Here is a 230,686-nt window from a genome sequence, read left to right on the forward strand (position 1 = left end):
AACGCCCAGGATAAAGGCGAGCGAGGTCATGATGATCGGCCGCAAACGCAGGCGGCACGCTTGGATCGTGGCGTCGAATTTACTCAATCCCGCCATCTGCTGCTCCTTGGCAAATTCAACGATCAAGATCGCGTTTTTACTAGCCAGACCGACCAGGACGATAAAACCAATCTGAACAAAGATGTTGATGTCGCGGCCGGTCAGCGCGATCCCGATCACTGCACACAGCAAACACATCGGGACGACCAACACAACGGCCAGCGGCAGCTTCAGGCTCTCGTATTGAGCCGCGAGGACCAGGAAGACGAGGACGACGGCGAGGGCGAAGACGATTAGCGCCGTGTTGCCCGCTTGGATCTGCAGGAAGGTGAGTTCGGTCCACTGGGTGTCAAAGCCAAACGGCAGGGTCTCGGCGACCACTTTCTCGACGATCTTGATCGTATCGCCGGAGCTGACGCCGGGCATCGCGACGCCATTGATCGCGGTGGCGGTGAATCCGTTGTAACGCATCACGGCGGCGGGGCCGGTCGTGTCTTCGACGCGAACCAGCGTTCCCAGCGGCACCATTTGTCCCGACTGGCTGCGAACGTACAGTTGCGTGATTTGATCGGGAGTCAATCGGTACAGCGGATCGGCTTGCAGATTGACCTGCCAGGTGCGGCCGAAGGCGTTGAAGTCGTTGACGTAATATCCGCCCAGATAGGTTTGCAGCGTCGTGAAGACTTCGCTGAGCGAGACGTTCATCGATTTGCACTTTTCGCGATCGACGTCGATAAACATCTGCGGCGTGTTGGCCCGGAAGCCGCTTCGCATGCCGAGGATCGTCGGCTCGCTGGAGCCTTTTATCGACAGCTGGGTCGTCGCTTTCTCCAGTTCGGTCAGCCCCAGTTGGCCGATATCGCGGACGATGATTTTGAAACCGCCGCCGCTGCCCAAGCCGTCGACTGGCGGCGGTCCAAAGACTGAAACGCGGGCGTCGAGAATTTCGGTGGCGGCGAGCTTGCGGATCCGAGTCGCGATCTGTTCGGAATAGAGCGACGCTCCCTCGCGATCGTGGAACGGATCCAGCAGGACGAAGATCGACGCGAAGTTCGATCCCACGGCATTCTGGACGATCGATTGGCCGACAATTTCCAGGGTATGGTTGATCCCGGCCAGGCCTTCGGTCTCCTCGCCTGGAACTTCGCCTTCCGCATGCGACTCTTTCCCCGTCTTGTCAGCCTGCACGCGTTGGCTCAGTAGTTCGCTGTTGCCGCTGCGTTCACCGAGCATGATGCGGCTGAGTTGCTTCACGACTTCTTCGCTGCGTTCCAGCGAAGCGGAATCGGGCAGTTGCACGTCGACAAGCAGATAGCCTTTGTCCTGAGCCGGAACAAAGCCGGTGGGAACCGTGGTCATCCCTTTATAGGTTCCCCACAGCAGGCCGGCGTAGACGACCAGCACCACGACCGAAAGTCGCAGCAACCAACCGGCGGACCGAGCGTAAGCGTCGGACATGGTGCCGAAGAAACGGTTGAACAGGTCGAAGAACCATCCGAACAGAAAATTGAGCACGCGGGTCAGCGGATCGCGCTGTTCCGATTTAGGACGCAGCAGCAATGCGCTCAACGCGGGGCTGAGGGTTAGCGAGTTGATGGCGCTGAAGAAGGTGGACACAGCGATCGTCGCGGCGAACTGCTGAAAGAACTGGCCGGTGATTCCCGTGATGAACAGGCAAGGGATGAAGACGCACATCAGAACCAACGAGATCGCGATGATCGGCGTCGTCACCTCGTGCATCGCTTGTTGCGCCGCTTCGACAGGCGTCGCGCCATGCTCCAGCTTGTGTTCGATCGCTTCGACGACCACGATCGCGTCGTCGACCACGATTCCGATCGCGAGGACCAGTCCGAACAGCGAGAGGTTGTTGAGGCTGAATCCGATGCCGGCCATGACGGCAAAGGTACCGATGATCGCGACTGGAACGGCGATCAGCGGAATGATCGCCGCTCGCCACGATTGCAGGAACAGCATCACAACGACGGCGACCAACAGGATCGCATCGCGCAGCGACTTGAAGACTTCGAAGATCGATTCGGAGATAAAGGGCGTGGTGTCGTAGCTGATCGAATATTCGATGCCCGCCGGGAACCGCTGCCGCAATTCATTCATCTTGGCGCGGACGGCATCGGCGGTGTCCAACGCGTTGGATCCCGGCAGTTGATAGATCATCAGTCCCGATGCCGGTACGCCATCGAGATTACACATCGTGTCTTCGAAGCCGGCGCCAAAGTCGATTCCGCCGAACTGCTTGCCGCTGTCGTCGGTTCGTCTTTCGGTGACGACATCGCTAAGTCGGACGATCTGGCCGTCCTCGCCCGTCTTGATCACGATCGCTGAAAACTGTTCCGGCGACGTGAGCCGCCCCAGCGTCTTTAATGTGTATTGAAAGTCCAGGCCTTGGGGAACCGGCGGCCGTCCCAGGGATCCGGCGGCAACTTGGACGTTCTGTTCTTGCAGCGCTGATATCACGTCTCTGGCCGTCAAACCTAAGACCGTCATGCGGCTGGGATCTAGCCAGACTCGCATGCTGTAATCGCGTTGGCCGATGATCGTGATGTTGCCGACGCCGTTGATCCGGGCCAGTTCATCTTTGATCCGGATCGTGGCATAGTTGCTCAAATACAACTGGTCTCGCGACTGGTCGGGCGAAAACAGGTTCACCGCAAGCAGCGCGTTGGAGGAGGCTTTTACCACCGAAACGCCGTTGCTTTTGACCTCGGCTGGCAGGACGGGCGTGGCCAGGTTGACGCGGTTCTGCACCAACACCTGAGCCATGTCGAGATCGGTGCCGACGGCAAACGTGACGGTCAACGAGTAGCCGCCATCGTTGGTCGATTGGCTGGACATATACAGCATGTTTTCGACGCCGGTCACCTGCTGCTCGATCGGCGCGGCGACGGTATCGGCCACAACTTCGCTGCTCGCTCCCGGGTATTTCGTCGTCACCAAAACCGATGGCGGCGTGATCTCGGGGTATTGAGCAATCGGCAGCGTCCAGACGAAGATGCTGCCCGCCAAGACGATCAGGACCGAGATGACACAGGCGAAGATGGGGCGCGTGATGAAAAATTGCGACATCGAGTTCTAGCCGTACAGAGTTTGGGTGGGATCGGATCGTAACAACCGGGACGCTATTTCGCCTGCGGTGTTGGATCGACGGTCATGCCGGGTTGGATCAATTGCAGTCCCGCGACCACGACCGATTCGTTGGGCTTGATTCCCGATAGCACGACGCGCTGGTTTCCCTTGCGGTCCCCCAGCGTCACCGTCCGGTGTTCGACTTTGTTTTCCGAATTCACGACGTAGACAAAGTTGGTCGCTTGGTCGGTTCCAACCGCGGTGTCGTGAATCAGGATCGCATCATGGGGATCCGAAACTGGAATCTTCACGCGGACAAACATCCCCGGTTTCAGCAAACCGTCTTTGTTGGGGAACAGTCCCCGCAGCTGCGACGTGCCTGTCTGTTGGTCGATCTTGATCTCGGCGTAGTCCAGCACACCCTCGTGCGGGAAGTCGTTTTCGTCTTGCAGTTGCAGGTAGCACGGAATCTTCAAGTCCGCCAATGTGTTGGCCTCCTTGAAGCCGTCGCCACCCATTTCGCGTTGGCGACGCATGACGCGCAAGCGAACGTTTTCATCGATGTTGACGACGGCTTTGATCGGTTGATCGCTGACGACTGTCGTCAAATGCGTCCCGCCAACGAAGCCGCCGGTGACGTAGTTGCCATCGTCCAGCAAAGCGCGGTCGACGCGGCCGGTGATCGGCGACGTGATTTTTGTGTAGCCGACATCTAGCTTAACGCGGGCGGCATCCGCATTGGCCGCCTTCAGCTGGGCTTGGGCTTCGGCAACCGTGGCTTGATCCTGATCGTATTCCTCGCGCGATACCGCGTTGTTGGCCAGCAGTTCTTTCGATCGCCCGAACGTCTTCTCAGCAACGTCCAGTTTGGCTTGGGCGACGTCGATTTGAGCCAACGCTTGGTTGTAGATCGCGTCGTATTCGTCCGGTTCGATCGTGAACAGCAAGTCCCCTTCTTTGACTCGCTGGCCGTCCTCGAAATGAGTCGACCGCAGGAACCCCGAAACCCGCGACTGGATGTTGACGCTTTTATCAGCAGCCAACCGCCCGACCAATTCGACATAATCGGTGACGGAAGTTTCTTCGGCCGCCATGACGGTCACTTTCTGCACCGGGCGTTCCGAGGCGGATGGTTGGCTGCCCGAGTCGCCACATCCGACGGCGAGACAACAAACCAGAGCAACCCCAAGGGCTGGGTACGAGTAGCTATGGAGCATGATTGGACGTTTCCCCAGAGATCAGCGAAGCGGGTGTCGGACGCAAGGGTGAATGGAATTCTTAACAGGCACGGCGGCGAGACGAAAGACGTACCGCGCCGTTGGCGGTGCTAACCAAATGGTTTGAACCAGACCGGATTTGCGCGATTCTCCGGCTTACGTAAAGTCGTGGCGCGTTGAGGGCGGCGGAGATACCACTCGCCGCCATTGGAATCGTGCAGCTCCACCGTCCCCACAATCACACCTCTCGGCAGATCATCGCAGGCGACATCGGTGATTCCGTAATCGTCCATCCATTCCGCTTCGTCGTTAGCGTCGTACCGCCCCAGGCCCGCATAGATATAGATTCGCTCGCGGATCTTGGTCGCGGAGCTGCGGTATTCGATCTGCTTGATGCCACGCATGATCGCTTCGGCGTGCGGCTGGCGAATGCTGAGTGCTCGTGTCGGTTGGCTCATGCCGATTTGTCTCCTCGAACTGTACGAGTGTGGCTGGGTTGGTTCCTGTGGGGGTAAGTGTAGTGGCTGAATGTGCGGCGTGCTGCTTCGTTGTGAATTACTCGGGCTCTGTTGCGGTTGGCGGCGCGGTGGGAGCGAGCGGCAGCACGATCGACAGCGTCGGAACGCGGTCGTGGATGTCGTCAAACGTGGAAAGAGTTAACGCGATTGGTAGACCGGTTTTCCATCGATCCACGTTGAGATGACTTGAGTCTCGCGAATCTGATCGTCGCTGCAGGTCAGCAGGTCGGTATCGACGATGACGAAATCGGCTCGCTTGCCCGGTTCAAGCGAGCCCGTCTCGTGTTCGTTCCGCATCATCCAAGCATTGTTGATCGTGTAGAAGCGAATCATCTGCTGTCGCGAAATCGCCTGTTCTGCGTGGATTGGCTTGTCGTGCCAACGAGCGGTTCGCGTGACGGCGATCCACATGCCAAGAAACGGGTTGTAGGGATTCACGCTCCGCAGCGATCCGATCTTCTGCATGTGGTCGCTGCCGCCACCAGCCTTCACGCCCGCATCGAACAGGCTGCGCAGCGGGATGAAGTATTTCAGTCGCGGTTCACCGAACTGAGCGACCAAAGTGCGGGCGTCTAAGTACAGCCAGGCGGGTTGCAAGTCGACGCCGATCCCAATCTTCGCCGCGGTGTCGATCGAGCGTTTGCTCATGAAGCTCGAATGCGTCAGCGTCGATCGCGTGGGACCGACGGGAATTTCGGCGTTCACCTTCTCAAACGCATCGACCAACGCATCGACAGCGGCGTCTCCCTGGCAGTGGGCGGTGAAGGCGAGGTTGCGTTGAACGCAACTGCGGACAAGCGATTCGAGTCGCTGGTGATCGATGTATTGCATGCCCCGGTAGTGCGGGTCGTCGATGCCGTAGATCGTGCTGATGCCCCACGGTTGATTGAAGTACGCGCTGCCGGTCAGCATGCCGCCATCTTCAAAAACTTTCACGCCGATCACGCCAAGTCTCGGATCGGGGCCAGCGAAATAAGGATCGGCAGCGATCGTGTCCAATTTCTTTTCAATCGCCGCGAGGTCGCCGTTTGGATTCAGGCTGCGCGACATCCGCACGCGGATCTGCAAACGATCCGATTTCAGCAGGCGGGCATACTGGGCTCGCGCCGAATCGTTGCAATTGCGATCGATAATGCCTGTGATGCCCCAGCGGTTGTAATCGTCCAGCAGCATTTTCAGACGGTCGTCGCGTTCGGCTTCGGTCAGCTTTTTCGCGGATCGATTCGGACGCGATTTGAAGACCGCGGACGCTTTGCGCAACACGCCGGTCGGTTCGCCCGTGGCCGGATCGACCATCACGTTCTCGGGATGTTTGCGAGCGAATTCCTTGTCGATTCCGTTTTCCTTCAGCCCCAGCGAATTGGTGCTTCCGTCGGGGCCGGTCCGGAAAGAGACGGGATGTTCGGGGGCGGCCGAATCGAGTTCGTCGCGAGTCGGATAGCGTTGCTCTCGCAGGCGTGTGATGAAGACTTGCGAGAGGTGGATCCATTCTCCCTTGGGAACGACTTTGGCCCGACCGCGGACGTAATTTAAGACATCTTCGATCGAATCCATCTGCGGGATTTCGTGATCCGATTCGAAGGTGCTCGCATTGCTAGGGTGGACGTGGGAATCGATCAGGCCGGGCAAAACCATCCGCCCCTGCAATTCGACGATTTGGGTGTCGGGCCCAATCTCTGCTTCGATTTCCGCTGCATCGCCGGTCGCCACGATCCGCCCATCGCGAATCGCCATCGCATCGACGACGCGAAAGGTCTCATCGACAGTAACGATCTTGCCACCGCGGAGCACGAGGTTTGCGGGTTGAGCTAACGCACTGGCGGAGGCGAACAGGCAGCAGGCTATTATGGCGATCGGTCTCATGGCGGGGCTCTGGGGTTAGGTGGGATCGGACGGTGGATCGGTTGGCGGCGCGGCCGAAGCTAGCGGCAGGCCCATCTTTTCGAGACTGGGCAAGTGTTGGCTCCAGTCGATTTGATAAGGTGCATCGATTGGGCGTTCGCCGTCGTGCAGGCCGACCGACAGCATCCGGACGCGGTCGTGGCGGACTTGGTGGTCGACCAGCGGCATGTCTTTGTCGCGCGACGACTTCGCTTCTTCGGCGGCTAGTTTTTGTTCTTCCTGCCAGACGCAGGCGATCCTGTGCAGGGCGACGACACGGAACCAGTGCCACGGCTTTTCGACTAACAGATGATCGCGGCACCAGTTCCAGTCGGCGAACCGCTGCAGGTCGGCGGGGCGGATCAGAAAACAGCGGACACATTTTTTGCGGACGAACTGGCGGTCCTCGCAGGTCATGGCAAACAGCCACGTCTGCCGCTCAAACGGTGTCGTCGCCAACAAGCCCGCGATATGCCCCAACGCATCGTTGAGCATTTCAAAACCAAGCGTCCCTTCGGTCTGCAGGATCGGATTGCTGAGTGTCGTTTGATCTGCCAGGTTGTTGATCTCGTCGCGGACGGCGATGTTGTCGTAGAGATCGTTGAGCGTCGTCTTGGGAGCGACGTTGCGAAACAGCAGCACCTGCTTGTCTGAGCTGCCAGTCGCCGGCGATGCATCGTCCACGGGAGTGAGTTGATGCATCTGAAAAATAAAATCGTCCGAATCGCCCGCCTGCATCCGCTGCAGTGCATTGAGTCGTTTGCGAAACAGCAGGAACCAACTGGCGGCAAACCCCGACAGGAACCCTAACGCCTTGCCGAGCAATTCGGGAAACAGACGCTCCCACTGCAACGTCGACAACCAATCAAAAAACATCTGCATCTTGGAAACTCTGCTCGGAAAACCATTGCGGCGGACAAGCGACTCGCGGTATGCGAAAAGAGTTTAGCAGAAGCAGCCCACGGTCGCTGTGTCAGCGAAGCTGTGGGGCTCGGAGAAGCTGTGTTTCGATTGGAGGTATCAGGCGGCACACGCTAGCGCGTACTCGCTGATCTCCTTAGACGCGGACAGAAAACCACCGGTTGGCTCCGCACTGCATCCTGAAAAACTCAGTATTCTGTCCGGCTCTTAGAACTGGATGCTTAGTCGCTGTCTCCGCACCACAGGCCGGAGGCCGACAAATCTAGTGCCGGCGGAGTAAGCCGCCGGTTGCTTGTGTGCGAACAAACCAACAGGCCGGAGGCCGACACACATTCATCGCTCACATGTGCCGGCCTGCGGCCTTGGGGCTTTGGGGCCTTTCGGGACCGGAGGCTTACACCTCCGGCAGTTTTTGTGTCGGCCTCCGGCCTTCGAAGCGGAAAGAAAAACTCTAGTTGGATCGGCACCAAATTTTAAAACGCGGTCGTCTGTGCGACTCCAAGAATAAACCTTTAACAACCCGATCGTTGTTACGGATTAAGGTTTTGCGTCGCTGTTCTGCGCTAGTTGCGATTTGAGGAAGGCGGCGACTTGTTGGCCGAGGAATCGGTTGCCGGGGCCGGTGAAGTGAACGTCGTTGGGGTTCTGCAATTCGGCCAGGCGTGGCGTGATCGCGGTGAAGAGGTCGTCGATCGCAACCGAATGCTCTTTCATGACTTCGGCAGCGGCCGCGTTCCGATCGACCATCGAAGCGGCCGTGAATTTGCCGGGGACGTCGGGAATCGGTGTGCTGCTGGCCCAGACGACAGTGGCGCCGGTCTGCTGCATCCGCTGCACCAGTTGTTCCAGACGCGATTTGTAATCCGCGATTGGTGTCGATCGGTCGTGAATCCCAAAGTTGAAATGGATCAGATCCCACTTGCCATCGCCCAGCCAGATGTCGAGTTTTTTCAGACCTGTCGATGTGGGGCCGCAGTTGGCTGGAGCGCGATGGACGTTGGCGATCCCGGCAAGTTCCTTGCGGACCGTTTCGGTGTAGGCTCGCGAAACCGAGTCGCCGATCAACAGCACCCGCGGCAGCGTGGGATCGTCTTCGACGAAGTCCCACGCGTTGGCTTGACCGGCGATCTTCTGGCGTTGATGGATCGGCAGATAGAAGCCGCCCAGTTCCGACTGCAGCGTCCGTTCCCACGCCTGGCGTGCCGGCGAGAGGGTGGCGACCCAGGCTTGATACTTCGCTTCCAGTTCCGCTTGCTCTTTCGCTTTCTGCGCCGCCGCTTCCTCGGCAGTGGTCGGTTCGGTCTTGTGCGTTGCCGCGGGTTGCGCAAAGACGCACGGAGTGGCGAGACCGAGTAGGACGAGCGAGAGCAAGCTGCGGTACATGATTGGGAACCTGGCAAGGAGTTCGATTTGCAAACCGTAGTACGGTGAGTGGGACGCACTGCTTTAGGGGGTGAGTGTAGCCGAGCGCGGAGCATTCGGCGATCGGCGGCAAGAGCCTCGACGCCCGGGGCGGGGACCGCCGCTTGAAAGCCCGTTGGGAAATGCGACAATAGCGGCATGACACAAAACGCAATGCAACACGCTGTGCGACAGACAAAGATCGAACGGGCCAGGCGAATGACCTTGGACGAGCGGTTGGCTGCTGGTGCTCAGCTGTACGCTCAACAATGTGAACTCGTGGCGGATTTGATTGCCGGGCTCCACCCTGATTGGACCACCGACCAGGTTCGCGATGAAATGAAGCGTCGTTGGAAAGTTGCCCGCGAACGAGATGCTAAGAGGTTGTATCGTTCTGGCGGTGTCGAGATGCAGGACGAACGGTCGTGACTCAGGACGATGGGAATCGGGCCGTTGCGTTGGTCGTAGCTCTGCTGAATCGGATTGCATTGCCCTACATGCTGGTCGGTTCGTATTCCAGCAACGTCTACGGTATACCGCGTGCGACTGCTGATGCCGATTTTGTGTTGGAGTTTGGGGGCAATGCTATGGACTCCCTGCAACAGGAACTCGGTAGCGACTTTCGACTGGATTCGCAAACTGAATTTGAATTGATTACTGGGACGACCCGTCGCGTCCTGTACTATTTGCCGCGTGATTTCACGATTGAGCTTTTTCAACTCAGTCAAGATCCTTTCGATCAATCACGGTTTCAAAGACGTGTTGCGGTTCAGTCATCACTTCTGGCTGGAGTAGTTTGGTTGCCGACGGCGGAAGATGTCGTTGTGCAGAAGCTACGTTGGGGGCGCCGGCAAGATTTGTCGGATGTGAGCGACGTGTTGGCGATTCAAGGTGAGACGCTTGATTGGCGTTACATCTCGCGTTGGACTGACGATCACGGCACGAGCGATATGTTGGAAAGAATCCGCAGCGAGTTGTAATCGGTGTGCCACATGCCGCTTAGGCGGCAAAAGCCTCAACGCCCGGGGCGGGGTTAGCCGCGGCCGGGGGTGAAGGGAGCGAGGTCGACTTGCGTGGGACGGCCTAGCATCAGGTTCGCGAGTTCCGTCGCGGTGGCGCATGAAAGGTGCAGGCCCGAGCGGTAGTGGCCGGCGGCGACAAAGGCGTTGGAAAGGTTGGGCAGTTTGCCGATGTAGGGGAAACCATCGAACGAACCCGGCCGCAATCCGCTCCACGATCGCACGATCGGTTGCTGGGCCAACAGCGGCAGCATCCCTTCGGCCCAGTCGCGCAGCGAGTCGAGCACTTCGGGGGTCGTGCTCTGGTCAAAACCAACCTCCTCTTCATTCGATCCGACCAGGATGTGCCCGTCCAAGCGAGGCACAAGGTAGCGATTCCCCTCGTTCACGATCCGGTTGAGGATCTGATGCGGTAACTTATATAAGAGGACTTGGCCGCGGACCGGCAGCAGCCCGCTGGGGACCGACAATTGTTCCAGCAGCATCTGGCTCCAGGCTCCCGTCGTCAGGCAGTATTGGCCGGCGGTCAATTCACCCGCCGTGGTCTGCAAGGCTTCGATGCGGTCGGCTTGGGTTTGGAAGCCGGTCAGTTCGCACGATTCGGTGATCGTCACGTTTTGTTGCAGGCAGGCGGCGCGGAGTGCTGCCAGATGATCGGGGCTGCGGATCGCCGCTTCGCCGGGCAGGGACCAAGCGGATTGAAGGCGATCGGATTGGGAGAGGTCTGCCAGGGCGGGTTCGAGTTCGACGAGCGCCGCGGGAGTCAGCGGGATCGCATCGATATCGTATTCGCTCCAGTAGTCGGCTTGTCCGAGCAACGCCGCTTGTTCGCCTCGCGACATCGCCAGATAGATTCCGCCACACAAGCGGTAGCCGCTGTCGATGCCTGTCTGTTCGAGCAGTTCGGCAGCCCATTGCGGATGCAGTTGGTGGCTGAGTGCGCGCAGACGTTCGATCGGGTCCAGTGCGGTTTGAGGATTGGCCGGCGGCAAGATGCCGACACCGGCCCACGACGTGCCGCGGCCTGTCTGTTGGCGGTCGATGACTTGGATCCGTTGGCCTGCTTTGGCCAAGACCCAGGCCAGGCTCAGCCCGATCACGCCTCCGCCGACAACGATACAATCTGGCTTTTGCAACGATTCAACTTTCTGTGGTTGGGGTGTTTAATACACGCTCGATCGCCGCTCGCAAGTTGTCGCTGGCTGGATCGCTGGGCAGGCGGCGAAGCAGGTCGTCGAGATCGGACTTGGTGTCGACATCGCGATCGGTTGGCAGCAGGTGCGGCTCGATTTCAAGAGCGTTCAGCGCCGATCGGGTTCGCGCCATCACCTCTTCGGTTCCCCAGGGCATGTCGTCGAACAACGCTCGCAGGGAATTGTGCCACGGTCCGCGGATGCCTAGCAAGTAGTAGCCGCCATCGCCGGAGGGACCGATCGCGACGCGAGAATCTTCCAAGGCGTCAAAGGCTTGTTCGATGCGGTCGGGCGCGACGGTCGGGCAATCGCCGCCGATCACGATCAATCGATCGCGATCGGTTTCTGCGGTGGCGAAGTACCGCATCATGCGTTCGCCGAGGTCGCCGCCCCCCTGCGGCGTGGTCGACCAATTTTCGAACCGGGCAAAGCAGGGGTCGCTTGCCCGGTCGTCGGGACTGACGATCAACAGCCGTTTGTCGCCGCAATGCGCCAGTTTACCGCCGAGATGTTCGACACAAATTCGATAGATCGCCGCGGCTCGGTCGTCGCCTAAATCGCGTGCCAATCGGGTCTTAACGCGGCCGGGTTGCCAATATTTCGTAAACATTCCCAGAGTTCGCATCAGATTTTGGCTCGCGGGTTAGAAGCTGGGGGAGCGAGCGGCTTTGGAGAGCCGTCCAGGAGGCACGGGATCCGCTTATCGGGTTTCCGCCAGTTAGGGGGCGTTTTCTGTAATCGCAGCGAGTTGGCCGGGAAACGTGTGATATTGGGCGGAGCGTGGTATAACATGGTCTTTTGAAGGCCAGCGTTTCTGGTAGTCTAGAAACACTTTATGTCAAGGACGAGTCGTTGACACCGTGCCATTACAGAATTTAGCGATCGGGTTCACAACGGAACCGTGACCTGATTGCTCCAGCTCGGACGCAAGCAAAACGCATGACTGACAGCGGCAAGGGTTCGAAAACGATAACCGCCCAAGCGTTCATCGAGGTCGTTCGCAAGAGCCAGCTCGTCGAGGAAGGTGCGTTTAAACAGACGCTGCGGCACGTGCAAAAAGCTGCTGGCGGCAAGATCCCCAACGACGCGATGGTGATCGCCGAAAGGTTTCTTGTCGAGGGGCGGCTGACCGCTTGGCAGATCGAAAAACTGCTGACCGGCAAATACAAGGGTTTCTTTCTCGGCAAGTTCAAGCTGTTGGGGCACATCGGCAGCGGCGGGATGAGCAGCGTCTATCTGGCCGAGCATACGCGGATGAACGATCTGCGGGCGATCAAGGTGCTGCCGAAGAAGCGGGTCGACGATGCTTCTTATCTGGCTCGCTTTCAATTGGAAGCCAAAGCGATCGCGTCGCTGAATCACGATAATGTCGTTCGCGCTTACGACATCGATAACGATGGCGATCTGCACTACATCGTGATGGAGTACGTTTCGGGAGACGATCTGCAGCAGATGGTCAAACGGAAAGGGCCGCTTTCGTTTGTCAAAGCCGCCAACTACATCGCTCAAGCTGCCCGCGGTCTGCAGCACGCTCATGAACGCGGTTTGATCCACCGCGACGTCAAACCGGCGAACCTGTTGGTCAATAAAGAGGGGACCGTCAAGCTGCTGGATATGGGCTTGGCGTTGCTGGAATCCGAAGACGATCATTCGCTGACGGTCGCCAACAACGAAAACGTTTTGGGAACCGCCGACTATCTGGCTCCCGAGCAGGCCTTGGACAGTCACAAAGTCGACCACCGGGTCGATATCTATGGACTTGGTTGTACGTTCTATTTTCTGTTGACCGGACGCCCTCCATTTAATGACGGCACGCTGGCCCAGCGGATCATCAAGCATCAAACCGAGATGCCCGAGGAGATCCGCAAGACGCGGCCCGATTGTCCCGGCGAGCTCGATGGCATCTGCACCAAGATGATCCAGAAGGAAGCCAAGTATCGCTACAAAGATGCCGCGGCGGTCGCCGAGGTTTTGGAAGCTTGGTTGGCGAGGACCAAACAGTTGTCGGCGGCACGCGCCGGCGGGGGCGGTTTTGATTCGGGGATCGGTTCGGGATCGGACATCGATCTGGCGGGCTCCGATTTTGCTCGCGGTTCGGATATCGGGATCGGTTCATCGTCCGACGAAACACTCAGCAACAAACAGGGAGACACGCACGGTGGCGGATCGGGCGCTGGTTTCAGCGGTCTGTCGCCATCGGACAGCGGTCGGTTGATCAAACCGAGCAATACGCGCAGCTCGATCGAAAAGCGACGCTCCAGCAGTCGGTCGCCGGGGAGTTCGATCGCCGGCAGTTCGATCGACCTGCAGCGGGAATCGGGATACGCGTCTCGGCTGCGTCCGGGGGCTTCGCCATCGGCGGCGGCAGCTGCGGAAGCTGCCAGCCAGCCCAATAAACGCAAAGCCGTTCCGGTGCCGGGAACCGCTGCGGCCGGTTCGCCGTCGAAATCGTCGACGATCGCGATGGCTCACTCGATCGGTGAATCGCATCCCGGGCTGCATAGCAGTCGTCAGAAGAAGGATCGGATTCGCAAGATCCTGGGCGTCCTGTTGCTTGTCGGCGGGATCGTCTTGGGCTTTCTGGCCGCGCGATTGTTTGCCCCCGCGGCTAGCGGGAACGGCTCCTCTGTGGTCGCGGAGCAATTGTATTCATAACTCTTGCCAAGTAGCGTGTTGATTTGCTGCTGCCTCAAATTCGCAGCCTGCCACGCGTCGCCGTCTCTCGCTCGATCCGACCGCACTCTGTTTTGTGTTTGTGAAACGGCAGGCGAGAAAAGCGAAGCTTCGCTGTGGGAAGGGCTCTCCCCCTGTGCATCGATTCAATTATCTTTTAGGACGCCTGGGTCCTACCTGCCACGTCGCGACCGTGCGTCGGATGGTCGCCAATCTTTGACTTCGAGAATTCTGTCCATGGTTTCCGTGATCGTTGAAAAGCCCTACCGTTTTGTTCCTCCGCATCGCGGCGATTGGTGGCCGTCGATGATTCAGAAGTTCAAGCTGTACGAACGGCATCTGCGCGATACCGATGGCGTCGTCGACTACGAACTTCGCAACGTCGACCGCTTGCAGGAATCGCTGCGTCGCGGCGACGGGATCATGATGGCGCCAAACCACTCCCGCTACGCCGATCCGCTGGTCTTGGGATGGTTGGCTAAGCAAGCCAGGACGCATGTGTTTGCGATGGCCAGTTGGCATCTGTTCAACATGGGCAAGTTCAACGCGTTTTCGATTCAGAAGATGGGAGCGTTCAGCGTCTTTCGCGAGGGACTCGACAAGCAGTCGATCGAGACGGCTATCGATATTCTGGTCGAAGCCCGCCGGCCGTTGGTGTTGTTTGCCGAAGGGGCGACGTTCCGGGCAAACGATCGCTTGCAACCGTTGTTGGATGGCGCGTCGTTGATCGCTCGCACCGCAGCTCGCCGCCGCGAAAAGAATTCCCACGGGCGAGTTGTCGTGCATCCGATCGCTATTAAATATGTCTTCCAGGGAGACATCTACGAATGGGCTGACAAGTCGTTGACGGCGATCGAGCAGCGATTGACTTGGGAACCCAATCGTCATCTGCCTTTACGGAAGCGGATTACTCACGTGGCCGATGGGCTGCTGGCACTCAAAGAGGTGCAGTATCTGGGCAGCCCGCAGTCGGGGAACGTGATCCAGCGACAGGAGTATTTGACGAAGGCGTTGTTGCAGCAGGTCGAAAGCAAGTGGAAGGCGAACGCGGGAGATGCCGCCGATGTCGGATCGGTGCTCAATCGGGTCAAGGCGATGCGGTTGCAGATGTTCCCCGAGTTGATCAACGATTCGACAAGCCCGGAGCGGAGGGAGGCGATTCGCAACGATCTCCGCTCGCTCGAATTGGCGCAGCAGTTGGCATCGTTTCCGGTGGGGTATCTGAACGAGCCGCCGGTGACTGTGACTCGGGTGCTGGAGACGCTTGAAAACGTCGAAGAGGCGGTGTTCGGCAAAACTTCGTGGCCGGGACCGCTCAAAGCGATTGTCGATGTGGGAGAGGCGATCGAGGTGCCTGCCGAACGCGCACCGCGCAAACAGGAAGACCCTTTGATGGTCGAAATCGCCCAGCAATTGCAGGGGATGTTGAATCAATTGGCAACCGAGCCGCGGTTGTTGGCAGCTGACGATTGACGTTGGTTTTGCCGCTGATTTACAGCGCCGCGTCGATCGCGGCGGCCGATTGGTCGAAGCTGTCGCGGGTTTTGTCTGAAAGTACCTGGATCGATAGGATGCAGACCCCCAGGATCATCGCGAGCATGATCGCGTATTCGACGGACGTCGGGCCGTCCTCCTCCCGGTGGAACGCAACGATTTCCGATATCAGTTTGACTCTATTCATGGTTTATTCTGTGAGCTGAAGGCGTCGGGCAGAAGGGTGATTGCGGACATCTCTCCAGAAGAAGTCTAGGACCGATTTGAGCTCTGGCCCAGAATAACTATGATAGGGCGGTGCAAACGTCGCGAACTTTGTTGCGACCCCGCCGGATATGAGTGAACCAAGGACTGTGACGTTCGTAGGGAATTTGATAACTTGCGGTTTACAGATCCCTCAATCAGCGGGCTCGCTGGCTCGTTACCCTATTTCGGTACATGCCGACAATGTTTGGTCCGGTCTTCAATCGGGAAGCCATCTTGGCTCCCAAACGAACAAAAACCTATCTGGCTCGCAGCCTCTACGCCCTCGGTTTCTTTCTGCTGCTGTCGACTGGATACCTCGTTTTAGCGGGGAACCGGCCCCTGCAGACCGCTGGCGATTCGGCTCGTTTCGGCGGCTGGATGTTCGCCCTGCTGGTTCCGTTGCAGTTGATTATCGTTACGTTTCAGGCGGCGATCGGATCGGCCAGTAACATCGCTCAGGAAAAAGATCGACGGACGCTGATCCTGCTGCTGTTGTCGCGTTTGACAGGATTTGAGCTGGTGGTCGGGAAATTGGCGGCCAGTTTGATCCCCGTCGTTCAGTCGCTGGCCGCGGGGGTGCCGTTGTTTTTGGCGATCGTTTGCCTCGGCGGGGTTTCGCTGTCGCAGTTCGCGGGAGCCTATGGTGTGACGTGCGCCACCGCTCTGTTGGCGGCTTCGATCGGCGTCGTGATCGCGCTCTGGCGGGAAAAGACTTTCCAAACCATCGCCGTCACGCTGCTTGCGATCGCGTTGTGGGTGGCGGCTTGGGAGGTCGCTGCTTCGGGCAGCATCCCGATGGTCCCCGAATGGTTGCCCGCGTATGCAAGTCCGGTGCAAGCGCTGCAGTCGGCGATCGCGCCGATCAGTTTGCGGCCGACAGCGATTCCGGTGACGCTGGGGTTCGGCGTCTTTACCTTGGCGATCAGCGCCGCGATTACTGCGCTGGGCGTTTGGAAGATTCGCGTTTGGAATCCGTCGCGAGAAGTTCGCGTGCAAGCCAGCGATGCGACCGAAGAGGCTGCGGAAGAAAAAGAAGCTTCGCTGGCGAGTACTTGGAAGGTTCGCGAAGCGAGAGCGGTCTGGAACAATCCGATCTTGTGGCGTGAAGTCTGCACATGGGCCTACGGCCGCAAGGTGCTTGTCATCCGGTTCGCTTATCTGTTGTTGGTCGCTTTAGCCGCCGCGGCGCTGGCGCAAGTCTTGGCGGGAGGTTTGTCGATCAGCGAACTGCCGCCGGGGACGCTTCCGTTGGCTGCGATCGGCGTCATCAGTCTGGCGATCGTCAACGCGCTGGCTGTTAACTCGGTCACAAGCGAACGCGATGGGTTGGCGTTGGATTTGTTGCTGGCGACCGATATCGAGCCCAAAGAGTTTCTGTTCGGCAAGATCCTGGGCGTCTTGTTTGTCGCCAAAGAGATGGTGGTTCTGCCGCTGGTGTTGGCTGGATACGTTTGGTATTCGGGCGGGCTGTCGGGGCAGAACCTCGTCTTCACGATGATCGCCACCGCGGTGCTGTACCTGTTTGTGATCGTGTTAGGGATTCATTGCGGATTGAATTATGCGAACAGCCGAACGGCGCTGCTGACCAGTTTGGGAACGTTCTTCTTTTTGTGCCTAGGAATCGCGATCTGCATGGTGATCATGGTCAGTTTTCGCGGGGCGTTTCAGTTGCAACTGGCTCCCTTCTTGGCGATCATTCTCGGCGGCGGTGCGGGGTTGTTGGCCTCGTTGGGACGTCGCAATCCATCGCCGGCGATCTCGCTGGCTTCGTTTGGGTTGCCGTTTGCCACCTTCTACGCGATCACGACGTTTCTTTTGCAGCGCGGGCAACTGTGGGTGTTGGTCGCTGTCGGCGTTGGGTACGGATTCGCCACGCTGGCGATGTTGATTCCCGCGCTCAGCGATTTCGACGTCGCCATGGGAAGGTCGCACTCGACGACGGAGGAGTCTGAGTGACCGCGGCGGAAGAGATCCTGCCTTGGCTTCCGGCGATGCTGTTGCTGATTCTTTCGTCCGCTTTTTTCAGCGGAAGCGAAGCCGCTCTCTTTTCGTTGCAGCCGCAGGATCGGCGTCGGCTGAAGGCTCGGAAGGTCGACGGGCCGCGGATCGAGCGGTTGTTGCTGGATCCCGAGCGTCTGCTTTCGGCGGTGCTGTTCTGGAATCTGATCATCAACATGGCCTATTTCGGGATCGTTTCGATCGCCGGAAAGCGTCTCGAATCGATCGGCGAAGCGAGCTTTGCCGTTGGTTTTACGCTGTTCAGCTTGCTGATGATCATCTTCTTCAGCGAGATGCTTCCCAAGAGTCTGGCGGTCAAAAATCCGACCACCTTCGCAGTTTGGGTCGCCCGTCCTCTGGCGATTTCGATCCGCATCGTCAGCCCGGGCCTTCCGCTGCTGAAGTTTGCCAACCGAGTAGCCCAGCGAATCATCTGGCCCGCTTTTCAGCCGGAGCGGGAGTTGGAGATCGAGGACATCGACCGCGCGATCCGCTTGAGCGCTCCCGATGCTGCGTTTGCCGATCGCGAGCGGTTGTTGCTGCGGCGGTTGGTATCGTTGGCGGATGTCCGCGTCGATGAATGGATGCGGCCTCGCAGCGAATATCAGATCCATCAGTTTCCGCTCTCCAGCGAAGCCTTGCAGACGGCTATCGACGAGGGTGGTTATCTGTTTATCGGGGATGGCAGCGAGGATGAGATCAGCGGCGCGATTGCGGTCCGCTGGCTGCGACCGAGCCAGATGGATGATCTGGCGGGGGCGATGGAGGCGCCGTTGATCGTGCCTTGGTCGACCAACGTCGCCAACGTCTTCGACGAACTGTGTCGTGAAAACCGCGACATCGCCGCGGTTGTGAACGAATATGGTGAAATCATCGGGGTGATTTCGATCGATGACGTTTTGGAATCGATGGTGACGCAGCCCGATCTTGCCGCCGGTTCCGACGACAGTTCGCCCGACAGTCCCCCCGAGGTTGCGTTCCCACTGCGGATCGATGGATCGGTGAGCGCGCGGGAGTTGGCGATCTTGTTGAACGTCGAGCCTCCGACGGGCCGGAACGTGACGGTGGCTGGATTGATTCAAACGCTCACCCGGCGGATTCCGCGTCTGGGCGACCTCTGCGATTGGAACGATCATCGGTTGGAGGTGGTCGAGGAGTCGGAGAAGGGGAAGGTTGAGATCGAAGTGACACAAAATAAAGCGGGGGAATCGGGCGCGTGATTTTCTTCCTGTTGTTGTTCGCTTTCGGGATCAGTCTAAGTGCCTTTTTCAGTGGCAGCGAAACCGGTCTATACCGAGTTCCTCGGGTGCGGTTGGTGTTGGATGCGATTTCTGGCCGGCTTGTCTCCAAGGTGCTGCTGTGGTTGGCTAACCATCCGACCGTGTTTGTCGCTACGGTTTTGGTCGGCAACAACATCGCTAACTATTTGACCAGTTTCGCCGTCGTGATGGCGGTCTCGCTGGTGATCAGCAACAACCAATCGGCTGCTGAGTTGTTTGGGACGGTGATGGTGACACCGATTGTGTTTGTGTTTGGCGAATTGTTGCCGAAGTATCTGTTTTTTAATGCACCCTATCGGATGTTAGGCTTCAGCGGTCCGCTGCTGGTCTTGACGACGATCCTGTTCCTGCCGATCACCGGCCTGCTGGTGCTGTTGAATAATTTGTTGAGTGCTTTCAGCGGTCCGGCGCCGTTCCAGTCGCGGCAGAGCATGGCGCGTGGCGAGTTGCAGCAGATGCTTCGGCATGGGCATACGATCGGTTTGCTTAAGCCTAGCCAGCAGCGGACAGCTCAAAATATGTGGCAGGTCGGTGAGCGGCCAGCTAAGGCATTTGCTGTCCCGCCCGATCGATTGGCCCGGATTCCAAGCACCGCCACGCCCGATGAAGCGATCACCGCTGCGCGTCGACAGGGGCATCCATTGATCCTCGTCGAGGATCCCAAGACGCGCCGAACGACCGGATATGTGCGGTATGCCGATCTGGCGTCAGCCGAACTGCCGTTGGTCAACCGGATCCGTCCGGTGGTCCGCGTGAAGCAAGAGGCGAACAACCTGCAAGTCTTGTTCGAGCTGTACGACAAACATTCCGACATCGCCGAACTGATCGATGCCGCCGGCCAAGTCACCGCCCTGGTAACGCTCCGCCAGTTGCAAGAACCCCTGCTCCGTCATTGAGGCCTCGTGGGGATTTTTTCGCCAGAGTGTTTGCTGGTGTTCACTGCACGACTCGTTTCGGTAGCGATCTTTTGGGCCACTTCGTGCGTGGCAGGATCTCGGCGTTGGAGACCTGCAGGGTCGATGTGTGACAAAACGAAAACACCGCCTGCGGGGCAGGCGGTGTCGACGGATTCGTTGGGGATCGAAGCCGTCTAAGGGGTCAGGATAACCTGGAAGCCAACTTCGGTATCAAAGGTCGCCGAAAGGCCGTCGGAGGTTTGTTCGCGACTCAAGGGAACGCCCGCGAAGACGTTGGTTGTTAGATGGTTGCACAGTCCAAACGACAGACCAGCGGTCAGGTTCAACAGATCGATGTGATTGCCAAATGCCGAGCCCATTGCTGGATCTACATCAGTGATCGTCTTGGTGTAGTGAAGCTCGAACAGCGAAGCGACCGAACGCAAATTTCCGCTGTCGTTTGTGTACAAGAACGCACCAAGTTGCCAGTCTAGGTACAGTAGGTTTTGGTCCTGAACCGTATCGGCGTAAGCACCGGCATCGTAGACTTCAGTACCATTGAGATCAAAGTCGAGGGCAGCGTATCCGAGGGTGAAGATATCCTCAGTCAAGAATTTACGGATTCCCAAGTACGGAAGCAAATGTACCGCCGTATTGTAAGCAGTGTCATCGCCTTGGATGTAGTCGCTGCCAGTCGGCAACACGATGGCAAGCCCAGCGGTCAGCGCATCGCCACCGTTTTGTGCAAGCAGGAACTTCGATGTCAACGTGATGTTGCCAAATTCTGTCCCTGTTTGGTTGCCTGTCGGATTGTTGGAGTCGAGACCGTGGGCAAACGGAATGCGCAACTCCAGCGAAGCTTGTTTATCCAAAAAGGTTTTTTCCAGGCCAAACAGGAAACGGTCGACCGAAATATCTTTGTTGCCCGCTGTCGCCAAGGCGTTCTCGAAGTGTCGGTAGTTAAAGAAGACACGATCGGTTGGGACAGGTGAGATACCGTCGCTTACCTTAAAACGCGCGTCGCCACCAGCAACCCGCTGTGATGGATTCGCGATGAGAGAACCGCCGGAGCTGTGCGTTGACAAAAAGAGGTCGCCAAGCATGTTGGGGGTGTCAAGCCCGCCTCCGCCCGCGCTCGCTGCGGATGCCGCAGGAGCGGCGCTGAAGCCGGTCGAAGCGATTCGGGAACTGGGCATCGCCACGTCGTTGGCAAACGATTGTGGAGCAGAATCGACGTCGGGTTGTGGGGATACCACCGAAGAGCCTTCTTCGTCATTCGCTGACGGGAACGGTGTCGTCGGTAGGGTTGTTACACCGTCTGAGATGATCGTATTGGGGTGGCAGTTGGTTGGCGGACAAGGGCAGTTGTCTTGTGCCAAGCCTGTCGCGCTGGTTGCGACTCCGATCGCAAAGGTTGCGATCAGGTTAGCCAGATTTTTTCGTTTTGTATTCATATTGGAGGAATCCTTCTCCAGGCCAGTGGGTATCCAGGTCGGTTGAGATCAGCACATCAATCTCGCGTCGTTCAAGTGGGTAATTCGGTAGTCAGTGTTGTCTGGAAGAGGGGGTGTTCCGCGTTTTGAGGGAAAACGAAGAAATGCTGTTGGGGCGAGGAGGCGCAACAGTGCTAACCGGTAAGGACGACACGCTAAATGGGGCGTTTGTATATGTGTAGTTTTGCTGTGTTTGTGTGTTGTGCAAAAGCTGTGTTCTACGCAAAAACAACTACAAACGACTTGAACACCTGATTGGTCGCGGTATCATCACATTAGGGTGGGGTGGCGACTTGGAGGCGTCGTGGAGTGTTGCTTAGCGTTTTCGCTTCATTCCTAACGAAATCGCTTTTCTTTAATCATTGGATGTCCTTCGTGGTACCGGCTTCGGCATCAACCAAGAAACCCAATCCATTGAAGCTTCTGATGGGACTCCTTATGAATAAAGTGAACTTGCTTATATGTTTAGAGATGCTCTGTGTGGTGTTGGCGTCGCAGAGTGTTTCTAGTGGTGATGCTGGTGATCAAGCGTACAAACTACTTAAAGAAAACTGTCATCGTTGCCATGGTGTTGAGTTTAAGCATGACCGCCTGAATGTATTGGATCGCGATGTCCTGGTCGCGAAACCTGTGACCGATCCCGACGAGGATCCTTACGTCACGCCTGGGGCTCCCGACGCATCGCGGTTATGGCGAGCGATCGTCGATGATCATATGCCGCCCGAAGAACCGCTCTCGGACGAAGACAAGGCGACGATCAAACAATGGATTGAAACGGGAGCCGAATGGACGCTATCGACTGAGCGTTCGTTTGTTAGTGAATACGAGGTGTTGCAAGCCATCTCGAGCGATTTGTTTCAGGTCCGCCGTCAAGAACGTAAGTTTCAGCGGTATTTTTCGCTGACCCATATTCACAATAACCGGAAGGTTCCCGACGAAGATTTGCAGATTTACAAAGCTGCTTTATCCAAGGCATTAAATAGTATGAGTCGGCAATCCGCGATCGCGTTGCCACGCTCGATCAATGATTCGGATACCGTGTTTTGTATTGATCTGCGGGATTACGGTTGGCAAGAGTTTGGGGTGTGGGATGAGCTGCTGGAGCTGTATCCCTATGGTCTAAAGCCGGGTACCGTCGATGGATTGGAGCAATACGAAAAAATCGAAGAGCTATTCGGTGCCGATGGATTTGATGGGGTAACCCATTTTCGCGCCGATTGGTTTGTGACGCATGCTACACGGCCACCGCTGTATCACAAGTTGGCAGATATTCCGGCTACCGAACAGGAGTTGTTGAAACGTGTTAACGTGGACGTTCAGCAAAGTTTTAAGCTAGGCATATCGCGACGCGCTGGGTTGTTCCAGAGTGGAGTGTCCGCCCAGAACCGATTGATTGAATACCATTCGTCTCAAAATGGAACCTTTTGGCTCAGCTACGACTTTCAACGCAATAGCCCCCGCAGCAATCTCGCTCGCTTTCCTCTTGGCCCTAAATTTGAAGGGAACCCGTTTGATTCGGTGGCTTTTGAACACGCCGGGGGCGAAATCATTTGGAATCTCCCCAACGGGCTGCATGCCTACATGCTTGTCGATGCCAAAGGGGAACGGATCGACCGTGGCCCGATCGACATCGTTTGGGACTCGAAAAACGTGGCGGGGACGCCCGAGATCGTCAATGGGATTTCTTGTATCAGTTGCCATCGGCACGGCATGATTCCGATCGACGACTTTGTCCGCAGTGGGAATGCTTTGGAGAGCGCGGAAGCAAGACGCAAGGTTCAGGAACTCTATGCAACCCCCGCGGACCTACTGGCTGCACTCAACGATTCCAAGGTCGCATATTTGAGCAAGCTGAAGGCGGCGGTCGGAACCTATCTGCAGGTAGGTAAGAACAAGGACCGCCCGATCGAGGATTTTGAAGAACCGATCAGCCGTGTGGCGCGACTTTATGATCGCAATTTGGATCTGGAAGCAGCGGCACGAGAATTGGGGTATGAATCGATCACCGATCTGAAAAATCAAGTCTTCAGCGGCGGCCTGTTCTCGCTCGGGTTAGGCCCCTTGGCGATCGAAGGGGGGACAGTTAAACGTGCCGAATGGGAATCGAGGGAGGCTACCGTTTCCGTCTTTCAGCAGGCAGCATCGGAGTTGCGAATCGGCAGCCCATTTAACAATTAAGTGAACTGAAACTCGACACCAGATTTCAATAATTTGCTGTCCGGTTGCGACCGCTAATACGCATTTATCCATCAGCGAGCGAATGACGCCGCAATTAACAGGAACTCAAGGACCAAAATCATGCATACTCTCAAATTGCTTGCTGCCGGTTTGCTTCTATGCACCGCATTGCCAGTCGGTACGGTTCGGGCTCAATCGCTTGATGATGCTATCAAGAACATGTCCGATGATATCGCAGTGTTTTTGGAATCGCGGGAAAAGACGAGTGTGGCGATCGGTGAATTTGATGGTCCTGATGGAAGCACCGCAGGGCGAGCGATCCAGCAGAAGTTGAAAGAGAATCTGCTGGCCAATAACCTGGAGATCAAGAAGTTGGGTGCCAGGATGAAAATCCGCGGCAGCTTTTCGCTCGATTCGCAATCGAGCTTTTCGATCGCGACGATTCGCTCGACTCTGGTCGATGAAAACGGTCGCGAAATGTCAGGTTATCGCGAACGGGTCAAGTTGGCCGAAGTGACATCCTTGGAAGATCTCAGCCGAATCTTCGGACTAACAGCGGATCTGGTGGCCGAACAAAATGGCGAATCGGATGACGCGGACGCGACAAGCGGATCTGCCAAAGACCAAGACTCCGATGCAGCGACTTTATTGACCAGCGTTTCAAAAGCCGTGACCAAAAAGGTTTCCAACGCGATCAAAACGCCAGGTTTCAGTTATCACGGCAACGACAAATCGAAGGTCAAAGCCAGCGACAGTAGCGATTTTGTTGTTCAACTGCGTCGTTGCCCTAGAGATTCGACGGTCTTTACGCCTGTTGATGTGCTCGATGAGGGGGGCTTTGCGTTTGCCCCTCTGGAAGATGGCGACAGGTATCAGGTCGTGGTCACGAACAATTCCGATCACGATATCGCTGCGAAAGTATCGATCGACGGAGTCAATAGTTTTTATTTCTCCGGGAACCCAGGATTTAAAGCGAACGGTTCGTGGGTGATTGCCGCAGGGCAATCGGGGGTGATCAAAGGCTGGTATCTCAACGCACACGAATTGGCTGAGTTCTTGATTACGAGTGATGAAAAGGATGCCAAGCTGCCCGATCCGCTTGATCTCGGAACCGTGACCGTTCAGTTCTTTCACGCTTGGGCTCACAATACGCCGGTACCGAAGGTCGAACTGTTGGCCAAAAACGACCGCGGCCAATTGCAAACGACTCAAGGTGCAGTCATTGGTCAACAGAGTGGTGAGGTGCGGCGTCACTTCGGGAAAACGTTACTTGCTTCGGTTAGTATTCGATACTCGAATCCAGATGATCTTCCAGAAGGGCCCGGTCTGTAACCGTTGCCCATAACGTGCTGCGCGATTTGCTCCATGCATCGAAATGATGCGTGGAGCTTCGCGGCGTGGGCGGAGGCGTTCTTTGCTCAATTGATAATTTCTGAAATAGCAAGACTTTGACTTGGAGAATCTCTTATGTTGTCTCACCTGAAAAATGTCGCTCTCACCGTTGTGGCGATTGGAATGCTTTCGCAATTCGCAATTCATGACGCGGAAGCACGTTATGGTGGTCGGCAGTACTACAGCAGTTGGTCGTATCAGCCGGCGCGTTCGTATCACTACACCCGCTATTACTACAAGCCTGTCACCACGGCGACTTCTTACAGTTACCACTACTGCATCTCCTATCCTTCGCAACCTCGTTACGTTTATTACTACAACCCTGTTTCTCGGCAGTATTGGGGACGCTACGACTTGGAAGGTACTGAAGGGGCACAGTATTCGTTGCTAGCGGAAAAGGATCGCAAGAAAAATCTTGAAGACATTCCTGAAAGCGCGTTTCCCGCTCCCGCAGCGATGCCGCAGATTCCTGGTTCCAAGGATGGGGTCGCGATTGAACCCATCAAGGAAAAGCCAGGCGACGAACCTAAAGATCTGCCCGTCGCAAAGTAGTGAGTTGGTTCTTCGGTTACTCACGTTTTAAGTTGTTAAAAGCGGGATGTGTTCACATCCCGTTTTTTTGTGAATTGCCAGAGCGTGATGCGGGTCGCGTCACACGAGTTGCCCAACCTTGCTCGTTGATTATGTTTTTACGATCGCTCCCTTTTGCTGTCGCTATCGCGGTCTTCACGCTCCAGTTGTGTCCTGTCCGGTCTGCGGAGGGGCAAGACCGACCTCGTTTTTTTGTCGATCGGCAAGGTCCTCGCCAAAACGTCGAACAGCTGATTTTTTCAAACGATTCCCAACGTTTGCTTGCGTGCGGTTTTGATAAGTCGGTGCACGTCTGGGATGTGGGGGCCAATGCGAAGTCGTCGCCGGAAGCGACCGATAAAATTGCCTTCGTCAAATCTTTGCGTTGGGAGATCGCTCGAGGAATTCGTGGCGTGATTCGTTGTCTGGCGGTTGCTCCCAAGGGGGATGAGCTTGCGATCGCAGGCTATAGCGCTCGCGCGCAACCTGGCGACATTATTTTGATGCGTGAAGGAGACGGTAGCGTGATCGCATCGCTCCCCACACCTGCGGCTCGCGCACAGAATATCGCCTTGGCAGGACACACTCGACCGGTCCTTTCACTCGATTTTTCGCCTTCAGGCAACCGTTTAATCTCCTCCGACTTGGCTGGCGAAGTTATTGTTTGGACGTCCGCTGGTAATCGAGAAAACTGGACGCGAAGCCAATTGTTCGCCGAAGAGGGAGGCGATGATGCGCGTCAACAGATCGTTCGGTTTCTAAGCGAAGACGAAGTCTTGGTCGTTCGGCCCCGTGGCGATCAACGTATTGTGCAACGAGTCGATGTGCAGACCAAGGCGCAGAACACTGTTTCCGATTCGCAATCAACCCAAGTCGGAGCGTTAGCGGTAAGCAACGACCGCACGCGTTGGATGCACGCGGATTGGAACGGGAACGTACGGATTCGTCGAGCGGTTGACGACCGGGTCGAGTTCCAGTTTAGGACGCGGTTGCCGATCGTGCTGGATGCGGCATGGGGACCGCACGATTTGCTTGCCATCGTTTCCAGTGAAAATTCACAGGGAAAAGGTGCCGGCATGTTGGAACTTTGGGATGCCGGGCGTCAGCAGGCCTTGGACCAAGTGACGATCTCGAATGTTTCGCGTGTTCGTGCCGTTGCCATCAGTCCCGATGGGCAACGATTAGCGACTCACAGCGAGGACAGCGGTGAGACGCTTGTCTATCGCTTGCGAGACGACGATGGGAACCTGCTCGCGAAACCGCTCAGTGACGGTACGCCAGCACGTGTTTCAGGAAGACATCGAGAGCTCGAAAAACTCTCCATTGCGGCCGATGGTTCGGGGGTTACTTTTAATCGTGTGAATGATCCCCAGCGATTTTTATTGGAATATGAAACGGGGACTGTTCAGGCATTGGCAAAACCGATGCCATCGATTGAGGTTGAAAGTCATGGTTGGCAACCAACCATCGACGCTGCCGATGGCTGCCATGTCCTATTGAAATTGAATAATGTTGTGGCCGGAACTATCCGGTTGCATCCGACCGATCAGGGGCCTGCGCAATCTGCCTGCCTTGTTCCCGATGCACAAGGGAATCCAATCGCCGTTGCGCTTGGCACCAGTAATTCCAATGGCGTTTTTGTCTATTCGCTGCCAAGGGATGGAGAATCGCCGCGGTTGCTGAGATATCTCCGCGACCACGCTGATTCAGTAGTGGACCTGGTGGCCACGACTAGCGGCGACTTATTGGTATCAGCCTCCGACGATCAGACGCTGAAATTGTGGAGTCTTCGTCGGTTGGATTGGAGCCCCGTGGAGTTTCCCAATGCGTCGCACTGGGGAGCGGTGTTTGCGATTCAGGCTGGTAAAGTCAGGGTTGCCGAATTGCATCCTGACGGCGTCGCTGCGGCGCGTGGTTTAGAGGTGGGCGACGTGATCGACCGGATTCAGGGTTACGATGCCAACGATTCGCAGCGGATTATCGATGCGGTGTTTTCACGTGTCGGAGCGGAACAGACACTTGCGACTCTAAACGCCGTGTCGGTTCTCAAACAGAACCTAATCCAAGCGACCAGCGTCCGTGGTGTCAAAAAGGCGTTTGTGATCGTGCCTGCTTGGGAGCCGTTGGTGAGTGTGGTTGTCGACTATCGCGATGAATGGGCGATTTGGGCACCCCGTGGATATTTCAATGCCTCCGCCGCCGACGGAGGCGATCTGTTTGGTTGGCAGATCAACCAAGGGCAAGACAAGACGCCGCGAATCCTGAAAGGCAGTTCGTTTCAAAAGGAGTTTGAGCGTCCCACTGTGATACAGAGGATTCTGCAGAATGCGACGATTCAAGGAGCACTGGCTGGAATCGACACTCAGGCGTCCATCGGATTGACAGCTAGTCAGATTCCGAAAGTCCGAATTGTTGCTCCCGCGGTTGGAAGCGAACTGAAAGCTGGGAGCAAAACACAGATTGTTGCTGAAATTGTCTTTCCGCAGGGGGCTTCTGACGGTTTCGACGTGCGCGGCGAAATCAGTGGCCAATCGATGGGGGCACCCGTTCGCATTTTCAGGGCTGGTGCAACGCACACCTACACTTGGTCGGTGTCGCCACGTGAGGATTTGAATCGGATTCGCGTCTTTGCCAGCGAACGCAATGGTGCATTGCGGAGCTTGTTTGCCGAAGATATTCGCCAGTATCGAGGGGAGCCGGCGAAGTCCGATCCCTACCGTTTGCATGTTCTTGCTTTGGCGTCAGAGGACTATGCGCTAAGCAGTACCGATGGCAATCGATCGGGATTTGCCAAGCTGGAGTTTCCGATCGACGACGTGTCGGATTTCGTGAAGTCCCTTCAGGAGAAGCAGCGGCAGAAGCTTGGGCGTTTTACCTTGGGGGACGTGATTCAATTGGAGGACGACGAGATCACGCGGCAATCGGTTCGTGACGCGATCGATCGCTTGATACAAAATCGAACTCAAGACGATGTTATCCTTGTCTATCTTGCTGGGCACGGAACCACGGAGGATGGACGCTTTTATTACGTCACGACTCAGGTGAAAACGGGTGATTCGCAGGACATCCGCAGCAGAGGGCTGCCGTGGGATGAATTGGAGCGAATCTCGCGGTTTCAGGGACGGGTGATCTGGCTGATCGACACCTGTCACAGTGGATCGGTGGTCGATGCCAAGAGCAGTGTGCGGAGCGCGAAGAGCACGGGGAATCTTGTCTTTGCTGCGGCTACGGGAGGGGCGGCAGCGTTCGAGTATCCGGCCTTGAAGCACGGTGTCTTTTCTTATTGCGTGCTGCAAGGGCTCGATGGGAAAGCCGATGGTGCACTTGACGCAAGCCGTTCTGACGGCGAGGTTTTTGTCGATGAATTGATCGGATATGTGAAGCAAACCGTTATGGAGATCACGGGAGCTCAGCAGCGCCCTGTTGCGACTCCCGCCGAATTGCAAGATCTAATTCTGCCGTTGGTCCGAGTGGAATAAATTGGCGTCCGGGGCTTAAGACGTGCCATATCGCTGAACGGATGTGAGTTCGTGCGTTACCACGCGCTGAACAAAAGTTGCCAAGTGGCTGTCCACTATTGATCCAAGATTCGTATTCTCTGTTTGTAGTGAATGCAAACTGAGGATTTATCCGATGGGTCACGCCGTTAAAATGCTGGTTGTCATCTTTGTTGTTGCGATGTTTCCCAAGCTGGGCTGCGCTCAAACGCTCGGCGGCGAGATTTCAAAGATGACACAACAACTTGTGTCGTTTCTGAATGATGAGGGATACGATGCCGTCTTTCTGGGAAGTTTCGATCGACAGTTCGAAACCGAAATGGGCCGCGATATTCACCGTCAATTCGAAGAACAACTCATTGCCAACTCGATTGTTGTTCTCGAAGAACCTAGGAGTTTGCAACTACTAGGGGACTTTACGGTTTGCGAGCAGACGATGCATTCCATCGTAACCCTCAAGGTTGAGGTACGTAATTCCCAAGGCCGCGTGTTGAACCAATACCGCAAACGCGTGAAGGTTCTTCATGCGTCATCAGATGCCACGGTTGTTGCAGTTGGCCGGAATGGATCGGTGTACCCGTGATGAAGCCCAGTGTTGTTTATGCACTTTTGGCGATATTCGCGAATCAATAGGCATCGACCCCGAAATCGGGGGCGATGCCTTGGCGTTGCCGTTTGCTTTAGACCGAGAATTCGGTCAGCAGTTGATTGAACTCGCCACCAACCCGTTGGATTTCTCCTCCGGCTTGTTTGGTCGCGTTCACTTCACGGCTGGTTTCGGTCGCAATCGTGCTGACCTCGGCGATCTTTTCGGCCACTTCTTGGGCGGCGGAAACGCTTTGTTCAACACCCGCGGAAACCGCTTCGGTGTTGTTGGCGATTTCGCTCAATTGTCCCACGACCGTTTGAATCGCCTGCTCCTGTTCGGCGGCCGACATCGAAATCTCGTCCGCTTTGTTGGTGACCAGTTGCGAGACCTCTTCGATCGATTTGATCGAAGCGACGACGCGTTCTGCAATTCGTTGAATCGATTCGATCTCGTCGCGAATGCCAGTCGTCGCATCGGAAGTGCGGCGAGCCAGTTGTTGGACCTCGGTCGCGACGACTGCAAATCCTCGCCCCGCTTCTCCCGCTCGACTCGATTCAATCGTCGCATTGAGAGCCAGCAGGTTTGTCTGGCCTGCGATGTCTTCGATCAAGTCGACGATCTTGCCAACACCAGCCGTTGCGATTCCAAGTTCGCGAATTCGCTCGCTGCCATCGGCTGCTAGCGAAGAGGCCTGTTTAGTGATCGTGACCGCTTCGGTCGAATTCTTGGCGACACTTTCGGCGTTGGCGCTGATTCGCGATGTCGCCGTGGTGACGCTTTGCACGCTGGTTCCGACCTGTCGCAGCGATTGTCCCATGCTTTGCATCGCGACGTTCATCTGTTCGGCAGCGGCGGCCACCGTGTTGCTGCGCAGGCTGGTGTTCGAAGCGGCTCCTTCCACGCGGACCGCGGTTTCGCTGAGTCCGCCGGAGACTTCGTTCAGCTCTTGCGACGTGTGCTGCATCTTGAGAATCATGCCTCGCATCCGTTCGGTCAACGCGTTGACTCCCGCTTGCAAACGGCCGACTTCGTCTTCGCTGGTCACATCCAGCTTGGTTCGCAAGTCTCCCGATACCAGTCGCGCGAACGCATCGGTGCATTTCAGCAACGGTTTGATCAGCGAGTAGTTCAGCAGCCAGGCGAGGATCGCACAGCAGACGCCAAGTGCACATGCGATGACCATCGCTCCATTAAAGACCGCTGCCTTGGCGGCGGCGTTGGAGGCGTCCAGCGACTGAGTCACCTCATAGGCACCGTGGAGATCGCCGACGGCAAGATTCTCCATGTGGTAACCGGTGGGGTCGAGCCCTTCGTCGTTGTTCCACAGTTCCTTGCTGGTCTTTGGATCGCCGTGACAGAGCATGCATTCGCTGGTCAAGCGAATTGGGCGGAAGTAGCGAACCGCATTTTTCTCTTTGTCGATGACCGAATAGAAGGTTCGTTTGGGGTCCGCGGCAAACAGGTTAAGTGCTTCGCTCTCGATGGCATCGGGTTCGTTCGAGGGATTTCGCGGATTGAACTTCGGTGTCTTGAATTCGTAACCACCCTCTTTGGCGCGACGCATGACGGCGGTCCAAGCGGTGACGATCGGGACGGTGTCGAGGACCTTGTCGGTCTCTCCTTTTTCAGCAAATTCGGCGAGCATTTCCTGAGAGAAGACGCCCGATTTCCATTTGTCTTCCATCCCTTGTCGAACCGATTCCGCGGTGTCGACGATGCGACTCGCTTGAGTCAGCATCTCGTTGTGCGCAGTTGTCTTGACTCGGGAGTTGAAGATCCACAAAAAGACCGCTCCCAGACCCAGCAACATTACCGCAACGATGCCCAGCAATTTTGATCGTATTCCAATGCGTTGAAACCACTTCATCGTCCTGCCCCTTTTTTCCTAGACTCTTAGTTCTGGTTTGTGATTGTTTCGTGCCGACACCAAAAAATTGCGCGGCCATCGTTAAACTAGGTGAATCATAGGACGCCGATGAAAACTTGGTGTCTGGCGGGCTGCTCTGGATCTCTTGCAGGGCAATTTTCTCTGGGGTCGGCTCTTGCAATCGTTACAGTGGGTTCAAGCGGAACGTTTGTAACCAGACGGCGATCCGCAGGATGAGCGGCGTGGGGCGGTGCGCTAGCGACGGCGAAATGCGTCGTGTGAAGAAGGGGGCGAAAGCGACCGATTCACGGTTCGACTAGACGCTGCGTTGGTTTGATGGCAGCCAACCCATCGCGGACGCTATCGTTTTAGCGACCGCCGGCGTCTTGGACACATGCCCAAGACGCTCTGTTTTCAGCGTCTGCTGACGAGGCCAGCCCCACGCGATTGCGGGGGCAAAAAAATGCCGGATAGTTTTAGTAAGGGCGTGGCGAGACGCGGCCTTGCACTCGGCTTGGCAGACCGTGGATTCGCAGGAAGCCTTCGGCGTCGTCTTGGTTGTACGATCCGCCACCTTCCATCGTCGCGATCTCTTCGTCGTACAAGCTGTTCGGGCTCTGGCGACTGCTGACGATGATGTTCCCCTTGTACAGCTGCAGCGTGACGCTGCCGGTGACCGGCTTGCGGGCTTCGTTGATGAAGGCCAACAGGGCATCGAACTTCGGTGTGTACCAGAATCCGTAGTAGACCATTTCGGAGACGTCGACGGCCAGCTTGTCGCGCAAGCGAACCAGGTCGCGATCGAGGGTCAGTTGTTCGATGTTTAGCAACGCGTCGTACAGGACCGTCATGCCGGGAGCTTCATAGACGCCGCGGCTCTTCATCCCGACAAATCGGTTTTCGATCATGTCGATCCGGCCGACGCCGTTGCGTCCGCCGATCTCGTTCAACGATTCAACCATCTCCAGGGCGCTGACGGTCTTGCCGTTCAGAGCGACCGGGACGCCGGCTTCAAAGTCGATCGTGACCTCTTCGGGCTTGTCGGGTGCCGCTTGCGGGCTGACGGTCATGCCGAAGTCGACAAGTTCGACGCCGTTGACAGTCAGGTCTTCCAGTTGGCCGGCTTCGTAGCTGATGTGCAGCACGTTTTCGTCGCTGCTGTACGGCTTCGCCGACGACGCTTTAACCGGGATCCCCTTCTCTTCGCAGTAGGCGATCAATTCGGTGCGGCCGGGGAACAGGTCGCGGAACTCTTTGATTCGCCATGGGGCGATCATCTCGATCGAAGGGTCCAAAGCTTCGGCAGCCAATTGGAAGCGGCATTGGTCGTTCCCCTTGCCGGTGGCGCCGTGAGCGTAAGCGGTCGCACCGACTTCGCGAGCGACTTCCAGCATGACTTTGCTGATCAGCGGCCGTGCGATCGAGGTGCCCAGCAGATAGATGCTCTCGTATTTAGCTTGCCACGAGAGGACGGGGAAGGCGAAGTCGCGGCACAATTCTTCGCGAACGTCGACGATCCGAGCCGATTTGGCTCCCGCATCTTGAGCCTTCTTCAGCGTCGCAGCGCGATCTTCGCAAGGTTGTCCGAGGTCGACGTAGACCGCGTGAACTTCGTATCCCTGATCTTGCAGCCAGCCTAAGATGACCGATGTATCGAGACCGCCGGAGTATGCCAATACACAGCTTTTCATGATTCGTTATGCTTTCTAAGAGGCGTCAGATGTTGGCGGACCAAATAAACGAGAGCCGGGTCCGCAGCGATCGATCGCGATTTTAATTGTTCTTCGGGCCAGCGTCGGGACCACCTTGGTTTCGGTTTGCCCGGCCACTGCCTCGATTGATCGCGATTTACGGCGTTTATCCAGCACATTGTGCTTCCCATTGCCCTGCCCTGACAAGCGGACCTTATTCAAAACATGAAGCCAATTTCCGAATTACTGCGATCCCTGGCCGCCGGAGAGATCTCCGTCGAGCAGGCCGAGCAATCGTTGGCGTCGCGAGAGATCGAAGCGATCGATGGAGCGACGGTCGATCGCGGTCGCAAGGCCCGCTGCGGGTTCGGCGAAGTCATCTATGGCGAGGGGAAGTCGGCCGATTTGATCGTCCGCGTCGCCGAAAAGCTGCTCGAACTGAGCCCCTCGGTGCTGGTCACCCGCTTGGCCGCCGAAGTTTTTGCCGAGATCCAGGTTCCCCACTGGCAGATGCATTACTCCCCCCAGGCCCGGACGCTGCGGATCGCTCGGACGGCCGAGGCGTTGGCGGTTGTCGAGGAATCGTCGTCGTCGCTTCGCCCGATTGCTGTCGTCACCGCCGGGAGCACCGATGCGGCGGTTGCCGAAGAGGTGGCTGAGACGTTGACCTGGATGCGCGTTCCTTTTCGCGTGCTGACCGACATCGGCGTCGCCGGGCCGCAGCGGTTGCTGGCCAGCCTGCCGGCGCTGGAAGGTTGCGCCGCGGCGGTTGTGGTCGCGGGGATGGAAGGGGCGTTGCCGAGCGTTGTCGCCGGGCACGTTCCGTATCCCGTGATCGCGGTCCCGACCAGCGTTGGATATGGTGCGTCGCTGGGCGGTATCACCGCGTTGTTGTCTATGTTAACAAGTTGTGCGTCGAACGTTTCGGTGGTGAACATCGATGCCGGCTTCAAAGGTGGCTACGTCGCCGGGCTGATCGCCTGCGGTCAACAAGCCCCTCCGCAATCCGATGGTGAATGAAATGACAACTCGCTCCCCTGCCCTGCCCCAACTGGCACCTCGCGACGCCGACAGCCATAAAGGCGACTACGGCAGGGTCTTGTTGATCGGCGGTTCGCCCGGAATGGCCGGTTCGATTTCGCTGTCGGCGAGCGCGTCGATTCGATCGGGAGCCGGGTTGGTGACGGTGGCGGTTCCGCGCCGCTGTCTGGAAACCGTTGCTGGATATGACCGCTGTTATATGACGGTCGCTCTTCCCGATGACCTCAAGGGTTTTTATGAGCTAGCCGCGTCGCGAGTCGCCCAGCTTTCCGAATCGGCGACAGTCTTCGGCTGCGGTCCGGGGATGCGAACGGGCGTTGGAGCCGAGGGGATCGTGAAGACGTTGTGTTCGCAAGAGAGCGACAAGCCGCTGGTCTTCGATGCCGATGCCCTGAATTGTTTGTCGCAGTGCGACGACTGGAAATCGATGCTCGCACCGCGGATGATCCTGACGCCTCATCCCGGCGAATGGGAGCGGTTGAGTGGCGTGGCGGCCAGCGATCGGAAGGCTCAGGAGGCCGCGGCGGTCGAGACGGGCAAGGCGACCGGTGCGACGATCGTCTTGAAGGGCTCGAAGACGTTTGTCACCGATGGCAAGAAATCGGTTCACAATTCGACAGGCAATCCGGGGATGGCCAGCGGCGGTAGCGGCGACGTGCTGACGGGCGTCTTGTGCGGCCTGTTGGCTCAAGGCCTAGCGGTTTTCGAAGCCGCTCATTTGGGAGTCTTCGTCCACGGCCGGGCGGGCGATTTGGCGGCTGAATCGGTGGGGCAGATCAGTCTGACGGCCAGCGATCTGTTGCAGCATTTGCCGGCGGCGTTCATGTCGCTGTCGGATCAATAGGGCTGCAATTTCCGCGACCAAACGGTGGGCGGTGGGCATCAGCGGCTTCGCAGTGCATAATCGACCGACGTTTTTACCGCCCTCCCCTACCCTGTTCTGGCCTCCGACGGACGTTGATAAATCTGTGAAATTGATTCGTGATCTCGATCAGGCATCGCAAGTTGCTCGAGGAGGTGCCATCAGCATCGGCAATTTCGATGGCGTTCACCGTGGGCATGCGGTTCTGCTGAAACAATTGCGTCAGCTGGCCGATGAAGTGGGCGGGCCGGCGGTGGTGCTGACCTTCGATCCGCATCCCTCTTCGCTGCTGCGACCCGACCAGGCGCCGGTCCCGCTGACCTGGATCGAGCGACGTGCGGATCTGCTGTATCGGCTGGGAGTCGATCGCGTGATCGCATGCCGTCCGACCGCGGAACTGCTTGGGCTTTCGGCTACCGACTTTTTTCAGCAGGTGATCCGCGAACGGTTGGATTGCCAGGCGATGGCCGAAGGACCGAATTTCTACTTCGGCAAAGATCGCCAAGGGGACGTCGAGATGCTGGGCCAATTGTGCCAGCGTGCCGCGATCCCGCTGCGGATCGTCGAACCCTTGGATAATCAAGGGCAGATGGTTTCCAGCACGATGGTTCGGGCAGCGATCGCCGACGGGCAGATCGAAGCGGCCAACGCGATGCTGACCGCACCATATCGAATCTCGGGCCTGGTCGCTGTGGGTTCACAGCGTGGCGCGGGACTCGGCTTTCCGACGGCGAATCTCTCCGATTTGCAGGTCCTTGCGCCAGCCGCAGGGGTTTATGCGGGGCAGACTTGGGTGGGCGGAACCGCATATCGTGCGGCGATTCACATCGGCCCAAACTTGACATTTGACGAGGGCCAATGCAAAGTCGAGGTTCATCTGTTAGATTTCACGGGTGATTTGTACGGCGAAAGACTGGAAGTCCAATTCAACCGGCGAGTCCGTGGCATCGTCAAGTTCGCCTCTGTCGATGACCTTCGCAATCAACTCGGGCGCGATATCGCGACGGTTCGGAACGAACCGCTCTCGTGATTCCCTCGCTGCCCTGTTATCCATTTCCACCTCAATCTAAGTACACGATCGGACCCTCGTATGCCCGTCAATTGGAAAAAGTTCAAAGACACCATCGCCCACTACGAGAACTTTGTTTTAACCAGCCACATCCGCCCCGATTGCGATGCGTTGGGGAGCGAGTTGGGAATGGCGGAGGTGCTGCGAGCGGTCGGCAAGAAGGTGCGGATCATCAACGCCCACGATACGCCTCCCGGTCTGCAGTTCTTGGATCCGGCGGGCAACATCGAAGTCCTGCGTCGACATGTCGAAGCCGAAGACATTGAAACCGACTGCATCATGGTCTTGGACACCAGCGCCTGGGCTCAATTGGGGGCGATGGCTCAAGTTGTCGAAGAGACCCGCGCCGACAAATTGATCGTCGATCATCACTTGGGTGAAGACGATATGGGAGCGTTGTTGTTCAAGGACACCAGCGCCGAAGCGACCGGTCATTTGGTCGTTCAAGCTGCCGATGCCTTGGGCGTGCCGTTGACCAAGAAGATGGCGATGCCGTTGTACGCAGCGATCGCAACCGATACCGGTTGGTTCCGCTTCAGTTCGACCAGCGCCGACACCTACCGCTGCATCGCTCGCTTGGTCGACGCGGGCGCGTCGCCGACGGAGATCTACGGCGATCTGTACGAACGCGACACGCTTGGCCGAGTGAAATTGCGCGGCCGAATTTTGTCGCGGACCACCGCGGAGCTCGGCGGCCGATTGGTCTACACCTGGGTTCTGGCGGAAGACTTTGAGAAGACCGGCGCGTTGCCTAGCGACACCGAGGATGCGATCAACCTAACGCTTGCGATTGCCGGCACCGATGCCGCTGTGATCATGATCGAACAGCTGAAGGGAGGCTTTAAGTTGAGCTTCCGCAGTCGCTGCGAAATGAACTGCAACGACGTCGCCCGCGTCTTCGGCGGCGGCGGCCACAAAGCCGCAGCCGGCGCATTCATCGAAGGCAACATCGAAACGGTGAAAGAAAAAGTCCTGCCCGTCGTGATGGAAATGATGAAGTAATTCATCGCGGCGAACATTCCGCTTTGCTCGCGGCGTGGTGGCTTGGCAGAATAAAAGGATTCGATGGCGATATCGAATTCTTGATTCTGCCAGAGGTGAAGTGCCATGCCGATCTATGTGGATGCGGAGATCCAGGTATTCTCGGAGCCTGAGTTTCATTCGCTGGCCGAACGGGTTGTTGGTATCGCGTTTGACGTCCATCAATCTTTTGGACGTTTGCTGGACGAAGAGATCTACAAGAATGTGATCTCTGGCCGTTGTCACGCTGCGGGAATTGTTCCGGCACGGCGTGAAGTGGAAATCGTCGTCCAGCACGACGATTTTCGAAAATCGTATTTCATGGACAGCTTGCTCGCTAACGGCCTGATGGTCGAGGCGAAGGTGGTCGAGGAGCTTGCGGATGTTCATCGGGCCCAGGCGATCCACTATCTATTGCTGACCGGCATGCATCATGGACTGCTGCTTAATTTTCGGCCGGGGAAAGTGGAGAAGTGGTTCGTTTCGACGTCGCTTGATTTGAACGAGCGGCGGCGGTTTGAGATCGACGATTCCGATTGGCAGCCACGCACCGTTGCAAGTCGAAAGCTTCGGCGACTTGTCGAAGATCTGCTGCTCGACTGGGGAGCCTTTCTGCAGACTTCACTCTATCGACAAGCGATCACTCACTTTTTTGGTGGCCCTGAGATCGCGTTGCGTCGCGTTCCTGTTTACGACGCCGGGCGGCAGGTGGGCACTCACGAAGTCTGCATGCTGGAAGAAGGTACTGCAGTGGCTGTTACCGGTTTAAGTTCCGGTCAACCTGCAATGGCCGATCATCTTCGTCGGTTTCTCTGGCACACCGATCTAACAACCGTGGACTGGGTTAACCTCGACAAACACCAGATCACCTTCCGGACAATAACAGTTTAACGCGGTCTCTTGAAAAGAAGAAGCAGGATGATGTTGGCAGAATGATGGGGCGGTAGGATTTTAGGTGAATGAATTGGCAGACTGCGCCAATACTCTGTCGCCCAAATTGCAATAGAAGCAACCTTTGTAGCTGTCTACTTAGAGAATTGCTTTCTTATTATTCTGCCCCCATCATTCTGCCACTTGTTATTGCCTGATTCGCTCGGCAGGAATGCAGTGTAGGTTGGCAGGATGATTGGGGCAGAATGATCCGGCGGTAGACTTTTTTAGGATGAATGGGCAGAACGTATCAAAGCTCATCCGTCTGCATCGCAACTAAGCCATTCTTCGTTAGACATCTGCTTGAAACCGTTTCTTATCATTCTGCCCCCATTATTCTGCCACTTGTTATTGCCTGATTCGCTCGGCATGAGTGCTTTGTGGGTTGGCAGAATGATTGGGGCAGAATGATCCGGCGGTAGGATTCTTTAGGATGAATGGGCTGGCCGTATCAAAGCTCATCCGTCTGCATTGCAACTAAGCCGTTCATCGTAGGCATCTGCTTGAAACCGTTTTTTATCATTCTGCCCTCATTATTCTGCCACTTGTTATTGCCTGATTCGCTCGGCAGGAATGCTGTGTAGGTTGGCAGGATGATTGGGGCAGAATGATCCGGCGGTAGATTTTTTAGGATGAATGAATGGGCAGGACGTATCAAAGCTCATCCGTCTGCATCGCGACAAAGCCATTCTTCGTAGACATCTACTTGGAATCGTTTCTTATTATTCTGCCCCCCATTATTCTGCCACTTGTTATTGCCTGATTCGTTCGGCAGGAATGCTGTGTAGGTTGACAGGATGATGGGGGCAGAATGATCCGGCGGTCGGCTTTTTTAGGATGAATGGGCAGACCGTATCAAAGCTCATCCGTCTGCATTGCAACTAAGCCGTTCTTCGTAGACATCTACTTGGAACTGGTTCTTATTATTCTGCCCCCATTATTCTGCTACTTGCTATTCCCCGATTCCTCATTTGCCTCAGCATCGGTCGGTTTAGCCGCCGAAGCCGCTGTAGCGTCGGACGCCGCGGGCGTACATGACTCGGCAGACGATGATTAGGAAGACGACCCAGCCGGCTTCGATCAGTAATTCCTGCCCGAGTTCATCGGGTGGGATCTTGCCTAAGAAGACCGCGGCGGGAAAGTAGGCTAGGTATTTCAGCGGCAGTAGCTGGACGAACCATTCGATTTCGTCGGGCAGTAGCGTGATCGGGAACATGTGGCCCGACAGGAAGAAGCTGAACAGCATGTAGATGAACAGCAGCGAGCTGACTTCGAGGAACCAGAACCCGATCAGTCCGATCGCCGCTTCTAAGAAGAACCCGATCAAGAAGCCCATCACGAGCGTGGCGGCAAAGGCGGCGATGATCGTCGGATCGGGCCAGCCGTCGACAAAATAGCTGCGGCATAAAAAGAAGACGAGTACAAAGGGCAGCGTGGCGACTGAATAGTAGGCGACTTTGTGGGCGACGCGGCCCAGCAGCAAGAAGCCCAACAGATCGATCGGTTGGATCATGAACTTCTTGATCTCGCCGTCGCGGATCTGCCTCGCGATCCCGCTCGATAAGCCCGGCATGCTGCTGAACGCCCGAGCGACCATGGTGATCAAATAATAAGCGACCATGTCGTGGAAGCGGAAACCGCCAAACGTCGTCTCTTCTCCCGGTTGCGCCATCGATGCAAACACCGCCGACCATAAGAAGATCTGCGTGATGATCGGCAGGAATCGCATCAGCGTTCCGAGCGCAAAATCGCCTCGATAGACCAGGCGTTCCTCTAGCGAGATCCGCACGATCATCCACCAGGTCTTCAGGCGTTGGGTGAGCGGTGAGGAGGATTGTGTTGCGGTGGACATGTTTGTCGTTCTTGGGCGTAGCGGCGAAGGGTGCGAACGGATGCAGAGGGATTGCAGCGGTGGGATGTGTCGCTATTGGGAATCGGCGGCGGTCGCTGCCATCGCTTGCTTCTCTTCGTCTCGGACACGATTGAACATGTCGGCGATCGCATCCTCCAGCGGCGGATCTTCGACGACGACATCGTCGATCGGATGCTCGTTGAGCGCCGCTGCCAGTCGCTTGGGAATATCGGTTCGCGCGATCTTGATCTTCGCTTTGGGCAGGTCGATCGACAGGACTTCGCCGATGTTCGTCAGGTCGCCCGGTTGATGCCCTTCGGCAAACTGCAGCGTGACCACCTTGGAACCACTGAACGCATCGACGATCCCGGTCAGCGAGCCGTCGTATTTGATCTGCCCCGAAGCGATGATCACCACGCGTTGGCAGAGCGCGATGATGTCCTTCATGTAATGACTGGTCAGCAGCACCGTCGTCCGCTTTTCCTGCTGATAGTGCCGCAGGAATTGTTGGATGTTGTGTTGAGCGACAACGTCCAGCCCGATCGTCGGTTCGTCCAGGAACAGCACGTCGGGGTTGTGCAGTAGCGCCGCGATCAATTCCATCTTCATCCGCTCGCCCAGCGAAAGTTCACGGACCGGTTGGCCCAGCAAGCGGCGGACGTCCAGCAGATCGGTCAATTCATCCAACGTCCGCTGGAACGCGTTTTGATCGATGCGATAGATCTGTTGATGCAGTCGGTAGGATTCTTGCGCGGGGAGGTCCCACCACAGTTGGTTCTTCTGCCCCATGACCAGAGCGAAGCGGCGGCGGTAGCCATTTTCTCGTTGCCAGGGCGTGTAGCCCATCACTCGAGCGGTCCCCGAGGTTGGGTTGATCACGCCCGAGAGCAGCTTCAGCGTCGTCGTTTTGCCGGCACCGTTGGGGCCCAGGAACGCGACAAATTCCCCCTCGTCAACGGTCAGGTCGATCGATCGAACCGCCTCCACCTCGCGGTACTCGCGATGAAACAGGCCGCGCACGCTGGCCATCAGCCCTTCCTGTTTCTTGTAAACACGGTAAGACTTGGTAAGCTGCTCGATCTCGATGATAGGCATTGGGTGTCGTCGATTGTCGGATGATGTGATTCGTGTGACAGCTGGGTTGCGGTATTCTAAACCGAAGTCCGATCCGCCGCGATTGGCGGTCGGCGGAGCGATCGCCGCTCGGTGTGCTGTCCGATCGAATCGCCGGTTGTTGTTCCTTGTCATTTTGCCAGTAAGTCATGAATCAAGCTTCCCCCCCTGCCCTGCGGATCGGTCTGGGATACGACACCCACCGGATTGGCCCCGCGCGGCCGTTTCTGCTGGGAGGCGTTGAGATTCCCTGGGACCGCGGTCTGATCGGGCACAGCGACGCCGACGTGCTGCTGCATGCGATCACCGACGCGCTGTTGGGAGCGGCGTCGCTGGGGGATATCGGCCGGATGTATCCCGATACCGATCCGGAGAACAAGGATCGCGACAGCGGGGAAATGCTAGCGGAGGCGATGCGTCGCGTTCGCGTCGCCGGTTGGGAGATCGTGAATCTCGACTGTGTCGTCCGAGCTCAGCAGCCCAAGATCTCGCCACACGCCGCGGCGATCTGCGCTCGGATCGCGGAAATCCTTGCAATTTCGGTCGACAGCGTCGGCATTAAGGGGAAGACGGGCGAACACGTCGGCCCGGTTGGACGCCAGGAAGCGATCGAAGCCCGCTGCGTGGCGCTGCTGTATCGGCGATTGGGGTAAGATTGAGATAGGTCCGTGGTGAAGAGTCGACGCAAGCGTATGTGTACCGATCGCACCTGAAAAACATCGCCTGTGTTCTATGCGAAACCTACTGCTTGTCGTCTGCCTGCTGATCGCTGTCGCAGGCGTTGGGTACGCCGTTGTCGTGCTGACGTCTCCCGTCGTTCCGCTCGAACCGCCAGCGAGCGTCGGCATGGGCAGGCAAGCGTTTGAAGCGGGCGACTTTGCAGCCGCGCTTCAGACGGCTAGCGAAGTCCTGGCGACTGAGTCGGCTGGCGATCCGTCAGCTGGAAAGAACAGTGCTGCATTGATGCTCGCCGGCGAAAGCGCCACGCAATTGGGGAAGTACGATCTGGCGATCGACTTCTATTCCCAGGTCCCCGATTCCGCCGCTGAAGCCGCGGTTGCGAACTGGGCGATGGGCGAAGTTCATTTTCATCTGGGGCAAACCAATCCCGCGTTTACAGCGATTGAGAAGAGTCTCGCGTTGGATCCCAAGCTGATGGTTGGGCATCAGCGGATGATCGAGCTGTGTAATGTTCTCGGCCGCAGAAGGGAGTCGCTGCCGAGTCTGATGTACATGTTTCAGGCTCGCCAGTTGAGTCCTGAGTACCTCTTTTATATCGGCAATTTGGCCAAAGAAACCGTGGTCGAGTCGCGGTTGTTGGACTACCTCGCCAAGTCGCCCGGCGACCTGTTGCCGAATCTTGGGCTTGCGCAATTGGCGTTCCTCGACGGTGATCTGGAGCGATCCGATGCGTTGTTGGAGCCATTGCTGAAGCAGCAGCCGGACCTGGTGGAAGCACATGTTTGGGCTGGGATGATTTGGTTGCAGACGCAGCCCGATCGGCTGGAGGAATGGAATGCTGCTTTGCCCGAGGCTGCGGAGACGCATCCGGACATCTGGTTCATTCGCGGGCAATGGTTACGGGCGGACCACGGTCAGGAGGCGGTGCGGTGTATGGCTGAAGCGATTCGCCGCGATCCGAATCACGTGAAGGCGCATCAGGCGATGGCGCAGTTGCTGAATGCCCAGGGAGAGTCTGAGCGGGCGAAGCTGTTTGCCGACAAGGCCGATCGGTTGCAGGAGGTTAATACCACGCTCGAGCGACTGTACGGTTCGCGCGATTCGACAGCGTTGATGCACAAGGCCGCTCAACTCACCTTCGACCTGGGGCGGCTTTGGGAATGTGTCGGTTGGAGCAGCTTGGCAAAATCGGTGGAGCCTGGGATCCGATGGCCTCAAGAGCTGGTCGCGAAGGTCGAGGCGACGGCGCCGGATCCGGAGATGCCGCAAACGCTTGCTTCGGCAAGTTTGGTCGCTGCGAGCGATTGGGTGGAAGAGTATCCGTTGCCCGTGTTTGCAGATCGCGTGATTCGCCGAAGCGATGAAGAAGCGTCGCGGCAGGATTTCGTTGGCAGTTTTGGATTCCGCGATATCGCCGATGAGGTTGGTTTGGATTTCGAGTTCGACAACCACAACAGCGCTGTGCATCAGGGGCATCGCATGTATCAGACCTCGGGCGGCGGGATCGGTGTGATCGACTACGACCTCGACGGGCGGCCCGATCTGTTCTTCAGCCAGGGCGGCGACTTTCCTGCCGACCCGGCCAGTTCGACTCATCAGGACGTGTTGTATCGGAATCGGATCTCTGTCGGCGGTAGGTTGGAGCTTGCGAACGTCACGGCTGCGGCTGGTTTGATGGATTATGATTTCGGTCAGGGAGTTGCGGTTGGCGATGTCAACGGCGACGGATTCGATGATCTTTATGTCGGCAATATCGGGGCAAATCAACTTTGGCTGAATCGTGGCGATGGGACGTTTGAAGATGCTTCCGCGCTGATTCCCGCCGATAACAGTTGGACGTCCAGCGTGATGATCGCCGACTTGAACTTGGATGGTCGGGCTGAAATCTATGAAGCGAACTATCTGGCTGGCGACGATGTCTATGCGAAGATGTGCCAGATCGGCGGCCAGCCTCGCAGTTGTTCGCCGCTCGAGTTTTTGCCAGCGGCCGATCGGTTGTTGTCGGTCGGGCCACAGGGAAGTCTGGATGTTGTCGATTTAAACGGAGCGATGGTCGCTAACAGCTTTGGCGTCGTGGCGATGAAGTTGGCCGGCCGTCGCTTGCCAAGTCTGTTTGTGGCGGCGGATCAGCAAGCGAACCTGTTGGCGGCCGTGGTTCCCGATCCGGAAGTCGATTCGGGGTTTGGGCTTGTCGATGAAGCGATCCTGCTCGGGCTGGCTTATGACGGATCCGGGCGAGCGCAGGCCTGTATGGGGATCGCCGCGGGGGACGTCAGTGGCGATGGCGAGATCGATCTGTTCGTCACTAATTTTTATCTGGAATACAACACGCTGTACCTGCAAAATTCTGGGCTCTTCAGCGACCGGACGGCTGTCAGCGGAACGGTTGCGGCGAGCAAGCCGATGCTCGGATTTGGCACTCAGTTTTTCGACGCTCAATTGGATGGCAATCAGGATCTGTTTGTGCTCAATGGGCATATCGACGATCAGACGCACGTCGGTGTCCCCGAGAAAATGCCGCCTCAGTTTTTTGCCGGGCTGGGCGGTGGCAAGTTTCAGTTGGTGTCGCCGGACGACGCGACTTCCGATCCGCAGAACAGCTGCCTCGCTCAGCTCGGTTTGGGGCGGGCGTTGGCGAAGGTCGACATCGACGACGATGGAATGGTCGACCTCGCCTGCGGTCAGTTAGAGGATGCTGGCACGTCTCTTATTCGGAATGAAAGCAAGCCGGAGGGGAGGTTCGTCTCGGTAAATTTGATTGGAATAAAATCGGATCGGAATGCTTTTTTCGCGAAGGGGACACTTAGGTCAGACGGCTTCCAGCAGCAGCTTCAGTTGGTGGCGGGAAGCGGTTATCAGGCGAGCAATCAACGCGTGCTGCATTTTTCAATTCCCGAGCGCGCTCTTGGAGGAAGGGAGCCTGGCGAAACTGAGCTTGAGCTTGAGATCGAGTGGCCATCGGGAGGGGGGGATTTCCACCGTGGAGTCAAGCCTGACAAGCGTTATCTCGCAGTGGAGTCGCAGGGTTTGCGTGAAGTGATCGGTACCGCTCAGTCCTCCGGCGATGCGCCTTAGGTTGCAGTTCGACTGGCTCAAGGGGGTTGGGCTGGAAACGAAAACAGGCCGCGCCATCAACGATGACACGGCCTGTCTTTAAGTTTTAAAGCTAGTCCTCGTCCGATCTTAGAAGTCAGCAGTCGGTTCCCCGCCGTCTTTGGAGCCCAGGGCACCCCAGACGCCAAACGGGCTTATGCCCGAGTCTCCGCCGGTCCCTTTCCAAGCGGCGACCGATGCGAGGTTGCCGGTATCGATCGTGTTGGAGATGAAGTGGACCGATCCGTCGCAGAAGACAGACATCACGCCACCTGGGTGGTTGCTACTGGGGGCGATCACCGAGTGAGCCGAATCCGCGTTGACGTTCGCCCCTTCGAAGCAGGAAGGACCGTTGGGCGGCGTGACTGTCGTAAAGCCGACGCGTTCGGTTTGCCCGTCGGTCCAGCGAGTTCCGAATCGCGACTTCGCACTCGCGATATCGGTGTAGATGCCGTTGGCGTGGCTGTCCAAACACGCACCGGGGTTGGTGCGTGGGTCGAGGTTGCCCACCATCGAAACTCCAATCTTCGGTTGGCTGTTGCTGCCGAGGCTGAAGTTTCCTCGCAGATGCTCACTCATTGCGATCGTGTTGCTGGTGCCGTCGACGATTTGTGCGAATTTGATACCTCGACGGTAGGCAAAGACGCCGCGAAGGTCGGAGCGATCGCGGTTGTTGTCGATTTGATCGCCAACGCTAAACATGTAGTTGTTGGTGGAATCGGGCGTTCCGCTGTAATTGCCCGATGGGCAGCGAAGTCCTTCGGGAGCTTGATTCCAGACAGCCCAACCGGCCCAGCCTTCAGGGCCGCCCGCTGGGACCGACGCGTCGCCAGCCATGATCTGATCGTACATCGGTTGCTGTTCCATGAAGGGGAGCAGTCCGATGAAACCGCTGACGCGATTGCAGTTGTCTCGTGGCGAACCACAAGTGCCGGTGCCCTGCTTGCGGGGAACAAACGATTTGTAGGTGTCGTGGTAATTGTGCAGCGAGATCCCAAGCTGTTTCAGGTTGTTGCTGCACTGCATGCGGCGAGCTGCTTCGCGAGCGGCCTGGACCGCTGGCAGTAGTAGCCCGACTAAGATGCCGATGATAGCAATCACCACCAGCAGTTCGACGAGCGTGAAGCCCATTCTTCGACGATTCATTTTCACGATAGATTTCCTCGACAATGAAATAGATAAGGGAACTCCGACCAAACGCAACAACAGCATTTCTAGGTCTCAGGGTAAGGCCGACGGCCTTTGCGGCGTTCCAAGGCGCGTACCTTCTGTTGTAACGGTGCTTTTTTAGGGCCTTCAGGGTTGCGATCAAACACCGGAATGCTATTTTTGCGGAACTTGTTGCGACTTGGGGTGCTCCGGTGGGGGGGGGGCGTGTGGGGCCGAAGGTTCAAGCACTCCAAGCGGATGATTGTGACCGGCGAGGGGCGGTGATGTTTTCCTTGACGATTTGGGAGGGGGGGCTGATTGCGGAGCAGACAGCGCTGGAAGTGTCTCTCGCCGCTAATAGAGACTGGGACGCAATGAATGCTTGAGGCGAGGCGGCTCGCTCGGCGACCCGCATTGGGATCGCTTGCGCTCCGGGTAGCAAAGCAGTAACTGGCCGCGCGAAGTGAGGTCGAACGCGGGGGTGCGACGCGCCGTGATCGGTCTGTTTTCGGGAAGTTGCTTTCCTGGTTTGTCATGCCTTTGCATGGCCTGCCCAAGCGGGGGCGATTCTTTATAATCGCCGCATCATTGATGTTTTCACTCGATCGCCGTTTCCGTTTGATCGACTGTTTGGCCTTCCCGCTCCCACTCGGGCTCCGACACTACCATGGCTGAGATTCGCGTTTACAACACTCTGTCGAAAACCAAAGAACCCTTTGCGCCGGTTCACCCTCCCAAGGTCGGGATGTATTTGTGCGGACCGACTGTCTACAAGGAAGCTCACATCGGCCACATGGTCGGCCCGGTGATCTTCGATACGATCAAACGCTATCTCGCCTACAGCGGTTTTGACGTCACATGGGTCGTGAACATCACCGATGTCGACGATAAATTGATCGCCGAATCGCGCCGACGCGAGGTGCCGATGAGCCAGATCGCTGTCGAGATGACTGCCGATTACATGGCGAACTTGAAAGAGTTGGGCGTGAATCAGATCGATTACCTGCCCCGCGCGACCGACCACATGGACGACATCATCGGCTTCATCCAGTCGCTGGAGTCAAAGGGCTTCGCGTATGCCAGCGATGGCGACGTCTTCTTCGACGTGGCTCGCGACAGCGGTTACGGCCAGTTGTCGAATCGATCGCCCGACGACCAGCAGGGAGCCGGTGGCGAAGCGGCGGCCAAGAAGCGTTCCGCGGCGGACTTTGCACTCTGGAAGTCGGCTCGCGAAGGCGAACCCGCTTGGGACAGTCCTTGGGGAAAAGGCCGTCCGGGTTGGCACATCGAATGCTCGGCGATGAGTCATTATTATCTGGGCGAAACGTTCGACATCCACGGCGGCGGACTGGACCTGATGTTCCCGCATCACGAAAACGAACGGGCTCAAAGCAGCTGTTGCCACGGTTCGCCGATGGTTAAATATTGGATGCACAATGGGCTGATGCGAGCTGGCGGCGACGCGGGCAAGCTGGGCGGACGCAGCGAACGCGAGAAGGAAGCGGCGGGCGAAACGGCGGAATCGATCGAAGAGCAAGCTGCCGGGAAGATCTCGCGCAGCAAAGGTGCGGGCGGTTTGGCCGATCAGATCCGACGCCACACCGGCGAACGGATCCGGTTCTTCCTGTTGCGATCGCACTACCGGTCGACGATCATCTTCGGCGAAGAGGGGTTGCAGGAAGCGGCGACGGCCTTGGAGGGCTTCTATCGCTTCTTCGATCGCTTCGAGAAGGGAACCGGAATCGCGTTCTACGATCTTCCGACCGCGCGATCGCGAACCCAAGGCGATCTGATTTCGGGGGACGACGCCGATCTGAAAGCTGTCCTGGCCTGCCGCGACAAATACCGCGAAGCGATGGACGACGACTTCAACACCGGAGCGGCGTCGAGCCAGTTGTTCGATATCGTGCGGGCATTGAACAAGCAAGCCACGGCGATCAAGTTGCCCGAGCAAGCGGCGGCGCAGCAGGTTCCCGAGGATGCGACTGTCGAAGAGTTTTTGGCGTGGCTCGATTCGGCCAAGATCGCCAACCTCGACTTCATCAAGAGCGTCTTGGTGCTGCGTGAGTTGACCGGGTTGTTGGGGTTGTTTGGAAAGCGGCCACCGAAGGCGGCTGGCGGCGACGACGACAACGGCTTGGCTGACCAATTGGTTGGCGTGTTGATCGAACTCCGCAAGGAAGCGCGCAGCAACAAAGACTTCGCCACCTCCGATGCGATCCGCGACCGTTTGGCTGCGATTGGCGTGGCGTTGCTGGATGGCAAGGAAGGGACATCGTGGGAAATGCAAAAGTAAAGGGAAAGGTAGCTGCCGGCGGGTCGACTGGCGGCGCGATCCTGGGAGTCGATCCCGGACTGAACATCACCGGCTACGGCGTGATCCGCTCGACCGCCGCTGGGATCGAACTGCTGGAAGCGGGGATCATCCGCACCAAAGCCAAGGCGTCGTTGGAGCGGCGGCTGTTGGATCTGCACGAAGGTTTGGGCGAGGTCATGGCGGCTCACAAGCCGAGTGTGCTCGCGTTGGAACAGCTCTACTCGCACTACAAGCGTCCGCAGACGGCGATCTTGATGGGGCATGCTCGCGGCGTGATCTGTCTGCTGGCGGCGCAAGCGGGGATCGCGATCGAGAGCTTTGAAGCGACTAGGGTCAAGCGGATGATGACCGGCAACGGTCACGCTCCCAAAGATCAGATGCAGATGGCGGTGAAGTTGCAGTTGAATCTGGCGACCGTCCCCGAGCCGCCCGACGTCGCCGACGCGCTTGCGATCGCGCTGTGCCAGCAGCAGATGAGCAGCATGCAGGTGCAGCTTTAGTTCTCGCAAAGCAGCAAGCAGGGAATTTTCTAGTTTAACCGCGTGGGCATCGCCCCCGCGTTTTTCAGGGCCGCGCGGCCCGATGGGCACGCGGTTAAACGAAAAAATACAATACGACCTGCTTGCCAGATGGACTTGCGCTAGGCTCGGTTCCAGCGGCGGACGATTCGCCAGAAGGCGATCGATGCGATCAGCCCGATCGCGGCGGCGACTGCAAGGGATGCGAAGAAGTATTGGTGGCCAAGTTCTCCCGGCCAGCGATCCAACAGGATGCCCATCCAAGGTCCCATGAAGACGTCGGGTGTGAAGCCGATGACCGAGACGATGCCGACCGCGCAACCCGTGTCGGCAAACGGCACGCGGCCTTCTTCCATCATGGCGAAGTAGAGTCCTCGCAGTGCGAAGACGCAGGCGCTGGTGCTGATCATCGTGGCGAAGAAGAACATCGACATGCCCGGCGGGAACGCTCCGACCGCCAACATGCCGCTGCCAATTCCGAATCCCAGCAGGCTCAAGATCGTCAGTCGGGCGACGCCAAATCGATCGGCTAGCAGTCCTGCGGCGACCGCTGCCACAGGACGCATCCACATCGAAAGCGTGCCGACCTGAGCCGCTTGCACTTCATCGAACTCCAGCACCTCGTGCGCGTAGAGCGAGATATTGTCGAGTCCCTTGTAGCCGATGTAGGCACTGACGACGACGATCGATTGCAGCCACACCGTCGGCATCTTTAGCACGCGGCGAACCGCACCCAGCGGGCGTTTGAGTTCGATAGGATCCGACGGTTCTCCCTGTCGCGGCAAGGCGAACCAGACCAGGACTGCGGCGGCCAGCGTGATCCCGGAGAAGAGGTAGACAACTTGTTGAAATGCGTGGGTTCGCTGCGCCGCCGATGCCGTTTGGACTTCTTCGGGCATCAATAGTGCGAACAGCGCCACTGCTCCGCTGCCAATCGCGGCGGCGACGAGGCCACGCCCTCCGTCGAGCAGTCCGAAGGCGCGGCCGGGGAGCATCTCGCCGCCCCAGGCTCGCGTCGCGCGAATCAACGGTGCCCAAAACAGCAGGATCGTGGTGGCGCCCCAGAAACCGTAGAGCAGTTTGAGGCCGCCGAGCGAAGGGATCGATGCTAGCAGCAAGCCGCCCGCTGCGGTCGCTAGCAGGGCCACGGCCATCAGCTTCCGCGCCGAGAACAGATCGGCCAGCGGGCCGCCGGGGAAATAGGCGATCATCGCCACCACGCCGTAAAGCGAAAACGCGATCCCCAGTTCGAGGTTTGTTAACTGAAAGACTTCCAGCAGAGTCGGCCTAAAGACCCGAGGCAGAACAAACGGCAAAAAGAAGATAGCTTCCCCAGCCACGACAAGCGTGAACATCGCAAACGCACGAGCGATCGGGGACGGTGGTTGTTCGAGCTTGGTCACACGCGGTTCCGGTTCAGATAAAAATGGAAGGACTGAAAAACTGTCCTGCGGGGGTGAGCCCCTATCGCGAGACAAGCATCCGCGTGCTGGATGGCTGAAGAACGTCACCGCCGACTGGCGGGACTCTCGCAAACAGATCGCATGATAGCACGTTTGTGGTTCCGATTGAACGCGCGGCCGTTGGCGTTGGGCGATCGATCGGACCGAGATTTGCTAGCCTTGTCTTTGGATTGGCATTGCCGAAAGATAACGATGCGATTTACAAGCGATGTTCGCTCGCACAGGAATGCCGATTGGAGGATGATGATGATTGCTCGAAACCCACTGACACTACTCGCAACCACGCTGCTGCTGCTGCAAGGCGTTGCGGTCGGGCAATATGCTCAAGACGCATGGGGTTCGCGCAACGTGGCTCCCGCCGCGCAAGCCAAAGCGTCTAGCGCGATTCGTCCAATCGATGCGCCGAGCATCGTCGATCGGTATCGCCCGCGCGGTTTTCAGTCCAATCCGCAGCCTGCCGCGCCGGTGAATGTCGCCAGTGCTCAAGTGGGCCAATACCCGGCGCAGCAGTATCCTGTGCAGCCGAGCCCGATCCAGCAGACCGCTTATCAAGTGCCTGGCGATCAACAGCAGCTCGCGCAACCAGCACTCCCCGGTGGTCAGACTCAAGGCCCTGCGAACCCGTTTCAGAATCAGCAGAACCTGTCGGTTCAGGGGCAACCGCCGCAGAACTTTCAGAATCCGCAGCAGCCGATCGCTCCCAGCATCGCTCCGCCACCAATCTTAGCGCAGCCGCAGTACGGTCAGACGCAGCCGACTTATCCGCAGACGTTGTATCCGCAGCCTCAGCAGCAATACCCGCTGCCTCAGCAACAGGTCTCGGGGCAGCCGTTTGCTTCGATGGGAACCAGCCCAGCCATTTCGCCAGCATCGACTTGGACCGCCGGCGGGGCCTGGGATTGCGGGAACGTCGCACAGACAAGTGCCGTCTCGCCACAGGTTTACGTGCCGCCGAACACCTACACGCCACCGGTCATCACGCCCGACCTGGCTCCCAACGCCTACGCACCCAACAACGCGGGCTACCGTCCGTTGGTCGCCTTGGGATCGCCCTATCCCAACGTCCAAGTCGGTCGCGGAATCATCGGCCAGCCGACCGTTTACGTTCCGAACCAACCGATTCGGAATTTCTTCCGCTACCTGTCGCCCTGATCGCGACTGACGCAGCCTGCACCCGCCTAGCGGAGCTGGGAGGGTCGAAAAACAAGCGTTTAGCGAGTTTTTCGGGGAGGGCTTACTTTCATGACCAAGCGTCGTGGCTTTACCTCTCGGACTCCCCTCCCCGAACTTTGCTTCGCTCGTTCGACCCTCCCCTACAAACTGCGTTTGGGGAGGGTGAAGTCAGTTGTTAGAATCCCCTCATCTACACCCGCCTAGCGGAGCTGGGAGGGTCGAAAAACAAGCGTTTAGCGAGTTTTTCGGGGAGAGGCTTACCGGCACCGATCGACCGGCCGGGATTTGACTCGAGAACTCCCCTCCCCGAACATCGCTCCGCTCGTTCGACCCTCCCCTACAAACTGCGTTTGGGGGGGGTGAAGTCAGTTGTTAGGATCCCCTCATCTGCACCCGCCTGGCGAAGCTGGGAGGGTCGAAAAACAAGCGTTTAGCGAGTTTTTCGGGGAGGGCTTACTTTCATGACCAAGCGTCGTGGCTTTACCTCTCGGACTCCCCTCCCCGAACTTTGCTCCGCTCGTTCGACCCTCCCCTACAAACTGCGTTTGGGGGAGGGTGAAGTGTCGCCGCTTATTTAACCGGAGTGAAGTCGGACTGGAAGTAGGCCGACAGATCGATTATCTGTTGGTGCGTTAAGTCGTCCAGTAGTCCTTCGGGCATCAGCGAAACTCCGGTCGCCGTGATCTCTTCGATGTCGTCTTTGGCGAGCGTGATCTTTTCTTTTGGCGTCTGCAGAACCACGCGTTGGTCATCCTGCGATTCGATCACGCCGGCCAATACACGTCCGTCGATCGTTTCGATCGTGCTCATCTTGTAAGCCATCGGGACCAGCGTATTCGGCGAGATCACGTTTTCCAGGAAGTATTCGACGCTCTTGCGTTGACCGCCGGTCAGGTCGGGACCGATCGTGCCTCCTTCGTTTAACAGCTTATGACAGGTCGCACACTTCTGCACAAAGACCTGCTTGCCCGCGTGCAGGTCCGCCCCCGCGATCGCGTCTTCGGTCAGCATCCGCTTCATCTGGTCGATCTGGCGGTTCCGTGTCGCGTCGGTTGCGGTGACCGTGCCGTAGATCTTGCGGAGCTGATCTTGGACGGCTTCGTCTTTCAGGCGACTCAATTGTCCAACGGCGAACGTCGTCAGGACCGTTTCGGGAACCTGCTTGTTTTCGATCGCACTCAACAGTCGTTTGGCGTAGCTGTTCCGCGTGACCATCGCATCGATCAATGCGGTCTGTTGGTCGGCGGGCAGGTTGCCAAAGTCGGCGATCAGCTCCGCGGCGGTGTCAGGAAGTTCGACGTTGCCCAGGGCGCGAAGGGCTTGCGTGCGCAGCGACTGCAGTTCCAGTCCCTGCTGGACGACGGCGGCGGTGTCAGCGTCGGAATACTGGACCAACAAGTCGAAGGCGTTTTGAGCGTCTTCTGCTTCGCCAGTCAGCGCGTCGGCCAGTTGTTTGCGGGCCGAAGCGTCGCCAAAAATGAGCGCCAGTTCATAGCCAAGTCGATTGCTTCGAATCGATCCATCCAGCAAGCTGTCACGCGCTTCGGACCAAGCTTGCGGGGCGTCGATCGAACGTCCTCGCAGCGCTTCCAGCAGTCCCGAGATCAGCGATTCTCTGGAAGCCGGTGGGCACTGGGCCGATGCGGCGACGGTCAGAACGAGATCGTGCGCGTCGATCGCTGCCAGTTTTTGCGAGATGCAGTGGGCCAAAATCGGTGGCTCAAAGGCTGCGTATTGTTGGCTCAGAGCCTGGATCGCCGCGGGATCCTGCTGCAACGTTTCGGCGTTGAATCGCGGTTCGATCGCATACCACATCAACTGCAGCAACCGCTTGCGGAGCTTTTCGTCGGCGATGTTCGCAACCAGTTCGGGCGTGATGTTTTCGATCGAGACATCGTCGCGACGGATCGCGGCGGCAACTTGTTCTTGCAGCAGCAAGCCTGCGGATTGGTTGGCGGTTTGGATCGTCCCGGCGGCGATCGAAGCATCTTCGCTCGCCAGTCGCGTCGCCCAGGCTTGTAAGTTGATGTCGCCGCGAGCCGCCTCTTGCAGGATCGATGGATCGGCGAGACCACAGGCGGCGGTCAGCCACAGCATCCGCAGCTTGAGCCGCGAATTTTCGAGGGGCACATCGCGATAGGCTTGGACGATTTTCGATGCCAGTTGTTTGTTGTCGGGCTGTGTGGCAACGCGATGTTGCAGCACGCGCCGGGCGGTCTGCATGAACCAGGCGTTTTCATGGTTCTGCAGTTCCAGCAGTTGATCGTCCGGCAGAGCGTTCAGGTCGCCCGACCATTGCCGTGGCGTGCCGTAAGCGATCTTGAAGATCCGCCCGGTCTCGACGTGGATGTCGACGAAGTCGTGACACTCGCCGGTGTCGTTCCAGTCGAGGACGTAAACGGTTCCGTCGGGGCCGTATTTCATTTCGACGCCGCGGAAGAAGGGATCGACCGATTGCATGAAGTCGGCGTCGTGGCTGGCGACGTATCCGTCGGGCGATGCGACCAACCGATCGCAATTCATTCGCCGCCCGTGGATGTTGATCGTGTACAGTTTGTCGCGATACTTCTCCGGCCAGTTGTCCCCTTGGTAGATCATCGCGCCGCAGTGGGCGTGTCCGCCGCCGGCGTCGTCATGTTTGCCGCCGATCGAAACGTTCCAATAGCCGCCGGCCCAGTGGATGTGGTCGGCGCAAGAATCCATCAGAGTGAAGGTGTAGGGATTCAGGTCGTTGCCAAACATGCGTTTGAAGCGAGCCCCGGGAATCGCATGGAAGACGTGTTCGATCACACAGTTGGTGAAGAAGGCTTGGCCGACTGAATTCCAGTCGATGCCCCACGGGTTGGTGCTCCCCGCGCTGTAGGGTTCGAAGACTTTTTGAGTCGGGTGGAATCGCCAAACGCCGCAGGTCATCGGTACCGGTGGTTGATCCGGTTTGGCAGGGTTGGTGACTTGGCTGACATCGAGGATGCCATGCATGCCGTACAGCCAGCCATCGGGTCCCCAATGCAAGCCGTTGAAAACGTTGTGCTTCATCTTCAGCGAGAAGCCCGACAGCAGAGTTTCCGCGGGGCCATCGGGAACGTCGTCGCCGTCGGCATCGGGGATGAAGATCAGGTCGGGCGAGCTGCAAAGATAGACGCCGCCAAATCCGACTTCGATGCCCGAAAGATTGCGACCGTTGTCCAGGAAGACGGTTCGCCGATCGTGGCGTCCGTCGCCGTCGGTGTCTTCAAAAATCAGGACACGATCTTTGCCCTCGTCGACGCCGATGTCCTGCCAATCGGGATAAGAGGTGCACTCGACGACCCACAGCCGTCCACGCGTGTCGATCGTCATTGCGATCGGTTGCACGACGTCCGGTTCCGCTGCGAAAACCGTGGCACCAAAGCCGTCGGGCAGCTTCATTTCGGCAGCGGCTTGTTGAGCGGGCATCGCGGCGGGGGCTGTCTCTTGCCCCGCAGCGATCGCATGGAAACTGAGGATGAATACGAGGGGTAGGAGCCGAGTCAACGTGGTGTTCCTTCGAATGTGCCGCAGCGGGCGGGGGCCGATGTTGGGGAGGTCGGCCATTGTAACTGCGGCATATGCGAAAGTCAGTAACTTGCAATCTTTTGCCCGTTACGATCCAACAGCACATAAGTACGGCGAGCGGGTCCCGTCGAAGCCTTAGCCGCCTGTGGCTGCGGCTGCGGTTCGGACCAGCTTTCGTAGGCGTTCTGCGGTTCGCCGGCCATTGCTTCGCGTTGCACCATCGCCAGTTCGGCGCGGGCGGCAAAATAAGCGAAGATCGCAATAAAGATCAGCATCCCGTCGGTGAACAATCCGACCACGCCCATCCCGATCGCAAGCACTTGCCCGACGGACGCCGCGATCTGCGTCGCGCGAACGTAGGGGAAGAACGCGCCCAGGAAGGCTCGGAAGACGCGCCCACCATCCATCGGGAAGACCGGCAGCATGTTGAAGACGATCAGGGCGATGTTGATGTAGATCATGCTCATCAGGAACGTACTGGCGATCGATCCGCTGGCCAACAACAGCAGCGGCACCAGCAGCGCGGCGATGACAAGATTCACGGCAGGTCCAGCCAGCGCGATCGCACCTTCGGCCAACGGGCTACGGGGCATGCGGTCCAGTCGAGCGACACCGCCGATCGGATAGAGCGTGATGTCGCGAGTGCCCACGCCAAACAGACGCGCCATCATCGCGTGCCCCAGTTCGTGCAACAGGACACATCCAAAGACCGAGAAGAGGATTGCCAGGCGCATCGCCAGCGATCCGTCGGGCATCGCGGTTAAAAGAACAAATAAAGGGAGCAACCAAAACGTCCCATGGACGTTGATCGGGATGCCAGCAACAGTGCCAAGTTTCCAGTTGAACATATCGGTAACGAGCCTCCTGCGACTCGGGGATTTTCTAATCCGCAGCGTTAATCCGCCGCGACATAATGCTAATTCGCTGGCTGAATGTCGATCTTGGCGTTGCCTGGGCAACCCCTTTGTCAGTTTAGGTCGGTCGCGACAAAACTGGCACATTCAACCACGAATGCACAGCAGATGCATAAATCGCGCCAAACGCGACAGAACCGAGCTCAATCTTTGCTGCGAGTGAACCAGAGCAGGATCCGGTCCCCCAGAGTGGGCAGCAGATGGCCGATCGCGATGATCGGCCGCAGGTAGCCGGGCAGCAGCACATCGGTCGATCGTTTGCGGCAGGCTTTGAGGATCCGGTCGGCCACATAAATAGGATCGAGTCCTTTGACTCGCGCTCCGCCGGCGGGGCGATTCGCACTCTCGGGCAGATCGTCGCCGACGCGGTCCTTGTAGCGATGCCCCGCGTCGTCGCGGCGGATCGGACCGGGGGAGATGAGGATCACGTTCACCCCCAGGATTCGCGACTCCAATCGCAACTGCTGCGTGATCGCAGCCAATGCGTGTTTCGCCGCAGCGTAGCCACCGAGATATCGCGGCGCGACTTTGGCGGCTAACGATCCGATGTTGACGATCTGTCCGCCCGATTGAGCCAGCAGGAGCAAGGCGGCTTGCGAGCAGTTCAGCGCGGAGAATACGTTGGCGTTAAACAAGTCGTTCAGCCGGGCTGCGCCCAGGGCCTGGATCAGTCCCCGATCGCTGAGCCCGACGTTGTTGACTAACACATCCAATCGCCCGAACTGCTGCTGGACATCGTCGATCAGCCGATCGACTTGCTGGCGATCAATCACATCGCAGACCATCGCCACGATCCGCGTATCGCCAGCGATTTGGGAGGCGGCCGTTTCGGTTCGCTCGCGATCTCGTCCGACGATCACCACATCATAACCGGCGGTAGCAAAGCGTTGGGCGATAGCAAAGCCAAGGCCTGTGGAAGCACCGGTGACGAGGGCGACTTGGCGATTCGAAGGAGCTGAATTCATGTTGAGCTTGGTCGAAGGAACGGTGGATGTTGCCGGCGGGCTGGAGTGGCGTTAACAACTGGTAGAAGCGGGGAGCGGTGTTAGATGTCAGGCAGGCGGGAAATAAGTTCTGCTGTGTCGGCTCCTCGACTCGAAATATGACGCACACTAGAGGTAGGGCTCGAAAGCTTCGGAGCGTTAGTTTTCGAAGAAACCGAGGCAATTCGCTCGTTTTTTCGTCTCGCGTGCCAGCATTTTTAGGGCTCTCGGCCATCCCAAACCGTCTGAGCAGTGTAATCCACATAACCGCAAGCCGCCATTTGCGTCACTCATCTAAGCAGAACTCATGTCAACAGATCAAGCACTTGCCGCGGAAATCGGATACCTTAGCCAAGTAACTTCAAGCACCACTGGCAGGCCGATGAAACCGCAAGCTTACGTCAACGAAATCGGATTCTTTGGTAATCAAAATCCTGATCACGGATCGAAAGGCAAGCAGATGTCGCGACCGACCCCGGATGAACCTTGTACCAAAATTGTGGCGACGATTGGGCCAGCGTGCTCGAGCGTCGACCAGCTGGCGAATCTGATCCAGCACGGCGTCGCTGTGTTCCGGATCAATTCGGCCCACGGGTCGCGTGCGTCGCATCAGGAGACGCTGGACAACGTGCGGAAGGCTTCGCTGCAGGTCGGCTTTCCCGTCGGCGTGCTGTACGATCTCGCCGGGCCTAAGATTCGCTTGGGCACCTTGGCGTGCGATCCCTATCAATGCGAGACCGGTTCGCAGGTGACGCTGATTCGCGGCGAACAGTCGACTGTCGATAGCGAACTGACCAGCAACTACGACAAATTACTCGACGAACTGCAGGCGGGCGACAGCGTGATGCTGGCCGACGGCAATGTCTCGCTGCAAGTCGCGTCGGTCACCGCCGATCGCGTCGTCTGCGATGTCTTGGCGGGCGGAACGATCCGCAGTCGCCAGGGAATCAATCTGCCGGGAGTGAAGTTGAGCATTTCGGCGATGCGTCGCCAGGATGTCGACAACGCGATCTGGGCCGCTCAAGAAGGCGTCGACTTCATCAGCCTCAGCTTCGTCCGCACCGCTGGCGACGTCGAATCGCTGAAGAACTTGATCAGCACCTACGAATCGAAGGCGATGGTGATCGCCAAGATCGAAAAACGCGAGGCGATGGAAGATCTCGAAGCGATCGTCGAAGCTTCCGACGGCGTGATGGTCGCTCGTGGCGATCTGGGCGTGGAGATCGACGTCGCCGAGACGCCTGTCGCACAGAAACGGATTATTCGCGTCTGCCGCGACAAGCTGAAGCCGGTGATCGTCGCGACGCAGATGCTCGAGTCGATGCACCATTCGCCTCGCCCCACCCGAGCCGAAGCGAGCGACGTCGCCAATGCGATTCTCGACGGTGCCGACGCTTGCATGCTGAGCGGTGAGACGGCGATCGGCGAATATCCGGTCGAAGCTGTCGACATGATGTTCCGGATTCAGCAGCATACCGAACGCGAGTTGGTTGGAGCTTCGAAAACCCTGATCAAAACGATCGATCGGGCTCATCCGATCACGTCGGCTGTCGCCTACGGTGCGACTCAGATCGCGGAATCGATCGAAGCCAAGATGCTGGTCGTGGTCACGCGCACCGGCGGTACCGCTTGGGTGAAAAGCAAGTTGCGGAGTCTGATTCCGACGCTGGGAGTCAGCGACAACGAAGATACGCTGCGACGGATGAGCCTGTTTTGGGGGATCAAGCCGCTGCGAGTAAGCCAGTTGGACGATACCGAACAACTGTTTTCGGAAGTCAGCCGCTGGGGCTGCCGGGAAGGCCATCTTGTCGCTGGGGACCGGTTGGTCTTCGTGACCGGAACCGGGGTAATGGACAATGCCCACAACCTGGTTGTCGTCCACAAAGTCACCTCCTGCGATAACAAAGCCGCTCAATAGCCATCGGCTGGCTGGCCAATACGCCATCGCCGCCGCGGCATTTCTGGCATCTCAAACTGCCCGACCGGAAGGCTCATTTTTCGGTCGGGCTTCTTCGTGTGGGGTGTTCTGAGTACCTCTTCGGATGCGGTTTTGGGTCGGATGGGATTCGCTTGGCTAGCAATTCTTTTCACTCGGCGATCGCCTCGCCGGCTCATTTGGGGCGATTCTGCGCGAAATAGCGTGCGAATGTCGTCGTATTGACAACACGTCGAGCCTTTACGATCCTAAAGCGGTTCTTATAGAATACGTGGCTTCGTACACCTGACTGGGGATCGTTCTGCATGTTTGAATCGCTGTCCGACGGACTGCAATCCGCCTTCAAGAGCTTGCGTGGTAAAGGCAAGCTCACCGAGGCGAACATGCGCGATGGGCTGAAGCTGGTCGAGCAGTCGATGCTCGAAGCGGATGTCAGCTATTCGGTTGTCCAGTCGTTCATGCAGCATGTGACCGAAAAGGCAACCGGTCGTCGCGTGCTGATGAGCCTGCGACCGGGCGAAGAACTGGTCAAGATCGTCTATGACGAGCTGGTCGATATTCTGGGGCCTGTCGATTCCTCGCTGCATCTCAAGGGCGACGGCATCACGGTCATCATGATGTGCGGCCTGCAGGGTAGCGGTAAAACGACGACTTGCGGAAAGTTGTCTCAGCTGCTGAAAGAAGAGAACATCAAGCCGTTGTTGGTCGCGGCCGACCTGCAACGCCCCGCTGCGATCGAGCAATTGCGGGTGATCGGGCGTCAGTTGGACGTGCCGGTTTATGCCGAAGATGGTGCCAGCGATCCGGTTAAGGTCTGCCAAGCGGGCGTTAAGCAAGCTCAACAGCAGGGCGCGCGAGTCGTCATCTTGGATACGGCCGGTCGGTTGGCGATCGACAAAGAGTTAATGGATCAATTGGCGCGGATCGACAAACGCGTCAAGCCGGACCAGGTTTATCTGGTCGTCGACGGCATGACCGGACAGGATGCTGTCAACAGTGCAGGTGCTTTTAATGAAGCTCTGGAGCTGGATGGCGTCGTGATGACGAAGCTCGATGGCGACGCCCGCGGCGGCGCGTTGTTGAGTGTAAAGCATGTCACGGGCGTGCCGATCAAGTTCATTGGTACGGGTGAGCATTTTGACGCGTTGGAGCCGTTTCGTCCCGAGGGGATGACCGGACGGATCCTGCAGATGGGCGACATGGTCGCCGCGGCGCGGGAGGCTCATCGGATCGTTGACGAAAGTCAGCGCGAAGAACTTGAAGAGAAGATGAAGTCGGGCGAGATGACGCTCGATGATTTTAAAGGCTTGATGGAGAAGGTCGCCAAGCCGGGGCTGATGGGCAAGATGATGGGTTTGATGCCTGGCATGGGCCAGCTGAAAGACCTGATGAACAGCGAAGAAGCCGCTGGCGGGATCAAACAGACGATCGGTGCGATCAACAGTATGACGCTGGAAGAGCGTCGCAATCCAAAAATTATTGATATCTCGCGTCGGACCCGGATCGCCAAAGGTGCTGGGGTTCAGGCGTCTGCGATCACGCAATTGGTTAAGCAGTTCGAGCAGATGAAGCCGATCATGCAAGCAATGGCGGGTGGCGGCGTAGGGGATCGGATGCAATTGATGCGTCAGCTGCAATCAAGCGGTGCATTGGATGGGTCCAATCCAGGGGCGTTGAAGATGAAAAAGTCGACTGGGAAGCGGTTGTCGGCCGCCGAACGGGCGAAACAGAAGAAGCAGCGTGAAAAAGAGCTGCGGAAATTGAGACGATCGAAGTGATTGCAATGATTAAGCTGTCACTCGGGATCGATTACGCGTAAAAATGCGTTTGAAAATTCAGAGTGATCCTCGCTGACCAATCAGCCGTTTGATACATAGATACGATTAAAAGACCACTACCTGGAGAAAACCACGTGGCAGTTCGAATCCGAATGAAGAAGATGGGCCGTGCCCACCGACCGTTTTACCGCTTGTGCGCCGTCGACCAACGTAACCCTCGCGATGGCAAGGTTATCGAAGAACTGGGCTACTACGACACCAGCATCCCTGAAACCGATGCCCGTGCGATCCTCAAGGGCGAACGCATCAACTACTGGTTGGGTGTTGGCGCTCAAGCTAGCGACAAGTGCCAAATCTTGATCAAGAAGTACGGCGCCGAAGGGACTCACCTGGAAAAGCAACGCGAAGCTTTGCAACGTTTGCAAGCCGGTCGTCCGGTTCCAGCGCCAAAGCCAGCCAAGCCAAAGGCGGAAGCTGAAGCTCCGGCCGCTGAAGCCGCACCTGCGGAAGCAGCTAGCGAATAATAGAATGCGCTTTGATGTCGTGACCTTGTTCCCGGCGATCTTCGATGGCTATTTAACACAGAGCTTGTTAAATAAGGCGATCGAAAATCAGCTGGTCCAGATTCATTGCCACAACTTGCGCGATTGGTCGACCGACGAGAAGCACCATAAAATTGATGATCGTCCCTTTGGCGGCGGCCCTGGAATGTTGATCCAGGCACCTCCGGTGGTCGATTGTGTAGAAGAGATCGAAAGCAAAGAAGATCGCCCCGCCCGGCGAATTCTGCTTTCACCTCAAGGCCGTCGCTTTGATCAGCAGTTGGCCGAAGAGTTGGCGACCGAACCGCGGCTGATGTTGCTGTGCGGCCGCTACGAAGGGTTCGATCAACGAGTGATCGATATCCTGGAACCCGAGGAACTGAGCGTTGGTGACTTTGTGCTCAATGGTGGCGAAGTCGCTGCGATGGTTGTCATCGACGCGGTGGTCCGATTGTTGCCAGGTGTGTTAGGAGATGAGTTTAGTAGCTTTGACGATTCGTTCTCACGCGGGAATCGAATGTTGGAGTTCCCGCAGTACACTCGACCGAGAGAATTTCGGGGCCACGAAGTGCCCGAGGTTTTGTTGGGTGGAAATCATCAACAGATCGCCGCTTGGCGTGCAGATCAGATTCAAAAGAGAACAGCCGAACGTCGCAGCGACCTGCTCTGACGACAAACCAAAATTGTTGCTAACCAGCAGCCAAACAAAAATATCACCATCAGCCAAGCGGAGTCATTCCTATGAGCCAACAAGTAATGGATCTCGTCGAAAAGACGTGCCTTAAATCCGACGTTCCTCAGTTCGACATCGGCGATACCGTCGACGTGCACACCAAGATTTTGGAAGGCGCCAAAGAACGCATCCAGGTCTTCACCGGCGTTGTGATCGCTCGCAGCGGTTCGGGAACTCGCGAGATGTTCACCGTCCGTCGTATGGTCGCTGGCGAAGGTGTGGAACGTAAGTTCCCACTGCACTCGCCACGCGTTGAACGAGTCGAAGTCAAGCGCAGCAGCGTTGTTCGTCGTGCCAAGCTGTACTTCCTTCGCGATCGCGTCGGCAAGGCGGTTCGTCTGAAAGAACGTCGCCGCAGCTAATTCGCTTGTTGGCGATCGATGGGGCGACGCGATCGACGCGTTGCCCGCTTTCTGGATGCGGCATTGGGCTGAGGGTCTCTCGGTTCGATGCCTTGTTTCTCGGGCGGATGCTTCCCTGCCCTGTACTCCCCTTGTTGGTCGCCCACGCGGCAGACAGGTCGTTGCATCGACTTGCGCTTCGACGGGTGCTCACGCTCAGCTCCGTTGATTGACTTCTTATGACCAGTTCGCAACCAATCAAGCTTGCAGTTCACGGTGCCGCCGGTCGGATGGGGCGCCGCGTTGTTGCGTTGGCGACCGCTGACGAAGCATTTCAAGTGATCGCAGCGATCGATCATCAACAGCACCCGCTGCTTGGGCAGGATTCCGGCGGGCTGGCCGGTTGCGATCTGAACGAAGTTCCGCTGTCGGCCGATTGGCCAGCGGAATGCGACGCGGCGATCGATTTCTCGTTGCCCGATGCCGTGGGCAGCGCCGTTGCGAACTGTCTGGAATCGAAAACACCCCTGGTGATCGCGACGACCGGGTTGTCCGACGAAACGCAAGCGGCGATCGCCGAAGCGGTCAAGCAGATTCCGATCGTCTGGGCACCCAGCATGAGTCTCGCGGTGAACCTGTCGATGAAGCTGGCTGAACAAGCCGCGGCGGCTTTGAAGAACGTTCCCGGCGGCGTCGATATCGAGATCATCGAGCGACACCATCGCTACAAGGTCGACGCTCCCAGCGGCACGGCGCTGAAGTTTGGTGAACTGATCGCTGGCCAGTTGGATGGCGAGACGAAGCACGTCCACGGCCGCGAGGGCGAGACGGGGCAGCGTTCGCTCAATGAGATCGGTTACCACGCGGTCCGCGTCGGCGACAACACCGGTGAACACACGATTGTCTACGGCATGTTAGGCGAGACGATGGAGCTGCGCGTCGCATCGAGCAACCGCGACTGCTACGCATCGGGCGCCCTAGCCGCAGCCCGCTGGATCCAAGGCCGCCCCCCAGCCCTCTACTCGATGTTCGACGTCCTCGGCCTCTCGTAGCGAAACGCGGCAAGAGTTTCGTAGGCGGTACTTGCCGCAGATCGAAAGTCTTCACGACTTCCGCGACGCCAAGATACGAGCACGACGCGCAAGCGAGTGTTTTGCGAATCGAGTGTTTTGCGAGCCGGTTGTTCCGGGCGTACACCGTTTTGTCACGACCGATAGGGCCATTGCCTTGTGACAATGGCTTGCGTTGTAACGTGTCGGGTTACTGTGGCCGGTTTCGTGATTCAACACGGCGGTTGAGTAACAATGGGTGATTGAGACGCGTTGATGCATAACGCCCTACGCGGGGTTGGTGGTTCCAAGTTATGCTAGGTCGCGGAGGAAATCGGGAGGGCTCGCTAGGTAGGTTTGGCAGTGGGCGCATGCGGCGGACGCCTCGGAGACTGGAGTCCGGCAGATTGGGCAGGGACGCGACGCGGTGGCTGATTTTGGGGCCGGAGGTGCTAGTTCGCTCGCTTCCAGAATTCGCATCGCTCCGGTATCGGACAAACTTGTCCGCGGCATTCCTGATTCGAGCATTCCGTCGCACTGAGGGCATTGCACCGGTGCGTCAGAGTGGTTGATAGAGACCGGAACCTGGTGGCCGGAAGGACAGGCAACGAAAAAAGTTTCCATCGTAAATGACCTTCTTGTTAGGGTGGGCTTAGGGCTTGCAGACGGCTTTGAACCCCGGGCTCGAGAGCATGTTTCGGTCGGTTTTGCTAACGCTTACAAAACGGGGAGGCAACGATTGCCAGCATTGCCACCGAATCGAATGGGCGGCCGTGCCCCGATCGACTGGTAAGACATTCGTCGCTCCACTGCAGATATTGCCTAAAAACTGTTGATTTATCGATCGAGCCGATCTGGTATGCTGCATGCGGTGTTGAACCTTAATATGACGTCAGCTTCCGCCAAACTGGGCCCGACTATGCACAATCCATCGACGCGTTTTCCGTTATCCCGTCGCTCGCTGCTCGCCGTCGGCGGGGCGGCCTTTTTTGCAACGCCCGGTTTGTTTGCTGAGCAATTGCAGTCGACGCCGCCGTTGACCGAAGGGCCGTTCTATCCCGATAAACTGCCGCTGGATCAAGACAATGATCTGATCTTGATCAATGACAGCACGACGCCGGCAGTGGGGCAGATCACTCATTTAACAGGACGCGTTTTGACGCCGGCGGGTTCGCCCGTCCGCAATGCGACGATCGAAATCTGGCAATGCGATGCCAACGCCGTCTATCTGCACTCGCGCGACAGCAACGGCAAGAAGAAGCAACAGGATCCAAACTTCCAAGGCTTCGGGCGGTTTGAAACCGGAGCGATGGGCGAGTACCGTTTTCGCACGATCAAGCCGGTCGAGTATCCCGGTCGCCCTGCCCCGCACATTCACATCATCGTCAAACAGAACGACCGCAAAGTGTTGACGACTCAGTTGATGATTCGTGGCTACGCCGGGAACACTCGCGATGGCGTTTTTCGACGGATTACCGATCCAGCGAAACGCGAACTGCTGGTCGCCGATTTTAACCCCGTCCCCGAATCGAAGATCGGCGAATTTGCTTGTCACTTCGACGTCGTGCTCGGTCGGACGCCCGACGACGCCGAAAAACAACGCGGTTAACCGACACGGTCGCGGCTCATTTCGACGTTTATCTGTGGCATCGCCAGTTCATGTTGGCGATGCTCGTTTTCTAGTTCCTCCATCTCAATCGGTTTTGTTTTTCGAATGGCTCGCTGCGACGAAGGGTATTTGTGTGAAGTTTGCGGCGAGGATGTGGGGAACATCAGCGACAGCGACCTCTATCTGCGGTTTGTGATCGGCGAACTGGATCCCGAGCGTTTGCACACGACGCCCGAACGCCACATCCGCTGCAACCCAGCGGTTGGCCAATTCATCGTGCATCCCGATTTCGAGCCGCTGGTTTGCGAAGGGGCTTTCGGCAAACAAGAGCTCGATCCGGAGTACGTTCAGCAGCGCGAGACCTTGGTCAGTCGCGGGTTCGAGCGATTGCGTGAGATCGAAGCTCAAGGTCCCGAGGGAGACATCACCTCCTATCCGCTGCCCGAAGCGATCGCGAAGTATCGGCGCTGAGCGAGCCGGATGTTAAGGGCCTGTCACTTATACGCAAGTCGCAGGCAACGGCGAAAGGGACAGGAACATTCCTCACAGGCCTGGCGCGGGCCGAAGGTCCAGCAATTTGCATAGCCCAGCCTGCAGGGCTGGGTATTAGCCGACGTCGCCCGGTTTCATTTCACAACGGGCGAAGGGGCAACGCCCCGGGGTAGGTGGTGACAATCGACCGGGCCTACAGCCCAACCATGTCAATCATCGCCACTAGAACCCAGGCCGATGGCCTGGGCTAGGCAAATGTTCGAGCCTGCGGCCCGGACTCGGATGAATGCGATGTGGAACGGCCTGCGACGAACGAAAGACTTCTCACGAGACTGGCAAGCGTTCGGTCGCGACAACTCACAATGACTTACGTATAACTGCCAGTGTTAAAGGCTGCGGGTTAAAACGATTCCAGCGGTTGTGATGTGCGAACTTGCCGAGTCGGTCAGCTTTAACAAATTTTGCGGCGACCGAACATCGCGAGCGATCGTCGCTGGGAGACCGATCGCCGAGCAAAATCTAGGGAAAAGCAGCGGTCTGTGAACGGCATCTCGAAGCCCCAGGCAAGCTTCGTGCTAGGGTTCATCACACCGGCGTCCAGCGGGATTTCGCGGTGTGTTTTTCGCCTCGCAAGATCTCTGCTATGCAAACCGCCCAGCGTTCTCTGCCCGATCCTACCGCCAAGCGTCTCGCATTGTTGCTGTTAGCGGCGGCGGGATGTTTGTTTGCCGCTTGGATTGCGCAGCTGAACTTTGTGATGCACGATATGTATCACGAATTGGCGCTCGTCCGCGAAGCGATGTTCCGAGGCGAGTTGCCATTGGACAACCCGTTTGCCTTCACGCCAACGGTCTACCCGTCGGTGCATCATGAATGGGCGATGGGCTTACTGTTGTATGGCTTCTGCATTTCCACAGGCTGGGGCCTGATGGGACTGACGATCCTGCGATGGATGTTGATCCTGGGGATCGTTTCAGCGACCTACATGACCGCTCGACGACGCGGCGCCAGTCCGATCGTCTTCGCGTTGGCGGCGCTCTTGATCCTGCCGATCGCTTGGGTCGGTTTCGGGACGCTGCGGGCTCAACTGGTCACGCTGCTGTTCACCGCTGTGCAACTACGCTTGGTCGATGAAGACCGCCGCGGACGACGCGGTTGGGTTTTGATGTTGCTGCCGTTGTGGTTCGTGTGGGTCAATATTCACGCTGGCTTTTTGGTCGGCGCGGGGCTGTTGGCAATCGACACGTTCGAACGCGTTGCTGCCGATCTCGTGAACCAATGGCGACAGGGACGGCTTGGAGAGCGACGCTGGCTGATGCGGCGCTTGGTCCATCGCTATTGGCACCGCGTTGGGCTGTTGATCGCTGCGGCGGCCACGTTGGGGCTGACGCCTTATGGCGCCCAGTACGCTCCGTACGTGTTGCATGCGGTTCGCTTGCCTCGCCCCGAGATCGCCGAATGGGGACCGCTGTGGACAACGTATCAGCCAGGGCTGACGCTGCTCAGCTATCTGATGACGATTGTGCTGACGACCGTCGCTGTGGTTCAACTTGGTTGGCGTCGCGCGATCGGAACACTCTCGTTAATCGTGACCGCTTATCTCGCCCTGCGTCACATTCGCCACGGTTCTATATACGGCGTGGTTTGGATGTGTTACGCGCCGCCGTTGTTGTCGCGTTGCAAAATGGGGCCGGCGATCCAGGCTTGGATCTGCCAACGCCAGCGTGCTGTCCAGCGGGGCGCTGTCGCAGCGATCGTCGGTAGTTTGGCGTACTTCTTCTACGTCGGCGGATGGTACACCGTGTTGCCGGTCCAGTCGGCGGAGATGGGGAATCAGCCTGTTGGAGTCGTCGAGTACTTAAAAGAGAATCACTTCCGCGGCCGATTGCAGTTGCCCTTTGGTGCCGGTGCTTACGTGATGTGGCACATGTACCCCGACGTCTTGATCAGCATCGATGGACGATACGAAGTCGGCTATCCGCCCGAACTGCTCGACGAGCACCGCGCGTTTTATCGCGGCGAACCGGGGTGGGAACAGATGCTGGATCGCTATCCCAGCGACGCGGTCGTGGTCCCGGTGGGATCGCCGATCGTCGACGCGATGCAGTCGCAGTTGCATTGGCGTTTGAGCTACCAAGACGACGCGTATCTGTTGATGACACCGCCCGATAGTCCGATCGTATGGACCGATCGCGATCGCCGTGGCGAGACGCTGCCGCAGAACTTTCTATAGCGGCGGCGCGGCGATGGGAGAGATTTTTCGGCGTGCAGCCCCTTTGGGGGTAGCTAGCTGGAAAGATGTGGAGAAAAAGATCTGCTAGCTCTAACCCTCGGCTGGGGCCGATCGGCGGAGCGTGAGGGCGTAGAGGATTGTCAACGTTCCCGCACCCATCATCGACCAAGGAAACCATTCCGAGGGGGTGAAGTTGCGCGTTGAGGGGCCCGTTGGAGCAGCCGCGAGGAACGAACCGCTAGGTTTTTCGCTGGCGGCATGCAGGGCTGCACTGTCGATCACCAGGCACTCTGCACCGACGACGGTGAGCATGATGCCCAGCGCTAAAAATAGCGAACGCCACACGGTTAAGGCTCCAGGGGGTGAGAGAATTGAGCGACTGCTTCTGATATCGGCTGATGGATAGGAGCCTCGTGAGTCTTGGGATGGCTGCCGGTAAGATCGCTAGCACTGATCTATTTGATGATCGCTCCAATCCCAGCTATCCTATAGCCGGAATAATTTCCCCATTTCGCGCCGTGTGTGGCTGAGACGGCCACCGTAGAATGGGGAACGCCAAAATTTGGGCAATTCCACGACGGCGCAAAGATTAGACCGATAACGTGTCAATTCCGTTTTGACCGGCCATCCTGTGCGATTCCCACCTTGAACTGGAGACTGTATATGAAAAAAAACAATTCACGTCGAACCTTCTTGAAAGCCACCACCGTCGCCAGTGCTGGTTATTGGGTTGCTGGTGGTATCGCACCCAAGGAGAGCTTGGCCGCAAATGAAGAGATCCGGTTTGCTTGTATCGGTGTCGGCGGCAAGGGCTCGAGCGATTCGGCTGACGCGGGCAAAGCGGGCAAAGTCGTTGCGATCTGCGATATCGACGACGAGCGATTGAACAAGGCGGGCGAACGTTTCACCGACGCATCGAAGTATTATGACTTCCGCAAGATGCTCGACGAAAAGGACAAGAGCATCGACGCGGTGACCGTCAGTACGCCAGACCACTGCCACGGTGTTGCAACTGCCGCGGCGCTTGCGTTGGGCAAGCACTGCTACACGCAAAAGCCACTGACTCGCACGATCTGGGAATCGCGTCGTCTGGGCGAACTGGCTGCGGAGAACAAGTGCCAGACTCAGATGGGCAACCAGGGAACCGCCAACAGCGGCGTTCGCGAAGCTGCGGCGATGATCAAAGCGGGTGCCGTCGGCGATGTGAAAGAGGTGCATGTTTGGACCAACCGTCCGGTATGGCCACAAGGCATCGGCCAACCCGCAGCCGAAGAAGTGCCAAGCTACATCCACTGGGATGAATGGATTGGCCCAGCTGAAAAGCGTCCGTACAGCAGCGCTTATCATCCATTTAAGTGGCGTGGTTTCTGGGACTTCGGTACCGGTGCGTTGGGCGACATGGCTTGCCACACGTTGAACATGCCATACATGGGTTGCGATTTGCAAAACCCAACCAGCGTGCAAGCGACGACCAGTGGTCACAACAAGATCACTTACCCGTCCTGGTCGCAGATCGTATTCGAGTTCCCCGCCAACGATTGGCGTGGCGCGACTCAGTTGTACTGGTACGACGGTGGCAAGTTGCCAGCTCAGTCGCTGTTCGCGGGATCGGAATCGTTCGCTAAGAAGGGCTTGTCCAGCAGCGGCTGCTTGGTCGTTGGATCCAAGGGCAGCCTGTATTCGCCAAACGATTACGGTGCCACCTTCGAAATGCTCGGCGGAGCAGAGACGAAGGAGGTCGATTACGACCGTTCGCCAGGTCACTTCCGCGAATTGGCGATGGCGATCAAGACGGGCAAAGAAGCGAAGAGCAACTTCCCGAACTACGCCGGTCCTTTGACCGAAACCATCCTGCTTGGAAACCTGGCTGTCTTCGCGGCTGACGAAAACGAGAAGCAAGGCGAAAAGATCAGCTGGAACGCTAAGGAAATGAAGGTTCTGGGGACCGACAAGTACGATTGGATGGTCAAGCCCGACTTGAAGAACGGCTACACCATGTAGTTTCTTTGGGGACCGCTGAGCGGTTCTCGAGGCAACGCAACGCGATACGATATGGCACGCTGCGTCCTAGCGGGACGCAGGCGTGCCATTTTTTTGTATCGAGGCGTCTGTTTGCACCCTGATCCGCGGTGCCGACGCGGAACTCAATCGACACGTCGTTCTCACGGACACCCGCGCTGTGCAGGCTACTCTCCGCACCCTCTCGCTGATGGTTCTGGCAACCGCGATCGCTCTCTTGATCGGTTGGGCATACGCTTATCTTTGCGAACGTTTGGTCCGCCGCGGTCGTTGGCTGTGGCGTCTGATTCCGATCGCTGCGATCTCGCTGCCGTTGTTCATTCACGCAGCGGCGTGGGAAGCGACGCTAGGGAAATTCGGCTGGCTGCCATTGTCGGGCGTCACCGCGCGAGGCAGTTTCTTCGCCGGACTGGTCGCATCGTCTTGGATCCACGGGATCGCCGGGGCCGCCTGGGTTGCCTTGATCGTCGGTGCGTTTTTGCGCCGCGGACCGCTTCCGGGTGAAGAGGCGGCGCGGTTGGATGCCGGCCCGCTGCGAGCGGCGCTGCGTGTGACACTGCCGGGAACTTATCTGCTGACGTTGGCCAGTGGGTTGTGGGTGGCTTTGATCGCGGCGACCGAAATCTCCGTCGTCGATCTGTACGGATTTCGAACGCTCGCCGACGAAGTCTACTTTCAGTATGCGCTGTCGCCACAGCCGATTCCGATCTTGCTGGCAATGCTGTTGCCGATCGTGTTGTGTATCGGGATCGTGTTGTTGTGGTTTTTGGGGCGTCATCAGGTTTTAAGGCCACTCGGCGGCGCGACTGGGCGGACGCAGCCGTCGGTCGTCGACAACGGCCTGGCGACGGAGGTCTTTGGGCTGGCCGGTCTGGGGTGGTTGGCGACGTTGTTGATTCTATTGCCGCTAGTCAGTTTGGGGATCAAGGCCGGCTGGACTGTGCAGGCGGTCGATGGAGAACTGCAGTCGGGATGGTCGGTTGCCCAAGCGTCCGCCACGCTGACTCAGGCGGCGACGATGTTTCGCACCGAATATTATTGGACCGCGATGCTAGCGGCGACGTCGATCGCGATGACGCTGCCGGTATCCCTCGTGTTGTCGTGGCTGGGGCGATATCGGTTGGGTTTCGTTGCGGTTGGCTGCTTGGTGTTGCTGTTCATTCCCGGGCCCGTGATCAGCATGGGAATCATGCGGCTGTTTTCTCAGAGCGGCATCGCTTGGCTGGGGGAACTGTACGATCGCAGCTTGATTCCAGCGGGTCTGGCCGTAATGCATCGATCGGTTCCGTTGTGCTCGCTGATCCTGATCGGCAGCTTTTACGCTACCGATCGCCGCGTCGACGAAGCGGCTCGCATCGATGGAGCCGGCTGGTGGCAGCGGCTGCGATATATCGAAATGCCACGCATCGTGTGGCCCTTGGCGATCTGTGGTTTTGTTACAGCAGTGGTTGCATTGGGGGAGGTCTCGGCAACCGAATTGGTGATGCCGCCGGGAGTCTCCACCGTCGCTCGGCGGGTTTTTGGTTTGCTGCACAGCGGCGTTCGCTATCAAGAATCGGGGCTCTGCCTGATCGCTAGCAGCTTGGTTATCGCAGCGGTTCTATTTTTTCATGTCTGTCGTTCTACGATGGGCCGTCGTTAAGCGTATGATAGATGCGTACGTTGGCCGGTCGCAAACCCTCTGATGGAACCTCATGCTTCGCAATCGAAATTTGAATGTGTGGACGCTGCTTGGCGTGACATGGATGCTGATCTTCACGACGCTGACCGCGGGCAAGGTTGATGCAGCGGACCACGTGACGTTTGTGCAAGGGGGACAAACGTTTAAGGTTTGTGGCGAAGCGTTGTTGGAAGCTCAGGATGGCGGGTTGTTGTTTCAGGCCAACGATGGCCAGATTTGGACGATTCAGCCCGAGGAGATTAAAGATCGCAAGCAGGATTCGATGCCTGTCGAGATCCCCAGCCCCGAGGTGGCCGTTGCCGAATTGGTCGCGACCCTTGGCAGCGAATTTCGCGTCATGCAAACCGCTCACTACGTCGTCGTCTCCAACGCCGACGCTCCGTTTGTCGAATACTGTGCCGGGTTGTTCGAGAAGCTGTACAAAGGCTTTTATGCGTTCTGGAAGAACAACGGTTGGGATCTACCCGAGCCGCGGTTTCCGTTGGTCGCGTTGGTCTTCGAGGACAAAGCTAGTTTTCAACGCTACGCTCGTCCCGAAGCGGGGGACGCCGCGGAATCGATCATCGGTTACTACAACTTGCAAACCAACCGGATGACGACCTACGACATCGGCGAGGGAGCCGGGGTGCGAGCTGGCGGCTTCTTGGTCGACCGAAACATCGCCACGTTGGTTCACGAAGCGACGCATCAGTTGGCTTACAATTGCGGGCTGCAAAAACGTTACGCCGACAATCCTTATTGGGTCAGCGAAGGGATGGCGGTCTTCTTTGAGTCGCCCGACCTGAAGCGCGGCGATGGGTGGCGCGAGATCGGCCGGATCAACGAAGTCAATCGTTTGCGGTTCGCCCAATATCTGCCTCAGCGACCAGCCGATTCGTTGGTCACGCTGCTGCAAGATGACAGCCGGTTGACCAATTCGGCAACCGCTTCGTTTGCCTATGCCGAAGCCTGGGCGTTGACCTACTTTTTGCTGAAGACGAAACCGAAGCAGTACGTCGCCTATCTGAAGCAGCTGAGCGAAGGGGAGTACTTGGAATCGCTGGGGCCGCGCGAACGGTTGCAGATGTTCCGAGATGCGTTTGGCGACCTGCAAAAGCTCGACCGGCAATTCATCGCCTACACCCGGCGGTTTGTGCTGCGACGATAGCCACCGCGAGGCTGGCTGGAGCGAAGGTGCAAGCTTTTGTTCTCGTTATCAAGCACTAGCAAAATTGACGTTAGCCACATCCTCAGAAGGGAGCCGGCAGGTCGATACGACGGTTCTTAGCAGAAGCGAGAGTTGAGCCATGATCGAATACAAAGGCTATGTTGGCAAAGTGGAGTTCGATGACGAAGCAGCGATTTTTCATGGGGAGATCCTCGGGACGCGTGACGTTATCACATTTCAGGGAGAGAGTGTTTCCGAGCTGACCCAGGCGTTCCGCGACTCCATCGATGACTATCTAGCGTTTTGCAAGGAGCGCGGCGAGTCTCCAGATAAGCCGTTTTCAGGCCAGTTCGTAACCCGGATCCCACACGAACTGCATCGCCAAGTGAGTATGGCTGCGAACGTTGCGGGCAAAAGCCTCAATGCCTTCGTCAAGGAGCAACTGGAAGCGGCTGTGGAGAAGGTCGCTGCCAAGCCGAAGCGTGGCGGAACGACGAAAGTAAATACAAAAGCGAAGCCCAGAGGCAAACAGTCGGCATGACGTTGCTTCTCTGGGCTGTACTTTGTTTGCGCGGCCTTCGATTGGTCATGGCACGCGACTTTGGGCGAATCTTATGTAGCGAGAACTAGAGTCCCTGCTTCGCTTTCTTTTCCGCGACGTTACGGTAATCGACGACCTTCCAGATCAGACCAACTTTTTGCATCGCTCGGATCGCCATGTAGGTCAGATCGATTTCCCACCACTTGTGCCCGTGCTTAGCCATGCGGGGATAAGCGTGGTGGTTGTTGTGCCAGCCTTCGCCGTAGGTGACCAATGCGACCCACCAGTTGTTGCGGCTCTTGTCGGTTGTTTCGTAGTTGCGGTAGCCCCACATGTGACTCGCTGAATTCACGAGCCAAGTCGAATGCAGGACGAAGACGAGTCGCAGGAACATTCCCCAAACGACCATCGAGATCGCCATCTCGCTGCCGCCGTAAAGGTAGCCGCCAACAGCCAAAGCGACGCCCAAGGCGAAGTTCAGTGGCAGGAACATCTTTTCGATAAATCGCATCCCGCGATCGGCCGCCAAATCGGGAATCCAACGCTTGAAGTAGGCTTCGCGGTCGCCGTCGTGAGTGCTGTAGGCCAGCCAGAACATGTGACTCCACCACGCCCCGTCGTTGGGCGAGTGGGGATCGCCCGGCTGATCGCTCTCGGCGTGATGCTTGCGATGGTCGGCGACCCAGTCCAGGGGCGAGCCTTCGCCAGCCAAGCTGCCAATCACGGCAAACATATATTTGACCCAGCGGTGCGATTGGAAACCTGTATGGGTCAGGTAGCGATGGTAGCCGAGGCAAATTCCCAGGCCGCCGGTGATCCAGTGGAGGGTAACCATGGCGATCAACGCAGGCCAGGTGAAGGTCCAGATCGCGAAGATCGCACCGACGTGGGCCGCAACAAGCCAGATAATCGAATACGTATTGACGATCGTTCGCTCTTCTCGCGAAAGGTTCGCTGCCTTTTGCTTTTTGCTTTTTGCGACTTCACCAGCATCGATGCCGGTCTGTTCTGCTAGGTCAAAGGCGTCGTCGACTACGGTTGCCATGGGATTTGCTTCCTAAATGAAATTGAACTCGTTTCCGATGCCCAAATCTTAAGGATCTGTCCGCAGGCGACTGTTTTCGCAAAGAGACATCGCTGTAACGGTTCTGTAACATCTCCCCAAGAAATTCGCGCTCGCGTCGTTTGAACGCGTTGTCTCGCCCAGTCGTCCCCCAAGCGAGGGCGGTGTTAGACTGGGGGGATCATCCGTTTTCGATCTGCCTGGGCAGGTCGGGTAAGTTCCGCCGCCGCGGTTCGGGGCTTGCCGGTTCGCTCGGTCCCTGCGGCTTTTTCTGTCTCTGCATATGTCCAGTCGAGTCTCCGCTCTGTCCACGATTCTGGGTTCGCCGATGCGAATCTTGGCGATCGTGTTGGTCCTCGTTTTTATCACCGAAGTGGCGGTGATGTTCGCCCTCCCCTACATCGTGCCGGGCAGTTTGAACGAGGCGGGGCGGGCGATCGTCGACGCGGTTCTGCTGACGATGGTCTGTGCTCCGGCAATGTGGTTGGTGATCATTGGGCCGTTGAGACGGATCGCGGTCCAGGAGCATCAGCGCAGCGAAACGATCGTCGCCAATGCCAGCGAGAGCATCTTGACGTTCGATCGAGAGGGTTCGATCCTGTCGTGCAATCGGGCGGCGACGGAGTTGATCGCGATCGATGCCGAAGCGTTGATCGGCCAGTTCATGCAGCAGGTGATTCCCGGTCTGCCCGATCGGTTCTTGGGGTTGCCCAACGAGTTTCGTTTGGATGCGGTTCGCGCCGATGGGCACCGGTTTCCCGTTCAGGTCTCGGTCAGCGAATATCCTTCGGAATCGCAGGCGATGCGGATCGCGATCATCCGCGATCTGACCGAATCGCAAAAAGCGGAGCAGCAGCGGCTGACGATGGCTCGCGAAACCGAAGCCCTTCGCGCCCAACAGATGGCCACACTGGCGCAACTGGCGACCGGCGTCGCTCATGAAATCCGCAACCCGCTGACCTCGATCAAGATGCTGATCCAAGTCAATCGCGCGAAGTGTGCCGACGAGGGTTTGCCAACCGACGACATGGAGCTTGTCGAGCGGGAGATCCGACGGATGGAGCGATCGGTCAACAGCCTGCTCGATTACGCTCGTCCGGAACGAGGCGAATCGACCGAGTTTGCGATCCAGGATGCGGTCCGCCGAACGGTGATGCTGATCGACGGACGCTGCAAAACGCAAAACGTCCGCCTCCAAGTTACCGCTCCCGATCCGCCGCTTTTGGTGCTCGGCGATGCCGCTCAGATTCAACAACTGTTGCTCAATTTGATGCTCAATGCGATCGACGCGATGCCCGAGGGAGGGACGTTGGAACTTGCGGTGGTGCGCGAAGATAAGGATGTGATTCTGACGGTCTCCGACAGCGGCAGCGGGATCAGCGAAAGTGTGCTCGACCGGCTGTTCAGTCCCTTCGTTAGCACCAAGCCCAACGGTGTCGGGCTTGGGCTGGGGATCTGCCGGCGGATCGCCGAATCGCATCGCGGCAGCTTGGTCGGATCCAACCGGGCCTCCGGCGGCGCTCAGTTTCGGTTAAGCTTACCCCTGGTCCAATCCTCAACTTAACTGTCGCCCATGAACCGTCCTTCACGCCGTACCTCGCAAACACTGCTTGTCATCGACGACGAAGCGCCGATCCTGACAGCTTTCGAACGCGCGTTTGCCAGCGAATCGACGACGGTCTTGGTCGCTGAAAACGCGACCGACGGTGAAGCGGTTTTTATGGAGACCAGGCCCGACGTGGTCGTGATCGATCTCAGCCTGCCCGATATGTCGGGGCTGGAATGTTTCCGGCGGCTGCACAAAGTCGATCCCCGCGTGCCGGTGATCTTTATCACCGGGCATGGGACCGTGGAGACAGCGATCGAAGCGACTCAGTTGGGCGCCTACGACTTCCTCTTCAAGCCGCTGGAACTCGACGAGATGCGGCAGCTGCTGGAGAAAGCGTTTAATCTCAGCCGGATGGTCCGCGTGCAGCCGGTCCTCGCCGACGAAGAGGATACGGTTGCCGATGCGATCGTCGGCCGCTGCCGCGCGATGAAAGAGGTTTATAAAGCGATCGGCCGCGTCGCCTCGCAAAATCTGACGGTGCTGTTGCTGGGCGAAAGCGGAACCGGCAAGGAGGTTGTCGCTCAAGCGATCTATCATCACAGCGCTCGATCCGACGGTCCGTTCCAGGCGATCAATTGTGCGGCGATCCCCGACGCGCTGTTGGAAAGCGAGATCTTCGGCCACGAAAAAGGAGCCTTCACCGACGCCCACCGGCAGCGAATCGGCAAGCTGGAGCAAGCGGATAAAGGGACGTTGTTCCTGGATGAAGTGGGCGATATGTCGCCGATGACTCAGGCCAAGATCTTACGCGTGCTGCAGGATCAGACGTTCGAACGCGTCGGTGGCAACACGCCGATCAAAGTCGATGCGCGGATCATCGCGGCGACCAATCACGATCTGAAAAAATTGGTCTCCGAGGGGCTGTTCCGCGCCGACCTCTACTTCCGATTGAGCGTCGTGTCGATTCATCTGCCGCCGCTGCGGCAGCGCGAAGACGATCTGCGCGTGCTGGCGGAATACTTTTTACGCAAGTACAGCAACGAGTTTGGCAAGGACATCCGCACGCTCGCTCCCGAGACGTTGGAACTGTTGGAGCAATATCATTGGCCGGGGAACGTTCGCGAACTCGAGAGCGCGATGAAGCAGTCGTTGCTGATCGCGCGAGGGAATGTCTTGTTGCCCGAGTTTGTGCCGCGGTTGTCCGACGGCAGTACGCCGTTGATCAGCGGCAAGAGCGAAGACGAATATCTTTCGAAAAGCTTTGTCGCCGAACGGCTGGATGCGGGCAGCAAGAACCTCTACGCCGAAGCGATCCGGACCGCTGAAAGCCAGCTGTTTCGCCAGGTCTTGCAGCACACCGCGGGCAACCAATTGAAGGCCTCCTCGATTCTTGGCATCTCCCGCGTCACGCTCCGCAGTAAACTGAAGGCGTTGGGAATCGAGGCGGCTGATTTTGCCGGCGGCGGCTGACGCTGCTCGCGCCGCGGACGTTCTATCGCCCGCAACCTGGCGCTATCCGGTAGGGCGACGTTAGTGTGCTGCAGCATCTAGGCGAGCGTTTTCGTCTTCGGAGCCATCTACCGAATCGTCGGTGAACCAAGGATAGATGCAGGGGATCACCAGCGATGTCAGCAGAGTCGATGTGATCAGTCCGCCGATCACGACGGTTGCCAACGGACGCTGCATCTCGGCGCCATCGCTTGTCGATAACGCCATCGGCAGGAAACCGAGGCTGGCGACCAACGCGGTCATCAGGATCGGTCGCAAGCGAACGAGCGCTGTTTCGTGACTGACCTCATCCAACGGCATCCCCGATTTGCGGAGATTCTCGGCGGCGCTCACCCAGACCAGTCCGTTGAGAACCGCGACGCCAAACAGAGCGATAAAGCCGACGCCCGCGGAGATGCTGAACGGCATCCCACGCAGATACAGTGCGATCACGCCGCCGGATGCCGCCATCGGAACGGCTAGGAAGATCAGTCCCGCCAACCGCAGCGATCCAAGGCTGGTGTGCAGCAACAGCATGATCACGACCAGCACGATCGGAGTGATGAACGCCAGGCGGCGGCTGGCCGATTGCAAGTTTTCAAAGTCGCCGCCCCAGCGAATTTCGTAGCCTGGCGGAATCGAAACCCGCTCGGGGATCAGCCGTTGCGCTTCGGTGACGAACGACGCGACATCGCGCCCGCGGACGTTTGCCGAGACAAACGTGCGGCGGCGATTTCCTTCGTGTTCGATCGCTGGCGGTGTTTCTTCCAGCCGAATCTCGGCCAGTTCTTTTAGCGGGACCGAGTTGCCGTTGGCGTCGCCGATCGGGACCTGTTCCAGCAGCGACAGGTTTTCACGCCACTGCGGCGGCACGCGAACGATGATCGGATACCTCGCCCTCCCCTCGAAGATCTGCCCGACTTGATGCCCGCCCAACGAAGAGACGACGTCCAGCACGGTTTGTGCGTCGATTCCGTATTGAGCCAACGCTTCGGCTTTGGTGCGGATGCTCAGCGTCGATAGATTCGATTGATAGTCGGCCTTCACATCGACAGCTCCGGGGATCGTCCGCAATACCGCTTCGATCTCTTTGCCTTTCGTGCCCAGGACTTCCAAGTCGTCACCGTACAACAGCACCGCGACGTCCGCTTTGACGCCCGCCACCAATTCGTCGACTCGCATCTCGATCGGCTGGGTGAATCCAAAAGCGACGCCGGGGACGTTGGCGTTTAATTCGGTCGACATCTCCTCGATCAACTCGTCGCGAGTTTTGGGCGTCGGCCAATCGTGGATCGGTTTTAACAGGACCCAGACATCGGTTTGGTGAACGCCCATCACATCGTTTGCGATTTCGGGACGCCCGGTCTTGGAGAAGACTGTTTTGACTTCGGGGTACTCTTTCAGCAGGTTTTCGATCTGCGTCGACATCTCGATCGAACCTTCCAGCGTCGCGCTGGGCAAACGGAACGCCTCGACTAACAAGTCTCCCTCTTCCAAGCGCGGCATAAACTCCGCGCCTAGATTCGCTCCGACGGGCAAGCTGATGACAAACAGCAACAATGCCGTAGCGATCGTAACCACCGGATGCTTGATCGCTCGCGTCACGATCGGTTCGTAGAACCATTTGACGATCCGGACCAGAAAGACATCTTCTTCTTTCATCTTCTTGGGCAGGAAGATCGAAGCCATCGCAGGCATAAATGTCAGCGACAGGATCATCGAACCGCCCAAGGCAAACAGGACAGTCATCGCCATCGGGCGGAACAACTTGCCTTCGGTTCCTTCGAGCAGAAGGATCGGCAGGAAGACGACGGCGATAATCAATTCACCAAACATCGTCGGCTTACGAACTTCGACCGCCGCGTCGCGGATGATCTGTTCGTGTTTAGTATCGCCGTTGTCGTGCGAGAGTTTGCGGATACAGTTTTCGACCATGATCACGCTGCTGTCGACGATCAGTCCGAAGTCGATCGCCCCCAGGCTCATCAGGCTAGCTGTCACGCCGGTGAACAGCATCACGTTGGTAGCGAACAGCATCGACAGCGGAATCGCCAGCGCGACGATGATCCCCGCTCGCAGATTTCCCAGCATGAACAACAGGACGATGATCACCAACATGCCCCCTTCGGTCAGGTTGGTCAGGACCGTTTTCAGCGTTCGGCCGATCAGTGCCGCGCGGTCGTAGGTGACTTCTAAGCGAACGCCTTCGGGAAGCGTCGCCTCGATTTCTTGCAGTCGTTGTTTGGCGGCCATCACGACTTCGCGGGAGTTTTCGCCGACCAGCATCATCACCAAACCGGTCACGATCTCGCCGCGGCCGTCGCGTGTCACCGCCCCTTGCCGCGTCATCGGTTCGATGCTGACCTTCGCAATGTCGCGGATCAGGATCGGATTCCCATCGGCTTCGCGGCGGACGACAACCGCTTCGATATCGGCAGCCGATTCCAGCAGCGAGACGCCGCGGATGAATCGCTGTTCGCCATGGTGAACGACGTAACCACCGCCGGAGGTGCTGTTGTTGTTCTGCAGTCGTTGGAACAACAGATCCATCGGGATGCCATAGCTGGTCATCCGGTCCGGATCGGGTTGGACTTCGTAGGTCTTGTAGTAGCCGCCGTGCGTGTTGATCTCGGTCACGCCGGACACTTCGCGCAGCCGGGGCGAGATGTCCCATTCCAGAATCGTCCGCAATTCCATCGGCGTATGACGCTCGCTGCGGACCTCGAATTGCAGGATCTCTCCCAACGCGGTCGTCAGCGGGCCGACGCCTGGCGTTCCGTAACCTGGAGGAATGCGAGCGGTTGCGTCGGGCAAACGCTCGGCGACCAATTGCCGCGCCCGGTAGATGTCGGTTCCCTCTTCGAAGACGATCGTGACGACCGAGATCCCAAATTTTGAAACGCTCCGTAGCTCTTCGACATCGGGCAGACCACCCATCGTGTTTTCAACCGGGTAGGTGACGTAGCGTTCCACCTCCACCGGCGACAGCGATCCCGCATTGGTCACGACTTGGACCTGCACGTTGGTCATGTCGGGGACCGCGTCGATCGGCAATTTGTAGGCGGAATAGAGGCCGCCGACAGCCATCAACAGCGTCATGATGATGACCAGACCGCGGTTGGCGACCGAGAATTCGATTAAACGAGTGAGCATGATGGAGAGTCAAAGGGGCTGTGCGAAGAGCTCGCTGGCGGCGAAACGGCTTGGGCGGTGGGGAGCCTTGCCGTTGGTGGGTGTTGTCGGATTTGTTGTGGCGTGGCGGAGCGGCGTCAGTCGGCTTCGCCTTGCAGCAACAATTCCGACTTCAGCAGGAAGGCACCGTGAGTCACGATCAGCTGGCCATCGGAGAGGCCCTCGGTAACTTCGACCCAGTCCTCGGCGGCTCGCCCGGTCGATACGTTGACGCGTTGGAACGTGCCTCCGTTCATGTCGACAAACACAAACTCTTGGTTCTCGTGTTGAACGACCGATTCGGGTTTCACCGACAGCGTTTGGCGAGCTTCGCCGATCGGCACGGTGACGCGAACGAACATGCCCGGCCGCAGCAGGCCCTCGCGGTTGTCGATCGTGGCGATCAGAGGGACTGAGTTGGTGTCGGTTTGGACTTGGCGGCCGACATAGTGAATGCGAGCTTCGAAGCGGCGGTCGTCGAGTGCGGGGACGGTTACCGAAACGATGGTTCCCGGTTGGATGCCAACCGCCGACCAATCGCTCTCGCGGATGTTCGCTGAAACGTACAGCGTATCGGTGTTCGCTAGGACGACCAGCGAGTCGCCTCGCGAGACGCGTTCGTTGTTCGCAAAGCTGCGGGATTCGATCGTTCCGGCAAACGGAGCTCGGACTTCCAATCGCGATAGCGACGATTCGTTATCCAACGCCACCGATTGTGGATCCTGTTTGTATCCCAACAGCGTCTCGACAGCTTGGTAGGCCAAGCTAAGTTGGCGGTCGGCTTCGGCCAAGTCGGCTTCGGCGTTCAGCCGCGCCTGTTCCGCGGCAAAGGTCGCTTGATCGCGAGCGGTGCGAAAGGCGGCTTCGGCCAGCTGACGCTCGGCGCGTCGCTCGCGAATCGCACGCCCGGTGACCGCTCCCGAATTGGCCAATGGTGAGATGTTGTCGAGCAGTTCCGCCGACAATTGAAGATTTGCGTAGGCGGTCATGATCTCCTGGCGATAGCTGCCCAACGCGAGATCGGCCAGCGAATCATCGATCGCGTCGACCGATCGATCTTGATCGAGCATCGACGACAGACGCAGCAGATTTTTCGCGACCGTCGTCTCGCGCTCCAGCACTTGCTGAGCAATCTGGTGTTGTGCCCGCCGCTTCAGAATCTCCGCTCGCGCTTGCCCGATCTCGGGGCTCCGCAAGATCGCCAGCAACTGGCCGCCCTGCACCGCCTGGCCTGGCGTGACCCGCAGTTCGGTGACGATGGCATCCAGCGGCGCTTTGACTTCGATATGTTTGGTTTCGTCGTATCCGATCCGGCCAGGGATCGTGTGATAGTTCTGCAGCGAACGCGATTGAGCGGGGACCGTTTCGAACCCGGCAGCTTTCAACTTCCCCTCGGGCAGCGTCAGCGTATCGGCAGCCACAACGTCGTCGGTCGCCGCTTCTTGCTGATCGGATTCGGATCCGCCAGCGTTGATCTGATGAACTGCAAACCAACCCAAGCCCATCAAAGCGATCACAAATACGATCGGCCCCCCTTTGGCGAGGGGCTGGAAACGGCTGGGCTCGGTTGGCGGTTGCGTTGCAGGGTCGGACATGGCGGGCAGGCGTTCGAAGAGGGTGTGGGGAGAGTCTTTCCCCTACACAAAGCACGAACCGTGCCAATGTCCGAAATTGCCTGGTTTACCAGCGAATCGCCGTTCCTGTTGCCGCGGCTCGCGAAATCGTCGACTCGGAATGCAAAGAAACTCTCCACCCCCGTGGACAGATTCTTTCCTCGCCGCCGCGAGCGATAGCAATTTGTGACTTTCGGCCTATTCGGCGGATTCCGCCACGGCCGAAGTTGATTCGACGTCGGTCGACTTGCTGCCGATCAGGATTCCGGTGCCTCGCAGTCGCCACAGGAAGAAGGCGCCGCCGGCGGCCATCATCGCTGCGCAGACGGCAAAGATCCGCTGCGGTTGGTCGCCGAACAGCGGCCGGATCGCCCAGTACATCAACGACGCGACGGTCAGGAAAGTGAACGAGACGGCGTTGGCGGTTCCCAGGAATCGACCACGCTCATTGTCGGGGGAGAGTTTCTGCAACAAGGACTGCAGCGGGATGATGTAGAAACCAGCAAAGAAGCCGGCTCCAAAAACAAAGCCAGCGGTGTTGCTGAGCGCGACGCGGACCATCGGCCCCATGTCGGGAAGCGTTGGCGTCACGAAGGCCAATAGGAGGAAGAAGAAGACCAGACCGGCGGCGCCGATCGGGACCAGTTTTGGATTGATCTGGTGGCCGGAGATCAGTCCGGCAACGGCGCATCCGACGCCGATCGCAACTCCCATCACGCCCAGCAGGACGCTCGCTTCGGTCCGATCGATCCCCAGCACAACCGTATATTCGGGCAGGATCAACAGCGCCAGTCCGGCCAGCAGATAGAAGTAGCCCCAGGCCAACATCACCATCAGGAAACGCGACTGAGCCATCTCTTGGATCGAACTGACGTACGTGGTGAAGGGGTTCCAGTCGAACTTCATCGATCGATCGCCCGGTTCCAACCGCGGCATGAAGACCGCGGAGATCAGTCCCAAGATCGCGATCACCAGCAGAGCAGCACCGGGCAGCCACTGGATCGGCGTCAGTGATGCATCTTGTGGGCTGTAGCGATCGGCCACAACGCCGCCCAGCAGCGTGCCGACGATCACAGCGACATTGGTCATCATGTTGATCGTGCCGTTGGCGCGGCTGAGGTCGGTGTCGTCGACAAGTTCGGGGATCATGCCATATTTGGCTGGCCCAAAAAATGAGCTCTGGCAGGTCAGCGCGACCAACGCCAGCAGAGTGATCCAAAGGTTGCCCAGATAGAAGCCGACCATCGCGATCAGCGCGATCGGGACCTCGGCGATCTTGACCCACAGCGTGACTTCACGCTTCGAATAGCGATCGGCGATTTGGCCGCCATATCCCGACAGAAGAATGAAGGGAATCGTAAAGCAGATACCGACGATTCCCTGGCCGCCGTCTCCCAGCATTCCCGCCCAGGCGCCGTCGATGACCATAAACGTCAACAACATCTTCAAGACGTTGTCGTTCATGGCACCTAAAAATTGGGCCGCCAGCAGGCTCAAGAAGCCGCGTTTTACCAGATTGCTCTTCAACGGAATCGCCTTGCGGTTTGAGAGGCAAAAGGAGTGCTGGGATGTTGCCGCGATATCCCATTCCTTCTCAAAGGAACCTCTTTAACCCAAAGCGATGCGCGAAATCAACGCCTTACCCCGATTAAATTAGCATCTGCGGCAAGGTTTCCGTGCTTGGCAGGGAAGCCGATGGCATTCCCCGCCAGGTCAGCGGCGTTATTCCGGAAGCGTTATTTGGTTGGCAGTTCGACCAACTGCTTTCCTTTGGCCATCTCGCGGATCTCTTCGGTGATCTTCATCGAGCAGTACTTTGGTCCGCACATGCTGCAGAAGTGAGCGCTCTTGAACGTATCCTGCGGCAGCGTTTCGTCGTGGTAACGCTGCGCGGTTTCGGGGTCCAACGACAAACGGAACTGTTCCTTCCAATCAAACGCGAACCGGGCTCGGCTCAACGCATCGTCGCGATCTTGCACGCCCTTGCGGCCGCGAGCCAAGTCGGCGCTGTGAGCGGCGATCTTGTACGCCACGCAGCCTTGCTTAACGTCTTCTTTGTTTGGCAGGCCAAGGTGCTCCTTGGGAGTCACGTAGCACAGCATCGCAGCGCCGTGCCAGCCAGCCAGCGCCGCGCCGATCGCGCTGGTGATGTGGTCGTATCCCGGCGCGATGTCGGTGACCAATGGGCCAAGCACGTAGAACGGAGCGCCGTTGCACAGTTCGGCTTGCTTCTTCATGTTCATCTCGATCTCGTGCATCGGGATGTGGCCGGGGCCTTCGACCATGACTTGGGTGCCGCGATCTTGGCCTCGCTTGGTCAATTCGCCCAAGACTTCCAGTTCGGCGAATTGAGCCGCGTCCGACGCGTCGGCGATCGATCCGGGACGCAGGCCGTCGCCCAACGACCACGTCACATCGTATTGACGCATGATGTCGCACAGATCGTCAAACGCTTCGTACAGCGGATTTTGTTTGTTGTGAACCATCATCCACTTGGCAATCAGCGAACCGCCGCGGCTGACGATGCCTGTCACGCGATTGACTGTCAGGTGCAGATGCTCCAACAACACGCCACAGTGGATCGTCATGTAATCGACGCCCTGCTTGGCTTGATGTTCGACCATGTCCAAGAAGTGCTGGGCACGCATGTCTTCGATGTTGCCACCGAGTTCTTCCAGCATCTGGTAGATCGGCACGGTACCGATCGGAACTGGCGAGGCGTCGATGATCGATTTGCGGATTTGATCGATGTTCTTGCCAGTCGACAGATCCATCACCGTGTCGGCGCCATGATGCACCGCGTAGTGCAGCTTCTCCAGCTCTTCGCCTTCGTTGCTGGTGACCGCGCTGTTGCCGATGTTGGCGTTGATCTTGCACTTCGATGCGATCCCGATCGCCATCGGTTCCAGCCGTCCGGCGACGTGCACCTTGTTGGCCGGGATCACCATCCGTCCGGCAGCCACTTCGTCGCGTACCAGATCGACAGCCAAATCTTCACGCTTCGCAACGAACTCCATCTCGGGAGTGGTCTCGCCCGCGCGCGCCGCCAAAATTTGCGTTTCTTTCATCCGTCTATATCTCCAGTACAGGACCTTGGTTCGAAGTGCGAGCAAGGGTGTCAAGGTTGGAAGTGAGCGTTTTCAGTTTTGGGGTCAACGCCATACAAGCAAGCTCAGAATGCTCGACGTTATGTTGTATCCCAGCGGGCGATTTTCGTCGAGAGACCACCATCGGGAGGGCCGCTGTTCCGTCAACCGCATCGCCGAGCAAAGCTTGCTGTGCGGCAGCCATCAAACTCGACTGAATGGTCGCCTTACGAGCGGTCCACGGCCGCAGAGTGCCAGGCTCCCGCTATTGTTCGTATCTATCGCACTCAACCGACGCCTCCGGCTGCTCGGCAAAGCTGGCGATTTGACGTTGCCGTGAACCGACATTATTTGCTGGTCCGGCGCCGTTTCTCTTTGACATCGGCGGAATCTGGATGATATGGTGCCTCTTGTTGGGGCGGTCGTCGCCCCGCATTAGTCTCGGGAGGGTGCAATGGTCTCCGTTCGGCGTTTGGGTTGCAGTGGTTTTCTACTCGGGCTGATATCTCTCGTGGGAGTCGCCTGCGGGAACGATCCCATCCGAGTCGATGCCGACTTGCTTCCGGGCATCGGCGGCTATTCGACGGCCGAAGCCGATCTGGGCTGGTTGCCCGCGGGAAAGAAGGTCGATGTCGAGGTCCGCGTCGTCAATCGATTGTCCGACGTGGTTCAGTTTGACCGGTTGAAGCTGGACGGCAGTTTGAATAAGGCGGAGGCGACGGGGGATTCGATTCCTGTAGGGGGCGAACTCACGATTCGCGCTGGCTTGACGATTTCCAACTACAGCCATGAAGTCGATCAAAGCATCGCAATCTACTTGGCTCGTGATGGCAAGCGATCGGCTCGCGATACGGTGCGATTGCGTTTCCAGGTTAGCGAACTGCTGCGGTTCCATGCGAAGACCGCTCAGTTCTCGCGCGACAGTTCCGACAAACAATTCGTGGAACGGATCCCTGTCACGATTACCAAACCGATCGATGCGGCAAAGGTCCAAGTTACGGGGACCGGTGATTTTCGTAACGCCCGCGGGGCGATAGTCCATTGGCAGGATCGCGATTGGTTGCAATTCGAAGTCGATCGCGAAGATCCCAATCAGGCGGAACTGGCGGGCACTCTAACGATCGAGGATCCGGTCTCGAAACGCAAAGATATGATCACCTGTCTGGTCAGGTATCGCGTCCCGGTGACGGTCCGCCCCGGATTGCTGTTCGCCAGGCTGGCTTCGGACGAAAAGTCGTATGCCGTGACGGCTTTCGTTCGCTTGTACCCGACCGAAGAATCGGCCGCTCGGTTTGCCGAAACGAAAACAGCCACCCAGGCTCCCGCGGTCGTCGCTGCGCATCTCGGCGAACATCCAATGGACGTGACGACACATCCACTGGGGGCTGGCGTTTACCGTGTGGAAGCCTTTGTGCCAGAGCGATTTGTCGGGGAAGCCGACTCCGTCCAGTGGCAGATCAAAACCGACGGGAAGGTCCATTACGTAAAAACTCGCGTCGGTTTTCCTCGCTGATAATGCGCCGGCGATTTGCATCCGTCCTTTTCGTTTGAGAGCCGTGCCGATGTCGATGTTCAGAAGTGGGAAGCGAACTGCAGGAGGACTGATGGTTTTTGTGCCACGGATCTTGTGTTGGCTGGTATTGCCAGCGACGATCGGCTGGGGACAGGCCGACCTGCAACAAATAGCTGATGCGCGAAGTTATATCGAAAGCATCAACGATCGAGCGGAAGCCATCACGAGATATGACGCCGCAGCGCGGCGCGAGACAATGATGCTGTTTCCCGATGGTCGCTTGTTAGAAGAGAGGTCTGTCGAGCGAGTGATGTTTGATGCGGAGGGGAATCGTTATTTGTGGATTGCGAGAAAAAGTCAGAACTTAAAGCGGGCCTATGAGGCGAAGGACCCGGCAGCCGACGTGCCGCTGACGACGCAATACCTGGCGATCTTGTATGTGAATGGGCAGCGGTACGAGTTGGACGGTGGCAAAGTGAGCAGGAGGATGCGGAAATCGGATCAATCGTCCTCGTTCCCCGGAGAAGGCAATGTTGACTTTCGCAAGTTGGGGATCGGCGGATCGGTCTCGGAGAATGAAATCTTGCTAAAGTTGCTCGCCTCGGCGAATTCGGCAGACGTGATCGCCAAGGGGGATCAGGTTGAGGTGCAATTGGCAACGCCCGAAGTTACTCCCTATTCGGACAAACCATTCACTGAATTGCAGTGGCGTTTTGATGCCGAAACGACAACGGTTCGTTCGTTCCAGCGGATTTACCATGCCTTCTGGCGTGACAAGTTGTATCCATCGATTCAGGCGCGGGCTCGGTTTCAGTGGCAACGGATCGACGAACACGACGTTCCCAGAACGGTCCTTGTCGAAAATCGCATTTATCCAACGCCTGGCCCAGGTAATTTGACCGGTGAGGTGGAGCCAAGCTATGCGCCGACCACGATCGATTGCCACTGGTTTTCGCTGAACCAGCCGCTTCCCGACCAACCTTTTTCGGTCGACTTCCTCTCCGACGAGAAAAAACTCCAATCGTTTGTCGATCCTGAGCTCAACGGTGCGATCCGTTTGGTGGATCGATAGCGATACGGTCACTATAGTTGCTTGGCGTCTGCAACACGTTACACCGCGGTGCACAATGAAAACGCAACACGCGAGGCCAAGCAATTTGCTGGGCCTCGCGTGGACGCATTATTGGCGTTGGCGTTGGCGATGCTGCCGCAGTGCTGCGGCAGCGGCGCTCTTTGGTTCGACTCTACAGCCGAATGTTCATCCTTGCACCGAGGATCGATGTCGGGTCCTCGAAGGTCGGAGTGTCGGAGGCCGAGCCGATCAGTTGGTAGTCGAACGTCAGGTCCATGAACGAACAGATGTTGAAGTTGTAGTACAGTTCGAGTCCTTGGCCGTCGCGGAGCGCCCCGGTTTCGTCCTTGATATCTTTTAGAAGTGCTTCGTCTTTGGTCGCGTCCAAGTAGTAATAGCCAGCGCCAAAGGAATCGTTGCGGCGGCTGCGCGAGAGCATGTTGTGACCGCCGATACCAGCGCTCAAGAACAGACGCAGTGGGTTCACCGATTGGTCTCCAACACCGACGCGTCCGAACAGACCAAATCCGCGTCCTTGGCGGTCGCTGTAAAGGTACTGGTCGAAGTTATATAGGAAGGCGTACGTGCCCTCTTGCTTGTTGGTCAGATCGATCGTGACATCCTCCCCCGATCCAGAGAGGCTTGCACGTGGGTCGGGGACCAGTTCGCTGAAGTACTGAGTCGAATAGAGCGCGGTGAACGATTGGTGGCCAAGTTTTCCAAAGAAGTTGGTTGGCACGCGAAGACCCGCGGTCAGCAGTACGCCATTGTTAAACAGTTCATCAAAACCGCTGGTTCGCGTCGTGTCGGTTGGATTCATGATCGTGAACACGAACAGTGGCTCGTAATCGTGCAAGATCGCAAACCCGGCTCCCAGACTGGAGTAAGGTGAGGCGACGATCGCGGCTGGGTTGGTGACCAACGCGAGGTTCGAAAATTGAGAGATGCCGCGGCCATGGGCGAAGTCGTTGCGATCGCCATCGAGCGTATCGAACTTACCCATAAAGAGAGCAAAGTTCTCCGACAGCGCCTGGGTCACGACGAGATTCGTGATGTAGAGGTTCTCGGTCTCCGCGGGCAGATGACTGGCGATCGTCGGCGGCATGACCGACCCGGTGTTAGCCGGATTGAGTTGTTCGCCAAAGCGATGCTCGGCGCGCAACCGAAAAAACAGCCCATCTTGCAGACCAAACTTGCTGGCGTCGACGTTCAACAGATAGTCGCCGTGACCGCTGTAGCGAAGCGAGTCGGGCAGGCTGTCGTTGCCGCCGCCGACCACGCCGAAACCAAATTGAGTCACATTGCCGGTGAAGCTGTAGCCGTTCTCCTGCATCGCCTCATAGGTTTCTGCCAATTCGCCAGCTTGGGCCGTCGATGTCACAAGAAGACATGCCAGACATGCCTTCCAAGTGATCCTAAGCGTTAAACAATGATTCATCAGATTCCCTTCCGCCACTCGTGTGCTGGAACCACATTGCCTCGCTGTTGGAGGCAGCCCCTTGGGTTCCCATTAGAAATCCTATCGGTGCCGGTATGCTATCTCTCCATAGAGTTCCGGCGGGGCAACCCTTAGTCGCGGGGGCAGCACCGATACAATCGACACAGGCGGCGCAGCCTGAACGGTGTTGTGATGTTCTGGTCTTAGGGGGGGCGTGGCGGCGACCGTGGAATCGAAAACTCCCGACTACAGCGTCTTAAGATATTCCAACACCGCCGTCCGCTCGGTTTCGGAAAGCTTGCTGGGGTAGTCGTGGCCTGCGGCACTTTTACCCACCTGCTGCGTATCAAAATAGGTCCGGCGGATCGCCCAGTCGGTCTGCGTCAGCGGGACTCGATCGACCTGTTCGATCTGCAAACCGACGCGCTGTGCGTCGATCTCTGTTGCCGTTCGCCGCCAGATCTTGGGCCGTTGCTCGGGATGCAGCAGATGCCACAGCGTCGGAACGCTTCCGTTGTGCAGGTAGGGAGCACTCGCCCAGATGCCGTCAAGCGGCGGCGCGACGTAGCCGTTGGATTCCGCGTGCGAACCATCGCTGCCGTAATCGCTGAACCAGCTCTCGACGTACTTTTCTTTGGCTATCGTTGGCAAGGCGAGCAGCCGAATCGGATCGGTGCCAATGTCCTTCAGGGCAATCCGGCGGTTCGGGTATTCGCCCCCGTCGCCGTACGTTCCGTGGCAGTCGGCGCAGGTTTGATTAAAGACCACTCTCCCCTGCTCTGCCAACGCTGCGTCGATCGGGCCTTGGTACTTCGGCGGACGCATGCTTTGCAGGTAGGTGAGTACATCCTTGAAATCCGATTCCCATTCCCTGAACCGCTCCGGCCCATTCCCTCGGCTCAGCATGAACTGCATCAGCCCACGATGACTCAGCCGCGCAAAGCCATCGATATAGATGAACTCCTTCTTGTGAAGATTCCACCACGGCGGAGCGTCGAGATCGTGGTGCAACATCGGCGGCGGTTGGCGATCCATCACGAGGTTCAAATCTTTATCGCGGTAGTTCATCAGGGCGACGCCAAAGATGACGGCGTTGCTGGTCCCGTGCGTGGTCCCCAGCGGCAGCACCGCCGATCCCAGCTCCATCCGCGTCAGTCGTTTGCCGCTGCGAAACTTCACCTTCCGCATCTCTTCGCTGAGCGTCTGTAAGCCAAACGCGTTATTGGGGGCTCCTGGGTGAACCTGGCCATAAACCGTTCCGCCGTGACACGAGAAGCAATTCATCGTCCAGTTGCCCGCATCGTCGACGACGTATTGCAGCGGTCGACCGCTATCGTCGTTGGGACGCTTGGTCAGCCCATAGCGTTCAAACGCCATCTGCCGCCGTTGCTCGACAGTCGCGTCGGCAGCTTGGGCTCGCAGCTCTTTAGGCCAGACCTCCCAAATCGCATCGAAATCGGACTGATGGAAATCGGGAGACAGGTAAACTTTTTCCGTCAGGAATCGGTACCCACGCTCCGCCGCGGCGATTTCCAAAGTTGCATCGTTCGGCGCAGCTGCGGCGGCGCGAGTCGTTGGATCGTCGGCACGCGCAGCTGTCATCGAGACGGCGACAATCAAGATGAAAAACAGTTTGACTTGCATTGCTGACCTTGGAGGAAGTTCAAGCGGTGAAGCTGACGGCACGCGATGATGAGCGTCGTGTGCCTGTCGATTATACGCGATCGGCGGAGGCGTGAAATCAAATAGCCATCGCGATTCGTCGGCACGCGAGATAGCAAACCATCCGCCACAGGTTGCTTCCCGCCGGTCTCGGCTGATTTCATGAGCAAAGCGATACTATTGGCTTTGCCGTCCCTGCATTGATTGCCTCCGCCTTGTTCGCAATTGTTTTGCTGGGCCCGACTGACTGTGAGCGGTATCTGCCCGCGACGCCCGCGTTGTAATCGGCGGGCTGACTTGGCGGAATCGTGTCATTGCTAACGGGAGCACTGGGGAAACCACGTCTATAACGCCACGCGTCTCGAAGCATTTCGATCCTCTTGCAGGCTGCGAGACGCATGTTCTCGTAGACAACTGATACAATGAGTACGTTGTTGGACGTGACATGGCGCACCCGAACAAGCACATCCGCGAAGCACTCGAATACGGGAAATTACATGGGTGGCGATTTGAGAAAGCTGGCGGTCGGGCGCACATTTTTGGAACGATTTATTGTCGCCATGGGCACAGCGATTGACTGATCTTTATCCATAGCACTCCCCGCAATCCCGAAGACCACGCTCGTCGAATTCGACGCAAGGTTGATCGATGCCCGAACCCTATTGGAGCTTGAGTTGATGCAGGTATATGCATTCACCGTTCAAACGAATCGTAATTCAGATCCATCGATCGTCGATTCGATCTATTCCGTGTGCGACGATGCAACTGCGTTGGTGGAAGATGGCAAGTTAGCGATCGCGTTCGATCGTCGGGCTGATTCGCTCGAACAGGCGATTCGCGAAGCTGTCGATGCGCTCCGAAGTTTGTCAGTCGATGTGACGTCGGTCACGCTGGATGTTGAATCTTTGGCGGTTCTCAATTGATGTCGCATAGCCCGAGGAACGCCGCGAAGTTGCGTCGCAACCAGCCGTTTCTATGGATGCAGCTTTGATCGTCCAACGTCCGTAGAAACTTCTCGCGTGGGCAATTTGTTAATTCTGTTACCGCTCGGACATCCTGTTTTGCAGTTTCGTTATTCTCGCATTGCTTCGCGGAGAGCTTTGAGTCCGCGGTGTAGGAGGCCGGCGACGGCGCCGGTGGAACGATCCAAGAGGCCGGCGACTTCTGAAAGTTTCTTTCCTTCCAAGTAGTGCATGCGAACCGCTTCACGCTGTGTTTCGGGGAGCGTTTCCAGAGCGGCGGCCAGTTGCACCACGCGTTCGTTGGTGGCGATGTTTTGACTTGGTGTGGGATCGCTGCCCGCTAGCAGCTTTTCCAGGCAGAGCGACGATTGGCCGAGCCGATCTTCCAGCGAACGCTCGCGGTCGATGTTCCGCTTGTCGCGATGCAGATCGCGATCGACGTGGATTAGGTTGCGGGCAAGGATCTGCCGCAACCAGGCTCGCAGTTCGACATCGGTAGTGCCGCGAAAGTCGTCGATCGCTTGGTAGGCTTGGATCATCGATTGCTGCACGATGTCCGAAACGCCAACCTTGGCCCGGTAACGGGGACTCAGCTGAGCTCGCGCCAACGCTGTCAGATAGGGCGCGTACTGCTGCAATCGATCGACGTCTTCGGATTCGTTCATCTATTCGCCTGGGAATTCTTGGCTGATTCCATATCGCACCGCTTCGACAAGCGTTTCAATCTCATCGGCTTGAATGCTCAGCGGCGGCATCAATACGATAACATCTCCCAGCGGCCGAATCCAAACTCCGCGATCCAACGCGTGCCGACAGACCCGGGCGCCGCGCGTCTGCCCAGCTGGAAACGGCTGCTTCGAAGCTTTTTCTTCGACCAGTTCGATTCCGACCATCAATCCGCGTTGGCGAATGTTGCCGACGTGGCGATGGGACGCCAGCGGTTGCAGGCAACGCTGCAAATGATCGATCTTGGCGGGCAGGTTTTCCAGTACCTGCTCCTCTTCAAAGACGTCCAGCGACGCCAACCCTGCCGCAGCCGCCATCGGATTCCCGGAATACGTGTGTCCATGGAAGAACTGTTTGTTCTGATCCAGGTCGCCTAGGAATGCGTTCCAGACAGCGTCGCTGGCCAGCGTGGCAGCCATCGGCAGGTAGCCGCCGGTGAGTCCTTTGGCGATACACATCAGATCGGGCGAGACCTGTTCGTGCTGGCAGGCGAACATTTTTCCGGTGCGGCCAAACCCGGTCGCTACTTCGTCGCAGATCAGCAGGATGTCGAGTTCGCGAGTCAGGTCGCGGACGCGGCGGAGGAACCCCTCGGGATGCATGATCATTCCGGCGGCGCCTTGGACCAGCGGTTCCATCACGACGGCGGCGATCTGTTGATGCTGCCCGGTCACGAGCTCGCGAAAGGTTTCAAAATAGTGATCGCAAGCCGTTTCGGGCGTCACGTTTTCGGGCAACCGATAGGTGTCCGGACAGGGGCCGCGCAAGACGTCGAACAACAGCGGACCGAACAGCGAATGAAAGTGTTCGACGCCGCCGAGGCTGACGCCGCCGGTCGTATCGCCGTGGTAAGCTGCCCCCATGGCGACGTATTTCGTTTTTTGTGGCTGCGGATTTTCTCGCTGCTGCCAATATTGAAACGCCATCTTCAGGGCGGCTTCGACCGACGACGAACCGTCGGAACTATAGAAGACGTGGTTCAGCCCTTCGGGAGTGACGTCGACCAATCGGCCGGTGAGTTCGACGGCGGTGCGGCCGATCATGCCCAGGGAAGTGACGTGGGCGATCTTGCCCAATTGGTCGCGGATCGCCGCGTTGATCGTGGGGTGATTGTGGCCGTGCAAGTTGCACCACAGACTGCTGGCGCCGTCCAGCAAGCGGCGACCTTCGATATCGAACAGCCAGTTTCCCTCACCTCGCTCGATCACCAGCGGCTCATAGTGAGCCATTTGGGTAAAGCCGTGCCAGACGGCGGTGCGATCGATGTGGGCGATATCCGCATTGGAATAGGTGGTTTTTGTAGTCATGCCGGCTAGTTTGCCAGAATCGGCGGCGATACAGAAGCGTAGGCCCGATGTTTGCAGGCAACGGGTCGCACGCAGCCCGCAAATCGGATAAAAAGAGGCGGCTTGGCCGGGTGGCGGAATGGCAGACGCTGGGGACTTAAAATCCCTTGCCCGTTAAGGGCGTGCGGGTTCGAGTCCCGCTCCGGCTATTAAAATTGCGATCGACAACACACAAACCCCGGTTCCTACCGGGGTTTTTTCGTTTCCGCACGTTCCGGTGTCGTGAGACCCGGGAATGCTTGGGGGGGTGCCCTGGTGGTGCGTTTTGCGGTAGCCAGAAGGGCTTGGTTGTGGGGGCGCGGCGGCTGGGAGGGGGTGGATTGCGGTAGTATTTACCGCAAAAGCCATTCCGGAATCGCGGTTTGACTGGCAGACTTCCCATCGACTGGGTAGGGTTGAGCTGACGAGTTTCGCCAATGCTTTGGCGCAGTTCGCACTGCTAGCTCGCTCGCCTTGGCCGCTTTATCAGTTAACCACTTGGCCAGGGCGGGCGGACTAGCCGCGACGCTCTTTTCTCGTCTGTGGCTCATCTGCCAACCGGTTCGTTGGCTCTCTCTCGATGTCGCCGCATCGCTGCGGCGACGTTCGCTGAGCGGACGCTCTTAACGCTGTTGCGTCGAGCCTGTCGACTCGGCAACTTGCGTCGCTGGCAGGACGCCCAGATAGCTCAACAGATCGCTGATCTCTGACAGCGACAACGTATCCAACAGACCAGCAGGCATCGTGCTGGTGGTGCTTGGTTGGATCTGATCGATGTCTTGTTTCGGGATCACGACGACTTGGTTTTTGATGTCGCGAATCGTCACATGATCGCCATCGCTGGCCGACATCAAGCCGCTGTAAACCTTACCGTCGAGCGTCATCACACGCTTCGATTGGTATTGGTCGCTGATCACATGCGAGGGATACAGGATCGATTCGACCACTTCTTGTTTGGTGAAGCGGCGGGAGACTTGCGTTAGGTCGGGACCGACGCTCTCTCCCTGATTGCCAAATCGATGGCAACTGATGCACTGTGCCGCGGTGAACAATTGGCGTCCCTTGCTTGGATCGCCAACGCGTCCCTCATCGGTTCGCAGGTAATCGAGCAATTGCTCCATGTCCCATTTCGATTCGTCTTCACCCGGCAATTCGGCTGCCGATTTGTTGGGGTAGCTGCGAGCGTACCAGTCCTGCCAAGGACGCATCGGTTCTTTGGCATTAGGCGTTGGTTGGAAGCCAGTCCAATGTTCCAACAGCGTCAGCGATTGTTTTGGCGATGCGCCGTTTTCGATCGCACGCAATCCTAACAGGATGACTTGCCGTAACGCTTCGGGGTCGTCGGTGGCAATTTCGACAGAGCTCAATTGCGACAGTACGTCGACCGCAGCAGCCGGTTCGAGGATGTTCAGCGAACGGACTAGGTAGTCCCAGTTTTCGCCATCGGGATAGAGAGCGAGCCCCATCGCGACGGGAGTCCGGCGTTCGGGTTCTTCCCGCCAGATCTTCCGCAGGTGTGCTTGAGAATCCTCGTCGCCAGCCATCGCCAGCATCGCAACGATACCGGTCCGCAAGCGGCGATAGACATCGCTGGTATGTTGATCGTTGCTGATCGAAAGGTCCAGGTCGCGAAGCATCGCAGCGGTATCGGTATCGATCGGACGCGGCAATTTGTAGATCGCTGCCAACGCGGCGTTGGGCCATTTGGACCCTTCTTCCAAGATCACGCGAGCTTCTTGTTCGGTCAGATGTTTTCCAAAGTCGCGCGTGACATTCATCATGTACAGCGGGTAACTGCTGCCCGATTGGGCCAACGCGGCTTCTTCGTAGAACCGGATCAATTCGAATCGTTGTTCGGGCGTCCAGTCGTATTCGATGAATTGCAGATGCATCGCGACGTGCGTGCGATCCTCTTCGGAGACATCGCTGCGAAGATATTCCATCGCACGTTCGACGATCGAGGTCGCTTGCAGGTAGGCACACAAGCGAACGATCTCGCGATTCATACGCGGTTCGCCCGTCGGGAACTCCTCGGCGATTCGCTCTCGCAATTCGGGAACGTCGGCGGGCCGAACCTTGCCGCGATGCAGCGCGACTTCGGTCACTCGCAGCAGGTCGATGAAGTCGCCATCGCTGAGGAAGTCCTCCATCAAATTTGACATCTTCGCCAACACGGCTCGAGCAACCGCTTTATCGGTGGTCCGCGTGACCAGCGCCAATCCGCCGACGATGGCGACGCGCGGTTCATCGGATTGCAGCACCATCTCTTGCCATTGATCCATTGGGATCTGTTCCAGCAACCGCCGGGCGGCGAACGCCAGTTGACGATCGTGATCGGCTAGCAGTGGTATAAGTTGTTCCGCAGGCGGGTTTTCCCCCGATCGCAACAGCGCTTCGCAGGCGGCGCGACAGACGCTGGGGTCGGTGTCGGCAAGCATTTCGGTCAGCCGCCGCGTGGTTTGTTCGCCGGGGTTGAGTCCCATCATTTCAGCAGCTTTGATCCGGACCGCTTCGCTTTTCGCTTTGCTCAATTCGAGGATCAGTTCCTCGCTCGGCAGCGGGCCAAACAATTGCATCAAGTTCATCGCACGGGTGCGGTAGTGCGGCGGGTTGTCGTCGCTGAAGGCGACACCGGCGACCAATTCACCCCACTCGTCGCCGAGCTCTTTTTGAACGCCAGCGATCTTTTGCCGGGCGTAAGCGGAATCGAGTTGCGGTTGGCGGATCGCCGCGGCGACGCCGTTGCCCAGGTTCTTAACCCGTTCGGGAATCTCGCCGTCCCACAGAACGCGATAGATTCCGCCGGCGGTACCTCGCCCACCAGTGGCGAAGTAGAGTGCGCCCTGCGGGCCGACGGCGAGGTCGGTCACGTTCAAGGGCTGGCCTTGCAGGAAGACCTCGCTATCGGCGGTGTATCCTGCGCCTTGTTTCTTGAGATCGACAGCCAGAATGCGTCCCTCGGACCAATCGGCCAGGAACAGCGAGTTCTGGTATTTTGCTGGGAAGGCAAAGTGTTCGTAGATCGTTGCACCGGTGGGTGAACCGCGACCGGTCTCGAGCACGCTAGGAACGCGATCGAGGTAATATTCAGGCCACTTCGACCATCCGCTACGCCAGCCGAACTCGGCTCCTTCGGCAGCTTCGAACAGCAGTGTCGGGCGGTACCACGTTGCACCGACGTCCGATTCCATATCGCTGTCGTGAACAAACAGGCCGCCGTCGGGATGGAAGGCCAAGTCGTAGGCGTTGCGTAAACCACCAGCGACTCGCTGCACGCTGCGGCCTTCGATATCGGTCCGGAAGACGATTCCGCCGGGAGCTTTCACACCCATCGCATGTCCGCCGGGATCTTCGTATTTGGGAACTAGGTCGCCTTCGTAACTGCTCTTCAGCGTCGTCCCCGGTCCCTCGTCGGCATCGATGTGGACATGGTTTCCGACGACGCAATAGATCATTCCGTCGGGGCCCAAGGTCAAGCCATGGCCGCCGTGTTCGCCGGGATTGCCTTTGAACTTAACGATCAGACGTACCTGTTCTAACGTGCCGTTGCGATCGCGGTCGCTCAAACGGTACATGCCGGCACCGTCGGGACCATAACCTGTCACAAAAACTTCGCCGTTGAGAGCCAGGATGCCCTGACAGCTCTGCACCTTATCGCAGTAGGTGCGGACCTCTTCGGGAATCGAATCGCCATCGCGATCGAAGATCAGCAACAGCGGTCCGTTTTCCTGCGACGCGATGATGTGACCAAACTCATTAAATGCCATCGCGATCACCGATCCAACCTCTTCGTCGTCGAAGACGCGTTGGACGGTGAAGCCCGGTTGGATCATGAAGCGTTCGCTGTTTTGATGCGATTGTTCAGCCACCACGTCGGCTTGGCGATCCCAGGGGATCGTGCTGCCCAGTTGGCCAAACGATTGTGCTTTGAGCCAGCGGCGGTCGTTGTAGAGTGCCGTTTGCCACATCGGTTGAGCCGCGTTGGCAACGACCCACGATTCGTCGCTGGAGAACGAGAACCATTGGCCGCCGGTGACCGCTTGGATCTGAACGCGAGCAGCCAAGGCGGCTGTCGATCCGCGTTGGTTGACGACTTTGACCGCGACGACGTTGCGGCCGATCGCCAAGAAGCGAGTGATGTTGAATTCGTCCAGCTTGCGGGCACTGCTGCCGGCACCGACGCGACGTCCGTTGACGAACAGTTCGTACTGGTCGTCGGCCGCGATCGTGACTCGGCCAGTGACCTGGGCTCGAACGTTAAAGCTCTTGCGGAAATAGCATTCGCGACCCTCGGGAATACTATCCTTTTGGAATCCCGGGGCCCAGATCCATTGAGCTTCCTGCGCGGAAAGACCGCCTCCGGAAAGCAGGATCAACGAGCTAAAAAGAACGCAAAGGCGGTTGCGGATGCTTCGATTGCCGTGCATGGCTGGCTCTTCTTTCTCAGGTCCTTCGAGATTCTTGAGTGTTTAATCGCTCGACGTTACCGAAATTCAGGGGGGCAAGGCAAGAGCGAATTGTGCGACGAGCGTTGGGGTGGTTCAGCGAATTTAGGCGACGTCGCTGAGCCAGCTGCGGAGTACGTTTGCAGCCGCGTCAGGGTTGCTCTCGACGATCGAATTGAGTTCGTCGCGGAGATTCGATCCGGTGACTTCCAGGGTCGGCGCGGCACCGACGCTGTTTGCTTGTTCCTCCTGCAGCGCCAATTCATCGACTGGCAGCTGAGGGATTTCCAAGCCGAAGCCGTCTGCAAAGTCGGCGACTGGAGCGGTCGGCGGTGCTTTGAGTGCGCTGCGAGCGACCAGCAATGCGACCAACGCCAGGACGACCAGGGCGATCGATTGCCAGGAGGAGGCGAGCCATGCTGTCGCGCGGCTGGTTGTTTCGGGAGTCAGATTATCGGGGCTGGGGAGATCGGGGTAATCGATCACGGTGACCAGAGGCGATCGATCGTCGCCGGCTCGCAAGCGAGGAATGATCGTCGTCACAGCGCTGGTGATCTCCTCTTTGGTCGACGACCGCAGACGCTCGCGATCGGCGGGTGAGAGCGGTGGAACATCCTCCGGACCTTTGTCGGGGTTTTCGGTCAGCCAGCTGCTCTTCCATAGCTCGTCGTAATAGCTGCCTCGCAGACTGATCACGACCGATGCGCGAATCGGTCGCAAGCCGGCTAGCTTGGTTTGCGTGTGAGTCGTGCCGACAACTTTTTCGGTCTGTTCGCTGGATTCGGTTTCTTTGCTGCGATTGGCCAGTTCTTCGACGCGAGCTGCTTGGTTGCCATAGGCATTCGAAGCGACGCCGGGAGTGCCGCCGGTTTGTGGACGAGTCGATTCGACCAATCGCGAACTGCTTTGCTCTCTAAGCGTCGCCGGATTCGAATCGTATTTCAGTTCGGTCGATTCGGAATCCATCGTCGGATCGAGTTCGACGTCGACCACGACGCGAGGCGATCCGTAACCGGCCAGAGCATGGCGGATCTTGGTTTCCCAGGCCCGTTCGTAATGTCGTTTGGTGCGGTAGTGGGGATTGTTTTCATCGATCCAAGGATCCTCTGTCGCCGCCCGAGCATTGGTGTCGGTGACGGTAACGTCGGATGCTTCCATCCCGGCAAACGCGGCTCGGACCAGATCGGCGATCTCTTTTTTGGTGTACGGCGACAGCGGTTCGTTGCCGTGGGGAACGATCACGATCGACGCGGATTGTTTGGGTTTAGTCGCAAAACCTTGACGCTGGGAATCGTAGAAGACCGACGCTTTACGGACTTCGGGGAACTGCATGATCCGGCCGGAAAGGTCGATCTCCTTCCCCTTCATGATCCGCTTTTCCAGCAGGTTGTTCGACGCAAAGGGGCTCGAGTTGTAGAGCGCGTCTTGCGTCGCGGCGGCTTCTTCCAAAGGGATCGCGTTGCCATCGCTGAGGGCGCGCAGGTAGACGTCGCGGGTCTCGCTGGGAACGCGAATCCGGCTGCCGACAAATTCGTAATCTCGGAGCTCGGCGTTGCCAAACGCGATCTCCGCTTTGCGAATATCTTCGTCGTTTAGCAACCGGCCACCAAACAGATACTGCGTCGATTCGGAACCACCGGATTGCAACAACAACCCCACGCCGATCACGATCACGGCGATCAACATCCCTGCGATCATCCGCGATTGGATGGGCATGGCGGAGAAGTTTTCGCGGATCTGATTCCAGAAGGTGCCGAAGGTGTTCATGGTGCGGTGGAGATGGGTGAATTCGTTGTGTGGCAGCGTTGCGAGCGACGGCTACGGCGATGTTAGATTTGCATTTGATTGATTTCTCGATACGCTTCGACCAGTTTGTTGCGGATCTGTTGCATCAACCGGAACGACATGTCCGCTTTTTGCACCGAGGTGAGGACTTCGATGCGGTCGACATCTTTGCCCGTCAGCATGTCGTGGACGGAGGCATTGGCTGAATTCTGAGCTGCGTTTACCTCTTGGAAACCGTCGACCAACAGGTCTGTGAACTGCTTGTAGCCCGGTTCCACTGGCTGCGTGCCGGGAACCGGCGGCGCGAGCGGCATCTGGGCTGGCGGAATTCGCAGAGAGACAGGGTTCATTGGTTCGGTCGAGTTTCAAAAAACTGCCGCTATCGGAATGCTGGCTCACACAGCGCGGCACCGGTTGCGTTAGATGTTATGCGATGATCGAGAGGCTCTCGCGTCCCAGGTTCTTGGTGATTTCCATCACCCCGATATTTGCTTCGTACGATCGCGTCGCTTCCAACGCGTCGACCATCTGCGTGGTCATGTCGATGTTGGGATAAGCGACGTAACCTTGGTATTTGCCTTCTTTGATCGCCAGTGGATGTTGCGGTTGATAGCGGTAGATCGGTTCGGCGTCGCTGATCTCGATCGAATCGACTTTAACGCCCGAGACGCCGGGATTGGTCGAAACCGATTCGTCGGTCTGGAACACGACGCTGCGACCTTTGTAGGGCGTGGCGTTGCCGTTTTCGTCTTTGAGCGACGACATGTTGGCGATGTTGCCCGAGATCGTGTTCAGTCGCACGCGTTGTGCAACCAGGGCGCTGGTGCTGATGTCTAAAGCGGAGATCATTTATCTGCCTCTCTTTCGGTTCTAAACGCGTTCGCTGATCGCAACACGCAAGGTTTCGAACTGGTTCTTCATCAACGCGATCGCCGTGTTGTGGAGGTTTTGGTTTTTGGCAATTTCGGTGACCTGGCGTTCCAGGTTAATTTCGCTGCCATCGTGGTACAGCAGGTTCTCCATCGCGCGTCGCGGGCCGTCCATCGGATCGATATCCGCGGCGTCGCCGGAATTGTATCCGGGAGACGGATTGCGGGTCGCTTCGATCGCTTCGGATAGCGCCGTTTGGAACTCATCGGTCGACAGGTCGCGAGCTTGGTAGCCGGGCGTGTCGATGTTAGCCATGTTGCCCGCCAGCACGTTGTGCCGCCGTTGTGCGAAGATCGCACTCTGTTCCAACGCGGGCAGCGCCGTTTGATTAAAGATGTTCAGCATCGGAACCCCTTCAGCATCGCAGGACGCTAAGCCGCTTGGCGACTGATCTGCTGTTTGGCAAATCGCACCGTAACCGCAGCGCCGCCCTGCGGGCAGTTCTGCCAGCTGAGTTCGGCACCGGTCATCTGCATCGCCGCTGGCAGATCGCAGGGGCGTTCGAGCAGGCCACGTCCGGAGTCGGCGATTTCCAGTTCGCATGCATCGGGCGATTCCCAACCGATGAAGGCTACTTCGCCGCCAGCTTCCATCGACGCGGTCGCTTGTTCAGCCAACGCGGAAACGATTTCCGCAAGTGGTCGGACCGGGGCCGGCAGCGGGATGTTGTTGGGAATGTCAACCTCGACGCGAAAGCGTTCTTCCAGGTCGAGATCACTGATCACTTGGTGGACGACATCGGCCAAGCACGCTGGCACTTTTCGAAACTTGGGCATCGCTTCTGCTCCTTGCATTGGGAATCCAAGAAGCTTGATTACGAAGATTCGTCGAACTCAGCAAGGCGAGTCTCGTCGTCAAGTGAGTAGGAATCGGAAGATCTTGAGTTAAAGTTCGAAAAATCGTGGATTTGTTTTGCCATCGCGTCGCGCTGCGTCGTCGCATGCCGCTCGCACGTCGCTTCGAGTTCCAGCACCAATTGGCCCAAGGCGTTGCACTGCCCCGCGACGCTCTGGCAGCGAGCGCGGGCCTCGGGCGAAGCCCACGCGAGGTCGCCGCGCGATTGCAGTGCCGCGATCTCGTCTTGCAATCGCTGCAGTTCCTCGATCAGCGTCTGCTTCTCCGCTAGCAATTGCAGCAATGCCGTAGCGTCTCCCGCGGTGATCTGTTGCTGCTGCTGTTTCCCCTTCTCGATCAGCACGCCCAGCAGCCGGAATTTATCGTCGACCAGTTGGCTCAAACGCAGGGCGGCTTCGGCGGGAGAGTGCGAGGTCATCGATGGCGTCGTTATTTAGGAGGGAGAGGAAAGTCGGGCGTCGCGATCAACTGTTCAGCAGCCACTGTAGAAATTGCGACCAACCGGCGCGATCGTAACGCGTCGTCTGTGCAAATCGGTCGTCGTATTCCGGCGGAATTCGATCGAGGATCTGTTGGGCTTGTTTCAGGATCCGTTGCACGTCGGCCTGGCGATCCAACGCCTCGAAGCATCGCGATTGCTGTACCAACGCTTCCAACGCGATCGGTTCGTTGATGAATCGATTGATCGTGGCGCTGTAGGCGGTGATGGCATCTTCGTACCTTCGCAGTCCCAGCAGCGCATCGGCTTCGCCTAGGTAGCAGTTCCGCAGCATCCCCTGCTCTAAATCGCTGAGCGCTCCGTCGTCGTTGACGCTGTTGAGATCCGACCGCAGGCGACGATAGGTCTCCGCAGCGGCAGCCAAATGGTTTGAGTGGATCAGGTTTTGTTCGCGTCGACTCGAATCGAGCGTGTCGGCCATCTCCGCCCGCAGTTTAGGCCAATCGGCAGCGTAGCGATGAGCCTGCGCGGCCAGATAAACAGCGCGTCGCGCTTCGCGTAGTCCGGGGTACCGCGTGTTCACCTCTTCGAGTCGACGGATCGCGGTGTCGAACACCTGCTGGTTCTCGCGATACTGTGAAGCCAGTTCTTCGATCGGTGGTGTTGCCTGGTTCGGCTTCGGCGTCGTTAGAACGAAGTGTGTTGCGATCGCATCGGCGTACAGCAGTTCGCTTAATGCAATCAGCGAATCTCGCCAGGCGATACTGTCGGGAGCCAGCAGGCCGTCTTGCAGGTTGGCTTCCAGGTAAGCTTGTGCGGCGCTGGAATCTCCCAGTTCGCGAGCGGCTGCTGCGGCCAGCAGTCGGGCTTCATAAGAGAGGCTGTCGCGTGGAAACTCAACGATACAGGCGTCGCAGGTCTGCATCGCCGCGGCGTAATCCTTCAACGCCAACAACGCTTTGGCTTGCAGGATCAGGCCGCGAGGCAGTTGGTCGCGCTGCTGATATTTGAGGTAGGATTCCAGCAGATCCAGGCAGGGCTGGTAGAGGTGGGCGAGGTCGTATTGCTCGATCGCGTCCCACAAAAGATCGGGGTACTGCGGCGACGTAAACCACAGCTCTGCCGCTTTGGCGTACGCCTTGCCCGCCATCGCATGAAGCTGTTTGGAGCGTTCGAGCGTTGCTCGATCAGCGGTCGCATCGGGGCGAAGGTTCTCCGCCAGCACGTTTTCGCCCCAGGCGGCATAACTGGCCGCTTCCATCCGCAACGTATCGGCGGGTTCGAAGATCGGTCGCAGTTCTTGCGTCACATCGATCGCGGTTTCAAATCGTTGCTGCTGTCGCAAGTTGTCGACCACCAGACTCAACCGGCGTCGGAACTCTTCCAGCGAAATCAGCCGCGGGTCGAAGCCGGTCGGATCGCCGAGGTCGCGGGCTAGATAGGTCGACGTGCCGATGCACTCTTGCGCCGTGCCGTGGTCGGCGAGGATCTCGAGTTCCTCGATCGCTCCAGCCAGCGAAACCGCAGGATCGACGTGGTTCTGACGGACCGCACCAAGCAATCCCAAGGCCTTGTCGTATTCGCCCAGCAGACGTTGCGCTTGGCCGGCGACCAGCATCGCGTCGAGTCCCAAGCGTTCATCGGCGGTCCGGGCGATTTCGATCAATTCCTCCAACGCGTCGTCGATGATCTGCCTCGCCTCGGGAGAGATCGTGGCTTTGGGGGAGATCCGGCGGCGGTCGCGGATCATATCGGCGGCCAGGCCGAGTTGGATCTTTGTCGATTCGAGTCGAGCTTTCGCATCGACGCTCGGTTCGGTTGCCGCCTGGCGCGTGGCGGCGAGCGCTGCGTCCCATTCGCTTTGTTCGCGAAGGATTCGGGCGCGAAGCAGGTTGCCTTCGGCGCGTTCGATACCGTCGATCGTCTGCAGCGTCAGATACTTGTCGATCGTGGCGAGCGCAGCGGCGGGGGCGTATTCGGGAGACCGCAGTTGCGCATCGGCTAGCGGCTGCAGAAATCGGCGTTGCGCGTCGACGCGGTTTTGGATCCCCTGTTCGAATGCAATCGCGGCTCCCGTGAAATCACCGGTGCGATATTTCGCGTGCCCCAGCAACAAGGTCCCGTCGCGGGCGTAGATCTCGGGAAACCCAATCAGTTCAGCGTGTTTGAGTTTGTCGATCACGAGGCTCAGCTGAACGCGGAGCGCATCGAGTTCGGGTTCTTCAAAGGCTTGTTGAACGGCGCTGGCCGCATCGAGAAATGCGTGCATTTGTCGCTGTTCCTCGGTCCAGTCGGGACTGGCGATCAGCGATTGGGTAAGCGAGTTGACGACCTTCCAGCGGCCTTCGTTGTATTCTTCTTGAGCCAGTTTGAGCGTGGCGTCGACGTTCACCGACGTCCGCTGCGCATAGGTGGCAAAGAGCGTCGCGAAGGTACCCAGAGCGACGACAGCTAGCACGGCGATGCTGGCTAGCTTCCAAGGGGTCGCCCGCGGGGCATTTGCTTTGTCGTCGGCCGTTGTTTCGTCCAATGAAAGGCCTGGCTAAAGAGCTGTTTAGTTCGCGGAAAACTCAACAGGTTCGGTGTCGCACATCGTTGCTGTGTGCAACGTATCGACGCCGGTGACCTGCCCCATAATCCATTCGTTGACATCGCTCAAAATCTGCGGATGCAGTTCGTTGGCGACATCGTATTGCCGCAGATCCAACCCGATCCGGGCGGCGTGCAGGTGTCGCAAATCGCGGCACAGGTCGTTGGTCGGGTAACCCGATTCGTCGGTTCCAAGCGCGATCATCATCGGCAGATTGCGAGCCGCCTCGAGGTTTGCCAACGGCCGCGATCCGGTCGGAAAGCGTCCGCCCAAAGAGATCGCGCCGGCAAACGCAGTCGGGTGACGCAGCGCGGTCCGCAGAGCCATCGTGCCACCTTCGCGATAACCGACTAAGCAGACGCGGTCGCGATTGATGCTGTATCGCGAACTAGCAAGTTCGATCGCATCGAACAGCGTTTGTTCGGTGATCGCAATTCCGGCTTCGCTTTGCAGCCAGGAGAAGCCGTGTCCCATCGAATCGGTAGCACGCGGCGCTCGAACGCCGACACCGATGTAGTTTTGCATGCTGATCGAAGGGACCACGCTGGACATCTGCGTTTGGTCGCTCCCTTCGTTGTGGAGCCAAATCACCAGCGGGTACTGGTAGTTGGATTCGTATTGTACGGGGAGGAAAAAGGAAGACCTGCCACAGCTTTCAAGCGTCGCCGAGGAATGCGACTGAGGATTGTTGGCCCATGAGAAGCTGCCACTCGCCGAAGCGTTTTCTGACCAAAGACGGTTCATAATCGAAGATGTCCTGGGGACCGAGAAAAGGAAAGGCCTGGGGGAGAGCCATTCTGCTCGCGAGAATCGAAACGTTTTAGATTTCCTTCGTGTATCTGTCAACACTAAGATTAGATATCAAATCACCACTCTTGGTTGTCCCCGAGTCGTCGGGGACAACACAAGAATGGGCGTTTAACATCGTGATCTACCTGGCCACACGAGGGCCGATTGGCATAGGGTCTCGCTAGTCAAAAGACAGCTTGTTAGACAGCTTACGCCGACAGGAGACCGTCCATCGTTGCGACCAAGCTCTTCACTGCTTCGACGCTCTTTTGGAAGTTCGATTTTTCTTCGTCGGTAAGTTTCAGTTCGACGATTTTTTCTACGCCGTCGGTACCCAGCACGCATGGCACGCCAACGTAGAACCCGCCAACACCGTATTCTGTGTCACAATAGGCAGCGCAGGGGATCAGGCGTTTCTTGTCTTTGACGATCGCTTCGACCATCTGGGTGCAAGCTGCTGCGGGAGCGTAGTAGGCGCTGCCGGTCTTCAGCAGCGAAACGATTTCGGCACCGCCCTTGCGAGTCCGGTCGACGATTTCGTCGAGTCGTTGTTGCGATAGCAATTGAGTCACGGGGATGCCGCCGACGCTGGTGCAGCTGGGGATTGGGACCATCGTGTCGCCGTGGCCGCCCATCAGCATCGCGCTGATGTCTTCGACGCTGACACCCAATTCCATCGCCAGGAACGCGCGATAACGTGCGGTGTCCAATACGCCAGCTTGGCCAACGACCTTGTTGGGGGCGAAACCGGTGACCTTCAACATCTGTTGAACCATCGCGTCCAACGGATTGCTGACGACGATCACAACCGCGTTGGGGCTGGTCGCTTTGATCTGTTCGCCAACGCTCGAAACGATCTTGGCGTTGGTCGCCAACAGATCGTCGCGGCTCATTCCCGGCTTCCGTGGAATGCCTGCGGTGACGACGATCACGTCGCTGTCGCGCGAATCTTCGTAGCTGGTGGTGCCGACGAGATTGCTATCGAATCCCATGATGGGCGAAGCTTGCATCAGGTCCAAGGCCTTCCCCTTGGGCATGTCTTCGGCGGCGGGAATATCGAGCAAAACGATATCGCCCAGTTCGGCCGCAGCACACCAATGGGCACAGGTGGCGCCGACGTTTCCGGCTCCGATGATCGTAATTTTAGCTCTTTTCATGACTAACTTTCTGAAGGGGTAAGAGGATTCAATATCAGTAGCCCCAAGGGGCCGTTTGTCCGTTGGCCGCCGATTATACCGCGCGTTGCGAATGTGTGGCACGGCACAGCAGAAAGCCATTTGCCACCGCAGTTTTCAGCCTGCGACCGCAAGGATCCTTGGCTTTCGACGCGGGGGGGCGCAGCGCGATCGGGCTCTCGCCGCCAATATTTTGCGAGGCCTGCAATTGCTAGCAATCGCGCGGTGCCTGCAGCAGAGCAATCGCACCGCGCGAACGGTTCAGTCCATGCCCGATCAAGACTGCCGGTCGTCGTCGAGGTTGGGGATGACATCGGGGAGCATGCGATCCCGCTTGGCTCGCATCTGGCGATCGGTTCGAGCCGCTTTGGTGAGATAGGCGATTGTGGCAAGCAGTCCCGCCAGGAAGACGATCGCGATCATCCAACCGATTCGGGCGAGGCTGGCCTTGGCCGTTCCGGCTGGCTTGATGCTGATCGTGGTCGCGGCGATCAACGGTCCGATCTGCCGGTCGCCTCCTTTGCTGCTGACGAAGTCGGTTTCGTAGGTCCACAATCGATAGAAGAATCCGTCGACGTCGATCATCGCTTTATGCATCAGCATCGCCTTGGTGACGCGGCCGTTTTCGCTGACCAGGTCGTTCAGGAATGGTGGCAGGTCGAGCATCGCCAGGGTGACCGGATAGCGGTTGCCGAACGCGATCGGTTCGCCGCCATCCTTCGGTTGGATCCTGACTTCGGCGTTGTCCAGATCGCCAAACGCATCGATCTCCCAGTAATGATCCTGGCCGATCTGTTGCTGCAGCGAAGGGGCGACGATCTGTTGGATCCGCGCCGTTTCCAATCGCACGCGAATGAACTGGCCGATCAACTTTTTCGACTCGGTAGGGTTCAGCAAGACCTGCGGGCGAATCGGTTTTGCCGCGGTGTCGTCGTCGGCCGCTCGCGAGGCGGCTTTGAGGAATTCGTAAAAGGCATTCGATTCGGCCGACGAGAGCGCCGATCGGTTGTGGCGTTGGATCAAGCCGATCTGGCCGACGTCGAAACCGGCTCGGCTGAGCATCAACCAGCCGGCGGGAAGGGGCATGTTCGGGTCGGACTGGGTGGGGAACCACTGCACGCTGCGGCAAGCGATCAGCCCCGGCGCGGTCTGGCTGGGGCTGGCGATCTGAAACCCGCGGGCCCGCAGCGGCTGACTCAACGTCGCGGCGGTCTTCCACTGGTCGGGGATCTGGCGGCAGAGGATGCCGATCTGCTCTTCATCGACGACGGCTTTGACAAGCCACATCGCATCGAAGTCCAGCGATTCGGCGAGCCGCTCGGGAATCGGAATCCGCTGTGCCGCAACGGCTTCCCCCTGCAGGTCGATCGCGTGCGGGAGATTGGGAGGCAGCGCGGCGGTTTGCGCCAACCGTTCGTCGAGCTGTCGATCGCTCATCCGCGCGATCCGCCACAGCACGCGAGCCGCTTCGGCGGGGACTTCGCTGGTCGTCTCCTGCGCTTTCCACCACTGGCGGACCGCTTGCAGATCGGTTTCCGAAACGCCGGGGATCCCTTGGTCTGCAGGTTCGTCAGCCGCTTGCCCAGCGGCGGAATGACCGAGCCCGATGACCAGGGCGAACGAAATCGGCAGCAGGGCGATAGAGGTTCTCATCGTCGGATCAATCCAGTTCATCGAAGAGCTTGAGGTCGGGTTGAGTTCGCTTTTGACGCAGCAGGTGATCGCGGCGCTGGCTGCGGCGAAAGCTCCAGTACCACAGGCCGGTCGCGGCGGCGGCGATCATCGCTGCGGCGGCGAAGGCGATCGCAATTCCCGATCGCGGCGGCGGTTCGCTGCTTGCGGCGGCGGCTTGGGATGCCGGTTCGATTCGGGCGACCAATAGCGGCGCCTGTTCGTAACCGCCGACCGAACGATACAAGTAGCGTTTCAAGAAGATCCCGTCGATGTCGACCATCGGTCCCGATTCGTCGACGCCCGTACCTTTTAAAGCGGCGATCTGCGGCGGGACGCTGGGGCTGTAGACGACGATCGGTCGTTCCGATCCATCGATCGGTCGCAGCCAGACCATCCAATAGTCTTCGATTTGAAACGGATTGGGTTTGGCATCGATTCGCGATGCTTGGACCGCCTGGCCATACATCCGCACATGCCGCCCGCGATAACTGACCGATTGTTCGATCAGCGGAACGACACCGACATAAACCGGATCATCGGATAATCGATCCTCGTCGGCGATTCGTTCCAGCGAGCGATAGAAGGCTTTGAAATCCCCTTGGTTCCAGACGGTGCCATCTTCGATCGTGTCGAAGTAGGTGGCATCCAACGCGCTCTGCAGACCGAGTCGCAATTGTTCGAGTTCGGGTTCGGTGGCATCGGCGTCGAGCAGCGCGGCGTCAAAACGAGTCGGATCGGCAAAACCCGACTCGCGAGCGGCGCTGGCGACCGTCGCCGCCAGAGCGGTTTGCTGTTCGTCAGGCTCCGCCATCGCCGCCGGATCGCGATGCCGAATCGCTGCCAGGCGGCGAGTCAAACGATCGCGGTCCTCGTCGTTCAGCTGAGCTATCAGTTTCGTGAAGTCAGCTGCCGCAGCGGTTTTTGCTGCTGCGACCGGAAGGAAATCCGGCTGGCTGGGAATTTCAATTCCTGCCGGAGTAGTGATCGGAACTCCCAGCCGCGCAAAAATCTTGCGGTAGACTTCGGGATCGCCAGCTTGCTGCATCAGCAGCAGCACCAGGACGAGAGCCAGTGTCAGCGTGGTCAGCCTGCGACCGTTGGATCGAGCTGTCGACTTGTCGGTTCGCTGGCGATACAGCGTCCGCTCAGTCAATGAACTACGGATTTTCATTGGGATGTTCGGTATATGAGATACAATACATTATACGTTTCCCGGTATACCGGCGGTTGGCTGTTGTAAGCCCGGGGAGGCTCTTTATATTGAACTGACGCGGGAGCCTTACCGTGTGGTAGTGTTACGGGAGTGGAGTCCGCCCTAGTTTTTAGGTTAAGGGGCGCGCCGCGGATTCCAGTCATCATGCTACCAAAATAGCTCCAACGTACCTTTTCCAACACCGGCATCTCCCATGCCAACCGCCCCTCCAAGCTGATTGAATTCAGGGTTCGAATGATCTACCAAACCAAGATGGTCCCGACGGGGCTGCTCGCGATTGGACTTGCTCTGTTCGCACTTCCGCTGCACCTCTCCGGCGGCGAACCGGCGGAGATGTATCTGAAACAACTGCGAGCGAACCGCTATTACGATATGGCGTTGATCTATTTGGATCGGATCGAAAAAGGGGCCCCTGCTTCGGATGAGATCCGTTCGTCGCTGCAGTTGGAACGCGCCCAGACCTATCTCGAGATCGCCGGTTCGACGCGCGTTCCCGCGGTCCGCGACGACAACTTCCTCAAAGCCGAAGCGGCGTTGCGTTCGTTTATCGATCAACAGAAGGATCATCCTCGCGTCGCCGAAGCCCGGATGCAGTTGGGCAAACTGTTGCTGACGCGTGCAGTGGTGCTGTTGGAACGGAAGGATATCGACGATGCCCAACGCGATGCGGCTCGCGGTTCGTTGGACGCCGCAGCGCAGGTGTTCGACCAGATCGTCGAAGACCTGCGGGGCAAGCTGAAGGATATGCAAGGCAATAAGATCGACCCCAGCGATTCCGCGGCGTTGGCGCTGCGAGAGCGTTATCGCGGTGAGTTCTTGGGAGCGAATCTGTTGGGTGGCGATGTCCGCGAACGCGCTGGCGACACCTTTCCAAAAGATTCCCCCGAACGCGTCAAACGCTACGACGCAGCTCTGGCCAAATACAAAGAGCTAGCCGAAAAGTACAGTTCGCTGTTGCCCGGCGCGCAGGCCGCCTTCTTCATCGGCCGGGTGCAAGAGAAGAAAGGGGATTCCGCCGCGGCGTTGATCGCTTATGAAAATACGCTCCGTCAGCCCGACGTCGAAGCGCTCCGTCCAGCCAAGACCGAAGCGGCAGCTCGCGCGGTCGACATCTTGATGTCCAACGACCCGCCGAAAGTTAAAGAGGCGATTGCATTGGGGGCTCCCTGGTTGGGCGGCTTGCGTCCCAATGAACGCTCGTTGCCCGAGTGGCAGGTTTTGCGAACCGCTTTGGCCAAAGCTTACGTAGCATCGGCGGCGGATCAGAAACCGGCCGACGCGCGGAAAACGAAAAGCACCGCCCGCTCGCTGTTGGTTGCTGCGACCAAGGTGCCGGGCCCACATCTCGACGAAGCTCGACAGTTGTTGGGCGACATCGGAGTCGAGGTTGCCGAGGAATCGGCCGCGCCGGTGGAGGCTCCCAAGTCGTACGCCGAAGCATTGGCCAGCTGCCGCGAATTGGTCGAAGCCGCCAAGCTGTCGGCGCTCCCGATCGAAGTCTTAAAACAAGAGATCGCTCGCGGTGGCGATAACGTCGACGAACTGAAAAAACAGTTGGCCGATGCGCAAGCCGACGTCGAGAATCGCTATCAGGTCGCGTCGAGCATCATCCAACAGGGGCTGTCGCTGACGACTGGCGAAGACACGCAGGAAACGATCAATCAGGGGCGGTTCTTTCTCGCCTGGCTCGAATCGCAACGCGAGCGATACTGGGAAGCTGCGGTTGTTGGCGAATTTGTCGCCCGCCGTTTCCCGACCGATGCGTTGGCGTTGCAGTGCGGTTTGGTCGCCTTAAATGCTTATCAATCGATGCTGCAGGCGGCGGATGAATCGCGACAAGCTGCTTTGATGCGTAAGATCGAACCGCTGGCAGTTTTCCTGTCGGAGAAATGGCCCGAGGATCCTAATTCGGCATCGGCGGCGAATCTGTTGGTGCAGATCTCGATGCTGGACAAGCGTTGGGATGATGCGGAGAAGTACCTTGTCAAACTGCCCAGCGATTCTCCGGCACGGGCCAAGTTTCAGAATCTGTTAGGTCAGTTTCTGTGGAACGAATACCAGCAGCAAGTCAAAGAGCAGCAGACCGAAAAAGCGGCGGCTACGTTAGAACGCAGCATGCAGCAACTGGAGGCTGGGTTGCAGTTGGTGCAACGCGAGGGCGTCGATAACACGACGCTGTTGTCGGCGCTGCTGCTGTCCAAAGCCAAGCTGCAGAACGACGATGCCAAAGCCTCGCTCAGCATTCTCGAAAACGAAACCTATGGACCTTTAAATCGTCTCAAAGGCGAGGGGGCTCTGAGTCCGCCGGGCCAAGGATTTGTTCCCGATACCTATCGGACCGCGCTGCAAGCGTTGGTCAGTCAGTTGAAAGATGGCGGCGACGGCGACAAGTTGTTGCCGAAGGCGAAGGGGATGATGAGCGATCTGCGGACGGCTCTGGAGTCGGAACCCGACTCGGGCAAGAAGCTGATCGGTATCTATTATTCGCTGGCGAAAGATATTCGCCAACAGATCGAAAACGCGAAACCAAACGAGAAGGCCAAGCTGATCGATGCGGTCAAGTTGTTTTTGGTAAACGTTGGCCAGCAATCGACCGATCCGGCGACGACGCACTGGGTCGCTCAGACCTTTATGGAGATGGGCGAATCGGCGATGGGGAACACTCCGCCGCCGGCGACTGGGCAAGCGAAGGCGCTGTTGGAAGCGGCGGCGAACGAATTGCAAACGCTGCTCGATAAACCGGGCGACGACGCCGATGCGGTTCGCCAGATCCGGTTTGAACTAGCGACAACCTCGCGGATGCTGGGTGACTACAAGCAGGCGATCAACCAGTTCGAACAGATCTTGAAAGAGAAGAACAGCATGATCGACGCTCAGGTTCAAGCCGCCCTCAGCTACCAACAGTGGGCGCTTTCGCCTGGCTTCAATCCCAAATATGTCAAGAACGCGTTGAACAGCGCGATGTCGGGCGCTCGCCCCGACGCGGCTCGAAAGAACACGATCTGGGGCTGGGGAAAACTGGCCAAACTGGCTCAGGGGAAACCTGCGTTTGAAGCGACCTTCTTCGACGCTCGCTATCGGATCGCCGAGTGCATGTACCTGACAGGCCAGCGATCGCCCGAGGCCAGCGATAAAGCGAAGTACGCCGAACGAGCGGAGAAGGTGATCTTGGGAACGCTGCAACTGTATCCCGAGCTAGGCGGTCCAGAGGACGTCCAACGCAACGACCAACTGATCCGCCAAGCTCAAAAGGCTCAAGCCAAACCGGTGACTGGGCTGCCGAAATAGACCACCAGAACCCGACCCGAATCTGTCAGCGGCGATCGCCGTTGGCAGGCTACTACTTTTCGTAACTATCCGAATCCGGAATCGATAACCTCATGAACAGAATCCTGCACCAAGCGATCGCGGTTGGCGTTTTCGCGATTTCGATCCACGTTTCTCCCGCCGCGTTTGCTCAACTCGATCGCGTCTACCCAACCCAAGGGCCCGTGGTCAGCGGCTCGATCATTCAAACGCAGCCCGACGGCGTGGTGATCCAGGTCGGCGGCGCAGAGCGAAAGTTTACGCTCGACAAGATCGACCGCGTCGTCTTCGATCGCGAGCCGGGGCCGTTGACCGAAGGCCGCAGTTTGGTGCGGCAAGAGCAATATGAAGCGGCGCTGACACAGCTTGGTCAAATCAACATGGCTCAGATCAGCCGCGCGGAAATCAAAGCCGATGCGATGTTCTATCGCGCCTTCAGTCAGGCTCAAGTCGCGTTGGCCGGGCAGGGAAACAAAAACGCTGCGGTCAAAGAGATGTACGGTTTTGTGACCTCGGTCGGCAAAAACAGCTTCCATTTTTATGACGCTGCGAAAACCTTGGGCGATCTGGCGCTGGCCGTTGGCAGCTACGATAACGCGGTCAAATATTACGGTGCCCTGGCTCGATCCAGCGACGCGAATCTGCAGCTGCAGTCGCGGTATCTTGTCGGTTGGTCGTACCTGCAACAGAAGAAGCTCGACGAGGCCGACAAGGCTTTCGCCGCGGTAACCTCCGCTTCGGTCAGTTCGCCCGATCAGCTCCGCTATCAGAAACTGGCGCTCGCCGGACAAGCGGCGATCGCGGCTGGAAAGGGAGATCCCGACAAGGGCTTGGAGAGTCTGAACAAGTTGATCGAAGAGAGCGACGCGGCGGACGCAGAGCTATTCGGTCGGCTGTACAATGCCCAAGGCGCTTGCTTGGCTGCCAAGAGCGATCCCGAGGGAGCTGTATTGGCTTATCTGAAAACCCACCTTTTGTTCCCTTCGGACCCCGATTCGCACGCCGAAGCGCTTGCGGAATTGGTACAGTTATGGCCACAGGTCGGGCATCCCGAACGAGCCAACGAGGCGCGTACGATTTTGCAGACCCGATACCCTGGGCGAAACTGATTCGCGGCGCGTCGTCGGCAGGCTGCTGATGCTGCTTGCCGTTAAGATCCGCAAAACCTCAATGCGGTTTCGGCTCGCCCGGCGGAGGGTAAAAAACTTAGCTGATAATTTACCTCCGCTGTCTACAATAACACTTCCAAACTAACCCACCCCACATGCAATCACACTGTGCTGGAGATACTTTGATGACCCGATTGTCGAATCTGAACGATGCAAAGCGGCCTGCGTTGGGCCTTTTCGGGTGGTGTTTCATCGCCCTGGCCTTCTCGATGTTCGCGCTGATCACGCCCGCGGTAGCACAGGACGACGCAGCCGATGAATTCGCCGACGCGCCAGCCGAACCGGCCGCCGCAGCTCCCGCCGAACCAGCTGCCGAAGCCGCCGCTCCAGCCGGAGGCGCCGCGCCTGTGGACGCTGCCCCCGACGCAAGCGATCAGAGTCTGTTGGGTTGGGTTTATCAGTCGCTGGGGCTGACTTACCTGTTGGTCTTCTTGGCGCTCTCGTTCACTTTTGTCTCGCTGTTGGTGATGAACCTGTTGACCGCGCGTCGCGATACGCTGTGCCCGCAGGAACTTGTCGACAGTTTCGAAGAGAAGCTCGACAGCAAAGACTTTCAGCAAGCCTACGACTTGGCGCGTTCGGACGAATCGGTCCTGGGGCATGTCCTGTCGGCTGGGTTGGCGAAATTGTCCAAGGGTTACAACAAAGCGCTCGAAGGGATGCAGGAAGTTGGTGAAGAGGAGAGCATGAAGCTGGAGCACCGTTTGAGCTACATGGCGTTGATCGGAAACATCAGCCCGATGATCGGACTGTTTGGAACGGTCGACGGTATGATTCGTTCGTTCCAGGTGATCGCGACAAGCGGTTCGACACCGAAGCCAAGCGAATTGGCGGGTGGTATTTCGACGGCGTTGTTCACGACGCTTGTCGGGTTGGCGATCGCGATCCCCGCGATCGCTGCCTACAACATCCTGCGGAATCGCGTGACGCGATTGTTGTTGGAAGTTGGTGTGACCAGCGAAGACTTGATGAGTCGCTTTGAAGATATCAAGCCAGGCGCCAAGTAGTCGTTTGGTACACCGGCCTGAATTGGTGAAGGCCGGGATCGCATTTTCCTTTTCATGTTCGCTGACGCATCGCGGTGCGTCAGCCATCCACCCCAGAGCACGAACATGCGCGTGAAGTCGAAGAAACCCGAGATCGAAGAAGGCGATTTGACGCCGATGATCGATATGACATTTCAATTGATCGCGTTTTTTATGGTGTTGATCAATTTCTCGCAGACCGAGGCGAACGAACGCGTTCAATTGCCTAGCAGCGAATTGGCGCGGCCGCCGGAGGGCGAGATCGAATCGCCGATCATCATCCACGTCGCCGCCGATGGGACCGCGATCATCGGTGCCGAAGAGATCTCCGTCGATACGATGCGACCGATCCTCAATCGAGAGATCAGCGTTTTGAAAGCCGACGGCAAGGCCGCCGAAGATGCCAACATCATCATCCGCGCCCACAAGGATGCGGCGACCGGCAAGGCTCAGGAGATCATCTCGGTTTGCCAGGAGGTCGGCTTTGAGAACTTCTTATTGCGGGCCAAGGAGGAGGTGCTATGAAAATTCGCAATAAGAGCGAAGGGATCAAAAACGAGTTGCAGATGACGTCGATGATCGACATCGTGTTTCTGCTGCTGGTCTTCTTTATCATGACGTTTAAAATCGTCGAGCAAGAAGGCGACTTTAATATCAAGATGCCGCTGGCTTCGCAGGACCAGCAATCGCAGAGCGATGATCTGAACATCCCGTTGAAAGTACGCATGGAAGCCGATGCCAACGGAGAACTGCAGCGGATCCGCTTGAACGAGATCGATCTTGGGACCGATTTCGCCAAGCTCCGTGAGACGGTTGTCGGGTTGGTCGGCGCCGGCGGCGGACCATCCGAAGGCGAGGATGGCCAGGAGGTCGAGATCGATGCCGATTACAACCTCCGCTACGAATATACGATCGAAGCGATCACGATGGTGACCGGTGAGAAGCGTGGCAAAGAGACTGTTAAGTTGATCGATAAGATCAAGTTTGCCCCGACACGGCGTCCTCAATAGGTTCTCGCCGACCCCAATTTGATTCGACTTTGCCGCCAGCGGACTTTGTGCCGATGGCGGTTTTTTTGTGGACATGCGCGATTGTCCAGCCGTCACAGTCGTTGAATTCGAAGCGTTGCAACGCAGGGTGAAAGGTTTCCTGTTACCTAGATCGGGTATGGTGGAACATTCTGCGGTGGAGTGCCGAACCCGTTGTTATGCCTACTTGATCTTGTCTTCTCAAGTTCGGTTCTTCGGTCACCTTGCGAATCGGAAATCCACATGTCTCTGGATGTTGAGAAGCTTGTCGTCGGCACGGTGTTGAAGGAGTCGTTGTATAGCGATTCCGGTCAGCTGCTGCTTCGCCGTGGTTCTTATGTCAGTGAAGAAGTCTACAAGCGGTTGCGTCGCCGCAGCGCGTCGCGGATTGTTGCTCCGCCACCGGTCAGCTTGGATTCGTATGCGGCGGGGCTGCCCGGTTCCGACGCCTCGCGGCACGGGTGCAAGCCGTACGACGATCGACAGGTTCAGCGTTTGCAGCAGCGTTTTGAATCCGCCGCCGAGACGGTGACCGATCTGGCTGATGCGTTTAATCAGCGGAAGTTGAAGTCGGCGCAGGGTCTTCGCGATCTCGCCGGCGACTGTATCGACGACATGTCCAACGACATGGATCAAGTGCTTTCGGCGATGTGTGAGGTCCCCGAGGATCATCGGCTGGCGGCGCGATGTATGCGGATGGGGATGATCTGCGTCGCGATCGGAATGGAGATGGATCTGCCGAAAGATGAGCTGATCCAAGTCGGAACGGCGGGCGTCGTGCACGACTGGGGGCTGTTCAGTTTGCCGCCGGAGTTGCGTTACATCCACCCGGAGATGACCTTTCAGCAGCGGATTCAATACACGCGACATCCGTTTTATGCCCACGACCTGTTGCGGGCGATTTCCAACGTTGATGGTTCGGTGTTGCTGGCGGTGCTGCAGGCCCACGAACGGATCGACGGCAGCGGATTTCCCAGCGGTTTGCGCGGCGATCCGATCTGCCTCTTCGCGCGGATCCTGGCCGTCGCCGATACGTACCTGGCGTTGACGGCGCCGGTCGGCGATCTGCCCGCGGTTGTGCCGTGCGATGCCGTCGCGTACCTGGTCGGCCAGTTGGGCAAGTCGCGGTTCGATCCGCGCGTGGTGCGTGGGTTCCTGCAATCGATGGCTCAGTTTCCGATCGGCAGCCTGTTGCAGTTGAACGACCATCGTCAGGTCAAGGTGCTTCGCAGTAACGGCAAGCAGTATGGGCGGCCGATCGTTCAGGATCTGATGAGCAGTGAGATCTTGGATCTCGCCCAGCACGATCTGGACATCGTCAAGCCGATCTTGCGGCACGACCCGTCGGAGTATCGTTTGAAGCCGGAGTTTCGTCGGTTGATGGATAACCGCGACCTGCCGGAGTATCTTCATAAAGATTGTTTCGTGAGGCCGGAAATGGTCGATGTCTAGTTCGCGTCGGATGAACCGGAACGTCCGCCCTCCCCTTTCTTTTGCTCTTGGAGATCTCTGCGATGGCGTTACCTGGAATCAAGCTCTTCGATCTGACCGGCAAGTCGGCAATCGTGACGGGCGGTTCAAAAGGGCTTGGGCAAGCGATGGCGGCCGGTTTGGCTTCGGCCGGTGCCGACGTGATGTTGGTCAGCCGCTCGCAACAGGAAGCTGCCGACGCAGCCAAACAGATCGCCGACGAATTTGGGCATCAAGCTTTTGGGATCGCTGCGGACGTCAGCTGTCCCGATCAAGTCGAATCGATGGTGGCTCAGGCGATCGATCGGTTTGGCAAGATCGATATCTTGATCAACAGTGCGGGGATCAATATCCGCGGCAGTATTGAATCGCTCACGCTCGACGAATTTCGGCAGGTTCAATCGATCAACACCGATGCGATGTGGTCGTGTTGCAAGGCGGTGGTTCCTCACATGAAGCGATCTGGCGCGGGCAAGATCATCAACATGGCAAGCACCTTGGGCTTGGTCGGGCTTGCGAATCGCACGCCCTACGCGACCAGCAAGGGAGCTGTCGTGCAGCTGACTCGCGCTTTGGGGTTGGAGTTGGCCGGCGATGGGATTCAGGTCAACGCGATCTGCCCAGGGCCGTTCTTAACGCCGATGAACGCTCCGATCGCGGAGACCGAAGAGGGGAAGCAGTTTATCGTCGGCGCGACAGCGGTTAAACGCTGGGGCCAGTTGGAAGAGATCCAAGGAGCGGCGATCTATCTGGCGAGCCAGGCATCGAATTACATGGTCGGCAGCATGGTCGTGGTCGATGGCGGCTGGACGGCGCGATAAGCGGCGGCGTCGCGAGCGATTGGCGTTTTGCGTGCGTCAATCGGCTTGGAAATAGAGCAGCACGCCGATGATCAGGGTCACAAACGCGACGATCGCCAGCATCATCGAGAGCGATGCCTCGGGGCGTTCCATTCCCTGGCCGCTGCGTCGGATCCGATCGCGCAGCCGATTTTGGCCGATCCCGATCGCTGTCTCCGCCCCAACGTCGGCTCGCTGTCCGAGATCGGCTTTGGCGCCTGCGAGGATCGATTCCTCGACGTTGTGTTCGGCCGCGATCTGCAGCATCACACCCTGGACGTGGCGGGCGTTGAAGGGCCGCTTCTCGGGATCTTTTTCCAGCAGTTGCGCGATGATCTCATCAAACGCCGATGGGCATCCGGGGATGCGATCGCGAACGCGCGGCGGAGTGCCGTGAAGATGAGCTTCGAACAGCTGCATGAAGTTATCGCCGCTGAACGCTTTTTCGCCCGTCAGCATCTCGTACAGGCAGCAGCCCAACGCGTACAGATCGACCTTTCCGGTGATGGTTGTTTCACCTGTGATCTGCTCGGGAGCCATGTAGGCGTGCGTGCCGACGGTCATCCCCGCACCGGTCAGGTCGCTGTTGTGGAGATCGCGAGCGATTCCAAAGTCGCCTAGTTTGACGGTGCCGTCGGATGTCAGAAAGATGTTTGCAGGTTTGATGTCGCGATGGATCACGCCGTGGTTGTGGGCGTATTGCAGCGCTGAACAGATCTGGATCGTCAGCGAGACAACCTCTTGCCAGGTCAGGCATTGGCCGCCGTGAAACAGCTCTTTGACCGAGCCGCCGTCGACAAGCTCCATCACGTAAAACAGCTGGCCGTCGTGTTCGCCGCCACCGTAATATTCGATGATGTTGCGGTGCGACAACCGCTGCAAGATAGCCATCTCGCGCTCGAAACGAGCGCGGATCAGCGGGTCCCGCGAGACGGCGGGATGAAGGATTTTAACGGCATAACGGGAGCCATCACGAGGGTCGGTCGCGTCGCATATCGTACCGACTGTGCCGACACCGATCGTCGTTCTAAGCTGGAGGTCTTCCAGCCGAATCTCTTTCATCGGTGGCTCGTTTCACGCTAGGCAACGGACCATCGGAATCAAGCCCGATGATCGGGAGGGACGCGGTACCGCACACCGCAGTCGCGATGTTTCGCCTTTGCGGAAACGCCGTTTAGACTTCGATCGATTCGATTCGTACGCGAGTGTACAGTTGGCGATGGCCGGTGCGGCGCTTCGAGTTCTGGCGACGACGAAACTTCTCGACGTAAACCTTTTCGCCCTGCTTAGGGCCCAAAACGGAAACCTTCACGCTGGCACCGCTGACAGTTGGCGAACCCAGCTTGAAGCCGTCGTCCGAACCGATCGCGAGAACCTTAGGGAAATCGAGGCTTTCGCCCTGACCGACATCGCGGTAATCGATATCGATTTCTTGTCCGGGCTCAGCACGGTATTGCTTGCCACCATCCACGAAAATTGCATACATCGTAGATTGATTCCTGTGTCTTATCGTAAGTGTCTGATATATAAACTTGCGTTATCGTGCCGAAGATTGGGCACGTTTTAGCTGCGTGAGATTGGATGACTATAGACGCTGGGACAATTTTGTTGAAGGGCTAAAATAAGCCGCACCGTCGGTGATACCAGATTTTCCTGCCTCCGCAGCGACCGCAACCGCTTTGTCGGCTCTATTCCGGCGTCTCAAAGTTATTAATTTCCCAGTGCTGTTCGCCGTCGTAGTCTCTTTGGAACGACAGGGTGACCAGGACCGGATCGGGGATCGTCCCCGAAGTATCCCGGAAGCGGAGCGTCCAGCGACGCGATCCTGCCATCTTTACGCTGTCGGTTGCTCCCTCGAACTCCCACTCAGGCTTTTTGTCGGCATTTATCAGCGTCTTAACGAGCGGTTGTGTAATAAAATCGCTGAAGACTGGCCCGCTGGGAGGCATGTCCGCATTTTCATCGGGCTCCGTCTTTTCGGCATAGTACCGCGAAAGGTTAACGCTTTTGTACAGTCGGTCGCGCTCTGCCAGCGACATTTCAAAGCAGAACTCGACTTCGCCAGTCTTAAAAGAATCCAGCCAATTCTGAGCGAATCGCTTGGCGGTATGGAGTTGGATTTGATCGGCGGCGTTCTGAGCGGCGACCGCCCAGCTGCCGAAGAAGATCGCCAGCCCAAGGCCAACTAATGCGAAGCTTCTTCCCGCATAGGGTAGTTTTGACGGTCTAAGGGCGATTAGAGCGGCTGCGATCGCCAGGATTGGCACGATCCACATGTAGGGACCAGCCAGTGCAACGACGCTGATCAGTCCCAGCAGCATCGAAATGATCCCCGAAACTCGCAGCGGGTGGCTTTGCAGTTGGTCCGGATCGTTTTCGACCGATGTAAATATTACTTTGGGTGAACCCGAATCCATCAGTTGCGACTCTTGTTATTCGAATGGCGGTCAAACGCCCCGCCGGTTCGCGGAGCTATCGAGCATTGAGGAACTACGCAGCTTAGCTGTCGGAGGTTCGATCCGGTGCCGCGCGAACTCTCGATAACCACCACGCGGCGACGGGTTTGAGCGGATTTTGGAAAATATCCCCTGCAACCTTGGCTGGCGAGCGGTTTGCCAACCTTCCGCAGAAGCACTCAGCGGCGTAAAATTCCCGCCTAGCTTGGTGTGCGACCAGGCACTTCAAGAAAATTAGAAAAGGAAGATCACGATGACTGCCCAGGCTGTCCAGGAGCGAATCTATAATTTCTCCCCAGGTCCAGCAACCATGCCGCTATCGGTATTGCGCGAGGTGCAAGACGAATTGCTGTGCTTGCCTGGAGCGGGCTGTTCGATCATGGAAATGTCGCATCGTGACAAGATTTTCCTCGACATCCTGCACGCTGCCGAAAATGGCGTCCGGTCGCTGTTGAACGTTTCCGATGACTACGCCGTCCTCTTCCTGCAAGGCGGGGCGCGACTGCAGTTTTCGATGATCGCGGCGAATCTGTTGCGAGGCCACAGCGGCAAGGCTCAATACCTCGTCACCGGCAGCTGGGGAAAGAAGGCGGTCGAGGAAGCTGTCAAAGAGGGCCCGACCGAGGTCATCTGGGACGGCAAACCGAACAACTACAACAACCTCCCCGGCGAAGGCGATTACACCGTCGACCCTTCGGCTGCGTATCTTTATTACTGCAGCAACGAAACGATCCAAGGCGTTCAGTTTCAATCCGAACCCACGGCTCCCTCGGGCGTTCCGTTGATCTGCGACGCGTCGAGCGATTTCTTGTGCCGGCCGTTGGATATCGAAAAGTACGGCATGCTCTACGCATGTGCTCAGAAAAATGCAGGCCCCGCGGGCGTCACCGTGACGGTGATTCGCAAGGATCTGTTGGAGCGATCGCAAGCCGAGCTGCCCGGTTATCTGAACTACAAGAACCACGCCGATAACGATTCGGAATGGAACACGCCGCCAAGCTTCGCGATCTACGTGCTGGGCAAAGTCTTGAATTGGTTGCGCGATGACATCGGCGGCCTGCAAGCGATGCACGATCTGAACCGCGAGAAGGCAGCGTTGCTGTACGATTTGATCGATCAGCACCCCGAGTTTTACATCGGCCACTCGGTCCCCGATTGCCGATCGTTGATGAACGTCACCTTCAAATTGCCTAGCGACGAACTGCAGGCGGCATTTTTGAGCCAAGCCGCAACGCACAATCTGGGCAGCCTGAAGGGACATCGCAGCGTCGGCGGAATTCGCGCCAGCATCTACAACGCGATGCCGCGCGAAGGCGTTGCCGCCTTGGCTGATTTCATGAAAGACTTTGTTGCTAAAAACGGTTAGTTCCCTCGCCCATGCAGTAAGAGGGCTGCCGCCGGAGGATCACACGTTGGCTGACACCAGCCGACTCGCATCCCCGCGGAACCGTTTGCGTTAGGGACTTCTTCAACCGATGTCCCTGACGATTGCTTATTTCACCCATCGCAGACTTTTATCAGAACCGACGGAAACCATGCACCGAATCATCGTTCTCGACAGTATTGCCCAAGAAGGCCTTGATATTTTGGATGCCGAACCGGGTGTCGAATACGACGTCCGCACCGGACTCAAAGGCGAAGAACTCCGGCAGGCGCTGACGGAATACGATGGCGCGATTCTCCGCAGCGGCGTGAAGATCACGCCCGAATCGGTCGCTGGCAACACGCGGCTGAAGGCGCTCGTACGAGCTGGCGTGGGAACCGACAACATCGACAAACCGGCGGCCACCCGGCAGGGCATCGTTGTGATGAACACGCCGACCGGAAATACGGTCAGCACCGCCGAACATGCGTTTGCCCTGATGATGTCGCTGTCGCGGAATATCGCCGCAGCGAACCAAAGCCTTGTCGAAGGCCGCTGGGATCGCAAGCTGTATATGGGTAACCAGTTGGCTGGCAAAACCTTGGGCATCGTCGGGATGGGACGGATCGGTCGCGAAGTCGCTTCGCGAGCCAAGGCGTTCGAAATGCGAGTCGTCGGTTACGATCCGTTTTTGACCGAAGAGCAGGCTGCGAAACTTGGGATCGATTACGCAGCGACTGTCGACGATCTGTTGCCGCAGATCGATTACCTGACCGTCCACACGCCGCTGACTCCCGAAACAACCAACTTGGTCAGCAAGGCGAACCTCGAAAAACTGAAGCCAGGCGTCCGCTTGATCAACGCAGCTCGCGGCGGGATCTACGACGAAGAAGCGCTGATCGAAGGTTTGGACAGCGGCAAGATCGGCGGCGTTGCGTTGGACGTTTACCCCAACGAACCCTGCACCGACAGCCCGCTGTTTGGCCGCCCCAACGTCGTCTGCACACCGCACTTGGGAGCGAGCACCGAAGAGGCTCAAACACAGGTCGCGGTCGAAGGTATTCACCTGTTGATCAACTTCTTGAAGACCGGCGAGATCCGCCACGCGGTGAACGTCGCGGCATTGGATCCCAAGACGCTGGCCGACATGAAGGGCTTCCTGAACGTGGCTCATCGCCTGGGCGTCCTGTTGGCTCAGTGGCATGGTGGCGGAATCGCGTCGGTGCAACTGCACTATCGCGGCGAGATCGCTTCGAAGAGCACCCAACTGCTGACCAGCGCGTTCTGCGCCGGTCTGTTGGAAAACGCTTTGGAGGAAGAGGTCAACGTGATCAACGCCGAGGTTTTGTTGCGTGATCGCGGAATCGACTTGGTCGCTCACCAGCACCACGAAATGGGGTCGTTTACGTCGTCGATGACCGTTGAGGTTTCGGGCGGCGATCGCAGCGTAAAGGCTTCCGGAGCGCTGTTGGGACACAACATGCCACGCTTGGTAATGTTGGACGATCATCGTCTGGAAAGCTACCTCGACGGCAAGCTGTTGATCTTCACGCATGCCGACGTCCCCGGAATTATCGGTCGCGTCGGAACCGTGTTTGGCCAGCACAACGTCAACATCGGCCAGATGGCAGTCGGCCGCGCCGGCGGCAGCCAAGGCAGCCGCGCTGTGGGCGTCTTGAATCTCGACGGCGTGCCATCGCAAGCCGCTTTGGACGAAGTGCAAGCGATCGAAGCGATCGACCACGTCTGCGTGATCGAATTGCCGCCAGCGGATCAATTGCCAGCTTGGCTGCAAGCGTAATCGCCCTGTCGCGATCCCTCGATTGATGCGGCGATCAACGGTCGTCGCGTTGTGGGCAGACTGCCGATCGAATCCCGGTCGGCACTCAGTTCCCGTGAATTCAGCGTTTCACGGGCAGACATTGGCGGTATATTGATTGTGTTCGACGTCAGCTTTGGCGTTTTGTGAACCGGTTGTTTTTTCCGTTTGCGATTCTGCTCGCTTGGCGAGTAGAGCGACGCCCGCGGGGCGACTGCCAATCGATGGGAAGCACTTGCCCGCTCCAGGAGCCTGATGATGGACGAACACGATTCGATCGATCTATTTGCTCGTGTCCGCGAAGGGGAAAAAGAGGCCGAGTTCGAACTGTTCGACCACTACGTCGTGCGGTTATTGGGGCTGGTGCGGAAACGAATCTCGCCGCAATTCGCCCGGCGTATCGAAGCCGAGGATGTCGTCCAATCGGCCTATCGCAGCTTCTTTTCGGGCGTCCAAGACGATCGCTTTGTGTTGCAAAACAGCGGCGATCTGTGGCGGTTGTTGGCTGCGATCACGATGCACAAATTGCATCGCCAATTGGAACGCAATAAAGCTGCCAAGCGTTCGGTCAAACGGGAGCACAGCATTCAATTGCAGTTGGGAGATTCCAGCTGTACGTTTTCGGTCGATGCCGTCGCCAGCGAACCGACTCCCGAAGATGAGGTCGCTCTTAGCGAAGAGATCGGGCTGCTGATGAGTTCCTTCGATACGGGACAGCAGACGATGTTCGAGATGCGTTTGGCCGGAGCGACGATCGACGAGATCGCCGCGCAGATGGAGTGTTCCGAGCGGACCGTCCGCCGCTTCTTCGACCGGAAGGTCAAACCGATGCTCGAAGCGAGGTTTGGTTTGCCCCAACCGTCGTGATTCGTTTGGGCTTTGGCTCTTCTCGCTATTCCTGCGAACGCATTGTAACGCGCGGCACCAGTGGCGACTGGAGATACGGCGGTTGAGGCGGTGGCGAAGGCAGCAGATCCAAGACCGGGTTGTTCGGTTCGCCAGCAAACAGCGGCTGCGAATACTCGGGAGCGACCAGTTGTTTGGGAGCGCTGATCGCCAGCGGTTGCGGAGTGCTTAGCACCGCGATCGGGCGATTGGCTTGCACCGCCAGGATCCCCGCTGGGAGATTGCGGTTGTCGGCGTCGCACGCTCCGATGAATTGCCAGCCCGCTTCGTCCATCGCAAACCGGAACTGCATCAGGTCGAACGGATGAGCCGGGCGATTGTTGGCGACGAGCGATTGGACGCCTAACAAGTGGTTGGACGATTGCAGCAGCGAATCGCCAAGCTGGCCGTTGCGGATCGTCACGCCGCCGGCGATGTTTGTCAGCAGTCCCTGCTCGATTCGGCACTGCCCCAACCAAACGTCGGCGGTTCCGGTCAGCTTGTGGGCCAAGTTGTCGAACACGCGGCTGACTTCGATGCCCGTGATCGACGATCCGCCGAGATCGATGTTCCATCCATCGCGGCTCAAACGGCAGCTGACCGGGCCGTTGAATTCACAACTGTGGCCAAGCTTGGGCAGCTGTGGGAAGTAGTCCGACAGCAGCGAATAGGGCAGCGACGTGCCGCCGGTATGCAGTTTCCACGCGGTCTCGGGATAGCGGCGGCTGCGGTCGCGGGTGATCGAGATCGTCGCTGGCGATGGCATCTCGCGACCGGCGATCTTGAACTGCATGATCGTTTCGTTGGCGTAATCGTGCGGTTGCACATACGCTTGCAGATCGGTCAGCGTGACGCCGCCGCTGGTGCTCAAAATGCTCAGATCGTCCGCGGCGATCCGGACCGGATTGGTCGTCAGTTCGGGATGGCACAGGAAGCGATCGTGCAGCAGATGCCAAGCGTGTGGCAATTGCGGGGCTCGGACCTCTGGTTGTGCCAGTCGCAGCGCGAGCCTGCCGTCGCGGGTTGTGAACTGCACCACGCGGATGCTGCCGATGTCGGCTCCCGTTTCCGGATCGGTCACGTTCACCCGTTCCAGCTGCATCGCGCCGGGAGCCAAGACTTTCAGTTCGCCGATTTCAAAACGCAGCCCGAATCGATCGCACAGCTCGTTTTCCAGCCGCTCTCGCCGCCAGTTGTCGAACCAAGGCGTGCTGCGAACCAAGACTGTCGATACCGTCAGCAGTGTGGGTAGCGCACAGGCGACCACAAACACTAATTGACAGATCAGTCGTTGAGTTCTTTCGTGCATCCTTGCACCGATCGGTTGATTGGCCTTCGCCCATGGAGCCGTCCAAAATCGGGGCTCCACGTTCGCAACGCAGCGAGCGCAATCGTAGTGATTGATCGGCGTTGATGGTAGAGCGAACGGGCCGCAGGAATTGCGAAACCCCCGGTTTCAGTTCGGTTTGCCCGCACCGCAACCGAGCTCGATTCGGCGGATTGGTCCGCTAGCATCGCTCGCCCGATAAAGCCCGCTGTGGCTGTAACGGCTTGTCGGCCTGCCGCTTGTCCGGCGGGAGCCTGCGATTGCTTCCGCTACCAATAAAAAATGCCAGCAAACCCGGATTGGATTTGCTAGCAATAAGATTTGATTCCTCGCAACGCTTCGTCAGCGATTGACCAGCGCGGCGAAGCGGTGCCGACACGGCTGCCGGATCAATTCGCGAAGGTCATCGATTTGGCGGTCGAATTGCTTTCGGTCGGTTCGGTCCACTGGATATCACAGCGGCTCATTAGGCGTCCGGCGATCGTAAGGTCGGCACCGAGGGTGCCGACGAGATTTCCCAGGATCGAGGCGACGGGAATTTCCGAGGCTTCGTGCAGGATCATCGTCTTGGCATTGGGAGCGACGAGGGTGGTGATCTCGCAGCCGACGGCGGCTTCGATCGCTGGTTTCAGCGACGCGAGTTGACGTTTGTCGTCGCCGACCAGCAGCACGCGTTGACGGCCACCGAATCGCAACAGTTTGGGACGGGCTCGTTTGAGCGCGGTGTCGATCAGCGATTTCAATTCTTCGCTCGATACGACGCCCGCTCCGCTAGTATCGTTCAGCATTTCGTTTGCCGTCTCCGCTGCGGAGGCCATCATCTGGTCCAGCATGTCGCCAATTTTTGGCGGCGTTACGGGAGCCGACGGGCTGAGGCATCGGAACAATAGTTTGTCGGCGAATTGATCGTGCAGCGCGGCGGCGACAACCGGTTGGATCTTCCGCTCGGTTAGGTTCGATGACAGGCCGCTTGGCAGTTGCAGACCCAGCAGCAGCTGATGCAGGTCGGCGAGTTCGTTGGCGTGCGACAACAACTCTTGTTCCAAGCACTTGACCTGGTCGCCGATCTCTTCGAACACGATGCCGTTTGGTTTCTGCAGATCGGCTCGCATCAGATCCAGCATCGCCCCCGAGATTCTCGACAGATCGATTTGTTTGACCCGCGTCGATGTCAGGTCGCTCATGGCGAGATGCAGCGCATCGTTGGCTCGTTCGCGAAGGCTTGTGATCTCGTGCTCGTTCTCTTGAGCGTAAGCAAAACACTGCTTCGTGATCGCTCGCAGCAGACCTACCGATTGGAACAGGTCCAACTTTTGGTCGCGGAGTTTTTTACGCAGCAGTTGCATCAGCGATCCGATCGATCCCTTCCCCAGCTGTGGCAGTTCTTGCGTCGGTTCATCGGATTCCGCAGCCATTGCGAGCAGCGGTTGAACTTTGGCACGAGCGCAGATCACTGCGTCTTTGGCGATCGGCGCCGATGGGTCGCGCCGCGACTTCATCTCTCTAGCGATCGTTTGTTCCAGTTCGGTGCACCACGTTTCAGGCTTTTGCTGCAGGACTTCTTCGATCTGTTGAGCCGCCCACAGCGTCGGCGAAACACCGATCTGGTTGAGCGTCGAGATCACATCGTGCCGCAGGTTGGCGTGTTGGGTTTTGGGATCTCCCATCCAGCCGCGGATGACTTGGTCGATCGAGCGTTTCTGCAGCCCTTCGAGATCGATCTGCGGGCGGACTTCCAAAGGTGCGGAACCAAAGCTGCGGAGCGTCGCATCGGTGCGATTCTCGTTTTCGACTTCCGGGCGTTTCCTCGCTTGATCCATCAAAGCGGGAGCGATGAAGGCATCGTTCCAAAGGTAGTCCGAGAGCAATTGAATGCCGTCTTGGTCCTTCGATGGTGCCGCGACATAAGCGGCTGGCAACGGGGTTCGCGCGGCCGGAACGGATGCCAATGTGTTGGCCCGATCCTCGGGATAACCTTTGTTTGGTTGCAGGAAGTAGTGCATCTCGCTGAGCGCCGCGTGAGTCGATGCGATCGACAGCGGGTCGGCGTTGGCAACGTCTTCTGGTACCGAAGCCAACATCAATGGACGGACTTCGATTTCGGCAAGGTTGTGTTCGTCCAACAGGTTGCGAAGCATGAACGTAACGTCCAGGAACATGCCGCTGGCGGTACCGCCATACAGTGATCCGACGACGTAGATCCGCGGCTTGCGGTTGCCGTCGGGATCGTTTTGTAGTTCGGAGATCGATTGCGAGAGCATCCGTTTCAGATGGCTGGCATGGTCGATCAACGCCAAGCGTCCCAGCGGGCGGAGCCCTTCGGTGCGTCGTGTTTTGGGGACGTTGTAGATCCACCGGCGGCTGATCGATGTGAACCGATCGCCGTGCGATTCACGATAATCGTGAGGGCTCTTCAGCGGGAAACAGGCGCGTTGAACGTTGCAGATCAAATTGTTGGCGATTTCGAATTCGCGAAACCTATACAGTTCGGCATCGTCGGTGTCGATCAACAACCCCTGCAGATTGCAAAACGTCGATTCGGAGTTTGTTTGTTTCAGGCACAGTTGTTCCATCACGCTGCGACCGACGCCACCGAGACCGATCACCAGAGCTTCGCTGGTCTCTAAGCTGGAAAGTTCTTTCGAGTCGAGTCGCGGGAGATTGGCGACGGCTGGGCGGTTGCTGACCGACAAGCTTTCGCTCAGTTCGTCGAATCGCTGTGTATTCCCATCGACGGGGTTGGCTTGCGTCGGGATCGCGATCGGCCGTTCGCTCGATTGCTTCAGACGATTCACGAGGTCGCGGCAACTGGGGAAGCGGCGGTTGGGATCTTTTTCCAAAGCGCGTGCGATCACAGGCCGGTCGGCCGGCGGAAGCGATTCCAAGTTGGGCGCGCTGTGAACGTGTTGGGTTGCCAGTTGAGCAATCGTTCGCCCGGCGAACGGTCGGTGTCCGGTCAACATCTCTTGATACATAACGGCCAGTGAATATTGGTCGCTGTTGTGATGCGGTCGGCCATCGAAGACTTCCGGCGCAGCGTAGATTGGCGTCAGTCCGCCGACCATCGAACACTCGATATCGCCGAGGTCTTTCAGCAGACCGAAGTCGCCAACTTTGACGTGACCGCCAACGATCAACAGGTTCCCAGGTTTGACGTCCAGGTGCTGCAGTTGAAATTCGTCGTGTAGATAATCGAGTCCATCGGCGGCGTCGTGCAGGTAGCCCAGCAGGTCCGGCTTAGGAATTCCACACGATCCCCGCTCGCGATGCTTGTTGTAGATATCCTCCAAACTGCCAGCGGCCAGTTCGGTGACGATGATCAATTGACCATTGATGATCTCGAATCGTTCCAACGACAACAGGAACGGATGGTTAACTCCTTTGATCCGGTTCAAGGAACGCAATTCGCGCGAACCCCGTTCGCTGTCGTGCGAACCGAAGACAAATTTGATCGCCTTCTCCATCCCGCCGGGCGCTTCGGCGCTCCAGACTTCGCCGTAGCCACCAGCACCCAGTTTGCGCAAGACCTTGTAGCCAGCGATGGTTTCCGTGCCCGATTCGATTTTTAAAGCTGAAATAGTCATTGTGCCTACTATCTATAGTTCGCTGAAGTAGCTCTTACATGCTTGGTCCAAGAAGTCGGGTCTCAGTTGAGGTGGGATCTTCTTGTACTTACAAAAGTTGTTCACTTGGGTGAGGATGTCGCGCGGCTGACAGCGTCGCAGCGACCGACCGCTCTGTTCGTAGAACCTCAACAGATGCTCGGCGGCTCCCTTGGCCGGAGCGAACCCCATCTTTTCAACGTTGTGGTTGAATATCCGCGTAAACTCTTTCGGATCGGGGTCGTCGACCATGATCTTGTAGGGGACGCGACGCAGGAACGCTTCGTCGACCAATTGGTCGGGGTTCAGGTTTGTCGAGAAGATGATCAGCTGTTCAAACGGCAGTTCGATCTTTTTGCCCGATGGTAGAGTCAGGAAGTCGATCCGATTTTCGAGCGGGATGATCCACCGGTTTAATAGTTCCTCGGGCTGGATGCGTTGTCGGCCAAAGTCGTCGATCAACAGACAGCCGCAGTTGCTTTTCAGTTGCAGCGGTGCTTCGCAAGTGTTGGACCGTGGGTCGTGGCGGACCTCCAAATTATCCATCACCAATTCGCCACCAACGATTACCGTCGGGCGTTGGATCCGAATCCAGCGTCGATCCCATTGCTGCGCCTTGATGATTCCGTCGCCCGTTTCGGGGATCGGCATCGGTCGATGGAAGGCATCGTCTTGGACCTTGATCAGATTGCCATCATCGAAGATCGCGTGAGGAATCCAGACCTCTTGCCCCAGGCATTGGGTCAAGCATCGTGCGATCGTGGTCTTGCCGTTGCCGGGAGGTCCAAACAAAAACAGGCCGCTGTTGCTGTTGATCGCCGGACCTAGTTGATCCAGTAGTTCGTTGTTGTGCGAGATGCCCGACAGTGCGCCACGCAGGTCGTCGTATCCGATCGGGTCGAGTCCGGCCGCTTGCGCCTCGACGCTCAGGACGTAGTCGCTCAGTGGAACCGGAGCTGGCCCGGTGTAAGCGCAGTGACTCATGTGTGTCTGCGCTCGCTTTTGGCCGTTTTCGGATAATGAATAGTAGTAGTCGTTGAAAGCTGCGGGGCGAACGTGGGTGATCAACTGACGCGTTCGCTGAGCTTCCAGTAGTGGTTCGACAACGCCAAATGGAATCCCGGTCCGCTCTGCCATCGCGCGACCGCTGAGTGTTCCCGTATTGAGGAAGATCTTTAATATCAACGCATCGATATACGATTCGGAGAGTCCCGTCTCGTCGAGATTGCGCGGTTCGGTTGGCCAGAAGGTGTCACCACCTAATAAGCCAGACAGAAGCGCGGAATCGATGCTGTGCGTTTGATTCAATACAGTCACTAAGATCACCAACCGAGAGTCGAACGATATTGGTTTGCAGACATTCCGCTAAAACGTAGCTCGCTAGTTCAACCAGGGAAGTGAGAACGGACAAACTCACGAAAAAGATGTATTGCTTTGTGCACTGTGTGATTTGCGTCCTAGACTTCGAAAGATCTCTGGACATAACAGGTACCAAAATGGACAAGCCGTCCTCTTGCGGGTTGCACTGAATATGACAATCGTTCCGAATATGATCGCAACCAATAAACCTCCTGCCGATGTTGGCAGCGATGTGTGGTTCCTCAGCGGCCCAACGCGGCCGGGTGATGTTTCTCGCTACATTCCTGTAGAAGAAGAACCATTTGTGGTTGGGCGTAAGCCGAACGTGAACCTGACATTGGGATACAACACCGTCAGCAGTGCGCACGCCAGTCTATGGACAGAAGAAGGGCAACTGTGGTTGCAGGATCTGGGCAGCACCAACGGAACCTTTGTCAACGGGCAACGGATCTCACAACCGGTTCGATTGGGTGAAGAGGATCTCGTTCACTTCGCCGAAGCGTTGTTCCGAATTCGCCGCCAAAGCATCGGTGCCTCGACATCTGGAACTATTCCGCAGAACGTTTGCGATCAAGCGTTGGCTCTTGTTCAGTTCGATCGATTGATGAGCGAACGATTGGTCGTTCCGCATTTCCAACCGATCGTGCGGATGAGCGACAACGAGATGTTGGGGTTTGAGATCTTGGGACGTGGACGCGTCTTCGGCCTGGAATCGGTCGGCGCGATGTTCGAAGCCGCGTCGCAATTGAATCTCGAAGTCGATCTCAGCCAGATGCTGCGCTGGGAAGGAGTTCGCGTCGGCCGCAGCCTGCCGCAATGTCCTGTCTTATTTGTAAATACACATCCCGCCGAACTCGCCAATGATGGGCTCGAGACCTCTTTGGAACTGCTCCGCGATATGGCGGGCAGCACGCGGCTGGTACTCGAAATTCACGAATCGGCGGTCACCAATCCCGAATTACTATGCCAGTTGCAGGCCAAACTTCAGGCCCTCGGGATCGGGCTGGCCTACGACGATTTCGGTTCCGGCCAAGCGCGACTGAGCGAATTGGTCCAAGCGCGGCCCGAATTTGTCAAATTTGATATGTCGTTGATCCGCGACATCGATACTGCCAGTCCCGAGCGCCAACGAATGCTCGAAGCTCTGGTCAAGATGGTCCGCGATCTCGACATCCAAGCGTTGGCCGAGGGGATCGAAAGCAAGGCGGAAGCAGAGTTCTGCATGCAGGTCGGATTCGATTTGGCCCAGGGGTTCTATTATGGCCGCCCCGTTCCGATCGAAGCGGCGACCGATCGCAGCGAATAGCCGTCGCTGGCATTTTCGCTAGCTTTTTTCCTATCGCGACACGATCCGCGGCCGGTTGCCCCGATCGATTCCGCCAACCGTAGCCTCTCCCGCGTTTACGGTGAATTCATCGATGAAACCTCCGTCGGGGCTCGTCTTGCCAACTGCTGGCAATTCGCTTCTTGCACCCCGGATCACGGATGCCGCTTGCGAGGCTGCGAACTCTTTCCAAGCAACGGTTGGGAGCGTGGGAGCACATCAGATGCCCGGCCCAACACGCGGTCCCAGCCTCGGCGAGTTGCGGAACATCCGCAAAATAGCTCTACGTGACGCTTGTGCACGCCCATCTGGCGGGTGTAGATTTTAAAGCGAGCTGGATTTTTTGCTTGCGTACCCCAGTGTTTCTAGTATAAACCATGTCTTACATCCTAGTAGTGTTGGTGGGGCTACCCGCTGGCAGGGCTGTTAAGTGTTTGTGCTTGGACGAATTAGCCGGCGCGACGTGGTCCAAGAGAAACGGATGCTCGGGCGTGTCGGCTGATACCTCAAATTGAAACAGTGATTTGCCCGCCTGCCCCCCCGAGCGAATCTTGGCTGGTGAGGGCCGGAGGTGTTAGGCTGGAAGGCAATGGTGTTCGATCGGGGCGGTGTTGCTAGTGAGCAAGCCAGATTGGTTTTAGGATTCTCCGCCGTCGTGGACGAGGCAGCGAATCCAGGCTGAATCGACCGGGGTTAGCTCGGCCTTGTCGACACGTCCACTGACCCGAATTCTATCTGCAACAAAGCGTTAGAATGCAAAGCAGTTGTTTCGAATAAGGAATCGATAGTGCAATTGACTCCCGTGCCGCGGCGTTCTTCGGTAGATGAAGTGGTCGAGCGGATCCGACATGAAATCGAGTCGAAAGGACTCAGCGCCGGCGATCGTCTGCCCGGTGAGATGGAGCTGATTAAGCAGTTGGAGGTCAGCCGGCCGGTGTTGCGCGAAGCGTTGGCGCGATTGCGTGGTCTGGGGCTGGTCGAGATCCAACGCGGCAACGGCACCTTCGTCGCCGAGACCGATTCGTTGACCAGTTGTGTACGGATGTTGAGGTCGGCCGTTACGATCTCGCCCCGCGAACTGCTCTCTTACACCGAACTCCGGACCGCCATCGAAATCCAAGCTGTGCGGCAGGTCGCGCAGCGTGGGACCGCGGCCGATGTGGCGGAACTGCGGGCGATCCTCGAGCGGTTGGTCAGTATCGATCAGCCCTACGAAAAGTCGCTCGAACTCGACTTCCGCTTCCACCGTCGCATCCTCCAAGCGGCCGACAATCTGTTGATGCAGAACATCATGGAAGTGATCTATGAGTTTGTGTTGACGCAGATGGCGCAAACGACGCCCTCCCCTGCCGACAATGAATTGGGGCACAAGTTGCACATCGCGATCGTCGATGCGATCGAAAATCGCGATCCCCAAGCGGCTGAACTTGCGATGCGACAACATATGGAAGTTGTCCTTCAACGTTTGACAGCGATGGTCGACGCAATCGAGACAGAACCAAAAGAGGATTGATCGCTTTGGGCGATAGGCTCCGGAGAGCAAATGCTACGGAGCACTCTCGCCTCTCGGATTCTTCCACTGCGGTGCGTCCTTTAAGACAGATGAAGAGGCTGAGGCATGATTCCTGGGAAAGAGTCGTTTTGCAGCATTCGTTCCCAGCGAACGATGTTCACATCGCTGAACACTCTGCTGATCGTCGTGGTGTCGCTGATCTCCGCCGCGTCGCATCTGCAGGCTGTCGATTTTGAGAACCAGATTCTTCCGGTTCTTCAAGAACACTGCATCGATTGCCACGGTCCCGATGCTGCCGAATCGGATCTCCGGCTCGATAGTTTGCTGACTGCATTGCGAGGTGGTGATTCGGGGGAAGCCGCGATCGTGCCGGGAGACAGCAAACGCAGCGATCTGATCCACCGTCTGACCAGCGACGACGCGGCCCACCAAATGCCTCCCGACGGCGACCGCTTGCCGCCTGCACAAGTTGAGCTGTTCAAGGCATGGATCGATGATGCCGAGTTATGGCAATCGGCGCAGGCGGAACTGGCCAAGCAGACGATCGATCACTGGTCGTTTCAGCCGTTGCAACGGCCAAGGGTTCCCAACGGCTCCGATTCGCAAGCTCATGCGGTCGATGCCTTTCTCGATGCAAAGCTCTCGGCGGCGGGGCTGTCGCAGTCTCCCACCGCGCCCCGTCGACGACTGGTTCGCCGCGCTTATCAAGTGCTGCACGGGCTGCCTCCAACGCCACAGCAGGTCGACGCGTTTGTCGGCGATACTCGCGACAACGCCTGGGAATTGCTGGTGGACGATCTACTGGCCAGTCCGCGATATGGTGAGGCGATGGCGACGCAGTGGCTGGATCTGGTCCGGTTTGGCGAGACGCATGGCTTTGAAACCAACCGCGAACGCCCGAACGCTTGGTATTACCGCGACTGGGTGATCGACGCGTTTAATGCCGACCAGCCCTACGACGATTTCGTTCGTCAGCAGATCGCGGGCGACGCCCTTGGCGCCGATGTGGCGACGGGGTTTCTGGTCGGCGGTCCATACGATCTGGTCAAAGGAGCCGACCCGTTGTTGCGATTGACGCAGCGGCAGGACGAATTGGCCGACATCGTCAACACGACGGGAACCGCTTTCCTCGGTCTGTCGCTAGGTTGTGCGCGATGCCACAACCACAAGTTCGATCCGGTTTCTCAGACCGATTATTACGCGATGCAGGCGGTCTTTTCGGGAGTCAACCACGCCGAACGGGCATTGCCTTTACGTGACGACGCGCGGAAGCAACTGGAAGAAATCGATCGCCAGATCGCCGACGCTCGCCAGCATTTGTCACCCTTCGTCGCCAAGGATGTATCGCGGCCAGCGGTCGACGCCAAAGGGAACGTGGAGAATTTGGAGCCGATCGACGCGCGGTTCGTTCGCTTTACGATTTTGGCAACGAACCAGTCGCAGCCTTGTATCGATGAGTTGGAAATCTTTAGCGGCGATCAAAACGTAGCCCTTGCCAGCGGCGGCGCGATCGCGACGTCCAATGGTGACTTTGTCCATCCGCTTCATAAGTTGGAACACATCAACGACGGACGGTTTGGCAACGCCCGCAGCTGGATCGCCGCCAAAGCGGCCGGCGGTTGGGTTCAGATCGAACTTCCCAAAACCCACGCAATCGACCGGATCCAATGGGCTCGCGATTCGGACGGAAGGTATCGCGACCGCTTGGCGACCGAATATCGAATCGAGATCTCGATCGATGGCGATGCCTGGACGGAAGTTGCCAACGGAGCGGATCGGTTGCCGCATGGCGATTCCAGCGCGACGCCGTACCGCTACGACTTCGCCCACGCAACCGAGGCCGAAGCCGAGATGGGCCGCCAGCAATTACAGCGGTTGGAAGAACTCAATTCGCTGCGTGAATCGCTCTTAAAGACGCCGACCGTTTACGCCGGAACGTTCAGCCAGCCCGCACCGACACACCGGCTCAACCGCGGCGAAATCGGATCGCCTCGCGAACAGGTCGCTCCCGCAGCGATCCGCTCGCTGACCGATTTATCGCTCGCCAGCGACACGCCCGAACAACAGCGACGTGTGGCGATCGCAAACTGGATCGCATCGGCCGACAATCCGTTGACCGCCCGCGTCTTTGTGAATCGGATTTGGCAGTTCCACTTCGGCACCGGGATCGTCGACACGCCCAGCGACTTCGGCGGCAACGGCACTCCGCCAACCCATCCCGAACTGCTCGATTGGCTCGCCGCCGAATTGATCGACAGCGGGTGGTCGACCAAACACATCCACCGCCTGATCCTGACCTCCAAGGCTTGGCAACAGGATAGCCTTCCTCGCGACCAAGGCCTGGCGATCGATGCGAGCAGCCGATTGCTGTGGCGATTCCCGCCGCGACGCCTGTCGGCCGAAGCGATCCGCGACAGCATCCTGTCGGTCACCGGCAAGTTGGATCTGAAGCAAGGTGGCCCCGGATTTAGCGCGTTCGAAATCGAACCCGAAAACGTGCGACACTACTTCCCCAAAAAGGACTTTGGTCCAGCCGATTGGCGGCGGATGGTTTATATGACGCGCGTTCGTCAGGAACGCGATGCCGTCTTTGGCGTCTTCGATTGCCCCGACTTCAATCAAGTCGTGCCACAACGCAATCGATCGACGACACCGCTGCAGGCTCTGAATCTTTTGAACAGCCGGTTCGTTTTGCAGCAGGCCGACTTCCTGGTCCAGCGACTCGAGAGCGAGGCGAGCGATCCGGCGGCGAAAGTCGCCCTGGGCTATCAGCTCTGTTTCTCGCGGCTCCCCGATGCGGAAGAGTCGGCTGCGGCGCTCGCCTTTATCGAACAAAGCGACTGGCAACAGTTTGCTCGAGCGATCTTGAACGCCAACGAATTTGTCTTCGTCCCTTAAGCCTCAACGGATCGAACGCGCTCACCCTTCGCGTCCGTCGCTTCGGCGGCGGTCAACGCCTCCACGCATCAAAGCTTCCCCTGAGATTGATTTGTCATGCAAACTTCATCACGTCGACAGTTGTTGTTGAATGCCGCCGGAGGGCTCGGCGGGATCGCTGTGGCCAGCATGTTGCATCAGCAGGGTTTGCTTGCTGCGAACAATGCACCACTGCGACCGCAGATCGATCCATCGCAACCGTTTGCCAGTCGCGACAGTCACTTTGCACCGCGAGCGAAAAACGTCTTGATGATCTTCTGCAGCGGCGCGTGCAGCCAGATCGATACGTTCGACTACAAGCCGGAACTGATCAAACGGCATGGCCAACCGTTGCCGGGAGCTGAGAATCTGCTGACCTTTCAAGGCGCCCAGGGCAACCTCACCAAGAGCCCTTGGAAGTTCCGGCCGCGAGGCGAATCGGGCAAGATGGTCTCGGATCTGGTTCCGATGTTGGGAGAGCTTGCCGATGAGATGTGCTTCTTCCATTCGCTGACCGGAAAGACGAACACGCACGGTCCGGGCGAAAACTTCATGTCGACAGGCTTTACGCTCGACGGTTTCCCCAGCATGGGAGCGTGGCTGACGTGGGCGTTGGGAACCGAAAACACCGACCTGCCCGCCTACGTTGCGATTCCCGATCCGCGTGGCACGCCGCAGTCTAGCGTCAACAATTGGGGTCCCGGTTTCCTGCCCGCTGCGTTTCAAGGGACCGACTTCAACGCGGCCAAACCGCTGCGGAATCTACAGCGTCCGGCGGGGATCGATGCGGAGACCGATCGGCGGACGCGGGCGTTTCTGCAGTCGATGAATCGTCGCCACTTGGAAGACTATCCCGGCGATTCGGAACTGGCTGCGCGGATCGCCAGCTATGAACTGGCGGCGCGGATGCAGTTGAGCGTGCCCGAGGTGAGCGATCTGTCGACCGAATCGGCGGCGACGCTGAAAATGTACGGCGCCGACGATACACAGAATTCGTTGAAGGCGGCCTATGCTCGCAACTGCATCTTGGCGCGACGATTGGTCGAACAGGGCGTGCGGTTTGTGCAGGTCTTCAACGGGGCATATCAAACCGGCGGCGAAGGTGTCAGCAACTGGGACGGGCACAAGGCGTTGGAACAACAGTACAGCAAACATGGTCCGGTGTTGGATAAGCCGACTGCGGCGCTGGTCCGCGATATGAAACAACGAGGTCTGTTGAAGGATACGCTGATCGTGTGGTGTACCGAATTCGGTCGGATGCCGACGTTTCAAGCCGGTGCCAGCGGCCGCGATCACAATCCCGATGGCTTCACCGCGTGGATGGCCGGTACGGGCGTGAAGGCGCCGTACACTTACGGGGCGACCGATGAGTTTGGGCACAAGGCAGTCGAAAAAGTTGCCACCGTCTACGACTTTCACGCCACGATCCTGCATATACTAGGGCTCGATCACGAGCGGCTGACCTTCTACCACAATGGAATCGAACGCCGTTTGACCGATGTTCACGGACACGTCATCAAGGAAGTGCTCTCCTGAGCCAGCTCGATCGCCGCGTCTGTATTCCCTTCCAAACGCGGTGTTCGAACTGAGATGACCAAAACGAAAACCCTCTCGCTGTTGCTGATCGCCAGCCTCATCATCACCTGTTCCCCACGTCCGGCCAACGCGGCTGATCGACGTACCGAAAACGTGGTCCTGATTTCGATCGATGGGCTGCGTTGGCAGGATCTCTTTTCCGGAGCCGACGCGCGATTGATGAACCGCGACGATGGCGGCGTCCGCGAACTCGATCCGCTTCGCCAGCGGTTTGACGCCAGTACGCCCGAAGCGCGTCGCGCCCGCTTGATGCCCTTTTTCTGGAGCGTGATCGCCAAACAGGGACAGGTCTACGGCGACGTCAACGCGGGAAGCGTCGTCCGCGTCACCAACGGTCGCTACTTTTCATATCCCGGATACAGCGAACTGTTGTGTGGTTTTGGCGACGAGACGATCGATTCGAATGCCAAGCGGCCGAACAAAAACGTCAGCGTTCTCGAGTGGCTCAACGGCAAGCCCGCGTATCACGATCGCATCGCCGCGTTTGGTTCTTGGGATGTGTTTCCCTTCATCTTGAACCAGCAGCGCAGCGGGATCTATGTCAATGCCGGCTGGCAGGACTTGGATGTCTTTGGCAACGAAAGGGAACTGGCTCAGTGGAACCTGTTGTCGAACAGTCTGCCTCGCTATTGGAGCGCCGTGCGATACGATGCCTTCACCGCGCGGGGCGCGTTGGAATACTTGAAAGTCAAACAGCCGCGAGTGCTTTATGTCGCCTTGGGCGAAACCGACGACTGGGCTCACGATGGTCGGTACGATCAATATCTCGACGCCGCCTTGCGATCGGATCGGGCGATCGAACAACTGTGGAACACGTGCCAGAAGATCGACCAATACCGCGACAAGACGACCTTCATCATCACCACCGATCATGGCCGCGGCGACGATCGCGTCGGTTGGAAGAGCCACGGGGCGTCGATCCCCGGATCGGAATTCATCTGGATCGCCGTGTTGGGCCCCGATACGCCGCCGTTGTCGAAACCATCGACCGCGGAGTTGACGCAGGCGCAAGTTGCGGCGACCGTTGCCGCGGCATTGGGCGAAGATTTTACCACCAGCGACAATCGAATCGCCAAACCATTGGCCGAGGCGTTCGACGTCTCTCAGTAGCCGAGAAACATGCTTCGCGACGGTGCGAGCCCAAATCAGCCGCCACGCGTTAGCGTACGGTTCCCTTGGACAACCGGACGCTAACGCATGGCGGCTGATACCTCAAATTAAAACGCCGGTTCGCCGTGCGCGTCGGTGACGAAATTTCTAACGCCGCCGCTGAATTGGGTTACGATGGGAGGGGGGAACATCGTGTTGGTAAAGGGGACGATTGATGCGCAGCCGAAAACGGTTTATGTCGCTCGTCGCAGGGGGCACCCTCGCGTTGGCGGTGCCGTTGTGCGGAGCGATGCTTGCGCAGCGTATGTTTCCCGAGTCGCGGTTCCAACATCTGCCGCTCCATTCGCTGTTGGAAGCGACGGGCGGTTTGATCGCGATCGCGATCGCCAGCATCTTGATCGTCGAACGGGCGCGACGCGAGAACAACCGGCACTACCCGGTGATGGCTGCCGCTCTGATTTCGATGGGCGTGTTGGATCTGTTCCAAGCTGGCGTCGCAGTCGGCGATAACTTTATCTGGCTGCACAGCGTAGGGACGTGTCTGGGCGGTGTCGTCTTCGCCTTGGTTTGGTACCGCACCTGGTTGCAGAAGCACGGTGCGCGGTGGATGCCCAGTATCGCACTGGCCGCCAGCGTGAGCCTGGGGACACTGAGCTGTCTGTTCGCGTCGTCGTTGCCGACAATGATCTGGGCCGATCAGTTTACGTTGGCGCCACGATTGCTGAACGGGATCGGCGGGCTGGGCTTTCTGGTCGCCTGCGGCTTCTTTGTCCGCCGCTTTTATCTGGCCGCGCGCTACGAAGATTGGCTGTTCCTCTCCTGCACGCTGATGCTTGGAACCGCGGCGATCTTATTCGGACTCTCGACGCTTTGGGATGCCACGTGGTGGTGGTGGCATCTGCTGCGGATCTTTGCGTATGCCGCCGCCCTGGCCTACGCGATGCAGGTCTTTTTTCGGACCGAAACCGAATTGATCCAGTTGAACCGTCAGTTAGTTGTTTCGAATAAGACGCTCGATGAAAGCGTTCGATCGACGACAGCCGATCTACATGTGGCGCATCGCGAGTTGGCCAAGCACCAGCATCTGTTGAGCACGTTGGTCGAAAACATCCCCGATCCCGTCTTCTTCAAGGATCTCGAGGGTCGCTTTTTTCGAGCCAACCAGGCGATGGCTTCCAGTTGCGGATTGGCGAGTCCCGAAGCGATGTTGGGCAAGACCGATGCCGATATCTGGACAACGGAATTCGCACAGCAGACCGATGTCGACGAACAAGCGATCATCCGCAGCGGCAAGCCGTTGATCAACAAAGAGGAGTTGTTGGTCCGCCCCGATGGCCGACAGCGATGGGTGCTGGTGACCAAGATGCCGCTGAAGGATGAGGCGGGCAACGTGGTCGGAACCTGTGGGATCGCACGCGACATCACCGAACGCAAGCACCAGGAGGAACGCATCTCGCGGATCAATCATCAGCTGGAACACCTCAACGAAGAACTGCTGACTAGCGAGAAACGCTATCGCGGGCTGGTCGATCATTCTCCCGAAGCGATCTTGATGCTCGATCTCGATTCGCAATTGTTCGTCGATGGCAACGACAGCGCGCTGAAGATCTTTGGGATCACGCGAGAGCAATTGCTGCGATCTCGGCCCAACGATCTCAGCCCGCCCCTGCAACCCGATGGGAAAACGTCGGACGAGAAAGCACACGAATACATCCGCCAAGCTTATGCAGAGGGAGTTGCCGTCTTCGATTGGGTTCACCAACGCATCGACGGCGGGCTGGTCGAATGCGAGGTCCGGCTGGTCAGCCATCCCGACCGCAACCGGCGAATGATCCGAGCTAGCGTGATCGACAACTCGTGGCGGAAATCGTTGGAACGCGAACTCCGCAGCGCTCGCGATCAAGCGGAGCGATCGAGTCGCGCGAAAAGCGAATTCCTGGCCAACATGAGTCACGAGATTCGCACGCCGCTGAACGCCGTGATCGGATTGACCGAAGCGGTCTTGCGGACCAATCTGTCCGAATCGCAGCGCGATCATTTGAGCACGGTCGTCGATTCCGCTGAATCGCTGCTGTCGGTGATCAACGATATCCTGGACTTCTCCAAGATCGAAGCTGGCCATTTGCAGATGGAGCACGCCGATTTTAATCTTCGCGATCTGTTGGACGATACGCTCAAATCGCTCGCGCTTCGCGCCGAGCACCGTGGCAACGTGATGTTGTGTGATTGCGATGCCGACGTCCCTGCGACGCTTGTCGGCGATCCGTTGCGGTTGCGGCAAGTGATGACGAACCTATTGAACAACGCGATCAAGTTTACCGAGCGGGGCGAGATCCTTGTGCGCGTTGGCGTGGCCAAAGGGATCGGTGACGATCGCGTGCGGCTGCATGTCGTCGTCAAAGACAGCGGAATCGGGATCCAGCCCGACCAGATGGATCGACTGTTCGAAGCCTTTGAACAAGCCGATTCGTCGACGACGCGGCAATACGGCGGCACCGGTTTAGGGCTCAGCATCTGTGCCCAGTTGGTCAAATTGATGCAGGGAAAGATCTGGGCGGAAAGCGATTCGCAGCACGGCAGCGAGTTCCATTTTGAAGCCGAGTTTGGTGTCGCCAGCGGCGAGCCGCAAGTGCTTCCCGACGGCGACCTGTTGGTTGGCGTTGGCGTTTTGGTTGTCGAGCCCAATCCAACCAATCGGGCGATCTTGGAACAGATGCTGGTTGCCAAACAGATGTCGCCGATCGCTGTCGCAGCGATTCCTGAGGCGTTGGAAGTGATCGACCGCAGCGCCGCGACGCCTCATCCGATTCGGGTCGCGTTGTTGGACGACCATGTCGGCGATCCGCAGTCGTTGCTGCAAGTCGCCGGCGATGGAAAGACTCGGTTGCCGATTCGAGTTGTTGTGATGGGCGTCGTCGAAGGGCAACGAGATGCCACCGCGGGAGCTGCGGCGTGGCTGACTAAGCCGGTCAAGCAATCGGAGCTGTTTCAAGTGCTGTGCAAAGTACTGCAAAGCGACCGCCCGAGAGTAACGGCGGTTCCCGTCGCCGCCACGCCAGAGATCGTGCTGCCGCCGCTGGATATCCTGCTGGTCGAGGACAGCGTGGTGAACCGAACCGTTGCGATCGCGATCTTAAAAGGGCATCGGGTCGAGATCGCGGAAAATGGCCGGCAGGCCTTGGAGCAACTGGAACGGCGAGCGTTTGATGTCGTCTTAATGGATGTGCAGATGCCCGAGATGGATGGCTACGAAGCGACCGCCGCGATCCGCCGCCGCGAACAGGGAACCGATCGGCATCAATACATCATCGCCATGACGGCGCATGCGATCCAAGGGGATCGCGAGCTGTGTCTGGCGGCGGGAATGGACGACTACGTCTCCAAACCGGTCCGCCGCGAAACCTTGATTGCCGCGATTGCCAAAGCGAATCCTTGATCCTGCTTTACCTTTTGCCAGCCGTCGTACAAAATGGCGGCTTAACGGAATCAAGGATCACGCGTCGATCGCGTTGTTCAACACAGCGGAGCGACAGTGAACAAGCCCGGGCAACGGCGACAAGCCGCTATCTCTTTCATCCTGATCACCCTGTTCATCGATATCTTGGGGATCGGGATCATCATTCCCGTGCTGCCCGAATTGGTGAAGAGCTTCGTCGAGGGGAGCACCGCCAACGCTAGCTGGTATGTCGGCGTGATCGGTTCGGTCTACGCGTTGATGCAGTTCATCTTCGCCCCAATCGTCGGAGCACTGTCGGATCGCTTCGGTCGCCGACCGGTGATCCTTTGTTCGCTGTTTGGCCTCGGCGTCGACTTCATCGTCCAGGGCTTGGCGACCAATATCGGTTGGTTGTTTGCCGGGCGGATCTTTGCCGGCGTGATGGGAGCCAGCATCTCGACCGCCAACGCTTATATCGCCGATGTTTCGACAGCCGATACGCGGGCGCGTAACTTCGGCTTGGTCGGAGTCGCTTTTGGAATGGGCTTTATCATCGGACCAGCGCTTGGCGGATTGCTGGGTGCTTTCGATCTGCGGTTGCCATTTTTTGTTGCCGCAGGGCTGGCGCTGGTGAACTGGTTGTACGGCTACTTCATTTTGCCCGAATCGCTGCCGCCAGAGCGTCGCAGCAGTTTCACACTCGCCAAAGCCAATCCGCTTGGATCGCTGCAACGCCTGCGTCAGTATCCGATCGTCGCGGGGTTAGCTGTCGCGATCGTCTGCACCTCGCTGGCCCAACGCGGCTTGGAAAACGTCTGGGTTCTGTACACCGGATATCGATTCGATTGGAATCAACAGACCAATGGACTCGCCTTGGGGCTGGTCGGATTGATGGCGATGTTGGTGCAGGGAGGACTGGTGCGGCCGACGATCAAGCGGTTTGGTGAACGCCGCACCGTTCTGATCGGCGTGACGATCTCCTTCATCGCATTTCTCGGATACGGATCGGCGACGCAGGGCTGGATGATTCCCTGCATCATCATCTTCGGCGGCTTTGGAGGAGTCAGCGGGCCGGCGATGCAGAGTCTTGTCGCCGGGGCGATCGATCCGTCGGAGCAAGGGAAGGTGCAGGGAGCGCTGACGTCGTTGATCAGTCTGACCAACGTGATCGCACCGACGTTTTTCACCGCCGGATTGTTCAGCTACTTCATCTCCGACGACGCCCCGATCCACTTGCCGGGGATTCCCTTCTACGTCGGTGCGGCGCTGATTTTTACAGCGCTGTTGATCATCCGCCGCGTCTTTCGACGGATTCCAGAGACCGAACAAGTCGAAGCGGGCAGCTTGGCGACTTGATCTTCGCGGTTTCAGTCGTTTCTCGTCGGGCAATTTCTGCCCGACGCGATTACATCGATACGAACAACATCCGCAACTGGTGCAGCGTCTGCGTTAAGTTGTCGTGTTCCTGACCGGTCAGGTTCCGCTTGGTCTTTTCTTGCAACATCGCCAGCGTGTCGATGTAGTGCTTGGCGATCGCTTTATTCGGTTCGCTTTCACCCGTCATCGGGTTGGGAACCTTGCCCAGCGAGATCAAGGCTTGAGAGCCGAGCATCGCCACCAGCATCTCAAACGATGCGGGAGGTGGTTCGATATCGCCAGCGGGCTGCGAGTCGTCTGCCGCTTGAGACTCTTCAGTCGCAGCAGGCGTTGCGTCGTCCGGAGCGCTCTCGGCAGCTGCTTGCTTCTCCGCCAGAGCTTCCTTTTCCTTTTGAACCTGCGTTTTCCAATCGTCGTCGATGATCAGCTTGGGTTCTTTTTCTTCGTTTTCTTCGCTCATGATTTTTGCAAAGTTGTAAGGGATAAAAAACTAGCTGGAGGCCGAATCGGGAGCCGGTTGTGAAGCGGCCCGATCGTGTTCGGTCTTGTTGATTCGGCGTTGGATCGCGGCTTCGATGAAGCCCGAGAACAACGGATGCGCCGACAGCGGCTTGCTCTTGAATTCCGGATGGAACTGAACCGCGACGAACCAAGGATGCTCGGCGATCTCGATGATCTCGACCAGTTCGTGGTCGGGGCTCGTCCCGGCGATCCGCATCCCGTTGGCTTCGAATTGGCTGCGATAGCTGTTGTTGAACTCGTACCGGTGGCGGTGGCGTTCGACTACTTCGTCGGTGCCGTAACACGCCGCCGATTTGCTGTGTCGGTCGAGCTTCGCTTGCTGAGCTCCCAATCGCATCGTGCCGCCCATCTGCGTGATGTTGCGTTGTTCGTCCAACAAGCAGATCACTGGGTTTTGCGTATCGCGGTCGAACTCCGTCGAATGGGCGTCGGTCAATCCGATCACGTTGCGACCAAATTCGATCGCGGCACATTGCATGCCCAGACAGATTCCGAAAAACGGAATGTTCCGCTCGCGAGCGAACTGAATCGCCTGCACTTTGCCTTCGATGCCTCGCTCGCCAAAACCGCCGGGGACCAAGATGCCGTGGTATCCCGACAGCATCCGTTCGACTCCTTCACGTTCGATATCGGCGCTTTGCACGCGGCCGATTCGCAGCTGAGCCTTGTTGGCGATTCCCGCGTGATCCAACGATTCGTAGATCGATTTGTAGGCGTCTTTGTGTTCGGCGTATTTGCCGACGACGGCGATGCTGATCTCGTGCTGCGGATTACGCATCGAGTGCAGCATCTCCGACCAGCCGGTGATGTCCAGCGATTTAGCGTTCAGCCCCAGTCGCTTGATGATCAAGCTGTCCAGTTTGTTCTCGACCAGACTCAGCGGGACCTCATAGATCGAGAAGTCCTTGTCCTTTTCTTCGATCACCGCTTCCAAGGGGACGTTACAGAACAGAGCGATCTTTTCGCGATCCTCGCGCGTCACGCTGTGTTCGGTGCGGCAGATCAGGATGTCCGGTTGGATACCGATCTCTCGCAATTGGCCAACGCTGTGCTGCGTCGGTTTTGTCTTCAGTTCGCCCGCGGCCTTCAGGTAGGGGATCAGCGTTAGGTGAATGTACAGGCAGTTTTCCTTGCCGACATCCAGCGAAAACTGGCGGATCGCTTCCAGGAAGGGCAAGCCTTCGATATCGCCAACCGTGCCACCGATCTCGGTGATCACGACGTCGACGTCGTCGTCGTCGCCCAGCTTTTGCACGACCGATTTGATCTCGTCGGTGATGTGCGGGATCACCTGGACCGTTTTGCCCAGGAATCGCCCCTGGCGTTCCTTTTCGATCACCGACAGATAGATCTGGCCGGTGGTGTAATTCGAATCGCGGGAAAGCGGGCCGTTGGTGAAGCGTTCGTAGTGCCCCAGATCCAGGTCGGTCTCGCTGCCGTCGTCCAGGACGTAGACCTCGCCGTGCTGGTAGGGGCTCATCGTCCCCGGATCGACGTTGATGTACGGGTCCAGCTTCTGCATGCGGACGCGCAGTCCACGTTGTTCCAACAGCATGCCAATCGATGCGCTGGTCAAGCCTTTGCCAAGGGAACTTACCACGCCGCCGGTTACGAAAATGTGCTTTGTCATGGGAAAATATCTTAGCCTGTTGCCCCCGGTCGCGTGAAGGGACCGAAGCCAAAGTCTTGAGTTTGGCGGGCGGCCCGGTTAAAGTCCCAGAAGCCCCGATGCGCGATCCGATGCCAGTGATGCATGCCTTGGGGGGCTGTGTTTGTTTTTAGTTCCTGTCGAACCCACGTCTTGAGAACCTTTCATGCGTTGTCTCGTTGTATCGGTCGTCCTGTTCATCAGTTGCCTAGGTGTTGGCGGCGACGCGACGGAGGGCAAGGCGCAAGCCGCAGAACCATCGCGGCCCAACATCGTCTACATTTTGGCCGACGATATGGGGATCGGAGACGTTCAGGCGTTTAACCCCGAAGGCAAGATCGCCACGCCGGCGATGAACAGGTTGGCTGCCGAGGGGATGCGTTTTAACGACGCTCATTCCGGTTCGGCCGTCTGTTCGCCGACGCGTTACGGAATTCTGACCGGCCGCTACAGTTGGCGGACGCGGTTGCAATCGGGAGTCACCTGGGGCTATTCGCTGCCGTTGATCGATTCGGGGCGGATGACTGTCGCGTCGATGCTGAAGTCGCAGGGCTACAACACCGCCTGCATCGGCAAGTGGCATCTCGGATTGGAGTGGGGGCTGAAAGATCCTTCGAAGAAGCCGAGCGATGATCCGAAGGAACCTTGGGACAACATCGACTTTGCCAAACCGATCACCTCCGGCCCGCTGCAGCTTGGGTTCGATACCTTCTTCGGCATCTCGGCTTCGCTGGACATGCATCCTTATGTCTACATCGAAGACGATCATTTGACCGACATCCCGACTAAAGAAGTGGCTGCGTCGGGGGGGAAGAAGTTTTGGCGCAAGGGGCCCGTCGGCGATGACTTCCAACACATCGGCGTCTTGGATCGCTTGACCGACCGAGCCGTCGACTACATTGAAACGCAATCCGCCGACAAACCGTTCTTCCTCTATTTCCCATTGCCAGCGCCTCACACGCCGATCGTTCCGACCGAAGCGTTTCAAAACAAAAGCGGTCTCAACGAGTGGGGCGATTTTGTCATGCAAGTCGATTCGGTTGTCGGTTCGGTAATGCAGGCGATCGAAAAACAGGGGCTCACCGACAACACGTTGATCATCGTCACCAGCGACAACGGCGCGACGCCGAAAGCTGATTTTGCGGAGCTGAAGGCCAAGGGGCACAATCCGAGTTCGGTCTACCGCGGCAACAAAGCCGACGCGTTTGAAGGCGGCCACCGCGTGGCGTTCATCGCTCGCTGGCCCGCCGTGATCGCCGCCGGAACCGCATCGGACGCAACGATTTGCCACACCGATCTGCTGGCGACCGCGGCGGAAGCGACCGGCGCGGAACTGCCCGCCGACGCGGCTGTCGATTCGGTCAGCATGCTGCCGTTGATGAAAGATGCCGACACGCCGACGGTTCGCGAAGCGACGGTTCACCACTCGGTCAACGGTTCGTTTGCGATCCGTAAGGGCTCGTGGAAGCTGATGTTCTGCCCCGGTTCGGGCGGATGGAGCACGCCGCGTCCGCCTGCGGCGAGAAATCAAAAGCTTCCGCCGCTGCAGTTGTTCGATCTGGCGACCGACATCGGTGAAACCAAAAACGTTGCCGACAGCCACCCCGAAGTCGTTCAAGAATTGAGCCAGTTGATGGCTCAATATATCGAGCGTGGCCGTAGCACGCCGGGTGCTGATCAAGAGAACGAAGTCGAAATCCGGTTGATGAAATAAACTACTCGGCTGCAACTGAAATCGAGTCAACGCCCTCCCCTTCCCTTCCACAACACCAAACCCCATAGACTCTCGATGACCATTGCTCATGCGCTTCGTTGCCTGATGTTTGCGATAGCCGTTTGTTTCACGTCGGCTGCGTTTGCTGCGGATAAGCCCAACGTGATCCTGATCTTCATCGATGACATGGGCTGGGGCGATATCGGTTGTTACGGCAACGATTTCGTCGACACGCCGCGGATCGATCAACTGGCCGCCGAAGGGATGCGGTTCACCGATTTTTATGCCGCGGGAGCTGTCTGTTCGCCGACACGATGTGCGCTCCAATCGGGACAGAACCAAGCTCGGATCGGGATCACCGCTCACATCCCCGGGCACTGGCGTCCGTTTGAACGGGTGATCACGCCGCAGACGACGATGGCCTTGCCGTTGGATACCGTCACGGTGGGCGAATCGATGCAGCAGGCGGGATATAAGACCGGATATATCGGCAAGTGGCACCTAGGAGATTCGCCCGGCTTCCTCCCCGATCGCCAAGGCTATGAATATTCGGCGGTCATCAACGGCCCGCATCTGCCGGGCAAGTTTCGCGTCGCCGGACGCAAGGACATCAAACCGAAGCCGGGGCAATATCGGACCGACTTCGAAGCCGATCTGTGTGTCGACTTCATCGAGCAGAACAAATCGAAGCCCTTCTTTTTGATGCTCTCTCCGTTTGCGGTTCACATCCCGCTTGGAGCGATGTCCGAAAAGGTGCAGAAGTATCAAGACAAAGCAAAGGCGACGGGGCGCGAGCTGCCCAATCCGATCTACGCCGCGATGATCGAGCATTGCGATGACATGGTCGGCCGGATCGTCGACGCGGTCGAAGCTCAAGGGCTGACCGAAAAGACGATGATCGTCTTCACCTCCGATAACGGCGGGTTGTATCGACGCTACGATTACCGTCCTGCCGCCGATGACAACGTCAGTTCGCTGGCACCGCTGAAAGGCGAAAAGGGATCGTTGCACGAGGGAGGTGTCCGCGTGCCGTTGATCGTCAAATATCCAGCCAAGGTTGCCGCCGGTGGCGTCTGTGCCGAACCGACGATCAGCTACGATTTCTACCCGACGTTTGTCGAACTCGCCGGCGGCAGCTTGCCGGCGAATCAGACGATCGATGGCGTCTCGTTGCTGCCATTGTTGGAGAAGCCCGATGCGACGCTACCCCGTTCCGCCTTGCATTGGCACTATCCGCACTACCACCACGATCGCCCTGCCAGCAGTATCCGTGAGCGCGATTGGAAGCTGATCGAATATCTCGATGGGACCGGCGATGTCGAGCTTTATCACATTGCGTCGGACATCGGTGAAAGCGAGAACCTTGTCGAAGAGAAAGCCGGCCGCGCGGCCGATCTGCGTCGCAAGTTGGCGACCTGGCGACATGAGGTCTCGGCTCGGATGCCAATCCCCAATCCCAACTACGATCCCGCCCGCGCCGATCAGTGGTGGAGTTTGCGATCGGGAAAACCTGTCGACAGCGATAGCCGAAAACGCTTTCCGCCGACCGAAAAAGATCTGTAGGGTGAGCGGATTGGGGCGCGATCAATCGAGCGAGTGAAGTCGTAGCGCTTCACCCTCCCCCAAACGCAGTTTGGAAGGGGAGGGTCGGACGAGCGAAGCGAAGTTCGGGGAGGGGCGTCGCGCGGCGTTCGCTCCTGTCCGATGTGTTGTTAGACCCTCCCCGGAAAACGTCGCTAAACGCTCGTTTTCCGACCCTCCCTGCTTCACTGGGCGAGTGAAGTTGTAGCACTTCACCCTCCCCCAAACGCAGTTTGGAAGGGGAGGGTCGAACGAGCGAAGCGAAGTTCGGGGAGGGGCGTCGCGCGGCGTTCGCTCCTGTCCGATGTGTTGTTAGGCCCTCCTCGGAAAACGTCGCTAAACGCTCGTTTTCCGACCCTCCCAGCTTCGCTGGGCGAATGAAGTTGTAGCACTTCACCCTTCCCGCAAACGCAGTTTGGAAGGGGAGGGGCGAACGAGCGAAGCGAAGTTCGGGGAGGGGCGTCGCGCAGCGGTCGCTCCTGCCCGATGTGTTGTTAGGCCCTCCCCGGAAAACGTCGCTAAACGCTCGTTTTCCGACCCTCCCAGCTTCGCTGGGCGAGTGGAGTTGTGTCGCTTCACCGTTCCTCAAACTGAGTTTGGAAGGGGAGGGGCGGACGAGCGAAGCGAAGTTCGGGGAGGGGCGTCGTGCGGCGTTCGCTCCTGTCCGATGTGTTGTTAGACCCTCCCCGGAAAACGTCGCTAAAGGCTCGTTTTCCGACCCTCCCTGCTTCGCTGGGCGAGTGAAGTCGTAGCGCTTCACCCTCCCTCAAACGCAGTTTGGAAGGGGAGGGTCGAACGAGCGACGCGAAGTTCGGGGAGGGGCGTCGCGCGGCGTTCGCTCCTGTTCGATGTGTTGTTAGGCCGCTCCCCGGAAAACATCGCTAAACGCTCGTTTTCCGACCCTCCCAGCTTCGCTGGGCGAGTGAAGTCGTAGCGTTTCACCCTCCCCCAAACGCAGTTTGGAAGGGGGACACCGACGCCAGCGGATGCCGTGTCTCGTTGCAAGCCTTTGCTGAAAGCGGCGATGCAAATTAAAGGGCTTTGTCGCTGATGTCCTTGCGGCACCAGGCGCCGGGCCAGCGGATCTGCTTCACCGCGGTATAGGCTTGCAGTTTGGCGTTGCTGATGCTGTTGCCAAGCGCTGTCACGCCCAGCACGCGTCCGCCGTCGGTTTGCACCGAACCTTGGGTCAGCTTGGTGCCGGCGTGGAAGACTTTGACATCTTTCAGTTTGGCAGCGTCGTGAAGGCCGGAGATCTCGCGGCCTTTGACGTAATCGCCGGGATAACCTTCGCTGGCCATCACCACGCAGATACTCGGGCGTTCGTCCCACTCCGGCGGATCGATATCGATCAAGCGACCGTCGGCGACAGCTTCCAAGATGTCCATGATGTCGCTCTTCAGACGCATCAGCAGCGGTTGGCATTCGGGGTCGCCGAATCGCACGTTGTATTCGAGCACCTTGGGGCCGGTCGAGGTGATCATCAAGCCAGCGTACAAAACGCCTTTGAACGGACGGCGGTTGCGTTTCATCGCGTGAACCGTCGGGACGATGATGTCCTCTTGGATCATCTCGATCATCTTCTCGTCGACGATCGGCGTCGGGCAATAAGCTCCCATGCCGCCGGTGTTGGGACCTTTGTCGCCGTCGTAAGCTGGCTTGTGATCTTGAGCGGCGGGGAGCATCACGATCGCATTGCCGTCGGTGATCGCTAGGATGCTCGCTTCTTGACCGATCAAACGGTCTTCGATGATCAGCTCGTTGCCGGCTTCGCCAAATTCGCGCTGTCGCGTGATTCGGTCGATCGCGTCGAGAGCGTCTTCACGAGTCGAACAGACGATCACGCCTTTACCCGCGGCCAAGCCGTCGGCTTTGACGACCACGGGGACTGAGGAGTTCTCTTCGGGGTAGCGGTCTTTGATGAACCGCGCCGCATCGTCGCCGGTGCGGAAGGTTTGGTAGTCGGCGGTCGGGATGTCGGCAGCTTTCAGCAGGTTCTTGCAGAAGACTTTGCTCCCTTCCAGTTCCGCCGCGGCGGCGGAGGGGCCAAATGCGCGAAGGCCCGCGGCTTCCAAAGCGTCGACTAGCCCGTTGACCAAGGGGACTTCGGGGCCGACGACCGTCAGGTCGATCGATTCGCGGCGGGCGAAATTGACCAAGCCCTCGGTGTCATCCGCACTGATTGGGACGTTGGTCGCATCGACACCGGTTCCCGCGTTTCCAGGGGCTACAAAAACCTGTGAAACACGCGGGCTCATGCCAATCTTCCAGGCAAGCGCATGTTCGCGTCCACCGTTGCCAACCACCAACACTTTCATCAGTTTCGCTCCGCTCCCATCTGGGATTCTAAATTCTTCAGCCAACTCAGCGGATCCGCGTCTCGATTTCCCGATGGATTCGCACTTTTATTGCGATCATCCTACGTTCCGCAGCGATTCTGTGATAGCACCTTCTTTAGATGCACGGACCCTAATATCGATGCACGTTCGGGGTGTGTGGTCCGTTGAATTGTCGCGATTCTGCCGAAGTGGCCAGGGTAAGGTCTTCCCTTTTTACGTTAAGGGTGTACAATGCTGTGCAGCCCACCAACTGCTAGGATCTTCCGTCCCCATATCCCACCTACCCGGATGGAACTGCAGTTCTAATTTTGCTCGTTCTATTCAGGCGTCGCCGCAGTTATAATCCACATCTGCGGCGACGCCTTTTGCTTGCACTTGGCGCTGCCGTTCGGACGGAGAAGAATTGACCCTCAAGCCCGACGCTTGTGCGTCGGCCCCAAAAAATCCGCAACACGATCTACGGAGCAACTGAGAAACATGCGATTTTTTATAATCTCGGCCTTTGTCGCCACCACGTTCCTTTCGGCCACTGCTGATGCCCAACAATGGGGCGATCTGAAGGTTAAGTTTGTCTTCAAGGGAGCCGCCCCCGACGCCGACAAGATCGCCGTCACCGTCGACAAAGAGTTCTGCGGCAAGCACGACTTGGTCGATGAGTCGTTGGTTGTTGGCAAGGATGGCGGAATTCAAAACGTCGTCGTTTACGCATACGACGGACGCGGTGGAGTCAAATTGCCTGCGATCCATCCCGATCTGGAAGGCAAGCCGAACACTCACGAACTGGCCAACAAAGATTGCCGCTTCGAGCCGCACATCGTGATCTGCAAAGCGGGCGACACGTTGAACGTGACCAACCCCGATCCCGTCGGTCACAACTGCAACTTGGCCTTCTTGGTCAACGCCGCTCAAAACTTCACCATTCCGCCGCTGAAGTCGAAGGAAGTGAAGTTGGACAACGCCGAACCTGCTCCGATTCCCGTCGCCTGCAACATCCACCCTTGGATGCAAGCGAAGGTTGTCGTTTTGGAACACCCCTACGCTGCCAAGTCGGATGAAAGCGGTACCTTGGTTATCAAGAACCTGCCAACTGGAAAGCTTGCTTTCCGTCTGTACCACGAAGCTGCGGGTCGTTTGAGCGGCTTGGAAGTTGCTGGCAGCGAAGTCAATCGCCGCAACGTCTTTGAAGTCGAAATCAAGCCAGGCGAAAACGATCTGGGCACCGTCGAACTCGACGCCAAACTGTTCTAAGACCGATCGTGAATCTCCGCATTCTGCGAAATATCAACCGGCAGTCACCGCGATCGCGGCGGCTGCCGGTTTTTTCATGCGCCCGCCGCTGCGATCGCTTTGCGTCGCTGCGCTCTCTAGGACTCGCTTTCCTAACGCTCTTGGTTGGCTTTGCTGGCCCGGCGCTCTCTGATGAAACCGATCGTTGGGGCGACCTGACGATTCGGTTTGTCTACGACGGCGTCCCGCCTCAGCCCCAGCGGATCGCCGATCGCGTGGGCGAAGGGTTTTGTGGCGACAGTGCGATGGTCGACGAAAGCTTAGTCGTCAACACGATCGATAAAGGGATTCGCGATCTGGTCGTCTACGCCTACGAGGGGCCTGGCGGCCGAGCGTTGCCAGCGGTCCATCCCGATGCGGTCTCCGGCGGCAAGGCCTTTGAATTGGCGAACGTCAACTGCAACTATGTCCCTCGTGTTCTGGCGATCACTTCCGGCGATGCGCTTTCGGTCGTCAACACCGACGTGATCGGATACAGCACGATGCTGGGGTTCATGGCAAATCGGGCGGAGAGCCTTTCGTTGCCTCCCAACGCTCGAGCGGAACTAAGTCCGCAGCGGGCCGAGCCGGCGCCGATCCCTGTCGGCAGTCTGCTGTATCCTTGGATGAAAGCGCGGTTGTTGGTGTTGGATCATCGCTATGCGGGGATCTCCGATGTGCATGGGCGGATGACGATCGGCCGCTTGCCGGCAGGCGTTAAGCTGGCGTTTCGGGTCTACCACGAAAGAGCCAGTTTGCGCGGGCTGAAGATCGGGGGGAGCGAGGTGAATCGTCGCGGCGTCTTTGAGCTGGAGATCCAGCCGGGAGAGAATGATCTGGGAACGGTCTCCATTTCCGCCGAGCGGTTTGGGCTTTGATGGCGCTGGCCGACGGCCGCCGCAGCCACGCCCAAGCACTCCCGATTGGCGGGATTCGGCGGCGCTGCAGCCTGCGTTTTTCCAGGCGAGCGGTTACAATAAATTGTCGCCTTTCGCTCCGCGAAAGTGCGAACCGCAAACGCACTTTCGCAGAGCGAAAGGCGACCATAAATAAGACATAAGAGAGAAATAATGAATCGCACGGCAATGCATGTGATGGTGATCTTGATCACCGGCATGGTGATTGGATTGATCGCCCGTTCTCGGCGGATCGAACGCGAGCAGGCGGAAGCGGCTCAGGTCCAGATGGAGGCCGAGGTTGCCGAAGCGGCTGTCGCGGAGCAGTCCGCTGCCAAGGAGCCGGTCGTGGTCGAAGGTGATGGTTGGTTGAGCGAGTTCGAGCTGACCGAACGCAGCGGCGAGACGGTGTCCAGTAAAGAACTGTTGGGACAACCGTATGTCGTCAGCTTTTTCTTCACGACCTGCCCCAGCACCTGCCCGATGCAAAATGAGAAGCTGAAGATTTTGCAGGAGGAGTTTTATGGGAAGGGAGTTCGCTTCTTGAGCATCAGTTGCGATCCCGAGATCGATACGCCCGAGGTGTTGTCGGAATACGCCAAGCGATTTGAGGCGGATAAGGACCAATGGCTGTTCCTGACCGGCGAACTGAATTACATCCGACGCGTGGGGGCGGAGGTGTTCCGGTTGCCGGTCAACCGACGCTTCCACACCGACCGTTTTGTTTTGGTCGGTGCCGATGGCGAGATCGTCGCGTTGTATGAATGGCCCGAACCGGAACAGTTCGATCGGCTGAAGAAGGACATCGGCAAACTGCTTGCCGGCGAGAAGATCGATGACTCGAAGGACGAAGGAAATGCCAGCTAATGGAATGGTTAGCGAGTAATCTGCCGCACGCGACTGCGTCGCTGAACAGCCTGGCGACGGTGCTGTTGGTGATCGGGTTGGTGATGGTCAAGCGAGGGAACTTGAAGGCCCATCGCAATGTGATGATCACATGTTTTGCCGTCAGCGGCCTGTTCCTGGCGTTGTATCTGTTGCACAAGGTCGCTTTGTTCCAGACAACCGGTTCGCCCAATCGGCGGTTCCCAACCGATGTCTCCAGCGCCGCGAGAACCGTCTATTTTACGATCCTTGGAACGCACCTGTTGCTTGCGATCACGGTGCCGCCGTTGGCGATCGCTGCGATCGTGCAGGGATTGAAAGACAATCGTGAGAAGCATCGCAAGATCGTCCGATTCGCCTTTCCGATCTGGCTGTACGTATCGATCACCGGCGTGGTCGTCTACTACATGTTGTACTGGGCCTATCCTGTCGCTTAGCTGAAAAGGCTGCCCATTTGATGCGGTTCCTTGTTTGCCAAGCGTTGCTCTTGCTGCTGATGTCGCCTGGGCTCGGATGGGCTCAGCGCGGCGCGGTGCCTGCCGATATTCCCGAGCTGGAAACCTCGGGCCGGATCGCGCTGCAGCAGATCGACCAATTGATTGGCGCCCAGTCGTGGGATGCCGCGGTCGATGAGATCCTGCGTCTTGCCGACACGTCGGGGGATCGATTGATCCAAATCGATCTCGATCCCAACACGACTGAATCGCTGCAGCGTTGGGTTCCGGTTCGCGATTACCTGAACGACCGGCTGGTGCGGTGGGGACTCGCCGCTCCAGAAGTCTTGTCGCGTTATCGCCAGCGAATCGATTCGCTGGCGGCCGCGGCCGTCGAGGCAGCCGCCACGCAGAAGGATCTTAGCCAAGCAGACCGCGCAGTCCGCGAGTTCCTTGCCAGTTCGCACGGCGATGTGGCGCTCCGTTTACAAGCCGACCTGGCGATCGATCGCGGTTGGGCTCAGCGAGGCCGCGATGCTCTGGTCCGCATCGATTCGCGTTTGCAGGCGACCGGCGTTGGGGAAAATCCCGTGGCGATGGTTCCCGCGGTCGCTTGGAATCCATTGCTCGTGAGGTACCCGGAGAGCGTGGCGGGGATTGCGGAGCAAGTGTCGCGCGACGATCGAGGCTTGAGTTTCGGATCCTACCGCGGAACCGCTCTCCCCTTGCCCAAGCTTGCGGCACGGCTTCCTTATTGTTCGGTGCTGCAGGGAGACATTCCGCGAGCCGAACGCGAGCTGGCGTTGGTGGGAACGATGTTCCAGTCGTTTGCCGATTCGCCAGCGGAGCAGACGTTGCGGCGGGCGATCGCGATAGCGAAAGAAGAGTCGACCGCGCCGGATGCGACGGTTCAATTCGCAGAGTTTCCGATCTGGACGACTCCGCTGCACCGGATCGATCGCGATCCGACCCTCGATTCCGTCAGCGGTTCGTCGGGGGCGGCCGGCAGTCGGCGATCGAGCTACTTTCCGGCGGTTTGGAACGGACGCGTCTTCGTTCACGACGTGAATCGAATCGTCGGCTTCGATCTCCGCACGGGATCCGGTTGGCCGATCGAAGATTCCAATGCGGCAGTCTTCGACACGGGGCAGCCGCCCGAGGAAATCTTGCCTCCCGCGGCGCTTCCGGCATCGGGCTGGCCGCGATTCACGTTGAACGTGGTTGGCGATCGGATGGTCGCGCGGCTGGGACCGGCGGTGACCGGTTGGTTGCCGGTGATGCGGAAGCCTCCGGGAAGTGCGTCGTCGGTGGCGGTGTTCGATCTCGACGGCGAGGGGCGATTGTTGGACGCCTATCCGAAATCGCTCGACGCTGAAGAACTGGGCGACTACGAAATCGAAGCACCTCCGATGTTGGTGGGCGATCGAATTTTCTGCGGGATCACGCGGCGTGCCGGTTCGCTGTACACAAGTCGCGTGCTGTGCATCGACCTGCGATCGGGGCAGCGGTTGTGGATCAGTCCCGAACTGGCGGTCGGGCCGATGCCCAATCAACCGCCCGCCAACCGCGTCTCGCATGCGACGGTCGCGTATCGCGAGGGGATGCTGTTCTATCACGCCAACTTGGGAACTGTTTCGGCGATCGATGCGCAGACGGGCAAGATTTCTTGGTTGGTTCGTTACCATCGCGGTTCGGCAAACGATAACCCTTATCGGGACGAACCGTTTGTCGACGATCGCGACCTGTCGCCGGTGCTGTTGGATGCGGAGCTAGCGATCGTTGCGGCGGCTGATTGCGATCGCTTGTTCGCGTTGGATTCGGCGACGGGGCAGACGCTGTGGACCAGCGGGCCCGAACTGGCCGAAGACGTGGAGTGTCTGTTGGGGACGACGGCAACACACGTGATCGCTTCGGGAGATCGGCTGTACTGGATCGATAAGTTCACCGGATGCGTCGACGCGGTTTTTGCTGGCGGTTCGACTTCGCTGGCTGCCGGTGGATCGTTGCAGCCGCGGACGGCGGGACGCGGCGCGATCGCGGGGAATCGAATCTACTGGCCGACCGACGATGCGATCCTTGTCTTCGATGCGGTCCTTGCCGATACGGATACGAGGCCCGCGGTGCGGATGGTCGATCGGATCGATCTGTTGCCCCGCGATCTACGCGGCGGCAATCTGTTGATCCGCGACGGGTATCTGATCTTGGCGAGTCCCGATCGGTTGGCCGTTTTCGATTCCCGCGAATTCAAGGTTGCCACGATTGCCCCTGGCTCGCCAATCGGCGAAACTTTGAAGCATGAATGACAGCCAGAATATCGGTGACCGCGAGTTGATCGAGCGGTTGGCCAGCGAATACGCAGCGATTAAAGCCGAATTGGCCAAAGCGATCATCGGCCAGGAAGAAACGATCGAGCAGGTGATCACGGCATTGGTTGCCGGCGGTCATTGTCTGTTGGTCGGGGTGCCCGGTTTGGCCAAGACGTTGTTGGTGCACAGTTTGGCATCGACGCTCAAGCTCGATTTCAGCCGGATCCAGTTCACTCCCGATCTGATGCCCAGCGATATCACCGGAACCGAGGTGATCCAACAGGATCGCGAGACGGGGGAACGGCAGTTCAAATTTCTGCCGGGACCGATCTTTGGCAACATCATCTTGGCCGACGAGATCAATCGGACGCCGCCCAAAACGCAGGCTGCGTTGTTGGAAGCGATGCAAGAGCGGCAGGTGACCGCGGGCGGAACGCGACACGAATTGCCGAATCCGTTTTTTGTTTTGGCCACGCAAAATCCGATCGAACAAGACGGCACCTACCCGTTGCCCGAAGCTCAATTGGATCGGTTCATGTTCGACGTGCGGATCGATTACCCCAACGAAGCGGATGAATTGCAGGTCGTGCTGCAGACGACCGACGACAAAGAGGAATCGCTGACCGCGGTTGTCGACGGGGCGCAGTTGCTGGAGTTCCGTCATTTGGTTCGTCGGATTCCGATCGCCGAGCCGGTCGCGCGGTATGCGATGACGCTGGCTCGCGGCAGTCGGCCGTCGGATCCGCGGGCGTCGGACCAGGTGAAGAAGTATGTGCGTTGGGGAAGCGGCCCGCGCGGCAGCCAGTACCTGGTGCTGGCGGCAAAAGCTCGGGCGGCGCTGCAGGGGCGGCATCTGGTCGAGCGAGACGATGTCGATGCGGTGGCGTTGCCGGTGCTGCGGCATCGGATTCGATTGAACTTCGCCGCCGAAGCCGATGGGCTGACCGTGGCGCAGGTCATCCAAGATCTGATCCAACGCGCTCGCAATGGCGCCGAACCGGCCGGCGTTGCGGCGGTGTTTCGAAATCCGACCTCCTAACGGTCGCTGCGATGTATCAAACGTTTGCCAAGTATCTGGATCACGACGCGTACACGGCGTTGAACGCTTTGCGGCTGAAGTCGCGGCATCGCTTCGCCGGTTCTGCGGCGGGAGAGCATCGCAGTTTTCGGATGGGGCAAGCTATCGAGTTCGCGCAGCATCGCCAGTATGCGCCGGGGGACGATCTGCGTTACCTCGACTGGAAGATCTACGGGCGGACCGACAAGTACTATCTGAAGCAGAGCGAAGACGAAACGGATTTATGCTGTTACGTGTTGCTGGACAACAGCGAGAGCATGTCGTTTGCTGGCACCGATTCGGAAATTTCCAAGCTGCAGTATGCACGCAAGTTGGCGGTCGCGTTGGCCTTCGTCACGCTAGCAGGACAAGACCGGATCGGTCTGGGAATGTTGAGCGATCGCTTGTTCGACTATCTGCCGCCGTCGAGCGCCATCAGCCAACTGTCCCGCTGGGACGAGGTCTTTGAAAAAACGCCAGCTGCCGGGGGGACCGATCTGCCTAGTGGTGTGGCGCAATTTGTCGATCAGGCTCGGCAACCGGGGCTGGTCGTCTTGATCAGCGATCTGTTGGGACCCGAGCAGGGGCTGCAGGGAGCGCTGACGCTTTTGCGTGGTGCAGGACATGATGCAATTGTGCTGCATGTAATGGATCGGCAGGAGAGGGAGTTTCGCTTCGACGGCGAACTCCATTTTGAGGGTCTCGAATCTGCGGGTGAGGTCGATGTTAACGGCGCTCAGATACGCAATGCTTATCTAGAGGAGCTGGATAACTTTATAGAAAAGCAGCGCCAAAACTGTTGGGGGCTGGGATTTGAGTTTTCGACAGTGTTGACCGATTTCCCCTTGGCGGCGGCCTTGTCGTCGCACTTCCGCCATTGATCGCGTCTGTGTCGTTATGGCAATTCGGGAGGCATCGGGTTTCATCTCCGTATCGGTTTGAGTTCTGCCATTCGGCGTGCCGATGCTTGTCGGTACGCTATACTTCGCCGTATTCGCGTATTTCGAATTGACCATAAACGAAGATTTGGATTGATGACAGCAACAACTTTAACCAAACCCGCGTCGATTGATCTCGCTGGCCTGGACGAAGAAATTCGGCGGCACCTGCACTATACCCTCGGGTATCACGAACGGGATGTTTCGCCTCGCTACGTCTGTCGCGCGACAGCTTTGGCGGTTCGCGATCGATTGGTGGGCAGTTGGCAGCAGACGCGCGACGCGATTCGTGAAACCGATCAGCGCCGCGTCTATTATCTATCGCTTGAGTTCTTGATCGGGCGTTCGTTGAGCAACGCGATCCAGAACATCGACCTCGATGGTCCCGCTCGCGAGGCGTTGCACCAATACGGTTTGAGCCTGGAAGAGGTCGCCGAAAAGGAGCACGATGCGGGACTTGGCAACGGTGGTTTGGGCCGCTTGGCAGCTTGTTTTCTCGACAGTTGCGCCAACCTGAAATTGCCGGTCGTCGGTTACGGTATCCGTTACGAATACGGCATGTTCCACCAACACATCGAAAACGGCCGCCAAATCGAAGATCCCGATCATTGGTTGCGCGATGGCAATCCGTGGGAGATGGAGCGTCCCGACGAAGCGCAGAACGTTCATTTCTACGGCTACACCGAACACTACCGCGACGACGAGGGAACACCTCGTTGTCGTTGGGCCGGCAGCCACGACGTCGTTGCCGTTCCCTATGACATGCCGATCCCGGGCTATCGCAACAAGACCGTCAACACGCTGCGGTTGTGGAAAGCGGCGGCGACCGACGCTTTCGATCTGGAAGAGTTCAATTCGGGCAGTTACCCCGAAGCTGTCGCGTCGAAAAACATGGCCGAACAGATTTCGATGGTCCTGTATCCCAACGATGCTAGCGAAAACGGGAAGGAGTTGCGTCTGAAGCAGCAATACTTCCTGGTCTCTGCCAGCTTGCAAGATATCGTCAAGGATTGGGTCGAAAAGCACGGCGATGACTTCACCGACTTTGGCAAGAAGAATTGCTTCCAATTAAACGACACGCACCCCGCGTGTGCCGTCGCCGAATTGATGCGGATCTTGTTGGATCAGTATCAGATGGAATGGCAGCAGGCTTGGGAAATCACCACGCAGTGCATGGCATACACCAACCACACGCTGTTGCCCGAGGCGTTGGAGCGTTGGTCGGTGTCGCTGTTCAGCCGTTTGCTGCCGCGATTGTTGGACATCATCTATGAGATCAACCATCGCTTCCTGGCTGAAGTCTCCAAGAAATGGCCGGGCGATGTGGCGCGTCAACGCCGCATGTCGTTGGTCGAAGAGGGAGAGAATCCTCACATCCGGATGGCACATCTGGCGATCGTCGGCAGCTTCTCGGTCAACGGCGTTGCTGGTTTGCACACCGAACTGTTGAAGAGCGGTCTGTTCCAGGACTTCTATGAACTGTGGCCGAAGAAGTTCAATAACAAGACGAATGGTGTGACCCAGCGTCGTTGGTTGGCGCACTGCAATCCAGGGCTTCGCGATCTGTTGAACGAAACGATTGGCGAGGGCTGGCAGACCGATCTGAGCCAGATCGAACGGCTGCGTCCGTTTGCCGAAGACGCTGCGTTTCGCAAGCGTTGGGCAGAGGTCAAACTGCAAAACAAGCGTCGCTTGATCGAATACGTTCGCCAGACAACGGGGATCGAATTCCAAGAAGCTGCGTTGTTCGACGTGCAGGTCAAACGGATTCACGAGTACAAGCGTCAGCTGTTGAATCTGCTGCACGTGTTGAATCTGTACGACCGGATCCAACGTGGCGACACCGCCGGGATGGTTCCGCGTTGCGTGCTGATCGGTGGCAAAGCGGCTCCCGGATATCACGTTGCCAAGATGATCGTCAACTTGATCAACAACGTCGCCAGCGTGATCAACGCCGATGAAAAAGCGAACGACCTGTTGAAGCTGGTCTTCCTGCCGAACTACCGCGTTTCAGCGATGGAAGTGATCTGCCCGGCGACCGAACTGTCCGAACAGATTTCGACCGCGGGTAAAGAGGCGTCGGGTACCGGCAACATGAAGTTCATGATGAACGGTGCTCTGACGATCGGAACGCTCGACGGTGCGAATATCGAGATTCGCGAACAGGCCGGCGATGACAATTTCTTCCTGTTCGGACTCGATGCGGCAGAAGTTGCAGAGACCAAAAAGGCTTACGATCCCAACAAGATTATCGCCGGCGACGAAGAGATCCAACGGATCATGGCGATGATCGAAGGTGGTCGGTTCGACGCCGGGAATCCTGGCACGTTTAACATCTTGACCGCCGGGCTCCGCAATCCTTACGACCCGTGGCTGACGATCGCCGATCTTCGCGATTACATCGACACGCAACGCAAGGTCGATGCGGCGTACCAAGATCAAGAGGGTTGGAACCGGATGAGCATCTTGAACACAGCCAACAGCGGCTGGTTCTCGAGCGATCGCACGATCCAACAATACGCCGACGAGATCTGGCAAGCCAAGCCGTTGGGCTAGGTTGCCGCATCCTGCTCCGGCTGAGGCAACTCAGCCGGATCGAGCTGTCGGTCGGTGGCGAAAAACAGCCAATCGGTTTGCCAATGGTCAACCAGAGCGTTGAAAGTCTTCACCGGTTCGACATGCACGCTTTCAAAGGTTTCTCGCAGCGCTACCGAAAACTGGCTGCTCTGGGCATACGACCAGACAGCCAGCACGCCATGTTCGGCCAGATGGGCTTTGGCCGCCAACAGCCCATCGCGAGTGTAGAAGCCGTTTTCCTCTTCTCCCAGTTGATCGCTGGGGGAATGGTCGACATCGATCACGATCAGGTCGTATCGATCCGTTGGCGATTCCGTCAGCCGCTGATAGACATCCCCCGCGATGATCTTCAACTGTTCCGCTGCGTTTAATTCGCTCGATAGCGGCACCAAACCCTGCCGCAGCCAATCGACAACTTGCGGAAGGTATTCGATCACGTCGACCGATGCGACGTTCTCATGCTTCAGCAGTTCTTGTGCTGTGTAGCCCAGCCCCAGTCCGCCGACCAAGGTTTTCAAATTGGGGCCGCCATGGATCTCGACAGCTCGGTTGGAGATCTGACGCTCCGAATCGGTGTTCAGGCTGCTCATCAGGAACTCGTGATTCAGCGTCACCTCGGTGACGATCGTCCCGGGTTGGGAGAGCAGTTCGCGGCGACGCAGGCAGAGCGGCCCCAGCGGCGAATCTTCGTAGGCCAAGATTTCAAAGTTGGGACGTTCCACGATCGGATTCCTTGTCGGTGTCGGCAGAGGCCGCAACGCCGATGCAAACGATGAGAGTCATTTACCCGTGCCGCAGACAATCGCCGCGGGGGATTAGGTTGTTTCGAGCCTCGCATTGTAGCGAGATCGCCCGGGACGTGTGCAAAACCTCGGCTACCAATGCTCCCGAAGCTCAGACACTGATTCGCCCTGGAACCCGGCCGGAATTCTGGTGCGAGGTGGACTAGAATAGCGGATCGTCCCCAACGATCCGTTTGTTCTTTTTGAGAGTTGCGATTTGATGCGTTTGCCCATTCTGTTTGCCGTCGCTTGGCTGAGCTGCGCGACGCTGGCTGCTTCCGCTGCCGAGCGTCCCAATGTTTTATTGATCTGCGTCGACGATCTGCGACCCGAATTGAACTGCTTTGGGAAGTCGTACATTCGATCGCCGAATATCGACGCCCTGGCGGCTCGCGGCCGGATCTTCGAACGCCATTATGTTCAAGCCCCGACGTGCGGAGCGTCGCGGTTTGCGATGCTGACCGGGCGGTATGGTCCCAGCGATAACGGGGCGCTGTTTAAGCGAGCCGCTCAGATCGCGAAAAATGCCGACTCGGTATCCGCCAGCATGCCGGCATGGTTTCGGCAAAACGGATATACGACGGTTTCGGTCGGCAAGGTCTCGCATCATCCCGGTGGACGAGGCGGACCCGACTGGGATCGAGAGGATCAACTGGAGATGCCCCATTCCTGGGACCGGCATCTGTTGCCCGCCGGACCGTGGCAGCATCCACGCGGCGCGATGCATGGTTTGGCTCATGGCGAGATCCGGCACGATCCTTCCAAGATGGATCTGTTTCAATCGAGCGAAGGAGACGATTCGATCTATCCCGATGGCTTGATCACCGATGAAGCGCTGCGTCAGTTGGATCGATTGAGCGGCGACGACGGCGAGCAGCCATTCTTTTTAGCCGTTGGTATCATCCGACCGCATCTGCCCTTTGGGGCTCCTGCAAAATACATGCAGCCCTATCGCGATCTCACCCTGCCGCCGATCCCTCATCCGGAGAAGCCGTCGGGAAAGACGACGTGGCACCGATCGGGAGAGTTCATGCGGTATAACCATTGGGGCAAGGATCCCAATCACGATGCCGAATTTGCGACCGCCGTGCGGAAGCATTACGCAGCGTGTGTCACGTACGCCGACGCTCAGGTTGGCAAGCTCGTCGAGCGATTGAATCAGCTGGGACAACAGGACAACACGATCATCGTGTTATGGGGCGACCACGGCTGGCATTTGGGAGAGCACGGGATCTGGGGGAAGCACGCGTTGTTTGAAGAGTCGTTGCGATCGCCGTTGGTGATCTGCCATCCCGGTCTGCCCGATCCTGGCGTGGCAACGCGGTCGATCGTCGAAAGCGTCGACATCTTTCCGACTCTATGCAGTCTGAGCGGTCTGCCGCAGCCCGATTTTGTCGACGGAGTTTCCTTGACGCCGATTCTCCAATCGGCAGATGCCGCCGGGCATCCAGCGGTCTCGTACGCCAAGGCTCAAACGCTTCGCACCGACACGCACCGCTTGATCGTCCATCGCGATGGCTACGTCGAACTGTACGATCATCGCGGCGAGGATGGTGAGACGACAAACATCGCCGAGAAACACCCCGAGCTGGTCGAAGCGATGCTGCAGCAGTTGCGTCAGCGGATGGAAGGCTGATCGTACGGGCGGCCTGCCCGTTGGCAATTTTCCTGTACGGCTGGCGAAGGATTGCAAAACGACGTCGTTGCAAGGGACGACGATCGGGACCAGGAGGGTTGAACTGACCACGCCAAACACGATCGAGATCGCCTGTGGGAATCAGCCCCTGTGCTTAAGTGCTCGTTTCAAGCGTCAGGGGGAAGTGGCCAACCAAGGACGTCATGCTGGTCAACATGATTGCGGTAAAACGCGATCGGCCAGCGGATCGAAGGCTGGCCTATTCATCGATCGGTTCGATGGATGGGGCCAGCAGTGGATTGGTGCGAGCGACTGCGTCGTCGGCCAGCCGCACACGGTAGGAACTCTTCGTTGGGTCTGGATAGGGGTAATCGGTGCTGACAAAATGCGCACCGCTGGAAAACGCTTTCTCCGCTCGGCTGTAATCGTTATCGCGCGCCTCGCGGGTGTCCGCATCGGCTCGTGTTCGCACCAAGCATCCCGATCGAACCGCAGCCTGGATTTCATCGAACTGGCGGATGGGATTGTTCAGCTTGCGAAAAACGCTATCGGGATGGTCGGGGCCCAGATCGACAAACATTACGCGGCCGACGAGGTTGGGATGGTCTGCCATGTAGTCGCGTGTCAGCCGACCGCCGTTGTCCATCGCAAACACGATTTTGCCTCGACAATCATCCAACGTCGGCCAACCGTCGGCCGATATCGCGGCTCGCAGGTTGGGGTGATCGCCGCGGATGGTGTCGGGAGTCACGAGGTGGGTGTTGGGGAAAATGCTGCGGATTTCTTGATCGACAGCGTCCAGGGCGACGGAATCAAAAGGAAGCGGTTGGGTTAGCAAGGGCGTCGGTCGATCTTGTTTCAATTCCAACAAGACCATGATCGGAACGTGACGCGGGTGCTCGTCGGACCAAGTTTTGAGTGTTTCCATCGCGAGGGTGAAGGTCGGTACGCTGGAGGCAAAGTCGACGTCTTGAACGTGTAGGACTTTTAAACCGGGCTGTTTCATCGCGCCGGATGGATCGTATGGAGCGATGTTTTCAGCATCGGCAATCGCGGCGAGGGCAAGTCCACGCGGCGAGGCAAAGAGCCCTCCCTTGGGATCATTAAAAAGGTCCAGTTCGATCTGCCGGATGCCGAAGTCCGAAAACTGTTCAGGCAACGGACGGTGGCTATACTCCAGCGTTTGGGCAACCTCCGGTGCGGTTGTTTTGATCAACGTCAGCAGCGCGGGATGTGGCTGTTGGCGATAGGAGTTATGGGTGCCGATCACTTGGATTTGATTCATCCGCAATTCGTCCGCCAACACGTCGACGGGACGGTTGGCAAACAAACATGCTGTGACCAAAACAAATCGATTGAACCGTGAGAACATTGGGCTCTTTGCCATGAAGGTGTTCCGAACGCAGTGTTACTTTTCGACAATAAACTCAAAGGTGTTGGGGGATCCCGCGGTGACTTCCGCAGTCAGTAGAGGCGAGGCTGGCTTGCCATACTTGCCCTTTAACTGATCCTTCCCAACAGGTTCCGATTCGCTGGACAGTGAGAGTCTGCCCGCTTTGACCTTCGCTTGCCAAACAACGGTAACGCCATATTTTCCCGGCTCGGCCCCATCGTCCTTCTGGAACGTGGTCAAGGTGAATTTACCTTGATCGTCGCAGGTGGCAACCGGTTTGGGATCGTTGATGCGTTCGCTTTCTTGCGGATGAAATACAACTAAGGCTCCATCACAAGGCGTCCCGCTGTCGGTTCGCACCGTGCCCGAAGCGACCGTTGTCGTCACGTCGTCTCCGCAGCCGGCCAGGACCAGCGTCCCGGCGGCTAAAGCACAACAAAAAATTATTCTTGCCATGGGGAAACCTCCGCATCCGTATACCCGCTGCCGTTGGCGGTTATCAAAGCCGCGTAGACTTGGGCAGAAGTGGTTTCGGAAATAAAGCGGACCGACCCGTCGGAGAAACCGTGGTTCGCTCCGCCAGGATGGAAGGAGTAGGTTTCGTTGTTGTTGTGGCAGTTGATGACGCAGTTGCCCGGCGAGGAATCGGTACCGGAAATCGCTCCGTCGAGCCCGTAGTCATTTTCGTGATGTGCCCAGCCACCGTCGGATCGCGTGACGCCCTGCGACTTGCCATTGATGTAGAAGTCGGGACGTCCAGCGCTCTCGCACAACAAGATCGTATTCGAGGTGCCGTCGACAAAACCAATCTTGTTTGCTTGAGAGTTGGACTCTCCAAGGATGGGCGTGCTGCCAGGGCCCTTTAGGCTTGGTTTCATCGCGCTGAACAGATCCGATTGGCTGAGGCCACTGGGGTATCCAAAGAATGTGATCGAGCCGGGGTTGATCGAGCTGTTGGTGGCGTAATCGGTAACCGCCATGTCGGTGAAGGGAAAGTCGACGCTGAAATTAAACTTACCACTGCACCGCCGCTCGCTGCCACCAGGCGTCGAAGGGCAGATGAACGAAGAGACGACCTGTTGCGTGACTGCTAGGTTGTCGGGAGTTCCGGGGACGGAGCTGGGAGATGAAAACCACGGGAATCTCAAATCGTATCGTTCGTAGAGTGCGTTCTGTTCGATGTAGGGCAAGAACTGAGGAGCCCATGAGTGAACGATGCCTGGGTAGGGATAGCCCGGCTGTCCGCTGGCACCTGGTGCGGATCCCAGTTCCACGATCAAGCTGGCTGGGACAAGCCCGTAGGTGCTTTCATGGTTCAGTGCTGCCAGGCCCAGTTGTTTTAAATTGTTGGGACATTGCATGCGTCTGGCGGCTTCGCGCGCCGCTTGAACCGCGGGCAACAGCAGTCCAACCAAGATGCCGATGATGGCGATCACGACCAACAATTCAACTAACGTAAACCCGAGGCGGCCGTTGGTTCGCCGAATTCGGCATGGTTCAGTAAACATGGTTTGCTCCTTTGACAAATTCTTACGCGTCGAGAATTGTTTCACGACGGCAAGCGATCCTATCAACGAGCGTGATAAATTCCGTGAAGGAGAGCGAAAGAGTGAGTGATCAAAATATTAAGTTGCCCACGCTTGATTGCGATTCAGCGTCCTTTCAGTGGAGATCCAGTTTGGTCCAGGTGGGTAGCTATGCATCGGTGGATTCGACAACGGAACAGACCCTTCCGTTATGGCTCGTTTGGGGCGGGGCGTGCGGCGTCGCATCGGCCAGCGACCGCTGGTGGGAGTCGATCGAAGAGGGACCCGTTGGGATCTTTGGGCGATCGCACGCTGATCTCAGGATCGATATGTATTCCCGAGAATCAAACCCGCCAATTCACAAATCCCGAGCATCGAATGTGGGATCAGGAGATTGTTCTCACGTCTGTTGGCCCTCGGTGGAGAGGTGGCCTGCGGCGAGAGAGCCGCCTGTTTTTCAGGCGGTGGATGCGGCGTCAAACCGCTGACTCGCGAGGCCAGCCGCGGTATTTTGCGGGCGAGTCAACTAGCGCGCCAGGTTCAGCAATTCGTCCAACAGTTCTTGAGTCGAAGTGATCACCCGCGTGTTGCCCCGGTACTGCGTTCCGGCGAGTACGAGGTCGACGAGGTCGGCACCCATGTCGGTGTTGGACAATTCCAACGCACCGGCGCGGATCGCTCCGATACCGTTTTCGCCCGGACCACCTTGAACCGGCAGGCCGGTGTTGATGCCTTGGGCGTAAAGGTTCTGGCCGCGTGCGTCCAGGCCTGCGGGGTTGGCGAAACGGGCCAATTGAATCTGACCCAGATCGCGCGTCACGCCGTTGCTGAATACGCCGCGGACGATGCCGTCTTCGCCGATTACATAACTGGTCAACACGCCCGGTGCCGAACCGTCTTGGCGGGTCGCGGCCAGCGAAGCCGTATCGGTTGCGAGGCCCGACACCGAAGTGAAGTCGAGATCGAATTGCAACGGAGAAACACTCGGGGAACCGCTCCGGTTGATATTCACCGTGTTGTTCGAAGCCGAGATGAAGTTACCGTTGCCGTCGAAACGGATCAGACCGGTGCCGACCGAGATGCCGCTGCTGGTGGTCGATTGGTTTTCCGAGCTGTCAGCGTACCATCGATAGACCGTCTGTTCGTCGGTCCGCTCTTCCAGCGTGGTTGTAACCCGCAGGTCCAGCGGGTTGCCGAGCGAATCGTAGACGACTAGGTCCGCGACCGCACTGGTTCCTTCCGCTTCTTGGATCGTACCAAACGCGAGGTTCGGAACTGTCACGTTCCCGAGATCGTCTTCGATCCGGAACGATGTCAGGTCGATATCCAAGGCATTGAGTTCTCCGGTGTTGCTGACAAACCGAATCGCTCCGTCTTGAATGTAACCACCAGGGATCAATGTTCCCGTTTCGCCAGGAATGTTGTTTTCCGATCCGGGAATTGGGTTCTGCGAATCGACTTGAAGGGTTTGGATGCCGGACGCCGCTTCGACAAAATCGATCAGGTCTTGAACCGTGGAGGTCGCCGTGATCTCCAGCTCTTGGGTTCCCAGCAAACGATCCCCTTTTTCACCCTGGTAGGACATCGTCCCCACGGTGAAGACAGGTGAATAATTGAGTCCGTCCCGTTTCAGGACGTTGGTCAGCAGCGTGTTGCTGTTGATCGTGGGACCGTCGAGGTCCAACAGTTTGTTCCCCGCGACATTGAGATCGGCGATCTCGGCGTCGGACCTACTGTCGGTGTAGGTGTCGTATGGCGAGACGGAATCGACGAGATAAAAGTTGTTTTGATCGTTGGCGAGGTTGCGGTAGATGCGGATCTCATCGTATTCCGGGAAACCGCCGCCTGTTGGCGGAGTTGGTGGGATCGGAAAGTTGTCGAGTGTGATTCGCCCGTCGACGACGTTCTGTGGCCCGATCAGAACGCTGGGAATACTCTCGGTCGAACCCGATTTGTGGTACGTCACCATGTAGGTGTAGTTACCGCTGAGCGTGTCGGTGTTCAGTTCGGTTGCCGACAGCGGAGTCGTGCCGTCGTCGATATAAGTGGCGCCGGTGGCTGCCGTGTCCAGCTGGAAGAACTCGGTTCCTCCGGCATCGGTGCGATAGATGTTCACCGAGGTGTATTCGGGCGATGGCGATGCTGGCAGATTCCCCAGCGTGATCTGTTGGCCGGTCGCCGCGTTGACCGAGACTGCGGCGCTAGGGACCGTTTCGCGCCCCGCGTTATCGACGTAGGTGAAGCGATACTGATAATTGCCCGCCGCCAATGCACCACCTCCCGCAACTGCTGTTGTGACGCCAGTCGACGCGGGGACCGGCGACGTTCCAATTTCGATGTCGCCGCCATCGGGACGTGGGACTGCGGCGTCCCCGAGGATTGCGCTTTGGATGACCTGAGAGACGTCGGCGACTTCGCCTTGAGGCGTCAACGTTCCTTCGAAGGTGACTTCGGTTGTCGATTTCGCAACGCTTTCACTTCCCAGCGGAATCGTGATCGGTTTCAGCTGTGTCTCTTCGATCCGGAAAGATTCGTCGGCGCCGAACCCAAGCAACCGCTGCCCTGTGGCGGTGGTCAGTTGGTTTTCGCTGTTGAGCTTAAAGATACCGTTCCGCGTGAAGAGATTCTCGCCCTGAGAACTTTCCACGATGAAGAATCCTTCGCCCTGAATTGCCAGGTGCGATGGGGTGGAACTGATTTCGATCGTTCCCTGCGTGAAGTCGGATGTGATTTCCGCGACCTGCACACCGAGACCGACCTGGCGTGGGTTGGTGCCGCCGTTTTCAGCGGTCGGCGCAGCACCTAGCGATTGGGTCTGCAAAAACTGCGTCGCAAAGACAGCGGTCGAGGCTTTGAACCCAACCGTCTGCGCATTAGCCAAGTTATTGCCGATTACGTCGATCTGAGTTTCAGCGGCGCTGAGGCCCGTCAATGCCGTGCTGAGTGCAGATGCCAGTCCCATGCTCTTTCCCTAATTGCGATCTTATCGTCGCGGGAGAGTATGCTAGCTGGCTAGCCTTCGACGATCTCCCGGATGTTACTCACTTGTATCGTCTTTTCACCAACATGAACTTTGACATTCCGGGAATCTCCGCCGTCACTATCGGTTTCAACGGAAACCCGATCGATCTTTCCCGTGATCTCTTCGGAGTCGTCGCTAAGTCCGGAGACCTCGCGGCCGATCAGGTTGCTAGCGGTCGTCAGCTGCTGGCTGAGGGAGAGATTACCCAGCGTTTCGGTCAGATCGTTGGTCGCACCGATCTCGCGAATCTGACCGATCTGTTGCAGCATTTCCGCGTTTTCCATCGGATTCAGCGGATCTTGGTTCTGCATTTCCGTGATCAGCAACGTCAAGAAGTCGTCGAGATTCAGGTCGTTGAGTCCACTCTCGGCAGCGTCCGCCGAACTGCTAGCGGATGAGGTAGCACCTGTTGCAGCAATTTGTGACATCCGACATTCCTGGGGGCGATTGGAGAATAAAAAACTTGGTTCCCGGCGATGATACGCCGCCGATCGCTTCGGCCACCATCGCAGTTTCTCCTTCGACGAACCCTCAATGGCTACCGCGTGAACTCCGGCCGCGGCAGCTGAGGATCGCTAGGCGACAAGATCCAGTTGTTCAGTCGACGATCCTGCCGAGCTGCCGATCTCCCGCGACAACTCGCTTGAGCCAATCGGTTCGGGCATCGCTGGCCGCGGCGGTGCGGCGAAGTTTTGGAACGTTTCTCGCTGTTCCTGTTGGCCGCCGTGCGACGTCCCCATCTCGCTCTCCATGCCGATTTCGATCGATTCGATCTGAAATCCCTGTTCGGCCAGCCGGTTTTTGAGGTCGTGTAGATTCTCTCGCAACGCGTGCGAGGCGGCTTCCGATTCGGTCACGATCCGCGCGTTGATCTTCCGTCCCGATACGTTGACGTCGATCCCAACCGATCCGAGTCGCGGCGGGTGCAGGCGGATCTTCAGGCTGCCGCCATCGGTCCCCAGTTGCTGAAAGGCTCGCGAGACGCGTTGCAGCAACTTCGCTCGATCGACTTGATCCAATGGATTTGTCTCGGTCGACTTGGCTTTGGCGGCTGCCGCAGTCGTTGCATTCCCCGCCGTTTCGATCTTTGCCGAACCGATGGTTGGTGCGGCGTCGGGCAGTAGCGTCGCACCCGATCGAGCGGCGGCTTCGGTCTGTTTTGCCGCGGCGAGGGGAATCGATGTGGCAGCCGATTGGCTAGCTGGTTCCGCTTCGGGCTCGGGTTGCGACAGCGCTGCGGTTGGATCGACCGATGGCAGGTCGACCGGAAGCTCTTCGGCGACAGCCAGTTCCGCCGGCGCGACGATCGCTGGCGACGTGCCTTCAGCTGGTCGCTGAGTCGAAGCCGGCTGCACCGAATCAGCTGGCGGCTGGGTTCCGTTGGGCAGCCCGACGATCCGTTCTTCGCCTGCATCCTTGCTGAATCGCCGTTTCGATTTCTGCGATCCCGGCTCCACGTCGCTGCGGGCGATCGCTGGTTCCAGTTCTTCTGCCGCCGTTTTGGCGACCGCTGGATCCTCTGGTTCTACGTTGGGATCGGCTTCTGAAACCGGGGCGACAGCCGCCACCTGACCAGCCTGCGGATCGGCGACGTCGGAAACCGGTTCCGCGACAAGTTCGGATGTCGTGTCGGTTTCGGCCAGCGAATCCTCGAACCCTTCGGGCTGCTCGGTCGCTTCGACGTTTTCGATCGGATTGTCCAGCGGTGTCGATTCGGCGGTCTCCGACGAATTTGCATCGACAGCCAAATCAGCTTCCGTTGCCGCATTGTTCTCGCCGGCGCTGTCGGTTGCTGTACCAGCAGCTACGTTTTCGTTAGCTTCCGCATCGAGCTCTTCGCCGTTGGGCGTGGCCGATGCTGGCTGTTGATCCGGATCGGCGAGTCCTGCTTCGGTGGCGATCGGTTCTTCGATCGAAGCGTCCAGGGGATCGGATGATTGCGCGATCGGTGTCGCGGCGGTTTGTCCGGCGGCCGCGGAATCGTACGACTCGTCGTCGTCGCGATCTTCCGAATCGGGTTTGTTTGCCGTTTTGGAGGCCGACGGTTCTTCGGCCTTGGGCTGCTCGCGCGTCGCCGGAGCGGCTTCAAAGATTTGGGCAAAGCCGCTGGTCAGATCGGTCGGATCCAACTGCAATTGCAACGAAGCATTATTGCCTCGGCGAATTGCGTTGATCGAGTTGAGCGAAATCGAGTCGCCCATCGCGTGACCTCCCCACTCGACCCGAGTTCGCCTCGGGGCGGACATGAGGTCCGGCCAGAAGATCGCTACTCGTCGCGAGCCTTATCGATGACTGTCTTTTCAGGTTCGCCTGCACCGATGTGGTTCAGGATCTGTTGCAGTTTGTCCGCTTCTTCGGGCGAGACAAACTCCCTTAAGATCTTCTTTCGTTTATCAGCCTGCATGGCTTTAACGATTGCAACGACGTCGTTAAGGTCACCCCCATCTAACATTCGGATCAATTGATCCTTGCTAGTCGCCGGCGGCAACGACTCCAACGTCGACCGCAGCGACTTCATCGCTTCCTCTTGGACGCCTTGGGAGAGTTCGGCCAGTTTGCGGTAGAAAGCGTCTTTTCGCGTGTCGAATCGCGATTCCTTTGATCGCAACCGCTCCTGAATCACCTGCAATTGGTTGTAATAGTTCTCTTGGGCGCGGCGCCGCAGATCCATCTCCAACCCATCGCGAGCCCGTTCGTCCAAGACTTCTTCGAAGCTGGGGATCGGTTCGGTTTTGGCCGCGCGAATGCTATCGGCGACCCGATCGCCCGAGATGTCGATGCCGTTCATCAGCCCCACGATCTTGGTGGTGCTGGCGGCGTTCAGATTGCCGCGGACCGCGAGAACCCCGACGACCAACAGCTGAGTCAGCACGGTGGCGACGCAAAACGCAGCGATTCCTTTGGTTAACATCGATTAAGTCCCACGTAAGCTATGTTCCGCCGACTGGTGCAGCACGGCGGCGACTTCGTCCATTTCGGCTTGCAGCCTCGCTTGTTCTGTGTCGCGGTAGGTCTGCAACGCGCGATCGCGCAGCTTTTCGATCCGTTTGACTTCTTGATCGGCTGTCTGCAGGATCAGTTCCCGTTTTCGCAGTTCGACGTTGACCTGGCCGACCTGCTGCTGAAGTGTAGCTTTTTCTTGCTCGACAAGAATTTCATGGCGTCCCTGAGCCAACAATTGGTCGACGCTGATCTGCCCCTGTAAATAGGTGCCGCGCTGGGTCTTCAGGTTTTCCAGTTCGCTGCTTTTGTCGGCGATCTGAGTTTCCAGGATTCCCAACGCCTGAGTCGCGTCGGCGACGCCCCGCCGCGCCGCATCGCGCTCGCTGCAACGCAGGCTCAACAGCGAGGCGAGTCGAAATTTGAATCCTTTCATCGCCAGGTCATCCTTGTTTGCGTTGGTTTGGGAATCGGCAAATCCGCTGCCGAGCTGTGGTTATCGTTTGGGAAACGCTGTGCGATTTAGCCCGCAAGCGTTTGCATCGCCTTCATGGTGATCGCCAATGGCGAGACCTCGTTCGATTTTTGCGTCAGGAATTGCTTCAACATCGGCTGCATCTCGATCGTCTTGTCGAGCTCGGGATTGGTCCCCGCGCGATAAGCTCCGATGTTGATCAGGTCTTCGTTGGTGCGGTAATTGGCCAGCCATTTGCGCAGCTGAGTCGCGGCGGCTAGCGAATTGGCCGGGATCAGTTTGGTCTGCAGACGGCTGAGGCTCTCCAAGACGTCGATCGCCGGCCAGTGCCCTTCGGAGCCAAGTTTGCGGCTGAGGAAAAAGTGGCCGTCGAGCAATCCACGCAGGTTGTCGCTGATCGGTTCGTTGTTGTCGTCACCGTCGACCAGGACGGCGTAAAACGCGGTGATCGACCCACGCTCGGTGCGACCCGATTGCTCGACCAACTTGGGCAGCGTCGAGAAGACCGACGGCGGATAGCCGCGGGTTGTTGGAGGTTCGCCGACCGCCAGACCGATCTCTCGTTGAGCGGTTGCAAAACGGGTGATCGAATCCATCAACAGGACGACGTTTTTGCCTTGGTCGCGAAGCGCTGTCGCGATCGCCGTGGCGGTCCAGGCCGCTTGGATCCGCATCGTTGCCGGTTGATCGTTGGTCGAAACGACAAGCGTGCTGCGAGCCATTCCCTTTTTGCCCAACGTGTGCTCGATGAACTCGCGGACCTCGCGTCCACGCTCGCCGATCAATCCGATCACGACAGCATCGGCTTTGGAGTTCTTGGCCAGCATGCCCATCAGGGTACTCTTGCCGCCACCGGCTCCGGCAAAGATGCCCAGCCGTTGTCCGAGCCCGCAAGTCAGCAGCCCATCAATCGAACGGATCCCCGTTTCGAAGACGGTCTCGATCGGCGGGCGATCCAAAGACGCGGGCGGTTCCATGTTGATCGAGGTGGAGGTCAGCGAAGCGGGCAGCGGGCGTCCGTCCAATGGGCGGCCCAATGCGTCGACGACGCGGCCGATCAGTCCCTCGCCCAATCGCAGGTTCACGCTGTGGCTCTGCAGTTCGACCGGATCGCCCGACGAGAGAGCTGATAATTCATCCATCACCGCCAGGATCGGCGAATCGTCGCGGAAGCCGATCACCTTGGCAGCGCCCTTTTGCCCGCTGCGGGTGTGGATCGTGCAGATCGAACCGACGGGCACGCTCAGCCCGCGGACCTCGACCCGATTGCCGACGATCGCATGGACCGACCCGACGACGCGGCCATCGATCGCATTGCGGATCGTCTGGCGGTAATCGTCGGCTTTCACCAGTTCGGGGAAGGGAGCGTTCTTCATGCGTTTTCCATTGGCTGCGGTCGCTTCCCGGGAAGGGATTGCGCGGGGACGGTTTCCGCCCGATTCATTCTTCTTCGCTTTGCAGGCCCAGGTGTTGGGCGAGTTTTTCTAGTTGTGTCGATAGTTGTAAATCGATGTGTCCGCCCTCTTGGCGGACCACGACGCCCATCGGTTCGACAGCTTCGTCCGGTTCGATGTGCGTTTCCTGAGGCAGGCCGGGGCGGCGGACGACGCGATCCAGCTGTTGCCCCAAGACGCTTAACGTTTCCGGGTGGACGGCCAACGTGATCTTCCTCGCTCCGCGAACTGCATCGAGCGCTTCGTTAGCCCATCCCAGCAGGATCTCGTCGTTTTGGTTGATCGCATTGCGAGTCAGCTTTTGTGCGACTTCAAAAGCGATCTCCAACGTGTTCTGTTGCCACTGTTGCAACCAATCGTTTTCCGTTTCCCACAGCTGATCGATCGCCGATTCGAGCGTTGCCAGCCGGCTGTGGACCGCCGAATCGACAGCGACTTTGACCCGCTGGTCGATCACTTCGTTGGCCTCTTTCAGTCCCTCTTCGCGACCGGCTTCGCGAGCTTGCTGTTGGATCGCTTCGGCGTCGGCATGCGCTTGCTTGATGATCGCCGCGGCGGTTTGTTGAGCCTGTGCGACTTCTTGCGACGCGCGATTGGCAAAGTCGTCGAGATTAAATCCAGCCACGCCCGAGAAGCCAGGATCCTGTCTGCCCGATTTGGATTTCAGAATGGTCGACACGGTCGGTTACTCGATGGAACGGGTTAAAGGAGGCAAACGCTTCGCTTACGCGGCGAAACTCATTCGCGAGGGAGCCGACGCTGGCAGATGCAGTTCGGGCAGCTTACCGGCGTCGTGCAATTGCATCGCTGCGTCGTACAGTTCGCGTTGGCTGGCATCGATCTGACGCAATTCGACGTTGTCGATCTTCCGCATCAGATCTTGCACCTCGCGGCGTTGGTTGCGAGGCAGGATCGTCAGCAACCGCTGGACGACGCGCGGGTCCATCCCGCACAACGACAGGATCGCGGTGTCGACCTCGACCTCCAACAGCACGCGGCGAAGCGCATCGGCGGGCAAGCGTTCGATCGGGGCAAAATCGATGGGCGTCGGTTCGCTGTCGAGATCTAGGTGCAATTCATCGACGACCTCTGCCGATTCGATCGCTCCCGAATCCCATTCATCCAGCTGCTGCGGTGGCTCCGGCGGCGCCGATTCCACAGGGGCAACGGGCTCGGGCGGCAACGATGCAGCGAGATCGGGCAGTTCGGAGAGGATTTGTTTGCGTTGGTCGAGGTCCAGGTGCGTCAGGATCGAGGCGAGCGAACGGCTGCCCGCTTGCGGTTCGGCTGGCGTCACCTTTTTCATCAACGATTGCAGGTGCTCGCTGATCTCCTGCAACGCTTGGCTGGGGATCTCGGTGATCGCGGCCAGTCGTTGGATCGCAGATTTGCAGACCGATGTCGGCAGGTCGGACAGCAGTTGAGCGGCGACCGACGGTTGCATCGAAGCCAGCACGATCGCGACGGTTTGCGGGTGTTCGTCCGACAGGGCGCTGACGAGCGCACGGATCGGCATCTCGTTCAGGAAATGCAGCGGGTCGCGCGATTCGGCTTCTTCTTCGGCGGAGTTCTCCGCTGGCGAAGAGGTTGCGTTGGCGGGAGCTGCCGCGGCGGCGGGCTCAGAGGCGACAGGGGTCGGGCGGGGCGTCGTGGCGTTCTGCGACTTCTGCATGAAGTCGGCGATCGCCATCTTCCGTTCCAGCGGATCGACTCCGGACAGTTGTGAGATCGCGTACCGGACCTGAGCCGCTCGCGATGGGGGCATCTTGGCCAGCAACTGGGACGCCGTGACCTGATCGAGACTGTCCAGCAAGACAGCGACGCGACGAAGCGAACCCTGATCCACAACCAATCCCTCCGATGAATAGACAAGCAAACACAGAAAAGCTTATAGCGAGCCGAGCTCGATGGCGGAAGAGAAGTTGCGGGGAGGGTTTGAGTGTTGGGGAACTTGGGGATGGTGTGGCGGGTGGGCAGTCTCCGGAGCTTTATCAACGCAGAGTCCGGTCGCGAGCAATGGAGAACTGCTTGCCAGCCCCCTGCCCTTGCGATTTAGGGCTATGGGGCGGGCCCCCACACAACTGACTCGCGCCGGGCCGACGAATCAAAAAAAATGCGAAAGTTTTTGCTAGCATAACAATTGGTGTCGTCTGGCCGAGTCGCGGTTTCGTGCTAGCAAATGTTCCAGAGAATTCCAGCGCGGCGACGAGCTGAAAGCGTTGCAAGGTGGGGGGAGACAAAAGGGCCCCATGTGAGTCAAAACCTTTATAAAACGGGGGAGCTGCCAATCTGCTCACTTGACATTTGCACATGCTCGGCAATAACTTACAAGGACAGCCATTGCATCCATCGTTGCTTGCCAATGGTCCCGCAGAAACAGCATGTTATGCAATGAGATTTGCAGCACGACGTTCCTCTCCAACGTCTTTTTTATCCATGCGTCCCACGATAAGGATATCTAATGATTGACACGCTCGAACCGCAATCGTCTGTTGTTGCTCGAAATCGTCTGCACGAAAGCCCAATCACCGAGCTCCGCGATCTGGAGATCGTCGAAGATGGTGAATGCTTGTGCATCAGCGGCCGCGTTCGCTCGTTCTATCACAAGCAGCTCGCTCAAGAGACAGTTCGCCAAACCGCTCCCGGTTGGACCGTCGTCAACCGCGTCGACGTCGACTAGGTTCTTCGAACACTACCTTCTGCCGTCGCTGCGGTCGTTGAAACGATCGTCAGCGAATTCGGATCGATGCCACGCTTCGATCGTCTCTACGACGTGGCTCCCAGGACTGCAGCGAGTTGCAGTTCTTCGGTAGGTCGCTCTCTCGCGGTCTACTCACCCTGCCACGTTCGCGTATTCAGTTTGCCCGCTTTCAGTTCGGCCTGGCGGCGCTGCAGGTATTGGTGGGAGATCTTCCTCGCCTTGGCGCGATCGGCTTCGTCGTAATCCCAGAACTCCTGCACGATCGCCTCGCACTTCGGGTGATGGCTGCCATCGTCTCCCACGCTTTGCCGCAGCCGAGCCAGCTGGGCTTTCAGTTCAGCCACCCGTTCCGCTTGGTCGGGATCATCGTAGAGGTTCCGCGTCTCCTGCGGATCGTTCACCAGATCGTAAAGCTCCCAGCCCGCTGGCGTTTGATAACCGCCATCGTAATTGCAGCCGTAGAAGTAGATCAGCTTGTGCGTCTTAGTTCGAATGCCTAAATGCCCCGGATTGTCGTGGTGAGCCATGTGCATCCAATAGCGATAATAAGCCGCTTGCTTCCAGTCGGCCGGTTCGTTGCCGGTCTCCAGCAGCGACTTGAACGAACGCCCCTGAACCGAAGCGGGGATCTCGGCGCCAGCCAGCGCCAGCATCGTCGGGGCGTAGTCGACGTTTTCGATGATCGTGTCGTACCGCTTCCCCGCCGGAATGCTTTTGGGATAGCGGACCAGAAACGGCATCCGCTGCGATTCTTCGAACATCCAACGCTTGTCCTGGTAGTCGTGCTCGCCCAGCATAAAACCCTGGTCGCCGGTGTAGATGATGATCGTGTTGTCGATCTGCCCCGTTTGTTCCAGATGTTGGAATAAACGGCCCAGGTTGTCATCGATTCCTTTGACGCAGCGGAGGTACTTCTTCAGGTAGGCCTGGTAGGCGAACCGCGTGTTCTCTTCGTCGCTGTATTTGGCGGGATCAAAGTCCTTGGGGAACTCGTTCGGGTAGAGTGACGGTAGATCGCCAAGGTAGGAACGTCGCAGATTGCGTCCGCCGATCGATGTGCCGATATGGGGCAGCAGTTCGTCGTTGGTACCTCGCGTGGCCAGCGATCCAAACTTGGGATCGCGATGCCACAGCGTGTCGGGCTCGGGGATCTGGACATCGGCCAGGTACGACTCGTAACGCTCGGCGTTTTCGAAGTAATCGTGAGGCGCTTTATAATGATGCATCAAGAAGAATGGCTGCTCTTGATCCCAGCCATCTTTCAACCAATCGAGCGTCAGGTCGGTGATCGCATCGCTGGAATGTTTGCCCGGAAACTGCAGTTTGTTTTTCCCCCACGGCTTGTCGCCACGAACCAGGAATTCCGGGTCGTGGTATTTCCCCTGGCCGGGCAGCACACAGTAATAATCGAAGTCGGCCGGTTCATGGTGCAGGTGCCACTTGCCGATCATTGCGGTTTGGTAACCCGCCTTGCCCATCTGAATCGCCAGCATCTGTTCACCGGGAGCCACGCGGCCGCTCAGATCAAACGCGCCGTTGGTGTGGTTGTATTGGCCCGTCATCACGCACGCTCGCGATGGCGAACAGATCGAATTGGTGCAGAAGGCGTTGGTGAACAACGCCCCCTCTTTCGCCAATCGGTCGATGTTGGGCGTCGGGGCAACGTCGGCTAATCGGCTGCCGTAAGCGGAGATCGCGGGGGCGGCGTGGTCGTCCGACATGATGTACAGGATGTTGGGGCGATCTGCGGTCATCGCGATCGATGGCACAGATACGAGCAAAAACGGCAGCAACGTCCGCAGCATAAAATCGACTCCTGGAGAGATTCAGTTCAAAGTCAGCGCTAACCGACCAAAGCGAGTCTAATCGTTCGGCGGCGCGAGGAATCAACCTAGTGGCTTCTGGCGGGGAAATAAAGCAACCGTGCGCGTTGCGAAGGCGGGAAACGCTCGGATTGGAACGTCCGCGATGCGCGTTCTGATCGCTTTCGCTCTGCGGCGATATCGTTTGCCGTTGGGAGAGCGGTGGTTTCTGCGGCGGCACTCCCGACCAGCGACATCTCGCGCATTGGGGCGACAACGTAGTTCGGCGCTCGGCGGCGCGATACAATCGCAGAGAGTGTGGTGAGCGTTTGACGTGGTGACACGCTGGAATGGAGGGATCGCGATTTGGATGCTCGACTCAAAGATCTACTGGAATCGGTTGCCAGTCGCTTGCGCCGTCAGCGGTTGCTGTGGCTGTTAGCAGCGGTCTGGCTGGCGACAGCTTTCGTTGCCCTCTCGTTGCTGTGGCAGGTCCGCAGCGGAGAGCTCTCGGCGAACGTTGCTCTTGGCGTTGCGGCGGCTACGCTGGGCGGACTGTTGGTCGCAGCCTGCGCTTTGAGTCTCTGTTCGTTCCGCGATTCCAAAGCTGTTGCCGCGCGGATCGAAGCCCACTTTCCCACGCTGCGACAACGCTTGTTGACCGCTGTCGATCAACGCCCCGCCGACATCAACACGCCGATGAACTATCTGCAGACGGCGGTGATCGATGAGACGCTGCACCATGGCACGACGCATCGGTGGACATTGGCCGTCGATCAAATAGCAACGCGTTTTGCCTGGTCCGTTAACGCGTTGGCGTTTGGGGTGCTGCTGTTGGTTGGGATCGGGTTAAATTCTCAGCTGGCAAACGCCAAGCACCGCGGCACCGATCCCGCCTCGCTCGCGGAACTGCAACCGTCGGCGGAGCTCTCCGTCGAGCCGGGGGATGTCGAGATCGAACGTGGCAGCAACCTCGTCGTCACCGCTCGGTTCGGAGCCAATGACCTGGGGATGTTGCCCAGCGATGTTCAATTGGTCGCTCGCCGTGGTGACCAGCAGACGCAGTCCGCGATGACGCGGAACCTGAGTGATCCCGTCTTCGGTGGCTACCTGAACGAAGTGGTTGAGTCGACGACTTACGAAGTGCAATACGACGGCAAGGTTTCGCCGACATATAAGGTCACCGTCTTTGATTACCCTCAGTTGCAGCGATCCGACGCGCGGCTGGTCTTCCCGCAATACACGGGACTCGAGGAAAAGCAAGTCGACGACACGCGGCGAGTCAGTGCGGTCGAGGGGACTCAGCTGACCTGGATCTGCCAGCTGAACAAACCGGTCGCCAGTTGCACGTTGGTCGACGATGAGGGTGAGGTCTTGCCATTGTCAGCCGACGCGGAGAACCCGTTGCAATATCGGGCCACGGTGACGCTGCAGCAATCGACCCGTTGGACGTTGAAGTTGGTCGACGACGAGGGACGCGAGAACAAATATCCGCCCGAACTGGTAGCGCGCGTTCAGCCCAATCAACCGCCGGTGATGAAATTGGTCGCCGCCCGCGACGTCCGCGTCTCGCCGTTGGAAGAGCTGCAAGTTGGGGCTCGGTTTCGCGACGACTTCGGTCTGTTGCGATATGGGCTCGCCTATGCGATGGCGGGGGAGGAGCCGCACGAGATCGTGCTTGGGGAGACGACGCAGCGAAAAGAGGAGCGTGAAGCGTCGCCGATGATCGACTTCGAAGCTCTCGCTGCCGAACCCGATCAATTGTTGTCGTACCATTTTTGGGCCGAGGATTTTGATGCCGCAGGTCAGCCGCGGCGATCCGAAAGCGACATGTTCTTTGCCGAGGTTCGGCACTTCGAAGAGATCTTTCGCGAAGGGGAACCGCCCGCTGGCGGCGAGCCACCTCCTTCGAGTCCCAACGCGCAACAAGCCGACGAACTGGCGGAATTGCAAAAGCAGATCATCACCGGAACTTGGAACTTGATCCGCCGCGAAACCGCTGCCGAACCATCGGCTGCTTTTGCGGACGACGTCGCGTTGCTGCACGAATCGCAACAGGCGGTGATCGGACAACTGCAGGAGCTGGCGGCGGAGCTGACCGATCCGCAGTCGAAAGAATATGTGCAGGCGGCTGAAGCGTTCATGCGGAAAGCTGTCACGCAATTGGCGGCTGTCGCCGATGCAAACTCTCCTCCCCTGCTCTCCCCCGCGTTGGCATCGGAGCAAGCGGCTTATCAAGGGCTGCTGAAACTGAGGGCTCGCGAATTCGAAGTCTCGCGGCAACAGCAATCGCAATCGAAGTCGAGCAGTTCGTCGCAACAGCAACGCCAACAACAGTTGGATCAACTGGAACTGAAAAACGACGAAAACCGATACGAGACCGAACAGCAGGCCCGTTCCGAAGAGGAGCAGCAAGCGACCGAGATGCGGCAGGTGTTGAACCGGTTGCGTGAACTCGCTCAGCGGCAAGAGGACCTCAACAAACAATTGAAGCAGCTGCAGTCGGCACTCGAAGCTGCGCAGACCGAGCAGGAGCGAGAAGAGATCCAACGGCAATTAAAACGGCTTCGCGAAGAGCAGCAGGAACTGTTGCGCGACACCGACGAATTGGCTGATCGGATGAATGCCTCGCAGGATCAACCGGCTACGGCGGACCAACAGGAACAGCTAGCTGAGACCCGCGAGAACGTACGCCAGTCGAGCGAAGCGTTGGAGCAGCAGGATGTCTCGCAGGCGTTGTCGGCTGGCACGCGAGCGGAACGCGAGTTCAAGCAGATGCGGGATGAAGTGCGGCAGCAGGCGGCGGGCGATTTCGCCGAATCGATGCAGCAGATGCAACAACAGGCTCAGCAGTTGCAAGAGCAACAGCAAGCGATCGGCCAGGAAATCGAACAGCTGGAGGAGACAAATCCCGGATCGCTGCGAAGCCCGCAGGATCGCGATCAGATTCGCGATCGGATCGGGCAGCAACGCCAGCAGCTTGCCGATTTGCTCGATCGCATGGAACGAACGGTCAGCGATGCGGAGACCTCTGAACCGCTGTTGGCGGAAAAACTGTACGACTCGTTCCGCAAGACACAGCAACGCCGCGTCGATCAGCAGTTGGATATGACCAACCAGCTGCTCGAACGGGGACTCGATCCCGACGCGAGTCAGGCGACTGCGGCAGCCGAAGCTGGAATCGGTGAGTTGCGGGAAGAGATCGACGAAGCGGCTCAAAGCGTCCTCGGCGATCCAACCGAAAGCTTGCGGCGGGCGCTCGGCGAATTGGAGCAAGTCTCGGATCAGTTGAGCGATGAAATTCGGGAGAACGACCCGCGTGGAGCGGAGTTGGGAGATGGGGAGCCGGGAGATGGGGAGCCGGGAGATGGGGAGCCGGGAGATGGGGAGCCGGGTCAGTCACAGCCTGGTCAATCACAACCTGGTCAATCACAACCTGGTCAATTGCAACCTGGTCAATCGCAACCTGGTCAATCGCAACCTGGTCAATCGCAACCTGGGCAATCACAACCTGGGCAATCACAACCTGGGCAATCACAACCTGGGCAATCACAACCTGGGCAATCACAACCCGGGCAGTCACAACCCGGGCAGTCACAACCTGGGCAGTCACAACCTGGGCAGTCGCAACCTGGACAATCGCAACCTGGACAATCGCAGCCGGGGCGTGGAGGAAGTGGTGGTGGAATCGAAGGGTTTGCGGAGGCAGTGGAAGGACGTGGTGCGGCACCGCTGACCGGTGAAGGTTTCCGTGAGTGGAGCGATCGGTTGCGGGAGATTGAAGAGCTGGTCGAAGATCCCGAGTTGCGATCGCAAGTTGCTCAGGTTCGCGAAGCGGCTCGCGAGGTCCGGATCAATCTGAAGCGGCACAGCGAGTCGCCGCAATGGAACTTGGTTCGCGAAATGATCGCTCGTCCGCTCGAAGAACTCAAGCAACGCGTGGCCGAAGAGCTGCTGCGGCGGTCGGCCGATCGCAACGCATTGGTGCCGATCGATCGCGATCCGGTCCCCGTCGAATTCGCCGATCAGGTCGAGAAGTATTACGAGAAGCTAGGCAGCGGTAAGTAGTTTTTAATCATTTCCATCCTGGTTGCTGCGTTCATCGATCCGTGGTCGCGAGAAGTGTCCCAGCAAGTATAAGTAGTTTATGTTTGATTCGATTCTTATAGCCGCTCCGCAATGGACCGCTGCCGCCGTGGCAATCTGCCTATTGTCGCTGCTTGTCGTGGCGTGGGCCTATTGGCGTCGTGGGGGATCGTCGCGCCGCGGGCCGCTGATTTTTGCGGGGCTGCTGAAATGGATCGCGATCGCCGCTCTCGCGTTATGCCTTTTGCAACCGATGTTGGAAAGTCAGCGTCCGCGACCGCATGCGAATTTGATCGGCGTGGTCGTCGATAACAGCCGCAGCATGCAGATCCGCAGCCCCGGTCAATCGCAGCCGCGCAGCGAACGATTGGCCGCGGTCTTGAAACCGGATGCGGATTGGCAGGTGCGGCTATCGCAAGATTATGACGTGCGACGCTATGCTTTCGATCGCAGCTTGCAAAACGTCGACGATCTATCGACGCTCGAATTCGACGGCGCGTCGTCGTCGCTGACGGGCACGCTTGCGACGTTGGCCGCGCGGTTTCGCGATCGTCCCGTCGCCGGGCTGATGCTGTTCACCGACGGGAACGCAACCGATCTGACCGACACCGGATTCGATTGGTCTTCGCTCGGCTTTCCTCTTTATCTGGTCACCGATTCGGTCGATCAAGCGATCGCGGACCTCAAGATCGATCAGGTCAGCACCGCCCAAACCAACTTTGAAGCCTCCCCGGTGACGGTGACTGCGAAGCTGTCCGCCACCGGTATAAAAGAGTCGACGGTTGTCGTCCGCTTGCTCGATGCGGAGGGCGTCGCGGTGGAAGAAAAGGAGGTGGAATTGACGCAGGCGAAGCCGACCGCCGACGTCGAGTTCCGCTTCCGCCCGAAGAAATCGGGACTGCAGTTCTATTCGATCGATACGTTTCCCAAATCGCAACGGACTGCCTATTTGCAGGGCGAAACGAAGGTCGAAGCGACGCTTGCGAACAATTCGCGATTGCTGGCGATCGATCGCGACCAAGGTCCCTATCGTGTGCTGTACGTCGCGGGGCGACCGAACTGGGAATTCAAATTCCTGCGACGGGCGCTGCAGGAGGATGATGAAATCCGTTTGGTGGGACTGTTGCGAATCGCTCGCAAGGAGCCCAAGTTCAGCTTCCGCGATCGCGGCGTCAATTCATCCAATCCGTTGTTTTCGGGGTTCGATGAAAACGAAGAGGAGAGTGCCGAGCAGTACGATGAACCGGTGCTGTTGCGATTGGGCGTCGATGAAGCGGAACAACTGAGCAAAGGTTTTCCGCGCCAAGCCGAGGAGTTGTTCGGATACCACGCGATCATCTTGGACGACGTCGACGCCGAGTTTTTTACGCAGGATCAGATGCTGATGTTGCGTCAATTCGTCAGCACTCGCGGTGGCGGCTTGCTGATGCTCGGCGGCCAGGAATCGTTTGCTGGTGGTGATTACGAACACACGCCGTTGGCCGATCTGATGCCGGTCTATCTGCCTCGCGGTAATGAGTCTTCGGGCGGAACGGTCGCCCGGATGGAACTGTCACGCGAGGGCTGGCTGCAACCGTGGCTGAGGTTGCGGGAGACGGAAGTCGCTGAAAAGAAACGCTTGGCCGAGATGCCGGAGTTCGGCACGCTCAACCGCGTCGGCGATGTGAAGCCGGGGGCGTCGATGTTGGCATCTGCCCAAACGGGCGATCGCCAGCAACCGGCACTTGTCGTCCAACGCTATGGCAAGGGAAGGTCCGGGGCGTTGTTGATCGGCGATTTGTGGCGGTGGGGGATGCGGCGGAAGCCTGGCGAAAACGAAGACTTGCAGCAGGTCTGGCGGCAGACGATTCGTTGGATGATCGCCGACGTGCCGCGCGCCGTCGAGATCGATCTCGAGGAATCCAAGGACAGTAGCAAGCCGATCGAGATCGCCGTGACGGTTCGCAATCCGGAGTTTCTGCCGTTGGATAACGCTTCGGTCGCCCTGACGGTTGTGCTGCCCGACGGCGAAGAGATGCAATTGCCGACGCAGCCCAGCGATCAAGCCGCCGGAGTCTACACCGCCAGCTATTGGCCCAGCAAAGATGGAGCCTATCGCGTGAAAGTTGTCGCGACGGGCCCCGATGGCAGCGACATCGGCAGCCAGCAGGCCGGCTGGACTACTGAAACGGCGACCGCCGAATTCCAGCGGCTTGCCGTCAATAAGGACTTGTTGCAACAGATCGCCGATCAAACCGGAGGCGAAGTGATTCCGCAGGACGACCTCGATTCGTTTGTTGCGAATTTGCACAACAAAAAGATTCCACTGACTCAGCGGCATCTCGCTCCGCTGTGGCACGGTCCGTGGGTTTTGATCTTCGCCCTCGCCTGTTTGTGTGGCGAATGGGGCGTCCGCCGTTTTCATGGGATGCCCTAAAGTAAGGCTCGCTGGAGCCTTGCCCCGCAGATTACGAAACTCAACAAGACAGAGACCTCTATGATTCGTCGTATCCCTTCGCTGGCTTGCTTGATTGCGGTGTTGATGTTGGTTCGCGTCGCCCGCAGCGACGACGCTCCCTCTGCTCCGCCGCAGGTGTTGGTCGTCGTGGGAGCCGGCGGCAGCGAGGAATATCAGACAGCGTTTGCGACTTGGGCCGATCGCTGGAAATCGGCGGCTGGTTTGCTCGACGGGGCAAGCTATCACGAGATAGGTCGCGAAGAGGGCCAGAGCGATTCGAGCGACAAGGATCGCTTGAACGAGCGACTGGCGGAACTGAGCGATTTAAAAGCCGAAGCGGTTTGGATCGTATTGATCGGCCACGGCACGTTCGACGGCAAGGCGGCGAAGTTTAATCTTCGCGGACCCGATGTTTCGGCGGAGGAGTTGAACGGCTGGATCGAACCGATGAAGAGTCCTTTGATTGTGGTGAACTGCGCGTCGGCGAGCGGTCCGTTTATCAATCGATTGTCGGCTGCGGGACGGACGATCGTGACGGCTACCAAAAGTGGGCAGGAGCAAAACTTTGCTCGCTTCGGCGACTATCTCTCGCAAGCGATTTCGGACATCGCCGCCGATTTGGACCACGACGATGAAGTCTCGCTATTGGAGGCCTTCCTGAGCGCGTCGGATCAGGTTGCCAAGTTCTATGAATCGGAGAACCGAATCGCTACCGAACATGCGTTGATCGACGACAGTGGCGATCGTTTGGGAACGCCGGCGACGATGTTTCAAGGGACCACGGCGGTCGCGGTTCCCCAGCCCAAGGCGGCTCGCGACGGCGGCGTTGCCGCGCGGCGGGTGATCTTTCAATCGCCGCAGGCCGTTGTGCTGGCCCCGGCGCAGCGGGAATCACGGGCGGCGATCGAAGCGGAGATCGATCGACTGAAGCTGCGGAAATCGGAATTCGCCACCGATCAGTACTTCGCGCAACTGGAACCTTTAATGCTTCAGCTGGCGGAACTGTACGCCGCCGCCGAAGCGGAGGACTCGGATGAATCGCAGCGCGAATGATCGGGATCGCCGAGGGCAAAGAAGCTGTCGGGAGCTGGGCAGATTTTTCGATCACCGCAAAGAAAGTGATCGAGGCAGCGGTAGATGGGCTGCCTGCCGAAGTGGCAATTGCTAGCAGGTGGGCTCGCGCCGACGCCACACCTGCTTGGCCACTGGAGCTTTAGGAAGCTACGCTGTTGAGTTCAGCATTTCCCCATTGGGGTGTCAACTCTGCCTCCACGTCTTCCAGGAAGAGCTTGCCGTCGACCAGCACTCGCGTATTCGAAGTTGCAGAGATTGCTTGCGCTGCGCGGCGTAAATGCGCGTCGACAACCGAGACGTCGAGTTTACACTTGGGGACAAAGAAGAAGCTTCCCGAACGGTCGAGCCCCGACGCTTGGATCTGCTTGCGGATGAAACCGCGCACCTCGGTGACCAGGATCCGGTGGACACCAATTTCCTCCAAAGCGGCGTTAACCTCTTCGAGGTGTTCCGCGTCGATTATTGCTTCTATTCTTTTCATCCGATTCCTATCAAGGTTATTAAAGCCGACCTGCTTGTCGGGCTGGAGTTTGTTGCCTGACGCATTGAGCAACTGGCGTGCCAGTTGCGACGAAAGTGCTTCTTTTGTTCTGTATTGCTGCGAAAGCTTGCATTCTCAGCGTCCTTCGCGAGTCGTTGCGCTAAAACCGTTCTAGGTGAAGCTTGATTTCTGCCATCACGGCAGCCCAATTTTTCATCTCGGGCTGACGGAATAGCCGCATCGAGGGGTACCAGGGGCTCGAATCCCCCTGCAGCAACCACCGCCAATCGGGGACCTTTGGCAGTCCGACCCAGACTGGTGCTCCCAGGGCTCCGGCGAGATGAGCGACCGAGGTGTCGCTGGTCACGACCAGGTCTAAGCCTTTCATAATCGCTGCGGTATCCATAAAGGCACCGCTGGACTGGTCGAGGTTCGCTGGCAATCGGACGATTTGGTCTGCGAAGTCGACTTGATCAAGCTGCTGGATCCCAAATCCGTGCTGCAGGCAGACGAGTTGCACGTCGGGAATCGACGCCAGCGGTTCAAAGGCTTGCAGCGGAATCGAGCGGAAGATGTCGGCTTGGTGCTGCGGATTCCCCTGCCAGCAGATGCCTACCTTTTTCTTGCCGGGGATCTGGGCGAGCCAGTTTGCCCAGTACGCTTGCAAGTTTTCCGACGGCCCGAGGTAGGGGCCGACGTCGGGAATCGAGTCCGCATCGATCCCCAGCCGATCGGCGGCGTCGATGAAGGAGCAATGGAAATCGAAGTTCCCCGGCAGCATCCCCTCGGGAATCAGTTGGTCGATGCCGCGGCATGTGCTCAGCAGCGGGATCAGTTTGGGAGCCGCTTGAACGATCGTTCGCGCCCCACGCTCCTTGAGGGCGATCGCCATCCGGACGAAGTGGATCGCGTCCCCGAGTCCCTGTTCCGAATAGAGCAGGAATGTTTTGCCTTGCGGGTCGCTGCCATCCCAGACTGGTTGGGAGACGTTGGGGCGGACGAAGCCGGGCATCTTCCAACGCCAGCGGTATTCGTCCCAGCCGCGGCGGAAGTCTCCCTTCAGCAGGTGGATGACGCCGAGATTGCGATGCAGTTCGGGATCGTTCGGGGCGACCTCGAGGCTTGCTTCGAATGCCGCCAGGCCGCGATCGATCTGCCCGGTCCAGACCCACAGCGTGCCGCGGTTCTTGAGCGGGCTTAAGTACTTTGGGGCCTGCTGCAGCGAGGTTTCAAATGCTTGGTCGGCTTGTTCGACCTGCCCCAGCATCCGCAGCGTGTTGCCGAGATTGTTCCAGGCGATCGGGAAGTGGTTTTGTAGCGACAAAGCCTTGCGGTATGCCGCTTCGGATTCTTCGAAGCGGCGTTGGTCGTACAACGCAATTCCCAGATAGCACCAACCGGCGGCCGAACCGGGAGCTTGTTGCAGGACGTGCCGATAGATTTTTTCGGCGGCGGCGTAGTTCCCCTGCTGCTGGATTGTCCAGCCTTGGTTGAGAACCTCTTGGACGGTTGGCATGGCCCCAATCTTCCCCGTGGTCGCTTGCTGTTCAAGAAGACAAATGACGATAGGCACAAGGCAACAAAAAACCCTCGGTGGATGAGACCGAGGGCATTTCGATGTCGTTGGTGTCGGCCGCCGTCATCGCGTCGATGGCGAGGACGGGGCGTCGACCCAGTGGACTAGTCGAGGAAGCCGACGAGATCTTGGCTGCGGCTAGGTTGCTGCAGCTTGCGAACCGCTTTGGCTTCGATCTGACGAATCCGCTCTCGCGTTACCTTGAAGATGTGCCCCACTTCTTCAAGCGTGTAACTGTAGCCGTCGCCAAGGCCGTAACGCAGTTTGATGATCTCGCGTTCGCGATAGCTGAGGCTCTTCAGGACCGAATTGATTCGGCCGCGAAGCATCTCTTGAGCTGCACCGATCGCAGGGCTTTCGGCCGTGCCGTCGGGCAACAGATCGCCAAACTGACTGTCTTCGCTATTGCCAACCGGACGATCCAAGCTGATCGGATAGCGGCTCATCGCCAATACCCGACGCGCTTCTTCGACGGTTGTCTCGGCGCGACGCGCTGTCTCTTCGATCGTTGGTTCGCGGCCGAGTTCCTGCAGCAATTGGCGAGCGACGTTCCGCACGCGGCTCATCGTTTCGACCATGTGCACAGGAATTCGGATCGTACGGCTCTGATCGGCAACGGCGCGGGTGATCGCTTGGCGAATCCACCAGGTCGCATAGGTGCAGAACTTGAAACCGCGGCGATATTCAAACTTGTCGACAGCACGCATCAAACCGGCATTCCCCTCTTGGATCAGATCCAGGAAGGAGAGGCCACGGTTGCGATACTTCTTGGCGATCGAAACGACCAACCGCAAGTTACCTTCGCTGAGTTCGCGCTTGGCCTGCTGGTATTCCGAATAAACGGTCTTCAGCATGTTGACGCGTTCTCGCAAGCTCTTGGGCGTCTCTTGCGTGGCGACCATGATCGTGCGGAACTCTTGCAACAAGCGATCCTTCAGTTCGCGGTCCTCTTTCTTGCGACCGAGTTTCGAGATCTCTACTTTGAGATCGTCCAACCGTTGGCTGAATTTCTCCAGCGTTCCGATCATCGTCTCGATTCGCTGAGTCCGCAGACCAAGCTCTTCGACCAAGCGAACGGCGCGTCGGCGACGACGGGCCAACGAACGCCAAGCGTCGGTGCGACGTTCCTTCGATTCCGACTTGCTTAGCGCGGTCCGGTAGTCGCGTTGATTCCGCTTCAGCAGAACTTCGAGCGTTTTCAGGTTGTGCGGCAAACGGCCGAGGATTTGGTCTTTTTCCAATCGATCGGTTACCGAGACTTGCACGGTGCGGTCGAAGGGAAGTTCCCCGTTGTTCACGCGGCGCAACGTCTTGAACGCGTTGCGGATCACGTAATCGCATTCGAGCAGCTTGGTACGGAAGCGGCGGCGTGTCTCCTCGATACGCTTGGCAAGCAGGATCTCTTCGCGACGCGTCAGCAGCGGGATCTCGCCCATCTGCGTGAGGTACATGCGAACGGGATCATCGGACCACGAATCACTCTCGACTTCGGCCAGCAGTTCGTCTGGGCTTTCCAGTTGGACGTCGCCTTCGGCAACTTGTTCGGTATCTAATGCAGCATCATCATCGGTTTCATCTTCGATAGGTATTTTACGAAACCCCTCCACGGCGTCGTCGCGTGGGGCATCATCTTCAAAATCGTCCAACAGCGAATCGTACAAGTCCTTACTCCTGTGGGCTAATTATCTGGCTGTGGCACGTGTCCGGCGGGGCAGCATCGCCTCCATAAAGCTGCCTCCACGTCGCTCATTCATATCAGCGACATGTAACTTTACCACCCTTACGCGCGTCTTCGGCTCCCCGAAACCATTTGTTAAAACTTTGTAATTGCACAAACCTTCCGGCTTGATGTGGCAGCGTAAGCTGAGCCGGCGGGAACAGAAACATTTAAGCTTAGGTTCTCTGTCGGCGCTGCGGATGCATCCCAATTTTTTCCTAGACCCCGAGTCGGTAATCGCATTGATCACGAACAGAAGATCGCGCAGTCACAGTGCAAATTTCTTGTGAGCGGCTGATGTGCGTCGCCGTGAAAATCGACAAACTTTCATGAAGTCTTCCGATTCGCCGAAAACACACAGAACCCCCTATCACCCACTGTCGTAACACCTGTACTCGCGAATCCCAGACGAGTGTTGTACGGACGATCGAGTCCGTTGATAGAAGCGTCGGGAGGTTGGATGCGACCCGATTCGCTCTGATTTGTTGAGCACGACAGTGGTTACTCGAATTCTAGTCACAAACACCCTACAGTCTAGTGTTAACGTTTTGAGGTTAGACTCGATTCGCTTGATAAATTTTGATGCCAAAGATTGATAATTAGCAGGAAAATTCGGACTTATGCACTTATTCACCTGCCCTTGTGGCGAAAGCTTTCCGATTTCCGCGGCTCAAGCGGGGCAGTCGATCCAGTGCCCCCACTGCAATCAATCGGTCCAGTTGCCGAAGCTGCGAGACTTGAAACAATTGCCAGTCACACAAGCTGCTGAAGAGGCGTCTCCTTCCAGGGGGTGGTCTGCTCCCCAAGGTGTTCTCTTCTCGGTTATCTTTGCCTGTTTGGTAGCTTCGCTAGGCATGTCGGCGTGGTCCAGCTACCGATGGTTGCAGATCGAAAAGCCGCCGACGCCTGAGGCGATGATCGCCATGGGGCAGGAGGAGATCGAGAACCACTCGGCAGCTCAATTGCTCGAGTTCTGGGTGAACTACGGACAGCCCGGGATGGGAACGCGGCGGATGCCAGGATATGCCCAAGTCGATGCGTATCGCGAGAGTTGGAAGCACTGGGCGTTTGGAGCTTATGCCGCGACTGCGGTTAGCTTGTGCGGCTTGATCTTCGTCGTCACCAAGCGGTCATCCGGCCGATAAGCAGGCTGCTTTGTTCGTCCCTCCAGGGGCAACGCTGGCCAGCATTTCTGTTATAGGGTTTCTGCGCTTTTGGCGTAGCGGAAGTCGTCGAGACTTTAGGGCCACGGCGGGGTTCGAAAGTCTCGACGACTGCCGCTACGCGATGCTTGGCGAGTGACGAAACTCCTGGCGAGGTTTGTCACGTCTTGCTTGGCGAGGAGCATCGAAACTCTCGGCGAGGTTCGCTACGGATAGGTGCCGCTGCGAAGCGCTTTGCGGTGTAGCCTTCGAGGGATGTCTCAGGCGTCGAAATGCCACGACTTCGAGAACCGTCGTCGCGATCCGATGCGTTGGATCTGCAGGTCGGGACAGCTGACCAGAAGAAGTGTTTCGGAGAACCAGTGGCGTCCGATCAGCAGCGCTAGTTCGTCCGATACCCAGCCCTGCCAGTTAGATAGCTTTTGGTATTCGGGATGGGCCGACTGTAGTTTGTCCACTATGTTTTGCAGGGCTTCGTTTTGCGTTGCGTTGGAGCACTGTTGGCAGCGATTTTTATCCATCGCATGCGGGGAAACGAGCCGCTGACACCAGTCACATTTTTTTGCAAGTTCGCTCAAGAATCGCTCATGCGAGATCGGACACGTGGTCAACATGTCGTTCAGCACGTTTTTGCCAGAGACCGCACATTGCCCCAGTTCTGTCCGCAAGACTTCTCGTTCGGTCAGCTCGCAACGGCCGACTCCTTCGCGGGCGGTGATCGTTCCGTCCTCGGTGCAGACGAGGTCGTAAGATTCGATATCGGTGATCGGACACTTGAACATCGGAGGGGGCAGCAGTCCCTTCTCCCATTCGATCGCCCAGCCTTGGAAGGCGAGCGATGTTTGAGCGCCTTGGTCGAATTGGATCCGCACCTTGCCAGCGACCCATTGGGACCAGGCGACAGTGACGCCGATCCGCTGCGTCGTTCCTAGACTGCTGGCGGCGGCATCGATCCAAGCTGTCATCGTCGATTGATCCCCGGGCTTCAGCCGCGGTGGGATGGCATCGAGGCGGTCCAGGTTCAATCGGTTCAACAGATCGGTGTCGATCTTGATACCATCGCGACCGAACCAGTGATGTTCGATCTCCGAACCCAAGGTGCTGATTCGCAGGAAGGGTCTCGGTTCCAGCGTACATCCAGCCAATTGCACGCGGCCGTCGCGGATCTTGTAAGGTTCCAAGACGACGGCGGCGATCCCGGGAACGTGGCTCGGTTCCCCCGACGCTTGAGCCTCGGTTGCTCCGCCAGCAAACTGTCGCTGAAGGTCCCACAGTTTGGCTAGGTCGCTGGTTGTGTCCAACGAGATTGGAGCAGCCGGTGGAGGCTCGTTGTCGGCTGGCGGTGCGAGCGGCATCAGGGCGATGCCGCCACCCGAATCGGTCTGCATCTGCAGCGACAGCGCGTCGGCAACCCAGGCAACGTAGTCGCGTGACGCCGCGTCGAGGCCCGATTCGTTAAGAACTGTCGGATCCGCCATCTATCCAACTATGCCAAGCGTAAATTCATGGGATGTCCAGCCTGCCAGTCTACCATGGCTAGCTATTGCTGGATACATAAATATCTTGGGGCTCGCCAGAGCGAAACGTGCAACCGTTCTGCCCGCGAATCGATCATCCGCGCTTCCGCAGCACGTAGACGACGTCTTCGCAACTGGCATCGACCGTGATCGGCTCCGAAACGTCATAGCCGAAGTCGTAGGTACCGGCGATCTCCCAGCTGCCCTCGGTATCGATCAGCGACTGGAATTGCTTGGGCGTATAAGATCGCAGCCGCAGTTCGTCGGCGATCCGCTTCTGCCCCTTGGGGGTGAAGATATCAAATCGGATCCCAAAGCGTTCCATCCGTTTTCGCGGGGCGCGTTCGATGGTCCACATCTGCGTCACGATCGACAGGTGTCCACGCCGCGCCGCCCACGACTCCTCTTCGCTGGGGGCCGCCGCCGTAGGCGTCAGATGAATCCCTACCAGGTAGATGCCTCCCTTTTTCGTCCCCGCCGCCATGCACCGCATGTGATCGTGAGCGGTCTGGGCGGTCGTCAGGTGGCGGAAGCTGTTGATCGTATTAAAGGCGAGGTCCCATTTTCGCTTCGGCTTGAAATCGCTCATGTCAGCGACCCAGGCCGTCGGTTTCATGCCTTTGCGTTCGAAACGCTTGTTGCAGAACTCGACAGCTTTGGGATTCAGGTCGATCCCGGAAACTTCGAAGTCGTGTTTGGCAAGACCGTACAACAATCGTCCGGTGCCGCAGGCCGGTTCGAACAGCCGCCGCGCCTTGCCGCCCAGATAGACGTCGTTGATGTCGCGGATGAAGCCCATCTCGGCGGCGCAGTCGGCGCCAAAGACGAGGTCGTAGTACTTCGGGTGGTCGTAGATACTTTCGTTGACAACATCCACTGTGCTTGCTTCTTTCGCTTCGTTATCGGACGGGATTCAGGCCGAGCATCCGCCGCAGCAGACCGATCTGTCCGGCATGGATATGTTCGTGCAGCGGGCAAAACAGAATCGCCCCCAGTTTGTTCGGATAGACCGCGTAGGGCATGTCGATCGGTTCGAGCAATCGCTGCGGCGAGCTTTCGGTCACAACCTCGATCGATCGTTGATGGATCGTGCTGAGCCGTTGCAGCAGTTCGTCGGGCGTCGGCTGGCCAGCCGGATCGGCGTCGGGCGTCGTCCCGCGGCCGTACTTCTTGCGGAACGTGCCGGGGACCAATTCAAGGTCCTCGGGCTCGCGGCCGCGCTGCCGGAAGACCAGCAGGCCGTACTGCGAATAGGCGAGGTGGCCGACTTGCCAAGCGACGTGAGTTGGCAGGCCGGCGGGCATTTGAAACCACAATTCTTGCGGCGTGTTGTCGAGCAGTTCGAGCGTGTACTGGCGAGCAAATTCGATTTGCCCCAATGCCACCGCTCGGCTCTTCTCGACCGTTTCGATATCTAGCTCAACGCTCATGCGATAAAATTCCTTATTCACGCAACGCAAAAACAACCGCGACGCGAAGCAGAATCCTAACGGGCAATCCCTGCCAGTGATAGCACCATCAGTACTTCGGCAGGTCGATCACGCCGTTCCAGTCCGACGGCGCGACGCGGCCATGTTGGGCGATATAGACGGTTAAGAAGTCCTTGGCGCGGTCCGCTGCCGGGACCGCGTGCAAGCGTTCAAAGGCATCTCCCCAACGCTTGTCCAACAGTGCGTCGAGCGCCTCTTCATAAGTAGCGATGTCAGCATCGGTCAGCCCACACAGCGGACCTTCGGGAGGCAGGATCTGGCTGACGACCAGTGGCGTTTCGATTCCGGCCGGCCGGACACGGGCTAGTCGTCGGATCCGGCAAGTCGTTGGCGGGACGAAGTCGCGGACATATCGAGCGGTGATTTCGTCGACCAAGATCTCCGCCGACAACTGTTTCGTCATCCCTTCCAAGCGACTGGAGAGGTTCACGACCGGGCCAAACGCTGTCACCTTCACTTGGTCGACAGTCCCGATCCGCCCCGCGACGGCGCGTCCGCTGGAGATCCCGATCCCGCAGCGGAAATCGGCCAGCCGACCATCGCTGCCGGCTGATGTGAACTCTTCGAGGATCGCCAGTGCAGCGGCGCAAGCGCGGCCGGGCGCATCGACTTGAGCGATCGGCCAGCCCCAAAATCCCATCGCCGCGTCGCCGTGAAAGTCGCCGATCACGCCGCCCGAATCGAGGATGTGCCGCGTCATCACGCCGAGGGCTTCGCTGACCCGCTCCAGCAATTCCAGCAACCGACCTTGCGCCTTTTCGCTCTGCCGCGAGAACCCGCGAAGATCGCAGAACAGGGCCGACAGTTCGGTCTCGCGCGGCGCCAGCGCGTCTTCGGTCTCTTTGTTCCCCAAGGCGTTCATCACCACCGGCGCGAAGAACTGCTGCAAGCCGGCCTGGCGGCGCTGCAGGGCACGCATGTCGCGGAGATTGCCGATCGTGGTCGCGACCAATTCGGAGAACTTTAAATCGTCCTGCAAGACGTCGGCAGCTTGCGACGCAGCGTTTCCAGCGGGGCCGTCGAACAGTCCCGCCATCGCTCCGGCGACATACAGCCCGAGTCCGTCGGTCCCCGATATCACGGGGACGCAGAAGGCCCAGTCGATTCCGTCGAGCTGTGTGAACTGCGACTCCCGGCCGCCGTTCCACAAATGCAGAATGCTCTCCCCCGATTCCAGCGACTTGCGGACCAAGCTGGCGCTGGGGGCGCGTTCCTGCGACGTCGGCACGCGGCTATCAAAATGCTGGACGCTAATTTCCGGAGTGTCGCTGCGATTGAGCCCGACGACGGCGACAGCGGATGCGCTGGGGATCCCTTGCAGCAGCACCGTCGCCACGCGAACCCATAACTCTTGATCGCTGTTGCTGCCGGAGATCAGTTCGGGCAGCCGCCGCAGGACCTCGATCCGTTGGCCGGCATCGCGAAACGGATTGCGACGCAGTTGTTGAGCGTCGAAGGCGTGTTGAGTCAGCTCGCCCTCGGGATCGGGCGAATCGAGCTGCGGGCGATCGACCAGGGTGAACGTTGTCGCGCCGACGACAAAATGTTCGCCGACCGAAATCAGAAACTCTTCGCTCTGCTGGCCCTTGAAAAAGATCGGGTTCCGGGCCGCGGCGATCCTGCGAACCCGCAGCTGTTTCCCCTCGCGCGTCATGCGCACATGTTGCCGCGAGATCCGATCGTCCCAGGGAATCGACCACGTCCCCGCGTCGCGACCCAACACGATCGGGTGGCTGGCATCGAGGTCGGAGACCGGTCGACGCCAACGGTCTTCGTTTCGCGAACCTTGGACAACCAGATCCAACATCGATTTCTTAACCTCCCGTGTCGGCATCGTGAAGCGACTCGGCGGCGCTGCGACCGGCAACCGTTCCCGTGCTAAACGCCGACTGGAAATTATATCCGCCGATCCAACCGTCGAGGTCCAGGATTTCTCCGGCAATGTACAAACCGTCGACGATTCGGCTGTGCATCGTCCGCGGATCGACTTCTTTTAACGAGACACCTCCGGCGGTCACCTCCGCTTTTTTGAAGCCCCGCGTCCCTTGGATCGGCATCCGATTTCGCAGCATCCCCTCGACCAGCAGTCGCCGGTTGGCTCCGCTTAATTCGGCCAGCGGTTTCTCTCCCGCGACCTGAGCTTGTTCGATCAAGGCGCTCGCCAGTCGTCGCGGCAGGATTTCGCAGAGTGCTTTGTCCAGCTGGCGGCTCGGTTCGCTCGCCCGTTTTGCATCGAACCAGCTGTTCAGTCGATCGTCGTTCCAGCCGGGCAACGCGTTGATCCGCAGCTCGATCGTCGATAGATCTTCGACGGCGGTGATCGCTCGGCTGACATCCATCGCCGTCGGGCCGGAGAATCCAAAGTGAGTGAACAGCAGCCCGCCGGTTCGCTGAGCCAGTTCACCCTTTTTCTTCGCAACGCCCGGTTTGCCAACGGTCACTTGGGCCTCGGGGAGCGTCAGCCCTTGCAGCTCCCATGTCCAGGCGCTGCCGCCGACGATCGGGACCAGCGAAGGACGGGGCGTGAGGATTGTGTGCCCGAGTTTTTGCAGCCAGTTGTAGCCATCGCCGACGGTGCCGCAGCCTGGATAGGACATTCCCCCCACGGTCACGATCACCGATCGGCAGTGCAGCGATTGGCCATCGAGATCGACTTGGAATCCGGTCTCGGTGCGAGAGAGGTTTTGGACCGCCGCTCCCAATCGCAGCGTCGCGCCACTTTCGGTCATCCGGCGCTGCAACGCTTGGCAGACATCCAACGCTCTGTCGCTTTCGGGAAAGATCTTGCCGCCGGGCTCGACCTTGGTTGGGACGCCTAAGTCGCGGAACATTTGAACGACGTCGGTGGGAGAGAGTTCGGCGAGCGCTTGCCGCAGGAAGCGACCGTTCTTGCCGAAGGCTTCCATAATCCCGGCCGCATCGCAATCGTGAGTCACGTTGCAGCGAGTACCGCCGGACATCAAGATCTTGACCCCCGCCTTGTTCGCTTTTTCCAAGACGCAAACGCTGCGGCCTCGGCGAGCTGCCTCGGCGGCGGCCATCATCCCGGCCGCACCGGCCCCAATTACTACGATGTCGAAGTCATTTTGCATTCGGGGCGTCACATTCCATCGTGCTCGGTCGTCGCGCGGACGTTCCCGATGCGGGGATTTTCATTTTTGTTGTCGATGCGTGGCGAACTCTACCGCTCACCAAGAGGTGGTGGCGATTTATGGTCCGCTGGCGAAAGCTTCCCGCCGCCGCTCTGCTGCATCGCCTGGCAATCCGTCGCGACTCGTTCGCCGCGTAGGTCGATCACGACCCGTCCGGATGCCTTCTCTTTTCGCTGCAGGTCGGCATAGATCCGATCGAGGTCGTTGTCGAAATCGGCAGCAAGCCGATGGCGTAGTTCGCGAATTTGATCGGTTATTGGGTTAGTCATCGGTTTCAACGTACGCAAATGCCATTCATCTATTGTATCGGCGCTCAGCGACGAACGCACTGGAAGGGCATTGCCGTCGCAGGCTACTTTTTCAGCGGCTCGAGTTTTTTCAGCAGTCCGAAAAACTCGCTGTCGGTCGTCAGGATCAAGCTGCTGTCCTTGGTGATCGCCTTTTCGTAAGCCTCCAGCGTGCGGACGAACGTATAAAATTCGCCCACTTCGTTCATCGCTTCAGCATAACTCTTGATCACGTCGGCGTCGGCCTGCCCTTTGGTTTCGCTGGCCTGCTGTTGCCCCTTGCCTTCGATGCTCTGCACCTCGGCGTTGGTTTCATTGATGATCGCCGCTTTCAAACGTTCTCCTTCGTTGACGTTCCGCGCCGAGATCGATTCCCGTTCCGCGATCCAACGATCGAACGTTTTAATTCGAACGCTGTCGACAAACGCGATCTGCGAGATCCCGATATCGATCAAGCGGATGCCGCGGCCGATCCCTTCTTGATCATCCTTGCTGGCCAGTCGCCGTTGGGCTTCGATTTTGATCTGGTCGAGGATCTTGCTCCGACCGGCGAGGATCTCCTTCGAATTCGATTCGCTCTTCTCTTCCAGTTCGACCAGCATCTGTTCGGCTTGACTCTCGCCGACTTCGGCCAGTTCGTCGTCCAGCAATTGTTGATCGCCCGAGAGGGTCAGCGTGCGGTTGGTGCTGCGGACGAGTTCGGCCAGGTCGTATTGCGTGATCACGTCGCGGATCGCACTGCGGCAGATCTGTGCCACCCGTTCCTCGGCGTTTTCGATCGTCCGCAATCGCTGCACAAACGTGGTCGGCCCAGTCGCAGCATCGTCGATCTGCCACATCGCCCAAGGGATCAGTTCGATCTTCTTGTCGTCACGCGTCGGCAGGTCGGGCAACAGGAATCGCCGGCTGTCTCCCCAGAACTGACGCGTCTTGGGAAGCCGTCGGACCGTTTCGACAAACGGCAATTTGTAATAGACGCCCGGCTCGACTTTTTCGCGAGCCGGTTTGCCGAACCGCATCACGACTCCCATCTCGCGTTCATCGATCACGAAACAGAAGAAGGGAGCGAGGACGAGCAGGATTGCTAGGAGGGCGAGTCCACGTAATAGATTGATCACAGTTTCAGGTTTCATTGTGAGGTAGCTGCTTTTTTTGTAGGAGAACTTGGGAACCGGTCGAACACGCGCGGCGGGTTACGGGGCGGTGGCCGTGGGGTTCAAGTTCAGCATGGGCAGGAGACCTTTTAAGTCGCTGTCGAGGATCGTCTTGGGGCCGCTTGTCGAAAGCACTCGCTCCATCGACTCCAGATACATCCGTTGCCGGGTCACTTCGGGAGCTTCTTTGTAGCTCTCGTATTTCGACAGCAGCGCGGCGATCTCACCAGCCGCTTCGGCGCGGCGGCGGGCAGCGTAACCCTCCGCTTCGCGAATCAATTTATCGCTGTTAGCCATCGCCGTCGGAATCATCTTGTTCCGCTCGCGCCGTGCCTCGTTGACCAATTGGTCGCGCTGTTGGATCGACGCGTTGACGTCGTCGAAGGCGGGGCGGACGCGTTCGGGCGGCGTCACGCGTTGCAGCTGCAGATCGACGACCGAAACGCCACATTGGTAGACCGCCAGTTGTTCGGTCATCTCTTCCAACGCCGCCGCAGCGATCTCGTTCCGCTTGCCCGTCAGGATTTCGTCGGCCGAATAATCGCCGACGACGCGGTGCATCGTGCTGCGAGCGACCGCTAGGATCGTATCTTCGACCTGCCGCTCGTTGATACTGAAGACATACTCTTGCGGGTCGGTGACTCGCCAGATGACGGTCCATTCGACCACCGCGGCAAACAGGTCGCCGGTCAGGATCAAGGATTGCTCCTCTTCCATTTTGTTGATCTTCATCTGCTGGCCGCGAGTGCTGGTGTCCTGCGTTCCCGAGGGAAGGCGCAGACTTCGCTCGCTGGTGTCGATCAGGACGCGGCGGTCGATCCAGGGCAATTTGAAGTGCAGCCCAGGGCCGACTTCGCTGTGGTAGCGGCCGAATCGCAGCACGACAGCTCGCTCGTATTCGCGGACCGTATAGACGCCGCTCCAGACGACATAGATTACAAGCATCGCCGCCATCGCGATGATGCCGGTAGAGAGGACTTGGCGGGTAGCTTGGCGGATTTCATCGGGATCAAAATTCTGAGGCACAACTCATTCCAGCAGTTTGCGAGTGGTCAATTGAATGTCCGTTTGCAACGGTCATTCGTCTTCTAGGCCCAATCGCGAGCGATTCAGGGCGCGAAAACTTTGGCGATTTCGGCTAGCGTTTCAGCGCCGAGGATCGCAACAGTAAAAATCCGGCGACGACAAACAGCGAAGCGATGATGCCCCACTGCGTGGTATCCATTTTGTTGTAGTAGTCGGCGAGTTCGCGCGACGCGCCTCGCCACCATTGATTGAAGCTAAAACCGATCAGTAGTTTACCGAGCATAGCAGTTCCTTTCCGATTCGACAGGGATCGCAAGGGAGTCAGATTCTCCATTGCGGCAACCGCAAGATCTGCTTTCCGGGGCTGGGACGGAGTTGAGCTCCACCGCGTGACGGTCAGCAAAAGCTTGGATTTTCCAGGCGAAAACGCTTCTCGCCGGGTTGGACCGGCAGCTGTAAATGCAGTGGTCCAGGGAACCATAGCTTTTGTTGGTAAGAGAAGATGGCTACGATCCAAAAAAATTGCCGACCCACTATTTTCGTTTTTTGAAATGCAGGCTATACTTCGTCCGTCCAAGTGACGATGAGTTAAATCAACGCAAGGACCAAACGCCTTACAAGGCGCGGTAGCTCAATTGGTTAGAGCCCCGGACTGTCGATCCGGAGGTTGCGGGTTCGAGTCCCGTCCGCGTCGCTTCTTCACGTGCTGTGATTTTGCGGCACCTTCTGCGACTGCCAAAGCTGGCAGTTTCAGTTCCCCGGCCATTCCAAACGATGATGATTCCGTTTGAATGGCCCGTCGGAACGCATGCCCCACTCCAGGTCCACGCGATCACGTGGTGCAATCGTATCGTTTAACCGCGGCGGCAACGCCCCGCGCGTTTTGCATGACGCGGGAGATTTGGGGACAGGCACAAAACGGATCGGCCGCGGGCAAATTGCCGGACCGGTGCAAGCCGCGGAGGCGGCGATCGCATATAGCCTGCGGCGCGAGCCGCAGGATCGCGATCGGCCATCATTAAAAAAGCCCCGGCAGGTGGCGACAGGTTGCGCACGTGTGACGCCCCTAACCAGGGCTCGCGCATCGATCGCGTCCGCCGCGACCTACGGTTTGCACCGTAGGCTTTATGCTGCCGCCGCTGCCGCGGCTTAGGATGTGGTTTGTTTAGCGCGAATACGTTACCCAGGCCTGCACTCCGCTCGCGGGGCTCGCTTCGCTTGACCTGGGCTATGCAGAGGATCGGAGCTTCGCCCCTCGGGCAAGTTGCAAGCCGCGGATGCGGCGATCGCATAAAGCCTGCGACGCGAGCCGCAGGATCGCGATCGGCCATCATTAAAAAAGCCCCGGCAGGTGGCGACAGGTTGCGCACGTGTGACGCCCCTAACCAGGGCTCGCGCATCGATCGCGTCCGCCGCGACCTACGGTTTGCACGGTAGGCTTTATGCGGCCGCCGCTGCCGCGGCTTCGGGCATGCTGCTGCGGCTTTGCGGTTTTAGCTCTGGGCTTTGCGGCGGACGACCGGAGGCAACAGGTCGTCGCCGGCGGTGGCGTTTTCGATCGCTTCATCGGTGCTCTCGGGATCGACGCGGCGGCAGATCTCGGTCAGCCGGTCGGCGATGTCGTCCAGGATGTCTTCCCAGGTTTCCGGAGTGCTGCCAAGCGGCGGGATCTCGGCCATCTCGTCGATCAACATGATCAAACGCAACAGGTGTCGGAACAGGATCCCCTCCTGCTTCTGCAGCTTCTTGGCGAGGATGTATTTGTTGAAGTCGCCGTATTCGAGAACCTCCCCCGCGATCCAAACCGGGTTCACACGAACATCGTGCACGCCAGGGACGTCGGAATGGAACATCCGGTACAGTTTGTCGCCGAGCGTTAATACGCGGACCGGTGGTTCGTCGTAATACTTGCGGCCGCGCGGCCCAGAGTCCTCCTCTTCATCATCCCCGCCAGCTCCCAGTTCCTCCGCTGTCGCCAGTCCCAATTTTAACAGTCGCGGATCGAGCACTTCGGTTGCCAGCGGCCCCGGCGGCAGCTCGTCTTTGCCTGGCACGCGGACCGATCGAGCGACGTTGCCGGGGATATCCAGCACGCTTTCCAACGCCAACAGCTTCTCGTTGGTGTCGGCCTTGAGCATGTGGTCGGCCATGTAAACGCCGTACAGTGGATGGATGCTCCGCAACCGGACCAACAGCTCCAACGTCGGCGTCGGCGTGGCGGTCAGCGGTTTGTAGTTCTCGTAGTCGTAGCCTCGCGCGATCGCCGCTTCATCGGGAGCACCGTCGTCGGTAGTGGCTGGTTTGGCCTCTGACTCCGGTTTCGGTTCGGGCTCCATTTGCTGCAGGATCTCGCCGAACAGTCCTTGCGGTTTGGGAGCCTCCGGTTTTTCGCCCGACTGTTTGTCGTTGGCTTGCTTTTTCGGCGTCGGATCGGCGCTAGCGTAGGCTGGTTTGGGATCGAGTTCGATATATTTGGCCGACCACAACACGACCAGCATCCGATTCAGCTGCGTCTGAGCATTCTTGAGCTCTTTGTCGTTCATCAACCGGCGGCCGACAAAATCTCGCAGCGGTTGAATGTCGGACGAATGGCCTAACAGATACGCCATCAGACGCCACGGCATCTGCCCGCGGCTGGCCAGTTTCGCGGGAGCCGCGTTCTGCAGCTGTTCGAACTGCGTTAGGTTCCAATAGGCTTCGTCCTGACGCCGCTTGGGCATCTTCTTCTTCAGCTGTTTCTTGGCTTTCATCAACCCCGGATCTTTGGTGTCCTCGGGAATCTGATCGTACTTCTCTTTCCACCGCAAGATTTTGACATCGTCTTCGTGAGCCAAGGCGAAGACGTGCCCTTCGGTATCGAATTGCGGACGCCCCGCGCGGCCAAAGATCTGGTGAGCCGAACTCGGTTCGACCACTTTCTTCTTCCCCTTGGGACCTTTTAACAGCGACGGTAGCACGACCGATCGCGCGGGCAGGTTGATCCCGGCCGAAAGGGTTTCGGTGCAGACGCAAACGCTCAACAGTTTCTTCTGGAACAGCGACTCCACCAAACGACGGTAGCGCGGCAGGATCCCCGCGTGGTGGATCCCGACGCCTCGCATCAAGATCTGCTTCATCTTCGGGCCGGCTCCTTCGGAGAGATCTTCGGCGTTGAGGATGTTGGCCAGTTCGGTCTTCTGCGCCGCGTCGACCAAACCCTTTCCCTTTAATTGTTCGGCGGTCAGCCAGCAGTGATCGCGATTGAAACAGAAGATCAGTGCCGGCGTCCGCCGCACCTCGGGCGATCCCTCGGTGATCTTCTCGGCAAATTCGCCGATCAATTGATCGTCGACCCACCAGTATTGCAGCGGGATCTTCCGCTCGGTCCCCTGCACCAATCGCAGCCGCCGATTGTGCGACCGGTACAGCCACGAGACGAACTCGACCGAGTTGCCGACGGTGGCACTCAACAGCAGCGTCCGGACATGTTCGGGCAACATCCCGAGAGTCAATTCCCAAACGATGCCGCGCTGCGAGTCGTTGAAGCTGTGGAATTCATCCATCACGACCGAGGTGACGTCGGCAAAGTCGAACGCCTCGCGGTTCAGCAAACGGTTCAGCAGGATCTCGGCGACGACGACCAGGATCGGAGCGTCGGGATTGACGCGGCGGTTGCCGGTGACCAGGCCAACCGATTCGGCGGGATAGCCCCAGCGGACGACCGTCTCCTGCAACTCGACCAGTTTCTGATCGGTCAACGCGATCAGCGGAGTCGTATAATACATCTGCTTCCCCGTCTTCAGGGCCTCGTAGACGGCCGCCTCGGCGATCAGCGTCTTGCCGGTCCCGGTCGGTGCGGCGACGAGAACCCCTTGGGGCTCGGAGAACCACGCCAGCAAAGCCTCCTCTTGAACGGGGTAGGGTTCGTAGGGGAGCAGTTCCAAATATTCGACCGCTAATTGGTCGCGATCGATTGGTGATTCTTGCATCGTGGGTCTCGTGAGTTGATCTGGGGCACGCGACAGACGATACTGCCACGCATCGAATTTAACCAGTCGTGCGTCGCCGAGAACCGGACGGAACTAATGCAACAGGTCAAGATCTTCAAAAGCATCGAAAGCGAATTGGACCAATTGGAGGTCGAGATCAATCGATGGATCGCTCGACTGCATAAAAAAGGGGGCAAGGTCGTCAAGCTCGAGGGGAATATCGCCCCCAAGAGCGGTGGCGGCGGCACCGGACCGATGAGTTCGTTCTCCGCGTCGGACGTGATGGTGATCATTTTATTCGAGATCGATATCGCCTGATTCGACGGCAAAATCGAGTCCAGCTGGCCACTTCAGAAGCTGGCTGTAGGAAATTGTTTTTGGGCGACCAATGCGGCGTAAGTCTCTATCTTGCAACGGATTGGGGATTTGATCGTGCCAACCACTCAGCCGCCTAATTCAAATTCTATTTGCCTTTTTCAGCCCACCCGCCAATCCTGAATATGTTGGGTCGCGATTTACGCGTCGCGACGATTGACTTCCGAGCAGAACAAGCGGTCCACTCTGGTTGGCCCCGGGCCGCTGCTGCCAAACCAGGTTTATCTGAAGGGAGGTGTTCAAGTGGAATATTGCTGTACTTGCCAACGGGGTGGTAACCCGTAGCTCAGCCGGCGGGCTGCCAGCTCAGGCAGCCACCCCACTCGCGAATCACCTTTCGGCCGATCAGCCGATAGCGAATTCGGCAGACAACGGTGTTCGTTATTGAGAACACGAAAAGGTTGTCTCCTGTCGAGTCGCATGGTCCTGAGCGAGATAAAAACTCCCGCCCGTCAGGTTCACCTTGTGCCTGGCGGGCGGGTTTTCTTTTGCGCCCGCCCCCGACGAAGCCGGGAGCGACGGAAAACGAGCCTTGAGCGAATTTTTCGGGAAGGGTGAAGCAACGCGCCTTCACCCGCTCGGCGGAGCCGGGAGGGTCGGAAAACGAGCGTTCAGCGACGTTTTTCGGGGAGGGCCTGCCCGCCGGATCGAACATCAGCGACCGCCGCGCGACTCCCCTCCCCGAACATTGCTTCGCTCGTTCGACCCTCCCCTACAAACTGCGTTTGGGGGCGGGTGAAGCGATGCGCCTTCAACCGCTCGGCGGAGCCGGGAGGTTTGGAAAATCAAGCGTTTAGCCGACAACGGGGCACTCCCTCTCGCAGCAGCGGCAACTGAGTCTATCTAATTGCCATTGCCGCCAGTCCCAAGGTCTCGAATTGTCCTTTCTCTGCGTGTATCATCAAATCCCTCCACAGGCGTTTGCTCTCACCCCAACGATTGCGGCTGCGAGCGTTTCCCCGCCACTCCACAAAAAAATACTCCCACCGATGAATCACCTCATGACACGCTTGACGCTTTGCTTGCATCGCACGCTCCCCCTGTTGTTGACGCTGGTCTGCTGCGCCAGCGTTGGATTAGCTGATGAAAGTTTCCTCAAAGCTCCCGCACACGTAGGAGCTCCGTTGCCCGAGGACCACGCGGTCACCAACCGTGCGTTTCAGGGCATTCCCAGTTTGGCCGTGGCGCCGGGCGGGCGGATGTGGGCGAACTGGTATGCCGGCATCACGCCGGGCGAGGACCACAACAACTACGTCGTCGTCAGCACCTCCGGCGATGGCGGAGCGACATGGAAAGAGGTGTTGATCGTCGATCCCGACGGCAGCGGTCCTGTTCGCGCCTACGATCCCGAGCTGTGGATGGCCCCGGACGGTCGGTTGTTTGTGTTCTGGGCCCAAGCGGTTGGCCACGGCGGCAGCATCGCCGGCGTTTGGTGCGTTTCGACCGATCAACCCGATTCCGAAAACCCGACTTGGAGCGAACCGCAGCGGTTGACCGACGGGATCATGATGTGCAAGCCGACGGTGCTGAGTTCGGGCGAGTGGGTGTTGCCGGCATCGACGTGGCGGGAGACCGATGAAAGTGCCCGAATGATTGTTTCGGAAGACCAAGGGAAAACGTGGTCGTTGCGCGGTGCCTGCAATGTGCCGGTGAAAGACCGCCAGTTTGATGAGCACATGTTTGTCGAACGCAAAGACGGTTCGCTGTGGATGCTGGTCCGTACCAATTACGGAATCGGGCAATCGGTTTCCAAAGATCGCGGCAAAACCTGGCCCGAACTGACGCCTTCGACGATCCAGCATCCGAGCGCTCGCTTTTTTGTGCGTCGATTGGCGTCGGGGAATCTGTTGTTAGTAAAACACGGTCCGGTCGACCGGCGGACGGGACGATCGCACTTGATGGCGTTTGTCTCCAGCGACGATGGCGCCAGTTGGAGCGGAGGGTTGTTGTTGGATGAGCGCGGTGGCGTCTCGTATCCCGATGGACAGCAGACCGCCGACGGGATGATCCATATCGTTTACGACTTCAGCCGCACCGATGCACGCCAAATCCTGACGGCTCATTTTCGCGAACAGGATGTCGCTGCCGGACGCGATGTCAGCGGCGACGTTCGTTTGCGGCGAGTCGTCAGCCAAGCCTCTGGTGGGAAAGAGAAACCTCCGGTTACCGTGCGAGCTAATCCCGATGGCGTGCCGTTGAGCAAAAGCAAGAAGGGCCAATTGACTGGTGGATCGTTCACCGCGCAACCGTTTGTTGGCGGCGTCAAGCTCTTCACCGATCGTGGCTATACCGCTGCCGAATTGCCAGCCGGTTTGCCCGAGGTTTCTTTCCTGAAGGTGCCGCTGGATGGAGAGAAAACGGTCACGTGTGAGGCTGCGGGAACGGTTTGGTTCCTCACGCCAGCGCCGGATCGCAACAGGGATTCTCAGTCGAAGCGTTTGATCGAACAAGGCTTCCGAGCTGTCGCGAATCCCGAAATCCGACTCTTCGATCCAAAATCGCCCGCCAATTTCTGCACGCTGTATCAAAAGGATTGCTCCCAAGGGGAGACGATTAAATTTGGCAAATGGGCGGTCCCGGTCTTCTATCGCTAATGAAGACGATGGCGACCGACAGACCTTCCTATTGCGAACCTCTATTTGATTTGCTGTGTAAATCCTCCTTGAAGCATTTGTTTTCGGAACGTGAGACCTTTCGACACGCTCGCGTTTTGTGCGCCGCGATGGTTGCGGTTTCGTGTTTTGTTATGGGGTGTGGCAGCAATCAAGAATTTCCATCGCGACCGCTGACGTTGATCTGCCCTTGGTCGGCGGGAGGTGGCACCGATCGGATCGCGCGGCAGGTGGCGGTGCAGTTGGAAGAAGAGCTGGGTGTTCCGGTGAACGTTGTCAACGCAACCGGTGGTGGCGGCGTGACGGGGCATTCTCGCGGTGCGTTGGCCAGTCCCGATGGATACACGCTGACGCTTGCGACGGTCGAATTAAACATGCTGCATCATCGCGGCTTAAGCGCCGTGGGGCCCGACGACTACCAACCGCTGGGATTGCTGAACCGCGATCCGGCGGCGCTGTTCGTTCACAAGCGTTCCGACTGGCACAGCTTGGCCGATGTGGACGCCGCGTTGGCCGAGAGAGCTGAACCGATGAACGCTTCCGGCACCGCAGCGGGTGGAATTTGGCATGCCGCTCTGATCGGCTGGGTCGCCCAGTGCGGGTTGCCAAGCGAATCGGTGAACTGGATTTCGATTAACGGTGCGGCCCCGTCGCTGCAAGAGCTGATGGCCGGCGGCATCGATCTGGTCTGCTGTTCGATCCCCGAAGCCCGTGCGATGCTCGATGCTGGCGAGATCCGCTGTCTCGGACTGATGGCCGACGAGCGATCTCCTGCGGCTCCCGACGTGCCGACGTTTCGCGAGCAGGGAGACGATTGGAGTCTATCCAGTTGGCGCGGCCTGTTGTGCCCACGCGGCGTGCCGCCAGAGCGGGTAGCGGTGCTGGAAGCTGCAGTCGACAGACTCTCTCGCAGTCCGAAATTCGCGGAGTTCATGGACTCTGGCGGGTTTCAGACGTCGATCGCCGACGCGTCGGAATTTACGGAGTTCTTGAGTCGATCGGATCGGCAATTTGCCGAGACGCTCGGCAGCCCCGCGTTTGTCCAATCGCAAACAGCGGTGGTCCGTCCCTATTTCTTTCCGATCTGCTTGGGGATTCTGGGGCTGATCTTTGTCGTTCCGGCTTGCCGCAGCCAAGCCGCGGTTGCAACCGAACCGTCGGTGGCGGAGGAAAGCGACGACAGTTCGTGGTCGCGTTGGATTCGCCCGGCCGTTGTGATCTTGGCGGTGACGGCTTTTGTCGCGACCTGTGAAACGATTGGTTATGTGTTGGCAACCGCCGCGCTGATGTGGCTTCTTGTGATCGTCTTTGGTGCGACGCGGCGACAGACCGTCGGAGTCACGCTGTTGGCCGCACCGCTGCTGTATCAATTGTTCGCTCGGACGTTGGGCGTTCCGTTGCCCTGGGGGTGGCTGGGGTGGTAGATATCGGAGCATTCACCGAAGCCGCGACGCAGGTCTTTTCCCGCGGCGATGTCTGGTTGATCGTGATCGCTGCGGCGCTCTACGGCGTATTTGTCGGCGCGATTCCCGGGCTGACGGCAACGATGGCGGTGGCGTTGTTCGTGCCGATGGCCTATTGGTTGGATCCGATCGCGGCGATCGCGGCGATCATCACGATGGCCGCTTGTGCGATCTTCGCTGGCGATCTGCCGACGGTGCTGTTGCGGATTCCCGGCACGCCCGCGTCGGCAGCTTATGTCGACGACGCTTACGCATTTACGCGTCGCGGCGAAGCGCAACGCGTCTTGCGTTTGGGACTGGTCTGCAGCGTGATCGGCGGAATCTTTGGGGCGATCGCGATGATGATGCTGGGCGGCTGGCTCGCTCAAGCCGCGGGTTGGTTCTCCGTCACCGAGTACTTTTGGTTGTTCCTGATCGGACTGACGTGTGCAGTGATCGTCGCCGAGGGCCCTCGCAGCAAAGCGGTTTTGAGCCTGTTGTTGGGGTTGTTCTTTTCGACGATCGGGCTGAGTGCGGCGCATCAAGAACCTCGCTTCACGCTGGGGATCGCTTCGCTCTATTCTGGGATCTCCTTTATCCCCGCGATGATCGGACTGTTTGGAATGTCCGAAGTGCTGCTGAATCTTGTTGGCGGAGCTGCGCCGGCCAAGCCACGTCCGCCAGTCGCGCCGACGTTGCAACGATCCACAAATTCGCTGGCTCTCACTTTGCAAGAGATCGGCGACCGTCTGCGGCGACGGAAAATGTCGACGTTGCGGTCCGGAGGGATTGGCGTTCTGATTGGGATGCTTCCCGGTGCCGGATGCGACATCGCGTCGTGGGTTGCGTTTGCTGCATCGCGGCGGATGCAGCAGAAAGCTCAGGCGGTCACTGGCGACGAGGGCGAAGTCGAATCGCAGCGTCGCTCGCTCGATTCGATCGGCGATGCAACGACGGCCAACAACGCTTCGCTGGCAGGCAGCTGGATTCCGGCATTGGTCTTCGGCATCCCGGGCGATTCGATCACCGCGATCGTGATCGGCGTCTTGATGATGAAGAACCTGACGCCGGGGCCTCAGATTTTCGATGAACAACTGCCGCTGGTCTATTCGATCTACCTGCTGTTTATCCTCGCCAACCTGGTCCTGCTGCCTGTCGGTTTGTTGGCGATTCGTGTCAGCGGGACGATCGTGCAGATTCCAAAAGCTGTCTTGTTTCCGTTGATCGTCGCGTTTTGTGTCACAGGTTCGTATGCGCTCAATGGCAGCCTGTTCGATGTGTTAACGATGTTGGCGATGGGCATCTTGGGCTTTGTCTTGGTCCGGCTGCGGATGCCAACGGCCCCGGTCGTGCTGGGGATCATCTTGGGCGGACCGCTGGAAGAACGCTTGGTTCAATCGCTAACCGCAGCCAACGGGAACATCGCTGGCCTCGTCCAACGCCCACTCTCGATCGCCTTGGCCACACTGTTTGTAATCCTCGTCGGATCGATGCTCGTCGAATCCTTCCGCCGCCGTGATCGCCAAGCGACGTGAATTTGATTTGCTTCGCCGGTTCGCGGCCCCTTTCAAGCTCTATGTGGGAGGGTGAAGTGTTAGGAAACTTCACCCGCCCGGCGAAGCAGGTAGGGTCGGAAAACAAGCGTTTAGCGAGTTTTTCGGGGCGGGCCTACCACTAGGTTAGACCGGCCCGAATTTGCCGGGCGTCGCCCCTCCCCGAACTTCGCTTCGCTCGTTCGACCCTCCCCTACCAAACTTCGTTTGGGGGAGGGTGACGTTATCAGTGCTTCACGCGGCGAAGCTGAAGGGAGCGATGAGAGAGCGCTTAGCCGGCGAGGCTGGGGTCGGTGAGGTCGTTTTCGGCAAAACCTTTGTTGCGCAGCAGGCAGGCGTCGCAGTGGCCACAAGGCTGGCCGTCGGCGGGATCGTAACAGCTGAGCGTCAGGCCGTAGTCGACGCCTAACTTGAGTCCCTGGGCGATGATCTCTGCTTTGGTCAAATCGATCAGCGGCGCGTGGATCTTGATCGCATCGCCATCGGATTCGACGCCAACTTTGGTCGCCAAGTTGGCGAGCCGTTGGAACTGTTCGATAAACGTGGGGCGACAGTCGGGATATCCGCTGTAGTCCAATGCGTTGACGCCGATGTAGATGTCGCGGGCGTCGAGCGTTTCGGCCCAGGCAAGGGCCAGCGACAGGAAGACCGTATTGCGAGCGGGGACGTAGGTGACCGGGATCGCATCGTCGATCTGGTCGATCGAATCGTGTTTGGGGACCGCGATCTCGCTGGTCAGGGCCGATCCGCCGAACTGCCCCAAGTTGATGTCGACGACGACATGCTTGGCGACGCCTAGATGATCCGCGACGCGGCGGGCGCAATCGAGTTCGTTTTCGTGACGCTGGCCGTAACGGAAACTGATCGCATGCGGATCGAAGCCATCGCGGCGAGCGATCGCTAGGCAGGTGGCGGAATCGAGTCCACCGGACAGGAGGACAACGGCTGGTTTCGTCATTTGCACTGCTTTCTAAAACGCGTCGTGATTCGATCAGCGAGCGGGCGAGGCATCGGCGGCGTATCGCTGCAGATACTTTTTCACTTTCAGTTTCCGCGCCGTGTTCTCGCTGCTCATAAAACGTATCTTGCCGAAAACATCTCGTTCTTGCCAGGCGCGGTCGTAACGCCCCAGCACCCAAAAGATGCCCGAATACGAATTCGGATCGCGACCATCGACAGCGTATTTGTTGTTCAATTCAAGCATCACCTGCAACGCGACCTGCGGTGTGGGGGTCCATTCCAAAATCTTCTTGCCCCACAACATCCGCAGATAATTGTGCATCCGCCCCTCGCGAACCAATTGCCGCTGAGCTGCGTTCCAGAGATCGTCGTGCGTTTTTGCAGCTTCGAATTGCTCTAGCGAGTAGATGAACTCACGCTCGTCGTCAGCGTGTTCTCCCAGCGTCTGTTGAGCCCAATCGGGGAGCGATTCGTAGCGATCGTAGTCGCGGCGGTGGACGCAAAAGTTGAAACCGACCTCGCGCCATGTGATCAATTCGTCCAGGAAGCTCTCCGCCTCTTCGCTCATTCCCCACCACCCCTCGCGCGATCCGCTCGCTTTCGCAGCCAAGCGATCGGGAGACCATTGTTCGCGCTCGACGATGGCGGCAAAGACATCGTGCGTCGAGATCTGGCCAAAGTGCAGGTAGGGCGACAGACCGCTGGACGCGTCGGATTCGGGTTGGTTGCGACCCTCACCGTATCGCGGCAGGCGTTGCGAAATGAATGAATCGAGCGTCGCCGCGACGGCGACAGAACCTCCGTCGAACGCAGCAGGTCCGACGTCGTGGTCGATCGGCAGCGCGGACAACTGTTCCGGCGAAGCTTGCAACAGTGTATCGGTTGCCTCGGGCCAACGCTCGAGAATCGCATCGGGGATCGGCGGGGGGGGGGACAATCGGAAGCCTTGCAGCGGCGCCAGCTTGGGCATCTCGCTCAAATGCGGCTTCAGATTCTTTTGCAGGAAGCGACGGAAATCGTGCGCTCTGGCAAAGACTTTTTCGGTGGCACGGATCGGCAACAGGCCGTTGGAATCGACAGCTTGCATCGCCACATCGACCTGCCGTGAGACCAACCGCAACATCGCGGGGATGAAGAAGCAGGGAAAGTCATCGGTCACGATCGCACAGGCGTCGCGGGCGAACTGTTGGATCAAACCTCGCCCATCGCCGACGCTTGGTTCGACGTAGGCGTAGTAGCGGAGATTGGCATCGGCCAAGGCAGCGCGGTTGTCGGCCATCCCTTGCACGACGAAGCGGTGCAGGCGGTCGCTGGCCCAGGGGTAATCGCAACGCAAGGCTTCGAGCACGATCAGCGGCCGGCCGAGTTCTTGCGCGAGAGACGCCGCGTGTTGCAGCGAGAAGTTATAGCGAGTCCGCCGGTTGGCGATCATCCAATAGAGGACAAACTGTCCGTCGGGGCGGACCGATTTCGCGTTGAGGTCGCGGATGCGCAGTTCGGGGATGCGAGTCATTCAAGGCTTTCGGGACAAGAGTTAGTCGCCTTTCGCAGCGCGAAAGTGCGTTGGTCGTGCGCACTTTCGCGGAGCGAAAGGCGACCATCTGCTTGCCTCGCTAAACAATCACTGCATCAAGCGGGCGGCGTCGATGGCAAAGTAGGTCAGGATTCCGTCGGCCCCGGCTCGCTTGAAGGCGAGCAAACTTTCGAGGACGACTTGTTCTCTAGCTAACCAACCGCACTGGATCGCCGCTGATAACATCGCATATTCGCCACTCACCTGATAAGCAAACGTCGGGACCGAAAACGTATCCTTCACGCGGTGGACGACATCCAGATACGGCATCCCCGGTTTGACCATCACCATGTCGGCTCCTTCAGCCAAATCCAACGCGACCTCATGGAGCGCTTCGTCGGTGTTAGCCGGATCCTGTTGGTAGGTCTTCTTGTCGCCACCGGCCAGGTTCTTGCCCGAACCGACAGCTTCGCGGAACGGACCGTAGAAGGCCGACGCGTATTTGGCGGCGTACGACATGATCTGGGTGTCGTGCAGGTTGGCTTGGTCGAGATGTTTGCGGATCGCGCCGATCCGGCCGTCCATCATGTCGCTCGGCGCGATCACGTCGCAACCGGCTTGAGCTTGTACGATCGCTTGCTGGCACAAGACTTCGATCGTTTCATCGTTGACGACGTAGCCATCTTTCAAAAGCCCATCGTGCCCGTGACTGCTGTAGGGATCCAGTGCGACGTCGCAGATGATCCCCAGTGAATCGCCAACTTTCGCTTTGACAGCGCGGACCGCGCGGCAGACAAGGTTCTCCGGATTGATCGCCTCTTCGGCTCCAGGCGTCTTCTTATCCGAAGGGGTGACGGGGAACAGAGCCATCGCGGGGATACCCAGTTCAACCGCCTCGGCGGCGCTTTGGACCAGCAGATCGATCGACAACCGCTCGACGCCCGGCATCGAAGCGATCGGTTGGCGGACGTTCTCTCCGTCGACAACAAAGACGGGCCAGATCAAATCGTTGGGGGTGAGTCCGTTTTCGCGGACCAATCGTCGCGACCAATCGAATCGGCGGACGCGTCGCATGCGCGTGGTCGGATATTCACCGCGTGGAGACATGATGGTTTCCTATGGCTGCAGTTTCAAAGTTGAGTGTTATGGAGGGGGGCCGATACCGGCCGAATTGCGGAGCGAGCAAAATGAAATCTCAATTTCCCCACTAGCTTGCCCAATCTCCATTGATTGAGTTTCGCGATTCCGCAAGATTGGAACAACGATTGTGTGGGCATCGCTCGCAGCGATCCTTTAAGATGACAGGACAAACTTAATTCGTCGACCGCTGAGTCGGCAACTTTGGAGCGGATCGTTTATGTTTGGCTGGCGATTACTTACGATTGCTGCGATCGCAATCACAAGCTGTCTGCTTCCGCGCCAGTTGAGCAGTGCGGGGACGGGCAGTCGGCCGGCTGAGAACCGCGGCAGCGATCTGCGGATCGCCGCGCCAGACATCAGCTCCGCCGGATGGAAACCGATGGTTGAACTTGTCGGTTTGCTCGGCTGGGTGCCTCGAAACGGAACCGCAACCTACCACAATGACGGGGGGCAGATCGTCGGCCGGTCGGTTGTTGGCAGCCCGACGTCGCTGCTGTGCACCGAAAAGGAATACGCCGATTTCGAGCTGACGTTTGAGGTCCTGTTGGACGACAAATTGAACTCGGGCGTCCAGGTCCGTTCGTTCAGCAAGAAAGATGTTAACGGCGGACGCGTTTGCGGGCCGCAGATCGAGATCGAAGCGCTGTCGGACGATCCGAACAATGCTTGCGAATCGGGCTACATCTACAGCGAGGGGACTGGCCGTGGATGGTTGAGCGAAAATCGGATCGTCGACGACGTGATGATCAACGGCCAGTGGAATCGATTTGTGATCCGCGTCGTTGGACCGCGAATTCAGACTTGGGTCAACGGCCGCAAAGTCGAAGATCTATTGGACGAGAACTCACCCGCAACCGGCTTCATCGGCTTGCAAGTCCACAGCGTTCCCAACGGCACTCCGCCGCTGGAAGTCCGCTGGCGCGACCTGCGAATCCGCGAACTTCCCACCGGCGGCTGAGTTTGCGCGGGTGGCCACTCGACTCCGCCGAGCGCCTTTCTTCAATAGCTTCGTAGACCAACAAACGGTCCACGCCACCAAAGCAGCAAGCAACAACTCAACTCCCTCCTAAACAACCGACGTCGTAATTCCCGCGTCTTCGTTGATCTGGCCGATCAATTCATCCAACACGCGGGCGGAGTCTTCGTGGGCGACCTGGCAGGTTCCGGCCGCGGTGTGCCCGCCGCCGTTGTACTTCAGGCACAGCTCGCCAACATCGGTGCTGCAGCTGCGGTCGAAGATCGATTTGCCGATCGTAAAGACAGTATTCTGCTGCATCTTGCCCCACAGCACATGCATCGAGATATTGCACTGTGGGAACAGCGAATAGATCGTAAATCGGTTGGTAGCATAGATCGTCTCTTCGTCGCGAAGGTCCAATACGATCAAGTTCCCATAGACTGTCGAACAGCGTCGAATCTGGTCTTTTGCCAATTTCTCATGGGCGCGATAAATGTCGACTCGCTCTTGAACATCGGGGAGCGCTAGGATCTGTTGAATCGAATAGTTTTTGCAACAATCGATCAATTCCATCATCAAGTGATAGTTCGAAATTCGGAAGTCATGGAAGCGGCCCAGGCCGGTGCGGGCATCCATCAGGAAGGAGAGCAATCCCCAACCGCTTGGATTTAGAACCTCTTCGAGGTCAAATTTCGCGGAGTCGGCTTTGTCGACAGCCAGCATCATATCGTCGCTGATCTCGGGAAAACGCTGCTTGCCGCCGTAGTAGTCGTAGACCACGCGGGCCGCCGAATCGGCATGCGGAACCAAAATGTAGTCCTCGCTACCAACATCTTCGTTTCGCGTCGCTTCGCTCGCATGGTGATCGAAGCACAGATGGCAACCTTTGACGTACGGAAGGTTCGTCAAAATGTCGTTATCGGTGACCTCGATGATGCCATCCTGCATATCCTTGGGATGGACAAATTTGATGTCGCCGAGAATTCCCATCTCTTTGAGTAGGATGGCGCATACCAATCCGTCGAAGTCGCTGCGAGTCAATAATCGATACTGTTTCTTGGACGTTGCCATCGGGGACGCCTTGTTGGGGAGTTGCCGCGGTTGGATGAAATTGCGGTTGCCAGCGAAAGCTCTGCGTGGAATGCCGCCACAACTTTATAGATCACCAGGAGGCATAGGGAAGCTTTGCTTTGGTGCGGCTGTGTAAGAAACTCTTGCTCGGTTCGGGTATTACCGGTTGTAGAGAACGGTTGCCGTAGATTTGTCTCGTCTGACACCGATGGTGACCGGACGCAGGTGTGCGAAAACTCAACAGGTATCGCTGGAGCCGCCGGTGTTATTGAGCCCGGTCGGATCGCTGCATCGATCAACGTTTTCGAAGGCGGAATTTTTTACCTCCGCAAGCGAAGTCAGCTGGATTGAGCGGGCGAGTTGTCCAGAGGAAGTTCTCGTTTCTTGCCGACAAACGTGACTGCCATCAGCGGTTCGTCGTGGCTGATCGATACGGTGTCGAAGTATTTGTTGGCGGCGGGCAACAGCGTTTCGGAGAAGTCTTGGCGAAAGACTTTGTTGGCAAAAGAGATCGTTGCTTTTTGATAAACTCGCCGCAACCAAGGCTGTTCGGTCGGGACGTACATATCCAACAACAGTAACCGCCCGCCTGGTTTCAGCGCTTTCCAGATCCCCTGTAGCGCCGGGTCGAATTGGTCGGTGGAGAGAACGCCCAACGAATACGACGCGATGACGACATCGACCTCCTCTTGGATCGGCAGATCCAAACCGTCTCGCAATAGAAAGTGATACTTCAGCACGTCGCTTGGTTTGCAACAGGCGACCGCGCGTTTGGCCATCGATGGCGAAGAATCGACAGCGTAGATCGTTCCTCCGTCGCGGAGCCAGGGATACAACAGTCGCAAGCTCAATCCGGTGCCACAGCCCCAATCGAGAACCGTCGCGCCGGGTTGCAGCCCCAGCCCTTCAATCGCATTTGCTTTTAAAACCTCTTCTTTGCGCATCGTCAAAGACAAATGCAGCATGTCATAGAACGCGCCGCCAATTCGATATATCTGCATCGAGGGTAATCCCTTGGAATAATTAGCTGGCCATCGCTGGCCCTGACCTTATAACAACTTCAAAGTTTTGATGATCGACAACAATTCGCGGATTGAATTGCCCTGCGTACTGCTCAGATAGACCGGCTTCGCCACGCCACCAAATTTCTTCTTGTGAACCGCGTTTCCTTTAAAGGGATACAGAAAGTTCAGGTGCTCGTAAGCAAAGCCAAGTGAGAAGTTGGCAAGGCGGCTGTGTCGGTATTGTTCTTGCAAACCGTAGAGCGGTGAGAAGCCGAGCGAGACGTATTCGATCTCCGCTTCAGCAAACTGTTTGATCGCTTCTAAAACACAAAATGCGCTGGTGCCATGAGGAGCCTGGGCGCAGATCCGATCGAGATTGTGGTAGTAGCCGACGATCTTTTTGTTGCGGTAGATCGGGTCGAAGCTGGTCATTCCGATCAATTCGCCCCGTTGTCGGGCGGTCAGGAAATAAACATCCTCTTCGTCGCGACCTTGAAAGGGCCTCATCAACAGCGTGAATTCTCGGCCGCTGCGATTCTTTAGCCAGGCGTCGGAAAGCGATCGGATCTCCGCGGGATCGACGTCCGAAATCTTGCAGTGCTCGACAACCACCTGCTCGCGTTGGCACTTGTTGCGCCACTGCCGCAACTTGCTGCGCAGCTTTCCATCGAGACTAAAACCATCGATCGGCAACTCCGTTTCGATACCAAAACAGTTCACCTGCAATCCCATCCCTTCCAAGACGCTTGCGTAATGTTGATCGACCTGCAAAAAGATCGCTTTGGGATGTTGCGCCAAAAACGCTTGCGTGATCGCTCGATAGTCGGCCGGGTCGCAGACGGGATTCGAGAGGATCATCTTGCGACCGGTGAGTGCCAGTACCGGATGGCGGAAGCTTTGGTAGGCGATGTAGCCTTTCTCTTCGTCGATGAAGTACTCCAGCCCGGGCTGCAATGTGGAGTAGCCGACACATCGCTCCCCAAAGCGTTTCAGGAAGTCGACGAGAAGATCTCGCTGCTGTCGTGGAGAGGCTTGGGATTCCACAGGATGCGTCGCGTCCAAGTTTTGCATCACTGCACTCATGGTAAAGGTCCCAATACAGTTTCTCGAGCGACAGTCGCCGACGGCGCTACCGTGGGTTGCGACTTTTCCGACGCCTGCGGCGAGCGTTTGCCGCTGAGGGTTTCGATTGGCGCCAACAACGGCGCGGCGGGTAGAAACCAACGTTGGAACATCCACAACAACGGCCGAAACAGATTGCGTCCCTTGATATAGATACTTAACGGAATCTGCCGGCAACCGAGTCGGGCTTTAAATGTATCGCCGTTTTGGCCGACGTTGATTCGCGATACGTGCTGGCGAAATCCAACGTCCAAATCGGAAAACATGATGTTGAAATAGAGATGTGCCTGATCATTCAATGAATAGTCGATGCCACAGAACATCATCTGGAATACATCGTCACCTTTGAGCGAGCAGGAGACGGCGACAAGGCGTTCGGATTGGTAGATGAAGGTGAAGTGAGCGGCATCGCCAAATTGACGGGCCAGTTCACGAAAGAACTCTGCCGGCAGCGTTTCCAATCTCGAATGCGATTTCCCCAAAACAGCCAGGTACAATCGATGGGCTTCGTCGGTAAAACGCTCGATCGCTTCGGGCCCACCCGGCAGTTGAATCAACTGGCAACCGGTGTCGCGCAAACGACGCCGCGACTGACGAATGCTCGACCGACTGCGCGAACTGCGGGCGGCGAGGTAGTCGTCGAAACTATCAAATGCGAGTTCCAAACGATTCATCGGCAGACTGTCGGCTTTGTAGTACCGGTACTGCCGACTGAATTGATCCGCCCAGTCGCTATCGGTCTGTTCGAACTCCTTGATCACGATCAATCCCACCGCTTCTCGGCGGGCGATTGTCGCGAGGGCGTCGTCCATCAAGCGGACAACCTCTTGGTGATTGGTGTCGGGCAGCATCACCAGGCCACGCTGGCCGGCGGAGACTGGCAAACCAGCAAAGACAATTTTCAGAAACAAAAACGACGGCAGCACCCGTCGCACAAAACCGATGACCGTTTGTAACGGTCCACCGGTTAAGACGCCTGCGTCGACGCGGTATCGCGAAATGCAAGAGATCGCGACCGGGCGTTTTCCATCGTAGAAAACGACAGGCCAACAGCGAGTGTCGGCCGCCATCGATGTCTCGACGACACGGATGAAACGGAGATCGCAAAACGGATCTCCGACGCGCTGCTGCACCGAGTTCCAGGCTTCCACGGGGACCGCATCGGCGGAATCGAAGATGCGATAGTGAAACCCGATCGTTTCGTTTGTCACGGATAGCTGCCTATTGAACACTATTGGCCGTGTTGGCCGAATCGGACTCGAGCGTAGGAAATGCCCCGGTTCGCTTCAGGCATTCCAGATACAGATTCAACAATCGAGCGTCGACCTCCGCACATCGGATGTCCAGCTGACTCAAAAGTCGCAGCGTGATTCGGCAGTCGTATTTAGGGTGCAACGCTGGAGCGACACCGTTGTTATCCGCTGCGTCGGGAACCATCGTCTTGACCAATGTCTGCATCGTTTCCATCGGGACGCGAGCCGTCAAAGCCAAGAGCTCCGAACGCCATTGATCGTAGGGAACCGGACGGATTCCAGTCCCGTCGCGTTGCATCCATTCGACCAGATAGCGATAGTTCAGCGGATTGGGGTTCGTTAGATGGAAGACTCCGCCGAGCGATTCGTTCTGCAGCGAAATGCCCACGATCGCATTGGCGACATAATCGACTGGCGTCATATCCAGTTCACCCGACCGCAGCGGTGCGGATCCCATCCGCCAACAGGTCAACATGATCGTGTGCAGCAGGTCGTCGATGTTCGACGCCCCGGTCTCGCTGTGTCCCGTTACGTGGCCAGGGCGGTAGATGGCGGCTGGAATACCGCGTTCTTGCGCCTGGCGGATCATCGTTTCGGAAACCCATTTGGATTGGGAATATCCGTGCAGCAACGACTCGGGCGCTGGCAGCGGATCGTTTTCATCCACCGTTTCACCACGCGTCGCCTCGCTGGCCATCACCGTGAAGGTGGAGACAAAGTGAACGGGTTTCAGCCGCGTCTGGGCGGCGAGCCGCAAGACTTCCTGAGTCCCCAAGACGTTGGTGTTTTTCAGTTGAGCATAGGGTGCGCCGAGATTGACATCGGCACCGTTGTGGTAGATCGAATCGACCGATTTGGCCAATTCGTCGAATTGCGATTGGGATAGCCCCAACAACGGCTTGGAGAAATCACCGCAGACAGGTACGACGCGCTTGTCGAAGTCGGGAACCGACAGTTCATATTTGCGGAGATTGTCCAGCAGACGCTGTCTGCCGCGGGCGAGGTCCTTGGCGCGGACCAAGCAGTAGATCTTGGCGTCGGTCTGCAGAACCAATTGTTCCAGGACAAACGCACCAACAAACCCCGTCGCTCCGGTCAGTAGAACCGCATGCGGACGACAAAATTCGTAGCGAGCACCTGGCGGCGGAGCAATCGCCGGATCGAGCATCGCCTCTTTGGCGAAATCGACGTCGAATGCTTCGCGCCCCGCACGACTCAACAGCTTGGCCTTGGCCTGCGTCGCATCAGCGTTTTCGGTATCGGCGTTGGCTGCCGCGAAACAGGTGAAATCGGCGACGCGACGATCGGGATGGCAAGCAACCTCCTCAAGCAATTGCGAGAAGAGATCCTGTAGACCGGCGATCGTTGCCGGATCGTATTTTGCAGCGTCGTATTCCCAAGCTCCGATCAGCGTTCCGTTGGCGATCTGCAAATGCAGACAGATGGCGTTGGTCGATTGGGCGTGTTCAAAATCGATCGACTGCAATGAGACTCGATCGACGTTGGCGGTCACGCCGGCAACGCCAAGCCCCATTGCGGCCAGCGCCGCCGTATCCTCCCCGGGGATCTCACTCATCGCAATTCCAACAGCCAGCGAACTTGCGACCGATTCCAAGCCAGCGTCCTGTTGCAGTTGGGTTAGCGACACGGGAGAGTGTTCGCTCGCGGCAGCCAGTGCCGACTGATTGCGAGCCAACAATTCAAGGAAAGTTGGATCGTCGCCGGTTTGGCTACGGACGGGAACTGTCGTTGCCAGTGGTCCCACCAGACGACGCAACTCAGGCTGTCGACGACCGTGCATCGCGTGTTCCAGGACGATGTCGGACCGATTGGCTCGGCGGTGCAACAGAATCTGAAAGGCTGTCAGCAACACGCGTTCTTGCGGTACATCCTGCTGTGCTGCCAGGGTCACCAATTGCTGCGACAGATCCGCCGAGAGCGCGAACCGCTTTGTGGCATGTCGCGAACTCAAATCGCTGCGATCGTAATCCGCCGGCAATTCAAAGTCCCATGGGGCGTCCTTGAGCGTTGTGCTCCAGTGTTTTTGCAACTGCTGTGCATGATCTCCCGAGAGCCACTTGGTTTGCCAAGCTGCAAAATCTTCGAAGGTCACTTTCATCGGCGACGACAGCATCGCTTCGCCCCGCTGTTGCAAGCTGTAATTGGCCAGCAATTCTTGCAACACGATCGTCAACGACTGAGAATCGGCAACCGCTTGGTGGGCCGTCACGATGACAACCGTTTCGTGCCGCTGCACAGGCACAAGATCGATTCGGACGCAGGGGCCCGAATGCAGATCAAACGGCCGATCGACACACTCTTTCAACCGCTGCGACAGTTCGTTGGCCGCCGGAGCTTCGTGCAGCTTCACGCAACGGGCTGCATCGCCGCTGTCTGCGTAGCTTTGCACCAGGCGACCGTCTTGCGTGTGGAAACTCGCCCGCAACATCGGGTGTCGCTGACGCAGATGCTCAAACGCATACAGCATGTCGTTTAGGTCCAAACGACAGGAAACCTTGGCGATCGACACGACATGCTGCGTGGCGATGTCGTCCATCGGTTGCAGGGCTGCGATCTGTTCCGCCGTCAGAGCAAACGTCTCTTCATGGAACGCCAGGGGATCCAACGGCACATCGCTGGATGCCTCGGTCGCTTCGCCCGCTCCGCTGGTTTGGGAAACATTGGCCGATTCCAACAACTGACGCAGCACAACTTTGGAGAAGTCTTTGATGCTCGAACCACCCAGCACACTTCCCATCGCCAGCGTGACGCCCAATTCGGTCTCGATCCGATTCATCAGATCGATCGCCATCAGCGAATCGAGTCCTAGCGTGGTCAACGACGCTTCGCGATCGACTTGAGCGGCTTCGATTCCAAACACGTCGGCAACTTGGTCGGCGATTAAGTGCTCGACCAAACCGATCTGTTCTTGAGGCGAAGCGGCGATGATCCGCGGTCCCAGCATGCCACCGGCACCGCTGTCGCGTTGGTCTCCGATCACATCGGCGAACATCGGGGCGTTGGCAACCATTGGGCTGAAGCGAGCCAGCGCCGACCAGTCGGCGCGGCAGGCTCCCAATTGCACCGGATTTCGCGACAGCATCTGGCGATAGACGCGAAACGCTTCGTCCATGCTGAACGCTTTCATGCCGATCTTGTCCAGATACTGAGCTGTCTTTTCGTTGCGGTCGACAAATCCAGCTCCCGACAACGCGGTCCAGTTGTAGGTCAGCGCGGGCAATCCCTGCGACTTGCGGTAGTGGGCCAGCGCGTCCAAGAAACAGTTGCCGGCGTTGTAGTTCGCTTGCTTCGCACCCCCAACGACATTCGAGAAGGAGGAGAAGCAAACAAAATGTTCCAGCGGGGCATCGAGTGTCGCTTGATGTAGGTTCCATGCTCCCAGCAGTTTGGGATCCATGACCTTGTTGAAACGTTGATCGTTGAGTTCGACGATAAATTCATCGTCCAGCACCATCGCGCTGTGAATCACTCCTCGCAGCGGAGGCAGTGTTGCGGTGATCTCATCGACGACGCGACGCACGTCATCGGGACAGGTTACGTCGCCGCGCGCGTCGACGACGTTGATGCCCGACGCTCGCAATCGTTCGATTTCGGCAATCGCCGCTTCGTCGCGTGCCCCACTGCGACTCATCAGGACCAGATGCCGGGCCCCATGTCTCGCCATAAACTTCGCGTGTTCCAAGCCAAACCCACTCGCACCACCGACGATCAGGTAACTGGCGTCTTCGCGGAACAGATGAGCGTCTTCGGTGCACGGGCCGATCTCCAATCGATCGACTTCAAACGAAAGGACGTTTTTGCCGATGTGTTTTCCTTGCGCCATGTAGCGGAAGGCGTCGACGACTTCGTTAATCGGGAAAACCGTGTGGGGCAACGGGCGGAAGTCGCCAGCTTCAAAGCGTTCGGACAACTCTGCAAACAGCGACGCGATAAACGACGGCCGATGTTCCAGATGCTGCGCCAGGTCGATCACAAAGTAGGAGATATTATTCCGCAACGCCTCCAGCCCGATCTTGGAATTGCCGTAGACATCGATCTTACCGATCTCCAGGAAGCGCCCAAACGGTGCCAGCACGGAGAAGTTCTTCGGAATGAAGTCGCCCGCCAAGGAATTCAAGACCGCGTCGACGCCGCGGCCGTTGGTGATCGCCATGACTTCGTCGGCAAAGTCCAACGAACGGGAATCCATCACGTGCGGAACGCCCATGTCGCGTAACAGTTGCCGTTTTTCGGGCGTCCCGGCGGTTGCAAAGATCTCCAGGCCAAGGTGTTGAGCAATTTGAATCGCTGCTTGCCCCACACCGCCGGTGCCGGCATGGATCAAGATGCTTTCACCCGCTTGCATATGAGCCAGTCCGCAGATCGCGTATTGAGCTGTCAGGAAGACGGTCGAGAGGGTCGCTGCTTCCTGGAACGAAAGATGATCGGGCATCTTGAAGCACAAGCGGCGATCGATCGTGGTGAACGAGCGGAAGGAATAGGGAGCCATTCCGGCCACCGAATCGCCCACTTTTAGATCGGTCACGCCATCGCCAACGCGAGTGACGGTTCCCGCGAAATCATCGCCAAACCACAGCAGGTCGATCGGGTTGCCGGGATACATTCCCAACGCCTTCATCACGTCGCGGAAGTTGATTCCGCCCGCTTTGACTTCGATCTCGATTTCGCCAGCGGCAGGTTCGCGGCGGCTGGTTTCGTTCAACGATAGATTCGTCAGGATGCCGGGCTTTTCGGTTTGCAGGCGGTAGGCAGCTTTGCCCGCGTCGCTGAACGCATCGCGAGTTCGATTGGCCAGTTGATCCAACGGTACGCGAGCCAAGCGATTGACGTAACGGACGCCGTCGCGATAGGCAACTTCCAGTTCGTCGTTGCCCGACAACACCTCTTGCAACAACCGATCGTGTTCGGTCGATGTAGCGACAGCATCCAGGTCGATGACGGTCCAACGGAACCCTGGGTGTTCGTTGTTGGCAACGCGTGCGAAACCAACGATCGGGGAGGAGGCAAGTTGTGGACAGCTATCGGTTTCGAGAACGCTTTGGGCACCGCGAGTCACAAATCGGACGCGTGGTGGTTGAGCGAACGGACGTCCTTCCAACAGATGGACCAACCGCAACGCATGCAGCGATCCGGTCGCCTGGGCATTGGCCAGATCATCAGCCTGCAATCGTTCGGTTGTGCAATGATCCAAAGACCAACAGTGGACGATTCCCGCCAACGCGTCGACCTGGACTTCGGTGTCGGCCATGATCCGGCGCAAGTCGTCGACCGATTCGGGATCGATCGTGAATCGATCCTTGCCCTCCTTGCTGAACGTGTCCCCAACGCGAACCGAGACCGCTTGATGGCCTTGTGCGGCCAGCGTTTCGCAAAGCTTCTCGCCAACGCCCTGCTGATCGATGAAGACCAGATAGGTCGCTGGTTCGGAAGTGTCGGGCGATGTGGTGTCCGCAGTATCGGCGACTTCGGGCGCAGATTCGGCTTCGGTCACTTCGGGCGCATCCGCCGCGTTGTCGCCCGAATCTTCGGGCTGCCAGCGGAACTGATAATAGCCGTTTTCGATCGCGTCGGGCGACTTCTTTTGCTCCACCAGATCGGCGCGGAAGCCTAAGATGTCGGCGATCCGATTCCCCTGGTCGTCGTAGACAAAGATGTCGGCGTGCAAGCTCTTGCCATCATCGGCGATCTGTTTGGCGTGCGCCCAGAAACGTGTCGGTGGATTTTCGCAGTACATCCGCACGCGACCGATAAATTCGGGCAGGTAGAAGTAATCGGCGGCCTGTTTTTCGGGAGAGATCGTTTGGACGCCTTTGAAGATGTGGAAACAGGCGTCCAAGACTGCGGGATGGATATGGTATTGGTCGACGGTCCGTTCGATCCCCGCCGGCACGATGACTTCGGCCAACGCTTCGCCGGTATCGCGCCAAACGTGATGGATGTGGCGGAACAGCGGCCCAAATTCGTAACCGGCTTCGGCGAATTCACCATAATATTGTTCGTGTTCCATTTGGTCGGGCAAGGCCGCACGGATCTGCTGCAGATCGACAGCCGCCGGTTGCGGTGCCGCCAGCAAGGTCAGTCGGCCTTCGGCGTGCAGTTTCCAATCATCGCGTCGGCCCGTGGAACTGTAGACGCCGTAGCTGCGATCCTTTTCGTGGAAGACAACGCGAACACGTGGAATCCGATCGGCGGAGATAAACATCGCATCTTTGATGTCGACGTTTTCGACGACATACGCCTCGTCGGGGAACAGATGCCGAGCCAACGCCAGACCGATCTCGCAATAGCCCGCGCCGGGGAATACCACTGAACCCCAAAATGAATGGTCCGAGAGGTAGTCGAAGACGGCTAGGTCCAGCGCCGATTCCCAGGTCGGTTCGGGCGCGATCACGCGGCGTCCCAACAGCGGATGGACGTCGGGCTGTAACCACAACAGATTCATATCGTCGGGGCTGAGCCAATTGCGTTGGTGATGCCACGGGTAGCGGGGCAATTTGACCAAGTGCCCCGGCGTTTGGTTGACCGCGGCCCAATCGATCTCGATTCCAGAGCAGTGCAGCCCGGCGACGTTGCTCAGCAGATGTTCCGATTCATCGGTGTTGCGGCTCAACGAATGATAGATCGTTCCCTGTTTGCCTTGGTCGGCGAAACATTGATTGATCGAACTGAGCAGTGCTGGATGTGGTCCGATTTCCAGGAACGCTTCGGAACCGGCGGCGATCAGATGCTGGATCGCGGTGCTGAAGAGGACTGGATAGCGGACGTTCCGCCACCAATATTCTGCATCCATCAACTCGCCGGCCAATTCGCTGGCGGTGACGGTTGAAACCAGCGGAATCTGCGCAGGCCGCGGCTGGATATCGGCTAACGATTCCAGCAGTTCCGCGCGGATTGGTTCCATCTGATGCGTATGGAAAGCGTAATTGACTCGCAACCAACGCATGAACGTCCCCGATTGCTCAAGCTCTTGAGCGATCGTTTCCAACGGCTCGGTGTCGCCGGCCAGCGTGACGAGATTGGAACTGTTGATCGCCGCGACTTGAACGCGATCGTATCGATCGCCGATCCGCTGTCGCGCCTCGGCTGCCGAGAGCCCAACGGCCAGCATCCGGCCGGTTCCCCCCGTCGTGTCTTGCAAGCGGCTGCGGTGGTAGATCACCTTGACCGCATCGGCAAGGCTGTAGACGCCGGCACAATAGGCGGCGGCAACTTCACCAACGCTGTGCCCGACCACCTTCGATGGCGTTACGCCCCAAGACTTCCAGAGTTCCACTAGCGCGACTTGCAACGCAAAGATCGCGGGCTGAGCGATCGCGGTTTGATTGATCTTCGAATCGGCTTCGTCCCGCTGCATCTCGGTCAGCAACGACCAACCGGCCAGCGGTTGCAACAGCGCATCGATGCGTTGGATCGTCGCCCGGAAGTGCGGTTCGCGGTCGAGCAGCTGGCGCCCCATGCCCCACCACTGCGCACCTTGTCCGGTAAATACAAAAACGGGTTTGTCGTGAGGCCCGGTTGTTTTTTCGTGGACAAATCCAGTAGCCCCACGCGGATCATCCAACCAGGATCGCATGCGATCTTGCATCGTTTTGCTGTCGGCAGCGGTGAAGACCAAGCGGTCGTGATGCTGTTCCTTGCGGCTGCCCGCGGAGTAGCAAACGTCCTCCAACGGTAGCGACGGATCGTCTAACAGATCGATGAAGGATGCGACGTAGCTTTTCAACGCCACCTCATCGCGAGCCGAGATCGGCAACAAGCAAGGTCGATCGGCCAAGACTGTTGTCGCACGGCTGGCAGCTCCATTGGTCGCACCGTTTGCCGCGTCATGAGTCGCGCCGTTGCTCGATCCGTTTTTCTCGTGTCCATTGGAATGCGAATGCAGTTGCTGACGAGGCGCGGTGCGAGCCAGCGATGGCTTGGCCGGCGGCGGAGCGGCTTCCAAGACGACGTGCGAATTTGTACCACCAAACCCAAACGAATTGACAGCCGCGACGGGCAGTTGCGAATCGTAATGTGGCAGCGGTTGCAGATGTGTCGCGACTTGCAGTTGTAATTTGTCGAAGGGGATGTTGGGGTTGGGCGTTTCAAAATTCTGATTCGGCGGCACTTGGTCCTTATGCAAGACCAACGCAGCTTTGATCAGACCGGCGATCCCCGAACCAGCTTCCAAGTGCCCGATGTTCGTTTTTACCGACCCCAGCAGGCAGGGTTGGTCGGCGGGGCGGCCTTTCGACAAAACGTTGCCCAATGCCGTCAGTTCGATCGGATCTCCGACCGAGGTTCCGGTTCCATGAGCTTCCATGTAAGCGACGCGATTTGGGGCGAGACCGGCTTCGCTGTAGGCCTGACGCAACATCTCCGACTGGCCATCGACTCCAGGAACCGTCATCGACGACGTGTGCCCGTCTTGGTTGACTACGGCACCACGAATCACCGCGTAAACCGAATCGCCGTCGGCGATCGCTTGGCGGAGCGGTTTGATATAGACCATGCCTGCCCCTTCGCCACGGACGTACCCATTGGCACGGGCATCAAACGCAAAACATTGTCCATCGGGGGAGAGCATCGATGCGCGGCTGAAGCCCATCGTGGCGTGAGGCGTGATGATCGAATTAACACCGCCGGCCAACGCGCCGGTCGATTTTCCCGCCCAGATGCTCTCACAGGCCAGGCTGACCGCGACCAACGCCGACGAACAGGCGGTGTCGACCGAGACGCTAGGGCCCTTGAGATCCAAAAGGTAGGAGACGCGATTCGATGCGATGCTCAACGTGCAACCGCTGTTGGTATGCACGTCGGCACTCACGTCTTCGGACATTTGAATGCTGGCGAAATCGTGGCTCGCCACGCCAACAAAGACGCTCGTTTGGGATCCCTTCAGTTTCCCTGGGGCGATTCCCGAATCCTCGATCGCTTCCCATGCCGTCTCCAACAGCCAACGTTGTTGTGGATCCATTCGCGATGCTTCGCGCGGCGAGACGCCCCAGAACAGCGGATCGAAGTTCTCGATCCCATCGATAAATCCACCCCAGCGGGTAACCATCCGATTGGCGACATCGTTCTTCTGGTGGTAGTAGTGTTCGCGATCCCAGCGCGTCTCGGGGACCTCGACAATTCCCGAACGCCGCTCGGCGATCAAACTCCAGAAGCTTTCAACATCGACAACCCCACCAGGCAACCGACAACCAATGCCTACGATTGCTAGTGGTTCACCTTGATGAGAGTTGACCGTGGAATCAGCATTCATATCTAAAAAAACCTGTCGTTTTTGAATCGCAGTTATGAGAAATCTATCCGCACCGAGAGTGGGTACCGATGGCTGTTGCTGTCGCATACCCCCCAGGCCCTCTATTTTAACTCCCGGGGTGCGGGCATACAATTGGGAACTTCTGTAATGCCGAATTGGTGGCGCCTCGTTTGCCGAGGCGTATGCGGGTGCACACGGGAAAGCACTCAGGTGGTTCTGTTTCACGCTCTGTAAGTGGCATCCGGGAGGCGTTTAAGGCGAGGCTGCGGCGTTCGGAAACGATTAACGTCGCGGTAGAAACGCATTTCCCATGCGGCTGGAAATGATCGCCGGCAGGACCACGAGATCGCCTACCAACGCAGTAGCTAGCATGCTAGACATCAGCCAAGCGAAACGAGAGATTGGGGCGAATGGGCTGAGGGCGTAGACCAGCAATCCCAGCCCACAGATCAAAGAGGTTTGCAGCATCGCCCGACTGCAGTGCCGGTAGGCGTAGACCAACGCATCGTGTTTGGTCAGTCCGCTAGAGGCGCCACGTCGGAACCAGGTTACAAAATGCAGCGTATCGTCGACGGCGATCCCCATCGCTGCGGTGATCGTCATCATCGATCCAATCTCGACTTTGACGCCCAACCAGCCGAGCAGTCCAAACAGCAGCACTGCGGGGAAGACGTTCGAGATCATCGCCAACAAGCCGGCGACAACGCTTCGCATCGTGACCATCATCGCGACTGCAATCAGGGCAAACGCTGTGATAAAGCTGCGGGCCATATCGTCCAGCAACTGTTCCTGCGACTTTTGGATCAGCGGCATGCTGCCACAGACAACGCTGCGAATGTCTTGATCGCCAGCCCGTTCGTCGATCACCTCGGCGATCGCCGCCTTCAATTCTCGCCCGATCCGTTCCAAGTCGATCTCTTCGGAGGTCGGCACCCTTGCGCTGATCCGCCACAACTCTTCCTG

The 230,686-nt window shown here is 58.2% G+C and carries 163 protein-coding genes and 2 tRNA genes (2 of these 165 running past the window's edge); 80 read left to right on the forward strand and 85 right to left on the reverse strand.

Annotation, left to right across the window (positions count from 1 at the left end):
* From CA51_RS04080 to CA51_RS25640, 6 genes are all read right to left on the reverse strand, one after another.
* Positions 1-3,120, reverse strand: the 5' portion of a protein-coding gene (locus tag CA51_RS04080; RefSeq protein ID WP_145118034.1) for an efflux RND transporter permease subunit. It extends 171 nt beyond the left edge of the window; the window shows 3,120 of its 3,291 coding nt (coding positions 1-3,120); it begins with the start codon at positions 3,118-3,120; the stop codon falls past the left edge of the window.
* 53 nt (positions 3,121-3,173) lie between these two features.
* Positions 3,174-4,337, reverse strand: a complete 1,164-nt coding sequence (locus CA51_RS04085) for an efflux RND transporter periplasmic adaptor subunit (RefSeq protein ID WP_145118036.1) — start codon at positions 4,335-4,337, stop codon at positions 3,174-3,176.
* 110 nt (positions 4,338-4,447) lie between these two features.
* On the reverse strand, positions 4,448-4,795 hold the full coding sequence (locus CA51_RS04090; protein ID WP_145118039.1) for an ASCH domain-containing protein: 348 nt from the start codon (positions 4,793-4,795) through the stop codon (positions 4,448-4,450).
* Positions 4,796-4,993: 198 nt separating this feature from the next.
* Positions 4,994-6,718 carry an amidohydrolase gene (locus CA51_RS04095; RefSeq protein WP_145118042.1) on the reverse strand — a complete coding sequence of 575 codons (1,725 nt, stop codon included), beginning with the start codon at positions 6,716-6,718 and terminating at the stop codon, positions 4,994-4,996.
* A gap of 15 nt (positions 6,719-6,733) precedes the next feature.
* On the reverse strand, positions 6,734-7,618 hold the full coding sequence (locus CA51_RS04100) for a hypothetical protein (RefSeq protein WP_145118044.1): 885 nt from the start codon (positions 7,616-7,618) through the stop codon (positions 6,734-6,736).
* Between the two features lie 576 nt (positions 7,619-8,194).
* Positions 8,195-9,040, reverse strand: a complete 846-nt coding sequence (locus tag CA51_RS25640; protein ID WP_197451587.1) for an SGNH/GDSL hydrolase family protein — start codon at positions 9,038-9,040, stop codon at positions 8,195-8,197.
* A gap of 237 nt (positions 9,041-9,277) precedes the next feature.
* On the opposite strand from CA51_RS25640, the gene CA51_RS04110 reads away from it, so the two are divergent.
* The gene (locus tag CA51_RS04110; RefSeq protein ID WP_145118046.1) at positions 9,278-9,487 is read left to right on the forward strand and encodes a hypothetical protein; all 210 of its coding nucleotides are present in this window, start codon (positions 9,278-9,280) and stop codon (positions 9,485-9,487) included.
* A 59-nt stretch (positions 9,488-9,546) separates the two neighbouring features.
* Positions 9,547-10,038 carry a hypothetical protein gene (locus tag CA51_RS04115; protein ID WP_145118048.1) on the forward strand — a complete coding sequence of 164 codons (492 nt, stop codon included), beginning with the start codon at positions 9,547-9,549 and terminating at the stop codon, positions 10,036-10,038.
* A 53-nt stretch (positions 10,039-10,091) separates the two neighbouring features.
* Here CA51_RS04115 and thiO read toward each other — a convergent pair whose 3' ends face one another.
* Together thiO and CA51_RS04125 are read right to left on the reverse strand one after the other, a co-directional pair.
* On the reverse strand, positions 10,092-11,213 hold the full coding sequence (gene thiO, locus CA51_RS04120) for a glycine oxidase ThiO (RefSeq protein WP_145118050.1): 1,122 nt from the start codon (positions 11,211-11,213) through the stop codon (positions 10,092-10,094).
* 4 nt (positions 11,214-11,217) lie between these two features.
* Positions 11,218-11,880 (reverse strand): TIGR04282 family arsenosugar biosynthesis glycosyltransferase, encoded by a 663-nt coding sequence (locus CA51_RS04125; RefSeq protein ID WP_197451588.1) that lies wholly within the window; start codon positions 11,878-11,880, stop codon positions 11,218-11,220.
* 329 nt (positions 11,881-12,209) lie between these two features.
* On the opposite strand from CA51_RS04125, the gene CA51_RS04130 reads away from it, so the two are divergent.
* Both CA51_RS04130 and CA51_RS04135 read left to right on the forward strand, forming a co-directional pair.
* The gene (locus CA51_RS04130) at positions 12,210-13,925 is read left to right on the forward strand and encodes a serine/threonine protein kinase (protein ID WP_145118054.1); all 1,716 of its coding nucleotides are present in this window, start codon (positions 12,210-12,212) and stop codon (positions 13,923-13,925) included.
* A gap of 255 nt (positions 13,926-14,180) precedes the next feature.
* A complete protein-coding gene (locus CA51_RS04135; RefSeq protein ID WP_145118056.1) occupies positions 14,181-15,416 on the forward strand; it encodes a 1-acyl-sn-glycerol-3-phosphate acyltransferase in 1,236 nt (411 codons plus the stop codon).
* Positions 15,417-15,435: 19 nt separating this feature from the next.
* Here the strand turns inward: CA51_RS04135 and CA51_RS04140 are convergent, their stop codons facing one another.
* Positions 15,436-15,624 (reverse strand): Flp family type IVb pilin, encoded by a 189-nt coding sequence (locus tag CA51_RS04140; protein WP_145118058.1) that lies wholly within the window; start codon positions 15,622-15,624, stop codon positions 15,436-15,438.
* 251 nt (positions 15,625-15,875) lie between these two features.
* Here CA51_RS04140 and CA51_RS04145 point away from each other — a divergent pair, with 251 nt between their 5' ends.
* The 3 genes from CA51_RS04145 to CA51_RS04155 are packed head-to-tail and all read left to right on the forward strand — an operon-like array spanning position 15,876 to position 19,857.
* Entirely contained in the window at positions 15,876-17,639 is a 1,764-nt protein-coding gene (locus CA51_RS04145) for a hypothetical protein (protein WP_231745993.1), read from the forward strand.
* A complete protein-coding gene (locus CA51_RS04150) occupies positions 17,636-18,901 on the forward strand; it encodes a CNNM domain-containing protein (protein WP_145118060.1) in 1,266 nt (421 codons plus the stop codon). The genes CA51_RS04145 and CA51_RS04150 overlap by 4 nt, the downstream gene beginning before the upstream one ends.
* Positions 18,898-19,857 carry a CNNM domain-containing protein gene (locus tag CA51_RS04155; protein ID WP_145118062.1) on the forward strand — a complete coding sequence of 320 codons (960 nt, stop codon included), beginning with the start codon at positions 18,898-18,900 and terminating at the stop codon, positions 19,855-19,857. Before CA51_RS04150 ends, CA51_RS04155 begins: the two co-directional genes overlap by 4 nt.
* Positions 19,858-20,051: 194 nt before the next feature.
* On the opposite strand, the gene CA51_RS04160 is transcribed toward CA51_RS04155, so the two are convergent.
* Positions 20,052-21,311 carry a transporter family protein gene (locus CA51_RS04160; protein ID WP_145118064.1) on the reverse strand — a complete coding sequence of 420 codons (1,260 nt, stop codon included), beginning with the start codon at positions 21,309-21,311 and terminating at the stop codon, positions 20,052-20,054.
* A gap of 348 nt (positions 21,312-21,659) precedes the next feature.
* On the opposite strand from CA51_RS04160, the gene CA51_RS04165 reads away from it, so the two are divergent.
* The 5 genes from CA51_RS04165 to CA51_RS04185 all read left to right on the forward strand — a co-directional run bounded on the left by CA51_RS04165 (position 21,660) and on the right by CA51_RS04185 (position 29,570).
* On the forward strand, positions 21,660-23,528 hold the full coding sequence (locus CA51_RS04165; RefSeq protein ID WP_231745994.1) for a c-type cytochrome domain-containing protein: 1,869 nt from the start codon (positions 21,660-21,662) through the stop codon (positions 23,526-23,528).
* 120 nt (positions 23,529-23,648) lie between these two features.
* Entirely contained in the window at positions 23,649-24,860 is a 1,212-nt protein-coding gene (locus CA51_RS04170) for a hypothetical protein (RefSeq protein ID WP_145118066.1), read from the forward strand.
* 135 nt (positions 24,861-24,995) lie between these two features.
* Positions 24,996-25,472, forward strand: a complete 477-nt coding sequence (locus CA51_RS04175; protein WP_145118067.1) for a hypothetical protein — start codon at positions 24,996-24,998, stop codon at positions 25,470-25,472.
* 131 nt (positions 25,473-25,603) lie between these two features.
* Complete coding sequence (locus CA51_RS04180) at positions 25,604-28,969, forward strand: caspase family protein (RefSeq protein WP_145118069.1); 3,366 nt, start codon at positions 25,604-25,606, stop codon at positions 28,967-28,969.
* Positions 28,970-29,123: 154 nt separating this feature from the next.
* Positions 29,124-29,570 (forward strand): hypothetical protein, encoded by a 447-nt coding sequence (locus tag CA51_RS04185; RefSeq protein WP_145118071.1) that lies wholly within the window; start codon positions 29,124-29,126, stop codon positions 29,568-29,570.
* A gap of 97 nt (positions 29,571-29,667) precedes the next feature.
* Here CA51_RS04185 and CA51_RS04190 read toward each other — a convergent pair whose 3' ends face one another.
* Both CA51_RS04190 and CA51_RS04195 read right to left on the reverse strand, forming a co-directional pair.
* On the reverse strand, positions 29,668-31,386 hold the full coding sequence (locus tag CA51_RS04190; RefSeq protein WP_197451589.1) for a methyl-accepting chemotaxis protein: 1,719 nt from the start codon (positions 31,384-31,386) through the stop codon (positions 29,668-29,670).
* A gap of 533 nt (positions 31,387-31,919) precedes the next feature.
* Complete coding sequence (locus tag CA51_RS04195) at positions 31,920-33,134, reverse strand: argininosuccinate synthase (protein ID WP_145118075.1); 1,215 nt, start codon at positions 33,132-33,134, stop codon at positions 31,920-31,922.
* Positions 33,135-33,359: 225 nt separating this feature from the next.
* Between CA51_RS04195 and larB the strand changes: the two genes are divergently transcribed.
* The 5 genes from larB to CA51_RS04220 all read left to right on the forward strand — a co-directional run bounded on the left by larB (position 33,360) and on the right by CA51_RS04220 (position 38,017).
* On the forward strand, positions 33,360-34,154 hold the full coding sequence (gene larB / locus CA51_RS04200) for a nickel pincer cofactor biosynthesis protein LarB (protein WP_145118077.1): 795 nt from the start codon (positions 33,360-33,362) through the stop codon (positions 34,152-34,154).
* A 1-nt stretch (position 34,155) separates the two neighbouring features.
* Entirely contained in the window at positions 34,156-35,019 is an 864-nt protein-coding gene (locus CA51_RS04205) for an NAD(P)H-hydrate dehydratase (protein WP_145118079.1), read from the forward strand.
* A 124-nt stretch (positions 35,020-35,143) separates the two neighbouring features.
* The gene (ribF, locus tag CA51_RS04210; protein ID WP_145118081.1) at positions 35,144-36,067 is read left to right on the forward strand and encodes a riboflavin biosynthesis protein RibF; all 924 of its coding nucleotides are present in this window, start codon (positions 35,144-35,146) and stop codon (positions 36,065-36,067) included.
* A 60-nt stretch (positions 36,068-36,127) separates the two neighbouring features.
* Positions 36,128-37,108, forward strand: a complete 981-nt coding sequence (locus CA51_RS04215; protein WP_145118083.1) for a DHH family phosphoesterase — start codon at positions 36,128-36,130, stop codon at positions 37,106-37,108.
* A 105-nt stretch (positions 37,109-37,213) separates the two neighbouring features.
* On the forward strand, positions 37,214-38,017 hold the full coding sequence (locus CA51_RS04220) for a GxxExxY protein (protein WP_145118086.1): 804 nt from the start codon (positions 37,214-37,216) through the stop codon (positions 38,015-38,017).
* 1,030 nt (positions 38,018-39,047) lie between these two features.
* Here CA51_RS04220 and CA51_RS04225 read toward each other — a convergent pair.
* Together CA51_RS04225 and CA51_RS04230 are read right to left on the reverse strand one after the other, a co-directional pair.
* Positions 39,048-39,908, reverse strand: coding sequence for an ABC transporter permease (locus CA51_RS04225; protein ID WP_145118087.1), 861 nt, complete (start codon positions 39,906-39,908; stop codon positions 39,048-39,050).
* 72 nt (positions 39,909-39,980) lie between these two features.
* Positions 39,981-41,003 carry an ABC transporter ATP-binding protein gene (locus CA51_RS04230; RefSeq protein WP_145118089.1) on the reverse strand — a complete coding sequence of 341 codons (1,023 nt, stop codon included), beginning with the start codon at positions 41,001-41,003 and terminating at the stop codon, positions 39,981-39,983.
* A 167-nt stretch (positions 41,004-41,170) separates the two neighbouring features.
* Between CA51_RS04230 and ispF the strand changes: the two genes are divergently transcribed.
* Together ispF and CA51_RS04240 are read left to right on the forward strand one after the other, a co-directional pair.
* A complete protein-coding gene (gene ispF / locus CA51_RS04235) occupies positions 41,171-41,674 on the forward strand; it encodes a 2-C-methyl-D-erythritol 2,4-cyclodiphosphate synthase (protein WP_145118091.1) in 504 nt (167 codons plus the stop codon).
* Between the two features lie 79 nt (positions 41,675-41,753).
* Positions 41,754-44,777, forward strand: a complete 3,024-nt coding sequence (locus CA51_RS04240) for an FG-GAP-like repeat-containing protein (RefSeq protein WP_145118093.1) — start codon at positions 41,754-41,756, stop codon at positions 44,775-44,777.
* 108 nt (positions 44,778-44,885) lie between these two features.
* Here CA51_RS04240 and CA51_RS04245 read toward each other — a convergent pair whose 3' ends face one another.
* Positions 44,886-45,941, reverse strand: coding sequence for a DUF1559 domain-containing protein (locus CA51_RS04245; RefSeq protein WP_145118097.1), 1,056 nt, complete (start codon positions 45,939-45,941; stop codon positions 44,886-44,888).
* Between the two features lie 670 nt (positions 45,942-46,611).
* Between CA51_RS04245 and cysS the strand changes: the two genes are divergently transcribed.
* Both cysS and ruvC read left to right on the forward strand, forming a co-directional pair.
* Positions 46,612-48,240, forward strand: a complete 1,629-nt coding sequence (gene cysS / locus CA51_RS04250; RefSeq protein ID WP_145118099.1) for a cysteine--tRNA ligase — start codon at positions 46,612-46,614, stop codon at positions 48,238-48,240.
* Positions 48,222-48,761 (forward strand): crossover junction endodeoxyribonuclease RuvC, encoded by a 540-nt coding sequence (gene ruvC / locus CA51_RS04255; RefSeq protein ID WP_231745995.1) that lies wholly within the window; start codon positions 48,222-48,224, stop codon positions 48,759-48,761. Before cysS ends, ruvC begins: the two co-directional genes overlap by 19 nt.
* A 140-nt stretch (positions 48,762-48,901) precedes the next feature.
* On the opposite strand, the gene CA51_RS04260 is transcribed toward ruvC, so the two are convergent.
* Positions 48,902-50,182, reverse strand: coding sequence for an MFS transporter (locus CA51_RS04260; RefSeq protein ID WP_231745996.1), 1,281 nt, complete (start codon positions 50,180-50,182; stop codon positions 48,902-48,904).
* A 306-nt stretch (positions 50,183-50,488) separates the two neighbouring features.
* Here CA51_RS04260 and CA51_RS04265 point away from each other — a divergent pair, with 306 nt between their 5' ends.
* Positions 50,489-51,394: a hypothetical protein gene (locus CA51_RS04265; protein ID WP_145118101.1), complete on the forward strand. Its 906-nt coding sequence runs from the start codon at positions 50,489-50,491 to the stop codon at positions 51,392-51,394.
* Positions 51,395-51,985: 591 nt separating this feature from the next.
* Here CA51_RS04265 and CA51_RS04270 read toward each other — a convergent pair.
* The 3 genes from CA51_RS04270 to CA51_RS04280 form a co-directional block, all read right to left on the reverse strand.
* A complete protein-coding gene (locus CA51_RS04270; protein WP_197451591.1) occupies positions 51,986-54,928 on the reverse strand; it encodes a PVC-type heme-binding CxxCH protein in 2,943 nt (980 codons plus the stop codon).
* An 83-nt stretch (positions 54,929-55,011) separates the two neighbouring features.
* On the reverse strand, positions 55,012-55,797 hold the full coding sequence (locus CA51_RS04275) for a site-2 protease family protein (RefSeq protein WP_197451592.1): 786 nt from the start codon (positions 55,795-55,797) through the stop codon (positions 55,012-55,014).
* A 209-nt stretch (positions 55,798-56,006) separates the two neighbouring features.
* Positions 56,007-56,828 carry an SDR family NAD(P)-dependent oxidoreductase gene (locus tag CA51_RS04280; protein WP_145118107.1) on the reverse strand — a complete coding sequence of 274 codons (822 nt, stop codon included), beginning with the start codon at positions 56,826-56,828 and terminating at the stop codon, positions 56,007-56,009.
* A 325-nt stretch (positions 56,829-57,153) separates the two neighbouring features.
* Between CA51_RS04280 and pyk the strand changes: the two genes are divergently transcribed.
* The 9 genes from pyk to CA51_RS04325 all read left to right on the forward strand — a co-directional run bounded on the left by pyk (position 57,154) and on the right by CA51_RS04325 (position 67,559).
* Positions 57,154-58,764: a pyruvate kinase gene (gene pyk / locus CA51_RS04285; RefSeq protein WP_231745997.1), complete on the forward strand. Its 1,611-nt coding sequence runs from the start codon at positions 57,154-57,156 to the stop codon at positions 58,762-58,764.
* A gap of 323 nt (positions 58,765-59,087) precedes the next feature.
* Positions 59,088-60,560 (forward strand): signal recognition particle protein, encoded by a 1,473-nt coding sequence (gene ffh / locus CA51_RS04290; protein ID WP_145118108.1) that lies wholly within the window; start codon positions 59,088-59,090, stop codon positions 60,558-60,560.
* A gap of 134 nt (positions 60,561-60,694) precedes the next feature.
* A complete protein-coding gene (rpsP, locus tag CA51_RS04295; protein ID WP_231745998.1) occupies positions 60,695-61,084 on the forward strand; it encodes a 30S ribosomal protein S16 in 390 nt (129 codons plus the stop codon).
* A gap of 4 nt (positions 61,085-61,088) precedes the next feature.
* Positions 61,089-61,772: a tRNA (guanosine(37)-N1)-methyltransferase TrmD gene (trmD, locus tag CA51_RS04300; RefSeq protein WP_145118110.1), complete on the forward strand. Its 684-nt coding sequence runs from the start codon at positions 61,089-61,091 to the stop codon at positions 61,770-61,772.
* A 71-nt stretch (positions 61,773-61,843) separates the two neighbouring features.
* The gene (rplS, locus tag CA51_RS04305) at positions 61,844-62,197 is read left to right on the forward strand and encodes a 50S ribosomal protein L19 (protein ID WP_145118112.1); all 354 of its coding nucleotides are present in this window, start codon (positions 61,844-61,846) and stop codon (positions 62,195-62,197) included.
* Positions 62,198-62,415: 218 nt separating this feature from the next.
* Positions 62,416-63,228: a 4-hydroxy-tetrahydrodipicolinate reductase gene (gene dapB, locus CA51_RS04310; RefSeq protein WP_145118114.1), complete on the forward strand. Its 813-nt coding sequence runs from the start codon at positions 62,416-62,418 to the stop codon at positions 63,226-63,228.
* Positions 63,229-64,144: 916 nt separating this feature from the next.
* Positions 64,145-64,834: a dioxygenase family protein gene (locus CA51_RS04315; protein ID WP_145124022.1), complete on the forward strand. Its 690-nt coding sequence runs from the start codon at positions 64,145-64,147 to the stop codon at positions 64,832-64,834.
* Between the two features lie 129 nt (positions 64,835-64,963).
* Positions 64,964-65,305 (forward strand): hypothetical protein, encoded by a 342-nt coding sequence (locus CA51_RS04320; RefSeq protein ID WP_338052333.1) that lies wholly within the window; start codon positions 64,964-64,966, stop codon positions 65,303-65,305.
* Between the two features lie 664 nt (positions 65,306-65,969).
* Positions 65,970-67,559 (forward strand): hypothetical protein, encoded by a 1,590-nt coding sequence (locus CA51_RS04325; RefSeq protein WP_145118118.1) that lies wholly within the window; start codon positions 65,970-65,972, stop codon positions 67,557-67,559.
* A gap of 90 nt (positions 67,560-67,649) precedes the next feature.
* Here CA51_RS04325 and CA51_RS04330 read toward each other — a convergent pair whose 3' ends face one another.
* Complete coding sequence (locus CA51_RS04330; protein WP_145118120.1) at positions 67,650-67,904, reverse strand: hypothetical protein; 255 nt, start codon at positions 67,902-67,904, stop codon at positions 67,650-67,652.
* 318 nt (positions 67,905-68,222) lie between these two features.
* On the opposite strand from CA51_RS04330, the gene CA51_RS04335 reads away from it, so the two are divergent.
* From CA51_RS04335 to CA51_RS04350, 4 genes are all read left to right on the forward strand, one after another.
* Positions 68,223-69,560, forward strand: a complete 1,338-nt coding sequence (locus tag CA51_RS04335) for a Gfo/Idh/MocA family protein (RefSeq protein WP_145118122.1) — start codon at positions 68,223-68,225, stop codon at positions 69,558-69,560.
* 178 nt (positions 69,561-69,738) lie between these two features.
* Positions 69,739-71,220: an ABC transporter permease gene (locus CA51_RS04340; RefSeq protein ID WP_197451593.1), complete on the forward strand. Its 1,482-nt coding sequence runs from the start codon at positions 69,739-69,741 to the stop codon at positions 71,218-71,220.
* Positions 71,221-71,272: 52 nt separating this feature from the next.
* Positions 71,273-72,406, forward strand: a complete 1,134-nt coding sequence (locus tag CA51_RS04345) for a DUF1570 domain-containing protein (protein WP_145118126.1) — start codon at positions 71,273-71,275, stop codon at positions 72,404-72,406.
* Positions 72,407-72,545: 139 nt separating this feature from the next.
* The gene (locus CA51_RS04350; protein WP_197451594.1) at positions 72,546-72,947 is read left to right on the forward strand and encodes a type II toxin-antitoxin system HicB family antitoxin; all 402 of its coding nucleotides are present in this window, start codon (positions 72,546-72,548) and stop codon (positions 72,945-72,947) included.
* An 85-nt stretch (positions 72,948-73,032) separates the two neighbouring features.
* Here the strand turns inward: CA51_RS04350 and CA51_RS04355 are convergent, their stop codons facing one another.
* Complete coding sequence (locus CA51_RS04355; protein WP_145118128.1) at positions 73,033-73,992, reverse strand: acyl-CoA desaturase; 960 nt, start codon at positions 73,990-73,992, stop codon at positions 73,033-73,035.
* A gap of 346 nt (positions 73,993-74,338) precedes the next feature.
* On the opposite strand from CA51_RS04355, the gene CA51_RS04360 reads away from it, so the two are divergent.
* Together CA51_RS04360 and CA51_RS04365 are read left to right on the forward strand one after the other, a co-directional pair.
* Positions 74,339-75,574, forward strand: coding sequence for a sensor histidine kinase (locus CA51_RS04360; protein WP_231745999.1), 1,236 nt, complete (start codon positions 74,339-74,341; stop codon positions 75,572-75,574).
* 9 nt (positions 75,575-75,583) lie between these two features.
* The gene (locus CA51_RS04365) at positions 75,584-77,029 is read left to right on the forward strand and encodes a sigma-54-dependent transcriptional regulator (protein WP_145118132.1); all 1,446 of its coding nucleotides are present in this window, start codon (positions 75,584-75,586) and stop codon (positions 77,027-77,029) included.
* A 60-nt stretch (positions 77,030-77,089) separates the two neighbouring features.
* On the opposite strand, the gene CA51_RS04370 is transcribed toward CA51_RS04365, so the two are convergent.
* From CA51_RS04370 to thiC, 4 genes are all read right to left on the reverse strand, one after another.
* On the reverse strand, positions 77,090-80,200 hold the full coding sequence (locus CA51_RS04370; RefSeq protein ID WP_145118134.1) for an efflux RND transporter permease subunit: 3,111 nt from the start codon (positions 80,198-80,200) through the stop codon (positions 77,090-77,092).
* 116 nt (positions 80,201-80,316) lie between these two features.
* Positions 80,317-81,813, reverse strand: a complete 1,497-nt coding sequence (locus CA51_RS04375) for an efflux RND transporter periplasmic adaptor subunit (protein ID WP_145118136.1) — start codon at positions 81,811-81,813, stop codon at positions 80,317-80,319.
* Between the two features lie 216 nt (positions 81,814-82,029).
* Positions 82,030-83,358 carry an MFS transporter gene (locus CA51_RS04380; RefSeq protein ID WP_145118138.1) on the reverse strand — a complete coding sequence of 443 codons (1,329 nt, stop codon included), beginning with the start codon at positions 83,356-83,358 and terminating at the stop codon, positions 82,030-82,032.
* A 209-nt stretch (positions 83,359-83,567) separates the two neighbouring features.
* Positions 83,568-84,899 carry a phosphomethylpyrimidine synthase ThiC gene (gene thiC / locus CA51_RS04385; RefSeq protein WP_145118140.1) on the reverse strand — a complete coding sequence of 444 codons (1,332 nt, stop codon included), beginning with the start codon at positions 84,897-84,899 and terminating at the stop codon, positions 83,568-83,570.
* A gap of 472 nt (positions 84,900-85,371) precedes the next feature.
* Between thiC and CA51_RS04390 the strand changes: the two genes are divergently transcribed.
* Both CA51_RS04390 and CA51_RS04395 read left to right on the forward strand, forming a co-directional pair.
* The gene (locus CA51_RS04390; protein WP_145118142.1) at positions 85,372-86,430 is read left to right on the forward strand and encodes a hypothetical protein; all 1,059 of its coding nucleotides are present in this window, start codon (positions 85,372-85,374) and stop codon (positions 86,428-86,430) included.
* A gap of 91 nt (positions 86,431-86,521) precedes the next feature.
* Positions 86,522-87,502, forward strand: a complete 981-nt coding sequence (locus tag CA51_RS04395; protein ID WP_145118144.1) for a hypothetical protein — start codon at positions 86,522-86,524, stop codon at positions 87,500-87,502.
* Positions 87,503-87,674: 172 nt separating this feature from the next.
* On the opposite strand, the gene CA51_RS04400 is transcribed toward CA51_RS04395, so the two are convergent.
* Positions 87,675-88,940, reverse strand: a complete 1,266-nt coding sequence (locus CA51_RS04400) for a carbohydrate porin (protein WP_145118146.1) — start codon at positions 88,938-88,940, stop codon at positions 87,675-87,677.
* A 246-nt stretch (positions 88,941-89,186) separates the two neighbouring features.
* Complete coding sequence (locus CA51_RS04405) at positions 89,187-90,584, reverse strand: c-type cytochrome (RefSeq protein ID WP_231746000.1); 1,398 nt, start codon at positions 90,582-90,584, stop codon at positions 89,187-89,189.
* 695 nt (positions 90,585-91,279) lie between these two features.
* Here CA51_RS04405 and CA51_RS04415 point away from each other — a divergent pair.
* On the forward strand, positions 91,280-91,525 hold the full coding sequence (locus CA51_RS04415) for a hypothetical protein (RefSeq protein ID WP_145118148.1): 246 nt from the start codon (positions 91,280-91,282) through the stop codon (positions 91,523-91,525).
* Positions 91,526-91,674: 149 nt separating this feature from the next.
* Here the strand turns inward: CA51_RS04415 and CA51_RS04420 are convergent, their stop codons facing one another.
* Both CA51_RS04420 and bioA read right to left on the reverse strand, forming a co-directional pair.
* Positions 91,675-92,229, reverse strand: coding sequence for a sigma-70 family RNA polymerase sigma factor (locus CA51_RS04420; RefSeq protein WP_145118150.1), 555 nt, complete (start codon positions 92,227-92,229; stop codon positions 91,675-91,677).
* Positions 92,230-93,597, reverse strand: a complete 1,368-nt coding sequence (gene bioA / locus CA51_RS04425; RefSeq protein ID WP_145118152.1) for an adenosylmethionine--8-amino-7-oxononanoate transaminase — start codon at positions 93,595-93,597, stop codon at positions 92,230-92,232.
* 104 nt (positions 93,598-93,701) lie between these two features.
* Here bioA and CA51_RS04430 point away from each other — a divergent pair.
* A tRNA-Leu gene (locus CA51_RS04430) sits at positions 93,702-93,785 on the forward strand.
* 453 nt (positions 93,786-94,238) lie between these two features.
* Here the strand turns inward: CA51_RS04430 and CA51_RS04435 are convergent.
* The 12 genes from CA51_RS04435 to CA51_RS04490 all read right to left on the reverse strand — a co-directional run bounded on the left by CA51_RS04435 (position 94,239) and on the right by CA51_RS04490 (position 109,468).
* Positions 94,239-97,991: a DUF7133 domain-containing protein gene (locus CA51_RS04435; protein WP_231746001.1), complete on the reverse strand. Its 3,753-nt coding sequence runs from the start codon at positions 97,989-97,991 to the stop codon at positions 94,239-94,241.
* Positions 97,992-98,165: 174 nt separating this feature from the next.
* Positions 98,166-99,827, reverse strand: a complete 1,662-nt coding sequence (locus tag CA51_RS04440; RefSeq protein ID WP_145118156.1) for a flagellar M-ring protein FliF C-terminal domain-containing protein — start codon at positions 99,825-99,827, stop codon at positions 98,166-98,168.
* Positions 99,828-99,889: 62 nt separating this feature from the next.
* Positions 99,890-100,195, reverse strand: coding sequence for a flagellar hook-basal body complex protein FliE (fliE, locus tag CA51_RS04445; protein WP_145118158.1), 306 nt, complete (start codon positions 100,193-100,195; stop codon positions 99,890-99,892).
* A gap of 76 nt (positions 100,196-100,271) precedes the next feature.
* Positions 100,272-100,694 (reverse strand): flagellar basal body rod protein FlgC, encoded by a 423-nt coding sequence (flgC, locus tag CA51_RS04450; protein WP_145118160.1) that lies wholly within the window; start codon positions 100,692-100,694, stop codon positions 100,272-100,274.
* 21 nt (positions 100,695-100,715) lie between these two features.
* On the reverse strand, positions 100,716-101,120 hold the full coding sequence (locus CA51_RS04455; RefSeq protein ID WP_145118162.1) for a flagellar basal body rod protein FlgB: 405 nt from the start codon (positions 101,118-101,120) through the stop codon (positions 100,716-100,718).
* 26 nt (positions 101,121-101,146) lie between these two features.
* Positions 101,147-101,551, reverse strand: coding sequence for a histidine kinase (locus CA51_RS04460; RefSeq protein WP_145118164.1), 405 nt, complete (start codon positions 101,549-101,551; stop codon positions 101,147-101,149).
* Positions 101,552-101,589: 38 nt separating this feature from the next.
* Positions 101,590-102,048, reverse strand: coding sequence for a flagellar export chaperone FlgN (locus CA51_RS04465; RefSeq protein WP_145118166.1), 459 nt, complete (start codon positions 102,046-102,048; stop codon positions 101,590-101,592).
* A gap of 46 nt (positions 102,049-102,094) precedes the next feature.
* Positions 102,095-104,599, reverse strand: a complete 2,505-nt coding sequence (locus CA51_RS04470; RefSeq protein WP_145118167.1) for a tol-pal system YbgF family protein — start codon at positions 104,597-104,599, stop codon at positions 102,095-102,097.
* A 24-nt stretch (positions 104,600-104,623) separates the two neighbouring features.
* On the reverse strand, positions 104,624-105,403 hold the full coding sequence (locus tag CA51_RS04475) for an alpha/beta hydrolase (protein ID WP_145118169.1): 780 nt from the start codon (positions 105,401-105,403) through the stop codon (positions 104,624-104,626).
* 254 nt (positions 105,404-105,657) lie between these two features.
* Complete coding sequence (gene mdh, locus CA51_RS04480) at positions 105,658-106,605, reverse strand: malate dehydrogenase (protein WP_145118171.1); 948 nt, start codon at positions 106,603-106,605, stop codon at positions 105,658-105,660.
* A 294-nt stretch (positions 106,606-106,899) separates the two neighbouring features.
* On the reverse strand, positions 106,900-108,276 hold the full coding sequence (locus tag CA51_RS04485) for a hypothetical protein (RefSeq protein ID WP_145118172.1): 1,377 nt from the start codon (positions 108,274-108,276) through the stop codon (positions 106,900-106,902).
* Positions 108,277-108,283: 7 nt separating this feature from the next.
* Complete coding sequence (locus tag CA51_RS04490) at positions 108,284-109,468, reverse strand: hypothetical protein (protein ID WP_145118174.1); 1,185 nt, start codon at positions 109,466-109,468, stop codon at positions 108,284-108,286.
* Positions 109,469-109,744: 276 nt separating this feature from the next.
* Between CA51_RS04490 and CA51_RS04495 the strand changes: the two genes are divergently transcribed.
* The 7 genes from CA51_RS04495 (at position 109,745) to CA51_RS04525 (ending at position 118,329) form a co-directional block, all read left to right on the forward strand.
* Entirely contained in the window at positions 109,745-112,798 is a 3,054-nt protein-coding gene (locus CA51_RS04495; RefSeq protein WP_145118176.1) for an outer membrane protein assembly factor BamD, read from the forward strand.
* A 92-nt stretch (positions 112,799-112,890) separates the two neighbouring features.
* Positions 112,891-113,925, forward strand: a complete 1,035-nt coding sequence (locus CA51_RS04500; protein ID WP_145118178.1) for a tetratricopeptide repeat protein — start codon at positions 112,891-112,893, stop codon at positions 113,923-113,925.
* 185 nt (positions 113,926-114,110) lie between these two features.
* Entirely contained in the window at positions 114,111-114,992 is an 882-nt protein-coding gene (locus CA51_RS04505; RefSeq protein ID WP_417732635.1) for a MotA/TolQ/ExbB proton channel family protein, read from the forward strand.
* A 105-nt stretch (positions 114,993-115,097) separates the two neighbouring features.
* Entirely contained in the window at positions 115,098-115,535 is a 438-nt protein-coding gene (locus tag CA51_RS04510; RefSeq protein ID WP_145118180.1) for an ExbD/TolR family protein, read from the forward strand.
* Positions 115,532-116,020, forward strand: coding sequence for a biopolymer transporter ExbD (locus tag CA51_RS04515; protein WP_145118182.1), 489 nt, complete (start codon positions 115,532-115,534; stop codon positions 116,018-116,020). Before CA51_RS04510 ends, CA51_RS04515 begins: the two co-directional genes overlap by 4 nt.
* Positions 116,021-116,281: 261 nt before the next feature.
* A complete protein-coding gene (locus CA51_RS04520; RefSeq protein ID WP_145118184.1) occupies positions 116,282-117,490 on the forward strand; it encodes an HD-GYP domain-containing protein in 1,209 nt (402 codons plus the stop codon).
* Positions 117,491-117,552: 62 nt separating this feature from the next.
* A complete protein-coding gene (locus tag CA51_RS04525; protein WP_145118186.1) occupies positions 117,553-118,329 on the forward strand; it encodes an SDR family NAD(P)-dependent oxidoreductase in 777 nt (258 codons plus the stop codon).
* Between the two features lie 36 nt (positions 118,330-118,365).
* Here CA51_RS04525 and CA51_RS04530 read toward each other — a convergent pair whose 3' ends face one another.
* The 3 genes from CA51_RS04530 to CA51_RS04540 all read right to left on the reverse strand — a co-directional run bounded on the left by CA51_RS04530 (position 118,366) and on the right by CA51_RS04540 (position 120,764).
* Positions 118,366-119,409 (reverse strand): serine/threonine protein kinase, encoded by a 1,044-nt coding sequence (locus tag CA51_RS04530; protein ID WP_145118188.1) that lies wholly within the window; start codon positions 119,407-119,409, stop codon positions 118,366-118,368.
* A 112-nt stretch (positions 119,410-119,521) separates the two neighbouring features.
* On the reverse strand, positions 119,522-119,833 hold the full coding sequence (gene rplU / locus CA51_RS04535) for a 50S ribosomal protein L21 (protein WP_145118190.1): 312 nt from the start codon (positions 119,831-119,833) through the stop codon (positions 119,522-119,524).
* Positions 119,834-120,035: 202 nt separating this feature from the next.
* Positions 120,036-120,764, reverse strand: a complete 729-nt coding sequence (locus CA51_RS04540) for a hypothetical protein (RefSeq protein WP_145118192.1) — start codon at positions 120,762-120,764, stop codon at positions 120,036-120,038.
* A 292-nt stretch (positions 120,765-121,056) separates the two neighbouring features.
* On the opposite strand from CA51_RS04540, the gene serC reads away from it, so the two are divergent.
* From serC to CA51_RS04555, 3 genes are all read left to right on the forward strand, one after another.
* The gene (serC, locus tag CA51_RS04545) at positions 121,057-122,169 is read left to right on the forward strand and encodes a 3-phosphoserine/phosphohydroxythreonine transaminase (protein WP_145118194.1); all 1,113 of its coding nucleotides are present in this window, start codon (positions 121,057-121,059) and stop codon (positions 122,167-122,169) included.
* A gap of 169 nt (positions 122,170-122,338) precedes the next feature.
* Positions 122,339-123,967: a phosphoglycerate dehydrogenase gene (gene serA, locus CA51_RS04550; RefSeq protein WP_145118196.1), complete on the forward strand. Its 1,629-nt coding sequence runs from the start codon at positions 122,339-122,341 to the stop codon at positions 123,965-123,967.
* A 276-nt stretch (positions 123,968-124,243) separates the two neighbouring features.
* Positions 124,244-124,852, forward strand: a complete 609-nt coding sequence (locus CA51_RS04555) for an ECF-type sigma factor (protein ID WP_231746002.1) — start codon at positions 124,244-124,246, stop codon at positions 124,850-124,852.
* 25 nt (positions 124,853-124,877) lie between these two features.
* On the opposite strand, the gene CA51_RS04560 is transcribed toward CA51_RS04555, so the two are convergent.
* The 3 genes from CA51_RS04560 to CA51_RS04570 form a co-directional block, all read right to left on the reverse strand.
* Positions 124,878-126,179: a hypothetical protein gene (locus CA51_RS04560; RefSeq protein WP_145118200.1), complete on the reverse strand. Its 1,302-nt coding sequence runs from the start codon at positions 126,177-126,179 to the stop codon at positions 124,878-124,880.
* 407 nt (positions 126,180-126,586) lie between these two features.
* A complete protein-coding gene (locus CA51_RS04565) occupies positions 126,587-129,781 on the reverse strand; it encodes a protein kinase domain-containing protein (RefSeq protein WP_145118202.1) in 3,195 nt (1,064 codons plus the stop codon).
* 12 nt (positions 129,782-129,793) lie between these two features.
* Positions 129,794-131,107, reverse strand: a complete 1,314-nt coding sequence (locus CA51_RS04570; RefSeq protein ID WP_145124026.1) for an ATP-binding protein — start codon at positions 131,105-131,107, stop codon at positions 129,794-129,796.
* Positions 131,108-131,330: 223 nt separating this feature from the next.
* On the opposite strand from CA51_RS04570, the gene CA51_RS04575 reads away from it, so the two are divergent.
* The 7 genes from CA51_RS04575 (at position 131,331) to CA51_RS04605 (ending at position 144,409) form a co-directional block, all read left to right on the forward strand.
* Complete coding sequence (locus tag CA51_RS04575; RefSeq protein WP_145118204.1) at positions 131,331-132,464, forward strand: EAL domain-containing protein; 1,134 nt, start codon at positions 131,331-131,333, stop codon at positions 132,462-132,464.
* An 805-nt stretch (positions 132,465-133,269) separates the two neighbouring features.
* Positions 133,270-133,995 (forward strand): FadR/GntR family transcriptional regulator, encoded by a 726-nt coding sequence (locus CA51_RS04580; protein WP_145118206.1) that lies wholly within the window; start codon positions 133,270-133,272, stop codon positions 133,993-133,995.
* Positions 133,996-134,100: 105 nt separating this feature from the next.
* The gene (locus CA51_RS04585; RefSeq protein ID WP_231746004.1) at positions 134,101-136,893 is read left to right on the forward strand and encodes a DUF1553 domain-containing protein; all 2,793 of its coding nucleotides are present in this window, start codon (positions 134,101-134,103) and stop codon (positions 136,891-136,893) included.
* 168 nt (positions 136,894-137,061) lie between these two features.
* On the forward strand, positions 137,062-138,447 hold the full coding sequence (locus CA51_RS04590) for a DUF1501 domain-containing protein (RefSeq protein WP_145124028.1): 1,386 nt from the start codon (positions 137,062-137,064) through the stop codon (positions 138,445-138,447).
* 54 nt (positions 138,448-138,501) lie between these two features.
* Entirely contained in the window at positions 138,502-139,617 is a 1,116-nt protein-coding gene (locus tag CA51_RS04595) for an alkaline phosphatase family protein (protein ID WP_145118208.1), read from the forward strand.
* Positions 139,618-139,852: 235 nt separating this feature from the next.
* Positions 139,853-143,053, forward strand: a complete 3,201-nt coding sequence (locus CA51_RS04600; RefSeq protein ID WP_231746006.1) for a PAS domain S-box protein — start codon at positions 139,853-139,855, stop codon at positions 143,051-143,053.
* Between the two features lie 96 nt (positions 143,054-143,149).
* Entirely contained in the window at positions 143,150-144,409 is a 1,260-nt protein-coding gene (locus tag CA51_RS04605; RefSeq protein ID WP_231746007.1) for a TCR/Tet family MFS transporter, read from the forward strand.
* A gap of 49 nt (positions 144,410-144,458) precedes the next feature.
* Here CA51_RS04605 and CA51_RS04610 read toward each other — a convergent pair whose 3' ends face one another.
* Both CA51_RS04610 and CA51_RS04615 read right to left on the reverse strand, forming a co-directional pair.
* Positions 144,459-144,890 (reverse strand): DUF1844 domain-containing protein, encoded by a 432-nt coding sequence (locus CA51_RS04610; protein ID WP_145118212.1) that lies wholly within the window; start codon positions 144,888-144,890, stop codon positions 144,459-144,461.
* Between the two features lie 30 nt (positions 144,891-144,920).
* The gene (locus CA51_RS04615) at positions 144,921-146,582 is read right to left on the reverse strand and encodes a CTP synthase (protein ID WP_145118214.1); all 1,662 of its coding nucleotides are present in this window, start codon (positions 146,580-146,582) and stop codon (positions 144,921-144,923) included.
* Positions 146,583-146,766: 184 nt separating this feature from the next.
* Here CA51_RS04615 and CA51_RS04620 point away from each other — a divergent pair, with 184 nt between their 5' ends.
* Positions 146,767-148,314 (forward strand): sulfatase family protein, encoded by a 1,548-nt coding sequence (locus CA51_RS04620; RefSeq protein WP_145118216.1) that lies wholly within the window; start codon positions 146,767-146,769, stop codon positions 148,312-148,314.
* A gap of 75 nt (positions 148,315-148,389) precedes the next feature.
* Positions 148,390-149,877 (forward strand): sulfatase, encoded by a 1,488-nt coding sequence (locus tag CA51_RS04625; protein WP_145118218.1) that lies wholly within the window; start codon positions 148,390-148,392, stop codon positions 149,875-149,877.
* Between the two features lie 1,049 nt (positions 149,878-150,926).
* On the opposite strand, the gene purD is transcribed toward CA51_RS04625, so the two are convergent.
* Positions 150,927-152,213 carry a phosphoribosylamine--glycine ligase gene (gene purD / locus CA51_RS04630; protein WP_145118220.1) on the reverse strand — a complete coding sequence of 429 codons (1,287 nt, stop codon included), beginning with the start codon at positions 152,211-152,213 and terminating at the stop codon, positions 150,927-150,929.
* Positions 152,214-152,711: 498 nt separating this feature from the next.
* Here purD and CA51_RS04635 point away from each other — a divergent pair, with 498 nt between their 5' ends.
* The 8 genes from CA51_RS04635 to CA51_RS04670 all read left to right on the forward strand — a co-directional run bounded on the left by CA51_RS04635 (position 152,712) and on the right by CA51_RS04670 (position 162,572).
* Positions 152,712-153,482 (forward strand): cupredoxin domain-containing protein, encoded by a 771-nt coding sequence (locus tag CA51_RS04635; RefSeq protein WP_145118222.1) that lies wholly within the window; start codon positions 152,712-152,714, stop codon positions 153,480-153,482.
* Positions 153,483-153,490: 8 nt separating this feature from the next.
* On the forward strand, positions 153,491-154,378 hold the full coding sequence (locus CA51_RS04640; RefSeq protein ID WP_145118224.1) for a cupredoxin domain-containing protein: 888 nt from the start codon (positions 153,491-153,493) through the stop codon (positions 154,376-154,378).
* Positions 154,379-154,570: 192 nt separating this feature from the next.
* Positions 154,571-155,263: an SCO family protein gene (locus tag CA51_RS04645; RefSeq protein ID WP_145118226.1), complete on the forward strand. Its 693-nt coding sequence runs from the start codon at positions 154,571-154,573 to the stop codon at positions 155,261-155,263.
* Entirely contained in the window at positions 155,263-155,718 is a 456-nt protein-coding gene (locus CA51_RS04650; RefSeq protein WP_145118228.1) for a DUF420 domain-containing protein, read from the forward strand. Before CA51_RS04645 ends, CA51_RS04650 begins: the two co-directional genes overlap by 1 nt.
* Before the next feature lie 20 nt (positions 155,719-155,738).
* Entirely contained in the window at positions 155,739-158,018 is a 2,280-nt protein-coding gene (locus CA51_RS04655; protein WP_145118230.1) for an outer membrane protein assembly factor BamB family protein, read from the forward strand.
* A complete protein-coding gene (locus tag CA51_RS04660; protein WP_145118232.1) occupies positions 158,011-159,060 on the forward strand; it encodes an AAA family ATPase in 1,050 nt (349 codons plus the stop codon). The genes CA51_RS04655 and CA51_RS04660 overlap by 8 nt, the downstream gene beginning before the upstream one ends.
* An 11-nt stretch (positions 159,061-159,071) precedes the next feature.
* Positions 159,072-159,959, forward strand: a complete 888-nt coding sequence (locus CA51_RS04665) for a DUF58 domain-containing protein (protein WP_145118234.1) — start codon at positions 159,072-159,074, stop codon at positions 159,957-159,959.
* Between the two features lie 153 nt (positions 159,960-160,112).
* Positions 160,113-162,572, forward strand: coding sequence for a glycogen/starch/alpha-glucan phosphorylase (locus CA51_RS04670; protein WP_145118236.1), 2,460 nt, complete (start codon positions 160,113-160,115; stop codon positions 162,570-162,572).
* Here CA51_RS04670 and CA51_RS04675 read toward each other — a convergent pair.
* Entirely contained in the window at positions 162,569-163,315 is a 747-nt protein-coding gene (locus tag CA51_RS04675; RefSeq protein WP_145118238.1) for a spermine/spermidine synthase domain-containing protein, read from the reverse strand. The genes CA51_RS04670 and CA51_RS04675 overlap by 4 nt on opposite strands.
* A gap of 280 nt (positions 163,316-163,595) precedes the next feature.
* Here CA51_RS04675 and CA51_RS04680 point away from each other — a divergent pair, with 280 nt between their 5' ends.
* Positions 163,596-165,011: a sulfatase gene (locus tag CA51_RS04680; RefSeq protein WP_145118240.1), complete on the forward strand. Its 1,416-nt coding sequence runs from the start codon at positions 163,596-163,598 to the stop codon at positions 165,009-165,011.
* 259 nt (positions 165,012-165,270) lie between these two features.
* Here the strand turns inward: CA51_RS04680 and CA51_RS04685 are convergent, their stop codons facing one another.
* From CA51_RS04685 to CA51_RS04735, 11 genes are all read right to left on the reverse strand, one after another.
* Complete coding sequence (locus CA51_RS04685; protein ID WP_145118242.1) at positions 165,271-166,398, reverse strand: phosphatidylinositol-specific phospholipase C1-like protein; 1,128 nt, start codon at positions 166,396-166,398, stop codon at positions 165,271-165,273.
* Positions 166,399-166,419: 21 nt separating this feature from the next.
* A complete protein-coding gene (locus CA51_RS04690) occupies positions 166,420-166,860 on the reverse strand; it encodes a hypothetical protein (protein WP_145118244.1) in 441 nt (146 codons plus the stop codon).
* The gene (locus CA51_RS04695; RefSeq protein ID WP_145118246.1) at positions 166,848-167,912 is read right to left on the reverse strand and encodes a DUF1559 family PulG-like putative transporter; all 1,065 of its coding nucleotides are present in this window, start codon (positions 167,910-167,912) and stop codon (positions 166,848-166,850) included. Before CA51_RS04695 ends, CA51_RS04690 begins: the two co-directional genes overlap by 13 nt.
* Before the next feature lie 544 nt (positions 167,913-168,456).
* Complete coding sequence (locus CA51_RS04700; protein ID WP_145118248.1) at positions 168,457-170,892, reverse strand: flagellar hook-basal body complex protein; 2,436 nt, start codon at positions 170,890-170,892, stop codon at positions 168,457-168,459.
* 50 nt (positions 170,893-170,942) lie between these two features.
* Positions 170,943-171,380, reverse strand: coding sequence for a flagellar hook assembly protein FlgD (locus CA51_RS04705; protein ID WP_145118250.1), 438 nt, complete (start codon positions 171,378-171,380; stop codon positions 170,943-170,945).
* A gap of 147 nt (positions 171,381-171,527) precedes the next feature.
* Positions 171,528-173,153, reverse strand: coding sequence for a flagellar hook-length control protein FliK (locus CA51_RS04710; protein WP_197451595.1), 1,626 nt, complete (start codon positions 173,151-173,153; stop codon positions 171,528-171,530).
* A gap of 65 nt (positions 173,154-173,218) precedes the next feature.
* Positions 173,219-173,863, reverse strand: a complete 645-nt coding sequence (locus CA51_RS04715; RefSeq protein ID WP_145118254.1) for a hypothetical protein — start codon at positions 173,861-173,863, stop codon at positions 173,219-173,221.
* A gap of 3 nt (positions 173,864-173,866) precedes the next feature.
* Complete coding sequence (locus CA51_RS04720) at positions 173,867-174,328, reverse strand: flagellar export protein FliJ (RefSeq protein ID WP_145118256.1); 462 nt, start codon at positions 174,326-174,328, stop codon at positions 173,867-173,869.
* Between the two features lie 86 nt (positions 174,329-174,414).
* Positions 174,415-175,743, reverse strand: coding sequence for a FliI/YscN family ATPase (locus tag CA51_RS04725; RefSeq protein ID WP_145118258.1), 1,329 nt, complete (start codon positions 175,741-175,743; stop codon positions 174,415-174,417).
* A 64-nt stretch (positions 175,744-175,807) separates the two neighbouring features.
* Positions 175,808-176,500 (reverse strand): FliH/SctL family protein, encoded by a 693-nt coding sequence (locus CA51_RS04730; RefSeq protein ID WP_145118260.1) that lies wholly within the window; start codon positions 176,498-176,500, stop codon positions 175,808-175,810.
* 45 nt (positions 176,501-176,545) lie between these two features.
* On the reverse strand, positions 176,546-177,667 hold the full coding sequence (locus tag CA51_RS04735) for a FliG C-terminal domain-containing protein (RefSeq protein ID WP_145118262.1): 1,122 nt from the start codon (positions 177,665-177,667) through the stop codon (positions 176,546-176,548).
* A gap of 615 nt (positions 177,668-178,282) precedes the next feature.
* On the opposite strand from CA51_RS04735, the gene CA51_RS04740 reads away from it, so the two are divergent.
* Positions 178,283-178,501, forward strand: a complete 219-nt coding sequence (locus CA51_RS04740; RefSeq protein ID WP_145118264.1) for a BON domain-containing protein — start codon at positions 178,283-178,285, stop codon at positions 178,499-178,501.
* 149 nt (positions 178,502-178,650) lie between these two features.
* Here the strand turns inward: CA51_RS04740 and CA51_RS04745 are convergent, their stop codons facing one another.
* Positions 178,651-180,327 (reverse strand): sulfatase family protein, encoded by a 1,677-nt coding sequence (locus tag CA51_RS04745; RefSeq protein WP_145118266.1) that lies wholly within the window; start codon positions 180,325-180,327, stop codon positions 178,651-178,653.
* A 363-nt stretch (positions 180,328-180,690) separates the two neighbouring features.
* Here CA51_RS04745 and CA51_RS25645 point away from each other — a divergent pair, with 363 nt between their 5' ends.
* The 3 genes from CA51_RS25645 (at position 180,691) to CA51_RS04760 (ending at position 187,900) form a co-directional block, all read left to right on the forward strand.
* On the forward strand, positions 180,691-184,392 hold the full coding sequence (locus CA51_RS25645) for a coiled-coil domain-containing protein (RefSeq protein WP_197451596.1): 3,702 nt from the start codon (positions 180,691-180,693) through the stop codon (positions 184,390-184,392).
* A gap of 79 nt (positions 184,393-184,471) precedes the next feature.
* Positions 184,472-186,826, forward strand: a complete 2,355-nt coding sequence (locus CA51_RS04755; protein WP_145118269.1) for a glutamine amidotransferase — start codon at positions 184,472-184,474, stop codon at positions 186,824-186,826.
* 60 nt (positions 186,827-186,886) lie between these two features.
* Positions 186,887-187,900, forward strand: a complete 1,014-nt coding sequence (locus tag CA51_RS04760) for a hypothetical protein (RefSeq protein WP_197451597.1) — start codon at positions 186,887-186,889, stop codon at positions 187,898-187,900.
* 160 nt (positions 187,901-188,060) lie between these two features.
* Here the strand turns inward: CA51_RS04760 and CA51_RS04765 are convergent, their stop codons facing one another.
* From CA51_RS04765 to CA51_RS04775, 3 genes are all read right to left on the reverse strand, one after another.
* Positions 188,061-188,474, reverse strand: a complete 414-nt coding sequence (locus CA51_RS04765; RefSeq protein ID WP_145118271.1) for a P-II family nitrogen regulator — start codon at positions 188,472-188,474, stop codon at positions 188,061-188,063.
* A gap of 88 nt (positions 188,475-188,562) precedes the next feature.
* Entirely contained in the window at positions 188,563-189,918 is a 1,356-nt protein-coding gene (locus tag CA51_RS04770; RefSeq protein WP_145118273.1) for a tetratricopeptide repeat protein, read from the reverse strand.
* Positions 189,919-190,082: 164 nt separating this feature from the next.
* Positions 190,083-191,639 (reverse strand): sigma-70 family RNA polymerase sigma factor, encoded by a 1,557-nt coding sequence (locus CA51_RS04775; protein ID WP_145118275.1) that lies wholly within the window; start codon positions 191,637-191,639, stop codon positions 190,083-190,085.
* Positions 191,640-192,315: 676 nt separating this feature from the next.
* On the opposite strand from CA51_RS04775, the gene CA51_RS04780 reads away from it, so the two are divergent.
* Positions 192,316-192,840 (forward strand): hypothetical protein, encoded by a 525-nt coding sequence (locus CA51_RS04780; RefSeq protein ID WP_145118276.1) that lies wholly within the window; start codon positions 192,316-192,318, stop codon positions 192,838-192,840.
* Positions 192,841-193,118: 278 nt separating this feature from the next.
* Here CA51_RS04780 and CA51_RS04785 read toward each other — a convergent pair whose 3' ends face one another.
* The 9 genes from CA51_RS04785 to CA51_RS25650 form a co-directional block, all read right to left on the reverse strand.
* Complete coding sequence (locus CA51_RS04785; protein WP_145118278.1) at positions 193,119-194,336, reverse strand: hypothetical protein; 1,218 nt, start codon at positions 194,334-194,336, stop codon at positions 193,119-193,121.
* Positions 194,337-194,469: 133 nt separating this feature from the next.
* A complete protein-coding gene (locus tag CA51_RS04790; protein ID WP_145118280.1) occupies positions 194,470-195,252 on the reverse strand; it encodes a class I SAM-dependent methyltransferase in 783 nt (260 codons plus the stop codon).
* 22 nt (positions 195,253-195,274) lie between these two features.
* Positions 195,275-195,805 (reverse strand): DinB family protein, encoded by a 531-nt coding sequence (locus tag CA51_RS04795; protein ID WP_145118282.1) that lies wholly within the window; start codon positions 195,803-195,805, stop codon positions 195,275-195,277.
* Positions 195,806-195,893: 88 nt separating this feature from the next.
* Positions 195,894-197,672, reverse strand: a complete 1,779-nt coding sequence (locus CA51_RS04800; RefSeq protein WP_145124031.1) for an adenylate/guanylate cyclase domain-containing protein — start codon at positions 197,670-197,672, stop codon at positions 195,894-195,896.
* Positions 197,673-197,679: 7 nt separating this feature from the next.
* Positions 197,680-198,957, reverse strand: a complete 1,278-nt coding sequence (locus CA51_RS04805) for a BaiN/RdsA family NAD(P)/FAD-dependent oxidoreductase (protein ID WP_145118284.1) — start codon at positions 198,955-198,957, stop codon at positions 197,680-197,682.
* 89 nt (positions 198,958-199,046) lie between these two features.
* Positions 199,047-199,286: a hypothetical protein gene (locus tag CA51_RS04810; protein WP_145118286.1), complete on the reverse strand. Its 240-nt coding sequence runs from the start codon at positions 199,284-199,286 to the stop codon at positions 199,047-199,049.
* A gap of 83 nt (positions 199,287-199,369) precedes the next feature.
* Entirely contained in the window at positions 199,370-200,437 is a 1,068-nt protein-coding gene (gene hflC / locus CA51_RS04815) for a protease modulator HflC (protein ID WP_145118288.1), read from the reverse strand.
* 60 nt (positions 200,438-200,497) lie between these two features.
* A complete protein-coding gene (gene hflK / locus CA51_RS04820; RefSeq protein ID WP_145118290.1) occupies positions 200,498-201,484 on the reverse strand; it encodes an FtsH protease activity modulator HflK in 987 nt (328 codons plus the stop codon).
* Positions 201,485-201,596: 112 nt separating this feature from the next.
* On the reverse strand, positions 201,597-201,767 hold the full coding sequence (locus CA51_RS25650) for a hypothetical protein (RefSeq protein ID WP_197451598.1): 171 nt from the start codon (positions 201,765-201,767) through the stop codon (positions 201,597-201,599).
* A gap of 337 nt (positions 201,768-202,104) precedes the next feature.
* Between CA51_RS25650 and CA51_RS04825 the strand changes: the two genes are divergently transcribed.
* A tRNA-Asp gene (locus CA51_RS04825) sits at positions 202,105-202,178 on the forward strand.
* A gap of 799 nt (positions 202,179-202,977) precedes the next feature.
* On the opposite strand, the gene CA51_RS04830 is transcribed toward CA51_RS04825, so the two are convergent.
* The gene (locus CA51_RS04830; protein WP_145118292.1) at positions 202,978-205,452 is read right to left on the reverse strand and encodes a DEAD/DEAH box helicase; all 2,475 of its coding nucleotides are present in this window, start codon (positions 205,450-205,452) and stop codon (positions 202,978-202,980) included.
* A gap of 96 nt (positions 205,453-205,548) precedes the next feature.
* Between CA51_RS04830 and CA51_RS04835 the strand changes: the two genes are divergently transcribed.
* The 4 genes from CA51_RS04835 to CA51_RS04850 all read left to right on the forward strand — a co-directional run bounded on the left by CA51_RS04835 (position 205,549) and on the right by CA51_RS04850 (position 211,416).
* Positions 205,549-205,770 carry a hypothetical protein gene (locus CA51_RS04835; RefSeq protein WP_145118294.1) on the forward strand — a complete coding sequence of 74 codons (222 nt, stop codon included), beginning with the start codon at positions 205,549-205,551 and terminating at the stop codon, positions 205,768-205,770.
* Between the two features lie 1,058 nt (positions 205,771-206,828).
* On the forward strand, positions 206,829-208,421 hold the full coding sequence (locus CA51_RS04840) for a sialidase family protein (RefSeq protein WP_145118296.1): 1,593 nt from the start codon (positions 206,829-206,831) through the stop codon (positions 208,419-208,421).
* A 68-nt stretch (positions 208,422-208,489) separates the two neighbouring features.
* Positions 208,490-209,863, forward strand: coding sequence for a tripartite tricarboxylate transporter substrate-binding protein (locus CA51_RS04845; RefSeq protein WP_197451599.1), 1,374 nt, complete (start codon positions 208,490-208,492; stop codon positions 209,861-209,863).
* Positions 209,857-211,416 carry a tripartite tricarboxylate transporter permease gene (locus tag CA51_RS04850; protein WP_197451600.1) on the forward strand — a complete coding sequence of 520 codons (1,560 nt, stop codon included), beginning with the start codon at positions 209,857-209,859 and terminating at the stop codon, positions 211,414-211,416. Before CA51_RS04845 ends, CA51_RS04850 begins: the two co-directional genes overlap by 7 nt.
* A 289-nt stretch (positions 211,417-211,705) precedes the next feature.
* Here the strand turns inward: CA51_RS04850 and queC are convergent, their stop codons facing one another.
* The 3 genes from queC to hemB form a co-directional block, all read right to left on the reverse strand.
* Positions 211,706-212,392 (reverse strand): 7-cyano-7-deazaguanine synthase QueC, encoded by a 687-nt coding sequence (queC, locus tag CA51_RS04855; RefSeq protein WP_145118302.1) that lies wholly within the window; start codon positions 212,390-212,392, stop codon positions 211,706-211,708.
* A gap of 33 nt (positions 212,393-212,425) precedes the next feature.
* Complete coding sequence (locus tag CA51_RS04860) at positions 212,426-213,907, reverse strand: deoxyribodipyrimidine photolyase (protein WP_145118304.1); 1,482 nt, start codon at positions 213,905-213,907, stop codon at positions 212,426-212,428.
* Positions 213,908-214,015: 108 nt separating this feature from the next.
* On the reverse strand, positions 214,016-215,014 hold the full coding sequence (gene hemB, locus CA51_RS04865) for a porphobilinogen synthase (RefSeq protein WP_145118306.1): 999 nt from the start codon (positions 215,012-215,014) through the stop codon (positions 214,016-214,018).
* A 250-nt stretch (positions 215,015-215,264) separates the two neighbouring features.
* Here hemB and CA51_RS04870 point away from each other — a divergent pair, with 250 nt between their 5' ends.
* On the forward strand, positions 215,265-216,005 hold the full coding sequence (locus tag CA51_RS04870) for a 3-keto-disaccharide hydrolase (RefSeq protein WP_145118308.1): 741 nt from the start codon (positions 215,265-215,267) through the stop codon (positions 216,003-216,005).
* 108 nt (positions 216,006-216,113) lie between these two features.
* Here the strand turns inward: CA51_RS04870 and CA51_RS04875 are convergent, their stop codons facing one another.
* The 6 genes from CA51_RS04875 to CA51_RS04900 all read right to left on the reverse strand — a co-directional run.
* Positions 216,114-217,076, reverse strand: coding sequence for a DHH family phosphoesterase (locus CA51_RS04875; protein ID WP_145118310.1), 963 nt, complete (start codon positions 217,074-217,076; stop codon positions 216,114-216,116).
* A gap of 338 nt (positions 217,077-217,414) precedes the next feature.
* A complete protein-coding gene (locus CA51_RS04880; RefSeq protein ID WP_145118312.1) occupies positions 217,415-218,077 on the reverse strand; it encodes a class I SAM-dependent methyltransferase in 663 nt (220 codons plus the stop codon).
* Between the two features lie 48 nt (positions 218,078-218,125).
* On the reverse strand, positions 218,126-219,151 hold the full coding sequence (locus tag CA51_RS04885) for a DUF2156 domain-containing protein (RefSeq protein ID WP_197451601.1): 1,026 nt from the start codon (positions 219,149-219,151) through the stop codon (positions 218,126-218,128).
* Between the two features lie 8 nt (positions 219,152-219,159).
* Positions 219,160-220,413, reverse strand: coding sequence for a GNAT family N-acetyltransferase (locus tag CA51_RS04890; RefSeq protein ID WP_145118316.1), 1,254 nt, complete (start codon positions 220,411-220,413; stop codon positions 219,160-219,162).
* A gap of 10 nt (positions 220,414-220,423) precedes the next feature.
* Positions 220,424-229,723 carry a type I polyketide synthase gene (locus CA51_RS04895; RefSeq protein ID WP_197451602.1) on the reverse strand — a complete coding sequence of 3,100 codons (9,300 nt, stop codon included), beginning with the start codon at positions 229,721-229,723 and terminating at the stop codon, positions 220,424-220,426.
* Between the two features lie 282 nt (positions 229,724-230,005).
* Positions 230,006-230,686, reverse strand: the final stretch of a protein-coding gene (locus CA51_RS04900; RefSeq protein ID WP_145118321.1) for an efflux RND transporter permease subunit. 1,608 nt of this gene lie beyond the right edge of the window; 681 of the gene's 2,289 nt are visible here — the last part of the coding sequence; its start codon lies off the right edge, out of view; it ends in the stop codon at positions 230,006-230,008.

The organism is Rosistilla oblonga, from assembly GCF_007751715.1.
Lineage (GTDB): Bacteria > Planctomycetota > Planctomycetia > Pirellulales > Pirellulaceae > Rosistilla > Rosistilla oblonga.

Excerpts from the sequence above, each read along its gene's own strand:
- CA51_RS04090 (WP_145118039.1), bottom strand. The coding sequence starts at position 4,795 with ATGAGCCAACCGACACGAGCACTCAGCATTCGCCAGCCGCACGCCGAA.
- dapB (WP_145118114.1), top strand. The coding sequence starts at position 62,416 with ATGACCAGTTCGCAACCAATCAAGCTTGCAGTTCACGGTGCCGCCGGT.
- CA51_RS04620 (WP_145118216.1), top strand. The coding sequence starts at position 146,767 with ATGCGTTGTCTCGTTGTATCGGTCGTCCTGTTCATCAGTTGCCTAGGT.
- larB (WP_145118077.1), top strand. The coding sequence starts at position 33,360 with ATGAAGCCAATTTCCGAATTACTGCGATCCCTGGCCGCCGGAGAGATC.
- CA51_RS04575 (WP_145118204.1), top strand. The coding sequence starts at position 131,331 with ATGACAATCGTTCCGAATATGATCGCAACCAATAAACCTCCTGCCGAT.
- CA51_RS04175 (WP_145118067.1), top strand. The coding sequence starts at position 24,996 with ATGTTGTCTCACCTGAAAAATGTCGCTCTCACCGTTGTGGCGATTGGA.
- CA51_RS04805 (WP_145118284.1), bottom strand. The coding sequence starts at position 198,957 with ATGCAAAATGACTTCGACATCGTAGTAATTGGGGCCGGTGCGGCCGGG.
- CA51_RS04880 (WP_145118312.1), bottom strand. The coding sequence starts at position 218,077 with ATGCAGATATATCGAATTGGCGGCGCGTTCTATGACATGCTGCATTTG.
- CA51_RS04720 (WP_145118256.1), bottom strand. The coding sequence starts at position 174,328 with ATGAAAGGATTCAAATTTCGACTCGCCTCGCTGTTGAGCCTGCGTTGC.
- CA51_RS04590 (WP_145124028.1), top strand. The coding sequence starts at position 137,062 with ATGTTGCATCAGCAGGGTTTGCTTGCTGCGAACAATGCACCACTGCGA.
- CA51_RS04525 (WP_145118186.1), top strand. The coding sequence starts at position 117,553 with ATGGCGTTACCTGGAATCAAGCTCTTCGATCTGACCGGCAAGTCGGCA.
- CA51_RS04455 (WP_145118162.1), bottom strand. The coding sequence starts at position 101,120 with ATGCTGAACATCTTTAATCAAACGGCGCTGCCCGCGTTGGAACAGAGT.
- CA51_RS04345 (WP_145118126.1), top strand. The coding sequence starts at position 71,273 with ATGCTTCGCAATCGAAATTTGAATGTGTGGACGCTGCTTGGCGTGACA.
- CA51_RS04685 (WP_145118242.1), bottom strand. The coding sequence starts at position 166,398 with ATGGCAAAGAGCCCAATGTTCTCACGGTTCAATCGATTTGTTTTGGTC.
- CA51_RS04875 (WP_145118310.1), bottom strand. The coding sequence starts at position 217,076 with ATGGCAACGTCCAAGAAACAGTATCGATTATTGACTCGCAGCGACTTC.
- CA51_RS04245 (WP_145118097.1), bottom strand. The coding sequence starts at position 45,941 with ATGAATCGTCGAAGAATGGGCTTCACGCTCGTCGAACTGCTGGTGGTG.
- CA51_RS04195 (WP_145118075.1), bottom strand. The coding sequence starts at position 33,134 with ATGAAAAGCTGTGTATTGGCATACTCCGGCGGTCTCGATACATCGGTC.
- CA51_RS04335 (WP_145118122.1), top strand. The coding sequence starts at position 68,223 with ATGAAAAAAAACAATTCACGTCGAACCTTCTTGAAAGCCACCACCGTC.
- CA51_RS04840 (WP_145118296.1), top strand. The coding sequence starts at position 206,829 with ATGACACGCTTGACGCTTTGCTTGCATCGCACGCTCCCCCTGTTGTTG.
- CA51_RS04770 (WP_145118273.1), bottom strand. The coding sequence starts at position 189,918 with ATGCCAACCGTCCAAGAGGTTCTCAACCAAGGCTGGACAATCCAGCAG.
- CA51_RS04800 (WP_145124031.1), bottom strand. The coding sequence starts at position 197,672 with ATGTTGGATCTGGTTGTCCAAGGTTCGCGAAACGAAGACCGTTGGCGT.
- CA51_RS04140 (WP_145118058.1), bottom strand. The coding sequence starts at position 15,624 with ATGAATAGAGTCAAACTGATATCGGAAATCGTTGCGTTCCACCGGGAG.
- CA51_RS04395 (WP_145118144.1), top strand. The coding sequence starts at position 86,522 with ATGGTTTTTGTGCCACGGATCTTGTGTTGGCTGGTATTGCCAGCGACG.
- CA51_RS04125 (WP_197451588.1), bottom strand. The coding sequence starts at position 11,880 with ATGTTTACGAAATATTGGCAACCCGGCCGCGTTAAGACCCGATTGGCA.
- CA51_RS04665 (WP_145118234.1), top strand. The coding sequence starts at position 159,072 with ATGTATCAAACGTTTGCCAAGTATCTGGATCACGACGCGTACACGGCG.
- CA51_RS04505 (WP_417732635.1), top strand. The coding sequence starts at position 114,111 with ATGACCCGATTGTCGAATCTGAACGATGCAAAGCGGCCTGCGTTGGGC.
- CA51_RS04440 (WP_145118156.1), bottom strand. The coding sequence starts at position 99,827 with ATGAACACCTTCGGCACCTTCTGGAATCAGATCCGCGAAAACTTCTCC.
- ispF (WP_145118091.1), top strand. The coding sequence starts at position 41,171 with ATGAATCAAGCTTCCCCCCCTGCCCTGCGGATCGGTCTGGGATACGAC.
- CA51_RS04100 (WP_145118044.1), bottom strand. The coding sequence starts at position 7,618 with ATGCAGATGTTTTTTGATTGGTTGTCGACGTTGCAGTGGGAGCGTCTG.
- CA51_RS04275 (WP_197451592.1), bottom strand. The coding sequence starts at position 55,797 with ATGTTCAACTGGAAACTTGGCACTGTTGCTGGCATCCCGATCAACGTC.
- CA51_RS04110 (WP_145118046.1), top strand. The coding sequence starts at position 9,278 with ATGACCTTGGACGAGCGGTTGGCTGCTGGTGCTCAGCTGTACGCTCAA.
- CA51_RS04495 (WP_145118176.1), top strand. The coding sequence starts at position 109,745 with ATGATCTACCAAACCAAGATGGTCCCGACGGGGCTGCTCGCGATTGGA.
- CA51_RS04360 (WP_231745999.1), top strand. The coding sequence starts at position 74,339 with ATGCGAATCTTGGCGATCGTGTTGGTCCTCGTTTTTATCACCGAAGTG.
- CA51_RS04365 (WP_145118132.1), top strand. The coding sequence starts at position 75,584 with ATGAACCGTCCTTCACGCCGTACCTCGCAAACACTGCTTGTCATCGAC.
- CA51_RS04190 (WP_197451589.1), bottom strand. The coding sequence starts at position 31,386 with ATGTTGCTGGGTCTGGGAGCGGTCTTTTTGTGGATCTTCAACTCCCGA.
- CA51_RS04700 (WP_145118248.1), bottom strand. The coding sequence starts at position 170,892 with ATGGGACTGGCATCTGCACTCAGCACGGCATTGACGGGCCTCAGCGCC.
- bioA (WP_145118152.1), bottom strand. The coding sequence starts at position 93,597 with ATGACTACAAAAACCACCTATTCCAATGCGGATATCGCCCACATCGAT.
- CA51_RS04325 (WP_145118118.1), top strand. The coding sequence starts at position 65,970 with ATGCAAACCGCCCAGCGTTCTCTGCCCGATCCTACCGCCAAGCGTCTC.
- trmD (WP_145118110.1), top strand. The coding sequence starts at position 61,089 with ATGCGCTTTGATGTCGTGACCTTGTTCCCGGCGATCTTCGATGGCTAT.
- CA51_RS04185 (WP_145118071.1), top strand. The coding sequence starts at position 29,124 with ATGGGTCACGCCGTTAAAATGCTGGTTGTCATCTTTGTTGTTGCGATG.
- CA51_RS04645 (WP_145118226.1), top strand. The coding sequence starts at position 154,571 with ATGAATCGCACGGCAATGCATGTGATGGTGATCTTGATCACCGGCATG.
- CA51_RS04635 (WP_145118222.1), top strand. The coding sequence starts at position 152,712 with ATGCGATTTTTTATAATCTCGGCCTTTGTCGCCACCACGTTCCTTTCG.
- CA51_RS04755 (WP_145118269.1), top strand. The coding sequence starts at position 184,472 with ATGTTTGATTCGATTCTTATAGCCGCTCCGCAATGGACCGCTGCCGCC.
- CA51_RS04240 (WP_145118093.1), top strand. The coding sequence starts at position 41,754 with ATGCGAAACCTACTGCTTGTCGTCTGCCTGCTGATCGCTGTCGCAGGC.
- purD (WP_145118220.1), bottom strand. The coding sequence starts at position 152,213 with ATGAAAGTGTTGGTGGTTGGCAACGGTGGACGCGAACATGCGCTTGCC.
- CA51_RS04555 (WP_231746002.1), top strand. The coding sequence starts at position 124,244 with ATGGACGAACACGATTCGATCGATCTATTTGCTCGTGTCCGCGAAGGG.
- CA51_RS04745 (WP_145118266.1), bottom strand. The coding sequence starts at position 180,327 with ATGCTGCGGACGTTGCTGCCGTTTTTGCTCGTATCTGTGCCATCGATC.
- CA51_RS04615 (WP_145118214.1), bottom strand. The coding sequence starts at position 146,582 with ATGACAAAGCACATTTTCGTAACCGGCGGCGTGGTAAGTTCCCTTGGC.
- CA51_RS04870 (WP_145118308.1), top strand. The coding sequence starts at position 215,265 with ATGTTTGGCTGGCGATTACTTACGATTGCTGCGATCGCAATCACAAGC.
- CA51_RS04415 (WP_145118148.1), top strand. The coding sequence starts at position 91,280 with ATGCAGGTATATGCATTCACCGTTCAAACGAATCGTAATTCAGATCCA.
- CA51_RS04740 (WP_145118264.1), top strand. The coding sequence starts at position 178,283 with ATGATTGACACGCTCGAACCGCAATCGTCTGTTGTTGCTCGAAATCGT.
- mdh (WP_145118171.1), bottom strand. The coding sequence starts at position 106,605 with ATGAAAAGAGCTAAAATTACGATCATCGGAGCCGGAAACGTCGGCGCC.
- CA51_RS04610 (WP_145118212.1), bottom strand. The coding sequence starts at position 144,890 with ATGAGCGAAGAAAACGAAGAAAAAGAACCCAAGCTGATCATCGACGAC.
- CA51_RS04350 (WP_197451594.1), top strand. The coding sequence starts at position 72,546 with ATGATCGAATACAAAGGCTATGTTGGCAAAGTGGAGTTCGATGACGAA.
- CA51_RS04660 (WP_145118232.1), top strand. The coding sequence starts at position 158,011 with ATGAATGACAGCCAGAATATCGGTGACCGCGAGTTGATCGAGCGGTTG.
- pyk (WP_231745997.1), top strand. The coding sequence starts at position 57,154 with ATGTCAACAGATCAAGCACTTGCCGCGGAAATCGGATACCTTAGCCAA.
- CA51_RS04760 (WP_197451597.1), top strand. The coding sequence starts at position 186,887 with ATGATTCGTCGTATCCCTTCGCTGGCTTGCTTGATTGCGGTGTTGATG.
- CA51_RS04895 (WP_197451602.1), bottom strand. The coding sequence starts at position 229,723 with ATGAATGCTGATTCCACGGTCAACTCTCATCAAGGTGAACCACTAGCA.
- CA51_RS04390 (WP_145118142.1), top strand. The coding sequence starts at position 85,372 with ATGGTCTCCGTTCGGCGTTTGGGTTGCAGTGGTTTTCTACTCGGGCTG.
- CA51_RS04560 (WP_145118200.1), bottom strand. The coding sequence starts at position 126,179 with ATGCACGAAAGAACTCAACGACTGATCTGTCAATTAGTGTTTGTGGTC.
- hflC (WP_145118288.1), bottom strand. The coding sequence starts at position 200,437 with ATGAAACCTGAAACTGTGATCAATCTATTACGTGGACTCGCCCTCCTA.
- CA51_RS04135 (WP_145118056.1), top strand. The coding sequence starts at position 14,181 with ATGGTTTCCGTGATCGTTGAAAAGCCCTACCGTTTTGTTCCTCCGCAT.
- CA51_RS04205 (WP_145118079.1), top strand. The coding sequence starts at position 34,156 with ATGACAACTCGCTCCCCTGCCCTGCCCCAACTGGCACCTCGCGACGCC.
- cysS (WP_145118099.1), top strand. The coding sequence starts at position 46,612 with ATGGCTGAGATTCGCGTTTACAACACTCTGTCGAAAACCAAAGAACCC.
- CA51_RS04220 (WP_145118086.1), top strand. The coding sequence starts at position 37,214 with ATGCCGATCTATGTGGATGCGGAGATCCAGGTATTCTCGGAGCCTGAG.
- serC (WP_145118194.1), top strand. The coding sequence starts at position 121,057 with ATGACTGCCCAGGCTGTCCAGGAGCGAATCTATAATTTCTCCCCAGGT.
- CA51_RS04420 (WP_145118150.1), bottom strand. The coding sequence starts at position 92,229 with ATGAACGAATCCGAAGACGTCGATCGATTGCAGCAGTACGCGCCCTAT.
- CA51_RS04095 (WP_145118042.1), bottom strand. The coding sequence starts at position 6,718 with ATGAGACCGATCGCCATAATAGCCTGCTGCCTGTTCGCCTCCGCCAGT.
- CA51_RS04490 (WP_145118174.1), bottom strand. The coding sequence starts at position 109,468 with ATGAAAATCCGTAGTTCATTGACTGAGCGGACGCTGTATCGCCAGCGA.
- CA51_RS04600 (WP_231746006.1), top strand. The coding sequence starts at position 139,853 with ATGTCGCTCGTCGCAGGGGGCACCCTCGCGTTGGCGGTGCCGTTGTGC.
- CA51_RS04280 (WP_145118107.1), bottom strand. The coding sequence starts at position 56,828 with ATGAATTCAGCTCCTTCGAATCGCCAAGTCGCCCTCGTCACCGGTGCT.
- CA51_RS04595 (WP_145118208.1), top strand. The coding sequence starts at position 138,502 with ATGACCAAAACGAAAACCCTCTCGCTGTTGCTGATCGCCAGCCTCATC.
- CA51_RS25650 (WP_197451598.1), bottom strand. The coding sequence starts at position 201,767 with ATGCTCGGTAAACTACTGATCGGTTTTAGCTTCAATCAATGGTGGCGA.
- CA51_RS04475 (WP_145118169.1), bottom strand. The coding sequence starts at position 105,403 with ATGAACCGTCTTTGGTCAGAAAACGCTTCGGCGAGTGGCAGCTTCTCA.
- CA51_RS04585 (WP_231746004.1), top strand. The coding sequence starts at position 134,101 with ATGATTCCTGGGAAAGAGTCGTTTTGCAGCATTCGTTCCCAGCGAACG.
- CA51_RS04375 (WP_145118136.1), bottom strand. The coding sequence starts at position 81,813 with ATGTCCGACCCTGCAACGCAACCGCCAACCGAGCCCAGCCGTTTCCAG.
- CA51_RS04230 (WP_145118089.1), bottom strand. The coding sequence starts at position 41,003 with ATGCCTATCATCGAGATCGAGCAGCTTACCAAGTCTTACCGTGTTTAC.
- CA51_RS04680 (WP_145118240.1), top strand. The coding sequence starts at position 163,596 with ATGCGTTTGCCCATTCTGTTTGCCGTCGCTTGGCTGAGCTGCGCGACG.
- CA51_RS04370 (WP_145118134.1), bottom strand. The coding sequence starts at position 80,200 with ATGCTCACTCGTTTAATCGAATTCTCGGTCGCCAACCGCGGTCTGGTC.
- CA51_RS04355 (WP_145118128.1), bottom strand. The coding sequence starts at position 73,992 with ATGGCAACCGTAGTCGACGACGCCTTTGACCTAGCAGAACAGACCGGC.
- CA51_RS04695 (WP_145118246.1), bottom strand. The coding sequence starts at position 167,912 with ATGTTTACTGAACCATGCCGAATTCGGCGAACCAACGGCCGCCTCGGG.
- CA51_RS04180 (WP_145118069.1), top strand. The coding sequence starts at position 25,604 with ATGTTTTTACGATCGCTCCCTTTTGCTGTCGCTATCGCGGTCTTCACG.
- CA51_RS04830 (WP_145118292.1), bottom strand. The coding sequence starts at position 205,452 with ATGCAAGAATCACCAATCGATCGCGACCAATTAGCGGTCGAATATTTG.
- CA51_RS04400 (WP_145118146.1), bottom strand. The coding sequence starts at position 88,940 with ATGAATCATTGTTTAACGCTTAGGATCACTTGGAAGGCATGTCTGGCA.
- rplS (WP_145118112.1), top strand. The coding sequence starts at position 61,844 with ATGAGCCAACAAGTAATGGATCTCGTCGAAAAGACGTGCCTTAAATCC.
- CA51_RS04130 (WP_145118054.1), top strand. The coding sequence starts at position 12,210 with ATGACTGACAGCGGCAAGGGTTCGAAAACGATAACCGCCCAAGCGTTC.
- CA51_RS04485 (WP_145118172.1), bottom strand. The coding sequence starts at position 108,276 with ATGAGAACCTCTATCGCCCTGCTGCCGATTTCGTTCGCCCTGGTCATC.
- CA51_RS04810 (WP_145118286.1), bottom strand. The coding sequence starts at position 199,286 with ATGACTAACCCAATAACCGATCAAATTCGCGAACTACGCCATCGGCTT.
- CA51_RS04655 (WP_145118230.1), top strand. The coding sequence starts at position 155,739 with ATGCGGTTCCTTGTTTGCCAAGCGTTGCTCTTGCTGCTGATGTCGCCT.
- CA51_RS04795 (WP_145118282.1), bottom strand. The coding sequence starts at position 195,805 with ATGAGCGTTGAGCTAGATATCGAAACGGTCGAGAAGAGCCGAGCGGTG.
- CA51_RS04085 (WP_145118036.1), bottom strand. The coding sequence starts at position 4,337 with ATGCTCCATAGCTACTCGTACCCAGCCCTTGGGGTTGCTCTGGTTTGT.
- CA51_RS04520 (WP_145118184.1), top strand. The coding sequence starts at position 116,282 with ATGTCTCTGGATGTTGAGAAGCTTGTCGTCGGCACGGTGTTGAAGGAG.
- CA51_RS04705 (WP_145118250.1), bottom strand. The coding sequence starts at position 171,380 with ATGTCACAAATTGCTGCAACAGGTGCTACCTCATCCGCTAGCAGTTCG.
- CA51_RS04785 (WP_145118278.1), bottom strand. The coding sequence starts at position 194,336 with ATGGCGGATCCGACAGTTCTTAACGAATCGGGCCTCGACGCGGCGTCA.
- CA51_RS04540 (WP_145118192.1), bottom strand. The coding sequence starts at position 120,764 with ATGGATTCGGGTTCACCCAAAGTAATATTTACATCGGTCGAAAACGAT.
- rplU (WP_145118190.1), bottom strand. The coding sequence starts at position 119,833 with ATGTATGCAATTTTCGTGGATGGTGGCAAGCAATACCGTGCTGAGCCC.
- CA51_RS04510 (WP_145118180.1), top strand. The coding sequence starts at position 115,098 with ATGCGCGTGAAGTCGAAGAAACCCGAGATCGAAGAAGGCGATTTGACG.
- fliE (WP_145118158.1), bottom strand. The coding sequence starts at position 100,195 with ATGAACCCTGTCTCTCTGCGAATTCCGCCAGCCCAGATGCCGCTCGCG.
- CA51_RS04835 (WP_145118294.1), top strand. The coding sequence starts at position 205,549 with ATGCAACAGGTCAAGATCTTCAAAAGCATCGAAAGCGAATTGGACCAA.
- CA51_RS04710 (WP_197451595.1), bottom strand. The coding sequence starts at position 173,153 with ATGGGCGACTCGATTTCGCTCAACTCGATCAACGCAATTCGCCGAGGC.
- CA51_RS04670 (WP_145118236.1), top strand. The coding sequence starts at position 160,113 with ATGACAGCAACAACTTTAACCAAACCCGCGTCGATTGATCTCGCTGGC.
- CA51_RS04405 (WP_231746000.1), bottom strand. The coding sequence starts at position 90,584 with ATGCAAGTCAAACTGTTTTTCATCTTGATTGTCGCCGTCTCGATGACA.
- CA51_RS04215 (WP_145118083.1), top strand. The coding sequence starts at position 36,128 with ATGCCCGTCAATTGGAAAAAGTTCAAAGACACCATCGCCCACTACGAG.
- queC (WP_145118302.1), bottom strand. The coding sequence starts at position 212,392 with ATGACGAAACCAGCCGTTGTCCTCCTGTCCGGTGGACTCGATTCCGCC.
- CA51_RS04715 (WP_145118254.1), bottom strand. The coding sequence starts at position 173,863 with ATGTTAACCAAAGGAATCGCTGCGTTTTGCGTCGCCACCGTGCTGACT.
- thiC (WP_145118140.1), bottom strand. The coding sequence starts at position 84,899 with ATGAAAGAAACGCAAATTTTGGCGGCGCGCGCGGGCGAGACCACTCCC.
- CA51_RS04460 (WP_145118164.1), bottom strand. The coding sequence starts at position 101,551 with ATGCCCAAGTTTCGAAAAGTGCCAGCGTGCTTGGCCGATGTCGTCCAC.
- CA51_RS04530 (WP_145118188.1), bottom strand. The coding sequence starts at position 119,409 with ATGAAAGAGATTCGGCTGGAAGACCTCCAGCTTAGAACGACGATCGGT.
- CA51_RS04780 (WP_145118276.1), top strand. The coding sequence starts at position 192,316 with ATGCACTTATTCACCTGCCCTTGTGGCGAAAGCTTTCCGATTTCCGCG.
- CA51_RS04160 (WP_145118064.1), bottom strand. The coding sequence starts at position 21,311 with ATGAATACAAAACGAAAAAATCTGGCTAACCTGATCGCAACCTTTGCG.
- hemB (WP_145118306.1), bottom strand. The coding sequence starts at position 215,014 with ATGTCTCCACGCGGTGAATATCCGACCACGCGCATGCGACGCGTCCGC.
- CA51_RS04515 (WP_145118182.1), top strand. The coding sequence starts at position 115,532 with ATGAAAATTCGCAATAAGAGCGAAGGGATCAAAAACGAGTTGCAGATG.
- CA51_RS04565 (WP_145118202.1), bottom strand. The coding sequence starts at position 129,781 with ATGACTATTTCAGCTTTAAAAATCGAATCGGGCACGGAAACCATCGCT.
- CA51_RS04225 (WP_145118087.1), bottom strand. The coding sequence starts at position 39,908 with ATGTCCACCGCAACACAATCCTCCTCACCGCTCACCCAACGCCTGAAG.
- CA51_RS04265 (WP_145118101.1), top strand. The coding sequence starts at position 50,489 with ATGATTGCTCGAAACCCACTGACACTACTCGCAACCACGCTGCTGCTG.
- CA51_RS04465 (WP_145118166.1), bottom strand. The coding sequence starts at position 102,048 with ATGACCTCGCACTCTCCCGCCGAAGCCGCCCTGCGTTTGAGCCAACTG.
- CA51_RS04690 (WP_145118244.1), bottom strand. The coding sequence starts at position 166,860 with ATGGCAAGAATAATTTTTTGTTGTGCTTTAGCCGCCGGGACGCTGGTC.
- CA51_RS04625 (WP_145118218.1), top strand. The coding sequence starts at position 148,390 with ATGACCATTGCTCATGCGCTTCGTTGCCTGATGTTTGCGATAGCCGTT.
- CA51_RS04170 (WP_145118066.1), top strand. The coding sequence starts at position 23,649 with ATGCATACTCTCAAATTGCTTGCTGCCGGTTTGCTTCTATGCACCGCA.
- serA (WP_145118196.1), top strand. The coding sequence starts at position 122,339 with ATGCACCGAATCATCGTTCTCGACAGTATTGCCCAAGAAGGCCTTGAT.
- CA51_RS04315 (WP_145124022.1), top strand. The coding sequence starts at position 64,145 with ATGCACAATCCATCGACGCGTTTTCCGTTATCCCGTCGCTCGCTGCTC.
- CA51_RS04885 (WP_197451601.1), bottom strand. The coding sequence starts at position 219,151 with ATGCAAAACTTGGACGCGACGCATCCTGTGGAATCCCAAGCCTCTCCA.
- CA51_RS04860 (WP_145118304.1), bottom strand. The coding sequence starts at position 213,907 with ATGACTCGCATCCCCGAACTGCGCATCCGCGACCTCAACGCGAAATCG.
- flgC (WP_145118160.1), bottom strand. The coding sequence starts at position 100,694 with ATGATCTCCGCTTTAGACATCAGCACCAGCGCCCTGGTTGCACAACGC.
- CA51_RS25640 (WP_197451587.1), bottom strand. The coding sequence starts at position 9,040 with ATGTACCGCAGCTTGCTCTCGCTCGTCCTACTCGGTCTCGCCACTCCG.
- CA51_RS04650 (WP_145118228.1), top strand. The coding sequence starts at position 155,263 with ATGGAATGGTTAGCGAGTAATCTGCCGCACGCGACTGCGTCGCTGAAC.
- CA51_RS04500 (WP_145118178.1), top strand. The coding sequence starts at position 112,891 with ATGAACAGAATCCTGCACCAAGCGATCGCGGTTGGCGTTTTCGCGATT.
- ffh (WP_145118108.1), top strand. The coding sequence starts at position 59,088 with ATGTTTGAATCGCTGTCCGACGGACTGCAATCCGCCTTCAAGAGCTTG.
- CA51_RS04725 (WP_145118258.1), bottom strand. The coding sequence starts at position 175,743 with ATGAAGAACGCTCCCTTCCCCGAACTGGTGAAAGCCGACGATTACCGC.
- CA51_RS04145 (WP_231745993.1), top strand. The coding sequence starts at position 15,876 with ATGCCGACAATGTTTGGTCCGGTCTTCAATCGGGAAGCCATCTTGGCT.